Origin of the sequence: Vibrio viridaestus (genome assembly GCF_003856525.1) — a bacterium.
In the GTDB taxonomy this organism is placed as follows: domain Bacteria; phylum Pseudomonadota; class Gammaproteobacteria; order Enterobacterales; family Vibrionaceae; genus Vibrio; species Vibrio viridaestus.
In genome coordinates, this window is sequence record NZ_RJVQ01000005.1 from 1 (window position 1) to 230686 (window position 230686).

Here is a 230686-nt window from a genome sequence, read left to right on the forward strand (position 1 = left end):
AGATGCTCGTATGGATATCTTTGAATATATTGAGATGTTCTACAACGTAAAACGCAGGCACGGTTCCAATAATCAATTATCGCCTGTAGAGTATGAAAAGCAGTATGAAGAAAGGCTAACTAGTGTCTACTGACTCGGTGGCTATTCATATCTTGCGGTCTGCACCAACCTTAAGATTTAACCAGTCTGGAATTTTATGCAGCATTTTAGGGAATCGGGTGGTTGGTGTGTTGATCAGCTTACCGAAATTTTCTTGTAACCATGTTCCAAACATCTCATCAATTCGGGTATTCAGATTTGCAATCTTGGCATTTAAGCTATAAACATCTTCACCTGTACTAATTAATACACTGCATCAACCATCCTCCTAGTCCTTTACCTTGATACTCTTCGAGTATGTAAACATCACACAAATAAGCAAACGTTGAGTAACTACCATATCTATATGGCTCAGGTTAATCCGTTAATTAATCAATTACACACATAGTGAGTCATTAAAAAAAATTAGGCAAGTAAGGCCTTCTACAAAAACAACGATGATTAACTCTAACTTGATGTATGGAATCTACTCTTCCCCTGCCAATCTAAACTTAGCAGGATGAGATAAATACCCGAGGGTTCCAACATGCTGACCAACAATGTTATTGCTATCGACTTAGCTAAAAACGTCCTTCAAATCTGCCATATCAGCGTTCATGGCGAGTTACTTTTTAATCGAGCTTTAAGCCGACAAAAAGCTAAAGAGTTTCTTACTACAACGAAACCATCTATCGCTGCGATGGAAGGTTGTTGTGGCTGCCATTATTGGGGACAGTTAGCTGAGAAATGTGGTCATGAGGTCAGAATTATTAATCCCAAGAAAGTAAAAGGTTACTTAGAAGGTCATAAGACCGACCACAATGATGCTCTTGCCATTGCTAATGCAGCTATACAAATTGGTATAAAATACAGCCGACCTAAAACGTTAGAACAACAAACTATGCACTCTTTGGAAAGCAGTCGTCGCTTTTTATCTCGTAGTGTCGTATCACTTGGGCAGCATATCAGAGGAACGATCTTGGGCTACGGGATAGCAAACCCAAGAGGTGAAAAAGGATTAAAAGCCTCCATTCAATCCGTGTTAGATGGTGAAACTCCAATACCAGCTAATGTGGTTTCTGTTCTTGCCATGTTGTGGGAACAATACAAACTACTCAAGTATAAATTAATTGAATTTGAAAAAGAGAAAAATGCCTCAACTCGCCAGATTGAACCATGCCAAAGATTAATGGAAATCGAGGGAGTTGGCGAGACAACAGCAGCGATGCTTTACACCACTCTTGGCGATGGCAAGCAGTTCAAAAATGGAAGACAAGCTTCAGCATTCGTTGGACTGACACCTAAGCAACATAGCTCGGGCGGAAAAGTGTTTATGATAGGAATTGATAAATGCGGAGGGGTTAAAGAATTACGTTCTTTACTTTACCTTGGGGCAATGTCCTACATTGGCCGACTGCCAGAAACACCTAAAACTCGAAAAGACGCTTGGCTAGCTAAAATCATCAAACGCATTGGGTACAAGAAAGCCTGTATTGCACTCGCCAATAAAATAGTCCGAACAGAATGGGCAATACTTCGTTACGAAACTAAATATAAGCCAATATTGCTAACCAATTAATTAAACCAAATTTTACAAAATGATGATACATAAAAGGTAAGACCAACCTACTGAAAACCTGACCATTCTGTCCTGCTTAACAAGCTGTAAACTCGATGAGAACAGTAGATGCGCAAACATCAAAGGTTAGAAGGTCGCTCCTTCAAAAGAAACCGAATATACGTACGCATCTTAACTCTTTATTTGCCAAATCACTTTGTAAATACGTGGATTCCATATAGATTTTGGGGGCAACAATTTATCAGTAACTTTGTTAAATTTGAAAATAGCAAACAACCTTCGGTCTAGAAAAGCTGTTTAAATTGGGTTCCAATAATGATGTATTAGATCAATCATCATTGCGTTGTGAATGTCGATTTTTCAGCAAATATACTCGCAACGAAATCCATAAAAACAATGGCTCGTTTGGGAAGAAGACGGTTGGCCAGATAAACAGCTTGAATGGGCACTGGTGGGGCGGTGTAATCTCTCAGTAGTAGTTGAAGATTACCATTTTTCAGTCCTTCCTCATATAACCATTCGGGACCTTGGGCAATCCCTAGTCCTGCATTGACACATTCACGTATGGCTTCAGGAGAGCTTACTCTCAGCCTGCCAGAAACAGGGACATCTTCCTCCTTAAAACGCCAAGTGGCCCCCGTTGACAGCAGCGTATAGATTAAGCAATCGTGCTCTCTCAACTCATTTGGTGTATTTGGGATGCCCCGTTTGGCTAAATAACCTTTACTCGCAACACATACCCGTTCGAACATCGCCAAGCGGCGCGCCCGCATTGCGCTGTCGTCCAGATGACCTATTCGAATAGCCAGTTCAACCCCCTCGTCGACCAAGTTAACATAGCGATCATTAATCTGGAGATCGAGTGTCAATTCTGGATAACTTTCCAGAAAACTCGCTAGATGTGGAACCAAGAATGTATGTGCCAGTGCCGTCGGACAGGCAACCCGCAATAACCCAGATGGAGTAATATTCTCCCGCAATGAGGACTCGGATTCCTCCACAGCTTCAAGAATACGCCGCGCCTCTACATAATACCGCTCTCCTTCTGGAGTCAGAGCAAGTTTGCGGGTTGAACGATTAAGTAACCTGGTTTGTAGGTGATTCTCAAGCGCTGCAACATAACGGCTGACGTTAGGTTGCCCTAGTCCCAAATCTCGCCCAGCCGCCGAAAAACTTCCGGTCTCAACCGTGCGAACGAAACACGTCATCAACAATAATCGATCCATTTAACAGTCCTGTTATTTATGCATATTTAGTATGAGTCATATTCGAAAAATCAATCTTATCAACGGTTATACATAATTCTATAGTAAAGCTCCTGTCGATCAGCGAATTGACTGATCCAGATAACCTCTAGGAGACTTTATATGTCCAAATTACAAGGCAAACGCACTCTTATTACCGGTGGAACAAGTGGTATTGGTTTTGAGACCGCTAAGTTGTTCCTCTCAGAAGGCGCTCGTGTAATTGTTACTGGCGTTAACCCTGATTCTATCGAAAAAGCGAAAGCGGAACTGGGTAGCGATGTTTTAGTACTGAGCGCTGATTCTGCTAACGTGGATACACAGAAAGAGCTAGCTCAGGCTGTTAAGGCTCACTTTGGTGAATTGGATATCGCCTTCCTAAATGCTGGCATATCTGTCTATATGCCAATTGAAGCGTGGACAGAAGACAATTTCGACCGCATTTTTAACATCAACGTTAAAGGTCCTTATTTCCTGATGCAGGCATTACTACCCGTGTTCGCGAGCTCTGCATCCGTGGTCTTTAATACATCGATCAATGCTCATACAGGGCCAGTAAACTCTTCTGTTTATGGCTCAACCAAAGCAGCATTACTTAATATGTCCAAAACACTTTCTAACGAGCTAATTGCTCGTGGGATCCGCATCAATGCAGTAAGCCCTGGCCCAGTTGATACGCCGCTTTACGACAAAGCTGGTATTCCAGATGTTTACCATGACCAAGTAATGAAAGATATCGTTGCAACAATCCCTGCTGGCCGTTTTGGTAAGCCAGAGGAAGTGGCAAAAGCGGTGCTTTACTTGGCTTCCGACGATTCAGCCTGGACCGTGGGTTCGGAAATTATCATTGATGGCGGTAGCTTACTTTAACGGATTCTAAGGTATGTCTTCCGCTGTTGCCACAAGCTAAGGTCTCGTTGTCATTTAGATAAACCCGATACCAATCTTCGTATAGCACTTCCTCTAGAAAGCCCGTCAACATTTGTTAGCGGGCTTTGTTCTCATTAGGTCTTCAATGTCACACTTTCATTGCCTCCACTCTTGAACTAGGGCGTGCACTGCGGTAATCCGGGATCGATTCCCGTCATGGCAACAGAGATATCCCAGAGTCGACGAGCAAGTGCTTCATCCGTTGCCCGCGCTGTGCGATCTGACTCCCCAGACACACCTCGTATACCGCCGAAACCAGTTGGCCCATAATATCCACCGGATAGTACTGGAGCAGTTGCGGCCTGCAGCGTGGGCCAAGCGCCCTGTGCGGCGTTGTTGAGCACTAAACCAACCAGTGGCAGTAGCATTTGGATAGGTCCCATATAACGACCAAGATTGGTCGCAGCTAATCCCGGGTGACAGCCGACCGCGGTGATTGATGAGCCAGAAGCACGCAGACGACGATCCAGCTCAAACAAAAATAACGCATTGGCCAGTTTACTAGCCGCATAACGCTTTGTTCGGTTGTAGCTCCTCTCAGCATTAAGGTCATCCCAATCTATGTTCGCATGTCGATGGGCTATACTGGAAGTCACCACCACTCGGCTTCCTTTAGTTTTGGCAAGTGTAGGCAGCAGAAGAGATGTGAACGCAAAACATCCTAGATGATTAACGCCAAATTGAAGTTCATAGCCTTGTTTGGTGCGTGTCAAGGGCGGGGTCATCACGCCTGCATTATTAATTAGTACATCAATACGTGATTCTTTTGATAATTGACTAGCAGCCTCACGGATACTGTCAATATTGCTCTGATCGTAAGGCAGAAAGGATAGATCGGCAGTAGGACTTAACTGTTTAATTTGGGCGATGGCTTGCATCGCCTTATCCTTTGACCTACAAGCCATAATAACCCGAGCTCCGCGTGCAGCCAGGGCTCGGGCGACTTCAAAGCCTATGCCTGTGTTTGCTCCAGTGACAATGAAACATTTGCCCGATTGATCAGGGACATTGACTTCCGTAAACCCAGTTAATTTGGACATATTTTCACACTTCCTTATTGAGTGGATGCCCACTCATTTTTAAGTAAAAAATCGACTTGGAAGTTCCCTTCCTTTAGAGAACAACACCGGCCTGCTTAAAGTTAAAACGCGGCGTCTGAGTAATATGCGTCAGGCAAACGACCAACGGCTCAATACAATACTGGCATTCACTCCACCAAACCCAAACCCGTTTGACAGAGCATGCTGGATTTGCATTTTACGTGCATGCAAGGCAACCAAATCAAGGCCATCCGCTGCCGCATCAGGGCTGATAAGGTTTAACGTTGGTGGAACAATCTGCTCGCGAAGAGAAAGCACGGTAAAGATAGCTTCAATCCCTCCGGCAGCGCCCAATAAATGACCGGTACTCGACTTAGTTGACGTGATAGCCGGGGTAGAACCTTCACTAAATACCGCCTTGATAGCCGCCAGTTCGCTTTTATCGCCAACTTGCGTAGAAGTCGCATGGGCATTGATATGTTGTATCTCGTTTGGATCAATACCTGCTTGTTTGAGCGCTTTTCTCATGGCTCTCTCGGCACCATTGCCGTTTTCTGGGCCTGCGGTTAAGTGATATGCATCTGAGCTGGTACCATACCCAACAATTTCAGCTAAAGGCCGAGCTCCTCTAGCTTGTGCATGCGCCAACGATTCAACGACCAGCAATCCCGCACCTTCAGCCATCACAAATCCGTCCCGGTCCCGGTCAAACGGGCGTGAAGCCTCTTGAGGATTATCGTTAAAGCCCGTCGATAGTGCGCGAGCAGCAGCAAAACATCCGAAAGTAACTCGGTCAATTGCGGCCTCTGTTCCACCGCATATCGCAATATCAGCCTCGCCACTGCGAATCATTCTTGCTGCGTCGCCAATAGCTTGCACTCCTGCAGCACAAGCTGTCACTGGGGCTCCCAACGGACCTTTAAAGCCATATTTTATGGAAACTTGTCCGGCGGCCATGTTGGCTAAAAACGAAGGGGCGGTAAAAGGTGATAGGCGGCGAGGACCACGGGAATCAGTAGTACGAACAGCGTCTGCAATCGCGCCAAAACCACCCACACCGGAGGCAATAATAGTGGCTGTTCGTTCTTGTTCCTCTTGCGTCGCTGGATGCCAGTTCGCTTGTGCTAGCGCTTCATCTGCTGCAACAAGCGCAAACTCAATGAAACGATCCATCTTCTTACGTTCTTTAACCGGAATAACGCTATCTGGGTTGTATCCTGCCAACGGATCTTCAGCAAGGCTAGGTACTTGACCTCCAACCTTCGCTTCTAAACCAACTGTCAACTCACTGGGTAATGTCCGAATACCTGACTGCCCAGCTAATAAGCGCTGCCATGTTGCCTCTGTCCCCATCCCTAAGGGGCTTACCGTCCCCACTCCTGTAATAACGATTCTCATGTCTTTAGCTCTATTCATGGATGACCTCTAGTGCTATTTCCTTTTTATATATGACTCGATAGTAGGCAGTTGCATACGATTCTTTACATGATACGTTTCTCAAACGTTCGACCTAATCTTGAACCAGATCGAATACATGGCTGGTAAGAAAACCAGTGTTAAAACGGTTCCGGCAAAAGTTCCTCCAATCAGCGTGTAAGCCAGTGTTCCCCAGAACACCGAATGAGTGAGGGGAATAAAAGCAAGAATTGCGGCCAGTGCCGTCAGTATCACGGGACGAGCACGTTGCACCGTAGCTTCAACGACTGCATTGAACGGATCTAAACCGGATGCTTCGTTGTGGTGGATCTGTCCCAGCAAGATCAGAGTGTTACGCATCAAGATACCGGACAATGCAATCAAACCGACCAGAGCATTGATACCAAACGGTTGCTGGAACAAAAGTAGTGTTGGCACCACGCCAATAAGCCCCAGAGGACTGGTTAAAAACACCATCACCATGCCAGCAAATGAACGTACCTGTATGATCAGGATCAGCAGAGTCAGCGCGATCATAATTGGAAATATCGGCAACATAGCGACGCTGGCTTTGCCGGACTCCTCAATAGAACCCGCTTCCACAATGTGATAGCCGCTAGGCAATGTTTGTATAATAGGTTGTAATTGCTGAGTAATGACATGCGATACATCCGGCGGCTGTAAACCTTCGGCAATATCACCGCGTACCGTCATCGTTGGCACCCGATCTCGGCGGCGTATGATCGGCTCTTCCTGTCGAATCTCAATGTTACCGACTTGAGACAGAGGAATACGTTCACCATGAGCTCCTGCCAGAGTGAAGTTTTCTATTTGAGACGGATCAAGTCGAGTTTCACCCGATGAGCGAGCGACGACCTGAACAGTACGAATATCTTCCCGTACACTGGTTACTGGTACACCGTTTAACAAGAACTGTAACTGTTGGGCGACGCTACTGGAGTTCAAACCTAAAGCCTGAAGCCGATCCTGCTGTAATGAGAAATGTACGGTAGGCACACGAGTTCCCCAATCGGTGTTCACTGTGCGCATCATGGGGCTTGCTTTCATCACCTGTTGTACTTCATTCGCAATGTCGCGCAATGTATCTGGATTAGGACCCGTCACTCGATACGCTACTGGAAATGGTGAATAGGGGCCGAATACCAGTTGAGTCACACGCACTCTCGCTTCCGGCGCTAAACCATCAGCGATAGCTCGACGTAGACGATGTTTCAACACTTCGCGCTCTTCTTGGTTGTCAGTACGAATGACAATTTTGGCAAAAGAGGGATCAGGGAGCTCTGGCCCTACGGAAAAGAAGAACCTTGGAGCCCCTTGACCGATATAAGCGGTCACAATCTTGGCTTCTTCTTGTTGCGCCAACCACTGTTCAACTTTGGCTGTGGCAGCACTTGTCTGAGTGATAGATGTGCCATAAGGCATCTGCACTTCAACCAACACTTCTGGTCGGTCAGAAATAGGGAAAAACTGTTTCTTAACTACCGACATACCAAGTACAGCGATAACAAACAGGGTGACAACTGTCATCGCCACCCACCATTTTCTAGCGATAACACGCGCTAGTAAGTGGCGGAAACGGTTATAACGGGGTGTATCATAGATGGCGGCATGACCACCTGCGACTTTTTTCACCTCAGGTAGCAACTTGACCCCCAAGTAAGGTGTAAAGACCACCGCAACAACCCAAGATGCGATAAGTGCTATACCGACAATCCAGAACATATTGCTGGTATATTCACCGGCGGTGGAACGTGCAAAACCGTTGGGCATAAATCCAACCGCTGTCACCAATGTTCCCGATAGCATAGGGGCCGCGGTGAGACTCCAGGCATAGGATGACGCGGCGATACGGCTATAACCTTCCTCCATTTTCACCACCATCATTTCGATAGCGATAATGGCGTCATCCACCAATAACCCCAACGCCAGAATCAAAGAGCCGAGCGTGATACGGTCGAAGTTCTTCCCTGTCGCCAACATGACAACAAAAACAATAGCAAGCGTTAAAGGCACGGCCGCAGCAACAATAACACCAGGGCGCCACCCCATACTGACAAAACTTACCAGCATCACAACAGCCAATGCCGCGAAGAATTTAATCATAAACTCATCGACTGCCGCATGAATGTTCACGGCCTGGTCGGTCACTTTGGATAAGGCCATCCCCAAAGGCATTTCGGCATTAATTGCCCCCACTTCCTGATCAAGGGACTTACCCAAATCAAGCCCATTCCAGCCATCACGCATAACGATGCCCAGTAACAGCGCGGGCTCTCCGCCATTACGGACTATCAATGTAGCTGGCTCTTCATAACCGCGCTTTACCGTGGCAATATCTGACAGCTTTAACGTCTGTCCTTTCACAACAATAGGGGTATCGCGTATTTTTTTTAAGTTGTCAAAAGCCCCATCTAAACGAATAAAAACTTCTGGTCCTTTGGTTTCAACCGAACCTGCGGGCGTCAGAACGTTTTGATTATTGAGCGCAGCAAACACCTCCTGTGGACTTACCCCTAAGGTTGCTAAGCGTTCATGAGAAAACTCCACATAAATACGCTCTGGCTGTTCACCGATAATATTGACTTTTTTAACCCCAGGGACATGAAGCAGACGTTGACGTAGTGACTCTGCATCACGAACAAGTAACCGTTGCGACTCGCCTTTGGCTTTGAGTGCATACAGCGCAAAGGTCACATCGGAATATTCGTCATTAATGAATGGTCCCATGACACCAGCAGGAAGATGACGAATTTCGTCGCCGATTTTTTTGCGGGCCTGATAAAACTGCGGCTGCACTTCCGATGGCGGCGTTTTGTCCAATAAAGTTAACGTGGTAAAAGCGAGCCCAGGACGAGTGAAAGTCTCAGTGCGGTCATACCATCGTAGCTCCTGCATCCGCTTTTCGAGCTTCTCAGCAACCTGCTCCTGCATTTCCTGAGCAGTAGCACCGGGCCAGGCGGTGACAATTGTCATCACCTTGATGGTAAAAGAAGGATCCTCAGCACGTCCTAGCTTGAAGAATGAGATAACGCCAGCAACAGAGATCAACAGTATGAGAAATAAAGTGACGGCGCGTTCACGTACTGCGAGCGCGGAAAGGTTGAAACGACTTTCGCTCATGGACGCGCTCCCTCTGCAACAGACCCAGAAAAAGAACCTGCAACACGCACCTGTTCACCATCACGTAATAGATGAGCACCAAGAGCAACAACTTGATCACCCTGTTTGATTGGACCACTCACAAGCGCTGAATCATCGTCAAGGTCTAAAATCGTAACGGGATGCCAAGAGACTTTGGCAGGCTCGCCATCGACACTCCAAACGCCTGTTCCTTTACCCGAATCAAACAAAGCACCAATCGGTACTTGCAACCCTGTTTTTAAAACGGAACGTTCTTTGGTTACGTTGATGGTTACGGTGGAGCCCAAAGGAGCGTCTTGCAGTGCTCCGGTAAGCACATACCTTGCTTCAAAAGTGCGAGTGGCTGGGTCTGCAGCATCGGAAAGCTGTCTGAGCGTGGCAACCGAAGTCATATCAGGCTGACCAAAAGTTGCGCCTGTCCATATGAACCCAATGAAGGGCGCAAGGTTTCAGGTAACTGGATCAACGCTTCCCGAGCTCCTGCATGCGCAACTCGGACCACTCTCTGACCGGCACTGACTACTTGACCTGGCTCAGCAAAAGTTTCAACTACAGTCCCATCAGCATCAGCGACAAGATCCGTATAACGAGTAGCATTCATTGCCACTTCGGCTTGTGCTTGTGCGGCACGAAGTTGAGCCTGTGCTGTATCCGCAGCCGCTTTTACTTGATCGTAATCTGAGGCAGATATAGCGCCAGTACCACGCAAATCTCGGTATCGAGCCTCATCTTCCGCTGCCTGTTTTGCCCTAGCTTCAGCCGCTACAACCGACTCTTGCTGGGCATGAGCAGCAAGCTTCTGGTCTACAGGGTCAAGTCGCATCAATACTTGCCCCCGCTTCACCACTTGTCCGGTATCCACCAGGCGTTTTAGCACTTTACCGGATACACGAAAGCCAAGGTCGCTTTCTATGCGAGCTGCGACGACACCAGTGAAAGAGCGGGATTCGGCACTGGGCGTACTAATCGTAACAGTCCGTACCAAAGGCGCTTCAGTGCGTGGATCAGACAGTTTTTCTTCACCGCAAGCCGTTAAGACCAGCGGTAAAGCAGTGATAATTGCCATTGTAAGTATGTTGTGGCGAGACATACATAATACTCCATGAAGTATGATTCAGGAGTGCATTATCATTCCAGTGACCAATTTAGTCAATAGTCACCTCTACGGTGCGAGACTGCGAAGGACCAAACTTGAGAGCTGAATTGGAGCCTCTTCAATAAAATCAAAGTTGTGTTGCAACATAAGAGGATTCAAATAAGGTCTCATGACTAGATAGATAGCTGTCGTCATTTCATCTAACGGTGTTTTTCGCTCAAAATCTCCCGATTGACGCCCTTGTTGAAGAATATCTTGAAGTAACGTTTTGAGATTTTGCTCATAATCAATGGTAGCCTGCCAACGTTCAGCGGCGGCTGAAGCGGCAATTTCATAGAGCTTCTGATCTTGGGAAAATAACCGAAAACTTGCCTGAACGATTTCTTTAAACATCCGGCGCAGCTTCTCTGGCGGCTGATCAACCTCTTCTATCGCTTTTCGAACATCGGCCTCAATCCCACCTAAGCAGTTTGTACAGATACTTTCCCCAATGGCCTGTTTAGAAGAAAAAAATTTGTATATATATGCCTTTGAAAAACCGATTGATTTTGCCAAATCTGAGACAGTAGTCTTCCCATAACCGTAGCGGCTAAAATGTTCCGTTGCCGCAATCACAATCTGATCACGCACATCATGATCAACAGGGCCTCGATTCAATACAGGGTTGTTGTTCTCTTCACTCATAACCTTCTCTCTGACTTCTATACATTCGTGTCCGAATTCTAACGCGTTACGGTTAGATTGACAACGAGTGACCAAATAGTAATATAGTTACTCGCTGTCAATCATTGGTAATAATATGCTTATTAAAAATTCATTCCTCATGCTTACTGTAAGCAGTTTGTTTGCTGGTTGTGCGGTTGGGCCTGACTACATCCCTCCAAAACTGTCTACCCCCAATCACTTTTATGGGCATGACTCTGTTGGCAAACAAGAAACAACGGCCGATTCTCATCTACAAGTATGGTGGGAAAAATTTGGTGACGAGCAACTGACTCATTACATCGCCATTGCCTTAGAGCAGAACCTTGATTTGGTTCAGGCAACGACACGACTGGCTCAAGCAAAAGCCGGACTTTGGGCCGCGAATGCAGCCCTGCTCCCATCAGGTGGTATCTCAGGTCAGGCAGCTCGCGCCTATCAATCAGTAGAAACGCCTTTGGGACAAGTATTGAACTCATCGCCAAGCTTTGATCGTTATGGCAGCAGTTACGAAACCAACCTGAACGCTAGTTGGGAACTAGATTTGTTTGGAGGCCTCCGCCGAGACCAAGAGGCGGCTCAAGCTGAGTACCAAGCAACTTCAGCAGGAATTGCGGCAACACAATTGGCCGTAGCCGCACAAACCGCCAGCATCTACGTCAACATTCGCGCCATACAAGCTCGACTCGACATTGCTCGAAAACAAGTAGAAACGCATCAGCAGATACTCGATTTGACCAATCTCCTTTACAACAAAGGGTTAGTGCCAGAACGTCAAGTTCATCAGACACAAGCGATGCTCGCTCAATATCAGGCGACGGTTCCTCTGATGGAAGCAAGCCTTGAAACAACATTGAACGCACTAGATGTAATACTGGGTACACTCCCTGGGTCACACCGCGCAGAACTTGCTGCAATCGTACCGCTTCCTTTAATCCCAAAGACTATCAACATGGGGACGCCCGGTGAATTACTCACACGCCGCCCTGACCTCATCATTGCAGAGCGACATCTGGCAGCGTCAAATGCAAAGATTGGTGCCGCGATTGCCGAGTATTATCCAAAATTTTCACTGAGTGGACTGCTGGGCAGTGCGACTTCAATATCGGAAGGAAATTTATTTGGCAACGGTGCTAACCAAGCTGCTGGCATCTTGGGTTTACGTTGGCGCTTGTTTGATTTTGGTCGAATCGATGCTCAGATTGCGCAGGCCAAAGGCCGTGAAGCAGAAATGCTTGCTGCCTATAGACTGGCGGTTCTGAAAGCCACTGAAGATGTCGAAAACGCGTTCTCAACATTAGCAAAACGAGAACAACAAACTGAGAGAATATCGCAGGGAGTTGACGCCCTTCAGCAAGCACGTAACGCCTCATTTTCTGCATACCAGAAGGGAATAGCCAGTAAGTTGGAGGTACTACAAGCTGATGAAAGTTTACTGCGAACATTGGATGAAGAAACGCTTGCTAGAGCCGAGACCATAACGTCAGCAATCGCTGCTTTTAAAGCACTGGGCGGAGGCTGGCAAGCTGACGAGATGAAAGCAGATAGTAGTTACTTGTATCGATCACAGGCGTATTGAGTGAAACATTGTAAAAAGATCTTTAGAAAGAGTAGCTATAGCCGGAAATAGTACCGATAACACAATCTGCAAGTTAGCAATAGCGTGACAGTTTTCCTTACCAAGTACCACTATCAGGCTCAATAACAAATGTTGTAGTTGAATGATTCATATTGGATAGCCCCGGTTCGTTAAGCCATCTTGGTAAGAAAATCGGCATTGATGAATTACGTTAACTGGCATTTTAAAGAGATAATCGTCGTCGGTTTCATGGTTTGGTTTTGATTTGGCGACGATTATCTGATCATAAATGAAGCCTTTTTCCATCTAAATTTCATTCCGAAATAACAAGTTAGCTCTTAATATCCAGTCTATAAGTCTGAACTAATGCAGTTAAAGAAAGATTTTGAATGGACCATAACAGACTGCAACTGTTTAAAGGCAGGTAACGCAGTCATCGCCCCCTTTTTCGTGGTAGCTAACGCGCCACAACTGTTTCCCCAGTTCACTCCCGCTTCAATTGCAGGCCAGGTTTTCCAGTTTTGATTTTGTGATAGCTTGGCCAGTAATCCCCCTACAAAGGCATCTCCTGCACCAGTGGTATCAACGACATTCTCAACCGTTTTTCCAACAATCACTCGTTGCTCACCATTAAATAGAGTCAGAGCTCCTTGCGCTCCCAAGGTTACGATGATTAGCTTTTCTTTACAGAGCTGCCATAACTTTAGTGCCTCCCGTAACGACGATTTTTTTGTCAGTAAGAGCAACTCTTCCTCTGAAAACTTAACCATATCGGCTAACTCTACAGCCTGCATAACATTTGGAATCAGTTCTTCGGGATTATCCCAAATTTCAGGTCTGAGATTTGGATCAAAGCTGACATAGCCTTTAGCTGCTTTCATTCTTTTCATCGCTTCCAATGTTGCAGAGCGTGAAGGTTCATGAGCCAGTGCAATTGAACAACAGTGCAGCCATTGATTTTTACTGAACAGCGGAATATCCTCGCTCATAAAAAACTGGTCAGCACTAAGTTTAACCATAAAGGTAAAGTTGCGCTCTCCCGTACTGTCTAACTCAACCACAACGGTCGAAGTACGCTGGTTGTTATCTACTACTAAATTAGACGTATCAACCCCTTCTTGCGACAAAACCTGTTCCATAAATCTACCAAAAGGGTCATTGCCAACCCGGCCAAAAAATCCAGTAAGTCCCCCTAATCGAGCAATAGTCACGGCAACGTTCGCTGGAGCACCTCCAGGGCATTTTAAATATTTAGTTTCATCATAGGGAATGAGATCTACAACCGCATCACCGGTTACCCACACTTTATTCATTTTCTTTCTCTTTATCGTTAACCTGAAATCAGGCAATTTGGAGTAATGAAAAGCGAGGCAAATATATACCTCGCTTCGTTTCAAAAATTATTGCGAGATATTCGATTGATGGATTTGGTCAACAACAATAAAGCCACAAGCATCAGTTTCATTGTCGATTATTTCTACTTTAGCTTGCTTGCCTTTCCACACTGAAACATCCCAATTAACCCAATACGGTTGACCTGATACGTTACATATCGTTGGTGTTTCTGAATATTGCTCAACAAAGCTACCGTTGTCATCTACATCAACTAATAACTTCACAAATACCTGTTTACCTACATCACCACCAATAGTGGCAAAGTTGATGTGATCTTTCTTAATTTCAAACTGGCCACTTGTCATGGTACCTGTTGTTGAATCGCAGGCACCAGAAATACAAGTGTTAACAGCTTGCCCACCAATAACGATAGGACTACCTTCCTGGTTTCCAACAACATCAGATGTAAATGTTGATGTCCAGCCTGCAGCATTAGTTCCCACGGAATCTAAATCGAAACTACCAATCATCGAATTATCAATAAGATCATACTCTGAAACCAATTCATCCGACCGATAAACATTATCAACAATTGTTTGACCCCAGCCTGCTGTATTTTTATCAATAACCCTGATACGAAGATATCGGGTACCATCATTATATTGGGAAATGTTGAACGCTTTCCATTTGAATGTATTAGAGTCGTCACCTGATGCCCAGCCAATCACTTCAGCAGGAGATGCATATGGATAACTAGAATTCGCTCCTGCTGGAAGTAATTCCAAAACAACACCGGTCATCCCATCAAGTGAAAGGATCGAATGACTGCCCCCTGCAAGTTGCACTTGAATATAGTTGTTCTCAATAAGAATTGGAGGAGAAACTAATTCGCCTGTAAGCGCATCCGTTATATTATTTTCCGTCTGGCCAATGGTTTGAATAAAACTATCACCATTATATTCATCAGACCAATTGCTGATTCCAGCGCCTGTCCACCCACCGGCAGGCGTCATGACTTTTTCATTCGCTGCACCAAAGACAAATGCATCACTATCTACATCTGCACTTTGAATAACATTCCAACCCGCCCAGCAGAATGTTGCATCTTCGCAGTCCCCAGTAAGCATTGGGTTATCAAAACTAGCAATCTGTTGCCCCACTGGTGCTACGGGCGGAATTCCAGGACTATTAAGTTCCGGCCAATCTTGCTTACATCCAGTTATAAGAATCGCTCCCATAAGGGGCATAAGTTTAAATATATTCGATTTCATAAATTACCCCTTAGAACAAGAAATTAAGTCCAATCATGCCAAAACGATTAGTTCGGTCTCGTGTTTCATAAGCTGATTGATCGGTATACGTTTCTTTTATACGGCCTTTACGATAATTTCCTTCTCCGAAAAGTATCAAATCACCCCGAATAGGATATTCCATAAATACACCATATTTACGGTACCACTCTTCGTATCGGTCATAAGTCTGCCCAGCTGCTGGGTGGGTGGTTGGGTTGTCATACTTTCCAAACTCGCTGTAAAGCGTCACTCCTAATCCATTATCAAACCGATAATGGATTCTTGGTTTCCAGGTAAGTTCTGAGAAATGACCAAACTCAGTATGACTGCTACCATCATCGTAGTTTCGTGAATGGTCATCATCGATATTTTTACCAAATTTGGCGAAATAGCCTAGAGCAACATTCCCTTTATCAAAGTGATACGTTAACGATGAATCAGTTTCTAGAATATTATTATCGGTATTTCCTTTTTTATAAAACATCTCTTTGAAGAACATCCAAGAAGTGAACACCTCAACATTATCAGTGATTCTATAGCTACCGAAAGGTCGAATCCGCGGCTTAAATAAACCACCGGAAATGCTTTCATGAGAAATACCAACATTAATGCCCCAATGGCCCCAATCCGTGTTTTGTACATAGTGTGGCTGAAACTCTATAATTGAGTTGCCCACATCTCCATCCTCAAATTGTTCACTGTATGGCTTGCCTGCGAAAAAATCTTCTCGAGCTACGTGGTAGGCCAGGAACCAATTTCCCCAAGATTGAGGACGAATTGTACCTTCACCCAAAACATACTTCACTTTTGACCAAGTTGCCTCACCCTCATCGTTGTACTCAATTTCAGTTTCCATCTTAGTAATGTAGTTACCATGTATGGTTGAAGCTGTTGGTTGATTGTAGACAACCTGTACTTCTAAATTGTCATACTCTGGGTTCACTTCTTTCTTAACATTATTATCTGGTAGTTTTATCTGCTTTTCTGCCAAGACTTTTGAATCAACAGAAGCCTTATCCAAACTTACATTGATTGAATTATTATTGACTTCAGCATTCACAATAGTACTGATTGAGATAGCAAGTAGACTCAATGACATCATTCTTTTTTTCATTGTTTCACCACAGGTTAATGAGACTTGTTTTTTGTAGGTACATGTATATCGTCCAGGTTTATATGCCCCCAACCTCCGGTATCTTTATCTACAACCAATAAGTAGAGCTCTTCACCGATATAGTTAGATGCATCCCAGAACACTCGTTGATATTCTTCGTAATCGATACCTGTTGCTTTCATCAGGATCTTATTGTCAGATTTGCGCACTAAGGCAATGTATAGATTGTCGATGTCTTCTCCACCAGAAAGCAGGAAGTTAATCTGCCCATTTCCACCAAGAATGAAATTTGCGCTTTTCATGCGTCCCGTTGCGCTATCACCACCGGACTTAAATCCCCAGAAATGACATTTACCCGGAATTCGTGTTGATGGATTAAAAAATATTCGATCCCAGAATTTTTCATCACTAACAACACCATCATTACTAAACGCATTACCTTCAAGCACAGTCCATCCAGTCAGATCACAACTCGAAAAATCATGATTAACTAGACCACTTTGATGATAGGATTCAGCATCGAAGTTATCAGGATACCAGGCTGGTTTTGTCTTTCCAGATGCAGCAGACATTGGCCAGATTGTCATTTTTTCAATATTGAGAGGGCCGTTACTAAAAAGCCTAACACCTGTTGCATCCGCCCGAAGAGGATAAACGCGTGTGGTTATACTATTTCGCTGATTCGCATAGGCTTCAATAAGGGATCGGTCAACAAAAATTCGTAATGATAATTTGCCGTTAATAAGAGATAACTTACCTTTTTGCAGACCGAATGAACGCACATCGGGATCAAGCGATGTCTGACTACGGTCGACATTGAGGGATTGATCGGCTTTGTTGTAATACATCAGCGTTTTCTCTTCACCATTAGGACTGCGACGAAGTTCAATACCAAATTTACTTGCTTGTTTTGAATCAACGACTAACTCCACTTCATACATGTCTCCATTGAAATTCTTCAACACATTGTTCGCCTGCTCTACCGTGGAATTGGTTACGTTAACTACGGATGCTTGACGTAACTTTTCAAATGCTTTAAGTGGTGCAATCCGAAGTGTATTGTCTTTACCTAACGTCAATTCCAAAGGCAAACCGGCACCATGAGCCCATCCGGAATCAAAATCAAACTGAGGAGTACGCATACCTTGAGCAATTGTGAATAACGTAGCTTTACCTGTTTTAGGATCAACAAACCCACTTGGTCCAGTAAGATGCCCCCCTCCAAAATCCAATAACGTTGGTGCTTCCTGGTCTGGAATAAACTTATATTTCTTACTATCAAATTCACCAATCCAGTAAAAAACATCAACCTGCGCACCGGGACCGTGAGGGTTAATAAGAAATACATATTTTTGTCTTCCCTGTGCATCAACGGCAAGGGGTAGAAAAACTGGCAATTCCCAAACCGTACCTAAATATGGATACTTATCGTGATCCACTTCAAACAGGTTGCCTTGATACTTCCAGTTCACCATGTCGGTTGAGGTATATAAGAGTGCGGTTCCGCCTTCACCTGGGACACCAGATGCCACGAGCTCATACCAAAGATTTTTTTCTGGATCTTTGAATACGAATGGGTCGCGGAATTCACCAAAAACACCAATTCCTTTTTTTTGCAGCGTTACTGGCTTATCGTAGTATTTCCAATTTGTTAAATTTAGATCAGTTAAATCTGCGGGATAGGCGAGACCGGTCCTTTGATTAGGTTTTTGACTATCATTACCCGCGGTAAAAAACAGCAATGGTTCTCCATGTGGGCCATAAGTAGCACTGCCAGACCATACGCCATCGGGTGTTAAACTACCCGCTTCAGGGGCTAACGCTACCGGCATGTTTTTCCACGTCACCATGTCATCACTAACCCAGTGCCCCCAGTGAATCTGATGCCAAAATGGGCCGAAGGGATTATGCTGATAAAACAAATGATACTTGCCATTGTAATAAATTGGAGCATGAGGTTCATTCATCCAATGAGAGGTCGCCCCAAGATGAAATTGAGGACGATGGCGATCCTGAGCATACATAGCAGGGTCTATACGAACATCCTTGTACGTTAACTTAGGCGGTGTTCCTGTCTTTGTAACTAGCTTATTCATAGCCGCTTCAGACAATGGTTTACCATAAATAATCACATCATCCATTAGTCCTTTAAACATATTGAACTTGAATATACCCGCAACATTTAGCGCTTGTGTATGACGCCCTATTTGCATAGCAATATCTGCGCTTACTAGTTGTTTCCCTTCGTCAACAGGAGCAGTTGCTAATTTTTTCCCATTTAGAAATAGTTCAACATGGTGCAACTTAGGATCATAACTCGCGGCGATATGAGACCATTGATCTTTAGGAAGTCGTATACTTTTCACCAAAAAATCAGCTTTGCTATCACCTAATCCGAGGGTGATGCCCCAAGTACCATGGCGATAAACTCCAAATGTGAAGCCTTTCCGGCCATCTTCATCTGCCTGACTCACAATAGCTGATAATTTCTTGCCATCCCCCCACTCATACGCATCTGGTGCAACCCATGCTGCAACCGTAAACCCTGACTCAAGTGATTTCGGAGAAAGACCTGGTACTTTCATAAAGTTGGAGTAACCATCAAACAGCAAAGCATCGCCTTCAATACCCTTGGTTCTCCAATCAGGATCCCGACTTGGGATGTAGCGTCCATGAGTAAATACATATTCAACGATGTCATCACGTTTCGATATTTGCTCTTTAACCGTGTTACCTTTTCCTTCGTTAAACTTCCAATAAGCTAAAATATTATTATCGCCTGCATAAGCAGGCATTGATTGAGTTGCACATAACGCAGCAATGATGGTTAGTTTGTATATCGACTTCATATAGTTCACATTCTTTTGTAAATGGGGAAAAATCACGCTTTTGGATAACTTTCGACTATTCTTTATGACAACATTGTCATTTCAATTCATAAGTTATTCTTATGTGACAACGATCAATGTGACAACTTATTTCAGCATTAATTTTTTGATTAGCTTAACATAAACATAATAAATGGTGATTTTTATCATGCTAAACACTATAAATCACTATTTGCTAAGGTTAACATTCACTCAAGGAAAATAATGACAACATTGTCTACGGTGAAACAATGAAATACTCAAATTCAGCACTATTGATATATTTAACCGTTGCCTCAAACTATGCGCTGGCAACTCCAACAGAAGTCAAGGTATGGCGTCATCAGACTGGCGATGAAGAAATGCAGGCAAGCGCTGCCATGGTTGAACGCTTTAATCAATCACAAGACAAATGGAAAGTGGTGGTAGAGTCAATTCCCGAAGGAGCATACAACGAGTCAATCACAGCAGCGGCTATGGCACATCAGCTTCCATGCGCAATGACAATAGATCAGCCAACAGTACCAAGTTTTGCCTGGTCCGGTTTTATTCGTCCACTTGATAGCTTACTGGACAAAAAAGACTACGAAACCGTCCTGGATGGAGGTAAAGGTCTTTATAAAGGTCATCTGTATTCTTTGGGACAGTTCGATGTCGCTCTGGTAATGTTCTCGCGTTATTCTATTCTGAAAAAATATGGCATCCGTATCCCAACCATGGATAAGCCTTGGAACAAACAGGAATTTAATGCGGTGCTGGCTACTCTTAAAGCATCTGGTGACTTCCTTTATCCATTGGATCTCAATGCCGCCTGGAGTGGAGAATGGCCAAGCTACGGTTGGGGACCTCTACTACAGAGCTTTGGTGGTGATTTAATTGACAGATCCAATTACATCCAGGCCGATGGTGTACTCAATGGAGACAATGCAGTCAAGTTTGCCAAGTGGTTCAAAAATCTTGTTGATAATAATTACATAGATAAAAAACCTGCTAATGACAAAGGATTTGTCACTGGTCGTGTCGCCATTCATTATACGGGAAGCTGGTCCGCAGAAGATTATCGAAAAGCATATGGCGATGATTTGGCCATTCTGCCACCTCCAGATCTCGGTAACGGTCCGGTAATTGGGGGGGGGTCCTGGCAATGGAGCATTACTCAATCCTGTCCGACCCCACAAGGTGCTGCCGCATTTATCTCATTCATCATGCAACCAGAAGAAATAGCTAAATTTGTCGATAAAACGAATCTGGTACCAACCAAACCTGAGGCTGCTTCAATTTCAAAAAATTATAAAACCGATGGTCAGTGGAACCTCTTCTATAAATTTTCAAGCAGTTATACAAAAACTCGCCCAGCAACACCAGCTTACCCAGTAATTTCAAATTCATTTGATCAAGCTATGCGAAACATCATTGACGGTGGAGATCCATTAGATGCCTTGGATATGGCCGTAGATAATATTGAACAAAATATTAAAGCTAACCAAGGTTATGGTTTTGATCTGTAAGGGGCTGATATGAGCACTATGACAACTACACTGACGAAAACACACAGTAAATCAAAATATAGCTACGAAGCTCAACAGAAAAAGTATGGCTGGATTATGGGAGCTCCAGCCTTCCTTTGCTTACTAATGTTTATCGTTGTGCCATTTGTAACGGCAATAACCATGACATTTACAAACCAACGTATGATGTCCCCTCACCCGGTCGAAATGATTGGACTGAGTAATTATGAACGTCTGCTAAGTATTAACTTCTTGGTGGTCGAACCCAATCGGGATGGAAATGGGCAACTTGAACTTAATCGCGACGGGCAGGTAACTTACCCACGGTTGCGCACACTGATCCGCAAGCAATACCCAGAGCTGCATGGTTACTATGAACTACGTAGTGTCTCTCTTTCAAACGACAGTAAACTGGTGATTTTAGCCAAAGATCCCACATTTTACCTTTCACTTTGGAACACACTTCTTTTCGCTATGATGGTTGTTCCATTACAAGGAGGAACAGCATTAGGTCTGGCATTGTTAGTAAACCGAAGTTTAAAAGGGACCAACTTCTTTCGTACTGTTTACTTCGCTCCGGTAGTGACCTCTATGGTTGTGGTTTCCATCGTATGGACATTTTTATACCACAAAGACTCTGGATTAATTAACGAATATCTTCGAGTCCTCTCATTTGGCTCGATTGGTCCTATCGACTGGCTTGGAGATAAAAGCTGGGCTATGCCTTCGATAGTAATTATGTCCTCCTGGCAAGGCGCGGGAGTACAGATGCTGATCTTTTTAGCTGGCCTGCAGGGTATCCCTAAAGACCTGTATGAAGCTGCGAGTATTGATGGTGCCAATTCTTGGCAGAAGTTCCGCTATATCACGCTACCAGGCCTGAAAAACACCATGGTATTTATTGTCATTTCTACAACGATTGCTGCATTTGGTCTATTTACCCAAGTCGATGTCATGACCAGTGGTGGTCCTCAAGGCTCAACAACAACCGTCATGTACCACCTGATACAAAAAGGCTTTAGAGAAATGGATACTGCTTACGGTTCCACCATTAGTGTTATCTACTTCCTAATTATTCTAGCAATTGCCATGTTTCAGAAACGTCTTTTCGACAAAAAGGAGAGCAAGTAATGCATCAATCTGTCGATCCAAAAGCAGGCTACAAAAAGATGCTCACTTATGTGGTGATGCTCGTCCTTGCTTACATCTTTGTCTTTCCTTTGCTATTTATGATTTCGTCTTCCTTTAAACCGGAAAACCAAATCTTTACTGACCTGTATTCGATCAACGCAGTGTTACCTGTAGGACACATATCGTTTGATAACTACGCCGCCGTTTTTGAAAAGAGTCGTATCGGTAAGTTTTTTTTCAACTCCATATTTATTACCGGCTCCAGTGTAATACTTGGTTTACTGATCAACTCAATGGCAGCTTTCTCTCTTTCACGTTTAGAATGGAGAGGGAAAACCTTGGTTCTGAGCTTTATTATTTCTCTGCTCATAATTCCGGGAGAAGCCATTATGATCCCTCTTCTCAACCTTGTCGCTCATCTGCCTTGGTTAGGGTTCGACAATAACGGATTAGTCATAGAACACTCATGGCTCAACAGTTTTCAGGTTCAGATTATTCCCGGTCTGGCAAATGCCTTCTCCATCTTCCTGTTTTATCAATTCTTCAAAGATATTCCAAAAGACTTTGATGAAGCAGCGGCCATCGACGGAGCAAAACCTTTCCAAATCTATTGGCGCATCATAGTGCCAATGAGTGGTCCTGTTTTTGCAACGGTTGCAATTTTGCAATTTTTAGGTAACTGGAACGCCTATTTATGGCCTGTGTTAGTCACTCAAAGTGAGGATGTTCGTCCAGTTATGCTAGGGATTCAGCAATTCTTTGGAACTTCAACATCTTGGGGAGAAGTAATGGCCTATGCGACCTTAATAACCTTACCTGTATTAGTCATTTTCTTGATTTTTCAGCGCAAATTTGTTCAAAGTTTAGCCGGTTCTGGCATTAAAGGGTAATTTTCGGAGTTTATAAGATGAAACAGCTAACAAAAGACATTTTTCGACCAGAGATACATTTCACCCCCCCTTTCGGGTGGATGAATGATCCAAACGGATTAGTATACATCAATGAAGAATATCATTTGTTCTACCAATACTATCCATATGGGAATAAATGGGGACCGATGCATTGGGGTCATGCAGTTAGTTCTGATTTGCTACATTGGGAACACCTCCCACCAGCATTAGTACCTGACGAAACAGGAATGTGTTTTTCCGGCAGTGCAGTTATTGACTGGCAAAATACGAGTAGTTTATTTGATAACAACACTCAACCCGGCATTATAGCCTTCTACACAGCATGTATCGCTCCGACGGATGGGACAGATGGCACCCAAATGCAAAATTTGGCTTATAGTGAGGACGGAGGTTTCAGTTGGAAAAAATATCAAAAAAACCCGATCCTGCCAAATTTTGGATTAAAAGACTTCCGTGATCCAAAAGTAATCTGGCATGAACCAACACAATACTGGGTTATGGTCGTAACTGAAGGGCAGGAAATAGGTTTTTATCGCTCCAGAGATCTCAAAAAATGGAGCAAAACTTCTTCATTTGGGAAATATGATGGTGCACATGATTCTCTTCCATGGGAATGTCCGGATCTGTTCCCAATTAATATTGAAGGTGATAACCATCTTTATTGGATTCTCATTGTTGGCGTCCAGGGAGGAAGCTTTGCAGGCGGTTCGGGTACACAATACTTTATAGGGCAATTTGATGGCGAGTATTTCATCAACCATCACAACCCAGATACCGTTTTATGGCTCGATTATGGTCGCGATTATTATGCAGCTCAAACCTGGTCTGATGTAACAGACGGTAGTCGCATTGCAATTGCCTGGATGAGCAATTGGCAATATGCTAACGAAGTTCCAACTCTTAGCTGGCGTAGTGCAATGAGTTCTCCTCGCCGTCTAAAACTAACTCACACATCAAGCGGACTTCGATTGACTCATACGTTACCAAAAGAATGGACAATAAAAAATACTCCGCACAGTGCGCAGGGGATCAATTTAGTCCAGAAACAAAACGTATTGATTACCCCATCTTATACTGCTGGTATATTAAGTACCGCATTGTATATGGAAATAGGTACCATCATCCAATGTAAACCGTTTGGCAACGATAGTCTTTTTTACACCATAAATAGAACTCCAGATGGTTACCAAATAATAACCACCCGCTCAATCGCTGAAATGGGTGAACAAAAATATAGCGATACTTTTGAACACGAAATTGCTTTAGTTCTCCCGCAAGCAGAATTTCTGACCCTTACGGCCGTTATCGATCGCTGTTCAAGTGAACTATTACTTCAGGATGGTGAATTTTGCTTAACCGATCTTTCTTTTGATCAAATGGTAAACGGCTTCGAAATGATCTGTCTAAAAGGGCAAGTGACTATTAATGAACTAAGCTTTTGTTCTGCTAATAACATCTCAAACATCATCACCAAAGCCGCTTAAGGAGTAAATATGGGAAGTGTAAAATTAACAAATGTGATCAAACGATTTGGTGATACTCAAACTATTCATGATGTGAGTATGGATATCAAAGATGGAGAGTTTGTGGTTTTTGTCGGCCCTTCTGGTTGTGGCAAATCAACCATACTCAGAATGATTGCAGGGCTAGAATCAATTACTGATGGTGAAGTAACAATAAGTGGTGAACGTGTTAATGAATTGCAGCCGTCAGATCGCGGGATTGCGATGGTTTTTCAATCTTATGCACTCTATCCGCATATGACCGTTTTTGAAAATATCGCATTTAGCATGAAATTAGCTAAGATGAACAAAAAAGAGATTGAGGATAAGGTTATGCTTGCCGCAAAATCTCTTCATCTTGAAAAATTGCTTGATCGGAAGCCATCCGAGCTTTCTGGAGGACAGCGCCAACGTGTAGCCATTGGGCGCTCAATTGTCCGACATCCTGATGTATTTTTGTTTGATGAACCACTATCAAACCTTGATGCTGAACTTAGAGTCAAAATGCGTATGGAGATTGCCCGCCTCCATAAGGAACTAGAATCTACCATGATCTACGTGACTCATGACCAGGTTGAAGCGATGACCCTTGCAGACAAAATTGTAGTTCTAAATGCAGGTCGGGTAGAGCAAATTGGAGCACCGTTGGAGTTGTACAAAAATCCTAACAACCTATTTGTTGCAGGTTTCATCGGCTCACCTAAGATGAATTTTATATCTGGTGTTGTTGCACTACAATCCGAAACAGAACTTACTATCAATCTTGGTCGCTCCACTCGAATTATTTTGCCAACTCGTTACCAAAATCTCCAGGAAGGTACACCAGTAACTATAGGTATTCGCCCTGAACACCTTCGTCTGGGTAATGACAAGGACTTTATTTTGGATGTTACACCTCAAGTCGTGGAAAATCTTGGGGGACACAGCTTCCTTTACGCCTTGTTTGACGATACAAGTATATCGATTGAACTCAGAGGGTATTACAGTAATGACAACTGTGAGTCAATTCAAATATGTGCTGATTTAAACGACGTATATCTCTTTGATGACAGTGGAAAATCTGTAAAATAACTTAACGCACGGCATAGTTGTTCTATGCCGTTATTTACTCTGATTAAGGTAATTATGGTCACCATTAAGCAAGTCGCCGCAAGAGCCGGCATCTCTTTTAAAACAGTATCTCGTGTTATTAATAATGAACCTAATGTTAAGCCCGAAACGCGAAATAAAGTGGAAAAAGCCATAGCAGAGTTAGGCTACCGGCCTAATAGTGCGGCTCGAATGATGCGTAATGCCAAATCCGGTGTGATCGGCTTCATCTCTGATGAAGTGTCGACAACTTCAGCTTCCATCGAAATTATCAAGGGGGCACAAGAACTGGCATGGCAACATAGCAAGCTATTGATGGTATTAAACATTAAGCCGGACGACGATTCAGTTAAAAAAGCCATAGAGCAACTACTTCAGTTTCGGGCAGAAGGTGTCATTTATGCCAGTATGTATCACAAGCCTGTAAGTTTGCCTAAGGATTTACACAACTTACCAACCGTGTTAGTTAACTGTTTTAGTCCAACACAACGTATTGCCAGCGTTGTGCCAGATGATTACCTCGCGGCCTACGATCTAACTACTCGAATGATCAAAAAAGGTGCTAGACGTATTGCTCTTCTAAACCTGAACAAACGTATTATTGCTGCAGCAGAACGTCAAAAAGGGTATTTTGACGCCCATTATGCAGCAGGAATTCAAATTGATGATGTTTATGCACGCAATGCCGTGATAGAAGAAAATGGCCAGGAGCGGTATATCACAGAAAACGTACTTGATGAGCTATTAGCTTTACCTGAGCCACCGGATGCCATTGTCTGCGGTAAAGATCAGCTCGCCATGCAAGTTTATTTTTACCTGGCACAAAAAGGGATAGTGGTAGGTAAAGATATCGCAATAGGAAGCTTTGATAATATGGACCCAATCCCACAAACACTTAAACCGGGTTTATCTACCATGGCGTTACCTCATCTTGATATGGGCAAATGGGGTTTACAGTATATATTGGAAGGGCAGACCCATACCGAACAAGTAAAATTGCCTTGTACATTTATAGAGCGGCAATCATTTTAGTTTTATAGAGAAAACTGTAGCCCTCTTTAGCGACCAAAGATTCAATTTTTAACACAAATAAAAACTAGGCATTCGAGCAGTTCCGGTACCCATCAATAACCTCAATAAAGCCACTGCAATTACCGAAAACTCCCGGTTGGCTTGTTTAGCGCTAGTCCAGCAGAAATAGGTTGCTGCCGTAACGACGTAAAGAAACTTAAGAAAGAAGTTGCGTTTTCAGGTAGCAAGCTGAGCACTCCATCTATGTTTAGGCACCGACAACAAATTATCCTTTGGGAATGAGTCAATATAGTTTGTATGTTGGCTTGAATCAGTATGACAAAAGATTCGCCGCGTTCTATCTATCTACATAAGTTGAATTACAGACACAGCAGCAGTTACAACATAAATTGCTGCAGCTTTTACCGAAAACAATATCAATTGCCTTTTGTATGTATAAGAAATCGCTTGCTCAAGTTCATGTAGTTCAATCTTTGTACGCTTTTCTTGATATAAAAATATGCCATCAAGCATTCTTGAAGCCATTCCTGATTTCCACTGTTCATAAAATTTCATTCTTTCAGCAGAAGGGAAGTCATCAACGTGGTTTCTGCTTCTGATTGAAGCTGCTATCTGGTCTACAGTTCGTCTCTTTTTCACAAGCATCGGTATTATTCCAGTAAGTTAATTTAATAGTCCGCTGATTTTAAACCGCGAATTTTAGCGATTAGCTCACTAGTTACTCCTTTCCCAAATTCTGAACGTAAATGACGATCTGGATAAGGTTGTAATAGTTCTTCAGAGCCAATTTCACCGCAAACATACCATTTGGCATTCAATGCATATGCGTGTGCTATCATCCTACGTACAGGATTGTTGTCATCCATTTTCATCCTGAATGGTAATTCGGTCTCAGGCGCTAATTCATTGCAGGAGAACACGCCATGTTCAATAAGGTATGCTCGATTGTAAAAAGTCCCCAAGGGGTAAAGTAGTAGCCCCGCTTCTGATGCCGCATTTCTTAGCTTTTCGATAGCCTGACAATCCGGTTCTACCATTTCTAAAAGTGTCTTTGTTCGGGTATAAAACCATTCTTTGTACTTGGAATGTGCACTTGCATTACTGTGAAAATGTTCATTCGAATAGAACAAACTAAGCATGTCGAAATATAAAATCTTCACTGAAATCCCCCTAGTTCACATTAGGCATAGTTAAAATGGTGCTTCATGAAAAAATCTAGATAACATCCTCTTTCTAAAGCTCTTTCCTCTATCTGCTTCCACAACACCGGCACATAGGTTTTAAGAACATCCGCATCAGATTGGTGATATTTATCCTCGCAGTCCCCTACAGCAGCTTTTAGCCACTCTGCGGGGGTTAAAATAGTGAGCCCTTGATGAAAATACTCTGGAATGGCTGCCCGTATTGCTTCTTCGCTACCGCTAGCAACATAAATTGTAACGCCTTCACCCGTCGCGTAATAATGGCTAACACCGATATAGAACATATCAACTCCTTAGAAGTCTATTGCTTGATGAAACATCGTCGTTGGTTATAAAAATGCTGAGACTACACGCTCACGAAATCGTCCCAACCAGATTTCATCAAAAATATCGTCAGCTCCACGACCTGGTGTGGAAGGTTTGGATTGAATTCCCCAATCTAACTGGCTATATCCTTTGATAGTTTTTGCGGGCACAGATTCAACTTCACCGCATTGATTTGTTGCGTGTAACTCTCGGACGTACTCTTCTTTACCAATTTTGGCAAAGAGACAGGTTTCAGGAATGTCATGCTCTATACGCTCTGCATATTCAATTAAATTCTGCTCTGCAAACGTATAAAGCCAGGCATCCTGGTTTGGACTATCGTTAACTCGCAATATCCGGCCAAGCACTTGTCTAAAGTAAAGTTCTGTTTTTACAGAGCTGATATGACAACACACCTGTAAGCGGGGAATATCGGTACCTTCGCTTATCATGCCGACACTCACAATCCATTGAGTTGCTCCTGTTTGATAAGCCTTAATTTCAGATTGAGGATCATCATGATGGTAGGTTACTAATGTTGCTGACTGACCAAATTTTTCGGTCAATATTTTTAGTACTTGTTTTGCATGCTTCACCGATGACGCAACAACAAGACCTCCTGCATTAAAAGACTCTTTCCGGATTTCATTAAGTTTCTGGCATCCTAAGCCGAGGATATACTCCATCGCTTGAGTATTATGAATTACATCCTGATACGACGTCTTTGATTGCTTAAGGAGTTCAAGAATAGAAGCAAATGATTTTTTCTCAGAACCTTCTGAAATCGTTAAATGTTCATTATCAACCAAGACTATTTTAGGCTTGCGACAGACATTGTCAGCTATAGCTTGGGCTAAGCCGTACTGATAATCACAAAATAGTTTGCCTTCCGGATCACTATATTCAGCCAAAACAATCGGAAATTTATCTGAACGCCAAGGAGTTCCCGACAGAGCTAACGTATAGGTAGCAACACCTTGTATACGAGCCAATATTTGTTGCCCCCAAATATTGGCTCTGTCTGGCTCGTCGCCAGAACAGTGATGTATTTCATCAAATACAACAAGCAACCGATATTTTTCAATGGTTCGCCAAAAGTCATCGCCTAAATACTGGATTGACTGATAAGTCAGTGACTGACCTATGGAGCCTAGACTTCCGTTGAATGGACAATTGATGGTTATCGAAAACGTAGCCCTCATGCCATCAGCTACAGCAACAGAAGGTGAAAAGCAAAGAATGAGGTCAATCATACCTTTATCGAGTAATGTTTTAGCCAGTGTAGCTGACATGATGCTTTTACCGGCTCCTGGTGTCGCCTGACAGAAGAAATGGTTAGAACCAGATTCATACTTTTCCATCGCCTGAGTGACGCATTCTGCTTGCCATTTTCTTAACATACTACGCTCTCTCATGTGACAACGAATTCAACATATTTGTAATTGCATTAATATTGCCCATAAACAAAGCTGCTTTTTCGTTAGCAGCAACGTTCAGACGTTCAAGAAGCTGAAATTGCTCTGGATATTGCTCTTTTAATGCTTTGTATTTTTCTATCTCTCCTAGAGTAACTTCCAGCTCTCCCTTTAACCGATTGCGCTCAATCGTAAGTTCTGAGTAATCTCTATTAGCTTGATTCGTAACAGATACTTTAGGAATGTTCTTTTTTACTCGTGACTTAGGTTTACGAGGTTCAAAAGAAATAGAATTAAACTCGTCCGTTTTGAAGTAACGTTTTTCTCTGCGAGAACCTTCGCAGCGCAACCATCCGCATTCTATGCACTTTAATAATTGTCGATAAACAATCTTGCGGAGTTCATTGATATCTTTGGGGCTTTCAGGGAACAAGCGAGCGACATCTCTGGCCTCAATAACGGAAAACCCATCCATCTTTGTTTCTATTAACAACTTATAAATATATGTGTTTATCTTTTGAGAACGTTTCATTTATTACTCGAACAATACAAAAACTAAGTATTGCTTAGTATACATAAATAAGTAAAACTAAGACAATCTTAGTATCGACGAGTCAAATAAGTATGAAACATAAGTGTCAACAGACAACCCAATCCCAAAGCGCCTCAAAGAAGCCCGCAAAAAAATGAAAATCTCCCAAAAAAACTTGGGGATTAGTATCGGCATGGAATCTGGTACAGCTAGTGCCCGAATGAATCAATATGAAAAGGGGGTGCACACTCCGGATGTGCGGACACTCAAGCTGCTGGCTAAAGAACTCGGTGTTCCTTTGAATTATTTCTTTTGTGAGGATGACTCTACAGCGGAGATAGCTACTGCTATATCAAAACTATCTGAAGAACAAAGAAGTCAAGTACTTGAGTTCATAAAATTAATTGGAAAAAGTGAAGAATAATGAAGGCACTAACTCCTTTGTATATTTTCCCAACAGCTAATAGGTAAATCTTAATTCAAATCATTGACAAACTAACCAGCCTCAATAATATAATATTTATTATCAATAACTTGAATCAACTCTTGCTGTGACTGTGGTATATACACGCCCCATGGATATCGATTAACCTTACTTCTTTCATATTGATATACAGTAATTGGTGGTAGATTCCGTCTGTCATAAGCCTGACCAAACCGAAAAGCCACACTGTTCTGGCATGCCAGAACAAGATGAATCTGTTCAACTCCATCAGCAATCAATGACTTCACAATTTCGACAAATTCATAGGCTAAACGATCCTGTTTCCTTTTCGACCAATGATTATCAAAGCGTATATTGTCAAGTTTTAAGTGAATTTGAGGCAAATTTGGGAACGACTTGCTAATACCAGTAGTATCTACTGGATAGGAGAATGAAATTGCCACAACGGATTCGCGACTCTGACGGTTTTGGTATAAATGCTTAATTAAGAAAGATTCACCATCATCATTCCCATCAAGATGTCGCCAGTTAGATATCTGACGATCCCAGTCAGTTACCTCCACTTTTGATTCATCATCAATTAAATAACCAGTTAGAAAAGCGAAAGGGACAGGAACCAGACCACCATATATGATCTCTACGTCATCTGCACCGATCTGGTTTCTTCTTTCCTCAATACTATTTTCAATAGCTAAAAATTTTTGTAATGCCGGTACAGGGTAATTTACAGCACCATTAGCAAGGCTATCTCTAATATCAATTACAATTGGATCTACCCGTTTACCTTTATATTGTAATTGAATAAATGTCGAAAGAGGAGAATCTGAAGTATTTACTAAACCTCGTTCTTCCAGAGAGATAACCACTTGCCTTGACAGTTTTCGTCTCTCAGCAACATCTCTATGAATTTCCCAAATAAGTCCAATGACTACAAGAGCTACACCGCAATAAAAACCGACGGTCAAAAGTGATATAGGCAGATCTGAACTGGGAATATTTATACTGAAAGCTTGATGTGTATTTTCATATCGAGCATTAAAAGCGAAATTACCCAGTAGCGTCATTGTAAGCAATGATATCCCACCTCGGAACACAATTAATGCAGGTGAACGCTTTCGAAAAAAATAGTCTGCGGCTTTAGTTACTACACTGTGAAATAGACTCATCGGAACTTATCCTTGCTTTTGGCACCCTTACTGCTTTGAAGCCGCTCTTTATATTGTTCAATCATTAATTCGCCAGGATGAACGCCACCTCCGCGCCACTCACCATCAGATAGCCAAAGTTCCCAATAATATAGCCACTCCATTGTCCATGGAATAATCGACTCCGCGATAAGCATATTAAATGTCCAATCCTTTGAGCCTTTACCATTAAACATCAGGCAAGGCTTAGTATTTTTCTTTGAAAGAAACTCGTGTGGAGAACGTTTACCGTTAGCCAGTTCTTGTAGGTTTGGGGATAAAATCTCAACATCAGGGATATCATTAATTCCGTACCACCGAACTAAAACCTCATATTTCCTAGCAAACCGAGTAGGCTGAAGTTGCTGCCTCCATTCGAGTTGAAGGCCGCCTTTAACTTTAATGATTCGCCCTCTACCTGTAGGGTATCGCTTTATTAGAGCATTTAGTTGTGAGCGCAATACATAAGCCATGAGAGCTATTTTTCAACGTCGCCATAAAAGTTGTGTTTGGGTACTGGTTTGGCTCTAACGGAGTTAGACAGTCCCAAACCTGCTGATACGACTACGGCTCGATCTAATGCTCTTCTTTCTGTTAAAGTATCTGCGAGTTTTGCCTGAAGCCCACGAGCAGCCTGATTACCAAACAAAGATGCTACTGATCCGATGACTTGATCAAGTCCTTTGTCGAACTCAAGTAGCTCAATGATATCGGTCAGTACCTGTTTGTACCAATCATTGAAAGCATGTGCAAGTTGAGGTTTTTCGTGCCATTTATCTGCAAAGTTTTCAGAAGGTAGTGCAGGATTGAAAATGAAATATATAATTAAACCATCTGACGAGCGCTTACATTCGATAAAACTCGGCATTTCATCAAGTACGTCCAGCATTAGGTCGAAAGGATTATCGTATTCTTTGCTTGAGGCAACACATTTATCGTATGCTTTTGCTGCTAGTGTAGTGATGATAATACTAATTGGAGCGTAATCTTTATAGATATTGAAATCGTTGTTTCTCCATATATCGCGGTGCCGTTTTAGCAACTGAACAATGATCTGAAGGACTGTTTTCCGTATTTGCCCAGGAAGGTCTTCTACTGTACCAGCTTTTAGCTCTTGATTTGATCTGTAAGTACTTCTTCTACTCCACTGTATTTCTTTGTTACATATGCCTCTGAACCAAGAGCGATAACCGTATGGATGAGATGGACTATTAGCGGATTTTACATCTGCAACACGTACGTTATTTTTGCGACTTGGGGCAGTCATATCTTCTGGCATACTAGGCGTGATATCCATATGGAAACCCTGTCCACTCATACCACCGTATTGCATTGTTACGCACCGACGTTTCGGTTCTTTTTCCACTTTATCTTTATATCGAGATGAGTTTTGAAGTTCTTCGATCAATCTACAAAGCAATTGATTAGCATCATGCGTGGTTGCTGGATATTCTTGAGAAGGTAGATGTAAGACGAGGTCAATATCCATATCGGAATTTTCATTAATCGGCTTGACTGAGGTTCCAATTCCAACACTGCCCTGAGCATATATATAGCAATCAGAAAACCAATCACTTTTATTAGCTAAATAAGAGCCAATGGCCTTATATGCAGTATGAAGCTGACTTAACTGACTGTCAGTCAGATCTAAATTCGAAGTAATATGGGATAAGAGTTCAAAGCTAAATTCTTTATCACTGTCACTCAATTGTCTGAGAGATTTAATGCGTGAACGAATATTTTGTATCTGCATAACGCCTCCAAAATCAATATATGGTACTCGATTAAATATTATATCGCTACATATAGTAAAAACAAGTCAAGAGCTGAATATTTATACAGTATAAAATTAGAAGCAAAAACTCATTTCAAAGGTATGTAAAAATAAGGGGGAAATCATATATCACACCAGAACCCATCATTTTATAACAAGCAGAGCTCTTGTTTATAGATAGCAATATATTGTAGAAGTCTTTGAACGATAAAAGCAACAAATACCATATGTATTCGTTCCTAATATGTTATTATTCATAACCAATCTATCGTTCAAAAAGACTTATTTGAAATAAGTTGTAATCGCCTTTTTATTAATCACCTTTTTTGTGCTTATGCGGCTTAAGAGATGGGGTATTTCCGGGAGTATTTTTATTATCCCGTTGACGCCTATCTGGTTTACCAGTTGAATCAGCAATTCTTTTTGGTCCTGGTTTAATTCCCATTACTTTCTCCTTCGAGTTTTTTCAAAGTTGTTGGCATTGGTACTGTTGTTTCTCAACGAAGCGAAAACCTCACCAACAATATTTTTGACTAAATTAGCTATGAACACGCGTAAATCGATGGATAATCTGATTGCTTGAACCTCGCCAAAGTAATGCAGGATCATATTTATCTTGTTCGAATTTACCATCTATCAACACATCAATCATATCAACTATGGACTTTTGATCAGAGGTGAGCTCATCAATCACATACCCAGTCCACATCCAAATATCTTTATCAGGACACTCTGCTTTTACTCTTGATACTAATTGATATATGGCTGAAATATTTGCAGGATGAAGTGGATCCCCACCAGATAGCGACAAACCACGACGCTTTATACGTGTGTCTTGTAAATCAGCAATAATTTGATCTTCCAACTCTTGGGTAAATGGATGGCCAGAGTTAGGAGACCATGTGCCTTGGTTATAACAGCCCCGACATTGATGTTCACACCCTGAAACGAACAGGGTACAACGAGTACCCTCTCCGTTCACAACATCGACTTGATGATATTTATGATAATTCATTAGCAATGCTTAACTCGACGAGTTGCCTCTTCCTGTTTACCCATGTTGAATGGTCGCGAATCTGGAGACCCCAAATATCCACAAACACGACGAATTACAGAAACCTTTTTAGGATCGTGATTACCACATTTAGGACATGTAAAACCTTTGCTGGTACAGGTAAACTCACCTTGATAACCACATTCATAACATTCATCAATTGGCGTATTAGTCCCGTAGTATGGGACACGGTCATATGAATAATCCCAAACGTTTTCTAGTGCTTCAATGTTATGTTGCATGTTTGGATATTCCCCATAACAAATGAAACCACCATTCGCAATTGGAGGGTAAGGCATTTCAAAATCAATCTTATCGTAAGGGTTTACAGCTTTTTCAACATCAAGATGAAAACTGTTAGTGTAATAACCTTTATCTGTCACACCTTTCACTACACCAAACTCTTTTGTGTCTAACGCACAGAAACGATTACACAAGTTTTCTGCTGGCGTACTGTACAAGCTGAAACCAAATCCTGTTTCTTCTTTCCATTGTTCTACTGCATCACGTAATCTTTGTACTATCGCAATACCTTTTTGACGAAGTATTTCACTGTCAAAGATATGTGTATCCATATCAGAATAAAGAGCATTAACAGTTTCATGAATGCCAATATAACCAAGTGAAATTGAAGCGCGTCCATTTTTAAATATTTGCATCACTTCATCATCAGGATTTAAACGAATACCTAATGCCCCTTCACAATAAAGGATTGGAGCAACTCTTGCTTTTACTCCGCGCAGACGGTCGATTCGAGTATCTAGCGCTTTACGAGCTAACGTCAAACGCTGATCTAAAATTTCATAAAACTTCGCTTCATCGCCATTAGCCTCTAATGCAATACGCGGTAGGTTAAGACTTACAACCCCCAAATTGTTTCGACCCTCATGAACTTCTTTTCCGCTCTCATCCGTCCAACGCCCCAAGAAACTACGACATCCCATTGGAGCTTTAAATGATCCTGTTACTTTAACCACTTGCTCGTAATTCATTATATCTGGATACATACGTTTAGTAGCACAATCTAGAGCTAGTTGTTTTATGTAGTAATTTTGATCACCTTTTGAACGATTAATACCTTCTTTAATTGTAAAGATCAATTTAGGGAAGATTGCTGTCTTAGCATTTTTCCCTAATCCTTTGATTCTATTATTTAAAATTGATTTTTGGATTAGTTTTGATTCCCAACTAGTACCTAAACCAAACGAAATCGACAAAAATGGGGTTTGTCCGTTACTTGAAAAAAGTGTATTCACTTCATATTCTAACGACTGAAAGGCATCAAAGACTTCTTTTTCAGTTAATGCTTTGGCATATTCTTCTGGATTAGGAATATTCCACTGATGTGCCGTAGCTAAATGTTTCTCATGGCTTTTAGTCACATACTTAGCTAATACTTCATCCAAACGGTTAAGAGTGGTTCCACCATAAGTATGGGATGCTACCTGAGCAACAATCTGTGCAGTTACCGCTGTTGCTGTCTGAATAGATTTTGGAGTTTCAATTTCAGCATTGCCCATCCTAAATCCATTAGTCAGCATGTTTTCAAGATCAACAACCATACAGTTGTACATAGGGAAAAATGGTGCATAATCCAAATCGTGGTAATGGATTTCGCCTTTATCATGTGCTTGTACAATGTCACGGGAAAGCATGTGATTTTTTGCGTAATGCTTTGCAACGATACCAGCAAGTAAATCACGTTGGGTAGGAATTACCTTACTGTCTTTGTTTGCATTTTCATTCAATATTTCGAGATTACTTTGTTCAACTAACCCTGAAATTTCTTCACTTAGTTTACTTGCTTTTTCTCTCGCAATATCACGATCATGACGATATTCGATATATGCACGAGCAACATCTTCATCAACATGCATTAAATCTTTTTCTACTCGATTCTGAATTTCAGAGATATGGATTTCTCTCTGACCCATCAGCAATTCCGATACATTAGATGCAACAATATCGCCAATTTCTTGATTCTTAGAATTGATGCTATTTGCCGCAGCTTCGACAGCAGCTTTAATAAGCAAAGGGTTAAACGCTACTTTAGCGCCATCACGTTTGACTACCACTGATGTCAATTGTTTCAGTATCATGATTTTTCTCCGATTTTAGTTTTTATTTTTAAGCTGCTAGTTGAAAGGCTTGTTTTTGAATGTTTTCTAATTTTAAATATTTGTGAGAGCACTCTCGTGAGAAAACATTAAATGCAACTTGGAGAGGTTTTGTTGTTTTGACTTTATAAGTACTAAATTTAAAGGCATGGATAGCAAATGAACAAAATACTTGTTTAACATAGGACGCACACACACCCATCATCGAAACAACATTTTTCACTACATAATGGTCATTCGCTGTATGCAAAGTATTCACTTCGTATTCCAGAGACTGAAAGGCGTCATAGCACTCTTTTTCAGTGCGAGCGTCTGCGAATGCTTCTGGATTTTTCACTTCCCACTCTTGGGCAACTTTTAAATGTTTTTTATAACTTTCGGTAACGTAAGGAGCAAGAATCTCATCTATTCGATTGATCGTTGTTCCGCCATATATGTGGCTGGCTACCTGGGCAATGATCTGTGCTGTTACAGCGGTCGCGGTAGAAATAGATTTTGGTGTATCTATTTCGGCGTTACCCATCTTAAATCCCCCTGTTAACATACCTTTTAGGTCGATTAACATGCAGTTAAACATTGGGAAAAATGGAGCGTAATCCAAATCATGGTAATGAATATCGCCTCGCTCGTGAGCCTGAACAACATCACGAGGGAGGATTCGGGTTTTTGCATAGTGTTTTGCAACAATCCCTGCGAGAAGATCTCGCTGAGTAGGTATCACTTTGCCATCTTTGTTCGCATTTTCATTTAACAGGTCAGCGTTACTTTCGTTGATAAGACCTTCAATCTCACGAGTCAGCGCACTTTGTTTTTCACGCGCAATATCCCTGTCATGACGATATTCGATGTAGCCTCTTGCCAATTGTTTGTAGGGGCCTTGCATTAATTCGTTTTCGACCAACGTCTGAATTTCTGCAATGTGTACCTTATCTTTACCTTCCAGTTGCAGCTCTACCGCTAATGCTACATTGAGTGCGTAAATGGCCGTTTCTTTATCTGGTTGAGTCGCCGCAGCTTCTACCGCAGCCTGAATTCTATCCCGATTGAACGCCGCCTTTGAGCCATCCCGTTTGATAACGATAGGTTTCACCGTTTTTCTCCTTAGTCCGTGATTGCATATTCACCGCAACACACTATATGGGCAATTTTTATTTATTGGTTACTATATGTTGGGGTGTAATTTAATGAGATGCCACTAGAGCAGTATTGATTTAGATCAAAAGAAATCAGCGCAAGATAAGAAACAGAACAAACTTTCTCTACAGGTCTCATTTACGAAAAATAATCTGCGTAAGCTATTTTTTTTGGCTATGATTCGAAAGCTTTTTAATTAGTGTTAATATCATTTGAGTTTTATTTTTATCAGGTTTCAAAATGTTAGCTCGCATTATTATTGGTCTGCTCTTCCTCATTGGTAACTTCTTCACCAACCAATCCAGCGCGACATCTATTGCAACATGGAACCTAGAATGGCTTACTTCGGCCAATAAGACAGTTAGCGATCTGCACATACCGCAGCGAAGCAACAACGACATAGTAGAACTGCGGCGTATTTTTTCTCAGCTATCGCCAGATATTCTCGCGTTTCAAGAAGTAAATGATTTAGAAGCAATTAAGAGCGTCGTGGGAGACCAATACCGCATATTTATATCCGACCGCTCCACTCATCGTTGGAAAAGTTTACAGTTCGACGATATAAATCAATTTACTGGATTCGCCGTTCGTGCCTCATTCGTAACCCACGATCCTGAAGATATTCAACTAACAAAAAATCGAAAATTACGTTTTGCTAGTTACCTAAAATTAAAAGTGGATGGAAAGAAAGAAATCCACCTCTTATCCGTTCATCTAAAAAGTGGTTGTTTTGGCAAGTGGAAGCCATCGAAAGAATCCTGCACAACACTAAAACAACAAGGAGAAGTGTTGGCAAAATGGATCAAGAACAGAACAACTAATCAGGAACCTTTTATTATCTTGGGTGATTTTAACCACAACCTATCCTACCCCAATGACTGGCTCTGGACAGAAATGACGAATGGAATTCCGTCCGCTATCTTAGCGACTGGTAAAACACCAGCGACCTGCCAACAAAAAGGTCGGAATGGAAAACTATTTCGCTATCGAAACCTGATCGATCACATCATTGTTTCAGCAGATTTATCGCTTTCAAGTCCACACCAATATTCCTTTTCAGCTCTGCAACTGAATCAGTATCAATTGAGCGATCACTGTCCTCTACTAAGTACCCTAAGAGAGTAAATCTCCAACTCATTAAACCGTCATAAAACAATCGCAAATTATCAAAAAGTCATTACAATGCAGGAGTTTTAACGACGATGGTAAAGCCAGTGAAACTGAGTAAAAGATTGCAACAGATTGAACAGATGGTCTCTGAAAAGTACGACCACATATGGGACTGTTGCTGTGATCATGGTTTTCTGGGAGCAGCTCTGCTTGATAGTGTACCCGCAAATCCACGAACAATTCATTTCGTCGATATTGTGCCTAAGCTAATGCAATCTCTAGAACAAAAGCTGGTACGTTTCTATCAAGGAAAAAGGTGGCATACGCATTGTCTGGATGTCGCTGACATTCCACTCAATACCTTTTCTGGCCGTCATTTAATCATTATTGCTGGTATTGGCGGAGACTTGATGATTGAGTTGATCTGCGCACTTAAAGCCCGTCATCCTACCTTGGCTCTCGACTTTCTTCTTTGTCCTGTTCACCATCAGTTTGCACTGCGCAAGACACTACAAAAGCTCGATCTCAGATTAGTCGCTGAATCGCTAATCAAAGACAATCGCCGCTTTTATGAAATCATTCATGTTACGTCGTCACAATATGGCGAAGTTGTCTCTCCTATCGGTGAAAGTATATGGAGGTCAGAGTGTTCTCATCAGACCATGATTATAAAAGAATATCTATCCAAAACGCTTGGGCACTATCGTCGGATGACTCAGGGGGGGTGATTTAGTATCACTTGAAGCGCGAGAAGCTTACGAAAATATCCAACTCGACAGTCATGTTACTTTTAAATAACGACATACAAATAACCTGCAGTAAAGGCTAAAGTAAAATTCACTTAACAACCCTGATACCTTCGACCTTAAAGTGATGCATAAACTCCCGTAAAATCAGTAACTGGGCAAAGAATCTTGCAGACGTGTCTGGTTCATCGCTACGAGGAGGTCTACCAATAACGATCTCTGCGTATTGGCTAAAAAGATTTTCGAGTTGACGCGTGGACAAATCCATAACGTTCCTTTCGGGGATAGCACACAATTTCGCCAGATTTTTAACGTAGCTAGTAGAAGTTATTAAAGACCGCTCTTGACTTGGTATTGAATGAACAACCTTGGCAATTTCATCTTCAATATAATTAATACCATATTCGATATCATCCGCATTAGGGGGAGTGTGTCGAAAAAAACGCGAACTGACTAATTCATAGCCGACAGGCATTGTTTTTGTTTCGCTCATCGATAAATAAAAAGTGGTTTCACTCTCTGTAATCTCGAATACGATAGCTGACGAATCTACAGCCATACACTGCTCATATCCTTTCTTTTGTGTTTGATTCATAGGCCTTTCCGACACTCGACATACCAATATGAGAAAATATAGTGCGCTTTCATAGTATTAAATGCCACTAATTTCTTATTGGGTTAGTGTGTATGAGCGCACATTAACCCCATCATTGTCTCTGATAGTCTAGATCTTTCACTAAGGATTTATTCGAACAATGCAAGAATGAAATCAGGGAGTGTACATAATGGAATATCGTCAGTTAGGTCATTCTGGACTTAAAGTATCCGCGCTAACTTTAGGTACTATGACATTTGGAGGACAAGGGAAATTTGCTCAAGTTGGCAACACAAATTTAGAACAAGCCAAAAAGCAAATAGGCCTATGTATGGATGCAGGAATCAACCTTTATGATACAGCCGATATCTATTCTGACGGACTGTCAGAGGAAATATTAGGTGCGGCTGTTAGTAATATCCGCAATGATATTTTGATCGCGACCAAGTTGAGATTCCCCACAGGCTCGGGACCCAACCAAGGCGGTGCATCAAGATATCATATTATCAAAGCATGCGAGGCGTCTTTAAAACGACTGAACACCGATTATATCGACCTTTATCAAATTCATGAGTGGGATGGCATAACACCCGTTGATGAGACGTTAGAGGCCATGGATACCTTAGTACGAAGTGGGAAAATCCGCTATTACGGTGTGTCTAACTACACAGGTTGGCAGCTAATGAAAACATTGGGAGAATCTGCTTTACATCATTATCTCCGCCCAATCTCACAACAAATCCACTACTCATTGCAAGCCCGAGAAGCCGAATACGAGTTATTACCGATTGCTCAGGATCAAAACGTTGGCGTACTGATATGGAGTCCTTTAGCCGGTGGGCTGTTATCTGGAAAATACCAGCGGAATAAAGAAGGCCCAAGCGACGCCAGACACCTTCAGGGCTGGCAGGAACCTCCAGTGTACGATACTGAAAAACTCTACGATATTATCGATGTCCTCTTGGATATATCTGAGCAGAGAGGTATTTCACCCGCTCAGATTGCTTTGGCTTGGTTACTCAGTCGCGCCCCCGTATCATCGGTTGTGATTGGAGCCAGAACAGAAGCCCAGCTAAAAGATAACCTAAACGCATGTAATGTCTCGCTCACTGGTGAGGAGTTGCTGAGATTGGATAAAGTCAGCCGACCACCGTTGCTTTATCCTTATTGGCATCAGGCGAGTACTGCGGAAGATCGTCTGTCAGAGATTGATAAGGCCCTCTTGAATCCTTACATAGATGATAGAGACTAAGTTCTGCAAAAAAACTAGCTAAGTAAATACGCCCCTACTCGACTTAGTTCCGATAAAGCTCTGAGATCAGCTTCTATATCAATAGGCGCTTTGATAATGGAATACCAATTAACGTTTTCCGCTTCAAGCGCCATAATCTCACCCGACCAATCAGTAACGATGTAGTAGTGAATGAGCTGCAACTCTGCTGTTGGATGATAGAGCGAACATAAGTACTGATATTTTTCTACCTCAATATTGAGTTCTTCCTTAATTTCACGCTGTAAGGTATCTGATTGCGTCTCTCCTGACTCCATGTGCCCGCCCGGTATTGCAATCAGTCCAGGATCCGTAGCCTTATCCTGAGATCTCGTTTCAAGGAGAATCATATCGTCTTTGATGAGTAAAAAAGATACGCATTCATGTACTTGCATTGTCTGCCTTTCGCTAATCAGTCACATGTAGTGACATTACCGTTTTACAGACAGAATCACAACGAGTTAACGATAGATAACTAGTATTCTTCATCCATCACTGCGTGTCGATCATGATGGTACGCCTCTTCATTTTTACCACGGCACCAGTAGGGAATCGCATACATCGACTTCCGCGTAAGGTTGTGCTGCTTTCCTAAAATTTTACGACACCCGACAACCGCAGCATTTTCCCCTGCAACGAATGCTGATAGGTCTATATCATCCTGAGGAAGCTTTGCTTCAGCTAACGCGTTAATCAAGGGGGATTCCTTACCGTTTTCTCTTTTCAACCAGAAAACAGTGATTCCTTCAGGATGTACCAGATCATGCTTTTCTGCCATATCATCTACCTCAATGAACACTTCGCCCTTTGCTTGTTCAGGTAGCTCTTCCAAAATCGCACTGATTGCAGGCACAGCCGTTAAATCTCCAGCCATTAAATGCCATTTGGCTGGCTTCATTAGTGGGTTAGGACCACCAGGTCCAACGAGACCCAATTCAGAACCCGCTTCAGCTTCTCGCGCCCATTTGGACCCCACAGAAATATCGCCATGATCAACAAAATCGATATCCAATTCACGAGTTTCAGCGCAATACCGACGTACAGTGTAGGCCCGAGCAACAGGTTTATGTTCAGGCCAATGAACCACCTTACCTTCTCTCACTGGCAGTTGTAGAACTCCCGATTCAATATTGGGAAAGAATACTTTGATATGTGCGCCATTACAGTTATCAGGAAACTCGTTGAGTCTATCGCCTGTAACCGTCACCCTGATGAGACTTTTTGATATGTTTTGCTTTCTGACGAACTCTAACCTCATTGGATAGACACGCTCAACTGAATCACTCATTTATATTTCCTTATTACTAGCCAATAACCATTAATATAAATGATAAGTATTTTTATTTACATAAATAATTCAATCGATATTTATATAAGTAGAAAGGCTCCTTGGCAAAGGAGCCTCTTCATTATCATTATGCCTGTACAATTCGCCTCATATACGAATAGTAAAGAATCGGAATGATAACCAAAGTAAGAAGTGTAGAAACGAGAATGCCAAAGATAAGACTGATCGCCAAGCCATTAAATATTGGATCGTCTAGAATAAACATTGCTCCAATCATCGCTGCTAAAGCAGTTAGAATAATGGGTTTTGCTCTAACAGCTGCAGAGTGAATTACCGCAGTAGACAACCCTACTCCTTCTTGTAACTGATAATTGATAAAGTCCACCAGCAAAATAGAGTTGCGTACAATAATCCCGGCGAGCGCTATCATCCCGATCATCGATGTCGCCGTAAACTGAGCGTGCAACAAAGCATGACCAGGTAAAACACCGAGGATGGTTAATGGAATTGGCGACATGATAATCAATGGCACTATATAAGATTTAAAGTGTGCAACCACCAGCAAGTAGATCAATATCATGCCCACACCATAGGCAATACCCATATCTCGAAACGTTTCATATGTAATTTTCCACTCGCCGTCCCACAGTATTCCAATACCATTCAATCCTGAAGGCTGATTGATATAATTCTGATCAACGTTAAAAGGTAGGGACGCTATGCGACTACCGATTTCAAACATGCCATAAAGCGGACTGTCGATGAAACCGGCCATATCACCAACGACCATAATCATCGGTAATAGGTTTTTATGAACGATATAATCAGGATTAGATACACGCACAATTCTTGCAAAATCAGACAACGGATAAAGCTGTCCCTTCATACCACTCACTTTCAATAACAGCAACTTATCTAAACGAACTTTTGCATCTTCACTCGCCTGTATTTTGATAGGTACCGGATACTTGCTGGTATCACTGTGTAAATACGTTACCGCTTCTCCACCTAAAGCCGAGGCTAGAGACGTTACCGCATCCTGATAATTCACCCCAAAATGCGCGGCTTTTGTGCGATCAATCTTTACCTGCCACTTTTCAGTCGTTGTTGGTAAATAAATATCAACATCAACGATATCGGGAGTTTGCCGAAATACGCTTTCAATTTTTTGCGCTGCTTGTTTACGAATCTCATGGGTGGGACCATAAACTTCAGCAACAATTGGTGACCAAACGGGTGGTCCGGGCGGTACTTCAACGACTTTTACTTTACCGCCGAATTTTTCTGCAATCGTATTTAACTTGGGACGAATCATGCTCGCTATTTCATGACTACTCGAGTCTCTTTGACCCTTATCCAATAAATTGACCTGAATGTCGCCTTGGTTAGGTGCCTCACGTAAGAAATAGTGACGAACCAATCCGTTGAAATTAATTGGGGCTGCTGTACCTGCGTAGATTTGATAATCACGTACCGATTCTTCTTGATCCAATACTTGCCCCATTTCCATTAGTACGCGCTGAGTCTTCTCTAAGGGGGCATTGTCAGGCATATCGAGAATCACTTGGAATTCCGATTTATTATCAAACGGCAGCATCTTCATCACAACGAGCTGGGTCAGAGGTAAGATAAGAGTCGATAACAATAAAGCGATAATACCTAACCCGAGGAGCCAACGATTACGGCGTTGTCTAGCTGATTCGACAAAGGGTGACATCACTCGATAGAAGAACGATAACGATTTAGTATCGTCTGAATGCTCGCTATTCGCTTTTAATAATTTGCCAGATAACCAAGGGGAGAAGACAAAAGCGACCACCAAAGAAATAATCATCCCCATTGAAGCATTTATTGGGATCGGGCTCATGTACGGTCCCATTAACCCTGATACAAATGCCATAGGTAAGAGTGCCGCAATGACGGTTAGCGTGGCAAGAATAGTTGGTCCGCCTACTTCATCGACCGCAGAGGGTATCAAAGTCGATAACCTACCACTTTTTATCTGCATATGACGGTGGATGTTTTCTACGACGACAATCGCGTCGTCGACCAGAATTCCGATAGAAAATATGAGGGCAAATAATGACACTCGATTTAGAGTGAACCCCCAAGCCCACGATGCAAATAATGTCGCCATCAACGTCACAACGATTGCCATTCCAACGACAATCGCCTCTCGCCACCCCATTGCCACTAAGACGAGTAAAACAACAGCCGAAGTAGCAAAAATCAATTTACTAATCAGTGTGTTACTTTTACTAAGCGCAGTCTTACCATAATCTCTGGTTATATCGATATTAACGCTATTTGGGATTAGCGTATTGCGCAAACTTTCAAGTCTTTTCTCCACTGCTGCGGCAACATCTACCGCATTTTCACCCGCTTTTTTTGCCACTGCAATTGTCACAGCAGGATAGACGTTATTCTTATCACTTGTCCAAACATTGCGGGTAGGAACGTCAGCCTGTTGTTCTATAGATGCAATATCATTAAGGTAGACAGGGGAGCCGTTAACAACTGAAATTAATAAGTTTTTGACACTATTGATGTCACTTAAGTAATGACCAATTTGAACAGGCACCTGAATGTTATCGTATGTCATCGAGAGCTGAGTAGAACTTGCATTCGCCGCTTTCAATACATTTTTCACCTGACTCAGGGTTAAACCGAAGCTGTTTAAACGCACGGGATCAATTCTGACATCAACGATCTCATTATGCCCACCAATCGTGTAAATATCCCGAGTACCAGAAACGCGTTTGAGTTCTGTTTCTAAACCATGAGCAACCTTTGTCAGCTCGACTAAGCCCAATTTTTCTTCCGGATCACTCAGTGTAATCCCAACAATCGGTACATCTTCGATACCCTTTGGTTTGATGATAGGATCACCAACCCCTATTCCCGTTGGGAGCCAATCTTTATTGGAATACAATTTATTGTAGATTTTTACTACCGCATCGTTACGCGCGACTCCAACTTTAAAAACTGCGATAATAATCGCGCCATCAGGACGCGAGAAAGAATAGATGTTATCAATCCCCTGAATCTCAGAGATCACTTGTTCTGCTGAGTTTGTCACAAGGCTCTCAACCTCAGAGGGTCTAGAGCCGGGAAATGGAATAAAAACATCTGCGAACGTAACGTCAATTTGCGGCTCTTCTTCTTTTGGTGTCACCCATAGAGCAAAAATGCCCATTAACAGACCAACCAAAGCAAGCAAAGGAGTGATCGCTGATTTCTGGAAAAGACGGGCAATTTTTCCCGATATACCAAGCGCTTTATCCATTGTTTTACCTCTCTAAACGGTAGGCATTTTTAACAATATGATCCCCGAGTTCGAGACCAGACAGGACTTCTACTTGATCGCCAACTTGCTGACCGACTCGAATGGGATTAAGAATTTCTTTGTTACCGGATAAACGATAAACAGAGCTTAGCTCACCTCGTGTCATGACAGAAGATTTAGGTACCATCATAAGTAGCGATTCACCAGTGTTGATGTTGGCCTTTAACCACAATCCCGGGACAAGCTTATATTGATCTGTTGCGTCATCCGGTAATAACAGCCGAATAGTAAAACTGTGTGTTTGCTTATTTGCATATGGGTAAACTTGAAAGCTTTCTGGCTGTATCTTTTCACCAGTTGACGTTTCGACAGTAAATTGGGCGATATCTTTAATGGAATCCCGATATTGTTGTGGTATATCAAAGGTCAAACGAAGTGGGTGCGTTCCATAGCCACTCAGTAGTGGCATACCAACCGAAACCGTTTCGCCCATTTCAACCAGTCTTTCCGTCACAATACCATCATATGGAGCACGAATACTGGTATATCCAAGTGACTGTTTTGCACTTTCAACCGACGCTTGTGCTGCTTTTACGGCTGCTCGTGCGCTTTTTGCATTAGCTATCGATGAATCCATTTGTTGACGCGAAATAGCGCCTTTGGGGTAGAGCTGTTTATAACGCTCGAGCTGACTTTGTGCGTCATCGTTGCGAGCGATTGCCGAAGATAGGTTTGCATTTGCGGCATCTAACGCAGCTGTTTGCTCGGTCTTGCTGATATCGAGCAAAACATCACCTTTATTTACCTTATCGTTGACATCGACATGAACCGTAATAACTCGACCTGATGTTTGAGCTGCGACAGTTCCCTGATGAACAGCTTCAACCACACCATCAAACTGGCGATTTTGCATAACCGGCTTTTTTTCCACGGTTATATACTCAATGTCTGCAGCGAAGGTAAACACTGGGGCCAAAATAAAAGTTAATATAGCTATACCCGTCTTTTTGAATACTGACGAACTCATACTTTACTCCTCAGCCCCATCGGCAATAGCGGATATAATTACTTATGATCTAACGATAATTTATAGCGTTCTTTTTTCTCATTGTGCTTATTTAGCAACCATTGTGTGACAGCGAGTCCCAATATCATCGAAACAAAAAATAATCCGCTATCAGCACCACCCAGTCCGATTCTAGTCAAAGAAGGGCCAGGACAGACCCCAGCGATTCCCCAGCCTATTCCGAATATGCTCGCGCCAATCACTAATCGCGCATTCACAGCTTTGAAATTTGATATGGAAAATGCCTCCGCTAATAATGGTTTCGCACGCTGACGAACGATGAACCAAAAGAAAGGAGTAAACACCATTAACGCACCGAGCATGACAAACATTAACGTCATATCCCAATCGCCAGTGATATCGAGAAATCCAATCACTTTATCGGGGTTAACCATCTGAGAAATCACCATTCCCATGCCGAATATCAACCCACACAAGGTTGCGACACAGTAAAAAAGAAATGTTTTCATAACAATACCATTTATAGCAAATGCAATTTTATATAGGTTGTGATGAATGCAGCAAACATAAAAATAACTGTTGCCACTATCGAACGAATCGAAAAACGTCCAACCCCACAAATACTATGTCCGCTTGTACACCCATTTGCCAAACGAGTTCCTACACCCACACACAAGCCTGCAAGTACGATCACTGCTATGTTATTACCAATGTGACCAATAGAAATCGTTGGAAATAATTGATGAGCCAGAACGCCACCACCAACTAATCCGATACAAAAAAGAATGCTCCAACAAAAGGAGGTTTTTCTTGGATTGATTGCCGAACTCAAAATTCCACTGATGCCCGCTATTTTGCCATTAAAGAAAAGCAATAAGCTTGCTGATACACCAAGTAATGCCCCTCCAATCAATGCCAACTCAATATCATGCACGTGTACTTCCTCCTATTTATTTACAGAATATGCCCTGTAAGCTCGATATAACCTGAGCGGCCTTATTGCTCGCTAGTGAGTAGAAAACCTGCTGAGCTTCTTTTCTTACAACAACAAGGTCATGCTTTCGCAATACCGATAGATGCTGCGAGAATGCGGATGGACTTAGTGTTGATTTTTCTTGTAATAATCCAGCACCCATTTCGCCTTGAGTCAGTTGGCATAACACCATCAAGCGCTCTGGATGAGAGAGAATCTTCAGTAGCTCAGAAACTTCTTGGGCGTTCTCTTTCATTTTTTTCATATCAACATCACGTTTTGCCATCACCAAGCCCTCGCATAAAGACAATATTGATAATATACAACCATATAATTTAGTCAATACTAAATTAGATTATTTAAATTTAGATATTTCTAAATTATATGCTATGTTAATAACACATTCCCATAGGAGCTCAGTGTATGAATATTGAAAATGCGTTAAGAGTATTTGCTGGTTGTATGGTGTTAATTTCTGTTTTGTTGACTCAATTTGTCCACCCAAACTTTATGTGGTTTACCGTATTTATTGGCCTAAATTTAGTTCAAAGTGCATTTACTGGTATTTGCCCTGCTATCGCGATTCTTAGAAAACTGGGCTTTAAATAAACGAATTTCTGTATACAAATAATGAGAGAGAATTGTTATGACTAAAATCGTTATAGTTGGCGGTGTTGCTGGTGGAGCGTCTGCCGCTGCTAGAGCCAGACGCCTAAGTGAAGAGGCTGAGATAACCATGTTCGAAAGAAATGAGTTTGTCTCGTTCGCTAACTGCGGCTTACCCTATCACGTAGGTGGTGATATAAAACAACGTAGTAGCCTCATATTACAAACACCCGAGAGCTTTCTGGCGCGTTTCAATGTAAATGTAAAAACAATGACTGAAGTCTGCACTATCAATCGAGAAGCAAAGTCGGTCACCGTAAAAAATTTGCTCGATGGCTCAACTTATGATGTTGACTATGATTATCTTCTATTAAGCCCGGGAGCCTCCCCTGTCGTGCCTCCAATTCCTGGTGTTGACACCCCGTTAACCCATTCGCTGCGCAACATCCCTGATATGGATAAAATAATTCAAACACTTAACACTAATCAGGTTAAGCATGCGACGGTCGTAGGTGGCGGTTTTATTGGACTTGAGATGATGGAAGCCTTCCATCAGCGTGGAATCAGTACCACTCTTCTTGAACTAGGAGATCAAGTTATGGCACCTGTCGATCGTGAAATGGCAGGATTTGCTCATGCAGAAATTCGACAAAAAGGCATTGACCTGCGTCTGAATACAGCTTTACAAAGTGTCGAGTACGTCCCTCTCGATCATATGAGCAGTTCTGACGAAGGTGAAAGTGGCAAAAGCAATCATATTCAAGGAACACTCACTCTTTCTCTCAGCACTGGCGACACAATACAAACTGATATACTAATCATGGCAATTGGCGTTAAGCCTGAAGTATCCCTAGCGAAGCAAGCAGGCTTAACGATAGGAGAATTGGGTGGCATCCTCGTGAATGACGCAATGCAAACAAGTGATCCTTCAATTTATGCTGTCGGTGATGCGATAGAGGAAAAAGATTTTGTGACAGGTACGCAAACCATTGTTCCGTTGGCTGGCCCTGCGAACCGACAAGGTCGCATGGCAGCAGACAATATGTTAGGGCGCAGTGAAACGTACAAAGGTACTCAAGGCACCGCAATCTGTAAAATTTTTGACCTCGCGATAGCTTCAACTGGCAAAAATGAAAAACAACTGAGACGTCTGGGTACACCTTACGAAAAAGTCTATGTCCATACAGCAAGTCATGCTAGTTATTATCCGGGAGCGGAAGTCGTGTCTTTAAAGCTGCTTTTCAACCCAACGAACGGACAGATTTTAGGGGCTCAAGCTGCGGGGAAAGATGGAATCGATAAGCGTATCGACATACTCGCCGTCGCTCAGCGTGCCAGTATGACAGTAGAACAATTACAGCATGTTGAGCTGACGTATGCTCCGCCTTATGGCAGTGCCAAAGATGTCATTAACCAAGCTGCTTTTGTAGCAAGTAACCTGATGAAAGGCGACAGCAGAGCTATCCACTATGACGAAATAGATCACCTGAACGAAAATCAATTGCTACTCGATGTACGTAACCCAGGAGAGCTTGAAGCTGGATATCTTAAAGGCGCAATCAATATTCCGGTCGACCAGTTACGTCAACGCATGCATGAACTGCCTAAAGACAAGGAAATTATCATCTACTGCCAGGTGGGTTTGCGTGGCAACGTAGCGTATCGTCAATTGGTTAACAACGGCTATACAGCGCGAAATTTACTGGGCGGTTACCGTACCTATCTATTTGCCCAAAAATAGATACCACAAGAATTGACGATTAGGTGCTCAGCGATGCGTCTGAGCCCTTTTCCCTTCAGACTCTTTCCACATAGAATATCGATTTCTTCCTGCCTCTTTGGCCTGATATAACGCATCGTCGGCCATATCATAGATACGGTTAAGTGTTTCTTTACCCGATGGGATCAGAGAAATGATACCCTGTGAGACCGTAATATGATCGGCCACATCACTGTATTCGTGTTTGTAATTCAAAGAACGAATGCCTTTCTCTATTCGCTCAGCAGCCTCAATGGCTCCAGCTTGGTCACAATGCCCAAGAAAAACAACAAATTCCTCTCCACCATAACGTCCCATATATTCTCCCGCTCTCGAGAATAACTTCATGATCGTCTGAGCGACGCGGAACAAACACTTATCCCCCTCTGTATGGCCGTAATTATCATTAAACTGTTTGAAGCGGTCGATATCGAAAAGTATCACAGTCAGGGGAAGTTGGTGACGTCCGTGAACTGAAATCATTTCCTGAAGCTTTTCATCCATGTAACGACGGTTGTGTACCTGAGTCAATGCATCTTCGAGTGCTTGCTGTTTCAAGCGGGTGTTCACTTTCTCCAGCTCAGCCGTTGTTGCTTTGAGTTCGCTACGCATATCCGCGATACGTTGCATCGCCAAAAGTTTCGACGTCAGGACCAGTTTCTCTACGGGTTTGGTCAGATAATCATCTCCACCTGCCTCGATAGCCTGTGCAATCATTTCAGGCTCGTCGTGACTACTAAGAAAGATAATCGGCACCCAGTCTTTAAAACGCGCTCGAATCTCTCGAGAGACGTCGAAGCCAGACATATCGGGCATCGACACATCAAGAATAATTAACTCTGGTTCGAAGGAAGCGTAAATATTCAGAGCAGCCGAGCCACTATCAACACTCTCAACCTCATGTCCGAGCTGTTTTAAGCGAATCGCAAGCTGTATTCTATCTACCTGTACATCGTCCACCAGAAGTATCTTCATCAACTCACTCTATAATCTTATAAGTATGAATACGTTATGTTTATTTCAGCCACTATCAGATATAGCATAGGTTTTACTGTGTTTCACTCAATAATTGACTAAATTATAATTGACATTCATCATTTAACTCATAGCATTGCTCCCCTTTATAAAGAGTCGAGGAAAACCATGTCTGAAGCAGAACAAACTGCCCCTGAAAAAGTAGATCTAAATGAAATCTCTGTTGAACTTCGTCAGGTGATTGAATTTGATGAAATCCCTGCTGAAATGCACTCTATGATAGTGTCAATTCATGAAGTGTCAGAGGAAGTCGTTCGTGAATCATGGGACGGTCTACCGAAAAGTGCACAGAATATTTTAGATAATTTTGAACAATTTCATGCTCTGATATCTGTTAGCCAAGCTTTCGCTGGTATGAACGTGATGGAAGAATTTCCTACATTAAATTTACCAAAAGACATGACTGAGCAAGATAAAGAAGAGTACCGTGCAACACTGCTGGATCAGGTTCTGCACAACTGCGTTAAAGATATGGTTAAGCAAATTAAAAAAGCACGTCGTGATCCAATTCTTAAGCGTGATTTCACAGAAGTATTCGCGAAATAAACTTTACTCCTACTGAAAAATCTCAAGTAAATACGGCCTTTTTATCGTATTTACTTGCATTCACTACCACCCAAAAAGCTATCAACGCTGAAACGGATAAAAAACAAATTATCGATAGACAATTAATCAAATAGCATCATTTATACTCTATTCATATTTACTAATGCGATATTTTATTGTGTAATCCCGCTTCTCTTTTAGTTTTTCTCACTAAGTAGGAAAGAATACATAATGGAACACGCTTCTTCCCGTAAAGGGCCATGGGGACGTCTGGCTCTGTGGAAAAAAATTCTCGTCGGAATGGTCGCTGGTATTATCGTTGGTGCCATTTTAGGTCCTAGCGCTGAGCTGATTAAACCGATTGGCACGCTTTTTATTAACGCAATCAAAATGCTGATTGTCCCTCTTGTTTTCTGTTCTCTTATTGTGGGAATCACCTCAATGAAAGACACCAAGAAAATGGGACGTATTGGTGTTAAGGCGATCGTACTTTATCTCGGTACAACCGCCATTGCCATTGCTTTAGGATTAGGTCTGTCATGGCTAATCGAACCTGGTGCAGGATTAAACCGTGCGGTAACAGAAGCAAGCGGCTTAGGTAAAGAGCCACCAGCTTTAGTTCAGACATTAATCAATATTATTCCTAAAAACCCAATAGGTGCTTTAGCCGAAGGTAACATTTTACAGATCATTTTCTTCGCCCTAGGCCTAGGTATCGCGCTTGTTCTGATTGGAGAAAAAGGGCAGCCAGCAGTAAGAGTATTCGAAAGCTTGGCGGAAGCAATGTATAAGCTAACAGAAATTGTTATGTCTTTTGCTCCTTATGGTGTCTTCGCTCTGATGGCTTGGGTTGCAGGTAAATTCGGTATTGATGTACTGATGCCATTAATTAAAGTAATTGCTGCCGTTTATATAGGCGCATTGATACATGTCCTCGTGTTTTACAGTGGTTTCTTATCGATTGTTGGTCGTTTGAACCCGATGCCTTACCTAAAAGGCATCACTAACCCGGCGGCAGTGGCTTACACCACATCAAGCAGCTCAGGCACATTGCCTGCAACGTTAAAAGCAAGCCAGGAAGAACTTGGCGTGTCAAAAGGTGTATCGAGCTTTGTTCTACCACTTGGTGCCACTATTAATATGGATGGTACCGCATTGTATCAAGGTGTTTGTGCCCTCTTTATTGCACAAGCATTTGGTATTCACCTTGAAATGGCTGACTATATCACCATCATCCTTACCGCGACGTTGGCTTCGATCGGTACTGCGGGTGTTCCAGGAGCGGGTCTAATTATGCTGTCACTGGTTCTAACGACAGTCGGTTTGCCGATGGAAGGATTAGCAATCGTGGCGGGTATTGACCGAATCCTAGATATGGCACGTACTACGATCAATGTATGTGGTGATATCATGGTTTCCGTGCTTATTGCAAAAAGCGAAGGCGAACTGGATAAAGAAACCTATAACTCTTAGGAATCACCATTCTTATCGCATAAAAAAGCCCGCTTTTTCGCGGGCTTATTAATAGATTTATTGCTGACTAATGTCGTACAAACGTTTAGCCTGTTCCGTTGCATCTATACTCACTGTACGGAATCTCTCCGCATCTTGTGCATTCTGATCAGATATCTCTCGAATACGTTCAGCCAGACGGTCAACGTTTTCCGTTACCTGAGCCTGTTCTTCTGTCGCGACAGCAATGTTCGTCGAACGTTCTTTAATATCATTAAACGCATCCACTATTTGTTCATATTGACTACGCGTTGTCATTGAACGTTCATTAACAGTTTCTGAATACTCACGACACTGACCAATAACATTAACACCCGTTTTAGCCGCATCTTGGAGTTTTTTGATCATATTTTCAATTTCGACTGCTGATTGTTGAGTTTTATGTGCAAGTGCACGCACTTCATCAGCAACGACAGCGAAGCCACGACCTGATTCACCAGCGCGAGCGGCTTCAATTGCAGCGTTAAGTGCTAGCAAGTTCGTTTGCTCAGAGATGTTCATAATAACTTCAAGAACTTGACCAACTTGCTGCGAATCATCAGAAAGCTGCTGAATCGCACCAGAAGACTCTGTAAGCTTATCAAACAACATACGTATAGATTCGGCATTTTGTTCTATGACTTCAAAGCCCGAATTAACCAATGCTGATGATTGAGTCGTTACCTCTGCTACAGACGCAACATCATGTGATACAGAAGCTGCGGTTGCCGACATTTCATTAATTGCTGTTGCTAAAGTATTGTTTTCATCCATCAGCTCAAGAGCGCGAGCCTGAGAATCACCACTAAGCTTATCCATGCTTTCAGCGTTGTATTTAACTGATTCAGCTTCTGACCGCACTTTTTGCAAAATCGCGATGAGATGATCGCCATAGTCGTTAATCGCAACACACAACTTCGACATTTCGTCATCATTCGCAATGGTTAGCTTATTCGCCGTATGGCCACTCATCAATTGACGTACTTGACCCGTCGTATTGTTAATCTGAGCTAGCAAACGTAAGCCATAAATAATAAGAATAACGAGGAATATTACAATGACGGCTGCAACAGAAGAGTAGATAGTCACAGTCAAAGAAGTAACCGCATCCAAGGCAATCGATGCAGGAAGAATAATACCGGCCTGCCAACCCTGCTCTGGTAGCTTAAATCGAACTAAGACTGAACTATCATTTCTGACTACCCCTTTATCGAATTCTACTGGCGAGTAATCATCACTTTTTAGTGCTTTTGCAAGAGGAGCAAAAGAAGCATCCTGAGAACTAAGATCGTCTAAGGAAACCATCGAAATGGTTTTTGAACGTAATTGTGGTAGAGAAATCAATTGCCCAATCTGATCGACGATAAGACTATAGGTCCCTGAATCCCCATTGGCTTTAGTCAACAGTGATTCAATATTAGATAGCTCAACATCGATTGTGGCCACACCCCAGAAACTTCCATCGCGTTCGATCTTTACGGAGCAAGTCACCATTGGTACGTTTGAAACAGGATCAACGTACACTTCTGACCATACACATTGTCCCTTAGCTGCAGACTTAACACTCGTATACCAGCCTTCTTGCTGATATGGGCTAGCGTCGGGCTTGTTATAATCATCAAGAAGTTCGTACTTGCCTGGTGCTGTTTTCGCCCAGAATAGGGATGCTTTGTCCTGACCATCGACAAGCTTTCCTGGCTCTGGCCAGATACCGCCACCAGCGACGCCTTTACCACTATAAACCAGAGGCTCTATGTGTTTAATAAACTCATCTTTATTTTTGGGAAGTGCTGCGGCAACTGCTGCTAAACTGCGCGTTAATGTTGCATTTTCAGTGAGCTCTTTTGCAATCGTTTCACCGATAACCTCGGCCTCTGATTGCGCTTTTTCTATTGCCTGATTTTTAATTACAGGCGTAACTACAAATTCCACTACAGCAAACATTACCGCAAGCGCTACGACCAGTAACATCGCACTACCTGCGAATAATTTTGTTTTAATCAGCATGCATAACTCCTTCGCCTACTAAAAATTTGAAAACTTTCTCAAATTTGATTCATTTTATTGGCAAAATCAATAAATATCTGAACTTATATAATTATTTTTATTAGTAACTACTTAACAAAACCAATCACGTTATGCGCTTATTTTAAACTGGTGCATTAGATCCTGTAGTTGATGTGCTAATTGAGCTAGTGACTCGCTAGCTTCCTCAGTTTCCCGAGTCGACGCAACAATGAGCTCACCCGTATCACGGATACCAACCATACTGCGGCTTATTTCTTCGGCCGCTACTGCCTGCTCTTCGCTAGCAGATGCGATCTGAACGTTTGAATCACTTAAACTCAGGATTTCTGCCGCAATTTCATCAATACCAGATTTAGATTCATTAATTAAGCTCGATATTTCCCGGATATCATCGCCATTTGTTTGAATGGTATCGACCGCTGAACGAGAATTTTTAACTAATTTTTCGATTAAGCTAGAAATTTGATTCGTCGCGCCCTGACTTCTCGTTGCCAAAGCCCGAACCTCATCAGCGACAACAGCAAATCCTCGTCCTTGATCTCCTGCACGAGCCGCTTCAATCGCCGCATTCAACGCCAATAAGTTGGTTTGCTCGGCAATGGCATTTACCTCGACAACGAAATGTTGTATTTGCTCAGTACTAGATTGGAGATCCGCAATCATCAGTTGAGACTGCTCTGTCTTTTCAACTAATCGTTTTGTAATCGCTTGTGTTGTGTCAATATGAAGGCAGCTACGCTTAATATTTTCATCAGCACCTTTCGTCGATGATGCAGTGTTTTCTGCACTACCTGCAACCTCATTAATCGTGGCTGACATCTGATGCATAGCGGTAGCAACCTGATCAGTATTTTCTTGTTGAACATCAACTGCTTCTTTATTTGAGCGAGCAACCTCCGCTAATTCAGTAACGGTTGCAGCTAATGTTTCTGAACTAGCTAGTATGGTTTGCACCATATTTTTTAAAGATAATGATGTTTTATTCATCGCTTTGAGTAAGGTACCAACTTCATCATTTTGCGAATCGTCTATGGTATTTGAGAAGTCACCCATCGCAATCTGATTAGCGAATTCACAGGCAACTTGTAACGATGACACCATTTTTTTACTGATTATAAAACCGATCAATAGCCCCAAAGCTAATGATATGCCCGCAATTATTGTCATTCCGTACAAAGCATGCTCTTCATCTAACTCAGTTTTGACCACGGCTTCTTGAGTTATAGATTCTAAACTTACAAGAAACAGCGAAAGTTCTTTATTCAGAACCGATTGCAAAGATTCTAAGTCCTGAAGGGAATTTGATATTGCTGAAATATCATCTCCCTGGCGTATGGACGATAAAATTCTCTCAGCCGATTCCTCATACTGTTTGTGATGTTCGATGATGAGGCTAAGGTTCGCATGCAATTCCTGAGCTTTGGTTTTAATCTTGGGAGTTAATGCGTGTTCAACAGCGATTGCGGTCAGTGCTTTCGCTTGAATCACCTCGTTATCCAAAGTTGAAGATAACGTTTCAAATCGCGAAACTAAGTTGTCTATTGAATTGATTCCATTGCCAGAATCCAATGGAACCTCCAATGCTCTGAGCGCTTTTTCTAAAATAACGGAACTTTGTAACTGCTTTACAGTAATATCGCTAGTAAGCTGAATTAGCGGAATATTTTCATCTGCGATGCCTTTAATCTCATGAGCAACCTGATTCATTTTAAATACACCAAAGCCCGCAATGGAAAGGCTCAAAAACGTCATTAATAAAATGATAATCAATAGCTTAATTTTTATGGAGCGATTAGCTAACCACCTCATAGAATTCTCCCTGACAAGAGGTCTGATTGTTAGTTGTATAAAGTTATGAGATAAACTCTCTGCATAGACCACTATCACTAAGAATAGAAAAGAAATTAAGGAAAGCCGTAATTATTTATTCGCTTCGTTTCACAAAAGATGATGAATTCATAAGTTTTACTTATAAAAAAGGCCTACCAAATTGGTAGGCCTTAACGACATATTAATGTGCCGCCCCAGGATCAACGCTATGATGAGGTTTGGGAGCCAGCCAAATTAAAAAAGCAGCAATAGCAAAGATAACCGCAATAATCACAAACACTTGATTCGTCGCGACCATTACACTTTGTTTTTGTAACATCCAATCGAGACTATTGCGAATTTGATCAAGACTCATTCCTGAACTTTGCATTGCTCTGGCAGCAAATCCATGCTGGTCGGTTAATCCCGATAATTCTGAGTGTACATAACGGGTTTCATTTTCCCAGGTAGTGTTAATGATCGAGGTAGCAAATGCCGCTGATAGAGTACGAATAAAATTCATCAACCCCGCAGCTGACTCCATCTCTCTCAACTTAACACAACCCAAAGCTATCGCAGTCAGTGGTACGAAGAATAGTGGCATGCCAATCCCCTGAAAAAACATCGGCCAGCTTACCTGAGCAAACGTCATATCGAGGTTGGCGAAGCTACGCACGTAAGTCCAGATACAAAACCAAAGAACACCAACAAAAACAAACGGCCTTGGATCTCTTTTGCTCGACGCTTCAGCTATCAAAGGAGCTAAAAATACGGCCAGAACCCCCATAGCAGCTGTCGCATAGCCAGCAATCGTTGCGGTATAGCCCATATAGACTTGAAGCCATAAAGGAGTAACAACTGTCGTAGCAAAGAAGGCACCGAACGTCAGAGATAGAGTTAGCATGGAAGCCGTAAATCCACGGTGACGAAATACCTTAAGATCGACCACAGGATTTCTTTCAGTTAGCTCCCATATAACAAAACTAATAAATCCTATGACAGCAATAATGGCTAAAGTGACAATACGGGTAGATTCGAACCAATCATGCTCTTTCCCTTCATCAAGCATAATCTGTAATGCAGCAACCCAGATGACTAACAGTAATAAACCTATCTTATCAATCGGTAGTTTCTCTGCTTTTGTCTCGTATTTTTTCAATATAACGCGAATCGTATAACCAGCAATAAGCGCAAATGGCACATTGACGAAAAAGATAAATGGCCAACTTAACTGATCACAAAGAACTCCACCTAAGATCGGACCAGCAATAGGAGCGACTAGAGTCGTCATACTCCAAATACCGATGGCCGCGTGAGCTTTATTTTTGGGAAATATGCGCATCATCAACGTTTGCGATAATGGCATAATAGGACCACCAGAGAAGCCTAATAGCACACGAAAAATTACAAGTGCGGTCATGGATGTTGCCATTCCACATAGAAACGAGAACACCCCGAACAGAATAAAACAGGTGGTGAATGTTTTTATTGCCCCAAACCGTTTCGCAAACCATCCCGTTAACGGAACTGATATCGCCTCAGCCACAGCATAGGAGGTGATGACATAGGTTCCCTGGCTGGTTGATGTCCCTAAACTACCTGCAATATTCGCGACGGACACATTGGCTATCGTGGTATCTAGTACCGCAAAGAAGTTGGCAAGAGCCAAACATAAAGCCCCAATAAACAGGGCTCCGCCAGTGAGCGGTTGAATTTCATTTTCAGATGTTGAACTCATTCGTCATCCTTAGCCCTGTTCAGGAAGCTCACCAGATTTAAACCGCGCCAAAGTATCACTGTCTACCTTTGACGAAGTATCGATCGTGACTTCCATAGAAAGACCAACCTGTAGCGGATGTTTCTGCAGTTCATCTTTGTCCAAAGAAATTCGCACAGGCAGGCGTTGGACGACCTTTATCCAGTTCCCAGTCGCGTTTTGAGCAGGTATTACTGAGAATGCAGAACCAGTACCACCAGCAATCCCTGAAACAACACCATGATAAACAACATCATCACCATAAAGATCGGAAGTAATTTCCACTTTCTGACCAATATTTACATGAGTCAGTTCGCCCTCTTTGAAGTTGGCATCAATGTGCATGTTGCTTAGAGGAACAACGGTCATCAGTGGAGAGCCGACTTGTACGCGACGCCCAACCTGAACCTGACGCTTGGCGACAACTCCAGATATAGGTGCTCGAATAATGGTTCTTTGCAAATCTACCTGAGCTTGATCAAAACGCGCTTTTGCTAGCAGTACCTGAGGGTTAGTATCGACTGTCGTATTATTGATTAACACAGCATTTGCCTTTTGATCTCCGATCGTCGACAAGCGATTAGCAACCGCCTGATTCACTGCGGCTTTCGCAGCATGAAGCTGAGCTTGTGCCTGAATAAATGCCGTCTTAGCATTGGTCACTTCCTCTCCCGACACTGAGCCAGATTTAACAAGATCTTGGCGACGTTTCAGATCAATTTGAGCACGTTGAAATGTTGCTTGAGCAGATTTTAATTGTGCACGAGCACGAGTTTCATCTTCTGTGCTCGCTTTTACTAATGCATTGAGACCTTCATCATTGGCTTCGTAACTTTGAACATGACGTTTCGCCAACGCATAGTCAGCTTCAGCCTGAACCAAGGCTAGACGCGCATCCGTATCATCGATAGTAACTAATATGTCGCCTTTCTTAACATATTGAGTATCAACCACTTTGACATCACCAATAACACCACTTACTGCAGGGGTAATCTCAGCAACTTCTGTTGATGTATAAGCATTATCCGTTGAAATATAGCGTGACGCGTAAAAGAACCAATATGCCGTGTAACTTCCCGCCGCTAAGATGATGAGAAGTGCAAGAATCGCAAAGCCTTTTTTACGGGATTTATTTGCTTTAGTTTGATCAAATTGCGCTTCGTTCGTATCTTCAGTATTCATTCTAATTAACCTTTATCTGCCCCTGACTGAGCATTGTTATAACCACCACCTAGTGCATGGATCAGAGATAAATCCAGGGAGAAAGCCCGGGCATTTAAATTTGCCAACACTCTTTCATTATTGAGTAGTGCGTCTTCGGCACTGAGTACATCTAAGTAAGATGCAAGTCCGCCTTTGTAGCGATTACTCGCGATTTGGTGGGCATCCGTCGCTGCCTGAACCGCTTCTTTTGTCTTAGCGATTTGTGCATCTAGTGCTCGAGTACTAATGACCGAATCCGCTACTTGTCGCAGCGCATCACTTAAAGACTGGTTATAAGTGGCGACAGCAACTTCATAATTAGCCCTGGCAGAATCAAGTTCGCCTTCTAATTTACCACCAGAGAATATAGGTAAATAAATGGCCGGACCGATACTACCAGCGTCGTTTCCTGTGCGCGTTAAGTTATCTAGACCAAATGACTGATATCCAATAAATGCCGAAAGTTTAACATCAGGATAAAAGTTCTTTTCAGCGACACCAATTCGTTGTGCAGCAGACTCGACACGCCATCGAGCTGCCGTGATATCAGGTCGGTGTCCTAGTAGACCAATTCCCAAATCCTCTGGTAAGCCAAGTACCTGATTGAGATTAATCTGTGGCCGAGTAATCGAGCGAGCAAAATCAGGAGAATCACCAAGTAATGCAGCAAGCGCATTTTTTTGTAGCGCTATCATTTCCTTAATATTCAGAAGTTCAGCTTCGACACTAGCCTGAGAGGCTTTTGCTCGACTAACTGCCCCTTTAGTTTCCAGACCATTGTTAAACCTGCGGGTTAACAGGTCGACAGTCTGACTTCGCACGGCAACCGCAGCACTGACCGTATCTTGATTGAGGTATAAACGTGCTAACTCCGCATACGAATTGGCAATAGAGGTTGAAATCATCAGACGAGCGGAAGCATTTTCAGCTTCTGCCGCAGCATAGTCTGATGTTGCAGCAGATACCGCGTTTTTGTTTTTGCCCCAAAAATCGAGATCATAGGAAAAGTTTAATGTGACCGATCCGTAATCGTTCCAATTCGCTGGTGGGTTGTATGCCTGGTATTGGTAACTCACTTTCGACTCTGATGCCGAAGCGTTTAATCCCAATTGTATTTTACGAATCGCTCCGATTTGCTGTGCGATACCCTGAGCATCTTTTAACCTAGCTTTTGCTATAGCAATTGATGGTGAATCCGCTAGCGCTTTCTCTATCAGTGAATTTAATTGCGGATCTTGATATTGCTGCCACCATTTATCATTAGGCCAATTAATAGTCTCAATATCGCTAAACGTCCGTTGATAGCTCAATGAGTTAACCACTTTTAAATCGGGACTTTTATAATCCGAAGGTGTCGAGCACCCAGCGAGTAAAGACAAAGTAACCAACAGTGCGATATTGGATTTGACCGACTGTGCTCCTGACATCTTGTGAATCTTGTATTGAGTTTTCACTCCCCACCTCATAAATAAACCGTACCGTACAGTTATACTATTGACAATGGTCATCGGTCAAGCGAAACTTAGCGCAATTGAAAATGAGGTACTAAATGAGAGTAAAAACAGAAGAACGGCGCCAGTCGATTGTAGAAATAGCAAAAGAAGCGTTTATACAACAAGGATTTGAGCAAACGTCGATGTCTTATATCGCAAAGAAAGTTGGCGGCTCAAAGGCCACTCTGTATAACTATTTTAGTTCCAAGGAAGAGATATTCTCAGCAGTCATGGAATCCTCAGTAACTCATGATGTTGCAGATGCTTTTCAGAAGTTATCTACCAGTAAAGAGCTCCAGGTCGCATTATTTGATTTTGGTTATCACTATTTAGAATCGGTCTTATCACCGGGCCTCGGAGCTATTCGCAAAATGGCTATTAGTGAATCAGGACGATCAGATGTAAGCCGGTATTTCTACGAAAATGGTCCGGGTAAAGGTCGTGCCTACGCTGCGCAGTATTTAAAAAAACAGATGGAGGCAGGAGAATTAATCGAAGCCGATCCAATTCTAGCTGCATCGCAATTAGTTGCGCTTTTAGATGCGGAGCTACTCACTCCTGTTGAACTGAATGTGATAGAAAAACCATCGAAGCAAAAAATAGAGCAAGTGGCGCAGACCGCGATAAATTCTTTTCTGAAACTATACAAAAAAGTCTAAAAAGGTTTCCTTAAACAACGGTGCAACTAAGGAAAAAGTTTTCTTCTATTATGTCGCGCAGAGAGTTAAGTGAGCCAATAGCTTCACTTAACTCTTGCAGCATCGACTAGGCGACAACGTCTTCTTGGCGATAGGAGTAGGTATCCTCAAATCGGGATAAAATCCAATCTCCAGCTGTAATTAAGGGATACTCTACTTTTCCACCTTTTTCCTTCAGGCAAGAGTCAAGTGTGGTAATCGGTGTATCAAAATTGGGCTCGACAAAGAACGGCATCGAAAACCGAGTTTTCCCCGATGTTGGACTCATCACTCGATGCTTCGTTGAGCGATAGATGTCGTTTGTCCAACGTTGCATTAAATCTCCAATATTGACGACAAATGCCCCTTCGACTGGAGGTGCCTCAATCCATTGGTCTTGTTTGTTGAGGACTTGAAGACCACCACTTTCCTCCTGATACAATAACGTAATACAGCCATAATCAGTATGCGCACCTGCCCCATTGGACGCCAGAGTCTGGCTGGGATAATGCAGCATTCGTAAAACAGATATAGGTAAACTAAAGCTCTTGGAGAAGAAGTTTTCCTCCTCTCCGAGTGCCAAAGCCATCGCCTTGAGAATTCTTAAACCCACATCGAGTGTCAGTGAATAATGTTGAGATACCGCTTGAGCAAATCCCTGAATATCAGGGTACTGATTAGGACCATATAATTTCGGACAACGAGACACTTGTGAGTGAAAAGGGGAAAGATCTAAAGCCATATCAAATGATTCTTTACAATCAAGCTCACCGAGCGGGTCCAACTTTTCTGCACTTAATCTTCCCCATCCTCTGTGGTTACTGCTTTCTTCTATCGAAATCTTTTTCTTTTCTTCTTCCGGTAACGCAAATAGTTTCCCTGCCATAGACTCTATATGATCAAATTGCGTCTGAGGTATTCCGTGCCCGATCACATAGAAAAAACCTAATTCTCTACAAGCACTGTCTATTTGCTTAATAACGGAATGCCAATCTTCTCTGTTGTTAGAACTTAGAGGTGAGATATCGATAATCGGCAGTGACATACTTTCTCCTTAAATACTCAAGCCATTCTTCGCTGAGTAGTAATTATATTATTCATCGTTAAGCAAAATACTGACCAAATAGGCAACTAAATAAACGCTTTGGTTATAGAGTGTTAGATGAATTAAAGAATGAATTTTGCTAGAAATGATGCACTGAATTAGGGAGAGCAGCACCAACATGGTGTTATTGAGCAGCCAATTATGTCTGAGGGACTCGTTGAGAGCCCCATCAATAGAAAGCAACTTTACCACCGCGATTTTATTTCAAATCTAATCCTTTAAGCACAGTATCGATTACAAACTGAGTCGCCTCTTCAAATTCGTCATCGGTCAACGATCTGCCTTTAATCATAAAGATTTCAGCATCACAATCGGCATAAAATTGCGTCGTTCCCCATATCAAAAATAATAAATATAAAGGATCAATTGGTCTAATCAGCCCTTGATCAACCCAAGTTTGAATGATAGAAGCCTTACCTTCCGTCCAGTCTACCATTGGCAGATGCATTGCATCGCTGACGTTGTGGGCACCATTGATTAATTCGAGAGCAAATATTTTTGATTCTTTAGGATGCGTTCTCGAATATTTCATTTTTCCACGAATGTACGTTTCTAACACTTCAGCGGGAGAAAGGGCAAAAATCTCATCGGAAAACCCTTGGTTCCATAGGTTTAGAATATCCTCTAGAACCGCAAGATAGAGACCTTTTTTAGACTTAAAATAATAAAGAACATTCGCTTTAGGCAGGTCAACCCGGTCGGCAATCGATTGAACCGATGTTCCTTTGTAGCCACATTTGACAAATTCATCAGCAGCTGCTTTAAGAATCCGTGATTCGTTTCTCTGTCTGATAGCACCAGGTTGTGCTTTGCGATTGTTCTTTTTTTCCATAACCAACTACAACGTCCTTTAAACTGCAAAGAGGATGGTAAGTTAGTGATACTCGGGGCATAAAGTCAAGTATTAATAACCCCTCAGAGACTCAAGTGTTATATTTGATATTTGGGATCACGCTTATTCATAGAATGAGAGAGAAGTTTATGTGCCACGATCAAAAACGAGGCTCAACTGTATAAAAAACGCTCAAAAATACTTAACAAGAACTAATATTTATCAAAAGTTTCTGATCCATTTTCATTCAGAACAGGATACAATCGCGACCACTTGAACAGTTGGTCAATTTTTTGCATCAAAGCTGCTAATTGCAAATTAAGGGAAGTCATCTGCTATGACGCAAGCTCCACTTTTAGAACTTCGGAACGTCAGTAAATTTTTTCCGGGGGTCGTGGCAAACGATAACGTCAATATGACGCTTAACTCAGGAGAGATCCTGGCACTGTTGGGAGAAAATGGTGCAGGTAAGTCTACTCTGGTCAAAATGATTTACGGGGTGAATCGTCCCAGTCAGGGCGATATTTTTTGGAATGGCAACGCAATCGATATCCTCTCGCCGAATCAAGCACGTTCAATGGGTATTGGCATGGTTTTCCAACACTTTTCTGTGTTCGAAACCCTGACAGTACTCGAAAATATTGAGCTTGGTCTCGATAAAGAATTTGTAGCTCAGGTTGATAATCTTCGCCAACGCGTTGTCGATATGAGCGAGAAGTACGATTTACATGTCGACCCAGATAGATACGTACACAGCCTAAGTATTGGCGAACGCCAACGCTTAGAAATTCTTCGTTGTCTCATTCAAGATGTTAAATTGCTGATACTTGATGAACCAACATCAGTCCTCACTCCTCAGGAAGTGAAAGGCTTATTCAAAGTGTTGAAAAAGCTCGCGGGCGAAGGTTGCTCAATCATGTTCATCAGTCATAAGCTCAAAGAAGTTACCGAGCTTTGTGATCGAGCCGTTATTCTTAGAGGCGGTAAAGTGAGCGGTGAATGTATCCCCGCACAAGAAACCCCTAACTCAATAGCACGGCTAATGGTAGGCAATGAAGCCGAACTCTCGGAAAGCTACCCTAAGAAGTCAAACGACAACATTATCTTTGCGACTCATAATCTGACATTACCTCCAGCCCATCCGTTTGGCTGTGGTCTAACAAACGTTAATCTTGAACTGCGAGCAGGGGAAATCCTTGGTATTGCAGGTGTTGCAGGTAATGGTCAAGAAGATCTTCTTGAAGCGATCAGTGGCGAAGATTCACGTACTAGTAAAGAGAGTGTAACATTCAATAAGCTCGCAATTGGCCACCTCGATGCAGGTAGACGCCGTGCTCTCGGAATGGCTCATGTACCTACCAATCGACTCGGACAAGGTGCGGTTCCAGAAATGAGCTTGGAAGAAAATACGCTACTCACTCATGCATCAACCCTGACTAAAAAGGGACTTATTAGTGCGAGACGCCTAAAAGAGCTCGCGATTTCTCTAATAAAAGATAACCAAGTTAAATGCCGAGATGAGAATTCTCAGGCAAAAAGCCTATCTGGTGGTAATCTACAAAAATTCATTATGGGACGAGAAATGCATCAGCACCCGCAGGTTTTGATCTGTGCTCACCCCACATGGGGCGTAGATATTGGCGCTGCCAGTTCGATTCACAGGAAGCTGATTGCTCTACGCGACGAAGGCGCAGCGATTGTTGTTATATCCGAAGATATTGATGAGCTATTCATTATCAGTGACCGTTTGGCTGCTTTGTATGAAGGGCAACTGTCTCCTTCTGTAAAAACTCAAGACACAAATATTGAAGAAATCGGCCAGTGGATTGCAGGCAGTTTCGTTAAGCATGAGGAGGTAGACAATGCTTAAGGTACAGCCAAGAATTGAAAGCTCTAAAACAATGGGATGGCTGTCTCCTGTTATAGCTATTGTTCTTACTTTGATTACTTCCAGCTTAATGTTTATTTGGCTTGGTGTTAGCCCCGTTAAAGCGTTTCAAGTCTTTATCCTACAGCCTTTCAGCGACAGTTATAATCTTGGCGAATTAATGGTTAAGGCTACGCCTCTCCTGCTTTGTGCAATAGGTCTAGCGCTTTGCTATCGTGCAAATATCTGGAATATAGGAGCAGAAGGCCAGCTATTAATCGGTGCTCTCGCATCGAGTGCTGTTGCTGTGAATGTTCCTGATGACGCAGGTGCAGGTACGCTCTTTATCGTACTAGCGGCAGGCATTATTGCTGGCATGATCTGGTCTGGTATACCAACGTTTCTTAATCGTCAGTTCAATACCAACATCATCCTCACCACCATTATGCTCAACTATATTGGGCTCTATTTGCTTCTGTGGGCGGTGCACGGACCACTGACCGATCCGGATGGATTTGGTTTCCCTGAATCGAAAATGTTCCCAGATGGTGTTCTGCTCCCAACACTGGTCGAGAGCGGAAGAGCATCAATCAGCGTAGTTATTGCAATTCTGATGGCGTTCGTTGCTAGCTTCGTTCTCTACAAAACGCTACCAGGATTTAAACTTAGAGTATTTGGTCAAGATGAGTCTGCAGCACGATACGCAGGTTTCAGCGGCGGAAAAGTTGTTTGGGGGGTCATGCTATTTGCAGGTGCATTAGCCGGTTTTGCGGGCGCATCTGAAGTGACAGGCCCTATCGGACAGCTCATACCGTCAGTTTCACCAGGCTATGGATACGCGGCCATTATTGTTGCCTACCTGGGACGCTTAAACCCAATCGGGATTATTGTTTCGGCATTTTTCATGGGCGCTTTGTACATGGGGAGCGATTTGGCTCAGATTGAGCTTGGTCTACCAACTGCGGTTACAGGGCTTTTCCAAGGAACACTGCTGTTTTTCCTATTAGCTTGTGACTTCTTAATATACTACGAAATTGTTCCTAAACGTGCTCGTCCAGTCGAGTCAGAAACAAAAACCTCAGAACAATCAGGTGAGGTGAAATAATGGATGCTGAACTAATTCAACAAATTTTAATTGCTGCGGTCAAAACGGGCACTCCTCTTCTTTTAATCGCTCTAGGTGAGCTTATTTGTGAGAAATCAGGCGTACTCAATCTTGGTCAGGAAGGCATGATGTTAATGGGTGCCATGGCGGGATTCGCAGGCGCCCACTATACCGGTAGCCTATTCTTAGGTGTCATCTTTGCCATGGCATCAGGGATGTTAATGTCGCTTATTTTTGGTTTTTTGACGCTGTCGCTCAATACCAATCAAGTGGCGACGGGTTTAGCGCTGACTATCTTTGGAACGGGGCTCAGCGCCTTCTTGGGTACCAGCTTAATTGGCTCGACGCTTGACGGTTTCCCAGAATTGCCAATACCACTACTAAGTAGTATTCCTTTCTTCGGGGATTTATTGTTTAAACACGATATTTTGGTTTACAGTAGTTTCATAATCGTCATCGTAGCGTGGTGGGTGGTGCAAAAAACGCGTCTAGGTCTAACGATCAGAGCTGTTGGAGAAAACCCTCACTCTGCCAATGCGTTGGGTATTAAAGTCATTGCGCTTCGATACGGTACTGTCATGTTTGGCGGTGCTATGGCTGGTCTCGCTGGGGCCTACATGTCACTAGCTTATACCCCAATGTGGGTTGAAGGAATGACTGCAGGAAGAGGCTGGATTGCCCTTGCTCTCGTTGTTTTCGCTTCGTGGCGTATCGGCTATCTTGTCCTAGGTGCTTACCTGTTCGGCTGTACATCAATAATGCATTTGATGATGCAAGGTGCTGGTGTTGATATTTCACCGAACCTACTGGCTATGACGCCTTATGTGGCGACGGTTGTGGTTATGGTCATTTTAAGCTCCAACAGTGCTCGTCAGAAATTGGCGACACCAATGAGCTTAGGCAAGCCTTTCGATCCTAAAGTACACTAAACAACTGATAGACATCATAATTTGTTGCAAATACGCACCAAATTGAAACGAATTTTTTCATCAGAATCATGTAATATGGCACTGAAGAAAAGTAAAACGAGCAACACTTGTATAAATATCGACCTGACTACGCTCAGTGTTGTCTGAGGCTATATTTTTCAAGCGCTCTAAATTTCAATAACGAAATAATAGAAAACGGAGTATTTCATGAAAATCAATCAGTGGTTGTCTGCAGCTGCTTTGTCAGTGGCAACACTTTTCTCTGTGAGTTCGCTTGCAGCAGATCCTGTTAAAGTCGGTTTTGTTTATGTTGGCCCTATCGGTGACCACGGTTGGAGTTACGAACATGATCAGGCTCGTAAAGAAGTTGAAAAGTATTTTGGTGACAAGGTAAAAACAACTTTTGTTGAGAACGTTTCAGAAGGTGCAGATGCTGAGCGTGTTATTACTCAATTAGCAAAAGCAGGTAACGACGTTATTTTTACAACATCGTTTGGTTTTATGAACCCAACACTGAAAGTAGCAAAACGCTTTCCTAAAGTAATTTTTGAACATGCTACTGGTTATAAACGCGCTAAAAACGTAAGTACATACGCTCTACGTACTTATGAAGGTCGTTATGTATCAGGTGTTGCTGCTGGTTTAGAAACTAAATCAAACACTATCGGCTATATTGCGTCTTTCCCAATTCCTGAAGTAATCCGTGATATTAACTCAAGCTTCCTTGGCGCAAAAAGTGTTAATCCAAACGTAAAAATGAAAATCGTATGGGTTAACTCTTGGTACGATCCAGGTAAAGAATCTGATGCAGCAAATGCTCTGATTGATCAAGGTGTTGATGTCATTCTTCAACACACAGATAGCCCAGCTCCTCTTATCGCAGCCGAAAAACGTGGCGTTATGGGTGTTGGTCAAGCATCTGATATGAGCCACTTCGCACCAAAATCACACATGTTCTCAGTACGTGACCATTGGGCACCACATTACATTCACACTATCGAGTCTGTAATGAATGGCACTTGGAAATCAGAAGATTACTGGGGCGGTCTAAAAGACAACGTGCTACAAATTGTCTCTATTAATCCTAATCTTCCTCAGAATGTAAAAGATGCGATCAAAACAACTCAGGATAAAATTATCTCTGGTGAGATCGTTCCATTTAAAGGCCCTCTAAAAGACAACCAAGGTACATTGAAAATCAAAGATGGTTCTCAAGCTACAGACCAAGAACTACTTGGTATGAACTGGTACGTTGACGGTATTGATGCAAAAATACCAAACTAATTAGAGAAAGACCCACTTATAGGGTGGGTCTTTTTTTACCTTACAATCTGACCATATGGTCAATTTATTAAATTATAAGTTTCCAGTATGAACTCATTTAAAGCGTTGTGTTTCTCCGTCACAACGCTTTAATTTTGATGAATACACGGAATCAAATACACTTAAAAAGTCAGCAATATAAAATAGCTCAATATAGCAAGGAAGCCGCATGGCAAAACAATATCATCAGGGGCAGTTTCTGCACTTCCCAACCCAAACTCGTTCGCCAGAAGCGGATTTTGAGTACCTAGAAAATGGAATTTTGATTATAGAAGACGGGATTATTCTGGGGCTCCACTCAGCAGACTCTGTCATACCAACCCTTTCTGATACACAAAAAGAGTCCATCATCACGCACCAGGGATTGATGCTACCCGGAATGATTGATACTCACGTTCATTATCCGCAAATGGAAGTAATCGCTAGCTATGGTAGACAACTTCTCGATTGGTTAAATGACTATACGTTTCCAGCCGAAGCGCAATTTCATGAGTATGACTACGGATTACAGCAGTCCCATTTGTTTCTCCAACAAATCTTTGCTAACGGAACAACCACTGCAGCCGTTTACGCAACGGTTCACCCAGAATCGGTCGAGGCCTTCTTTACTGCGAGCCAAAACTACAATGCCCGTATGATTTGTGGAAAGGTATTGATGGATAGAAATTGCCCAGACAATCTAAAAGATAACCCACAATCAGCCTATACCGAGAGTAAATCGCTTATTGAAAAATGGCATGGTAGAGGTCGACAACTTTATGCGATTACCCCTAGATTTGCGCCGACAAGCACAGAGGAACAGCTTACCAATGCAGGTAAACTTGCTGCCGAATATCCTGATGTGTTCATTCAAACACACTTAAGCGAAAATGTTGATGAAATCGCGTGGGTGAAAGAACTATTCCCTGACTGCCCAGATTACTTCTCGGTGTATGAAAAGTTCGGTTTAGCTCGAGAAAGAGCCTTATTTGGTCACGGTATTCACCTTACTGATCGTGAAATTCAAGCAATACAGACATCAGGTTCGAGCATCATTAGTTGCCCTACTTCGAATCTATTCATCGGCAGCGGTCTATTTCCTTACTTCAAGCTGAAAGAAAAAAATATTCCAATTGCAGTCGCGAGTGATGTGGGCGGGGGTACAAGCTTAAATCTATTTAAGAATATGGCTGAACTGTACAAAGTGATGCAATTACAAAATGAAAACTTAAACGTATTTGAGTGTCTGTATCTTTGCACGCAAGGAGCGGCATGCGCACTACGTTTAGAGGATAAAATTGGCAACTTAAATACAGGAACAGAAGCAGACTTCATTGAACTCGATCTGCAATCCATTCCTATTTTAGCTCAACGACTCTCTCATTCGAAAACGTTGGCTGAAACACTGTTTGCAACAATAACTCTTGCCGATGAGCGCGCAATTAAGCGAACTTATATCAGCGGAGAGTTAGTTTATGAGCAAGGCGCTTAACTCATTCGGTGACACACATATTCTCTTCCGGTGCGAGTATCATCCAAAGTCATTGAGCTCGCATCGAGATGAGTAATTGTTGCTGTACCTTTTAATGTTTCCGGAAGTAGCTGTTTTAAGCCAAGCATTTTGTCCCATTCAGGATGCATGGTATTTTTAACCGATGTCACCTCTCCGCGGACTGTCAATTGGTCTTCTTTGACACTCCACACACCTTTCGCTTCAAGATGATACCCTACCGAAATCGTTGACTGAGGCATAGCGAGAATAACGTCGCCTGAGCTATTTAGTCTGCCATTTTTCGATAATTCATGAACGGACTTTATATTCGTCTCGTATAAGTCAACAAAGTTGCTGTTACACTGCCATTTACCCGCTAGCAGATTTGTATCTACTTTAGCCATAACAGGTGCAACAAAAACAGTACTAACCAAACTTAAGGCCAGAGGCGAAAATAGTGATCTCATAGGAAATGATTACCCGATAACAATTTGGGGCATACTATCACCCAGATCAAAACAGATTGTCAATTCAGCGTATTGATTCACGAATCACTGTCAGAAGTCGGTTTATATAAGAACATCAGACCAATAGCTAAGAGACTGACAACCGCAATACCGATAGTCATTGGATAGCTGGTACCATTACTGAGTCCACTCACTAAAGCGCTAGTCAGACTCGCAAATCCAAACTGAACTACACCAACAATAGAAGATGCGCTACCAGCGAACTTACCGCTGACTGACATCGCCATCGCCGTTGAATTTGCACCGATAATGGGGACGGTTGCAATACAGAAAAACAGAGGCAGGATAAATAGCCACATATTCGTCGTTTGGCCCAATAGCACAACGATTAATGACATAACCAGTAAAAAGACAAGTGTTGATTTATACACACGATACGGAGAATGCTTTTTCATCATTTTGTTATTAAATTGGCCACTAAATACCATACCTAATGCAAAACAACCAAACAGCCAACTATAGTGCTCCTGGGATAGCCCATAAATAGACATGAATACAAATGGAGAGCCGGAAATAAATATAAACATGGTTGAAAGCGCAATACTTCCAGAAAGTAATGGAATGACGAATTCTCTGCGTTTAAATAACTCATAAAACGGTGTGATAATATTCTTTACATTAATTTCGACAGGTTCTTTTAATGTCTCAGGTACCGTTTTAATACTCACTAAAAAGCACAGCAACCCTAGAATAGCGAGGAATAAGAAGACCGCTTCCCATCCCCATATTTTATGAATATAGGCACCCAGTAATGGGGCCGCTATCGGGCCAATTCCCTGAATCATCATCATGAGCGAGAGCGCACTCGCCGACTCACGTTGACTAAAAAGGTCCTGAATAATGACTCGGCTTACGATCATCCCAGCACAACCACCAATAGCTTGCAGCAATCGAAAACCCACAAAGGTTTCTATGTTAGATGAGAACATAATCATAAAGCTAACCAATGCAAACAGTAGTATACCCATTAGCATTGGTACTTTGCGGCCATAACGTTCAATAATGGGAGCATAGAGCAGCTGACCAAACGCAAGTCCGATAAAATAAGTAGAGAGACTGTACTGAACATTAGCAATCGACGTATTTAGGCTATCGGCGATACTAGGAAAACTCGACAAATACATATCTGTCGAAAATGGCGCAAAGGCACTTAATATGCCGAATGTAGCCACAAGAGCCAACTTGTTTACTGATTTACTGGAATTCAACTCTTTTGTCTCTTCTAGCATTCGATCTCCCCGGATAGGCCTGCCAATCACCAACATTTCTACTATATTACTCCGATTCTAAGTGCCATACAGTTAAGAAGCGGTTAAACATTGAGGAGTGAAATCTAAACAATATTTTATATATATTCACAGAAAACTATATTCTTTATTTCTTATTTAAAGAATAAAAATTTAAAAATAGTATATGTTTAATTTTATTGATTTGATATTTTTATGCATTTACAAGTTCTTTGTTAATATTAGATACACCCATCTTGTTATTAACTTTAATTACGGGCATCCTTTGCTGATTATTATTAAATCTTCAAATAGGTGTATCGTGAAAAATAAAGCCGTTATCTCTCTTATTCCTGTTTTTCTTTTTAGTGCGTCTGCGCTAGCTGAAGTGACCATGAAAGTTCCACCAGAAGTCTCCGTCGTTGTAGCCAACGGGCATACACCCAAATTAACAGGCAGCGTATTTGATTCCGCGAAAACGTTGCACCTCCCAGATGGAACACAGCAAATTCTTTTTCGCTACAAACCGTATTTTGCTCAGGGCAAAGACAATATCGGCGTTGAGAGTGATGTCTTAGTTTCAAGCTTTCAAGTTTCAAACCAAAACCTAGAATTCGTATTGCCTGAATACAGCGACTTAAAAGAAGCTCAGGCTAACATCCATACTATGGATTGGTCTTTCGCTACCGAAGATGGCCAAAAAGTGGCTTCAATAAACGATAAACTCGTTAAAGATGGTATCCAATTCGGTCGCAATTATATAACCGAAGCAGCCTTGTATAACCAAGGCAATAATGCCGCGTCAGTACATACTTTCGCACCTGAAATGACCCTGTCAGATCGTCAAATTCATTCGACTAGTCAGCCTCAAACTCAATCAATGCAAAATGCTGATTATCAATATCAGCAAGCGCCTACTGGTGGACCATCTGTTGAATCAATGCTGCATTATTGGTACAACCAAGCTGATCCAAGTACCAAGGCTAAATTTAGAGCATTCGTTAATGGTCAATAGTAGTTACTGGATCACCAAATTAATCTCGCGATATCCTTGATTAATCAGTAAGATTAAAGAAAAACCACAGAGAGACACTTATGCCAGTTTGTATTCGCGAGTTTACAGATGATGATGTCATTCCATTCTTCGATGCAGTGCGTGAGTCTGTATCGCATGTCTCTCCGTGGTTACCGTGGTGCAAAGAAGGCTATGCTATTTCCGACGCTCAAAATTGGGTTGAGGGCTCGCGGTTTGAGTGGAATCACGAGACAGATTATCGCTTTGTTATCTACGACGATCAAAGCGGTGTATTCCTTGGTTCTGTAGCGATCAATGACATCGATTATTTTAAACGCTCAGCGACTCTCGGTTATTGGGTGAGGCGTAGTGCGTTGAGAAAAGGCGTAGCAAAAAGCGCCAGTGAACTGGCTCTTGTTTTTGCTTTTGATGAAATAAGGTTAGAACGCGTCTTTATTGATATTCTACCGGGTAATGTGGCCAGTAAGAAGGTCGCCCATCATTTTGTCAAACACCCCGACAATCCAGAAGAAATCACTATCCAATTCAACGAGAAAGATACACTTGCTCATCGTTATGTCGTGGAAAGAGCCCCTTTTATGAACTCAATTTCGGCTGATCTGGAATCTTTACATATCTGATAGCAGCCGCAATCAGCGTGCCCAAAGTCAAACCACAACTGTTTGCTAAAAGATCGAGCCATTCACCATGTCGATTCACGTAAGGCTGGATAATCTCAATCAGACCGCTATAGCCGACAAACCCTAAGATAAAAATGAACCAAAACCGAGGCCTTGCATAGGCAATCGGTAGAGCGAGTGTGGCATAGGCAATAAAATGATGTAGCTTATCTGTGCCTGACACTTTCGGTAATTCATCCAAGGGAGTTAATGAAAGATACGTTATTAAACCTACGATAAAGAGGGTTAGAGGTAGCCAAAGTCGAGCAAACAAATTTAACATAGTTGAGAGATTGATAAGATTCGTACTTGGAAAGTAAGGGGTAACAACGTAAATGTAAAGCACATCGTTTAGTGTATTACCCCATATTTCGCTAGATATAACTGAATTTATCTAAAAGAAAGAATCATTTCTTGAAGGCAACTGAGCGTTATCGCAACATCACTGGCATCAACATTTTCTCGTGGATTGTGGCTAATTCCTTTTTCACAGCGAAGGAATAGCATGCCTACTGGCGTTATATTCGCCATCATCATTGCGTCGTGCCCAGCTCCACTCGGTAAATAAAACGCGGGCTCGCCTGTAACTGACTCTATAACATTGGCCCACTTAGCCTGAAGCTTCATATCACAAGGCACAGCTTTCGCCTGGTAGATATTCTCTGCTGTAAGAGCCACATTCCGTCTGCCTGCTATAACTGAAAAAAGCTGTAATAGCTCTTCACAACTACTATCGAGCAAGGCTTGATCTTGACTACGAATATCAAGACTAAACTGGACATCACCAGGAATAACGTTGACCGCTCCACCGCGAATATTACATTTGCCTACCGTCGCCACAATATTCTGTTCCCCGGCGAAACGCTCTGTTGTTGATATCATTTCAGCCACAGCACATAAGGCATCATTCCTTAACCCAAGCGGTACTGTTCCTGCGTGTCCAGCCACGCCTTTAATATCGATCAGATATCGCTTCGCTCCTGCAATTCCTGTCACGACGCCAACCGGAAGGTTACGATTTTCCAATACTGGACCTTGTTCGATATGGACTTCTAAATAGCTTTGATAAGCTTCATCGATCCGACTCGCTTTCCCAATAGCATTAACATCAAGTCCAAACTGTTTCATAGCTTCACCGATCGTCGTCCCTTCCGCATCAGCGATGGACAGCCACTCAGGGTTCCACATGCCACAAACGCCGCTCGATCCCAACAGAGTCGTGTTAAAGCGTGTCCCCTCCTCATCCGCAAAGGCAACGATATCAATGTGAAACGGAAATGACGTATCTTTTAAACGATCTAAGGCTTCAATGGCAAGAATAACACCAAGAGTACCATCGTATTTTCCTGCGTTAACCACAGTATCACTGTGAGAACCGATAATGATCGGAGCCTGTGTCGGCTCAGCGGAAACCAGACGTCCCCACTGATTTCCAACTTCGTCCTGCCATGTTTGAAGACCGGCCTCGCGCATCCAATGACCGATTTGTTCGTGAGCCTCTTTGTGCTCTTTGGTCAGATACGCACGTGTCACCATTCCTGCCATAGAACTGAACGCAGCAAGCTGCTCTATTCTACTCATAACCCGTTGAGCTGTTGTATTCCTTGTGACCGGCATCCTATCTCCTCAAAATCCAGCTTAATTATTATAATGTTCCATTGCGGCCACAACTGCCTGACCCGCATCAATAGGTGCTTTATGCTTGATCAAAATCGCTTCTAATCCAGCTAGTGTCGCTAATACACACTCTTGGCGAGCATTATATCCCATCGTACCAATCCGCCAGATTTTGCCTGTAAGAGGGCCAAATGCTGTGCCAATTTCAATGCCAAAACGATGCAATAATTCGAGTCGAACCGCTTCGCCATCAACCTGAGCCGGAATATAAACCCCAACCACGTTATTCATTTTGAAGTCTTGGTGACCGAATAACGTCAAGCCCATTGCTTTCAGCCCTGAGGCCATTGCATCACCTGCGACTTTATGACGCGCAATCACATTGGCACCACCTTCTTCCATAAAGATGCGTGCACATTCGCGCGCAGCATAAAGCATACTGGTCGCTTCTGTATGGTGATTAAGGCGCTCAGGTCCCCAGTAATCCATAATCATTGCCAAATCGAAATAGTTAGAACGGATAATCTCGTCTTCACCTGCTGTATGGTGCGCCGCCTTAATCCCTGCCTCAACGTGCTTACGACGATTGATCACATCAACCGCGGCATCGCTTAAGGTTATCGGCGCACTACCTGACGGACCGCCAAGACATTTTTGTAAGCCAGCAGAAACGGCATCGAGATGCCATTCATCCACTTTAAGATCGTTGCCCGCGATCGATGCGGTTGCATCACAGTAAAACAAGACACCATGACGTTTACACACTTCGCCTAATTCAGCCAAAGGTTGATTCATGGTTGTTGACGTATCACCCTGTACCGTCGCTAATAACTTAGGTTTAAACTGCTTGATTTCCTGCTCAACACGCTCAGCAGAAGCCACTTCACCCCATTCAAAATCGATAGTACGAACCTGAGCTCCGACTCGATGGGAAATTTCACTCAGTAGATGTCCAAAACGACCTATAACAGGGATCAGAACCTTGTCTCCTGGCTTCAATATAGAAACGAGAACGGCTTCAATACCAGAACGTGCTGTACCATCAATCAACATTGTGTGCTGATTTTTCGTCTCGAAAACACCGCGGTACAATGACTGAACCTGATTCATATACCCCGTCATTACTGGATCATATTGACCGATCAGTGCAGAAGAGAGTGCCTGATAGACACGAGGATACGCATTGATTGGCCCAGGTCCCATCAGCAGACGTTGTGGGGGATTAAGTGTTTCAAATAAGTTATTCGTTTCCATTTTATTCTCCAAGTACTGCTAAGCCATCACTACGGGGATCACTGGCTGCTTCTGCCAGACCGTTTGTATTGAGCATGATTGCTCCCGCATGGCCCATTAATTCATTGTTATCCGTTACATATGTAATATCGTGACCCTTTTGCTTCAACGCATCACCCTGTAACTCATAAAGTGTTTTTTCTAATCGAAGTTGATGAGTGTCATCTCCCCAGGTACGCCCTAACAACCAGCGCGGTTCAGAAATCGCCTGAGTTAATGATTTACCCTGATAGACGAAACGCGAGTACAAACACGCTTGAGTCTGCGGTTGTCCTTCGCCCCCCATGGTTCCATAAACCATCCGTCGTCCATCTTGAAACTCGGCATAAGCGGGGTTTAAGGTATGAAATGGCTTTTTACCAGGTGCCAGATGATTTGGATGAGATTCATCCAGTGAAAAGCTCTTCGCCCGGTTATTCCATAGGATTCCAGTCTGCGGTAAAACCGCTCCAGAGCCATATTCCCAGTAAACGCTCTGAATAAAGCTGACCATCGTACCGTACTGATCTGTCGCACCCATCCACACGGTATCTCCCGGTTTAGCCACATGAGGCCACGGCAAGGCTTTGTCCATGCTGATCTGACTCACACAATAGTCAATAACATCATCGGTAAGTAGTTGTTGCAGTGGTTGATTGACCTGTTTCGGGTCAACAACTTCCTGATCGCGGATAATAAAGGCTTGTTTTGTCGCTTCAACTAACAAATGTATATGGTCCGCTTCACCTTGAACTCGGTCAGCTAAACGGTCATAAATCGCCAGAATAAGTAACGATGCTAAACCTTGTGTAGGAGCGTCATGATTAAAGATGCGTCCCCGAGACGTCATGACATTCAGAGGTGTTCCAACAACCGCGCTATGCTGATGCAGATCGTTAAGAGTCAGAGGGCTTCCTAGCTCGGCAAGGTCAGCAGCAATCGTTTCTGCAAGCTGACCTCGATAGAAATCATCAAGACCGTACTGTGCCAAATGGTCGAATGTGTCCGCTAAAGCCTGGTTTTTTACCGTATCCCCATAGCGAAGCACTGCACCTTCGTTGAGGAATATGCGCGCAAATGATTCAATGGCCGCTAACCGACTAAATGTTTTTTCGCTCGCATCAGCCTGACTCTGAGTAACTGTAATGCCAGTTCTTGCAGCATTAGCGGCAGGTTCAAGAAGCGATTGCAACGAAATACCCGTGGAATTCATTTTCAATGCTTCGTTCCAGGCCGAAATCGTACCCGCCATATTAATCGCCGCAGCTCCGCCACTATCCGGCATTTCATCTCCGGCGTTCTGGTAAGCAGTTAAGTCCGAACTCAATGCAGAGCGGCCACAACCATCAATAGCAACGGGATCTTTTCCTTTTTCACAAATAAGCCAGAAACTATCACCACCGATACTGTTCATATGTGGGTATTGAACTGAAATCATAGCAGCGGCAGCCACCATAGCTTCACTCGCTGTGCCACCTTGCTGCAGAATACTAAGCCCCACTTTTGCTGCTTCGTGATGTGGTGCGGTAAATGCGATCTGATGTTTCATAGCCCTTCTCCATCACCAACCAGTGTCAAAGCAGTATTGATTAGATTCAACTCACTACCAGGAACACCGAGAAGCGATATACCACAAGGGCCTAATCCAAAGTTCAGCATTGGAATATGCAGTTGAGGACAGCCAGCTAAACCAGCTATTGCTGTCATTCCCATCAACTCAGAACGATAAACTGCAAGTTCAGCAGGAGGAGTGATTAATTTAGGAGGACCTGCTGGTGTCGTTGGTAATACAACGATGCCACCAGCCGATTGCAACAGTTGTATGAACTGGTCGCGAAAAACCGCCTGCTTTGTTTGACTAGCTTCGTATTGTTGAGGTGTTATGGTTCTTGCCCACTCAACTCGTTCAGCAATCGCCGGATCTAGTGAATCAAGGTGTTGACTTAACCAAGCGTCATGCTGTGCGATAATTTCGTATCCCTGAATGGTTCTAAATAGCTCACTAAGTTTAGGCATCCATTCTGTAAGACTGGTGTCGTCTACCATGGTCACATCAATACCATGCTCTTGTGCACTAAGGGAAAATCGATTTAACCGTTGGAGATGCTGCTTACTACAGAAGACACTTAATATTCCTACCTTTGACGCAGAAGTATTGGCATTCTCACTCGTAATCGCCTGATATACGCGCTTCAAAATAGGTAGGCGGCGGGCGAATAAACCTGCAGTATCGAAACTTTTTGATAATTCGAAAGCAGCATCAAGTGAGATTTTTCCTAATGTCGGCCTTAAACCGAAAATACCACAATAGCTTGCGGGTACACGTACCGAGCCCCCAGTGTCAGTTCCAATTGCAAAGTCTGCATCTCCTTTTGCTACCGTCACCGCGGAGCCACTTGAGGAGCCACCGGGGATACAATCAGGTGCCTTTGGATTAACCGGTGTTCCGTAGTGGATATTCTGACCATTAAGGCTGTACGCCAACTCATCCGTTTGCACTCGCCCAATACACTCGGCTCCCTGATTCAAAAGCTGCTCAATTAATGGTGACGTTTTCTGCGCTTTATCGTGTGTTTTTAACCACTGTGGATTCCCGGCCCCAGTAACGTAGCCTTGTACGTCAAACAAATCTTTGAAAACAAAATTGAGCCCCGTTAACGTACCTAAGCCTGTAGGTAATAATTCTTTGGGTCCCTGTGCACAAAACACGGCATCATTATTCATCTTCTGACTTCTCCTTATGCTTCCGATGCACTAGCTCTAGTCGGCTGTTGAGCGGCGTAACGGTTGGCTAGAATCGCGCAATAGAAAATTTGGATTGGGTGATAGAGCATGATAGGCAGTAAAATCATACCGAGATTCGGATCGGCGCCAAAAATGACTTTTGCCATCGGCACACCGGCAGCTAACGTCTTCTTAGTACCGCAGAACACCGCTGCCACTTCATTCTCTCTTTCAAAGCCGACTTTACGTGCTCCCCACTGAATCGAATGAACCATAATCAGTAATACAACGCAGCAAATAGCAATGCACAGCGCCAGCATACCAATAGAAAAGTCACTCCAAATATGGTTCGCAACCGAGTCGCAGAAAGCGTTATAGACAATCAGAATAATCACATATTTATCGATTTTATTCACAACCGATTTGTGGCGCTCGGTAAACCCAACAAGTAAAGGACGCAGTATTTGACCTGCGATCATTGGAACCAATAATAGTTTTGAGATTGAAATTACTGACCCCATGAGATCAAGCTGAACACCCTCAAAACCCATAAACAGCTGAATAAATAGCGGAGTTATAAATACACCGAGAATACTCGATAGTGACGCGTTGAAAATCGCACCCGGTACATTCCCTTTGCCGACACTTGTCATCGCAACAGACGATGAGATGGTACTTGGTAAAACAAATAAATAGCAGAAGCCAAACGCCAGCGCGGTAGGCATAATTGCAAGAAAGGCATTTCCTAACAGCAGCCATAAAATGGGATAAATTAAAAAGGTGGCACACTGAATATAGATATGAAGACGCCAGTTACTAATACCAGCTTTGATGGCAGCAGGCGACAAGCCCAAGCCATGGAGAAAAAAGACAATCGCGATACCAATTCCAGTCAATTTATCTAGATGTATTAACCCATCGGTTTTACCTACAGACTCACTGACCGTTGCGAGTAGAATGGCGCCAACGAGCCCCAACAAAAACCACTCTTTTTTTACTTTACTAATAACACTCATACGTTCCCTTACTCCAATTCACCAAGCTGACGATAGTTTGAACTGATCGTGCTACTGATGTTGGAGGCTCGTTCTTTCAAATGGAAAAATGTTTGATTGACAAAATAAGACACTAAGCTCATTGGAACAGAGTAGCTGTCTAACGGCAGGTCATTATTCATGTAACATACAAATACCTGCTTTACGTCTGATGCGTATTTTTGACCCGATTGATCGGTGATAAGCAGACAATCATAAGGTTTTAGAAATTCTACAATTTGCTGGAAATTAGCAACGCGACGCCTAATCCCGAACAGAATGACGAAGTCATCATCATTAATCAAACTCAGATCTTCACCAATCGTCTGGCCAGGCAGAGGTAATAGCTCAACGTTTTCGCGACACTGAGTTAACTGTTGACGAAAGTGCATGGCTAATGGATAACTGTTTCGATAACCGATAATTTTCACGCGTTTTGCTGTGATGAGTTTTTCCACGACTTTGTCACCTTGCCCCTCTGCAAGTTGCGACCATAGTTTTTCTAAGGCAATCACGTCCTGACTGAAGCCACTATCGTGTAATTCAGATGTAATGACCGGATTACCTTTATCACGCTCTGACATTAGTTCATTTCTCAGCGCCACATGGTCTTCGTACCCGAGTTTACGGATAAAACGGCTAACGCTTGTCTTCGATACCTGACAGGTTTCAGCGATTTCACTGGTCGACATCATGAGTAATTTCTCAGGGTTTACCTGCAAGAAATCAGCAATACGTCGGTTACCGTCCGTTAGGCTGGAGTAGTGTTTTGTGATACGTGAACTGAGTGAACTATTGTTTGTCATATGCGCTTCTCAATGAGCTCGCTATCTACTTAACAGCAGACAAAAAGCTTTTCAATTCCTCTGTTTGTGGATTAGACATGATCTCTTCGCTTGGACCAGACTCCCATACCTTACCTTGGTTCATAAATATCACACGATCACCGACTTCGCGCGCAAAATTCATCTCATGCGTAACGAGAATAAGGGTCATGCCTTCTTGTTTTAGCTGCTCCAGTACTTTAAGTACTTCACCAACTAGTTCTGGATCAAGAGCCGAAGTTATTTCATCACAAAGCAAGACTTTGGGATTCATAGCAAGTGAACGGGCGATAGCAACACGCTGCTGCTGACCACCAGAAAGGTTCGCTGGGTATGCATCAAACTTATCCGCCAGTCCCACTTTCTCTAAGAGCTCTCTCGCAAGTAATTCACACTCTTTATCGTTCTTCTTTAAAACTAATCGCGGTGCAAGCATCACATTGTCGCCAACTGTCATATGAGGGAACAAATTAAAACTCTGGAATACCATACCAACGCTGCGACTTAATTGGCGTAATTTAAAATCATCATCTTCCACAGCTTGGCTATCAACAATGATTGCACCTTCCTGATAGTTTTCCAAACCATTCATACAGCGCAAAAGTGTGCTCTTGCCTGAACCACTTCGACCAATAATCGAGACAACTTCTCCTGCCCCTATTTTTAGATCGACTCCTTTTAATACATGGTTCTCACCATAATATTTATGTACTTGATCAACACTAACGAGAGACATGAGTTTTCTTCTCCAAATAACGAGCGAGTAACGACAACGGGAAACAAATCACAAAATACAGTGCCGCTACCATGGCAAACACTTTAAATGGCTGGAAGGTTGCGTTATTAAGCATTGTTCCAGCTTTAGTCAGCTCCACAAATCCTATAATTGAAGCCAATGCGGTTCCTTTCACTATCTGAACGGAAAATCCGATGGTCGGCGCAATAGCAATGCGATAAGCCTGGGGAACAATGACATACCGCATTGTCTGAATGTAATTAAGTCCTAGCGTACGGCATGCTTCCCATTGACCTTTTGGTAGAGCATCAATACACCCACGCCAAATATCATGAAAATAGGCACTGCTGTACAATGTGAGTGCTAGAATCGCCGCGGACCATGCACTTACGTCGACGCCTAATAAAGACAGACCAAAAAACGCCATAAAAAGCTGCATCAATAGAGGTGTGCCTTGAAATAATTCAACATAGACTTGAATAAACTTGCCAAGACTCAGATTCTTGGTACTTCTCAGTAGTGTCAGTACTAATCCCACCAAACCTCCACCGAAGAAGGCAATCAACGACAGAAGCACCGTCCAGCGGGCTGCCATCAATAAATTTCGTAGGATATCCCAGTCAGTAAATTGCATCATAATTGGTTTCTCCTACAACGCTGGGTTCTTGAAAACACGCGATTTAATGAAAGCGAAGATTTGTCGCATGGCAATCGCCAATACCAGATAAATCAGAGCAGTAACCGCATAAGATTCAAAGCTCAGAAACGTTCTCGACTGTACAAAGTTCGCAGCAAACGTCAGCTCTTCGACCGAAATCTGTGAAACAACAGCTGATCCCAACATCACGATAATGCATTGACTTACCAAAGCCGGATACACTCGCTGATAAGCCGGAGGTAAAACGATATGAGTGAAAATTTGTCGTTTGGTCAGACCTAAAGTCTTGCCCGCTTCCCACTGACCTTTGGGCGTCGCTTCGATGCCTGCACGAATGATCTCTGCGCTGTACGCACCAAGATTAAAGACCATCGCAATAAAACCGGCTTCCCACGCAGTCAACTTAGCGCCAATCGCGGGTAAACCAAAAAAGATAAAGAAAAGCTGAACAATAAATGGGGTATTTCTTGTGATCTCAATATAAGTCGCACACAGAAGACGTAGTGAAGAATGGGTGCTGCTTCTCCCTGCCGCACATAATGTACCTACCACTAAACCGGCTACGGTAGAAATCACGGTTAATTCAATGGTGGTCCATAAACCTGCCACAAACTGTGGCAGGTAAGGAACCAAGCCAGTAAAATCTAGCTGGTAACTCATTAATATATCCTTATGCACCAAGATCTTTAGGGAAAGGCGCTTTCAACCATTTCTGTGAAAACTGCTCTAAAACACCATTCGATTTTGCTTTCTCAATCAGTTTGTTTACTTCACTAACTAGCTCAGATTCGCCTTTCATCACACCAACGTAACAAGGTGAATTTTTCAGCATGAATTTTGTTTGTGGTGCTTTACTTGGGTAACGTGTAGCAATTTCAGTCACCACTAAGTTACCTGTTGCGATCAAATCCATCTGACCCGAAAGGAAAGAAGATAATGTTGCGTTGTTATCTTCAAAACGTTTGATTTCTGCACTTTTTGGTGCCAGTTTGCTTAGCTCAATATCTTCAACCGAACCGCGTGTCACACCTACAGTTTTATCTGCTAGGTCTTCAGGTTTAGATACTTTTTCGTCTTCAGTACCAAATACACCAAGGAAAAATGGTGCATATGCTTCACTGAAATCGATCGCTTTTTCACGTTCTGCATTTTTACCCATACTTGAGATAACTAAATCTACTTTTTTTGTCTGCAGATAAGGGATTCGGTTTGCGCTCGTCACCGGAACCAGTTCCACCTTCACATTCATCTCTTTAGCAAGATATTTTGCCATGTCGATATCATATCCCTGTGGCTGCATATCGGTACCGACTGAACCAAATGGAGGAAAATCCTGAGGAACCGCAACTTTCAGTACACCTCTTTCCTTAATGGTATCAAGCTGGTTTGCCGATGCGCTTGAAATCCCCGTCACCAAAGCAGCAGTTGCTGCAACCAATGTCATTAATTTAGTAATTCTCATCGAAATTTCCCTATCAAGTTAAGAAACGATTGAAACAATCACAAATTTATTTGCAACGATCGCTCCAACTATAGGTAAAAAAATATAACTTACTGAGCAGGAACAATAATAACGCAATTCCTGACTACGATGGTCTTGGAATAACCTCGACCAAAACATAGCTAATGATCTTATTTGGTGCAACTCCCCACCACAATGATGCACTGTGGTGGGTAATCGTTATCTCGTGTTACTTTTGTTTCACGGGTGATAATGCATCCAAACTGACGCGCTCAGACTCCATCATAAACCGATATGACGCGGCGGCTACACCACCACCAATAAACAGAGCGTAATTGGCTAATTCCGTAAAAAAGAACGTCGCTATAATTGCACTAAGACCTGCGAGTACTAGTGCATACACACTCTTTTTGTTCACACCGTTTTCGTACCAGTACAAACCATCTGGCGACTCAGTGTATAGTGATGGAACATCGATCTTACCTTTCTTTATCAAGAAATAGTCTACGATAATAATGCCATAAAGAGGCCCGATCATCGCCGCTAGAACATCTACGGTATAATGAATCACTTCTGGATTATTAAACAAATTCCATGGGGTTAACAAAACAGAACCAAAAGCGGCAATAAACCCACCAACTTTAAAACTGATCTTTTGCGGCGAGACATTTGAAAAATCAAACGCGGGGGCGACGAAGTTTGCCACGATATTGATGCCAACCGTTGCAAAGATAAAAGTGAGCGCGCCCAGTACGGTAATCAATCCAGAATCTAACCGTTTTACAGTTTCAACAGGGTCAACAATCATATCACCGAAGACTGGAATCGATGCCGAAACGATGACCACAGCAAAAAATGAGAAAAGCACAAAGTTAAACGGTAGCCCAAGCAAGTTGCCGAACTTAAGCTGCTTATAAGAGCCACAATAACGTGAAAAGTCACTAAAATTCAGAGTTGGTCCAGCGAAGTAACCCGCCACTAAAGCAATGGCTATTAGCATCTGAACGACGATGTCCCATCCTTCTAAAGATTGGCTTCCCAGATTAAAGCTGATGTTGTCCCACCCTGCTCTATCAATCATGTAGATACACAATGCGGCCATCGCGATATAAATAGCCGGACCTGACCAGTCGATAACACGGCGAATCATATCCATACCAAACATGAATACAATGCCCTGAATAACCCACATAGATACAAAACCAACCCAGCCAAGATAAGACAGACCAAGGAAACTATCGTTAGCTAAGCTTTCCATTTCTGGTGAAAAGTATAAAAGCAAAATGATGAAAGAACTGGAAGCAAGATAAGTTTGTATTCCATACCACACAACAGCAATCAGACCACGGATAACGGCTGGAATATTGGCACCAAAAACACCGAACGCCATTCGAGCGACAACAGGAAAAGGCACGCCCGCTTTTTGTCCTGGTTTACCCATTAAGTTAGCGAATACCATGACAATCGAGATTCCTGCTAATAAACAGATAAAGACTTCTATTCCGTTCAGACCTAATGCAAACAAGCTGGCGGCGAAAACATAACCTCCGACACTGTGTACGTCCGACATCCAAAATGCGAAAATGCTATACCAGCCCCATTTCTGTTCCTGATCCGGGAGCAAATCCTGATTGCTCAGCTTAGGGCTCTGAGGTAATCCTTTTTTCATATCGACTCTCCTTAGTCGCATATTGTATACAATTAACCAATCAAACTGTATGCGAGCATCATGCCAAGTCGTAAGAATCGTTGTTTTAACTGGCTTTACCTGTATATATGGAATTGGTCATGTTCCATTAATCACCAATGATGTGCAATGTTTCACAACATTTGTGCACAATCTGGATGAAATATACGCTACTCTAGGCCACTAGCACGAAATTTAGATGGTATACATTTTGCTTGCCATATTTGTATACAATAAATAACCTCATTAAGTAGTAAAGAGTGTATCGATGTCTAATGATGAAAAAATCTATCGCAAAATGCTGAAAGCTATTGTCGAGCACCAATTGCCACCCGGAGCTCGCCTTCCAGAAGATAAATTGTCTGAAGCATTTAATGTCAGTCGAACTGGCATCCGCAAAGTCCTACAGCGTTTGGCTATTGAGCACTTTGTTCTTATCCAGCCAAACAAAGGGGCTCAAGTTAATAACCCAAGTGAAAAAGAAGCCAAAGAAGTGTTCGATAGCCGGATTCTGATTGAACCTCAGCTCGTCCCAGATCTAATTTTAAATTGGAATCTAGAACAGTCAGAACGCTTCCGAAATATGGTAGATAGAGAGAAGCAGGCAGATTTAAACAATGATCTTGCAGAATCTATCCAACTCACAGCGAAGTTTCATTACGAACTGGCTCAATTAGCAGGCAACCAAATATTAGCAAGCTTTGTTGAGCAGCTTTGTTACCGCTCTTCTCTTGTCATAGCGGCCTACGGTTCTAAGAACAGCGTGAGCTGCGATTGTGGTGACCACACTGATTTCATCAATATTCTCGATACCGGAGATACTGTGAAAGCTCAATCTTGGATGAAACATCATCTGATACACATTAAGTCCTCTCTTAACATTGAGAAGGAGCAAAGTGACGAGCTCGATTTTCATCGTATCTTTTCCGAATAAGAACAACTGAGGAATTCTATGATTATAAATCTGATTAATCCCAATACATCGACAGGAATGACCGAGGCGATGGCTCGTGTGGCCAAATCAGTCGCCCACCCGTCCAGTATTGTGGTTGCTCGTTCTCCTGAACACGGACCGAAAAGTATTGAATGTGCTTTTGATGAAGCCGTGGCTTGTGCTGCTATGCTTGATGTGGTGCAAATGGGAGAAGAAGAAGGCGTTGATGCGCATATTATCGCCTGCTTTGGCGATCCTGGATTAGAGGCCGCAAGAGAAGTCGCTCGTGCTCCCGTTATCGGTATCGCAGAGGCCGCATTTAAATTAGCGACCCTGATCTCTTCTCGCTTTAGTATCGTTACAACCATGTGCCGCACGATTCCAATGAGTCACCATCTTCTTAAAAAATACGGATATGAACATTACTGTGCCAGTGTACTTGCCAGTGACATTCCAGTCTTAGATCTCGAAAACATAACGGCTGACACATACAACACCCTAAAGGCTGACTGCATAAAAGCAATCGAGGTCGATGGGGCTGAATCCATTATTTTAGGATGTGCTGGAATGGCAAATTTAGCCCAGCAACTCACCGATGAATTGGGTGTTCCCGTTATTGATGGGGTATGCGCGGCAATAAAGCTCAGCGAATCTTTGTATCAGCTTAATTTGACGACCTCTAAAAAAGGCCAATACGCCGAACCAATCAGTAAGCCGTTTATCGGCCGTTACCAACACTGGAATCGATAACAACGTCTTCGAAAGGAATAATGAATATGAATATGGATATGAACAATCCTCGTGATTACACTGGCTACGGACGTACCAGGTTACCCGACGTAAAGTGGCCCGGCAACGCCCGCATCGCTGTACAATTTGTTTTGAATTATGAAGAAGGTGGCGAAAATTGTGTCCTCCACGGGGATAAGCATTCAGAAACCTTTCTATCCGAAATGTTCGGTGCTGAAGCCTATAAAGATCGCCATATGAGTATGGAATCGCTGTACGAATACGGTTCGAGAGCAGGTGTATGGCGAATTATTAGTGAATTCGAAAAACGTGGTTTGCCCCTGACTATTTTTGGCATTGCTACCGCTCTAGAGCGCAATCCAGACTTAGTCGAAACCATCTTGAAAAACGATTATGAAGTGGTCTGTCACGGCCTGAAATGGATTCATTATCAGGATATGCCTATCGAGCAAGAACGAGCTCATATGCAAGAAGCGCTAGCGATACTTGAACGCCTGCTAGGTAAAAAGCCACTTGGTTGGTATACCGGGCGTGACTCACCGAATACGCGTCAGTTAGTGGCCGAGCAAGATCATCTTCTTTACGACTCTGACTACTATGGTGATGATCTTCCATTTTGGATGATGGTTGATGACAGCGAGAATAATGGTGAGCAAAAGCCCCACCTGGTCATCCCTTATACTTTAGATACCAACGACATGCGATTTGCTTCGCCTTATGGATTCAGTCACGGTGAAGAGTTCTTTCAATATCTGAAAGATGCATTTGATTGTCTCTATGAGGAAGGGAAAGTCACGCCTAAGATGATGTCGATTGGTATGCACTGTCGAATTCTGGGCAAACCCGCGCGCTTTACTGCTTTGAAGAAATTTCTCGATTATATTCAGAGCTTTGATGATGTATGGATCGCAAAACGTGAAGACATTGCCCATCATTGGATAGAGCACCATCCGCCGAAATAAACGACAAAAACGCCAGCACAAATGCTGGCGTTTTTGTCTCAATTCTGTCTGCTTATAATTTGTTGGTAAATTGCCCAACCGCATCCACTACACGTTTCGCACCCTGCTGGATTTGGTTAATAACTGCGCCGGCTTCATTAGACAAGCGGAGACCATCTTCGGCCTTGTCATGTCCACCATTAATGAGACTGACGGCGTTTGCTGTTAATTCTTGGTTTTTAGTCACCACCTCGACAATTTCAGCCGTAGTTTTAGACGTGCTGGAGGCCAAATTACGAACTTCATCTGCAACCACAGCAAAACCACGTCCTTGATCCCCTGCACGCGCTGCTTCAATTGCTGCATTCAGTGCGAGTAAGTTCGTTTGCTCCGCAATACTACTAATACTAGTAACAAGTTGACCTACCTGTTTCGATAACTGATCAAGTTGCTGAATGCCATCACTGGCTTTATTCATCTGCTCTGACAAAGATTCCATCGTTTTAATCGTATCACGAATAACCTGCTGCCCATTTTCAGCGAAATCGTCGGTTTCCTGAGAAATATCATAAGCAATATTGGCGGCTTCCGAAATTGCTTGTTCTCGGTTGACTTCATCCGTAATAACAGTTGCAAATTTAATGACTTTATAAAGTTTGCCAAAATCGTCATGAACCGGGTTGTAGGACGCTTCTAGCCAAGCGACGTTACCATATTTGTCAATTCGCTTGAAACGGCCACTAACGTATTCACCGCGTCCTAATTTTTTCCAAAAAGCATCATATTCGGAAGAATTCACTAACTCAGACTCACAGAACATACGGTGATGTTTACCTTTAATTTCTTCTTGCTTGTAACCCATTGCTCCCAGAAAGTTTTCATTCGCTTTACGAATGGTACCATCGAGATTAAATTCGATGATTGCCGCGGAGCGCATCATCGCGTTAATCATATCTTGTTGTTCACGTGATTCAGCAATGGTACGAGTCAGCTCACTCGCATAGATAATGATGTACTCAAGCTTTCCGTTCATGTCTTCGATAGGCTGTACGATAGAGCGTAACCAACCTTCATGCTTATCGCCTTTGATAATCTGAACTGCACCGATCCAGTGCTCATGTGTTGACAGCGCTTTCTTCAGATTGGCAAAATGAGGTGTGTTCTGGGCATATTCGGGAACCAGATCAAGAAATTGCTTGCCGTCTAGCTCACCAAATTTGAATTCAAGCTCTTCGCAAAACGCTTTATTAGTCGAGGTGATTACACCTTTTGCATCGAGTGTAACTCTGAGCATGTCACTCTCAAGATCTTTCATTATCTGTTGGCTGTAATGTAATTCTTTCTTTAAGCTTTCGATTTCTTTAACCAACGAACGATTAAAAAACATAGTTATCTTCCTTTGTCTGTGACGCTACATTATGCATTAGAGAGCGTAACCACTTATCATATTGAGCTGCTGACCAACTAAATTAACTATAGCTCTAGGTTTGCAAATAACACAAATTTCCATCATGAACTAAGCTATCGGCATATGCTATACAAACTTTAGGAAAACAATTAGTTACATTAGAAATACCTAAAAATACTAGTTTCATATTAAAGATTAAAGCTTCAATGGATAAGTAAATAGAATCAAATGGCTTACGTTGACAAGGAAGTGAAGCAACACTGCCATCCACAATCGTTGTGAATAACAATAGGCTAAGCCATATCCAAGACCAGCTATAGAAGCAAATAACACTAATGGCCAACCACCCATAAAGTGAACCACACCAAATACAATACTCGACACTACAATGCCTATTTTCGTCCCTTTATAGTCACATAACTTCTTTTGTAGTAAACCTCGAAAAATCACTTCTTCCGAAACACAGGTGAAGAGCAAATTGTTAAATGCGAAAATCCACCACCACGATGGAAGTGCTGGGGACCAATCCAGAAAGCCGGATATCATTGCGGCTGGTAGGACGATAAACGCAATTCCGATACCAGCCGAGATACCGATAGAGGAACTGCGCTTAGTACGACTTAATAAGTTCGGAAATGCCCAAACGATTAGAAAAAAGACTAATGGCTTATCTGCATTGAAGTAGAGAGAAAAAGGGACACTGTTACTGCTTTTCGTTACGTCATCCAGTACCAATGGGTTATTGAATCCAGGCATTTGATGCAGTACGAGTAAAAGCCCACCGCAGATGAGCAGAGTAAGTTGTAGCTTTGGCAAAGGCGCCGTACGATTTCCTAAGGTGTAGGAGTTGAAAGAGAGAACAACAAAAGCAATCAGTCCTACGAGGGAGAGGTATTCCTGAACTAACGCACTCAAGAGAAACAATGCCAACATTCCAACGGAAAACCGATGACAACGCAAGAACGCCGCAATAATAGCACTGCCCAATAATACCCATTGCCATGGGAAAGATTCAATCATCGGCTTTACCGAATGTCAGTATCGTTTTGAAATTCATTTCATCATCAAGGTAGTAAAAAGTCGCTTATCACACAAAAGTCTCTCTGCCACAATAAGACAACTTGCTTCGACGTTTTGAGCATCGTATGTTAGTTTTTATAGTATCGGCAATGTGTGACAGACTAGTATGAGTAAAAAGCATCTCAATTTTTTATCACAAAATCAATTCGTTGAAAGAGTCCAGTCTTTTACTAACGAACTGTATTATAACCACCTGTCCATTATTGTCGCATGTCGACTCACTTTGAGCGAAGGTGAGTCCCCCCTTCCCTATTTCAAAGCATTTGAACGCAATAAGCTTGTCTCTCACGCTACACTATTACAAAATAAAATTTGCCTCATATACATAGCTCGTCCCATTGGCTATCAAAACAAAGTTCGTACCATTCATCAAACGATTTCATCGTTGCTGAGTAAACTAAAGAAACGAAACCCAACTTTTGAGCCCGTGTTAAGCGCAAGTCCAGTCGGTATTTCGATATTACATATTGATAGTCACAATATACATACTGCAGTCTCTCATGCCATTCAAGCCTGCATGGAACAGTCATCTAATTCTGCCAGTAAAAAAGCACGGTTACGCTTTTTCGATAATCAGGTTCAATTTACGGTGCGTCGTCAAATATTGCTCGAAGAATTTGCCCGTTCATCTATCGAAAATAATAAGGTCAACGTAGTTTATCAACCAATTGTCAGCTGCCGTACCTGGAGAATAGAGGGTTATGAAGCACTAAGTCGTTTTCCCATCGAGCCAGCACTAGAAACTACAACCAGAGAACTGATTAGCGTATGCGAAGATCTGAATCTGATCTCTGAACTTGACTTATTAACCTATCAAAAAGCACTAGCTGAATTAGGGCAATACATTGAGCGTTCAGACTTATTTCTCAATGTGAATATCTCTGCGAACACGCGACAGGACTTCGCAGAACTCTTTGACTGCCTAAACCTGCTCACTGAACAAAATAAATTCGATAGTCATCGCCTGCATGTTGATATCAATCCCGTCAGGGATTCGATCGATTCAAATAAGTACGCGGAGCAACTACATAAACTTTTGCAGCATGGCATTCAAATATCACTAGCGGATTTATCACCCGGCTTTGATCTGGCAAGTCGCCTTGCGGCAGAAAAGTTTAATTATCTTCGTGTTGATGACCGCTTCTATCAGAAATTCCATGAAGACGCCGAGTATTATCAAGTTATTCGCCTGCTAGCAAAACTGTGCCATGACCTTGATGTCAAGTTGATTGTAGAGGGGATTAATGATCTCGAGCAGGCAAGATTATTAACCTTTTTAGATGTGGATTACTTACAGGGCAGTGTCTTTACATTACCGGTAAAAAGCCACGAAATAGACGCATTAAACGATAACGTCCGGCATGTTATCCAAGCCATTTTACTTAACCAAAACTCAGTTCAGAAACCTTCAGATAAGCACTCTGATGTGAAATTATCGGTAGGTGAAATCGCCAGCCGCGGTCTTCCTCGTCTTCATTCTGGTGACAAGCTGTCACTCGCAAATGAATACCTGAAAACACCAGAGATATCGGTCTTACCAGTCATCGTCGACAAAGTCTGTGTCGGCTTAGTGGATAGAAACGTTTTAAATCTGCAATTAACCCCAAGCATGGGAACCGATTTGGAAACAGAAAGAGAAGCACGTGTCTGGCAAAAACCGGTCAATTCGTTCATGAATACCAAGCTTCACACTGCAGAATCAAGCCTTGACCTTCACTCATTAACAACACTAGTCAAAAGTCAGAATTCGTTATTCCCCGTCATTATCACTAAAAATGGAGAATACTATGGAATTTTAACTGAGCTTGATTATATCCATTACCTTCTTGGTAAGTGATAAGGCTACTGTTGAGACTGAGACTTAGCCTGATGCATTTCCTGTTCTTTCTGCTTCTTGGCCATTGCTGTCAAAAATACTTTAAACATAAACCCACTGATGTATGAGCTTAATGTAATAGTAAAGAATGTTGATACTATCCAGTCGACCAGGATGTAATCACTCACAATGACTCTTGGATGGTAGCAAACCATACCAGCGATGACCACCCAATGATTCATGCAGTAGAAGCACTTGAACAAATAACCAGTCATATGTCCGAGCTTTTCGGTGAAAGCTCTCACTGGAACAAATAACTCAGTTTGAGTAATGGTCATCGATACACTAGCAGACGCAATAGCGATAACCAGGCATACCCACAATGCATGTAAAATTTGAGGAGTTACGATTTCACTCACAGTTTTTTTCCGTACCTATATATGTAACTTCAAAAGATACATTATAGAATCTAAGGAAACAACCTCAATTTACAAAGGGGATTTTACTTATGGGGATATTGGGCCAAAAATTCTTCACTAAGATCAGCTAAGGTAATTTCCGCTAATCGACGAATGAAAAGTTCTTCCGCTTCTTGGAGGACATCTTTCAATGAGGTATTAACCGCCTTTTCGACGATACAATTGGGTTTATCGTTGTCGAATCCAATGGAGAATATCTTTGGCTCTCCTACAGCCCGGTAAATGTCTAATAGCGTTACCTTTCGTAAATCACAGGCAAGTCGCCAACCGCCTCCATGTCCCTTCTCCGACTGCACGTAACCGTTATCACGAAGGCCTGCCATCGTTCTGCGAATAACAACCGGATTGGTACCTAGCATATTCGCAACATACTCTGACGTTAAAGGCGTTTCACTGCGCACCATATGTAGCAATATATGTAGCACTCGTGACAATCTACTATCTAATCTCATACAACGGGATCTCGATTCAAAGGGTTAATGCCAGAGCTATGATAGCAAATCAATCTCACTCGGTAAAAACCCTATGCACTAAGTTACTTAATTGAAAAAACGGGTGACATCCCAAAACCCGCTTGGTTTACCAAAAGTAGTCCAAAAAGAATCATAACCGCGCCTGCGAAAATTCGTAAAGATAGGGAAAGATAGGGTAATCCATTGGACCGCTCAGCCAGATAAAAACGCACCAACTTACGTCCCGAAACCGTCATTAATGCAATACTAGACGTGGTAAATGTCGTTCCCACCGCCATAAGAACCGCACTTGCTACGCCAACCCAATATTTGTCAGCAAGATGCGCGAAAAACAAAATTAAAATAGCACCAGTACATGGACGCATACCAATACTGAATATCAGTGCTAAATACTCTTTCAGACTTGAAGCGTTATTCAGTTCTTCTGCACCAGCCAAATGTTTATGTCCACAACCACAACTGTCACTGTGAATATGATGTTCATCGTGATGGTCATGATGGTCATGATGGTCATGATGGTCATGATGGTCATGATGGTCATGATGGTCATGATGGTCATGTTCTTTATGATAAAACTGTCGCACCGATTGCAACACCATATAAAACCCAAGAATCATTACACCGATGGCACTTGCCTTGAAAAAATGCTCAACTGTACCGTTTAGCTTGTGCATCGTTTCGTGAAATACAAATAGAAAGACACTGACCAAAATGATCGCCGTTAATGCCTGCACTAATGATGCTATTGCAGTAATAATTAAGCCCGCTTTCACCTTGGTCTTATGCGTTGCGAGATAAGTGCTCACAACGACCTTGCCATGACCCGGGCCGATGGAATGGAAAATACCATAGAGAAAACTGATTTCCATAAGAAGCTGCATCGCATGATTACTGTGATGAGCGGTGTACAGCAAGCTACTCATTTGATTGATAATATTACGTTGCCATTCAACACTTGTCATTAAAATGGTTGGCCATTGGTACCAAAGCAAAATACCAATACCTGAAAGACAAAGGACAACAATAAGCCAAGGTAAAACGCTACCAAGATGAGAAGAGGAAGGAGCAGCTATTTGAACTGAATCTCCTGAATGATGATGTTGCGCTGAGGCTTCTTTTTGTTGAGAGAACATAAACGTCCTTGTAATACCGAGGTAGTTAAGATTTGCACGTTATATAAAACGTTTGAGTGAACAACTGACCGAGCGTATTGTCTGGATCGGCATCAGGTGGAATTGATAATGCGTAACTAACTTGTGCCGGGGTAGGATTAGGCTGCTTAAGTTTTCCGGTACAATGTGATTGTACGTCGGCATCTAGAATCACATCGGCTTTTGTTTTCCAAGACATATCAACATAATACGTAGGATCAAAAATGCGTAATTGAAGTGGGTGCCCGTTATAAGGATAGGGTTTTGCGAGGTCTAACTCGAACTCAAGTGTCGCTTTACCTTTACTCTCAGTTAATGTTGCTTTGTGGACTTTTTCATAGCGAATCGGGGTTTTCCCGTCATAAAAGAAAGTAAAGTAATGCGTGGTCATCATATTTTCGATAACGGATGCCGCTAATTTCTTTAACGTTGCTTCTCTATGTTTAGGAGACATGTCTTCACCGTCAAACAAATAAGCCGTTGTCATCGGGTCAAAACTCCAGATCATATTAAATCCGGTTAACTGCTTATCATCCCCTTTGACATAGGTTTTCATGTCGATCCAAGAATGTGGATGCGCGGCAATTCCAGTAGAAAAAGACAGACTGGCAACAAGAACTAATGCAGAACAACACTTAAAAAAACACCTTGAGAACACGCAATAATCCTGAACTTGAAGAAATATTGGTATGTTATAACATATTAAATGAATTTCTGCGTCAAATCTCAGTGAGTTTTCTCAATACATTTTCATTTGCTGTAATCAACATTTGGCGTATTGATTAATCTCTGATTATTGAATTAATTAACGATGCAAATCGATGCCTTTAAACTCAAGTAGATTCACTTCAAATGTCGCGCCAAAATATTCAATATGAATTTTCGGCGCATCACCTTGCTGAATCTGCTCGCTAAATGTTTCCAGCAAATCGGCAATCAAGTCCCTTACTGACTGCTCGGCATTCTCTATCATCACTGTATGAGCCTTCATATGACCATTCCATTGTTTTCTACTCGTATTACTATCCATCCAGAGTTCGTAAGCTACTGCGCAAAAGAGCAACCAAACTTAGCGACTTGCTGAATATACAAATGGCTCACAGCATTCGATCTCCATAAAACCTCAGTCTTATGAAACATTGGGTTCACCTATGGTTTATTTTGAAATTTTTACATCACAATATCAAACAAAATCCATGCGCATTTAGTGGATTAATAAAACAAAGTTAGGACTTGAGTCACGTTATTATGAATAGATTTTGAAATAAAACGAGATATTGGGAATAAATTGAGATTGAGGCGAAAATATTTATTCCGAAAGGTAATTAGTAAAGAGAGCATACGCTCTCTTTGGCATAAGAATAGTTATATTTAGGAGAACAACCCTGACGATAAATAACGATCTCCTCTATCACACACGATCGCAACGACAACCGCTCCAGGATTTTTCTGTGCGATGTTTAATGCTGCAAATACCGCACCGCCAGAGCTTACCCCAGCGCAAATACCTTCATTATGTGACAGCGCAATCGCTGTTTGTTCTGCATCGGTCTGCTCAACATCGACAACTTTATCGACTCGAGTCTCATCAAAAATACCAGGCAGATATTCTTTAGGCCAACGGCGAATACCCGGGATCGAACTCCCTTCAGCTGGCTGAAGACCAACAATTTGTATGTCGGGGTTTTGTTCTTTCAAATAACGAGACACACCCATAATGGTGCCCGTGGTTCCCATACTGGATACAAAATGCGTCACTTTCTGTTGAGACTGAGACCAGATCTCAGGTCCAGTTGATAGATAATGAGCTTCGGGATTATCTGGATTATTAAATTGGTCTAATACGATGCCTTTGCCCTCTGACTGCATTTGCATAGCGAGATCACGTGCGCCTTCCATCCCCTGCTCTTTCGTCACTAATATAAGCTCAGCTCCGTACGCTTTCATCGAATCTTTTCGTTCTTGAGTCGAGTTGTCAGGCATGATCAAAATCATTTTGTAGCCCTTGATAGCTGCCGCCATCGCTAATGCAATACCGGTATTGCCACTCGTAGCCTCGATAATCGTATCACCGGGTTTGATATCACCTCTCTTCTCCGCCTGAACAATCATATTGAGTGCCGGCCTATCCTTTACAGAACCTGCAGGATTGTTGCCTTCAAGCTTAACCAACACGGTGCTGCCGTTATCTGCGACAAGTCGCTGTAAACGAACTAACGGAGTGTGACCAACATACGATTCAATGGTGGGAAAATCAGACACGTCAAGACCTCTCAATAGGATTTTAGTTAGGACTCAGAAACAACGAGTATAAAGATAAATGTTTATTTTGATACAATTATTAGCTCAAATTTATTCCAAAACGTTCTATTGATTATCTTTATTATAATCATCACTTCTCATAATCTAGGCGCTATAACATCGCTACGTCGATAATGAATCGGAGCCTCAAAAGATGAAAGTAAAGTTTGTAAAATCACTATTGTCGGGTGTATTGCTTTTAGGTAGTTCTCTCAACGCTACTGCTGCAGACCAGACTATCCTCAATGCTTCTTACGATATTGCAAGAGAGCTATTCGCAGCATATAACCCAATTTTCGCGGAGCATTGGAAAGAAGAAACGGGCAAATCCATTGAAATCAAACAGTCTCATGCCGGTTCTTCAGCTCAAGCACGTTCTATTTTACAAGGGATGCCTGCTGACTTAGTTACCTTTAACCAGGTGACTGACGTTCAGATCCTTCACGACCGCGGTAATTTAATTCCAGAAAACTGGAAAACATTATTGCCAAACAACAGCTCACCCTATTACTCAACGACCGCCTTCTTGGTTCGTAAAGGTAATCCTAAAAACATTCACGATTGGGGTGATTTGGCGAAGGATGACGTAGCATCGGTATTTCCAAACCCAAAAACGTCAGGTAACGGCAGATACACTTATCTAGCTGCGCTTGGCTATGCCCAAAAAACGTTTGGTAAAGAGAACGAAGCAAAACAAGACGCTTTCCTCAAAACATTCCTTAAAAATGTGGCGGTATTTGATACAGGCGGTCGTGGTGCGACCACATCTTTTGTGGAGCGTGGGATTGGCGACGTCCTGATCACATTCGAATCTGAAGTAAACAATATTCGTCATCAATACGGTGAAGATAAGTACGAAGTAATTGTACCTAAGACTTCCATTCTGGCTGAGTTCCCTGTTGCCGTCGTTGAAAAGAATGCGAAGAAACACAATACATTAGACGTATCTAAAGAGTACCTAAACTATCTTTACAGTGAGAAAGCACAGCGCCTACTCGCAGGTTTTAACTATCGCGTTCACAACGAAAAAGTGAAAGCAGAATTTGCTGATAAATTCCCACAAGTCGACCTTCTTACTGTTGAGCAGATTGTTGGTGACTGGGATACTGCGATGAAAACGCAATTTAACAGTGGTGCAAAATTGGACCAATTACAACGCCGTTAATAAGCTCTTCAAACAAAGCCGCTTTATCGGTATATTGCGGCTTTAATTTGCTCTTTTCAGTACTTAGCTGAGTATAATTATTATGTCTCATTCGACGACCTCTTCTAACCGTCGCCCTCAACATAAACGCGTTTTGCCCGGATTTGGTATTAGCCTTGGCGTCTCTCTGCTGTTTGTCAGTTTAGTATTGTTGCTTCCAGCAACGGGTCTAGTCATGCAAACGTCCAGCATGACTTGGTCGGAATACTGGTTCATGATTACCGATCCTCGCCTTGTTGCGAGTTACAAAGTCACCGTTCAATCCGCTTTGATAGCATCCTTGTTTAACGCTTGTTTTGGCTTACTACTTGCTTGGGTATTAGTTCGCTATGACTTTCCCGGTAAAAGGATTTTAGATGCGTTGGTCGATCTCCCTTTTGCTCTGCCAACAGCCGTAGCAGGTATTACACTAGCAACACTCTATTCATCGAGTGGTTGGATAGGTAGTCTCCTAGAACCGATTGGAATCAAAGTAGCCTATTCTCCTCTGGGCATTATTGTCGCGATGGCATTTACCAGCATTCCATTTGTTGTAAGGACAGTACAACCCGTTTTAGAAGAACTTTCTCATGAGGAAGAAGAAGCTGGCATGACTCTGGGAGCGTCTGATAGCGCCATTTTCTGGCGGATCATCATGCCATCACTTTGGCCATCTCTGATGGTGGGAACAGCGTTATCGTTTACTCGAAGTCTGGGCGAATTCGGTGCGGTCATTTTCATCGCAGGTAATATGCCTTATGTCAGTGAAATTACGTCATTAATGATCTTTGTGAAGCTTCAGGAATTCGACTTTCCCGGAGCTAGTGCTATCGCTTCGGTAGTTCTGGTGACATCGCTTGCATTGCTTTTAATAATTAACTTGTGGCAAGGTCATTACCTGCGCCGCATTCACGGACGATAAGGAATCGATAATGAAATCTCATCAGCCTTCTCGTGTCGGTGACAGCTTTTTAGTTAAATGGGGTTTAATCACTCTCGCCCTGCTATTGGTCTGTCTGCTACTGGTCATTCCCTTAATCAGTATCTTTAAACAGGCATTCGCCAGTGGTTTATCGACATACATAAGCAATTTAACCGACCCAGACACCCTACACGCTATTGGTCTAACCCTCTTTGTAGCATTATTGACGGTACCCATTAATCTGGTTTTCGGTGTCATGCTGTCGTGGGCGGTAACGCGCTTTGAATTCCCGGGGCGTAAGTTCCTCATAACCCTAATTGATATTCCTTTTGCTGTCTCACCTGTGGTCGCAGGTCTTCTTTACCTTTTGCTCTATGGGTCAAGTGGCTGGCTGGGAGAGATCTTATCCGAGCATAACTTGCAAATCATGTTCGCGTGGCCAGGTATAGTGTTAGTTACCGTTTTTGTTACGAGTCCATTTGTCGCCAGAGAACTAATCCCGCTCATGCAGCAACAGGGACGTTCTGATGAAGAAGCCGCTGTTATTCTGGGTGCTTCATGGTGGCAACTGTTTCGTCGTGTAACGTTACCCAACATTAAGTGGGCACTGATTTATGGTGTCATCCTCACCAACGCACGAGCTGTTGGCGAATTTGGAGCTGTAGCGGTGGTCTCCGGTAATATCAGGGGAGAAACCAATACGTTGCCGTTACATGTTCAGCTGTTGTATCAGGACTATCAGGCAGAAGCTGCCTTTGCCAGCGCTTCATTACTGGCCTTTCTCGCTCTTATTACGCTGGTTTTAAAAGCGTTTGTTGAATGGCGCCAAGAGCGCAATAAATCTGTCGATATCGATGAGTAAGTAACAACTATGAGTATTCGTTTAGAAAATATTTCAAAAACCTTTGGTAAATTTCAGGCCCTATCACCGTTAGACCTCAACATTAAAGATGGTGAAATGATCGGTTTGTTAGGCCCTTCTGGTTCAGGTAAAACGACGTTGTTACGCATCATCGCTGGTCTGGAGGGTGCCGATAGCGGACAGATTCATTTCGGTGAACGCAACGTCACGAACTTACACGTCCGCGATCGTCGTGTCGGTTTTGTATTCCAAAATTACGCGCTGTTCCGTCATATGACAGTGGCAGACAATGTGGCGTTTGGACTACAGGTTATGGAGCGTCGTAAACGCCCATCCCAAGCTGAAATCAAAAAACGAGTGAAACAATTACTTGAAACCGTGCAACTAGGTCATCTTGCTAATCGCTACCCAGAACAACTCTCTGGTGGTCAAAAGCAGCGTATAGCACTTGCTCGCGCTCTTGCTACTGAACCCGAAGTTTTACTCCTTGATGAACCTTTTGGTGCACTCGACGCAAAAGTTCGCAAAGACTTACGCCGTTGGTTGAGAAGCCTGCATGATGAATTAGGTTTCACCAGTGTCTTTGTGACTCACGATCAAGATGAAGCACTTGAGCTTTCTGACCGCGTCGTTGTCATGAGCAACGGTAAAATTGAACAAGTGGATGCTCCGGTTCAGCTTTATGCCAAACCCAATAGTCGCTTCGTCTTTGATTTTCTCGGTAACGTCAATATCTACAAAGCGAAGCTAGAAAATAAACGATGGGATAACGGTGCGTCTTTTATTCTTCCGCCCGAGGTGAAAGAAACTCAACAAGATGGTTTGCTTTACGTACGTAGCCACGAGATAACGCTTTCAGACAAGGACAATAGCCAGGCATCACTACCTTTTGAAATCTCTTCGATCAATCCGGTGGGGGCGGAAGTTCGCGTCGAACTGACTCCAGACGGCTGGGAAAGTGATGACGTTTGGGAAGCGAAATTAACGCATAGCAGTCTGCACGATAAAGCGATCTATCGCGGCGCAAAAGTATTTGCTACCCCGCAAATTGGTTATTTCTTTGGTAACGATGGTAATCCATCGCCCACGGTACTGCGTTGGCCATTTCTGGCTGAAGGGAATGTTAACTTCGAAATTTAATAGAATGGCGACGAAAGTCGCCATTTTTTATAAATGAGATTGTAACGTTTCTGCAAGAGTCAATAAGGCAGCATCATTACCATTTGGCATGGTTAGCAATACACCACCTACTACACTTTGTACCTTGTGAGGTAGCGATATACTGCATGCATCAAAGACGTTAGCCACACTGGTGTTTCTGAGGCACAGCAAGTTGATACGATCATAATCGGCATCACTTTCAAGGTCAGCAAATCTCGGAGCCTGAATAGCGACGGTAGGCATCAGTAAGACACTGTTTGCGAACTGCTGGCTGAACTCAGAAACAAGCTGATTTCTAAACGCCACGCTTACGGCAAATTCGTCGTCAGTAACCGATTCACCTTTCTTTATTCTTGATCGCACTCGGGGATCAAGCTCATCACTCTCTAAGTCGAAAAGAGTTCGATAGTGACGTCTGCTCTCGACAGCCGAAAAATGCCACACAGGTAAAGTCTTATACGTTTCTAATAAGTCAACATGCTCGTATATAACATCGAAACCCGCTTGCTTAATTTTAGTAACAGCATCGTTAAATAACGCTGCAATACCATCATCAATACCATCAAATCCAAAATTCGTCGGCACGATAAATTTGATGTTATCCGTCGCAATATCTTTAACCGTCTGCCCTGATAAAACTTCCCAGGCAATACGACACTCTTGCACTGAAGAAGCAATCGGTCCGACGCTATCCAAAGAATCCGAAAGCGGTAAACAACCTATCCGACTCACACTCTGTTGAGAAGGCTTAAATCCTGTTAGACCACAAAAAGCAGCGGGTATGCGTAAAGAACCACCCGTATCAGTGCCCAGTGCGATATCAGCAAAACCTTTCGCAACAGACACTGCGCCACCACTCGTTGAACCACCGGGTATGGTTAACGCATCAATTGGATTGGCCGGAGTTCCAAAGTGAGGATTCAGACCTAATCCCGAGTAAGCAAGCTCTGTCATATTTGTATGACCTACTAGCGTTGCTCCAGCCGCTGTTAATCTTTCCACCGCCTTCGCGTCTTGATCTGCAGACTCGATTCCCAGTAGTTTTGAGCCTCCAGAACTATGAAATCCCTTTACGTCAAACGTGGCTTTAATCGAAACCAGAGCCCCTGAGAGAGGCCCTTCGATTCGACTAAGTTTTGTCGCGTCAAATAATTCAGTGAAAATAGCAGGATCATCAGCACTAATCTTCTCGAACAATGAGATCAGGTCGGTATCGCGTCGTTGCCAACTGTATTGTGTCATATCGACTCCTTACGCAACCACAGATAGCTCAGTAGCGACATACTCTTTGGTAATGCGTCTTTCTAATACAGGATCGTAAGCTTCCATTTTAAATTTAGGTGTTCTACGCACCCCACCAATCGCTGCGAAGGTACCACAAAGTAACGCCCCACCCTCAGGTAATATCGACTTTTCAATCAGCTCAACTAATGGACGGATAGAGACAAGAGTGCCAGTCTGATAAAGTGTCCAACCCTCACCTTCATCTAACCAAGACTTGAGTTCGATTTGCTCAATATGGTCTTTTATTTCCTCAAATGACCACGCCTCAGCAGCAACTGGCTTGGGACAGACCTGCTTAGAATGAGCAACAGAAAACGCTTCTAATTCACGGTCGGTGTGGTCAGAAGCAATACTAAAGAAATACTCTTCACCGTCGCGTAGAATAATAGGTTCTACTTCGCCAGACGTCCCTTTACTGAGTACTTCAACTTCATCTTGCTGAGTCAACATTTGTTGAGCGACCTGATAAAACAATGGAACAGTCGAAGGAGGCGCAACACCTAACTCTGCAAGCTCGTCGATGTGTTCCTGAACAGCACTCATATTTCTCCCTGTCCAACCCGCTACAATAAGCTTCTTAACATCAAACTGCTTTGTCTTTCCGTTTACTAAAAATTCCATAATACACCTTAAAAATTATTCGGTAGGTAGAGAGAAATACTTGGGAACGCAATCAAGAGAATAACCATCAAAATCATGACAGCTACATATGGCATGCTGCCCAGAATGACATCGCTCATCTTTCCCTGCTTCCGGGAAGAGTTAACAACGTATAAATTAAGGCCTACCGGTGGCGTAATCAGAGCCATCTCCACCAGCACAATCATCAAAATACCAAACCAGATTTTGTCATAGCCCATTTGCACAATGATTGGCACAACAATAGGAATGGTTGCCACCATAAGTGATAGTGTTTCAATGAAGAAACCCAACACTACATACATCAATACGATAATAAGAAGTGTTGATAACGGACTGAGTCCCAAACCATCAATGGTTGACTGTAGTACACGTCCAATCCCTGCCGCAGTCATCGCAAAATTAAGTACATAGGCGCCAAGAACGATCAACATAATCATAGAGGTGATTCTAATCGTCCCTTTAAGTGCATCGACCAACATCGAATTGGAATAGCTTTTATTGGATACCGCAATCAATAGCGAAAAAACAACGCCGACAGCCGCTGCTTCAGTCGGTGTTGCCCACCCAAGATAGATAGAACCCACGATACTGAACAGCAATACCAGAATAGGAACTAACTGAGGTAATGAGCTAAACTTTTCTGTCCAACTACTGTATTGACGTGGACCACCCAGCTTTGGCCAGATAACGCACAACAAGATAGTTGTAAGCATGAACATTAATGCCATACCTAATCCTGGTACGATGCCAGCAAGAAACAGTTTCGGTACTGAGCTTTCTGTTAAAAATCCATAAACGATCAAGTTAATCGAAGGTGGAATCAAAATCCCTAACGTACCACCGGCAGCAATAGAGCCAGTAAATAGTTTTTGGTCGTACCCGAGCTTAGTCGCCTGAGGCGTTGCGACGGTAGCAACCGTTGCCGCCGTTGCAACCGATGATCCGGATGTCGCAGAGAACATGGTCGATGTAGCGATATTCGCGTGAATCAAACCACCGGGAAGCCAGGCCACCCATTTATTCAGTGCCATGTAGGTGCGCTCTGCAACGCCACTGCGCAGCAGTATCTCACCAATCAAGACAAATAATGGTATTGCAATCAAAGTCGCATGATTCGAAGACGACCAAAGTACTTGTCCTAACCCTCTCATTAAGGGAAAGAAGCTGTAAAACTGATCAATACCAAATGCCAAAAGAAATAAAACTATACCCACAGGTATGCTCAACGCGAGCAATCCTAATAGGCCGGTCGTGGTAAAGAGAATCATACTTCTGACTCCGTGCCAATGACTCTATCTACTTGATCAAAGCGACGAGTAAAAAATAAAGATAGACCTACTAAAAATAAAAGCGTTGAAGAGATCGCAAACCAGATCCAACCAGCAAACCAAATAGACTGAGGAATGATCAACGGTGTCTCGAGTGCCGTATTGGCTAATGCGCCCGAACGAAGACTTTTGTCGATGACGGAAACCACTTTGGTCGCAACATAAATAGCGACAAAAGATACAGATGCGATCGCAATTAAATCAAAGACACAACGAAAACTTTTGCTCGTCTTATCCCGTAAAATATCGATACGAACATGAGCGCGATTCAGGAGTGCATAACTGATGCCCCAACTTGAGATCGATGCCATCAAGTAACCCGAAATTTCGTCAGAACCCGTAAAGTGAACACCCATGGCCCGCATTAAAATTTCAGCGCAGATGAGGCCCACGCCGGCAAGCAGTGCTATGCCGGCGATAATTGCAACCCAATCATTAATACGCTTTAACATAGTAATAATAAGGTTCATATTGATTAGCCTTTTTTCGCTGTCAAACCAACAACCTGACCTACAGAGTCATTCCACTCTTTAGTCCATTTTTCGCCAGCACGGTCAGACCAATCAGGAAGAACTTTCTCTTCGACCATCTTACGCGCTTTTTCTTTGTCAGCGGTTGATGGTTCAACCAGTTTTAGATTACGCGTATCCCCTTTACTACACTCACCGTTGCCAGTCAGACACGCGACATCTTCCTTAACAGAGACAGCCGCATCTTTCCAAACTGGCTCTTCAAACTTGGTTGTTACTTCTTTTTGTAAGAACGCTTGCTGCTCTTTTGATAGAGCGTTCCACTTATCCATATTCATAGCTGTTACGACAGGATCCCACCCACCAATCGGCAGAGTAACCAAATGAGAAGTCACTTCCCACCAACCAGCGCTGTAGCCTGAACCTGCGCCCGTTACTGCACAGTCGATAATGCCACGTTGTAACGCTCCTGGGACTTCACCGAAACTGATGTTCACACTCTGAGCTCCTAACGCTTCAAGGAATTTAGCGGTCATACGTCCAGACGCACGAATTTTCTTACCCGCAAGGTCATCCAGCGATTCGACTGGCGCCTTACAGAAAATAACTTGCGGTGGATACGGCGCAATAGCCAATACTTTCGAGTTAAATGTGGAAGCGTAAATTTCGTCAACCATTGGGCGGGCTGCATCGACAACTTTCTTGAATTCATCAACCGTTGTGGCAATCAATGGAACATCCAATGCTTCTAACGCCGGTGCATCTGATACAGCGTAATCAGCGACTGTCATACCGACATCGAACACGCCGTCGCCTAACATGCGGAATACGTCTCCACCACCAATACCCATCTGATCATGCGTCGTCATTTGCACCGCAAAATCATTATTGCTATCGGCTGGCAGTGTCTCGGTCCAAAAAGGTTTTTCAAACTGTTTATCTAGCGGCAGACTGCTCCAGCTTCCCACAACAGAAAGTGTTTGTTCGGCAAGCGTTGCACCTGAAAAACAGAGCGTCGCTAGTGCCAGAGCTGAAGTTTTCTTGGAAAGAATATGTGTCATAGATTGATTCCCTTCAATTACATTTAATGTGAATCTTATTTCACCCGTAAATCACACTTGATTTACCCCTAGTTTTCATTTCATTAACAATAAAGTCAAATCATCATTTTTTTTCTGATATTATAAATTCAATTTATCACCTTATGCCCGGCGTAAAACAAGGAAGTAAGATGACCTTCGAACAGTTAAAAACATTTTTACGTGTTGTAAAACTTGGCGGCATTCGTAAAGCTGCACTTGAGATGAATATCACCCAACCTGCGATTTCAACGCGTATTACTACTTTAGAAGAAGAACTCGGCGTACTTTTGCTGAACAGACAAAAATCGGGGGTAACACCAACAAAAGAAGGCCTGTTGCTCATGGCCCATGCCGAAAAAATTGAGGCGAATATTGCCCAGATAAAAACAGATTTAACCCCGACAGACGAGGTCGTGGGTGTGTTAAGGATTGGTGTCGCAGAAACTATTGCTCGGTCCTGGTTGTCTGGGTTCTTAGCTGACATACGCAAAACATATCCCAAGTTAGTCGTTGAACTGTCCGTTGACGTCTCGCACAACTTGAGAGAACTTTTGCTTAATAAACAAATGGATATGGTCGTGTTAATGGGCCCGTTACCTGAGGGAAATGTCGAGAACCTGATGCTCCCGCCCTTTGAACTTGCATGGTACTGCGCATCATCCATTGATGTCTGTGATATCCAATCGTACCCAATCATTTCCTTTCCTCGTCTATCACGCCCATATCAGGAATTAATGTCCGAACTCCTTGAGCGCTATGGCGATACTGGTCAGATATTCTCCTCGACAACCCTGTCTACGAGCCTCGAAATGGTCTCATCAGGTATTGGCGTAGGAATTGTTCCTGTCTGTTTAGCTCGTCCCTTGGTCAAGGCTGGAAAAATAAAAACCTTTGACCCGGGTTGGAAACTTTCTGACCTTCAATTTACAGCTTCTTACTTAAATGACCCTAAAGACCATTTGGTGTCACAGATAGCTAAATTCGCTGCAGATAATGCACAAAAATACGCTGAGCAGCAGCTATCTGATGGTGAACTTTTATAAAAAGGCGTATTCATTATTGAGTCGGTTGGTGATCAACATTTTTCCGGGTGCATGAGTGATACAAAATGGTGGTTTACTATTTCGGATAACATTTTGCGGTGTGACACCGCAGGCCCAAAATACTGGCACTTCATTTTCATAGATCGAAACAGGCTCGCCATACTGCGGCTGAGAAATATCCTTGATTCCAATTAAAGCGGGATCACCAAAATGAATTGGCGCGCCGTGGGCCATCGGAAAACGACTGGTAACCTGAATCGCGCGAATTGCGTCGCTAGGGATAAAAGGACGCATTGAAACAACGTAATTTCCACTGAACCGACCAGCCGGTTTGCAGGCAATCGACGTATCGTACATTGAAACATTGGTATTTTGCTCAATATTCCTTACTTTTAAACCCGTTTGCTGCAGCGCGTCTTCAAAGGAGAATGAGCAGCCTAATACAAATGTCACAAGGTCATCACGCCAATGTTCATTCAGGTCATTTACCGACTGTTCGAATTTCCCATCACGAAATATATGAAACTCAGGAACATCGGTGCTGATATCAATTTCTGCACCTATTTCAGGAAGGTATTTGGAGCCGGGATCCGTCATGCCGATGAGTGGACATGCGACAGGGTTACGCTGACAAAACAGCAAGAAATCAGTAGCCCAATCGGCAGGCATAATAGCGAGATTTGCCTGTAAGTAACCTTTTGCCAACCCGCTGGTTGGCCCAGTATGTTGGTTGGAACGAATAAGTTGTCGCAACTCAGATAGAGAGAGCGAGGAAAGATCACGAGACATACAACCGCTCCTTGGTATCGATTATTCATTCAAGATACGTTTGAAAGAGCAATAATGTCTATTTGTAAATTTTTACCTATTCTGATAAAAATAATTTATGAGTTGGATAAATTAGTATCGCACTATGAATTTAAAACAATTAGAAACCTTTGTCTGGATTGCCAACCTCAAGAGCTTTCGCCTTGCAGCCGAGCATCTATGCACCACTCAACCAGCGATTTCTACGCGAATATCAAATCTGGAGAAGTCTCTAGGTGCAGCGCTATTTTATCGGGACAATGCCAATATAACGCTGACCGAGAAAGGACAAGAACTGCTGCCATTCGTCGAGAACATTCTGGCTCAGACCGAGGAATTAAAATTCAGAGCCGATACAAACCATGCAATGTCAGGCTTACTGCGTATCGGAATATCCGAAACGTTAGTCCACACTTGGATGCCAGAGTTTTTGTCTCTTATTCACGAGGAATATCCCGCTGTAGAAGTCGAGCTCATTGTTGATGCTACGGTGAATTTAAGTAAAGAACTCCTCAACCGCAGTATTGATATCGCGATACTGATGGGCCCTATCACTGCTCCAGAGGTGATTAATATCCCTATTAGCAGCTATCCGTTGCACTGGATCGTGAATCCAGACTTATTGATTGAGGATAAGTCGCATCCGTTTTCTGAATGGCCGATCATTACCTATGCCCGCAATACATTACCCTTTCAGGATATCTATCGTCATTTCAAAACCGAAAGAAAAAGTGATGTCCGGTACTACACGTCCAGTTCACTGTCGGCCATGATAGGGTTAGTTGAAAGTGGTGTTGGGATTGCAACGTTACCAAGAGAAGTTATCCGAGAACAGCTTACCTCCAATCAGCTAAAAGAGTTACATCTCGACTGGGTGCCCAGTCCGCTACAATTTACTATTTCATATATCAATCAACCAGCAAGGTTACTGATTACCAAATCCGTCCAATTAGCAAAAGAAATCGCAGAACAACAAATAAGCATTTAGTGACGCCGTCACTAAATGCTTATTAATATTAGCGCCCCTTTTTATTCCCAGACGGCGAAGACATGTGACAACTCCATGGCTCTTGGGCCATATTGTCACGAATATTTTGATCGAGATACTGGTAATAACTCAACCTAATACGGTTGAGTAGACCGCGATTTTCTTTTACTGCTTGCTCACTCAGCGTTTGTCTGATTTCCGCAAGAGAAAGATGACCAACATCGTAAGCAACCTCGATGGTTTGTTTTTTCATAACATAACTTACGTCATCTAACCCAAACATAACGTCGAGCGCTTCTATCGCAGATTGAACGCCTTCCTCTCCAGAGTTACGCTGATCTATTTTAAGACGCCGCTTAACCAGAAACTTTTCTCTCACACCAACACGGTGGTTATATTCACTCACAACAATACCTCACAATTTATATGAACCAATAAGATTACTTAAAATTTGAACGACATTAAGGTCTTAAAATTAAAGAATTGGGGGGCGAGTTGGTGGATTGATGATATGCGAGTAGTCACTAAACTTATACGCAAAAACGGGCGTATCTTTACTCTGCAGTTCAAGACTCATATTCGTATCACGCACTAACGTTTTAGCAAATAACGCAGAAATAGAGCAACAAGACATATGACACGTCATATGCTGCTTACCTGAACAGATACTATTTTCGCAGTTAAGCGTAGTGGTTTTTGTCGAAGGAGATAAATCAATTCGATGCTGATAGGAGGCCAGCACACTCGAACTAAAGAATAGAATGCCAAGTATCACCGCAATCAACAGATTTTTGTTTTTCAGATTTTTATAAAACATAAATCCCAAGTCCTGCGGCAACAAATGACTTCATGGGTAAAAGTTTATCAAAAACGATGACCCATGCCAAAATGCACTATCAAAGCGCCATTAAACGGGTCTTATCATTGTCATCAAGGGGAATATACACCAGTAGCTGACCGTACGCGTTTCCCGAACAATTCGCCCAATACTGTTTGCTCATTCGAATTGGGCCCAAAGAATGGTGATGATACTCCCGCTCAAGCTCCTCTTTAGCCCTAACACCATGTCCTGACCAAATTTGCTCGAATAAAGGGCATTCACTAATCAGTGAATCGAGTCTTTCCTGCCACTCTTTGTCACTTGCTCTGGTCACCATCGCAGCACGTATTCGAGCGGCTGAATTGGTCATACAGTCTGTTAGTCCGGCTGGATTATCCGCTTTCAGCCAAACCTGCCACTGCTTATTATGTGACATCAACCAGATGATGTTGCGCTGTTGTTCAGGAAGTTCATTTAAATTAAGCCCTACCATCGCTTCAAATGCAGAGTTAGTAGCAAGAATATCGCGAAAATCGTTGGTTAATATCGCAGGAAGAGGGTTGAGAGAATTAAGCAATACCTCAACCTCTTTAGCAACACTATGTGAGACCTGTGGCTGCTTAGTCATATCAGTATGACCCGATAACTGCAGTAAATAACGTGTTTCGCTATCATCACAACGCATTGATTTTGCGATCGCCAGAATCACATTACGTGATACCCGCTCGGCCTTTCCGCGCTCAAGTTTCGAGTACCAAACAGTACTGATATTGGCCATTTCAGCAATATCTTCTCTTCTCAGACCCGGAGTTCTGGAACGGGCCGGTTTCATCAGTCCTAGCGTTTCTGGTGCAATACTGTTACGTTTCAGCCTTAGAAATTCGCCAAGTCGTTCGTTTTGATTGAGTATTTTAGTCGTCATTCCCGTTATCCTGATACTACCAGTACGTGTCTGAGCAGTTTCTAGTACACCTCTAATTTAAGAGCCATAATACTACCATCTTGTGAAATCTGGTGTTTTAAATGAAAACCAATTTATCTTCTTCAAATCGTCTCTCCGCCGCCGGATTGATCCTACTGGTTGCAGGTCAACTTATGCCACAGATGGATTTTTCCATCGTTAACGTCGCCTTGGATGCAATTAGTGTGTCTCTGGATGCCAACAAAACTCAACTCGGACTGATCGTTTCCCTTTACGGCCTCTCTTTTGCGGTCAGTCTGGCAATGAGTGGACGTCTAGGTGATCGGTTCGGACGAAAAAAGCTCTTTCTAACGGGGATAGCCAGCTTTGCCGTTACCTCGTTTATCTGCGGGCTTGCTCCCAGCATTTACCTACTCATCGCTGCACGTGTTTTACAAGGCATTGCAGCAGCCATGCTGATGCCACAGATCCTTGCTACCATCCATGTCACACTAAGCGGCGAAAGGCATTCCAAAGCGATTGGTATCTATGGTTCTGTGGGTGGATTGTCATTTATCATCGGCCAAATATTAGGTGGCTGGCTAGTCTCTGCTGACTTATTTGGCTTAGGTTGGCGCAGCGTATTTTATATCAATCTACCGATTTGTGCCTTCATCCTCTATTTCGGGCAGAAATGGATACCCGAGACCAAAGAAGAAAGCAGCTTATCGCTTGATTGGTCAGGAACCTTACTATTGGGCACGGTGGTGACATTAATTTTAGTGTCTATTTCTGCAGGTCCAGATCTGGGCTGGAGTTGGATTATCTGGGTTCTGCTGATTAGCTCTCTGCCTTTGGCTCTTTTGCTATGGAATATTGAGGGTAAGAAAGAACATAAACAACAATCGCCATTGATGCCACCAACGCTTTTAACCAGACCCAAAGTGATTCTTGGCTGCGTGAGCTTAACATTACAAGTTGCCTCTTACGGTGGCTATATGTTTGTGGTTGCGCTGACACTCCAATCCGGCTTTCATCTTTCATCGTTTGCGTCTGGCAATGCATTTATTGGCTTAGGAATATCATACTTTGTTGCATCACTTTACGTAGGCCGTATAGCGAAATGGTTTACCAATCTGGGCTTTACCGCCGTTATCATCGTGGGTTCGGTCATCAATTTAGCAGGTTATGTACTACTGTTTAGCCAGATAAATCAACACGCGGAAACATTGACCTCCTGGACACTGTTAGTTCCTATGCTGATCATTGGTGTCGGCAACGCGTTTGCTGTCAACAGTTCACTACGAATTGGTTTAGCCGATATTCCAGCGCAGTTTGCCGGAATAGGTAGCGCGTTTATGACAACCCTACAGCAGACAGCAATTGCTCTGGGTACCGCATTATGCGCAGCATTCTATATTCAGAATCTCAATGATAACGATGTATTTCACCTACATAGCCTCAAAGCGGGTCTGGAAGTCATTGCCTTTTTCATCTCTACTTTATTGATTATTCATGGCATTTCAGCTATTGGTAAAATAAAAGCTGTACGCCGTCAGCAGGCAGAGCTGAATACTCAAAATCATTAATAGTATAATGGAAGATCTGACTTAATCAGATCTTCCGAACTACGCCATCACATCCAATAAAATTTGCTTTGCGTGTACAACTCTTGGCTGACGCATAGCACTCGGTGCCCACGCCATATAATAGTTAAGTTGCGTGTCCGAAATTGGCGCCGGTATTCTCGCTAATTCCCCTTTAGCTATCTGTTCGGCACACAAATATTCAGGTAAAACTGACCAACCGAATCCGGTTTTAAGCAGCGTTCTCATCGCCCTCAAATCCTGACTAACGAACGCCGGTGCGTTATTGGTTAACTCAATCTTGTTTTTGCTTAGCCATTGCTGCATCACCGACAATTCAAGGTTATACGTTAGCATCGGTTCAGACATCAACGCTTTTGCGAACTGGGCACTTTTCTCAAGTCTATCAACAACTTCAGGCGCAGAAACTGCCCAAACTTGTGAACTCATCATAAGTTCGCTCCTTAAACGTTTATCCGTGACCGGATGCGCGGTAAAGCCCAAATCACAATGTCCTTCAACCAACATGTTGTGCACCAGTCCGCCATCTCCAGAGTGTGCTCTGACGCGAATGTCGGATTTTAAAAGCGGAACCAACCTTGGCGTTACGACTTCTGCAAGAAAGTCCGCATGACCAATGATTTGAATCACGCCTTCCATGTCCATCGAACGTGACCTAGCCATTGATAATGCTGATTCAGCGGCGTCCAGTTTGTCTCCGATATCCAAAGCCAACTCTTCTGCCGCTTTCGTAGGTGCCACGCCATTGGCCTCACGCGTAAACAATTTTCTCCCCACTGCGACTTCTAATCCTGCAATATGCTGAGATACCGCAGGCTGTGTCAGATTCAAATTGCGTGCTGCCGCACTAATAGAGCGCTGACGATACACTTCTACAAAAGTTCTAAGCCGATTTAAGGACATAACCACCCCATAAATTTTTTTATACCTTACCTAAAATACCTTTGTTAGCGTTCGATTACCACAATACGTTAATCTTGTTGGCAACAGAAAACAGAACAATAAAAACGTTGGAGTTATTTATGACCAGTCAGCCGACAAAAAATGAAATGCTTTCGACTTTGAAAGCAATGCAAAAAGATCATATATCAACAGGGGCGGTTGACGTCAGTGTCCGTCAGGATCGTCTGCAACGTTCAATCAAACTCATTAAAGAAAATTACCAACAACTGAGTGACGCAATGAGTGCTGACTTCGGTCATCGCAGCCATTATCAATCACTGGTTGCTGACATGGCTACCACAGTCAATATGCTGCAACACGCTCATGATAATGTAGCAACGTGGATGAAACCGGATCATGTCGAGAATCTGCCTAATGGTCTACAAGCATGGATTCAACAGCAGCCTATTGGCGTTGTTGGGGTAATTAGTCCTTGGAACTTTCCAATTAACCTATCTTTCGGTCCACTTGCGGGAATATTTGCTGCAGGTAATACCGCGATCTTAAAACCGTCAGAATTGACCCCAAAGACGTCTGCATTATTAGCTTCGCTTATCGAACGTTATTTTGCGCCAACGGAACTCACCGTCATGCTTGGCGATGATGAAGTGGGTCGTCACTTCAGCGAATTACCGTTTAATCATCTTGTGTTTACCGGAAGTACTCAGGTAGGTAAACATGTCATGAAAGCGGCGGCTGAGAATTTGGTACCCGTGACGTTAGAGCTGGGCGGTAAATCACCAGTGGTGATTGATTCATCAGCGAATATCCAACAAGCCGCTGAGCGCACGATGACCATCAAAACGTTTAACGTTGGTCAGATTTGTTTGTCACCCGACTACGTATTGCTGCCAGAAGGTAAAGAAGACGAATTTATTTCAGCGGCCAAAGCGTTTGTCGCAAGCAGCTTTGGTTCCGTCCAGACGAATGATGACTACACTTCCATTATTAGCCAGCGGCACTTCAACCGCTTAGTGGGCTTACTTGAAGACGCCATTAATAAGGGTGCTCGTGTGGTCAAACTGGTAGAAAATGAACCCGCATACGATGAAAACACGCGCAAGATTGCGCCCCATCTTATCCTCAATGTAACTGATGATATGGGTGTTATGCAGGAAGAACTTTTTGGGCCTTTACTCCCTATCAAAACGTATTCGACGAGTGAAGAGTACCTGAACTACATCAATGAACGTCCACGTCCATTAGCCGCCTACTTTTTTGGCGATAACAGTGAACGTCAAGAACGCTTCGCTCACTGTACGACTTCCGGTGCACTGGTGATTAATGATGTCATGACACATGCCTCAATTGATGCTCTTCCATTCGGTGGTGTTGGAGCATCTGGTATTGGTGCTTACCACGGCATCCACGGATTTAGACAGTTTACACATGCAAAACCAGTGGTTATACAAAGCGAAGAAGGACTATCCAACCTACGCTTAAGAGCACCATACAAAGACAATATAGAAATGCTGGAAGCTTTTCTCAATAACTAATTTCAATTGGATGATTTCTATATCTCAACGTAGAAAGGAAAAATTATGAAGATTTTAATGGTCTTAACGTCACATGAAGACTTAGGCACAACAGGCGAAAAAACGGGTTTTTGGCTCGAAGAGTTTGCCGCCCCTTATTATACCTTTATAGATAGTGGTGCAGAAGTGACACTGGCTTCGCCAAAAGGCGGTCAGCCACCTCTAGATCCTAAAAGTGAGCTAGAAGACTTTCAAACTGATTACACACGTCGTTTTAACAGCGACTCAGCAGCTCAAAGTGTGTTAGCCAATACGGTACAACTCGCAACAATCAAAGAGAGCGAGTTTGACGCCGTATTCTACCCTGGCGGACATGGTCCGTTGTGGGATTTAGCAAACTCAGAAGATTCTATTGCATTGATTGAAAGCTTTGCTGCTGCAGATAAAACCATTGGCTTTGTTTGCCATGCGCCAGGCGTTTTAGTTAATGTAAAATCGGCATCTGGCGAACATTTCGTCAAAGGTAGAAAAGTGACCGGCTTTACCAACGGTGAAGAAGCAGGCGTTCAACTTACGGATGTTGTGCCGTTTCTCATTGAAGATACCTTTATCGCTCAGGGTGCTGACTACCAAAAAGGACCAGATTGGGGAACTTTTATCGTTGAAGATGGCAAATTGATCACAGGCCAGAATCCAGCAAGTTCGGAAGCGGTAGCTGAAGCGCTGCTAAAACAACTTGGTCAAAAATAAGCGCTAAACACACCTATGACAGCACTGGTTTATTCCAGTGCTGTCGTTTTAACCATTCCAAACGTCGTACTGAGATACGTCACACCTTCTCTTCCTTTTAGACTGATTCGAGGATAATCAAAAAAGGAAGACGCGGATGTTTGCCAAACAACTATTATCAGTATTACTTCTATCGGGCTCCCTCTTGTCCACGGCTCATGCCAAAGTCAGTCTCGACTTTTCTAACGAATACAACACCCAATCAATTCATGCTCAAGGTGACATGTATTTTATAGATAAAGTGAAAGAACTTACGGCTGGGAGTGTCGACATCACACTGCACACAGGTGGATCGCTGGGCTTTAAATCTGCAGACCACTTTTACGCGGTTTCTGACAATGCCGTCCCTCTTGCCGATACCCTTGCGGGAACGATGGCTGGCATAAATCCAATATTTTTACTCTCTTCGTTGCCATTCATTGTTAAAAATGAAGATGAAGCACAGCTGCTTTATAAAATTGCCAAGCCCTATTACGAAAAAGTATTTACCGATAACAATGAAATTCTTCTTTATGCATCGCCATGGCCTGCCAGCGGCATTTGGTCTAAGTCCGAGGTCGAAACCAAGCAGGAACTGGATGGGCTAAAAATCCGTACCTATGACAAAAATGGCACTCTGACGTTTAAAAATGCCGGAGCAGCTCCGGTCAACCTCTCTTGGGCCGATGTGGTCCCACAGTTATCAACGGGAGGAATTAATGCCGTTTTAACCTCAGCCGATGCCGGAGCAAGTGCTCGCTTCTGGGAACAGCTCAATTCATACAGTGCCATTCAGTACGCTATCCCGTTGAATATGGTGCATATGAACAAGGATGAGTTTGACGCTCTGGATGAAAAACAGCAAGCCGCGATCTTAGAAGCTGCGAAACTCACTGATGAGCACAACTGGAAAACAGTCCGTACTCGAGTGGCAGATAACTATAAGGAACTCAAACAGAATAAGGTGACGATTCTGACCGATTTACCAAAACCCTTCATGGATAATCTACAGACTTCGGCTAAACCCGCATTAAGTGACTGGTTAAAAGAGACCGGCGATGTGGGCAAAACCATCATGGATGAGTTCGAACAACAAAAAATGTAAGGAGCAGAGCAATGAAATTACTAATGTTTCTCTCTGCGGGTATCAATCGTATTGCCGGTTCGCTGGCAATACTTCTTATCATCTACATGTTGTGCCACATCATTTTAGAAATTGGACTCAGGATGTTTGGCCATTCAACCTTCGTTCTCGATGAATTTGTTGGATATGCTGTCGCAGCGATGACATTCCTCGCGCTCGGCTACAGTTTAGAACGAAACGCGCTTATTCAGGTCAATATTCTACGCGATAAAATCGGATCCGCTTATCAATGGCTATTGGACCTGTTCGCTTCCCTGCTTACATTGTGTTTCTTTTCTTGGATCGCCTACTACTGGTCCATCACCGTCACTCGTAACTTTATTCGCCATACAACCAGCCAATCATTAGCTGCCACACCGCTGTGGATTCCCCAGGGATTAGTATTGGTTGGACTGTCTATTTTGTGTCTGACACTCACAGTACGCATTCTGTCACTCCTCATTTATCGTCAGCCGCCAGTAACCGGCGCCTACTCAGGAGAGTAATAATGGATCTGATCTATACATCACTTGGCGTTGTCGGATTACTTTTTATTGTCCTCGGTTCCGGCATTTGGGTCTTTGCTGGGTTAGCTGTCGTCTCTTTCGGCTCACTTGTTTTATTCGGTGATATGAGCGCCCATCGAGCAGGGACGATATTAAGCCGCATTCTTTTTCGGGCCGGAAACTCGTGGGAATTAGCCGCGATTCCTCTCTTCATTTTGATGGGAGAGCTCATTTTTCGCTCGGATATCTCCGATAGACTTTTTAAAGGACTGGAGCCCTGGACTCGTCTTATCCCCGGAGGAATTCTCCATACCAACGTGTTTGGTTGCGCTTTATTTGCAGCCGTCAGCGGCTCAAGCTCAGCGACAACCGCCACCATAGGCAAGATAACCACTGCCGAGCTAAAAAAACGGGGCTATGACCGTTCACTCTCCATTGGTTCACTCGCCGGAGCCGGAAGTCTGGGACTCCTTATTCCTCCGTCTATCGTTATGATTGTCTATGGCATTCAGGCCGAAGTATCCATCAGCAAACTGTTTATGGCGGGAATACTACCGGGTATCCTCATCGCGGCATTATACTCAGGCTATCTGATGCTGCGGACATGGTCTCAACCCCACTTAGTCCCGCAAGAAGTGAAAAGCGAGGTGACCTTGCTGGGTAGCCTACGCTATCTCCTACCTGTATTGACTCTGATAGTGGTTGTCTTAGGCGCTATTTACACGGGTATAGCGACTCCCTCAGAAGCAGCGGCTGTAGGCGTTTTTGCTACCCTGATTCTGCTAATACTAGAAAAGCAGTTAAACCTAAACATGATAAGAGAAGCGTTAATATCCACAGTACAAAGTTCAACGATGGTATGCAGCATTATGATCAGCGCGGCATTACTATCCACCGCTATGGGATATCTCCACCTACCCACTGAACTGGCAACCTGGATCGGACAATTGCATCTCACTCCGGCTTTACTTCTGTGCGCACTAGCCTTGTTCTACATTATTTTGGGGCTTTTTCTCGACGGTATTTCAATAACGGTAATGAGTTTACCGATTACGTTACCGATCGTTCTTCAGGCGGGATTTGATCCACTCTGGTTTGGGGTGTTTCTTGTCATTATGGTTGAGCTTGGGCAAATTACACCACCGGTGGGTTTCAATCTATTTGTGCTTCAGGGGCTTACCGGAGAAAAGATTGGCCACGTTGCCAAAGCGTCATTGCCCTTCTTCTTTTTGATGTGCATCGCTGCTCTGATACTTTGTGCGATTCCCCAGTTGGCATTATGGTTGCCCCACTTAAGTTGATTGAGACTTTATTTGCCATTTGGGTTGGTTTTTTGTAGATTTGCCCCCACAAATAGAACAAGTACGTCATCACTAATTTGCAAAATTCTGACACACCGCAATTACGGTAACGTGAAGACAATGTATTTTATCGATGAATGTTTTTCTATTCCAAGTAAAGGCGGGAATAATTAATGTCTGATGTTTCGACAAATGTAAACAACACCCAAAGTGTAATTCAAACCGTACTAGAGACACTAAACTCTGGTTGGGGCTATTCTATTGGTGGAATAATTTTAGTAGTTGCGGCCGGTTATTGGGGTTATAAAAAAATCAACAAACCTAAGTTTGTGATTGCCCAAATTCGCAGACGTAACATGAAAGAAATGAAAAAAATGGGCGCAGAAAGTAACGATGCGATGGTAGATCTGGACAGACTACTTGACTCCGTTGAAGCCTATGCGACAAAACAGGGAATGACTGGCTCAGCAATGACAAAACTTCTTGCCCCGCTGCAACAAAACGGTGGCGCTAAAACGGCTGGCACTTTCTATCACTCAATGATTCATATCGCGAAAAACATTGGTGACAACAACCTGGCAAACACTCTATTGAAAAAATCTAAACAGGTTAAAAGTAGCTCAGCATTGATGGCTGGCTTACTTAAGCGCGCAGGTGTTTAATAACCTAGATTCATGATTGAAATATAAAAACGGCGCCTCTGCGCCGTTTTTTATTGGGTTCAGAACACGTTGTGTTTAAACCAAGTCCAGATTCCAAAAGAAAAGTTGGGAAAGATATCAATTCCTAGCGCGGATTTAAGCAGGTATAACACTAAGATAACCGCTAAAGTGAACAAGCTCAAAATCGCCAAGGTGAACAACGCTCCCATCCACAAGGACAGCTGTTTTTCCGTGTCGCTTAATCTACGTCGGTTTCTACCCACCAGAAATACAAAGTAGTAGCGCCAACTGCTCATTGGCACCGAAACGACACCACGACAATCGACCGAATGGTTTCCCCAGTTACGTGCTCCCACAGCGTTTCGAATATGCATCAACTGTTCATCCGTAAAGCTAGACTGAACCGATTTTGGCATACGTTCCAACATTCGTTCGATCCCTGGATCTTTTCGAATATCCCTGGAAATGGGTTGCTTTTCACTTTCAGTCACTCAGAATTCCTCAGATTTCCTTTTCTTATCAGGTAAATAGTAGAGAATCTCTCACAGCAAATCTACATTTGCTTTCTTAACTAGCACATTTTTTCATATTACCCAATGGTTTTCGGGCTTTCGCGGCAGATTGAACCATACTTAAGGCAATAGAAATGCGGCAATAATATGCTGTTATTTTGACATGAATCCGCTCATATCCAATATGAACCCGAATCATTGGAGTTATTAATTAACGTATTAACAATCAGTTATGCCAGAAATAATGGAGATAAAACGAGAATGGAATACGAATTGCATAAAATCTAAGGTCAGTTAATAACTCTTAAGAACCCCCTACCTTATGCTGGGGATTCTGTTGATGCAGGAGACAGAATAATGATTGACCAACTGCTAGCATCGCTACGCCATTATGCAGACGTTCGACAAGACGAGATTAAGAAAGGCATTCACAGTAAGCAATTCGCCACATCGTTAGTACAGTCTTACGCTGAAAGTATGGCTAACGCGCTAACGATTGTGGGTAAAGATACCTACATAAATACGATCCAACATGAAGCGGATCGTCTATGTAAACAGATCGATAGTGACTTTGAAGCGAAAGTCTCATTACATAAAGCAATCGATAACGAACACCCAGCGTTTACGCATTTTGAGCCAAAAAGTAACGCTCAAGCCAAGCAAAACAATAGGCAACGCTTAGCAGGTTGACGGCTGTAAATAGTCATCGCAGACGTCAAGTTCATAGACGGTTTTCGACTCAATGAGGCAATCAAGCATTTTGGCTCTAGCGTCATGATAAGTCGGATCATCGATCTGATGCACTTTCTCCCATTGAGCTTTACTCGGCCACTGTGCGTAGCCGACCAATGTATCTGGCTCTTGGGAAAAGTGCAGCCTTGAGCCATAACTTCTGCAGTGTTGATAAATGGCTTTGGTCACCTCTAGCCAAGCCGAGCGAAAAACGTCAGCAGAGCCAGGCTTAATTTTAAATTCGTACAGTGCGATAAACATAAAAGCCTATTTTAATCTGAGAAAGTCACCATCAATGATCATCAGTTTCACACCTTTTTGGGTGACTGAGCGATGAGAGCTGAGATCATCAGATACAACGTAAGACATTCCAGGGGTTAATACTGAGGATGAACCATTTTCCTGTTCATTCGTCACCTCCCCTTCAAGACAATGCACAATGTGTCCTTTTTGGCACCAATGATCAGCCACATAGCCTGGAGAATACTCCACAATGCGAATTCTTAGTCCATCGAATTGCAGTGTCTGCCAGTAAGCCACGCCAGTCTCGCCGGGATGGGTTGTCTTAGGTATTGAGCTCCAGTCAATAGACTGAAATGGAATGTTGGGATGGGTCACACAAAGTCCTTTCGTATCTACAATGTCACCCCACACTACCGCTAAAAAAAACCACAGTAAACGGTTAAATTTACTGTGGCTCAATTAGTTAGCAATAGTTATTTATTCCGCTGCACGGAACTTACTTCTTCGTTGGTCAGAATGATCATCATCAGTCACGTCAAACTGGTCAGTCAAGCCTCGCAATTGTGCACCCATTTTCGTGATATCTTCACTGATACGATTACACAGATCGATCGCATTTTGTGTTTCAGCAAAGTTTATATCCATGGTTGTAAAATTTTCTGAGAGACTTTCAAGGTTCCCAAGCTGATCTGAGATCGTCTCGCTTATGTTGTGCACGTGGTTTTCGATATTCACCATGACTTCTTCAATCTCTCCCCAACTTTGCTGAGTTTCAGTCACCCTCTCAGAGCATTGTTGGGTCGATTTAAGTCCCTCTTGCATCACTTTTTCAACACTTGATGTGCTGGTACTGATCGCATTTACCATTTTAGACACATCGTCTGTCGATGTACGTGTTCTTCCTGCTAGCGCCCTTACTTCATCGGCAACGACCGCAAATCCGCGTCCTGCTTCACCAGCACGCGCAGCTTCTATTGATGCATTCAGTGCCAACAAGTTAGTCTGCTCGGCTATCTCATTAATCACGTCTACGATTCTGCTAATTTCGTCGGAATCCTGTTTTAGCTTACCGACCGCACTCGATACATCATCGATTTCTCTTTCAAGCACGTTCATCTCTTTGACCGTAGAGGTAACCGCATCACGCCCGGCAGCAACACGCTTGACCGCACTGTTACTCGTCTGCTTGATGTCTGCCAGAGTTGTCCCCACCGTGCGACTATTATCTAAAATCATGTTCAGACGGTCCCGCACCGTATCGTATTGCAGTTTGGTGTCATTTGAATGCTTATTCAGCGCGTTATTGATGTCCTTTACATCTTCTGATATTGGCTTCATTCGAACAATCGAACCGAGCAGACGTGAGAATGTACCATCAAGGAATTCGATAAACGAGTTAAACCCTGTTGCTAAACTCGCCAGTTCGTCTTTGCCCTTAACATTGAGGCGAATACGTAAATCGCCTTCCCCACCAGAAAGGGACTTCACTGTTATCAACATGTCTTCTAAGGGTTTGACAATGGACTTTGCGATCAGCCAAATAATAAGCAAACTGACCACGGCAGAAATAATCAACAGCACAATCAATGAAGTGACCGTATGCTGCTTGATGGTAGAGATCATTTGAAGCGCTTCGCTTTCGTCAATCTCACTTAAAATAGCCCAGTCTATATCATCAATTTTTATCGGCTGATAAGAAGAAAAGACGTTGATACCCCGATAATCTGGGAATAGGTCAAAGCCCTCTTTACCACTTAAAGCCGCTTTTGCTCCCTTAGATTCAACTCGCTGGAGGCCCATTGTTGTATCACGCGCTAGAATTTCATCAATGATATGTTTATCGACATTTGAATCTTTAAGTGCCTGAATGTAATTCTGTTTATCTTCGATTAAGAAACGACCATCGGAACGCATAGTGTAATCTTGTCCAACTAAATACGTTTCACCGGAATCACCATAGCCCGAGTTTTTCCAATCTCGGTTATGCGTCATGATGGTGTTTAACTTATCTACCGGCATCTGGAAAATCAGTACGCCAGTCGTCTTTCCTGCGTCGTCCGTTATAGGTGTTGAAACAAATGACGCTTCTGCGTTGTAGGAAGGCATGTAAGGGTTGAAATCGGTTAGGAACGCCTCGCTTCCAGCTTTGATCGTGAGAGCCTGATTAAACGCTCTGGCAATACCGGAGTCTGCGTAAGGCCCCGTTTTAAGAGAGGTTGCGTAATCGAGCTCTTTGTACACTGAATACACAATTTTTCCGGATTGAGCATCGACCAGAAAAATATCGTAAAAACCAAACTCTTTGAGAAAGTGACGCAAAAATGGGTGATACTCGGCATGCAAGCGGTCGTACGCTGTATCGGTCCCCATACTATCGGTTTCATCTTTGCTACCTAAAGGTGCTGGGTTGGTCGCAATGTATCGAGATTGAAAGTACTTCGCACGCTCATCAAGTTGATTGAAAATACTGTCTACAGGCGACGCCGTGTCGGGATTTTTCTCTTTAAAAACCTTTTGAAACTCATTGTTGTAGTATGTTTTTAGCGGCTCAACGTTTTGCACCGTGTCATTCTGTGCAAAAAATGCCTTTGTGAATAACGGCATTGCTTCTTTTACCGAAGGAGTATCGGCCAACATAATAACGTCTGACTTTATCGTTTCAAAATAACTCGTCACCCGATGCGTGGTTTCATTACGACTGGCAAGCAATCGGTTCTCTGTATCCTGTTTTAACAGCGTATCGGTTTCCTGAATGATAATATAGCCCAGTGCAATACAACTGATTGAAACGAAGAAAATCGTAATGAGAGAGCTCGAAATTAACAACTTGTTTTTAATGTTCATTAATTAGCTAACGCCTGCAATAAATTCAGTTAGTTACAAAGTTATAGTTTGCTTTTATCCATATTTCCATTTAGTCCTAATATTTATTAAGTCAATCACTATTTCCCGTGTGTATAGCATCATCAGTTCATTCTGTTTATTGATGAGCATCTCGGAACTAAAATAATCCAATTGGGTCATATTGGCGTAGTAATAGTTAGGCGAGTGATATGAACCTATTAATAATCGAAGATTCAAATTCTCTACGACGTTCGTTGTCCATTGGATTAAGTAATTTGGGGTTTACGGTTGAAGATGCTGCAGATGGTCTCACTGGACTACAAATAGCGCAGCAGAATCACTACGATCTTATTATTTTAGACATTATGCTGCCGCGTTTGGATGGGCTTACGATTCTGGATAAATTACGCAAGCAGAGCAACAATAGTAAAATTTTGATTTTATCGGCCAAAATGGAGACGGAAGATAAAGTGAAAGGCTTAATGCTGGGCGCTGATGATTATCTGGCAAAACCATTCGAATTTGATGAGCTCCACGCACGAATACTGGCATTATTACGCAGAGAAAATAGCTTTAACTTTGATAACAGTTTAACCGTTGCTGATTTTAGTTTAAATTTGATGACAAAAGAGTTTTACTACAAAGATACCGAGATAAAGTTAACGTTGTCAGAGTATAAAATCATAGAGTTCTTGTTCAGAAGCCCGAATAAAGTCATTGATTTAGATACGCTCACAAACGCTGTTGCTGGAAATTTTGAGTATGTATCAAAAAATACGTTACAGGTTCATATCTCGTCTATTCGTAAGAAAATAAAAAGTCATGGCGGAGACTTTCCTCTCGCACACAAACGAGGACATGGCTACATTCTAGAGATTTAAGTATGGCAAAACAAAAGTCGATTAAAAAAAGACTCATCAATCTCATCTCACTCGCATTAATCGGCATTTTATCCATCCTATTCCTATTGATTGATATTAATTTAGACGATTGGGCAGAAATGCAATTTAGCAATGAGATTAAGAGTCAAACCTATATTCTCAAGTCGATGATCGCCCTAAATGAAAACAAACCCCAATTAATAGAAGAACGCGATATTCTGTCTGATGATAATATTAATGAGATTTATTATCAGGTATGGCTAAATAATCGCTCAGTTGAGAAATCGAATAATTTGCCAACTAACCAAAGTGTCGAGCTAATAAAGTATGATATTCCGTTAAATACGTCACGCACCATTAATGTCACGCTTCCTAATGGCGATGATGGTCTTGCAACACTCTCTAAATTTACGCTGTCAGAAAACGACCATCGAGAATTCTATTTGACCGTTTATAACTCCGAGAAGAAATTAAATAAAGTCCTCTACACTATCGATATCGCTCTCATATTTAGCTTTATCATCACTTTGCTTCTTGTGCGCCTCTTTGCCCGTAAAATTACACTCAATGGTCTGAAACCCCTGTCAGAGCTTAATGATGAAATCATCAAAACAACAAAATCCCCACTGAAACCACTGCTACTGACCGACCCCAACATTGAAGAAATCTATCCGATCTACCAATCCTTCAACCATTACATCACGCACAACCAAAATTTAATGCAGAACGAAAAGCGGATCACAAGTGATATTGCGCATGAGCTAAAGACACCAATCGCTGAAATTATTACACTTGCCGAAGTGCACCAAAAATTCCCTGACGATCCCCGTATTGCAGAAACATTTACTCAGGATGTCCTCGATATCGCGCGTGAAATGAAAAATCTGGTGAGTGGTTTACTGTCATTGCAAAAGTTTGAGCAAGAAGATTTTTCATGCAACGAATCGGTGAATCTTTGCCAGCAACTTCATGAAACAGCAGAAAAGCTAGCTCTAGATACTACGCAGTTAGATGTACAAGTTGCATCTGATTTAGAGATTAAAGCCAACTCCTTTTCCTTGTCTGTCATTTTTAGAAACCTGTTAGAAAACGCTTTCTACTACAAGTCGCCTGAAAGCTCAGTTTTAGTGACTATAAAAAACTATGGAGATAATCTTTACCTTTACTTTGAAAACTCAACAAAGGAAAAGATGAGCGAGATAATATTGCAACAGTTAACAACACCACTGTTTAAACTTGATCGGTCTCGAACCAATGATACTCACTATGGGCTGGGTTTAACTATCGTACAGCGCCTGTGCCAAAAAAATCATTATGACCTTCACCTGCAACAAGACGACAACTTAACTTTCAGGGTCATGATTAAAATACCTTTATTGAATGAAGGGTAGCGGAGCCAATTCAGGCTCCGCTCTCAAAAACGTTGAGGTTATAACTGCAGCGTTTTTGTCATCCCAGCCTCATAATGCCCTGGGATATTACATGACAATTCAACCGTTTTATCTCCATGGAAATGCCATAGGATTTGCTTCGCTTTACCCGGTTCTACAGTGACAGAATTGCCTGAGTCATGATCATGCCCAGACATGGTTTTCATCATCTCTCTATGCTCAGCCTGTTCCTCCGGAGAACCGATAACAAATTCGTGCTTCATTTTGCCGATGTTCATCACGACAAATTGAACGACATCATTGCTCTTAATCTCAACGTCTTTTTTGAAATTGATTTTCATATCATCCGTTAACATTACATGAACAACTTTATCTGGTTTTGAGCCCATGGCAGGCATACCAACTGCCGATGTCGCTTCCATGGACATACCAGAATGATCCATTTTGGCGGTATCCATATTCATGTCTGCATGTGAATGATTCGTATCAGCGTACGCTGAACTTGCCGCAGTTAGCATGAGTGTAATCAGTAGTTTTTTCATTATCTAAATCCTTATGTGAATGTTCTATCTCTTAAGCTCTGATGTTTTCCATAGTTTAAAAATGGCGGGAAGCACCAACAACGTCAGTAATACCGCAGACAACATACCTCCAATCATAGGGGCTGCTATACGCTGCATGACTTCTGCTCCGGTTCCCGTTCCGTACATAATGGGCACCAACCCGATGATAACGGTAGATACTGTCATCATCACGGGGCGAACTCGAAGCCCAGCACCTTCCTGAATCGACGCCTCCAAATCGTGTTTCGTTAGTTCAGTATTGTTTTCTACAGCCTCTAATTTGCGGTGATGCCACGCCTGATTTAGGTACACCAGCATAATCACGCCGATTTCTACGGCAACGCCAGCCAAGGCTATAAAACCCACGCCAACCGCAACAGAAAAGTTGTAATTTAAGATATGCATCAACCAGATCCCTCCCACCATCGCGAGCGGTAACGTGGCCATGATCATGAACACTTCCCCCCAGCGTTTGAAGCTGAAATAAAGCAGTAACATGATGATAATCAGGGTGATAGGAACAACGATATTTAACCGCTGTTTGGCTCTTTCTAAGTACTCATACTGACCCGTCCAGGCAATTGAATAGCCAGTCGGGAGCACTAACTCTTGTGCAACGCGAGCTTTAGCTTCCTCAACATACGAACCGAGATCCCTATCATTAATATCGACAAATACCCAACCATTCGGTCTGGCATTTTCGGTTTTTATCATGGGTGGTCCATCTTCATAACGAATATCAGCAACATCCGATAGCGGGATGCGAGCACCGTTAGAAGTAACCAGTGGTAAGTCCTTGAGCTTTTCAACTGAATCCCGATATTCCTGCGGATAACGCACATTGATCGGATAACGCTCTAACCCTTCAACGGACTCCGATACATTCATGCCGCCAATCGCTGTTGCAATAACTTGCTGCACATCGGCAATATTCAGTCCATAACGAGCCGCCATTCGACGCTTTATATCCACCGTCACATAACGACCACCCGCCACTCTTTCCGCATAAACTGAAGCCGTTCCTTCAATCTGATTGAGAATCGGTTCTAACTTGGCACCAATTGCCTGTATTTGCGAAAGCTCTGGACCGGCTATTTTTATACCAATGGGCGTTTTAATGCCGGTAGCAAGCATATCTATCCGCGTTTTTATCGGCATGACCCAAGCGTTAGTCACACCCGGGAACTTAACCAACTTGTCAAACTCTTTGCGCAAAGATGCCGACGTTACTCCGTCACGCCATTCAGATTTCGGTTTGAGCTGAATGGTCGTTTCAATCATGGTCAAAGGTGCAGGATCCGTCGCGGATTCGGCTCGGCCAACTTTACCCCAGACGGTTTTCACTTCAGGAACTGTTTTTATAAGCTTATTTGTCTGCTGTAACAGTTCGCGCGCTTTACCAATTGAGATCCCCGGATAGGTTGTCGGCATGTACATTATGTCGCCTTCATCCAAAGGAGGAATAAACTCACTACCCAGTTTCGACGCGGGATAGTAGGCCGTGACCATTAAAACAATCGCAATCGCGAGCATCGACTTTGGATAGAGCAAACTGGCATTAAGCAGTGGCTTATACAAGGCGACAAGCCCCTTATTCACGGGATTACGATGTTCAGGAAGTATTTTTCCACGAACAAAAAATCCCATTAAAACAGGAACCAAGGTGATCGCAAGACCCGCAGCCACCGCCATTGAATACGTTTTAGTGAACGCCAATGGAGAGAACATTTTGCCTTCTTGCCCTTCCAAGGAAAAGACAGGAACAAAGCTGAGCGTAATAATGATTAATGAGAAGAACAACGGCGCACCGACTTCTTGTGCCGCCTTAGTTATCACTTGCCAACGATTCTCATCGGTTAATGGCGTCCTCTCAATATGCTTGTGTACATTTTCTATCATCACGATTGCCCCATCGACCATAGCGCCGATAGCAATTGCAATTCCACCGAGCGACATGATGTTGGCATTAATGCCCTGCCAATGCATGATGATAAAAGCACCCAAAATGCCAACGGGAAGACTGATAGCAATGACTAATGACGAGCGAATATGAAACAAGAATAACGCACAAATGACCGCGACTACGATGAACTCTTCAGCCAATTTATGCCATAAGTTTTCAACTGCATGATTAATCAAGGTTGACCGGTCATAGGTTGGCACTACCTCAACACCCTCAGGAAGACTCTGCTTGAGGGTTTCAAGTTTCTGTTTCACTCTATCAATGACTGCGCTGGCATTTTCGCCAAAGCGCATCACGATAATGCCACCAACGGTTTCGCCTTCACCGTTCAATTCAGAGATACCTCGGCGCATTTGCGGCCCAAGCTGAATATCAGCGACATCTCCCAGCAGTATTGGTGTGCCCGTTTTGGTCATTTTTAGTGGGACAGAGGATAGATCCTCAATATTCGAGATATAACCCGAAGTCCTTACCATATGTTCTGCTTCAGCCACTTCGACTACCGACGCACCCGTTTCCTGATTACCACGTTTAATGGCTTGGTTTACCTGCTGCAGTGTAATGTCATAAGCACGTAACTTTGCTGGGTCAATTTGAACTTGATACTGTTTGACCATCCCACCAACTGTGGCAATTTCAGATACACCATCTACCGTTTGCAGTTCATACTTTAAGAACCAATCCTGAATACTGCGTAGTTCAGATAAATCATGTTTCCCCGTTTTATCTTGTAAAACATAAGAATAGATCCAGCCAACACCAGTCGCATCTGGCCCCAAAGTGGGCTTGGCATTATTGGGCAGTTTCGGTGCCACCTGACTCAAATATTCGAGCACACGCGAACGAGCCCAATACATATCGGTTTTATCGTTAAAGATGATATAAACATAGGAGTCACCAAAGAACGAATAGCCTCGAACGGTTTCAGCACCTGGAACAGCGAGCATGGCAGTCGTTAACGGATAGGTAACCTGATCTTCGACGACTTGGGGTGCCTGTCCCGGATAACTGGTTTTGATAATGACCTGGACATCAGAAAGGTCTGGTAGTGCATCCACAGGCGTGTTTTTCACGCTGTAGAATCCACCAGCAATTAAAAATAACGTCGCCAGTAAAACGAGAAACCGATTATTCACCGACCAACGAATAATAGCTGCTATCATTATTCGTCCTCCGCCATTTTTAACTGTGTTAGCGTAAATTCAGAACCATTTTTTTCGATTTCAGCCTTGATTCGATCGCCTTCCTTGTATTTGGATAAGTCGAGATCATTAACCGTAAAGTTCATTTCTCCCACATCCCACCCAAATTCCGCTATGGGTTGATGTTCAATAGTCAACATACCGAAGTCAGGCATAACCATTGTCACTTTGGCCGAGACCCACGTTTTTTGCGCGCTAGCCATGTCACCAAGCTTATATGAGACTATCTGGTATTGCCCGTTGTCTGATTTTTCGATCTCAAAGTCTATACGTTGCCCAACCATGGCATCTTGCCAATCCACTTGAGGGGAGAGCGAAAAATCCATCACCATTCCTGGCCAATTCCATTCTTTAACAGGTTGGTGGCTTATCGTTAACATGCGATGCCCTTGCATCACTTTAGTGATTTCACCTACAGCCCATACCGTATTTATTGCAGCCTCGTCTCGACCGTTAATTCGGCTTAAATCGGCTGAAAGACTGGATTCGGAGTCAATAAGAAACTGAGCTGAAGTGACAATGGAGTCATCTTTATTAAGTCCCTCTAACACCTCAACCATTCCGTTAGCTTCTCGTCCAATATCAATTCTTGCCGAGCGGAACTTGCCTTCACCTTCATCCAAAACAACGCGGGTCATGGAACCGGAATGAATCACAGATTGCGAGGGGATCAACAACGAGGGCTCCGTAGCCTTAGGTTTGAGAACAATATTGGCGAACATATTAGGTTTTAGGTCACCATTTTTATTGTCAAAGACTAAACGAACCCGCTGTGTGCGAGTTTTGTTGTCAATAATCGGGTAGACATAATCAACCGTACCTGACCACTGCGCACCAGGCACGGAGGAAAGCGTCATTTCGACTTCTGTCCCAGATGCAACCCATTTTGACTGTCTTTCAAATATTTCAGTGTTGACCCAAACTTTATCGATTGGTCCGGCACTAAGTGCAATTGAATTGGGTGTAACGTATCCGCCTTCACGAACATTGAGTGTCGCAACAATGCCACTTTCAACCGCTTTGATATCAATCAGTCGCGATGTTTTCCCAGTCTTTAAGACCTGACTTATCTGACTGGTATCCATACCAAGTGATAACAATCGGTCCTTTGCCCCACGAATCATAACATCTCGACCAGAGCGAATCGCATTAACAAGCTCGTCTTGAGCATTCACTAATTCCGGGGAATATATTCTGAATAATGTGTCGCCTTTTTTAATCACTTCACCAACAGAATGCACATTAGATTTTTCGATCCATCCGCTGACTCTTAAGTTCAACTGCCAAAGACGGCTTTCATCAAATCCGACATATCCCACCGTGTTGAATTGAGGTGAAAGATGCCCTTGCGTAACCTTCGCTGTTTTAACACCAAGGTTATTGATGACAGCTGATTCGATTTTCACCGTTCCCGGTAAGTCTTTATCTCCTTTCGACTCTTCTTCATAGACAGGAATAAGGTCCATACCCATTGGAGACTTACCAGGCTGATCTCGCTTGTAATTGGGATCCATTGGAGCGACCCAATATAAGGGCTCCTTTTTTCCAGAAGAAGCAGATGCCGAATCCTGCTCATGAAACAAAATAGACGCCCCATATCCAACGCCAATACCAACCGCCAGAGTCAAAACTGATAATGCTAATTTATTCATTGTTATTCCCTCAACCTTTAAAACTGAACCTGCGATGAAGATGGTTCGAATGCGAATCCGTTGAGCCAATAGGCCAAATCTGCTTTAGCCTGACTCCGTTCAGTGATTAAATTTTGGTATTCAAGCTGCAACGCAAGGTGGTCCTGACGAGTGGCCACTAATTCACTGAAACTCGCCGTATTGGCATCATACGCACGCTGTACAGCATTAACGCGAGACGAGGATTGAGGGATGAGTTCTTTGCGGTATCGTTCTGAGCGAGTGTTTAATCCTTCATATCTAGCAATGATATCGTTTACTTTGGCATTGATGTTTTGCAGTAAAAGATCTCGGTCTAAGCGGGAAGCCCCCAGTTGAAGCTGCGAGGCACTCAGGGCTTTATCCTGTTTATTTTTGGTGAATAACGGTACGTCAAGCGTGACAAACGCACTGACGACATCGGAAGCCTCCCCACCGTTCATACTATTTGCCTGTCGATATCCGTAGGACACTTCAACCCCAAATTGGGGTTTGAAGTTTTCACGCTTAATTGCCACCTCGGTTTCTTTTACCGCAATCATTTTCTCAGCAATCTCAACCAAGGGATGTTGACGAAATAATGGGTAGTGATCTCCGACGGTCAAAGAACTCAATAAAGGTTCTATTTTAGGGAGAGATACCTGATTACTCGCTTGAGTAGCGAGCTGACTTTGATTCCAGTTGACGCCTAGCCATTCGGATAGCTGACTAATACTCTGCTGACGCAATTGAAAATTAGCGTCGCGTTTTTCCTCTAACCGACTAATAGCAAGCTCTGAGTTCAGCACCTCTTGCGCCGACTTTTTGCCTAAGGAATAGTTAGTCTGGTTAAATTGTACCAGTTGCTGTTGCAACTCAATTCGCTGATTAAGGTTTCGCTCAACGTAATCCAGGTAGCCCAGCTTCAACCACATTTGGCATACAACTCGAGCAACATTAACCGACCTCAGTTCCGCTGAGAGTTCAGAAGATTGCGATTGATGTTGCGACTTTTGTTTTTCTAAATCTAGTGTATTACCACGAGGAAATTGCTGCCCAATACCAACAACCAAATTTGTCATGGCGTCATCAGTAAGTGTCCACGTATCAACAGGCACGTTCGCGGCTCCTAGGCGGAGCTTAGGATCCATAAACGTTGCGTTTGAGATCCCTTGTTCAAGAATGGCTTTCGATTGCTCTATTAAGCTAGAGCGTTTTAAATCATTTTTTATTGCATGTTCAATCAACTGATTCAATATCAGCGTTGATTCGGATACTTCCATTGTCGTTATCGCGTCGTGCGTTTTAACCTGTGAATTCGCATTCACCTGCATAGCCAACAACACACTAAAGGCAATCGGAGTCCACTTTAGTAATTTGTTCATTTTATAAATCCAATAGGTAACCTACCCGCATGGGTATAAGAATAAAAAGGTTAATTAATTTGGATTTACACTATTGGGGGTCGATAAAGAGAGCTTGAATGGCCCTGTAACTCGTTGGAGATTGAAGAGAAATAATTTTGAGGATAAGAAATAAAATTAACTAAGAAAGAGGATGAAGCGTTTAGCGCACCAAGCACGCTGCCACAGACATTTTCACCACAACTTCCCGAAAGAGAATGATCGCTACAATGACTGGAATTGTGACCGTGTTTCATCATATCGCCGTGCATAGATAAACAATGATCGCTCGAAATTGATTCAACCACTGTTTCCATACTCTGGTGATGGGTACTGTGACTCGATATTTTGACTACTGGATTAGATTCTGTATTTAAAAACGGTAGCGCACTCGCTCTCCCACCAGACATAAAAATGACCAGTGCCATAAGGCATAGAGTTAAAAGGCGATATCGATTATTGGTTTGCATAGTCGTCAATCAAAGTTAGATAACTGAAAACTACTTTATTTTTACTATTCTCGTCAATATTAATTAAAGAACTTTTTAAAAATCAATAAATGAGAATAACAAAGAGATGAAATGAGGAAATAGCAGAAAACCAGAGGAATTGAATTTTTGAGCATGGCGACTGGCGCCATGCTCGCAAGAACTTAAAGCGCTGTTACGTTAGCTGCTTGTGGTCCTTTTTTACCTTGTTCAACGTCAAAGCTTACGCGTTGACCTTCAGCAAGAGTCTTGAAACCGTCAGAAACGATTGAGTTGAAGTGTACGAACACATCACTGCCGCCGTTGTCTTGAGTGATAAAACCAAAACCTTTAGTTTCGTTAAACCATTTTACTGAACCAGTCACTTTAGACATAGAAACCTCTATCTTTTATTTTGTTTTAAACTTAAATGTATGACGCTCTTAAACAGAAACTATTATATGGAACTATGAAGAGAAGCTGTCGCAGGAGCTATACGAAGGGTATCGAAAGATGACTGGAATAACTTTTACTTACTGTATCAATAATAGCTCAATCACAGGAGCTGGTTAGCAGTATACATAGGTTTGAAATAATAACTAGTTTTATTTTTCAGGCTGGCAAGTATGGAATATCCATATGCCTATGCTAAACCAGCCGTTGTGACATTGTACTAAAAATAAATAGATTCTCTATTTACCCATCATACTCACTAAACGTACCGCAGGAGATAGATGTTTGACTCTATCTAGATTTACAGATTTGATATCGCTGACCGCGAAAACACGCCCCCATTCTGAATTTTTGACGTAATCGCCGTGCATTTCATAGATGTCATCATTGTTAACTTCTATCTTGCCCATACGCTGTTTGAAGCGCAGCAAGCTTTTCACATCTGACTCATCCATTGCAGCATCAGGCTCGAGGTTTCTTACTTCAATAACAGCTAAACGACCATCGTTAGATTGTTGTAACACTTGATTTAACTTACCGATAATCATCATAGGATCACCTCATTTTGTATGTAAACTTTTAAAAAGCAACGTGATACAAAATCCTATAATTTCATTCACCTAACTCATCATTGGATAACTCCGCTGGCGAAATTGGGTGTTAGCTCCCTCTTGTTGTTTCTGTTGCCACTCTCGTTAATAAAATAAAAATAATATTTTTTTGATGACCGTAACAGCACTAAAGTTTGTTGTGTAATCGACTGTTTTTAATCATTAACCTTAGTTTACTCCTTTCATTATCGACTTTGTATATCTGGGTCACGAAGCGAAGAAAAATAGTGCCACATTATTTCTGTAAATAAATTTTGACAGGAAAATCAGCAGCAAGCCTCCCATCATTAAAATTTCTTAATAAGATTAAGTTTATTTCGTTTTTCTAATCATCATTGGCCTTGCATACTGCCAGCAACAAAAATAAGCAGGTATTCAGGTTTTTCATGTTAACTTCTTCAATTCTAACTGGCTTCACGACAGGTGCGGGTCTTATCGTATGTATTGGCTCACAGAATGCGTACGTACTGAGACAAGGACTCTTACGCAGTCACATCGGAACGGTTGCAGCAGTATGTATTTTAAGCGACGTAGCACTTATTGTTGCAGGTATCGCGGGGTTAGGTTTTTTAATCGACACTTTTCCCAATTTGTTCGTTCTGGTGCGCTATGCGGGAGCACTGTTTCTTGGTGTGAACTGTCTATTAGCAGCGACGAGAGCTTGGAAGGGAAGCGAGGGTTTGACTCCCGCAACTCAGGCAAAACAGTCCAGAATCAAAATACTCATGACCAGTTTGGCCTACACCTGGCTAAACCCTCATGTCTATATCGATACTGTTTTTATGCTAGGCAGCCTTTCACTGCATTATTCTGAAGGTGAACGCTGGTACTTTGGTTTCGGAGCAATCAGCGCAAGTGTACTTTGGTTCCTATCAATTTCTTACGGAGCCAAACTTTTGCAGCCACTGTTTACTAACCAAACAGCTTGGAGAGTTCTCGATCTACTGATCGCACTGCTAATGGGATACTTTTGTATAACGTTACTCCTAATTAATTGACGTCATGATTGAATGAGTAAAAGCATCAATTAAACAACGATAATTTAGTGATTTTAATCCAAATTTTATCAGATTTTATTTCGATCTTAGTCCGCAATTTGCAAGGTTTGTATTCACATCATATTCTTAAGAGTATTCCTGTGAATTGCGTGACTTCATGATAAACAGACAAAAAATACAAAATTGGCTTACGCTGCGTATCTTGATCGTGGCTTTAAGCCTACTTGCCATGGCTGTCACCTTGTCCAACTCTCTTTACGCCACCTATAAAGTCGAGAAAGAGGTTATCTTTAACAGTACTCTCGAATCCAATCGCGTCTACGCATCTAAGCTTGCAACCATGGCCGATATGCTCATCGAATCAGCCCAAAAACAACTGAAGCTCAGTGCATCATCCGTTTCAAACTCATTAAACGACGTGCCCCAGATTCAAAAGGAAATCAATCGCTTGCATCAGCAAAGTAATATTTTTAACTCCGTCGTTTTTGCTGATGCAGATAATGTAGTGAAGGCGATTGTACCGGAGAGACTGAATTTGCTGGGTGTGAAAATGACTGAGCCAGAAACGCTTGAACCAATAAAACGCAGAATTCCGTTAATAAGCCAACCCTTTATATCTGCAGCAGACAATCATTTGGTACTGATTTCCGCGCCCGTTTTTTCTTCACAGGGAGACTATAAAGGCTACGTTGGTGGGACAATCTATTTGCAAAAAGAAAGCATTCTTTCGAAATTACTTATACATCATGATCACCAGGATGGGTCCTACATTTACGTTGTCGATACGAATAAAAGGCTGATCTACCACCCGAAGGCTTCACGTATTGGAGAAATAGTAAATAATAATGAGGTCATTAATTTAGTTATCGCGAAGCAAATGGGATCCCAGCGCGTGATTAATTCCAAGGGAGTGGATATGCTGGCGGGCTATGCGCCAGTAATAAATGCTGGCTGGGGCATTGTCGCTCAGCGACCAGTTTCTGCTGCACTGTCATTGTTAGATCATCGAATGAATATGGTCGTATTGTTTTCCATTCCCATGGTCGCTATCACACTATTTTTGATTTGGTTCATTTCTGGCGCCATATCGAGACCATTATGGCAACTTGCTAAAGAGGTTTCCCCTGAGACGGAGACCAAACGTGCTCCGTTGACGAAACGAGAAATGCACCCTTGGTATTACGAAGCGATTAAGTTAAAAGAATCATTCTCAGGCTCTTTGGATTTAATGACACAGACAATCAATAAACTGCACAAAGATAGTCATTCCGATCCTTTAACTGGCCTATTAAATCGCCGTGGTATGGATAAAGCTATCGAATATTACACATCAAACAAGCTGTCAGCATCGATAGTCGCCATTGATATTGATAATTTTAAAATGATCAATGATACCTTTGGTCACGACGCGGGTGATCAAGTCATTATCAGTTTAGCGGAGTTAATGCAGAACAAAACGCGTAAAGACGATCTGATATGTCGTACCGGTGGTGACGAATTCATCATTATTCTTAATGCTGTTGACATTACAACGGCACAGATAATCGCAGAAAAATTGAGAGCGAGCATCGAACACAACCCATTTGAAACAGTGGAAAGAGTAACGACTTCTATCGGAATTTCTCTTTACAACCCAACTATCAACACATTCGATGATGCCCTTAAGCTAGCCGATCAAGCTCTATACAAAGCTAAATCTAAAGGGCGTAATCAAATTTCCATCTAATTTCATCACAAATTTTATCAAACCATTGCAATAGGCGCTTTTTATTCCATCAAATCGGGCAAATTATCGCAATGTGGTTTAGATTTAAAGATGTGTTAGTTAAACACGGCACACAACGTCACGTTCTAAGCATCGCGGGCTAAAAAACAATAATGACAATCAGGAAAGACGTTATTCCCAGTATTCTAATCAAAGTACTGATCACCATATTATGCGTGGAAGGTGCGATCATGATTAGTTTTCATCTTCTATTTCCCCAAATAGAAGGTTGGACAATGATACTTACAGATATTGCGGCTCTAGGACTTATCTCAACACCGATAGTCTACTATGTCGTTATCCACCCCATTTTACGCCGTGCCGTTTCAGCCAATCTTTCAGATGAAGAGAATAAAGACAAACTTACTTCTCTGTATCGCGATCTCGAATTTCAGAAATTGACTCTTGATGAACACGCTATCGTGAGTATCGCCGATATTCGCGGTAATATTATTTACGTTAACGACAAGTTCTGCGAAATTAGTGGTTTCCCCCGAGAAGAGCTGATGGGTAATAATCATCGCATGCTTAGTTCAGGACATCACCCTAAAGCCTTCTTCATCGAAATGTGGCAAACCATAGGTCGTGGAAAACCGTGGCATGGCGATATAAAAAATAAGGCGAAGGATGGTTATTTTTATTGGGTTAGTGCAACGATAGTCCCTTTCTTACGACAAAATGGTAAACCATTTCAATATGTTGCTGTTCGTACTGATATTACCAAACAAAAGAGTATGGAAGAGGCATTAAAGCAAGCTCAACGGCTAGGAAATATGGGGAGCTGGACATTAGATATACATACCCACGAACTCGTGTGGTCTGATGAAATTTATAACATTTTAGGCTTTGAGTCAGACCAACACAAAACCAGTGTGGAGGCATTTTATAATTCCGTCCATCCAGAAGACAGAGAATACATTCAGAGCCAATATGACCGATCTTTGCTTAATCCTGAGGAAGCCTACGATGTAGAGCACCGAATTTTACGCAATGATACGGGTGAAGTTCGCTGGGTACATGAAAAGTGTGTCCATCATTACAACGAAGACGGCAAAGTCGTGCGCTCAGAAGGTACTATTCAGGACATTACAGAGCGCAAGCATTCAGAAGAAAAAATTCATACGTTAGCAATGACGGATCAATTGACAGGTTTGGCCAACAGGAATCAATTTTTCTCTCAATTTGATCAGCTGCTAGAACTCGCTCAATTAGGTGAGAGAACACTCTCAGTGATCACTCTTGACTTGGATAAGTTCAAACCAGTTAATGACAGTTTCGGCCACAAAGTTGGCGATGACCTGCTTACAGAGGTCGCAAAAATATTAACTCGAAGTTGTCGACAAGACGATATTATCGCTCGCTTGGGCGGTGATGAGTTCGCAGTACTAATTTTCGATCAACCCAATATGGAAACCATCAGACAGGTTGCTGAACGCATTCTTAATGAAATTAATCAGCCGTTAATAATTGCGGGTCATAACATCCATGTTAGCGCCAGTATCGGTATTGCTCAATTTCCTGTAGATGGTGATGATAAAGATAGCTTACTGGAGAAAGCAGATTTAGCTCTCTATCACATCAAACATCAAGGACGAAATGGTGTATGTGTCTATCGGTCTGATCTAACTTGGGAAACCGACAAAGCACTTTAGTTGCTTACTATTGATTGAAAATCGAGTAATCAACTTCCGCTAGGGGAATCAAGTGATTACCAAAATCAAACTCACCCAGTGCAACTCCTCCCGTCAGTGCAAGTGTTGCCATGATACAAGCGGTGCTTAAAGATAAGCGTTCCCAACGACTGGCATCGACAGAAAAGAGTAGCGGGAAAGCTAACAATAGAAACAGCCAAATCGGCGACGACATACTCCACCACTCCACGTTGACCTGAGTTGCTGACCAAACCAGTGTTAGAATAAGGAATACAGAGTAGGAGTAGAAAGTGTGCGAGTATCCCTTAAATGCAAAGAAACCATTCAGTAACAGTAATATCCCCGCAATCAAACAATCTAAATTTGAATTTAAAGAAGCGAAATAGCTTCCAACTGTAAACAATACGATTCCATTTAAGGTTGTTAAAAATGCGAAGAGTTTCATTGTTATCTCCATACTTATTCTTATATTGCACTGTTCGCCATCCTTGGTCTTTCAATAAGGTGATTATCAGTTTGCAATGTTTGTGAAAAATTTACTTAGACTACGAAACAACAAGCAAAATATGTGCTCAAAATATATTATTATACGAAAATTATTTTTTTTATATTTAAAAACAGAAACTTAAAACAAGAAAACATCAGGTAATTCGGTTATTCCTGAGTAAGTTCCTAGTAAGCTGATGGTAGTAATTTCAACTTTTAGTCAGTAGAAAGGAAATTTTTACCAACGAAGGACAAGTCAGTGTGAAGAGTTGGTGAGAAAAATTGACATGCTCTTTAATCGTGAGGCTAAAGAGCATGACAACCTATTTACAGCTCGTTTTTATAAATCCGTCCCGCTTTCATAATTAGATTCAGGTGCTGTTCAGGCTTAGTGAGAACATGGATGTCTTGCAGAGGATTACTATTTAATACCAATAAATCAGCTCTAGCTCCTACAATGACTTCACCAAATGTCCCTGTATATCCGAACGCATCAGCGGCGTTACATGTGGCAGCACGAATTAAATCTTCCGAAGAAACGACTGGAGATCTTAACGCAAATTCAGTCAGCTGATGACGTTCCATTTGCCCCAGTAGATCGCTACCGAATAACATTTTGACACCAGAATCATAGGCTAATTTTAACGCTTTGTGCCCAGCATCCAAAACATCATAGACTTTACGCTGTAATACTTCAGGCAAACCAGCTTCAACCCCCTCTTTTGCTAATGCATCATATATAATAAGTGTGGGGGTTAAATACGCATCATGTTCAATGAATAACTGACAACTCTCTTCATCCAAAAGATTGCCATGCTCAATGGTCTTGATACCTCGTCTCAGCAAACGATTAATAGCCCTAGCCGTATAGGCATGAGCCATAGTATGAATATTTGCCGCTTCCGCTTCCTGAACAACGGCATCAATTTCATCTAATGAAAACTGAGTACTATCGACGCGATCGGTTGGTGATGCAACGCCTCCGGATGCCATAATCTTGATCTGTGTAGCCCCTTTTCTGATTTCATCACGACATGCCCTTCTTACTTCATCAACACCATCACATACCCGACCAAGACCAGCACAACAGAGACATCCCTCAAAATGCTGTTGGCCTTTCCCTCTCATGTCCCCGTGTCCACCAGTTTGTGATAAGGCTTTACCGCAAAATAAGATTCTAGGACCGATCAGCGCATCTTCGTCAACAGCTTGAGCCAAACCATAATCGGCACCTCCTGCATCACGAACCGTTGTGAATCCACGCATCAACATATTTTTCAGCATTGGAACCGTCTGTGCTGTCACGTACGATGGAGACAAACTACCTAACAAGGCGAAGTCAGGGGTAATTGCTGTCACGTGGACATGGGAATCACACATTCCTGGCATCAAATATTTACCCTGTAAATCGATCGTTTTTGCTGTTTGAGACTCGAATGGCAAATCAGAAATATCTTTTATTACACCGTCTTCTACTAAAATATATTTGTCTTTTACTAACTCCCCACTTCTAGTATCAATAAACGTGACATTTTCAAAAATAGTATTATCCATAATCGTAACCTTTTATAACATCTGTTGAGGTAAGTAGAGAGATAGTGCAGGAATCAGAATAATCAGCAGCAGTGCGATGATATCCATAAAAATAAACCAGCTTACTCCTTTAAATACTTGAGGAAGGGTAACAATGTTCCCCAAAGCGCCTTTGATAACGTAAACGTTGAGACCAATTGGTGGTGTAACCAAGCCAACTTCAAGTAATTTCACAATAATGATGCCGAACCATACGAGGTTAAGATCAGCCCCCTGTACTAAGGGGAGAATGAGAGGTAATGTCAAAAGCATCAAACCAATAGAGTCAATGAACATTCCCAGCACTAAATATATCAACGCGACTGATAGCAATATCCACCAGGTATCTGTACTGACACTTAAGATTAAGTTTGAAAAAGCAGTTGGTACACCACTCAAGGCAAGAAACCGAGTAAATAACAGCGACCCAATTAGAATAATAAAGATACTAGCTGTACTCATTGCACTACTACAAAGAGCTGACTTAACCGCTTTAGTTGTAAGAGTTTTACGAAAAAATGCGACAATAGCGGCAATACAAGCACCAACCGCTCCAGCTTCAGTTGGAGAGAATATACCGTTAAAAATACCACCCAATACAACGGCAATGAGCACGGGCAATGGCCAAATTTGCTTGAGGCTGTCGAACTTACTCTCTTCTGGTGGATTGTTGAGACTATCGCCGGCTAAACGAGGGTTGCGCTTTACTCGTATCATAATCATTAAAATGTAGAGTCCAGCAGACATGATTCCTGGTAAAAATCCCGCCATAAACAGTTGTCCTACAGACACCTGAGCATAGACTCCATAGAGTACTAGCAATACACTCGGTGGAATAAGAGAACCGAGCGTACCGGATGCAGCAATGGTTCCTGTCGCTAAACCTTTATCATAGTTATACTTGAGCATCTCAGGTACAGCGATACGTGACATAGCGGCAGACGTTGCAACACTAGAGCCAGAAGCAGCAGCAAAAAAGGCAGACGCTAAAACGCTAGATACTGCTAGTCCCCCAGGAACTTTATGTAGATAAACGCGCATCGCCTGAAACAGCCCTTGAGTCATATTAGTCGTACTGCACAAATACCCCATGAACAAGAACATAGGCGCTGCCGATAACTCCCACTGTCCGGCAAAGTCGTATGGCGTTGCTGAAACCAACCCCCAAGCTACATTCATGTTGGTCATTAGCGCAATACCAGCAATAGAGATCAAACCAAGAGCAACACCTATTGGAACCCGTATCGCAATCAAAATAAGAGCGACAAGAATCCCTCCCAACCCGATGTCAAGATTAGTCATTTTAGAATCCTTTCTTATTAATTAATGATGCAGTTAGTACATGTTAGTTGTTGGATAGAGGATGGATTTTTTCCTGAATGCTTCTAGCATATTCGATAGCGTCGCCAAACTGATCGCAAAGAATCCGATGGGTAACGCCCACCGGCTAGGCCAAATATAGAAGGTATAGTTTGCCATCGCCGTTTCTAAGTTAAGGGTCGCACGAGTTGCATCTAGAAAACCTTGATAGCCCAGCATGGCAAAGTAGACAATCCCTAGAAAGCAGCCAAACATATAAACAGGATACTTCAACCATTGGGGAAAACGTTCGATAACAACATCAACACAAATATGCTCGCGTTGCTTTTCAACGTAAGACAACGACAAGAAAATTGCGCATACCATATAGTAGTAGGACACGATCTCTAGAGTGCTTTGAAATGACGTTCCCATAACGTGTCTGAGCAATACATCTAAAGAAATGTGAATTGCCATAAGTAAAATAAAGATACAACTAACAACCATCGTCACATTAGATATAACGGAAGATATTTTATCAATTACCCTATACATTTATTCCTTCCTTGGGTTCTCCGGTAAAACTAATCCTGTATCGATTAATGTTTTACGCCAAAAGTCCAACATCCCCTGATAGAGTTTTGGGTCATCTCGCCAAATGCTTTGTGCTGCCATTCCTCTTAGCATACACAAGGTAACGTGAAGTGAGATTGAACGCTCACTGGCTTCAAAACTATCATTTGTTAATTGCTGCCAAATGTCTTCCATCGAGCTGTTATACTGCGCAGCTAATGGCGTCAATATTTCCTTTATCGCCCTGTCTGTGCGCGCTGCATTCAAATACTCAAGAGAGATCATAAATAAGTCACCAGCAAAATGAGCCCACAGAGCCGACAATAACTGTTCTAATCCCATATCTCCTTGGTTAAACGACAGACAGATAACTCGAACTTTTTCAATTTCATCATTGAGCAGCCGTTCCAATGCAGCATGCATCAATGTCTCTTTCGTAGGGTAATGATGCAGAAGAGCTCCACGGGATACTTTCGCCACTTTTGACACATCAACCGTCGAAGTATCCTTAATCCCTTTTTCAAGAATACACGCCAACGCTGCATCTAAAATACGAGTTTGCGTTAATCTTGATCGCTCGGACTGAGTTCGTTTTTCCGTCATTAATCATTACCCTACGTTTAATTTTTTATAACCAACTAGTGTAACACTACTACTTAAGTCCGTAATCTGTAGGCAGTTTGTTATAAATCTCTTTTTCGGCTAATTTAGCCAACGCCTGCTCATCGGTTACATCGGTATCTTTTAACAGCTTCTTCCATTTCATATAGGTTGCCATAAAACTATCAATCAATTTATGACCATCTTTAATGCCATATTTTTTCTCAACCAAGGAATAAATATTCTGCAACGCTTGAGAGCGATAATCTTCAACCGACGCTAATAACTCAGGTGATGGACTCGATACGGTATTGCCTTTCGCTTTCGCCTCACTAATCGCATTATTAGCCGACTTCATGTATTCAACGATCATACGCATCATTGAATCAGCGGTGACTTTCTTAAACACCATGCGCTGGTCATCACTCAGACCTTTCCAAAAGGAGGGGTTTACTCCCCAGTGGGGCCCAGACCAATACATACCCGTGGGAAGCATCGTTGTATATTTGGCAACTTCCCATAATGAACGGTCTATCAAATCATTCGCCGCATTGGTCGCACAATCAAGTGATCCGCGATCGAGTCCGGTATACATTTCGCTCGACGCAACGTTAACCGGAATCGCTCCAACTTTTTCTAGCCATTGAGATACCGTCGAACCCGCAGCACGAATTCTTTTACCTTTAATCTCATCAAGAGTTTTTACAGGTTCACGACAAAACAGGACGTAAGGCGGCGTTGTATAGGCCCCAAGATACACCACACCAGATTTCTTCCATTCAGCCAATTGCTGAGGATTATTCATACTAAAATCAGTGACCGCTAATATGGTCGCAATAGGATCATCGAGGTTAAAACCAAGCTCTTGAATCGCATTTGCAACCGGGAGCGCTGAAGGTGTGTATATAGCGGCATGAGAAGCGACCTGAACAACATTGTCTCGAATCCCTTGCATCGCAGCTCGTGGAGAAAGCAATACTGTGCCAGTGTAAATTTGAGGGTCTAGACTGCCGTTAGAATCCTGTTTTAGCTTTTTTCCCCATTCAATGTAACCATACTTAGAAAGTGGATGGTTTTGATCATAAAATGAATTGGCGATAAAGCTAGTTGCAGCATGCGCTGTTGTTATTGAAAGCAGGGAGGCAGCAAGAAATCCCGATAGCTTTGCGGTCGTACGAGTTTTGAATCCTTTCATAAGTTACTCCATCATTGAAACAAGGTGTTCTTCGGGTCATCCTCAACCCCACCATATTTGTAACAATATAATAACACCAAAATAAAAACAATCAGTCATGACTGTTTTTATTTTGAAATTTCAAAATTTGTCTACTAACACCTAAGAAGAATAAATATAAACTATTGATTAAATGGAATAAAAAATAAAGGAACTGTTAATGATGTTACAGCTCATTCTTGTGAAATTTATACTTGTGTAACAAGTCCCAAGGTATATGACATAGATAGTGATTTTCAGGATGATGTGTCAAATGATGCTGATGTTCTGTATCACTCGCGACAAAATTAGTTAGCTCGCAGATTTCTAGAGCAATTTTGTCTGCGTCGTGTCTACCGCATAAATACTCTTTCGCAATTACCAGATGCTGTGAATTCCGACTGTATATACCCGTTCGGTACTTTTCTCCCACATCAGGGCCTTGTTGGTTGACGCTGTACGGATCGATGATTTCAAATAAATGCTCGATCAATTGAACAACAGTGATTAACTGAGGATCAAATTCGATTCTGACGCACTCGGCATAACCATCGTACGGGCTATTCGTAGTGTTCGTTAGACCATTTGCCCTGCCCGCCTCAGTTGTCAGAACACCAGGTACATATTTAATAAATTCTTGAACACCCCAAAGGCACCCGCCTGCTAATACAATTTCTTCCACGCTATGCCTATATTTCACCCGAACCTGTCCGATATTGAATTGTAGCACGGGATAGTATCAACATTAGAAGATTATTGATTAGCTCTAAAACTGCGCTTTTTCGGACACTCTGTAAATATTGGACACTGACACTGCTCACAGACACCAATGTCCAGTGTTGGAATGATAGCTCCTAGCGCACCCTGTTTTGCTGGATAAACGTTCTCTTTACCAATCGCATCAAATAACTTGTATTGTTCACATTTATCCAGCTTCCACCGAGACCGCATAATCCATGCGACATTACCGCCTGATGCCTTATGTCGTTCGATCATACTGTTAAGAAAGTGAATGCCGTGCTCATCAAAATCGGTCATATCATTACCGTTGATGATCCAGTACGGTTTCTCTCCCTCACGACGAATTAGAGACACCATTTTCTGTTCAATATGTTCAAGAGACCCAAAGAACACAGCCCCTTCAATACTAAAGAAATGAACCTGAGGACAGGTATTCAATTCATACCGCTTGGCATTATGGAAAAACCGACCCTGCTCATTACTCATTGGCGCGATAGTTTTGACTACGGGTTGCATTGACCGCTTGAGGAAAAGACAGATTGAAAGTGAAACACCAATATACAGCCCAATTTCCATGCTAAAACATAGCGTTCCAATCAGAGTGACCCATAGTACCGCCGTCTCCTGTTTACTATGACGCCAGTAGTGCTTTATTTCTTTGAATGCGAAAAGCCTCCAGCCTACCAGCATAATAATACTGGCAATGGATGCCACTGGAACATAAATAAAAATGGGTGCGACAATAGGAAGTAGCCCAACCAGAAATAGGGACATCAAAATAACCGCAATTGGTGTTTTCGCCCCACTTTCAACATTAATACCACTGCGGGTAAATGAACCTGAACTCATGTAGGACGAAAAGAAGCTTCCAATTAAATTCGATACGCCCTGCCCCAAGAACTCTCGGTTAACCTGTATCTTTTGGTTTGTTTTAAGACTGATCGCTTTGGCTATTGACGTTGCTTCCAACAGGCCAACCAACGCGATAGCTAATGCTGATGGAAAGATATCACCGACAAGACCCGTAGATAAGTTAGGCAGTGAAAATGACGGGATCATGCTTGGTAAACGCTCTAATGTTACGACATTACCACCATCGCGATTGATATAAGTGCTAAACAACGCCCCTAAAATTAAAGCTAAGAGGTAATGAGGTAATCGACGATTCAGATACTTGATCAATAGAGCTGAACATACCGTCACCACGCTTACCGCCAACGCATAATGATTGGTCAGTACCAAATGGTCGGGAAGTTCTAGAAAATAGTGAAACAAGTTATCAGGTCGATTGGCTTTTATCTGCAAAGCTGAATCTAACTGACTGAATATGATAAGAATAGCAGCACCAGTAATGAAACCTGCCATCACCGAATGCGAAACGAACTGGCTAACAATACCAAACCCGCCCAAGGCGAGAATAAGCTGAATAATCCCGGCAATAAAGGTCAGCGTAATAACCGCCTGAATATAGATATCGCTCCCAACAGGAAACTGATCGTGCAAGGCACTATACAGCAGAGCGGAAATAGCCGTAGTCGGACCGCACACCATATGCCACGAGGAACCAAGTAATACAGTAATGATTGGAGCGACAATCGCGCAATAAAAACCATATTGAGGAGGTAAACCAGCGATAGCGGCGAAGGCGATCCCTTGTGGAATCGCCAATGATGCACCAGTTAGAGCAGCAAACAGATCCGCTTTTAAAGAATCCCTGTTGACTTGGTTAATCCATGGAAACCAGTGAGCCTGAATCATCAACGAATTAACTTCCGATCTTAAGTTGTTGTTGAATGGCTGGAAGCGCCTTATCACCGCTAAACGTAGTCACGTTATTTAGCCAAGCATCAAGAACTTGAGGATGAGCAGTTATCCATTTTTGTGCGGATTCTTTTGCACTGATATTATTCTCTTTCGCCTGATTAATGATCTCGTTCTCCATATCAACATTAAAAGCTAGATTATTGAGTAACGTACCCACATTCTTGCACGTATCTCCAAAACCCTTTTTCGTCAGTGTTTGTATTTGTGCACTACCGTAATTTGGACCAAAGTACTTATCCCCACCACTCAAATAGCGAATATCAAAGTTGACGTTCATTGGGTGCGGTTCCCATGCTAAAAATGCAATATATTTATTACGCTTAATTGCTCTTGATACCTGAGACAACATGCCTTGTTCACTCGACTCAACAACCTGCCATTTTCCTAGATTGTAGTCATCTGCATTGATCATGTTCTTCAGGTTCTCATTGGCAGGTGAACCGGGTGCTATACCATAAATTTTGTCATCAAATTGATCCGCAAACTTATTCAGATCTGTAAAACTGTGCACGCCCGCCTGATAAACATATTCGGGTACAGCCAAGGTGAACTTCACACCATCCAAGTTGGTACGAACAACATCAATATCCCCCTGGTATTTTTCTATAAATGTCTTCTGAGCAGGAAGCCAGTTACCCATGAAAACATCGACTTTTCCTGTCTTTAAGCTCTCAAAGCCAATAGGAACACTCAGCATATAGACTTGTGTTTTGTATCCCAGTCCTTCAAGCAGGGTCGTCACAACACCGTTGGTAGCGCCAATATCACTCCACCCAGGATCGCTGAATGTAACGGACTGACAAGATTGTGGCTCTGCTGCATAAACTGAGAACTGACTCATTAGGAGCGAGATAGCTATCCCGCTCTTCAATGAACACTTGTTATTTTTGATCAGAGCTTTTATTTCCATTGCATCATCCTTAATTAATTATCCATTTATCTCAGCATTACACTTTGGGGAAACGAGCTTTGGCTTCAAGATCATCCAAATCAATATGATTGCGCATGTACATTTCACTACTTTGAAATATAGGTTGATGATCCCAAGGCAGTTTTTCACCATGGTTCATAGCTTCAACAACTAAACGTCTGCGACGCTGGCTTACCAGAACATTTTCAGTGTCTTTCTCCGCATCCCACCGCGCTTTCGCTTCTTCCCTAAAACTCGTCTGGACCTCAGTATGGGAAGAGTCATCACAAAGATTAACTAATTCAAATGGATCCGCTTCTAAGTCGTAAAGCTGGTCTGGGTCTATCGGGCAATGAACGTATTTATATTTTCCTCGACGAATCATATATACCGGCGCAATCGCACCTTCACCATAATATTCACCGATAACTTCATCGTGCGCTTGTGCGTCATCGTTCAGATGAGGCAGCAGGCTACGCCCCTGAATAGGCATGGGATAATCCATCGGTGTAGAATTTGATGCGAAATCCACGAATGTCGGCAGCAAATCCATAGTTGAAACCGATTTCGATACTCGTTTAGCAGCAAATTTTTCCGGATAGTGAATGATCATCGGGACTCTGGCGGAACCTTCAAAGAAAGACATTTTGTACCAGAGGTTACGCTCACCCAGCATATCGCCATGATCACCAGAAAAAACAATGATGGTGTTATCACTTAAGCCGGACTCTTTTAATGCCGTTAATAACTGACCGATTTGGTCATCTACATAACTTATCGCTCCATAATAGGCGCGACGTGCATTGCGAATATCTTGCTCACTGATTTCTTGTGCGTAGAATTCATACACATCCTGTAAACGACGAGAGTGAGGGTCCTGTTCCTCTTGACTTAATCTTATCTTGGGCAAATCAATTTCATCGTTCTCATATCGATCCCAATATTCCTGCGGAATCGTGTAAGGGTCATGAGGGTGCGTCATAGACACTGTCAGACAAAATGGTCTATCTGGATTTTCTCTCGCGTAGTCATAGATATAGCGTTTCGCATGAAATACGACTTCGTCATCGAAATCGAGCTGGTTACTGCGCACACACGGACCAGCTTGAGTCACAGATGACATGTTGTGATACCAGGTTGGTCTTTCATTCGGCTTATCCCAATTTGGAAACCAACCATAGTCAGCGGGATAAATATCAGTCGTTAGGCGCTTTTCAAAACCGTGGAGCTGGTCTGGCCCACAAAAGTGCATTTTACCCGACAGGACCGTTTGATAGTTTTGTGCCCGTAGATAATGAGCAAAAGTGGGAATATCTGCAGGAAAGTCAGCCGCATTATCATAAGCGCCAATAATACTAGGGAGTTGTCCTGTCATTAGTGTATAACGAGATGGCGCGCATAATGGGCTATTACAATATGCAGAATCAAATGTGACGCCTTCTTCAGAGAGTCGACTTAAATTCGGTGTCTTAACGATAGCGTTGCCGTAAAACGGCAGTGAATGCGTCGCCATTTGATCAGCCATGATGAAGAGTATATTGGGTTGAGCTGACATGATTCTTTCCATTTTGTTTTCGAATTTAGATCATGATTACATGTGCCAGAATATGTTGTAAACTTGTTAAAAATTTATGCCATATATAAGCTGAACTAATGTTATATAGAAACGACATGCCCAACCTGCAGATACTGGTAGTGTTCGAAGCATCTGCCAGACTACTGAGTTTTACAGCAGCCGCTAAAGAGCTGGGCACAACGCAGTCTGCGGTAAGTCAACAAGTGAAAGGGTTAGAAGAATGGCTAGATACTCAGCTGTTTGAGCGAATCTATCGTGGTGTCAAACTGACTGAAGATGGGCTTATGCTGCAGAATACGGCACAAAAAAGCTTGGGCGAATTGCAGTCAACCTTGGCAAAAATTCGTAAAAAGAAGCAGAACAAAGTACTTAGGTTTTTAACTGATTTCGCTTTTGCATCTTATTGGCTAATGCCAACGTTAGCAGGCTTTCGGCGCGAACATCCCGAGATCGATATCCGCATAGAAACCTCCCAAACTCCGAGTCAATTCTCCACTCAGGACACCGACATTGCCATTCTATTTGGTGATGGCTATTTTTCAGGACGCAAAGCTCAAAAACTCTTTTCTGAAATCGTCTACCCGGTGTGTAGTCCCAGATTACTCGAAGAAATGAATGGGAATCTGTCGATTACCGATCTTCCGTCTGTTCCTTTACTAAAATTAAAATCAGAGCTGAGCTCAAAATGGCTAACATGGGATACAGTTTTAGCTCAATACCAAAATCAGTACGCGAGACCAGAGTCATTGATGGAATTCGATAATTATACTCTGGTAGTACAAGCGGCGATTGCAGGTCAGGGAATTGCGTTAGCATGGGAACCGTTACTTAATTCAACCATAGAAAATGGTCTGCTGATGGCATTTAAGCAATTTCGCCTTGAGTCAAATAATGGATATTATATAGTGTTACCTGAAACAAATCATTCAAATGAAGTACAAACATTCATGGATTGGTTAAATAAAAACACTCAATGAGAAAATATTACATTTATAATAGAAAGAGAAAGCTTAAATAGACATTCTCTTTCTATTGGTCATTAATATATAATTACTTGCATCTAATATGGAATATATTATTTATAAAATTCAGGCGTTTCTGGCATATCAATATCGACAACGTTACCTGAAACACGAGCCTCAGCACATGCGTCCGATGTTACCGCTGCAAAATAGCCATCCCATGCTGTTGGACCGTTAACTTCACCTTTTAGTGTAGAGTAAATCCAATCCTGAAGTTCAACGTCGTAAGCTTCAAAAAAGCGGACTTTCCAATCTGTAAGAATATCAGTCGATAATTTAGCATTTTTACGAGTCAATAAACTCATAGGCTCTGGAAGATTAGCCACGCCCTCTTCGCCTACAACCTGGCATTGAATGTCATAACCATATTTACAGTTTACAAAAATTTCCGCGTCGATATGGATACCACCACGTGTTTCTACAATAACCATCAACGGGTCCTGCAGTTTAGCATGTGTGTATTTAGTGCGTTTAGGATTGATAACCTGAACCGATTTATAGTCATCACCAACTAACCAACGCAGTACGTCAATTTCATGGATAAAGGTATCAGAGAAAGGCATATCACCGTAGTAAGCCTCTGGTACTTCTGGGTTTCTGTGACAGCAGTGTACGAGTAATGGCTCACCAAGTTCGCCATTTGCAATCGCAGCTTTCAACATTTTGTAGCCCGCATCGTACCGACGCATAAAGCCAACCTGGACGAGTTTTTTACCTGCTGCCATCTCTGCTTCTACAATACGCTTACAACCGGCAGCAGTATCCGCTAGCGGTTTTTCACAGAATACCGGTTTACCCGCTTTTATCGCTTCTAATACAAACTCTTCGTGAGTTGGTCCCCAAGATGTCACTACGATGGCATCGACATCGGATGAATGAACCAATTCTTTTCCTGTCGCGTACACTTCCGCAGGAATATTTTCTGTCTGAAGAAAGGCTTGAACGGCAGACGGATCAACATCGGTCGCAGCAACAATTTCAGCACCTTGTAATAGATTATGAATTCTTTTTGTATGTTCTTTACCAATGGCACCAACGCCAATTACACCAACTCGTAATGTCATGATGTTCTTCCTTCGTTTTGTAGGGTTAATAAGCACACTGAATATTTACGTTAATTTTAATTTCAATGTATCTTTATACTTCGAAAGGGATTTTAATGACTAAACAAATAAATAAATGCGATATCGATCAATATAAATTTTTCAAAAAACTGCCTATTTTGATTAAAAGCCATCATTAATATTCCATTATAAAATAAATATAAAATAAATAAAAAAGGCGAGATAAAAATCTCGCCTTAATATATTTAATTAATTAGATTAAATTATATCCCTGCCACATCAGAGATATATTTTCTCGCTTTGAGTGCATACTCTAGAGGATCGGCAACACCTGGATCCTGCTCGGCTTCAACAACCATCCACCCTTCGTAACCGGCTTTGTCCAATGCATCAAATACAGGTTTAAAGTTAATGACTCCATCACCAGGAACCGTAAATGCACCAAGGCGTACTCCATCAAGGAAACAGCGATGCTCGGCAATAACCTGTTGACGTTTCTCATCACGAATATCTTTCAAATGAACATGAGGAATACGAGATATATGCTTGTCTAGAACCTGCATAATCGCTTCCTGACTTCCTTCTGAATAATAGATATGCCCAGTATCAAGCAATAAGCCAACCGCATCATCGGTCATTTCCATAAAACGATCGATTTCTGCAGGCGTCTGTACTCCTGTACCCATGTGGTGGTGAAGGCAGACTTTCATGCCTTTCTCTGCTGCAAGTTTGGCTAACTGATTATAACCATTAGCAACACGTTGCCACTCTTCATCACTCCACTGAGGTTTCTCCTCGAATACAGCCTTATCTGTACCTTGGATACTGCCACTCTGTTCAGAACAACCGATGACTTTTGCGCCCATTTCATGCAAGAAATTCATGTGAGCAACAAATTCGGTAATTGTCTGGTCATCTTTTCCATCAGCGAAAAAGGTACTAAACCACGCATTGCAGATTTGAATACCACGCAAGGCCAGTTTTTCCTTTAGAAGCGCTGTATCTTTTGGGTACTTACATCCGACTTCACTGCCGGTAAAACCCGCTAAGGCCATTTCACTCACACACTGAGCAAACGTATTTTCTGCCCCCAAACTGGGTAAATCATCGTTAGTCCAGGCAATAGGAGCAGCGCCTAATTTAACTTTGTTTCTATCCATTTAAATCCCCTTAAATATCCGATCCGTTTTGGCTTCTTCAGCAGATATTAGATGCGGTCTAGAATAAACTGCATGCTTTCTTTAGCCGCTGCGACATGATCAGGTAAATCCCAAACAGGAGCAGAGAATGGTTCAAACGCAAAGTAGCCAGTGTAGCCTGCAGCAACAAGCTTTTTAATCTGACCAACGTTATCAAGACGGTCTTCAGGACCCACCATCAAACGGTGCTCGTCTAACATTTCTTCAAACGTAATTGCAGGGTCTTCTACACCAGAGATATGAACTAGCCCTGTGTTTTTTGCAAACACTTCTGTTTCACCCGCACCTTTATGGTGGAAGGTGTCATGAACTAATTTGAACGTATCTTCAAAACCCAACTCTTTGATCGCTTCAACGGCAGCGGCTTTAGTGCGCAGTGAGGAAATTGGGAAGCCAAGTGGTTCGACATAACCTTTTAGACCATATTTATCAAAAATGGATTTGATATTGGTTAGCGACTCTTTTACTTGCGCTTTGGTTCTTTCATTTCCATCATTCAGAGGACACAACACAATGGCTTCTGCACCACAGGCACCCGCTAACTCCGCCAAAGCTTCGGTTTTTACTTTTAGTTCGTCGTCCCAAACATTGAATGGATAAATGGCATTGATAGTCAGGATTTTTACACCAGCTTCTTTTGCTTTGGCACCAACGGCTTTGGCTTGCTCAACAGAGGTCAGGCTGTTTTCATTCACATCGTTGCGTAACTCGATTGCATCTAGGCCAAGCTGAACTGCGTAATCAATGAGCGTTTCAGCAGGAACTTTAGGACAAAGCATGTGGTTTAGAGCAAATTTGATTGGAGTGGTCATGTTCACTACCTCATTATAATTTCACGTTAGTATTTAATATTGTTATTTTGCTGCTAATTCGCAGCTAATTTCCCATCCGTATATACACAGTAATCAAAACATTAACGTATGGGTTTAAATGGTCTTATCCGTTCGTTATTTCCGTTTAACGAGCTCAATGTTATCGACATCACTTTCATTTGAATACTTTAATTTTGATGGGTTTTCATCATTCAACTCACTGATTAATAACGCTTTATTTTTTACCAACGAAATGTGTGAAGATGAAACTTTAACGCGATCACAAAATTTAATCCCGAGCATAAATTTGTTCCTTACAAAACATACTCAGACAACGTCTGGTGATACAATTTTTTGAATTATTAATGAGTAAAAGTTCATTTACGTCTTATGAAGAAATCCACTTTTTCCTTAATTGCAGAAAAAGCACAGGTCGGAATCGCGACTGTTGATCGAGTCATCAACGAACGCGGTGGTGTATCGCCTAAAACGGCACAGAAAGTTATTAGTGCAGCAAAAGAACTAGGGATTAATCGGGTTCTTCCAGAGGTATATCAAGCACCTTGGAAAGTTGAAGTCATACTCAGCAAAAATCCTTCACACTTTTTTAAATATCTAACCGCCAGTTTTACTAAGCTTGTTCAGGCACATCAGTACCGCAACATCCGACTACGTTGTACTTTGATGCCTGAGGATCAACCAGAGAAACTCGCCTCTCACTTAAGAAATAGTGCTGATCGATACGATGGCATTATTGTATTTGCTAATGATAACGATGCAGTTTATGAAGCATTGAGCGTTTGTCACGACAAAGGAACGCCAGTAATCACTCTGGCAACGGATTTACCCAAGGCCAAAAGGTTATGCCACGTTGGGATTGATCAGTACCAGATGGGCCGAACGGCTGGCTCTCTTATGTCCAAAATGATCAGAGAAGAAGGCAAGATCATCGTCATTAGTGGGCGCTTTGATTATCAAGCGCATATTCAGCGTATGGATGGCTTTCATACGGTGATGGCAAAACATAACAAGGTCGAAATCAGTGATATTTATTATGGCAATGATGAGCGAGATACAATCCGAGGTATTCTAGAAGCCCATAACCGAGAAAATATTATCGGTATTTATAACTCAGGTGCGGGAAACAAAGCGGTAGGTGAATGGTTAAGCAAACACAACAAAACGGGGAAATGTCCGTTTATCACCCACGAGCTCTACCCAACAACAGAGTCGTTGCTAAAAGATCAAAACTTGTATTTCACGCTCGACCAGAATGCTCAACGTCACGCCGAGTTATCGTTAAATATCATGTTCAACCATTTAGCAAACAATTTCGAACCGCATATTTATCAAGATGGGAAAGTATCATTCAGTATCTTCACTGAAGAAAATATTGAATAGTGGAATACCACACTCTAAAACTCTGCATTCATCCTGCATTAGAGGTGGTAATTCCCCGCTAAGTATTTAGAATGCGGCGGTCTATTTTCATTGTCCCTGTAGAGTACGTTATGATTCGCGATTATACCTATCAATGCCTGACTGAAATGCCACGAGATGTACTAGAAGAATTCAGTGCCCGTATGCTGAGTAAAATGGTTCCAGAGGATGTCATGAGCGAAATATTCACTTTTGAGCAGGAAGAAGTCGATAGCGAGGAGCGATTACTATCAGCGCGATTCGATGCCATGCTAAGAATGACCGCTATTGCTCTCAGTGAAATACAACAAGCCTTTGATGATTCAGACAACGCTAAACAAAACAGTGAGCGTATGACGAGACTGATTATGTGGCACTTTTATGCAGTATCGTTCAATTTAGAAAACGCGATTCCATTAGCATTTCATTGCGAGCAAGTAGAAAAGATTCTGCAAAATACACCACAGGACGCATTTAGCTGGGTGACGACATTAACTGAGCTTTTGCATACTTACGCAGAGTTAAATGCTAAAGAATAAACTCGACTGTTAGCGCAACAAAAGCATGATCACTCGCTTGTTTGTCACGTTCAAAAATCGGATTAATTAAATGCGGGTCAAGAACACGGTAATCGACCAAATCTGCTAACGAACAAGATGAGTCCGCCTGAAATTCCTGAGAAACGAGGATGTAATCAAGAACATTACCTTTAGCAAAATGGTAATGGGTAGGAACACGAGCTAAGTCGGGATATCGTTTGTTGTAGATACCCCAACTGTCTCTTAGGGAAAGAACCGTTTCATTCTGAGTAAACTCTTTGGTCAGAAGCCCGGTGATGTCACTGGTTAACGACTGATTCATATCCCCCATCAATACGGTTGGTACCGGATGCGAAGCATACTGCTGTTCCATGAACAATCTTAGCATCACCGTTTCCCAACCTCGTTGCTGGCTAGACAGCCATTTACCAATGACCTGTTCTTCTCTACTCTCATCGACACTCTCTGCGGCTCGCTGAGATTTCAAGTGACAAACATAAACCGCAATATCGCCAATATCAGGCACTCCTATTCGAGCGTAAATCGGTTTACGGCTAAAATCAGGAACTGACGTTTGGTAGAGCTGTTCAATCTCTCTATCCAGAGTGACACTCTGCGCTAGAGCAATCGGATAGCGAGATGCTAAAGCCACGACAGGGCGAGAATAGATGTATTCATCTTCGATGTGTGGCTCATCAACACAAGCAAAATAAGGGTAGCCCAATTCAGAAAAAAGCTGTTTCGCTGCGTCTATGCTGAAGACTTCCTGAACCCCAATAATGTCTGCATCAAGAATACGAAACTGCTCTTTGGTCCAATGGCATTTACCTTTCCAGTCCTCAGCTTCATAAATATTTTCAAAGTCGTAGTAAGCACCAGGAGGTTCAATAAAATTAAATAAATTCGCAGTAGCGAACGTCAGCTTTCTATTGGTATTCAAAACGGCCCCTTTCGAGCAGAATAACGTCTTCAGTCTAGCAAAATATCTGGCTCATTAACCAAACACTTTTTCCGCATATCGAGCGAGCCCTGCTGTTACCGAACCAAAAAAGTTGCCTGATACAACAGGAATACCAGGTAATTCACTTTCAACAACAGCACGTAGTATTGGTGATCGTGCGCTACCACCGGTCATATAGATTACATCAGGCTTATCGCTTGCCTGAGTTAATGCCTCACGAATGAGCTCAACCATTTTGCTCACTGGTGTAGCGATCGACTCTTCTACTTGGTTTCGATCCACAACGGTATCAAAACGATGAACGCCTGCTAAGTCGAGCGTTGAAGTAAATTCATTCTGCTCGGACATGGCGATTTTTGTCTGCTCAGCATGAAGAACAAGTTGATAACCGAGCTTATGTTCATACACGGCCAGTAAGCGCTCAAGCAAATCAGGTTGTGCAGCATCACTTTTTAACTGTTCTAAGGCTTTGCGATTACTCGCCATATAGAAATCAGTCTGAGCCACAACATCGTTGATAGCGATTGGATTCCAAAACTGTTTCGTCGGCATAAAGATGCCACGCTGCTGCTTCGAATCTTTACCCAGCTCGGGCATAATACGGTTGAACGCAAGATGAATATCCAGATCGTTTCCACCAACCCGACTTCCGCTGTGGCTTAATAAGCTTGCCTGACGATCTAACTGGTTTCGATAGCTAGGACCCATTCTAATCAATGAGCAATCTGTCGTACCACCACCAATATCGACCACTAAGACGGTTTTATCCTCAGTCAGCTGACTTTCATAATCAAGTCCTGCCGCAACCGGTTCGAATTGAAACTCGATATTCTGGAAGCCCGCTCTTTTAGCAGCTCGATACAAAATGCTCTCGGCCTGCTGGTTTGCTAGTTCGCTCTTGAGACCTTGAAAATTGACGGGGCGACCGATTACTGTTTGCGAGACCGACCGTTGCAGTGCGAATTCAGATTTCTGTTTAATATTGGCCATCATGGCGCAAACAAGATCTTCGAAAAATCGAATCTGCATATCATGAAGTCCACTGGCTCCCAGAAATGACTTGGGAGACTTAACGTAGTAGACAAACTCGGGATCGGCCAGGTAACTGTCTAATGCGGCCTGTCCAAACAACAAATCCCCAGATTCCAACTCAATATCTTCTTCGCGATTTCCTGCAATAGCGCTACGCAATAGCTGCTTACCCAAGGCATCTTCCGGCTCAATCTTAAAAAAACGATACAGGTACTCCGAGACCGACTCCCTAGTTGGTGCACACAAGGTTGAAGGAATAAAAGGTGTGTCCCCTTCAAGAGGCAGCATGCGGGCGGAATCTCCCTCCATTACCGCTACTGAACAGTTAGCCGTACCATAATCAAAACCGATATACATGTATCATCCAAGAACCAAAAAAAGGATTGGAAATTTTACGCATCGCTGAGGAAATTTCAACGCCGTAATATGTGGGACTATTCGCTAGCAAGCGCGTAACCGACACCACTCATAGCGTGAATTTCAGTCGTATCATACAAACGAATATCTGTATCTGCTTGTTGAACTAACAACGCAATTTCTGTGCATCCGAGAATAATTGCCTGTGCGCCTTGCTCAGCCAGTTTATTGATAATTTTTAGGTACGCATGCTTAGATTCTGGCTTTATCAGTCCCAAGCACAACTCGGTATAGATAATATCGTGAATGATCGTTTGGTCGTCGCGCTCTGGAACGACAACATCAATACCAAATCTATCTGTAATACGACCTTTATAAAAATCCTGCTCCATTGTGAAGCGGGTTCCCAATAACCCAACTTTGGTTATCTCGTCATGCTGGAGACGCTGCGCAGTTGCGTCAGCGATATGTAACATAGGAATGGCTAGCTTAGCTTCAATTTCAGGGGCCACTTTATGCATGGTATTCGTACAAATCATGACAAAGTCAGCACCAGCTTTTTCCAACGATAAAGCAGCATCGCCTAGAATCTCTGCCGTTTCAGCCCATTTCCCCTGATGCTGTAGTACTTCGATCTCTGCAAAATCGACACTGTATAAACATAATTTCGCAGAATGTTGCCCACCCAGTTTTGCTTTGACGGCTTCGTTGATTATTCGGTAATAGCTTTGCGTTGACTCCCAACTCATACCACCAATAAGACCTATTGTTTTCATATACGAATCCTTTTCGATTGAACGGTCAGGCAAGCCGTTCTGCCAAACGCCGCTTAACAAATTCAAGAAATGCGGATACTTTCCGCGAGCGGGTCACTTGTTCGGATGACAACAATGCAACGATATCCGCTTCCGCAAATTGATAATCCGGCAGTACCCGAAGCAATTGACCTTGCTTTAGTTCTTCTTTCACATCCCATTCAGAGCGTTGAATAATTCCTTGATGTGCCAAACACCAATCTTTCGTTACTTTGCTGACGTTACTCGCAAGGACAGGATGAACACGGACACTCACGTTTTGTCCCGACTCACTATGAGTTAAGCGCCACATTGTTGCGTCTTCATCATTTTCTCGCAGAGCGATACAACGATGATGTTCTAAATCTTTAGGATGTTCAATCGCGGGCATAGACTGCAGATATGTCGGTGTAGCAAGTAACAAGCGTCTATTTTTTGCTAGCACAACTCTTTTGAGGGATGAGTCCTGCAAATAACCAATGTAAAACATGATGTCAGGACTATTATGTTCTGACCACTTAGGAATATCAGATAAGTAGAGCTCTATCGTAGTAAGGGGATACTTCTGCTGAAATTCACCTATTAATGGCCCAATGTGTTTTTCGCCAAAACCGAGTGAGCAAATCACTCTAAGACTTCCAGAAATAGCCAGTTTCTGCTCAGAAACATGTTGAGTTAGATTTTCCAACTCCTGCAAAACACCCTGCCCTTTGTGAGCGAGTACTTTCCCCTCCTCAGTCAGTGAAATCAGGCGAGCCGTTCGCTCAACGAGTCTAACACCAAGCTTGCGCTCAATGTTCTGCAAGCGCTGAGAGACACTAGGAGGCGTCACATTCAATTTTCTTGCCGCTGCGGCCAAAGAACGACTTCCGGAAACAACCACAAAAAACTCTAAATCTTGCGACGACAGCATTAAGTCCAACCTTAATGATGAAATAAATAATGATTAATTTAACTACATATTAGGCAATGATACAAATGGAGACTCATTCAACTACAAAGACATAGATAGACATGGAAAATCTTTTCTCACACTACGACCTCTGGATTGTTTTATTTTTGCTTGTCATAGCAATATTTGCCGGCGTCGTTGACGCGATCGCGGGTGGCGGAGGCCTTATAACAGTTCCCAGTCTGATGCTGGTCGGGTTACCACCAATGACAGTGCTAGGAACAAACAGACTACAAGCCGTGATTGGCGAATTAACAACCTCACTGGTTTATCTTAAGAGTAAGGAATTACCCATCAAAGGACTATTCATCGGGGTTATTGCAACGTCTGTCGGCGCAATTCTGGGTGCCTATGCAGTCAGTATATTAGACAAAACGATGCTAGAGCAGTTGCTACCTTTTCTTATGGTCGCGGTCACCCTTTACTCCATATTGTCCAAAAGGCTTAAATCCGATCAAGCCAGTCATCCTAAGCTGCAACCCCATTCCTTTATGATTACTTTTGGCTTAGTGATCGGTTTTTATAATGGCTTTTTTGGCCCTGGTACAGGTTCCTTATGGATGCTTTCATTTATCGCTTTACTGGGATACACATTAAAACAGGCGACGATGGCAACCAAACCATTGAATCTGATCGGTAATGTTGTCTCACTCGTACTGTTTATCATGCTTGGGCATGTTGATTATCAATTGGGTTTGATGATGGCGATAGGACAAATCATTGGATCGATTATCGGTAGTAAGTGTGTTCTTTCTTACGGGACGCGAATGGTTAGGCCTGTATTTATTTCAGTCACAATTATCATGACAACGAAACTGCTGTACGAAAATTTGCGTAGTTATGAACAATGGTTCTACTAAACATTCCCTAGTGTAAATTGCGCCTGAGATCTATTTGATTTATGATTCAATAGATTAAAAGAGAATTCGTCATAAATACCAGCAGGTTGTGCTCATCTAATGCGCTCAAATCCCACAAATACTCAGGAGAATCAGTTATGACTAAAGAAACGATAACAATGGATGTCCCGGTGGCGATTGCTGAACGAGTTCAGGCTCTAATAGATGCTCACGAAGCGAAAGAAAAATTCAAAATAGAAAGAACAGCCGTAGTCAATGATTTCCTTGCCATGGATAACTTGAGCAGAGAAATGGCGGTATACAGTCTCGCTCAAGATGAACTACTCAATACTTTGCGGTTTGTTTATGAGTTATCTGGTACCAACAATAAGTTCGTTAAAAGTATCCTGACGCAGTTTAGAGAAAATCCCAATAAGCCACTTACTGATTCTCAACGCTCTTCAGCAAAAGGAATGCTGTTCAACCTTATGAACGATCCTTCGCTCGTCTCTGCAATGAAAGAGAATCAGTAACTATTCAAACTGGTAGGGTTAATTTAAGCGCTAGCCCTACCGTCTAATCCGCTCTTCCAAAACAGTATGCGTAATTATTTTTGTTAGATTAGGGAGTTGTTCCAAACGTAATCTAAGATCATTTAATTGTGTGATACTTTCCGCCTCTGCAAATATCATCATGTCCACTTCACCCGATGTACTATGGCAATGTTTTATCTCAGGATAAGGACGAATAATCACCTCAATCTGCTCGCAGCAGCTGTGGGTAAAAGCGAGCTGAAAGTATGCCGCAACCTTGTTTACCGAAGGCTTAAGTTCAACTCGATAACCAGTGATATAATGGCTATCTTCGAGTTTGCGAATACGCTCCAACACAGCCGTTCGAGAAAGTCCTACCTGCCGCGCTATTTCAGCGTTTGACTGACGCGCATCGTCACTCAAACAGGCAATTATTTTTTGGTCAAATTTATCCATAGCACCAACTTCAATCGCTTTTATTGTATTTGTTTAGGGACTTAAACCACGCACTGACGATCCGTCGTGAAATCTGACATATCGCGGTCAAATGGCGGCGGGTTGACTATCCGCAATAGAACGCTTTTACCTTAATGTATTCCCAAGGACAAATCGAGTGTTAATCAGGAACCATGATATGAAAGTGACTTTCGTTGAATTACCCGAAAATCTACAAGCCGATAGCCCTAAATGGGAAGATAAAAAGCAATTGATTCAATTGGAAAAAAGCGATGTATTACTGACAAACGAAATGCCATTCGGCCGTTGGCTATTCGACAAAGCCGAATACGATGCGGTGACAGCTAGCGACGTTATCCGGGAAAATGAGCTGGGTGTAGAGGCTCTTAAAAAGTTGGAACTACCTGTTGTTCTATCATCAAGGCCGATACAACATGACTCAAAACTTGCCAATGAAGCGTTTGCGTTGATCAATGGCGTCTATCATCGAGCCCACCGTAAACAGTACTTTCCTGATGAACCTGGATTCTACGAAGCCGCATGGTTCAAAGGTGATCAATCTGGCTTTGAGGTCATTAATATCGGGCAGGTTTCAGTTGGTTTTATGCTATGTACTGAAGTCATGTTTAGCGAATGGGCGCGCGCTTATCGACGTCAGGGAGCCCATCTTATTGTTGTTCCTCGTTCAACCGAACAAAACGTAGAAAAATGGAAAACGGCAGCCTCTCTCGCAGCGATTGTTTCGGGCTGTTATGTTGTAAGTTCCAATCGTGCTGGACGATTTAGTGATGATATTACCTTTGGTGGTCATGGCTTTGCTTTTGCGCCCGACGGAACTTTAATTGCTGAAACATCAGCGACTAATCCTATCGTTTCATTTGAATTGGATATAGATCTCGTCCAGCACCAGCAACGTCAGTTCCCATGTTATGTAAAAGAACCTAATCTCTGATAGATACGAATTCTATCCCTGCCAAATCCAATATTTAAAGAGTAGTAAGATAAATATTGAACCAATAAAAGCGAACCAACCAATAATTTGGTTAGTTCGCTCCGACATTTCTGGAATCAGATTTGGAAATAGGATGGTACAAAGAGGAAGCATGGGCAAAATACCATAGCCTCTACCCAGATAGATTTTTGAACTCATACCTCTGGTAAAAGGAGGAACGAACAAAAATAAAACAACATAGACAGCGCAAATTCCTAGAGCTAGATGTGCTGCCCTGCGGCTTGAACCAAACTGATTAAAAAGCAGATGAATAATAGCTAAGACAACAAAAGTGACAATAAGTAACTGCATAAAGAACGCAAATATCAAACACAAATTTCTACTAGTATGCGCTTTTCTTATACTTATATCTTAGAATTAAACTGCTAAATAATCTGGAACCTTTTCTCTATGACTACGAAAAGCTTCTCACGTACTCTATCTGCTTGGCGTAGGCGCATTGTGCTTGGTCCATTTTTTGTTGCAACTGCTCACCTTTCTCGACATGCAGCTGATCGGGCGCTGATTTCGTATCTGCCAGTCGATAGTCATTCACTTGCCAAATAGTAAATTCTTGAGTGACCTGAACTAATTCCTTTTCAAGCTGTTTGAGTTTTGTAATTTCATCTTCTGGTGCCATCGTACATCTCATTTCAACGTTTATATAAAGCCATCATTATTAGATAGTATAAAATCCAACACTCTGAGGTAATTAAGAATATGGGTCAAGCTAGGAATATGAGTGATACTGAATGTAAATCACAAAGTTACAACAAACAACTTGAACACAATAAGCTATCGCTCAGACTTTATAAGTTTTCGATACAAGTTCCATCAGAACTTCCTCGATATATCGGTTTGATGTCCTAACTAACTTCTAGCTACTTACAGTTATCATCGTATATTGGTTCCCTCGCCTGTATGCCCTATTGATAAAATCTACAGGCGCTGATGATTCAACGCAGACAAGATTGCCTGACGTGCCACCAATTTATGTAATGGTCTAATCACCATTAAATAGAGTCTTCCAAGCCAACTATGCGTATTGACTAATGTAGTCACAGCGTACATTTGATTACCGACTCTTTGAACTGATAACCAGATATCAAGATGACGCTCATTAGTCGCACATATGACTTCGTCATCATCAACTCTGTAAAAAATGAGATCACCGCATTGAGTTCCAGCAGATAGGTCTTCTACCGGCACCGAAAGTACTGTCAATGAAGGCCTAAAACCAAAAAGAGATACCAACTTATTACGTACGACCAAGGCCAATTGAATTGACTTAGGCAGATAGGCAAAAATGGCGTAATACACCAATTTTGCTGACAACTCACGAGACACAACCACTTCAAAACTATCTACGTAATGGCCATATCTTTTCTCACTCTCTAAACCACAAGACATGGGCATTGTTTTTTTTAAAACATACTGACATCACTTTCCCTCCGAGCAAGAGTATTGTCGAAAACTGATGAATTCATTAAGAAATGCAGTACGAATATCTTTACCGCCAATAATGCACAGTAGAATTACCCCACCTAAAAGTAAAACCAATATTAAACACGGTGCGACAACATAAGAAAATACAAATTGGAATGGCAAATAAATAGTAAACCCGATTAATTTCATTTTGGTCTCCCCACAAATTGAGCGCGCTCAATAATAATATGAGCGCGCTCAATTTTGCAAATAAATACAAAAATGAGTACACTCAATTTTAAATTATGTGAGCGGAGCAACATGGTGCAAACAACGAAACGAGAAAGAACAAAGCAACATATCCTTGAAAAAGCTTGGGCGTTGTTTGAACAGGATGGATATGAGCAAACGACTACTCGGGCAATCGCCCGTGCGGCTAAAGTTTCTGATGGTACCGTATTTAGTCATTTCGCCACTAAAGTCGATCTTCTCAGGGCTGGGATGGAAAAAAAGATAGCGCATATATTTGAGTCTGAAGTAAAACGATTAGAATGCCCCACATATGAGGATCTTTTGCGGCTTTGCCGGGCCTATTACGACTACTACTTTCTTTACCCGGAATTGGGACGAGTATTGCTTAATGACGCTTTATGGCAACTTGATAAATTCGCTCATATCCAAACTCAAATACAACAGATTTTTTCAAATCCGAACGCCAATATAGGTCCACAGCAAGCAGACATCATTTTTGACTGTTACTTGATGACTCTTATCACCCACCTTTCCAATCCACAAAGCAGTGCGGAATCAGCATTTAGTGTTTTAAAAAATAAACTGAGTTACATCATAAACAATGAATCATAAAGTGATCCCGTGAAATGACAGCTTTCTGAGCGAGCCTGTAACCATAAGCCACAGCATTTCACCATAACCGTTTGGCTAGTACCGTGGCCTGCGCATTAACCCTACTGATGGGGCTAATACGCATTTACATAATACTGAAATCTCAATGTAGCCGGACAAAAACCCTAAGACTCATGCTGAATTTGCACCATTCGCTTTTTTAGCTCTTTATTTAAGATATTTGCTGCGTACGGCTTCATCGCCTTCCAAGACTTACATTCTTCGCGAGTCCTACCGCAGCCCAAACACCAACCTTTAGGATGTGAAAAATCACACACATCAATACATGGGCTCTTTTGCTTTTTCATACCAATATATTTTCTCTGCTTATATATAGAGAACTTACTGCAGCTCTTGCAGTACCTGTTCAATACTCGATTCAAGGGTTCGAAGTCGATTGAGCTCTTCAAAAAGGCGTTGCTCTAAATTTTTAAAATTTAAAGGTAATGACCCGACACACAAAAACCTATGAGTAACGCCCTTAATTACAGCCCAAAGAATTATGTTCACCTAATGAGTATCACTAACATAAATGTTATAACATAACAATTATTTGCTTGTTCGTCGAATATCGCTTTCAAAAAGATTAGATCAAAAATTACTCCGTCTATCCCGCATTCCATATCGATATAGAACCAAACACATAAGCAAGTAATATCAATCTATTACAAAAACCCACCTAATTGGTATGGGTCTTGCAGACAACTCATTCACCATATAAATCAGTATTATTTGAACGTTATTTGCACCAAATAAACACAATATTGGTTAATTTCGGTGCTTCGTACTAGAAATGTGATTTATATCGAGACATCTGTCCTCAAAATGGAGAGGACTCGACGATGAGCTAGTGAGGATTAGATGAGCGACACGTGTAATGAAAAATACGTACAATTTAAGAAGGTAAAAAAGAGCTACGATCAGAGCACTTTGGTGGTAAAGGAATTCAACCTGGATATTCGTCAGGGAGAATTCGTCACTCTGCTAGGACCTTCTGGTTCAGGAAAAACAACCTGTCTAATGATGCTAGCAGGATTTGAAGACGTGACAAGCGGTGAAATTCTGGTAGATGGACGACCAATTACCGACGTGGCGCCTTATGATCGAAATATCGGAATGGTATTCCAGCATTACGCTCTTTTCCCTCATATGACTGTGGCAGAAAACCTCGCCTACCCTCTAAAAGTACGCAAGCTACCCGAACAAGAGATTAAGCGACGTGTCAATGATTCATTAGCTTTAATCGAACTCGAACAGTTTGGAAAACGTTATCCTGGTCAGTTGTCTGGAGGTCAAAAACAGAGGGTAGCTCTTGCGCGATCACTCATCTTTGAACCATCCATTGTACTTATGGATGAACCTCTCGGTGCACTAGATAAAAACCTTCGTGAGCAGATGCAATTTGAAATCAAACGTCTGCATGAAAAGATTGGCTTTACGGCTATCTACGTGACTCATGATCAAACTGAAGCACTGACGATGTCAGACAGAATCGCTGTGTTTAATAACGGTGTTGTTCAGCAATGTGCCAGCCCGGATACTTTATATGAAGAGCCTGCGAATGCCTTTGTTGCCGACTTTATCGGCGAGAACAACAATATCCCTGCGTACGTACACGAGAGAAATGGCGACTTCTTTGAGCTAACTCTTGGAGATGAAAGCCGAGTCCGCGCGATTTCTCCCAACAAACTCGAACCTGGTCAGGAATGCATTCTGACTGTTCGTCCAGAAAATCTATTTATTGGTACTCCAACGTCTCACAACGACAACAGCATCAAAGCCAAGTTTATCACTCATCTTTATGTAGGCGACTTTATACGTTACCTATTTGAGCTCGGCGATAAGACTGAGGTAATGGTCAAGGTACTTAATGATCAACAGGCACCAAGCTTCAAACCTGGTGAAATCACAAAGCTAACCTGGTCAGCAACAACAGCACTGGCGTTAGAGAAACCATAAACCAGATTTACAACCCAAACTATCAACATGAAAGGAATCTACATGATCAGTAAAAAATCCCTTGCGCTGCTCCTGGCAGGTGCACTAAGTACAAGTGTTGCAGCTGAACAGTTTACTGCTGTTTCATTTGGTGGCTCTTACGGAGAAACCCAGCAAAAGTACATGCTTGACCCATATATGGCGGAAACCGGCAACAAGATCCTTTTTGAAAACTATTCTGGCGGTGTCGCGGAGCTAAAAGCTCAGGTTGAGAGTGGTAACGTACTTTGGGATGTTATCGATATGGAAGTAATCGACCTTGAGCGTGCTTGTTCAGAAGGTCTGTTAGAACCTTTCCCTATGGATACCTTGCCTGCAGGTGATGATGGTACTCCAGCAGCAAAAGACTTCGCAAAAGAAGCGCTCGCGAATGAATGTGGTGTGGGTAACATCGTATGGACCGTTCTATACGCATACAACAAAGACACTATCAAAGGCGGCAAGCCAATGACAGTGGAAGATCTCTTTGATACTAAGAAATTCCCAGGTAAACGTGCTTTACGTAAGCGTCCTCAGGTGAATATGGAATGGGCTCTTCTAGCCGATGGTGTGCCAAAAGAAAAAGTGTATGAAGTACTTGAAACAGAAGAAGGTCAACAACGAGCGCTAGATAAACTGGCAACAATCAAAGATGACATTGTGTGGTTTGACTCTTGGTCTCAGGCTCCTCAATTGCTAAACGATGGTGGTGCTGTGATGGTTCAGGCAGCAAACGGTCGTATCTTCAACGCTATCAAAGCCGAAGGTAAGCCATTTGAAATGGTTTGGGATGGTCACTTGTACGACTTAGACGTATGGGCCGTGGTTAAAGGCACCAAACACAAGAAAGTAGCACAAGAATTTATCCGTTACGCGACAGGTTCTAAACCGCTATCAGGCATGCCAGACATCGCTTATGGTCCAACAAGACAATCATCATACAAGTATGTTGATAAGAGCGTGATTCCTATGCTGCCATCTTCTCACCTTGATGAAGGTTTGAAAGCTTCTAGTGTTTTCTGGGCCGATTATGGCGAATCACTAGGCGAGAAGTTTAACGAATGGCTACTCAAGTAATCTAGGAGAAAGAAATGTCAGCACATTTAAGTATTGAAGAGATAGCCCACAGTCAGAAACAGTTGAGGCGTAAGAAAATCCGTTTACTGGCGTTTACGCTACCCCTTTTGTGCTTTGTGACGCTGGCATTTCTTGCACCCATTGCAACTATGCTCTACCGAAGTGTCTATCACCCAACGGTTGCACAATTGATTCCACAGACACTCGCAGAAATGAAGCAATGGGATGCATCTAAAAAAACACTCCCTCCAGCTCCAGTATTAGAAGCATTTAGTGTTGAGCTTCAGACTTTGGCGAGTGATCGCAATTCAGGGAAATTGGCTGAAGAACTCAACCGTGCAGTTCCTGGATCATCAAGCCTAATTAAATCCACAGCAAGAAAGCTAAAACGTATTGATACCGCAGAGTTACAAACAGGAGAAGGTAAACAGCTCCTTGCTACACACAAAAAATGGAAAAATCCAGAGATTTGGACAGCGATGAAAAAGCTTGGTGGCGTGTGGACCGAGCGTTATTACCTGACAGCAATGGATCTCGAACGTGATCACGCAGGTAATATCGAAGCTCGTGACACCCAAATCTATCTCAAGCTGTACTGGCGAAGCCTACGAATAGCTCTGACGATAACACTGCTGACTGCCCTACTCGCCTTTCCTCTCTCTTACTATTTGGCGAACACTAGCAGCAGAAAAGCGAACACACTGATGGTCTTCGTACTACTTCCGTTTTGGACGTCATTATTAGTTCGAACCACTTCATGGATAGCGCTTCTGCAAACGAATGGAGTGGTCAACAGTACTCTCCAAAGCATTGGGATAATCGATCAACCGCTGGAGATGCTCTATACCGAATTTGCAACCGTCATCGCTATGACTCATATTCTGTTGCCGTTCATGGTGCTGCCTTTGTACAGCGTCATGAAGAATATCGACCCGAGCTATTTCCGAGCAGCGCTGTCTCTGGGTTCCAAACCCATGCCAGCTTTTTTTAAGATTTATTTTCCGATGACGTTACCGGGCCTAAGTGCCGGTGCGCTTCTAGTATTTATTATTTCGATTGGTTACTACATTACGCCAGCGTTGGTAGGCGGTACCGACGGACAGATGATCAGTAATATTATCGCTTTCCACATGCAGTCCTCTAACAACTGGGAGCTAGCCGCGGCTTTAGGCAGTCTGCTACTGATCCTTATCGTACTGCTATATTGGATTTACGATCGCCTTGTCGGCGTCAATAACATTAAGTTGGGCTAAGATATGTTTCGATTTCCTCGCTACTACTCACCACTACAGAAACTAGGTTCGATCAGTTTATCGGCCACTGCGTATTTGGTATTGGTCTTTTTGATGCTGCCGATACTAATTATTGTCCCGCTGTCCTTCAACGCAGAGCCCTTCTTTACGTTTACCGATGGCATGTTAGCACTGGATCCTGATGCCTATTCGCTTGAGTGGTATCAACAGATATTCGCTGATGACCAATGGATACTGGCTATTAAAAACAGTTTCTTTATTGGTATCTGTGCAACCATTATCGCGACCGTTCTTGGTACATTAGCTGCGATTGGGATGAGTAATTCAGATATGCCATTCCAGCGCGCTATTATGGCGATGTTACTTTCACCAATGATAGTCCCATTGATCATTACCGCGGCGGGTATGTTCTTCTTTTATACTCAATTCAATCTGGCCGGAAGCTATTTAGGGGTTATCATCGCCCACGCAGCGTTGGGGACACCATTTGTAATCATTACGGTTAACGCAGCATTAGCGGGCTTCGATTATTCACTGGTGAACGCATCATTGGGTATGGGGGCCAAACCGACTTACACATTCTTTAAAGTCATCATGCCGCTTATCCGCCCGGGCGTAATATCCGGAGCGCTATTCGCTTTCGTCACCTCCTTTGATGAAGTTATTGTGGTGTTATTCCTAGCCGGGCCGGAACAAAGAACGATTCCACGCCAGATGTTTTCTGGCTTGCGTGAAGAAATCAATCCGACAATCCTAGCGGTTGCAACACTGCTCGTTGTGGTTTCAATGCTACTTCTTCTCACACTGGAATATTTACGCTCTCGTTCAGAGCGCATTCGAATGGGTGAACTGTAGATTTCACAGAGTGAGATCGTCAGAATACTAAACTGGCACAACGCATTGTAATAACAAGCGCTTCAAAAGAAGCGCTTTTTTTATAATGCTTCGTAACCGCAATAAATAGTGCGTCTGGTAAAGTCAGAAAAGGTAATATGGGCAGAGAGTCTGGATACTTATTACTATTACGCTTGCGCCTTCACATTACGTCGATGTTAGTTGATAAAATCGAGATAACTAACTCGATCTCATAATTTGGGGAAAGCCGATATCCGTTTTATTGGCTTTATTTGACTCCCGCCATCAGTTATATGATGATAATGAGAACTAATTTCAATAAAATCCTATATAACTTACGCAACATGTTAATGGATAGCCAAAGTAAAGTATCAAATGACTCAAATAACGACATTAGAAGAATTGAGAGAGCTGTATAACAACCCTCACCCGTTAGCAGTGGCAAAAGACATCAAACACTTAGATAAGCATGCTCGTACTTTCATCAAAAACAGCCGATTATTTTTTCTTTCTTCAACGAATCAAGATGGCTTTTTGGATCTCTCGCCACGTGGTGGCGACGCGGGTTTCGTCAAAGTGCTGGACGATAAAACGTTGGCATTTCCCGACAGCTCAGGTAACAATCGTTTAGATACCCTAACCAACATCATCACCAATCCACAAGTTGGCTTGTTGTTTATTGTGCCCGGCATAGAAGATATTGTGCGTATTAGGGGTACCGCATCCATCCACAATGACGACGAACTCAGAGAGCATTGTCTAGACGGAAAGACAAAACCAAAGTCAGTGATTAAAGTAACGGTTGACTCGCTACTTTTCCATTGTCCCAAAGCGTTAATGAAGTCTAAGATCTGGAATAATGAATCGTTTATAGAGCGAGACTTCTTGCCTTCGCTACTTAAAATCATTCAAGAGCAGCAAGTAGAAAAAGAACAGCGCGGAGACAATTGATTAATGAACCGGCGGTCTTAATCACGCTAATCAAGATGTTATCTTGTCACATAACCGGAGGTTTTGATTAAAGTGCTTTTATAGCGGTATTCTAAAGTGAAATAGGACAGAACCTTCTGAGCAAGTATGACGTAATACAATCAATTCAGATACAAAAAAGTATCTTGTAACCTTGGATATTTGTTAAGTAAATCTCCAGCGGAGTGCGTTTGCTTCGTGTTCTTTGATAAAACTGTCTTTGTGGTTGCAATACAGATTAATGTCATTATCACAAATTGCAGCACCTTCTCGCTTTAAATTGCCATATAACGCCGCAATTTCTGGGAATGCATTTAAATAATCCCGGAAAGCAATATGCCTTTTTGCATCTGGAGAACCCACTATAAACGCATGAACTTGGTGACTTCGTTGTATACCACCTTTTTGGAAATAACGTCTACCAGTTATGCCAGACTCACCTTTCACCTTGTATCCAAGTGACTCCATAAGATTATTTTCGTTATCTAGCTCTTCTAAAGAGTTTACTTCTATGAGTATATCGATGACTGGTTTCGCACAAAGATCTTTGACTGAAGTACTGCCAATATGATGAATGTCCACCACATTATGTAGATTCAAGACAGACTGTAGCAGCCTTCTCTCTTGATTAAATTCATCAATCCATACATGTCTATAATCTACTACCTCGATTACTCTCGAACTCATTATTCCCCCATTTACCTAACACTTTATATACGGCTTTTAGCCACCTTTCATATAATTATGCAACCTTTTAATATAAGTTCATTTTATAGTCAATAGGCTAGTAAAGTTACCGGATGTTAGACTGCATAATTCCTAATGATTATTAAAATACTGATTTCCAAACTATTTCGAATAACTTTGGGTAGGTGAAAGAACTAGGAAATAAGTGGGCAAGAACTTTTGCTCTGAATTATTTTGGGCAAAGGTGAGTTAAAGCGGATTATTTGACTCGACACTGGCTTTTACAAACATTTCCATTTTAATCAATCCATCAGATTCACCTAAATCTCGAAAGCCAAATGTCTTGTAGAGATTTAAAGCTAGATTTTCACTGAAAACGAGTAGTCTAAGTCGGCTTAACGAGCGTGACTTTGCTTTCTCTAACGCGTATCTCAAACATGATAAGCCAATACCAAGATTTTGGTACTTTGGTGAGATTTGAATATCTCGGATATAAAGAGCATTGTCATCACTCGAAAATCTGATTATGCCGACCCATGCTCCCTGATACTTCACATCAAAGCTCTCAAACTGAGACCAATTTTCTTCGTATTTTTTCTGATCCCAAATGATATTTCTTACCTGATAATATAGGCGCATATTTAATCTTGTGAGTTCTGATGCTAACTCTATTGAATTCGATTTTTCAATTTCAACTTCCACAAAGTTCCTCTTAGATTCAGCAGCACATTAGATTAGATTCGCAGACCAAATTGTCTTCACCTTGTCGCATTACTAAAATTTGGTCAAGAGATACTCAGATACAATCAGTTCGAAGAACCTATGAAACATACAAAGGGGCCGAAATAATTTACATCCGTAGTATCAAACTGCTGAACCCCATTAGTTAAATATGCTAATCGCAGGTAGAGTATTATGGTTAGTCAATTGATAACAAATATAGGGAGAGATAAGTCTTCATGGATACGACTATTGTTTTAGTGCCAGGTTACACAAATTCGGGTCCTGATCATTGGCAAAGCATTATCGAGCGAAATTATAGTAATACTGTGAGAGTTCAACAGAAAGATTGGTTAGTCCCAAATCGTATCGAATGGATCGAAGCCTTAAATTCAACTATCTCCAACATATCTGGCAATGTATTACTTGTTGGGCATAGCTGCGGTTCAGTAACGATAGCTCAATGGGCATCAACCTATTCATCAGATAAAGTTATTGGCGCACTTCTCGTCGCTCCTGCAGATGTTGATGCTCCATCAGCTATACCTCCAATCTGTGTTCAACGTCCACTTCCACTGCTTCCGCTGTCCTTTCCTAGCATTCTTGTATGCAGTGATAATGATGAACACCTTTCCCTTTCCAGAGCACAGTTTCTGGCGACTACTTGGAACAGTGAAATCGTGATAATTCCTGGAGCTGGTCACATCCATACAGATGCAGGATATGGGTATTGGTACGAAGGCGAGAGAATGATTGAAAAGTTGCTTGGATATAGCTGGTTAAAGTGAACTTAATTTTTACTCACTACACATTGGAAAAGTCGAGTTAGTAAACCATAAACGCTATTGGAAAATAATTTGAACCTGTCTATTCGGAAATCCATAATAAAAAACGCTCCTTTCGGAGCGTCTTAAATGTTATTCCCAATCCAGAATAACTTTCCCAGAAGCTCCGCTACGCATGGTGTCGAAGCCTTTTTGAAAATCATCAATATTGAAATGATGAGTGATAATTGGTGTCAGATCTAAACCAGATTGAATCAGGCTTGCCATCTTGTACCAAGTTTCGAACATTTCTCGGCCGTAGATACCTTTAATGACTAAACCTTTAAAGATAACTTTGTTCCAGTCGATAGCCATGTCCGATGGTGGAATACCTAACAGAGCAATACGGCCGCCGTGGTTCATGGTATCGAGCATTGAGGTGAAAGCCGCAGGAACACCTGACATTTCCAGACCAACGTCAAACCCTTCCGTCATGTTAAGTTCCGCCATGACATCTTTTAGATTTTCTTGAGCAACGTTAACTGCGCGGGTCACCCCCATTTTTCTGGCGAGATCCAAACGGTATTCGTTTACGTCAGTAATCACAACATGACGAGCGCCAACATGTTTAGCGACTGCTGCAGCCATGATGCCAATCGGGCCGGCTCCGGTAATTAACACGTCTTCACCAACAAGATCAAAAGACAAAGCAGTATGAACGGCATTACCGAACGGGTCGAAAATAGATGCCAGATCATCAGATATTTCAGCGGGGATCTTAAACGCATTGTATGCAGGAATAACTAAATACTCAGCAAAGGCACCCGTACGATTTACACCTACACCAATCGTATTTCGGCAAAGGTGTGTACGACCGCCTCGGCAGTTACGACAATGTCCACAAGTGATATGACCTTCACCAGAAACACGGTCTCCGACTTCAAAGCCTCGAACGTCATGACCAACTTCTACAACTTCACCCACATATTCATGTCCCACAACCATAGGAACCGGAATCGTCTTTTGCGACCATTCATCCCAGTTGTAGATATGTACATCAGTACCACAAATAGCAGTTTTCTTAATCTTAATTAAAAGATCGTTATGGCCAATCTTTGGCATTTCCACATCAGTAAGCCAAATTCCTTCCTCTGGTTTTAGCTTGGATAATGCTTTAATTTTCATATATTTCTCGAGAAATTGAACACTTAATATATTGTTGGTTCATACGCTATTTAAGCGATGATGCCCATATCTTTGCCGACTTCGATAAAGACATCGATAGCGCGATCGAGCTCTTCACGACTGTGTGCCGCAGACATTTGCGTACGGATACGAGCCTGCCCTTTTGGAACAACTGGGAAAGAAAAACCGATCACGTAAACACCTTTTTCTAAAGCGCGTTCTGCAAATTCAGCGGCAACTTTGGCATCGCCAAGCATGATTGGAATAATGGCATGATCAGCGCCAGCGAGAGTAAAACCGGCTTCACTCATACGAGTACGGAAATGCGCTACGTTTGCCCAAAGCTGATCGCGCAACGAACCGCTTTCAGCCAATAGATCGATAACACGAATTGACGCTGAAACGATAGCCGGCGCTACAGAGTTAGAAAATAGGTATGGACGAGAACGTTGGCGTAACCAGTCGATCACTTCTTTTTTACCAGATGTATAACCACCAGACGCCCCCCCCATCGCTTTACCAAGCGTACCAGTGATGATATCGATACGATCGATCACATTATGATATTCGTGAGTACCACGACCATTCTCACCCATAAATCCAACGGCGTGTGAATCATCGACTACAACAAGGGCGTCGTATTTTTCCGCCAAATCACAAATTGCAGGTAGGTCAGCTACGATACCATCCATTGAAAATACACCATCAGTGACGATCAATTTATGGCGTGCTCCTGCGGTGTCGGCAGCAATCAGCTGTTCTTCTAGCTCTTGCATATTGTTGTTCGCATAACGGAAACGCATGGCTTTACACAGGCGAACACCATCAATAATCGATGCATGGTTTAGGGAATCTGAGATGATTGCATCTTCTTTGTCTAAAATGGTCTCAAATAAACCAGCATTGGCATCAAAACATGAGGTGTAAAGAATCGTGTCTTCTTTACCAAGAAAGGTCGATAGCTTTTGTTCAAGCACTTTGTGGGAATCTTGCGTACCACAGATAAAACGCACCGATGCCATACCAAAACCATGCTCATCCATACCTTGTTGCGCGGCTTTAATCAGTTCTGGATGATTTGCTAATCCGAGGTAGTTGTTGGCGCAAAAGTTAAGTACTTTCTCACCGGAGGCAATATCGACTTCACCTTTTTGTGCTGATGTAATGATACGTTCAGACTTGTACAAGCCCTCTTCTTTCACATCTTCTATTTGCTTCTGAATGTGTTGATAAAATGCTGATGCCATAATTGTGAATCCCTTTTATGTTCTGTCTCAGTGATACTCTGTCTTGACGGTATTTACACTGTAAACATGGTTATTCTAATAAGTGTAATCTATGTATTAGAAAGCGATTATCCCTATGGCAGGAAAATCATTAATGAATCTATTTCACAAATAATCGAAATTATAGAGTGACTGTTTGACCGATATGAAAAAGGCGCTCCGCGAGATGAGCGCCAAAAGTGTCGTAGACACTACCCACGCCTCAACATAAGGCGTGAAGAGGGAGGAAGGAAGTATCAGAAGAACCCTAATGGATTAACGCTATAACTCACTAACATGTTTTTGGTGTTTTGATAGTGGCCGAGCATCATCTTGTGTGTCTCTCTACCGATACCTGATTTCTTGTAACCACCGAACGCTGCGTGCGCCGGATAAGCATGATAACAGTTGACCCAAACTCGCCCAGCTTCAATATTTCGCGCCATTCTGTACGCTAAATTTTGATCGCGAGTCCAAACTCCGGCTCCGAGGCCATATTCCGTGTCATTGGCAATTTCGAGAGCTTCAGCTTCATCTTTGAATGTTGTGATGGCGATAACCGGACCAAAAATCTCTTCCTGGAATACGCGCATCTTGTTGTTACCTTTAAACATGGTGGGCTGAATGTAATACCCCTGCTCTATGTCACCTGCCTGTGGTGCAGAATTACCACCGAGTAGGACTTGAGCGCCTTCGTCTTTGCCCACCTGCAAGTAGCTAAGAATCTTATCAAACTGCTCTTGCGATGCCTGAGCTCCCACCTGAGTATCGGTATCCAGTGGGTTCCCCTGTTTGATCGATTGTGCTTTCTCAACCACCTTAGCGATAAACTTGTCGTAGATGGATTCCTGAATCAGAACTCGAGATGGACACGTACACACCTCACCCTGGTTGAAGAAGCCAAGCAGAATTCCTTCAACGCACTTATCAAGATATTCATCTTCATAGTTGAAGATGTCTGCAAAATAGATATTCGGAGATTTACCGCCCAACTCAACAGTCGATGGAATGAGGTTATCTGCTGCACATTTCAGAATATGGTTACCAACCGATGTCGAGCCAGTGAAGGCTAGTTTGGCAATACGATTACTGGTCGCCAGCGCCTGACCTGCTTCGTTACCATAACCGTTTACCACATTGATAACACCCGCAGGGATAAGGTCACCTATCTTTTCCATCAAGACCAATATGGAGACAGGTGTTTGTTCAGCTGGTTTCATCACAACGCAGCAGCCAGCAGCCAACGCTGGTGCTAACTTCCACGCTGCCATCAACATTGGAAAGTTCCAAGGAATAATTTGCCCTACCACACCGATAGGTTCAGGGAAATGGTAACTTGCTGTGGTCGCATCCAATTCAGCAGCCGAACCTTCCTGAGCTCGGATACAACCAGCGAAATAACGGAAATGATCGACTACCAAAGGTAGGTCAGCAGCCAGCGTTTCACGCACAGGCTTACCATTTTCCCACGTTTCTGCAACAGCCAATTCTTCAAGATGCTGTTCAATTCGATCGGCGATTTTAAGTAGAATATTGCTTCTTTCCGTTACGCTGGTTGCCGCCCATGATGCGCGGACTTTGTGCGCTGCATCCAGTGCTAAGCTAATATCTTTTTCGTTTGATCTTGCTACCTGACAATACATTTTCCCGTTGACTGGCGAAACGTTATCGAAGTATTCACCGTCCACGGGTTTCACCCATTCTCCGCCAATAAAATTATCGTAGTGCGAGCGGAACGTTACTACTGAGTCTTTTGAACCTGGTTGAGCATATAACATATTCGTCGTCCTTTTGTTTTACGTTTTGGCTGTGTTACAAGGGTGGATGTGTCCCCACCTATTATTCTCTGTTGTGCAAATCACAGACCAACACACCCAAACTTGTTGTTAAATAAATGTAACACTATGATTAACAAAAGTTTAAAAACCACAAAATAATCAAAACTCATTGATTAATAAGAAAATTCATTGTTCAAGTGTCACATTTTGACACACCAATACTGTTACAGAATGGGACATATATGCTGCTATCACCTCCATCAAAAGACTGGTTAATGACTTCCTGGGGACGAAGTCATCAAGCAGGATTGGAACAAAAAACAAGCCCTGAACATCGACGGCTTGAATTGGCACAATTAAGCGCTAGAAAAGAGAAAGCCGAAATATTGATTCATGCTGTCGAGAAATGCGCTCTTCCCTTGTTCAATCAGGTATTTTTGCACTGTGATAGCCGACTTATACTGACAGACCATGAGGGCGTTATCCTCACTAGCTGGGGACTGCCTAGGTTTAAGGAAAAGCTAAATGAAATTGCGCTTTCTTCTGGAAGTTTCTGGACTGAAGAGATCAAAGGGACCAACGCCATAGGAACAGCGCTGATTGAACAACGAGCCGTCACGATCATTGGCGATGAACACTACATCCACCAGCATCAATTCATCAGTTGTTCAGCATCGCCTATCTTCGACCATAGCGGTCAACTACTCGGCATTCTTGATATAACTAGCGAACAACATCAACATGATCTATCAACGCAAATGCTCGTGCAAAATATGGTACAGCTGGTTGAAAATCATCTGCTCAACCATATTCCATCAAGTACAACGCGTATTCATTTAGCGCTTGATGAAACGTTGTTAAAAACCGGCTGGCAAGGCGTCGTAATCGCCGATGATGACGGTAGAATTATTGCCAGCAACCACATTGCAAATCAATTACTGCACCAATCTAGCGTCGTAGGCTTGTCTATCGAAATGATCTATGAAGACAACCAAAGTCATCTTGTCTTTGAGGAGTATTGTTTAAAGAATAAACGTCGTTCAGTAAGTAGCAAACAACCGATTTTTCACGAATCGAGCCAATTACACTACGGCGATCAACAAATCGAACGCGCCTGGCAACAGGCTCAAAAGCTCATCAATAATGATATTCCTATCTTAATACTTGGTGAAACGGGTGTTGGTAAAAACGAATTCGTAAAAGCACTGCATCAACAAAGCGTACGTAATCAAAACCCTCTTGTTACGGTCAACTGTGGAGCGATTCCAAAAGATCTAATCGAGTCGGAACTGTTTGGTTATGAAGCTGGCGCATTTACCGGAGCAAGCAGCAAAGGGTTTAAAGGAAAAATTCGTCAGGCTGATAAAGGCATTTTATTTCTTGATGAGATTGCTGACATGCCACTTGATGCCCAGTGTCGTCTCTTACACGTACTGCAGGACAAGACCGTCGTTCCGGTCGGCTCTGCTCAGCCGGAACAAATTGATATTCAGGTCATTGCAGCCACCCATAAAGATTTGCCAAGCCTAGTCGAGCAAGGCGTGTTCCGACAGGATTTATATTATCGTTTGAACGGGCTTGTGGTCTCTCTGCCATCACTCAAAGACAGGCAGGATAAACAAACATTGATTGCGCAGATCCACGCAAAATATCGTCTTAAATCACAAACGCTATCACCTGAGCTATTAGACGCTCTCTGCCAGTATTCTTGGCCGGGAAATATCCGTGAGCTCGACAATATGATGAAAGTCTCCTGCTTACTGGCCAGTGATGAACCGGAACTGTACTTGCACCATGTACCTGGCCACCTAGTCAAAGAAATCCACCAGCATCGCAGTACCCGTGATGTAAATGATCTCCAGACCACCATTGAGCATGAGCTTGAGAAAACGTACCGGGAAACGGGAGGGAACATCAGTAAAATGGCTCGATTACTTGGTATTAGCAGAAACACGATTTATCGGAAGTTAAAAGTTCTCGGTATTCATAGCTAGTGCAAAAGAAGTTGCTAATAGAATTGGGATTTGCGAAAGTGTCGCCGGATTCCTATTGAGACCAAAACCTTATGCTGCAAACCAAACTCATTAGCTTACTTCCCGACCTTGCTACCTTCATTTTGATCGTGCAGGAAGGCAGTTTTACTGCAGCAGCCAAAAAACTCGATATTACGCCTTCGGCGCTTAGCAAACTGATTACTCGACTGGAAAAGTCGCTCGGGGTAAAACTGTTTGAGAGAACGACCCGCAGCTTAGTCATCACACAAGCGGGACAACGTGTTTACGAGCAAAGCGTTATTATGGTAAACGCCGCGCAACAAGCTATAGAGATGTCCACCGCCGACCATTTGGAGCCTGTTGGATCAATTACGGTTTCGGCACCAGAAGCGTTTCTGTTTTCTGTATTACAGCCCTTTGTGATTCCTTTCTTAAAACAGTACCCCGACATCCAGTTAAAGCTCAGAGCGGTTGACGGCAATATCGATCTTATCAAGGAAAACATCGATATCGCATTCCTCCTAACAGATAAACCCGATGAAAAACTGGTACTGAAGGAAATCTGCACCACCCATCTGGTCCTGTGTGCAAGTCCCAACTATTTAGAACAGCGAGGAATCCCAGACCATCCTAATGACTTGCAGCAACATGATTGTCTGTATCTTGCTGAGACATCGCGCGATAACACATGGACATTTCAGCAAGGCGATGCTCTATTTTCTGTCGAAGTGTCTGGACGATATGCTCTAAATCACTCTCAGATGAGACTTAATGGGGTAAAAAGTGGGTTAGGTATTGGGATTTTTCACGACTTTGTCGTTAAAGACGCGCTTGAAAAAGGTGAGGTGGTCAGAGTATTAGAGCCTTGGACGATTCGCAGTAACTATCACGGAGCAATCGTCATGCAATACGCTCAGACTCAATTTATGCCCAATAGAATTCGGGTTTTCTTGGATTTTATGAGTGATAAACTAAAAGAGCGCTTTTCGTAAGCGCCCTTCAATTCAATTTACTTTTAACGTAAGTTACTTGAGTTTTTTGTGAAACTCTTTACGCACATCGTCCACAGAACGCATGTCTTCCTTCGCTTGTTTAAGATCGCCTTTATCCAGAGACATTTCAACTTTATCGAGTGCAGCAGCAAGTTTATCGAAGCCTTGTTCGAAAGTTGGCGCTTCTTTTGCTGGATAATCGCCTTTCTTGGCTTCAGCTACAAGGTGATCGAATTTCATGATGGCAGACTTCATTTCATCGACAGATTTCGCATCTGCCGCTGCTTTGAATTCTGTTTTGAATCCTTTCATGAGTTTTTCGAGATCATCGTGCCCATGACTATCGGCAAATGCGTTGGTAGATAGCAATACCGCGCCAATCAGTAACAATGCTCTTTTCATAATGCTTCCTTTTGATTCTATTGAATTATTGTAATACCTAGCGAAAAGCATAGTCGACTTATGCCAGAATAAAAGTCAATTTTAGGTAAAATGGCGTACAAACTCATCGATAGGCGTTCTTCCTCTTATTGCTAGAAAATCCAGAAATCTAGCAGCGCTGCTGGTAATAACCTGTTCAGGTTTGACGCCCACTTTATCGAGTAATGTTTTAGCATGGTCGAATTTACCAATCGAGTCACAAAAGTGCGAGTCAGTACCAGTCGTAATGTACGCACCATACTGCTTCGCAATTTCTATAATCGCATAGCATCGGTCAACACTTCCCACTCGGCTGTGGCCTAGTAAAGTACTGTTATTCACTTCCACCGCAACATTGTATTGTGCAGCGACTTTGATAACCGCTTCAAAATCAAAATCAAAATTAGGATTGCCCAGATGGCCAAGTGCATCGATCTTGCCATTGCGAATGACGTTAATTAACGCCGTCGTATGCTCTTGCTTCGTTGAAGGTCTGAATACGGGCTCATGAAAACTACTGATCACCCAATCCAGATGTTTAAGCGCGTCATAAGGTAAATCAATATCACCATCGGTATTGAGGAGATTCGCTTCGCAGCCGCGAATGATTGCTACGCCATCGAGAAATCTTGGCAGAATCTTTTGATTCGCGAAGAACCAGTAGTGAGGCGCTCCCGGCATGCTATCTGCGTGATCCGTTGTGCATAGGATGGATAACCCCTGTTCTTTTGCTGCCCGCGCATTTTCTATAATCGTACTATATGCGTGACCACTGGCATACGTATGTGTATGAGTGTCAACAACCAAATGCATTCTGTTTCCTCCGTCACTGATTGAATAAAAGTTCCACACCCTCTCAGGTTAGATACTATCCTCTATTTATTGAGAAAAAGTAAAGCTGGTGAACTTTGCTTACGACTGAATAATGACGCAGGGACATTGGATGAAAATACGCCGCTATTCGCTAAGTATCCACGTTGGCACTTTGTTTATTTTACTAACCGCAATTTTTGGCTCAGTTCTCATCTATATCAGCTATCACCATGCCCACCAATTACTGACCAAAACGGCAAAAGAGCTGAGTGTAGAAAACAGCCATCATATCGAAAATAAGTTCAAACAGACTGCGGCACCCATTTTTACGACTCTAGACTTAATATCATACAGCAGTTTAGTTGATGGCAGAACATCAGCTCTTGATAATCGCTCATGGCTCGCCTCCATGACCGTAGTATTTAAGAAACACCCTCACTTGGTCGCACTTTACTTTGCCAATGATGCTGGCGACTTCACCATCATTCGTCCCCTGCTTACCGATGAGGAAAAAGCGCATTTTAAAGCGCCAGACGATGCAATACTGCTGATCAATGAAACCCGTATTGATGGTCGAGATGACCATATTTTTGTCGATGAGAGTTACCAGGAAATTGCTCGAATCGAGCGAGGCAACAATCAATTTGACCCGAGAGTTCGGCCTTGGTTTAAAAGCGCTCTTTCAGATGGTGAATTACGCCTAACCGAACCCTATCTATTTTACTTTCTTAAAACGACCGGCATTACATTATCCAGACGCTCTGACAACAATAAGTACGTTGTCGCAGCTGACTTTACACTGGCATCTCTATCAGAGTCATTTTCTGGAATGGGTTTTTCTCGAAATACAAAAATGGTTTTGTTCGATCAACAGTTTAATGTACTTGGAGAGAAAGACACCAAGATCACGCCAATGATGTCAAAAGAAGAACAGGAGAAAGTATTAGAAACGACCGTATTTAAACCCATGCTCAACCGCGTAAGCAGTCAAACGCTCTACGACTCAGTTGACTATAATGGTGAAGAGTGGTCGCTGACGCTCACCCCAGTCACGTTAGGCAAGCAAGTTAGCCTGATTTTGGCAGAAGCGACACCAACGAAGGATATTCTTTCCGATCTACTTTCTCTGAGAAATAAACAAGTGACTACCGCCATTGGTTTACTGGTCATTTGTTTTCTGATTGTCTTACTCGTCGCACGAAAAATAGCCAGCCCACTAAGAACTTTAATTACGTTATCGGAAAATATCGCCCGCTTTGATTTTAAAAAGACGCGATATCCCAAAACAATCATCAAAGAAGTTTCCAATTTGACCAGCTCTCTCCAACTGATGGAGCATACTCTGCATGACTTACTGATGCTGTTAAGAAAGACCGCCGAAAATACCGATTTCAATGAACTCGCTAAAACCATAACTCACCAGAGTTATTTAGTTACTCGTGCCGAAACTATTCTCATCTATGTTTTTGATGACAAAGAACAACAGTTTAATACCGCAGCGAATCATGCGATTATTCCGTTCAAAATCGATATTAATGAGCTAATCAAAACCCCGTGGCTCAAATCTGACCTGATGCGGGGGATAACCGTTCACATCAATAAAAACGACAATATCGTGCAGAAATTTCGCGATGAGCTGTACAACTCAGATATTTACCTGTTTCCATTGCTCGATAAGCAGCAACAGCTCGTAGGTATACTTAACCTTAGCTACGAGCGCAGCATAACTCCAGCCCAATCAGACAAGCATGCTTTCCTTGAAGAGTTGTTAAGTTTTGCCCAGCTCGCTAAAGAAAATATTGACAAAATACAGCAACACAAAGACATGATGAATGCCTTTGTCGAGCTGATCGCCTCAGCGATTGACACCAAATCACCTTATACAGGTAGCCATTGTCAACGAGTTCCTAAGCTTGCGACCTGGCTAACACAGGCAGCCGATCAGGATAATGTTTATTATCCCAAGTTCAAAATGACATCGGCTCAATGGGAAGAGTTAAAACTGGCTTCCTGGCTTCATGACTGTGGTAAAGTCACCACCCCTGAATACGTGATAGATAAAGCGACAAAACTGGAAACGATATACGACCGTATCCACGAAGTGCGCATGCGTTTTGAAGTACTCAAAAAACAAAATGAAGTTGAGTTCTGGAGAAGTATCAGTGAGGGAGGTGATGAAAATACGCTCAAACAAGAATTGGCAGACAAACAAAGCACCCTGGATGAAGAGTTCCAATTTGTCGCGAAATGCAATCTAGGCAGCGAAAGAATGAGCCCACAGGATATCGAACGATTATCTCAGATTGCCAAACGAACCTGGACTCGAACCTTAAACAATCAATTAGGCTTGTCTTGGACTGAGCTAAATCGATTTATCGGTCACACAGATCTGCCAGTTGAAGAACCACTCATCTCCGACAGACCCGAACATTTAGTACGCTGGGAAGATGGCAGAAAGCCACAAGATACGTGGCAAGAACCCTTTACGTTGATGCCTGGTGATGTCCTATACAATCGAGGAGAGCTTTACAATCTTTCCGTTACTCAGGGAACACTGACGAAAGAAGAACGATTCATCATCAACGATCATATCGTTCAGACAATATCGATGCTGAAAAAGCTGCCTTACCCACCTCATCTAAGAGATATTCCAGACATAGCAGGCAGTCATCATGAACGAATGGATGGCAGAGGCTATCCGCGTTCTTTGGCTGCGAGCGAATTGTCAGTCCAAGCCCGAAGCATGGCAATTGCAGACGTATTTGAAGCTCTGACCTCAAAGGATCGCCCATATAAGAAAGCCAAATCGCTTAGCGAGGCGATTAATATCATGACCTTTATGGCGACCAGTGGTCATCTTGACCCTAAACTGTACTTACTGTTTTTAGAAAAAGAGATTTACATCGACTACGCTAAAGAATTTCTTGATGAGCAACAAATTGACAACATAGACAAGGAAACGCATATTAGGGACACAAAGGCCTATATAAAACAACAAATTCATAACGATTCTCACTCATAAGTCAAAAATACATTCAATTATGTTGCTCAAGATTTGACTAATAGAGTCATCCTTTTCAGATCAATAGTTGATGTAAATCATTTTGTGATAGACAATACTCACTAGCACTCTGTTTATAATCGACCTGTTATGGCTTTATAAGAAAATTGGCTTGCCCTATTACAACGATAGAAAAGACCGATTTTCTCTCTTTGCAGTGTACTGTTACCTTTGGCATAAGCTAACTACCTCGTTTCTAAGGGAAAGATGATGGTAATACCAGAAAATAGTAGCATCGTAATTTTTGGTGCTTCCGGCGATCTTACTTACCGAAAGCTCGTTCCTGCTTTATATCACTTATACGCAAATAACCAACTTCCAGAATCCTTCGCCATCCTTGGTGTCAGTCGTACCGAATACAGCGATGAAAGTTATCGTGAGAAATTAAAAAAATCGATGATTGAACTCGAAGAAACGGTTCCGGAAACTTTGGATGCGTTTTGTAAGCATTTGCACTATCAAGCGTTAAATACTGCAGAAGTAGAAGACTACAGCAAGTTAACATCAAGACTCGACGATCTTGCTCAGCAATATCAGTTCGAGCAACGCAATACCCTGTTCTACCTGGCAACACCACCAAGCCTTTATGGCGTTATCCCAGGTTGTTTGGCCGCTCACGGTCTTAACAACGAAGATGACGGTTGGAAACGCCTGATTATTGAAAAACCATTCGGCTACGATCTGGAGTCTGCACAGTCTCTGGATATTGAAATCCACAAACACTTCAAAGAACATCAGATTTATCGTATTGACCACTACCTGGGCAAAGAAACGGTACAAAACCTGTTGGTGTTCCGTTTTGCTAATGGCATGTTCGAGCCGTTGTGGAATCGTAACTTCATCGACTACATCGAAATCACTGGTGCGGAATTCCTAGGGGTAGAAGAGCGCGGCGGTTATTACGACAATAGTGGTGCAGTTCGAGACATGTTCCAGAACCACTTGTTGCAAGTACTTGCGATGGTAACGATGGAACCGCCTGCGGCGATTAACTCGAATTCCATTCGTAACGAAGTGAATAAAGTTCTTCAGAGTTTACAACCCTTATCGGATGAAGACCTGAAAGACAATCTCGTTTTGGGTCAGTACACCGAATCCGAAGTTCGCGGTAAGTTCCTGAAAAGCTACCGAGATGAGAAAGGCGTGGCCGAAGATTCACGCACAGAAACCTACGTTGCGCTGAAGATGTTTATCAACAACTGGCGCTGGAATGGTGTTCCATTCTACGTTCGTTCTGGTAAGCGCTTACCAACTCGTGTTACTGAAGTGGTTATTCACTTCAAACGCACGCCGCACCCGGTCTTTGGTAAGAACGCACCCGAAAACAAACTTATCATCCGGATTCAACCTGATGAAGGTATTTTGATGAGCTTTGGCCTGAAAGAGCCAGGCGCTGGCTTTAAGGCAAAAGAAGTGTCAATGGATTTCCATTACGCTTCGCTTGAAGAAACCAAAATGCTGACCGCCTATGAGCGTCTTCTTCTCGACTCGCTCAACGGTGATGCCACTCTGTTTGCCAGAACAGATGCAGTGGAAGCGTGCTGGCGATTTGTTCAGCCTATTCTGGATTACAAACAGGATCCTCAGTCTCTCTATGGTTATGCTTGTGGCACTTGGGGGCCAAAAGAAGCCGATGACTTATTACAAAAAGACGGTAGAGATTGGCGATTCCCTTGTAAGAATTTAACCAATACGGATTATTGCGAATTATGATTAATCATAAAATTTTTGAAACGGCAGCGGATGTTGTCGATTCTTTAGCAAACGACTTAAAAAGCTATAGTTTACAAGACAAGCCTGTACACATTTCTCTATCTGGTGGCAGCACACCAAAAATGTTGTTTCAACGTTTGGCAAAAGCTCCATACGCTACTGAAATTAAATGGGAAAATCTGCATTTTTGGTGGGGTGATGAGCGCTGTGTAGCGCCAACAGATGCTGAGAGTAACTTCGGTGAAGCTAATGCTCTGTTGTTTAGTCAGATTGCTATCCCTGCAGAGAATATTCACCGTATTCTGGGTGAAAACGATCCTCAACAAGAAGCGGCTCGTTTTGCCAAAGAAATGGTAGATACACTACCTTTAGAAGACGGTACTCCTGTTTTTGACTGGATTCTGCTTGGTGTTGGACCAGATGGTCATACAGCATCATTATTCCCGGGAAAAACAGACTATAGCGACAACAACCTTGCTGTTGTTGCCACTCATCCAGAATCTGGACAATTCCGTGTTTCTAAAACAGCAAAAGTTTTAGAGGCCGCTAAACGAATCAGCTACCTTGTTCTAGGTGCCGGTAAACAAGAGATTGTGCAAGAGATTCACACAACGCCAGCAGAAGAACTACCATATCCTGCCGCTAAGATCGCCTCAACAAAAGGTGAGACTGAATGGTATCTGGATCAAGATGCAGCGAAAAAAATTGCTTGAGGAGAATAAATAAATGAAAGGTGATATTGGTGTTATTGGCCTAGCAGTAATGGGGCAGAACCTGATTTTAAACATGAACGACCATGGCTTTAAAGTGGTTGCACACAACCGTACTGCATCTAAAGTAGACGAGTTTCTAGAAGGTCCTGCAAAAGGCACCAACATTGTGGGTGCTTACTCTCTTGAAGAGTTAGTAGAGAAGCTAGAATCTCCTCGCAAAGTTATGCTAATGGTTCGCGCTGGTGCTGTTGTGGATGCGTTCATTGAACAACTGACTCCTCTATTGGACAAAGGCGACATCATCATTGATGGTGGTAACACAAACTACCCAGATACGAACCGTCGCGTTGCTGCGCTACGTGAAAAAGGTATCCACTTCATCGGTACAGGCGTTTCTGGCGGTGAAGAAGGTGCACGTTTCGGTCCGTCCATCATGCCAGGTGGTGCACCTGAAGCATGGGAAGCGGTTAAGCCTATCTTCCAAGGTATCTCTGCAAAAACAGACGCAGGCGAGCCATGTTGTGACTGGGTTGGTAACGATGGCGCTGGCCACTTCGTTAAGATGGTTCACAACGGTATCGAGTACGGCGACATGCAGCTTATTACTGAAGCCTACCAGTTCATGAAAGACGGTCTGGGTATGTCTGCTGACGAAATGCAAGCTGTTTTCGCTGACTGGAACAAAACTGAACTGGACAGCTACTTGGTTGAAATCACCGCTGATATCCTTGGCTACAAAGATGAAGATGGTGAACCACTAGTAGAGAAGATCCTTGATACTGCGGGTCAAAAAGGTACAGGTAAATGGACAGGCATCAACGCACTTGATCTAGGTATTCCATTGACTCTGATTTCTGAGTCTGTTTTCTCTCGTTGCCTGTCTGCGCTTAAAGACCAACGTGTAGAAGCGGAGAAATTGTTTGGTAAGACCATCACTCCAGTGGAAGGCGACAAAAAAGAATGGGTTGACGCGCTTCGTCAGGCACTGCTAGCGTCTAAAATCATTTCTTACGCCCAAGGCTTTATGTTAATGCGTGAAGCATCAAACGAAAACAACTGGGATCTGAACTACGGTAACGTTGCACTAATGTGGCGCGGTGGCTGTATCATCCGTTCTGCATTCTTGGGTAACATCCGTGATGCATTTGAGAAGAATCCAGATCTTGCGTTCCTAGGTTCCGACGATTACTTCAAAGGCATTCTGCAAGGCAGCCTAAAAGCATGGCGTCAAGTTGCAGCGAAGTCTATGGAAGTGGGTATCCCAATGCCATGTATGACATCTGCACTGACATTCCTAGACGGTTATACAACGGCTCGTCTTCCAGCTAACCTGCTACAGGCACAACGTGACTACTTCGGTGCTCACACGTATGAGCGTACAGACCGTGCTCGTGGTGAGTTCTTCCACACAAACTGGACTGGTACAGGCGGCAACACAGCCTCTACGACTTATGATGTGTAAAAAATAGTCATAATTCTGTCATAAATATCGACTCAAAGTGTTATTTATGATTATAATTTCGCCCGAATTCGAGATTAACATTATGTTTTTCGCCGATTCGGGCGATTTTTTATACAGGAATAAATTATGTTTAACCACTTATATGCATTGGCACCCGAGCTGATAGCACAAGCTGATAAACCTCATTCTGTGCGAAAAGAAGCTGAGACTGAACGTGAAAAGTTAGTACGTCAGGCACAAGAGCACACTCTAAAACAAGAGAAACAGCTAGACGACCTCGCTAAGTGCGCTTAATCACGCACGACTATCGACGTTTCTGACGTAAAGGATTACGTCTTTCCCTCTCCCCATTCCACCTCATCATTTTCGTGGTCTGTCCTTGCTATCCTCTTTCACCCTGAAGCACACAAACAACCGCAAATTATTGATATTTATATAATTAATATATTTTGTGATGAGAAATCCACTTTTTCATCAAAAAGATCCTGAAGAAAAGAGCTGAATCACAACTGCCTGTTCAGCGTTTTGCGCATGAAAAAAATATCCGTATTTTAGTTGCTGAATCGATTCAGTAAACATAATTATAGATAATAGGATCAGAAAACATGAAACTTAACCCTCTACTTACAGCGTTAGCACTTGTTTCACCTTTCACCGTTTCAGCTGCAGAGTTTGTACTGACCGACACGGCAAATAATACCTACGTAGAAAACTGGAAAGTCTCAAATGACTCACTCAAAATGACCTCCAAGGCACCATTCTCGATCGAGAAAAAGCGTCTCCATGGTGGAAAACAAGAAGGTGTCGATGTACTGATTATTAATAATGGGGAACTCGAAGTTACCCTTGTACCAACTCGCGGCATGGGAATTTTTCAGGTTAAGAAAGAAGGTAAACGTGTCCTTGGTTGGGATTCACCAGTGAAGGAAATTGTCAATCCAACCTACATTGATTTAGAAAGTCGCAATGGCTTAGGCTGGCTCGATGGCTTCAACGAAATGATGGTTCGCTGTGGTTATGAATGGACTGGACATCCAGGCGTGGATGATAACGGTCAATTGCTTAGCTTGCATGGTCGCGCTCAAAATACACCAGCTTCAACGGTCAAAGTAATCATTGATGATGATGCTCCCCATAAAATCACCATTCAAGGGGAAATTTCCGAACGCACATTTAAGAAAGCCGAGTTAGTCACGCTTACCCAATTTTCTATCACTCCTGGGTCTAACGCATTTTCTATTAATGATACGTTAACCAACAAAGCTGATTACGACGACGAGTATCAGATTATTTATCACTCAAATTACGGTCAGCCGATATTGGAAGAAGGCGCGAAAGTCTACGCTGCAGCAAGTGAAATCTCTCCGTTTAATGACTACGCAAAAAAAGGACTTAAAAACTGGCAAACCTATCTGGCTCCGACCAAAGGATATGATGAAATGGTTTACAACCTTAAGCCCGTTGCCGATAAAAATGGAGACACATTGGCAGTATTACATAACAAAGCTGCTAATTTGGGCGTTTCTATGAAATTCAACGTGAAAGAACTACCAGTGTTAACCATCTGGAAAAACACCGATACCTTGCAGCAAGGTTATGTCACCGGAATTGAGCCAGGCACTAGTTATGCCTACAACACGAAATACCAACGACCACTAGGACTCGTTCCTACAATAAAGGCAGGAGAATCTAAACACTTCGACCTTACTTATACCGTGTTACCCGATGCGACAGCGGTGAAAGACGCAGTCAAACAAGTGAACACGCTACTCAATGGCAAATCAGTCAAGCAGGTTGAACAACCTTTAGTTGACCTTTCTAAAGTAGAATAATTATAACTGTGAAGGGGGGGGTAAAAACTCCCCCTTCATTTTTGCAGTGAGACTTAAAAAGATAGGTTATTGTGATATGAGTAAATCAGTAAAATAGATAGTTATTTCTACCTTCTCTTTTCACCGTATATAAAGCTTTATCGGCCTGTTTAAGAGCCTCATTTAGCTTTATATCCTGCTTGTCGATTTCGCTCAGACCAATGCTGACGCCAATCTTGACTTCAAGATTGTCACCTATTGAATAAGGCATTGATACTAACTCAACGATACGTTTGGCCATTTTAGTCGCTATAGACATAAGATTATCTTGACCACTTAAGATAATCGCAAATTCATCCCCACCTAAACGGCAGACTAAATCTGTTTCACGCACGGAACTTGTTAGTCGTTGGGCAACATCCTTTAAAACGCTATCACCAATACTATGCCCATAGGTATCGTTTACCGCTTTAAAATGATCAAGATCGATAAGCATGAGGATATGCTGCTGGGTATCTGCTAAACTGTCAGACAGGGTATCTACGTAGTCATTGAATAATGAACGGTTTGCAAGTCCGGTTAAAATATCGTGATGAGCCGCATAGTGAATTTTTTCTCTACTCTTCTCTTGTTCGGTAATATCTTCCGACGTACAAATCCAACCATCATCAGGTAACTTACTATAAAGCGCTTCAACAATTTTTCCTGACTTTAAATAAAACAGATGTCTCAGAGTTGTATCATGCTCAAACGCCTGATTCATACTTAACATAAGTTGCTCAGGCCCGATATCACTATTCTCATGTTCACAGTACATCATCAAAAACTCGACGAAATGCTGACGAATATAAATTTGATCAGGCGATTTTTCGTAAATCTTAACGTGTTGATTGTTCCAGTATTTCAGGCGTCCATTCGAGTCATAAACGGCGACTCCCTGTGGAATATGATTGAGAATCGCCGATAACTCCTTATTCTTCGACAAAATCAGACGCTCATTTTCGCTCATCTTTTGTTCTATCAATTTACGATCTGATACATCTTGGAACGCACCGATCAAACGGCACAACTCACCATTTTCATATATGCCCAGCCCCGTTGTTTTAACCCACATGTGCTTTCCCTGAGCATTAATAAATGGCAACTCACTTGCCCAAATACCATTAGAACTCAGTGCATTATTAACAGTATCTTCAATAATCTCTCTTGCCTCTGGAGCGAAAAATGAAAAACCCGCATCTAAGGTAGGTTTAAAGTCTGTATTCACACCAACGATTTCCCTTGTTTGTTTGGTCCAAAAGAGTTCATTGCTCTCAACATCAAACTCCCAACCACCAACACCAGATACCTTCGCGACTTCTTCAAACAAAGCCTGTTGTCGGGAAGACAACTGCCTTTCTTTTTCCATTTCTTCAATTGCCATTTGCGAGATTATCAGATTGATATTTGAACGTAACAAACCTCCGACTACCTGAGAAAAATTATGTAATTGTTGCTTCTCATAGACTCCCATCTCTTTGGAAGAAGTATCAAAAATACATAGAGCACCGATAATATCTCCATCGCTAAGTTCTATTGGGCATCCAGCGCAAAAATGAATACCTTTCTGCACCAAATATTCATTCTGCATAAAGTGGTCATCTTCAAGCGCATCACTTATTGTTACTAACTTCCTCTGTTCATAAACAAATCGGCAAAAAGAAAAAGGTGTAGTAATACTTTTTTCTTTCATACCAATTGAAGCAATTAAATTCTGTGGGCATTCTTTCGTCGAGTCATCACTCAGTGATAAGCCAACACAAGCACAGTGGAAGAAATCAGCAACAATTTGAATCAGCGTATCTAATTCAGGGAGGTGGTCGACGCGATTCTTTTTTAATTGAGTGACGGCATGATCGTAAGACGAAGATAATATGGATTCTTTCACAATAAAGTCATCCCCCATACAAATCCGAAACTTATATTTGAAATAAGAATTTCTACATAAATTAAGTTTGGCACAGAAAAAATTTTTGACGAATAATATTCGGCTGCTTTTGCGTTAACTTTGCTAATCACCACAGTTCATATCATTTTTCAAAACCTCTCGGCTAGCAACATTTCTGCAGAATATTCGATTGCACTACTTCCTACTTTACTTTATCTTTTTTTCGTCATATCCAAGAGATAAAGTAATTACTGCTTTCAAGAGACTATTTTATGAACAAATCTAATATTCTTATCCTCGATGGCGGGATGGGACGAGAACTTGAACGTCGCGGTGCACCTTTCCGTCAGCCAGAATGGTCTGCACTCGCAATGATGGAAGCCCCAGAAATCGTAAAAGAGGCTCATCTTGCATTTATTCAAGCGGGTTCTCGCGTAATTACAACCAATAGCTATGCGTTGGTACCATTTCATATTGGTGAAGAAGTGTTTGCGCAACGAGCTGAAAAATTGGCAGATCTCGCTGGAGTAAAAGCAAAACAGGCAGTGGAAGAATCCAAGACCAATACACTGGTAGCAGGATCACTTCCACCGTTATTTGGGTCGTACCGAGCAGATTTATATCAGGCTGGACGTGTCGAGGAGATTGCAACTCCATTGATAAATGGCTTAAAAGCTAACGTTGACTTTTGGTTAGCAGAGACACAAAGTTTGATTGCAGAAGTCATAGCGGTTAAGTCTGTTGTCGACAAGCAATGTACCGAGTCTAAGCCATACTGGGTTTCGTTCACTCTAGAAGATTCAGAAGAAACAGTCGTTCCTTTATTACGTTCAGGTGAAACAGTCGAGAGTGCCGTAAAAGCAATGGCAGAGCTGCAGGTGGACGCGATTCTGTTTAACTGCTCTCAACCAGAGATTATTGAAGATGCCTTAACAGTTGCTCGTCATACTCTGAATAGTTTACAGCAAGATCAGATTAAGCTGGGAGCTTATGCCAATGCATTTCCTCCACAGCCAAAAGACGCAACCGCAAATGATGGACTAGATGAACTTAGAGCGGATCTAACTCCTCCCGCGTATCTAGTTTGGGCTGAAAAGTGGCAGGAACAAGGTGCAACATTAATTGGTGGCTGTTGTGGTATCGGACCCGACCATATTCAACAACTAGCGGATCATTTCAACGCAATAATTAGTTGAAAAGTAAAGCAAAAGGCTGCATATGCAGCCTTTTTTATATATCTTACCCCTCACATAAATTTCTTTATTTTATGCTTTAAACTTGAATGAATATCTCACCAAGTAATTAACATTTGCTATTTTCCTTAATCGAAATCAATGTGCCACAAAAAATTCCCGATATATTTGTTTGAAAAATATTCATAACCGTTTTTATTGGATAGGCTTACAACTTGGGGGGAATCTTTGTGATCCAACTCTATAAGCATAAAAGTATTAATACTCAACTACGTGGCATCATGCTGCTGTGTTTAATCATCTCATTTTCCGTTATCGCTGTTTTAGTTTACCGCAGTAGCGCTCAGATTTTGCTCAATAGCATACTTGAGGATCATAAGGCCCGGGTAGAAGTCATCGCCAAAACAATTTCTGAGCAGTTTAATGAGTATATCGACTCCACCAAACTCTTAGAGTCAACGTTTGAACACGGCTACCTAGATAATTTACAAATTGAGAACACCAGTGTTGAGTTTAGCGGACATCAACTTAATAACATTTCTCACGAAGGAAGTAGCTTAGTCGGCAATTACGATGTTGTTGACCGTTTCACTCGTGATACTGGCGCTATCGCGACAATTTTTGTGCAATCCGGTAATGACTGGTTGAGAGTATCGACTTCACTAAAAGATACTAACGGTCAACGCATGGTTGGCACTGTATTAGGCCAATCTCATCCAGCCTTTGAGAAAATGCGTTCAGGGCAAGATTTTTACGATCAAGTCACGCTATTTGGTAAACGTTATATCACTTATTACCACCCGTTGATGAAAGATGGTCAACCTGCGGCCATTCTATTTATCGGCCAACCAGTACAAAAAGCAGCGGAAACTATGTTCCAAAACCTTAGCCAGCTCAAGTGGGGTGAGACAGGTTCTACATTGGTTGTTGATGCGCACGACAACTCCATAGGGACATATTTGTTAAAGGCACCAGGTTCATCTCAAACTTCAATCCTAGATGAGCGTGATGCCAATGGGAATAAAATATTTGGTCAAATTTTTGAGCAAGCTAATGGTCTTATTACTTATCAAGCCAAGTCAGGCGATCAAGTCCATGAAAAGTATTTGGTGTTTACTGACATCCCTGGATGGAAGTGGAAACTCATCGGTGGAACATATGTCGACGAGGTCACTCAGGCATCCCAAGAACTACTTAAACTTATCGTCATTATCTCTGCACTTGTTGGCGCTGCTACCTTCATTATCATTGCGGCTTTCTTAAGCAAGACAATCAAGCCGTTGATTACACTGAGCTCAATCATGGAACGAATTCGTGACGGTGAAGTATCGATGACTTTATCGGAGGAACGTACTGATTCAAAAAATGAAATTATCCAGCTCCACAGTAGTGTAAGAAGTATGACGACGAAGCTAAACAATCTGGTCAACGAGATTCGTACGACCAGTGAGTCCGTCCGCGATAAATCTAACGGTGTGTTGGATGATGCGAATCAGGGTTTAAGACAATCAGAACAACAGCAAGAACAAATAGAACAGATCGTCGCAGCTATCGAAGAGATGGCAACTTCTGCTCAGGGCGTTGCAGAGCAAGTTGAAGCCATTGCTGGTTACGTAAGAGAAGCCGATGAAAATACTCAATCTGGGCTGGAGTTAGTCGAAGGAGTTTGTATTGATGTTGCTCAGTTAAACGATCAACTCAGTGAATCCGCCAGCGCCATTAATCAGGTCAGTCAAGACAGCGGTAATATTCAATCAGTGACAAAAATGATTGATGAAATCGCAGAACAAACGAACTTACTGGCACTAAATGCAGCGATAGAAGCGGCTCGAGCGGGCGAGCACGGTCGAGGCTTTGCTGTTGTAGCAGATGAAGTAAGAACCTTGGCTCACCGCACACAAACATCAGTGAAGGATGTGGTTGATATCATTGATAAGCTGAACGTATCAACTCAACGAGCAGTGGCACTGATGAATCAGAGCCAGGAGAGAGCAAATAGCGTGATGGATCGCTCTCAGGAGGCAGGAGCATCCCTTGAAACGATTGCTGGACAAGTTCGTGAAATCGCCACCCAAGCTGACACGATTGCGGCCACGGCCGAGCAACAGTCAGTTGTGTCACAGCAAGTTGCTCAAAGCGCAACAGAAATCAGTGAACTCAATAATTTGAGTCGCAATAATAATGCTCAGACAGCAAAAAGCTCATCTGAACTCGACGCACTTGCAAACAATCTTAATAAGCAAGTGGAATTCTTCCACTAAACTAATATGGGCTGTAAACCAATAAAGCTCTCCATTTGGAGAGCTTTGCTTCATTTATCTATTCAAGCATAACGACCAAAGAATGCCCAAGCAATCTTTCCATCTCATCGTGCCCATCACTGCCTATGCGTTCAGACGCCGTTGAATACAGCATGTTAAGAACTTTTTGTGCAAATGACACAGACCGTTCCGTCATCACTATATGTTGCATTAGCAATCTGACGATTGCGACAAACCGCTCATCACTCAACGCAAATTTCCAACTGGTTCTCAACCCGTTGACACCGTGCGAGAAATCCAAATAGCCTTTGAGCTTTTGAACTATCTCATCGCTGACGGTATCGACAAAATCGATTTTTTTGGGAAAATGATGACTGATTCCCGTACGTGAAACCCCCGTTTGCTCACTTAAAGTCGTATAAGACATTTTGTCATAACCAATGGTAAGCAACTGTTCTACAACTGCTTCGGTAATGACTTTCACGGTGATTTCGGTATCTTCCTTACTCCGCTTTGGCATGGCTGGCTTCTTCCCTAGGACCTCACAGTAAAAGCCCAAACAACTGCCTCAGCTAAAGAGTGAGAATAATCGTCTTTGGATGTGTTTGAACGTTTGTTTTGGTGAGGATGGTATTGTTAAAAGTTTCGACCCGTATTCATAGTGACACTGGGATCATTATCATCAATTCTTAGATTAAATTTCTGCTACCAGAGCGACAGACACAATATCATTTATGAGATACTAGTCACATATTAATCCTATTAAAAAATTCTGCCTTATTTATTTTTACTGCTGGCGTTTATAGGATCACTAACGTTAAAATACCCTTATTATTTATAAGAGGATTTCCCTATGAAAAACGAAACATACGTAGAAAATGAAGTTTGCGAAGCATGCGGCGTTGCAGGAGAAATGGGGTACATCATTAAAGAAGGTGATGACGTAGCAGATGTTACCATCGTAGCAAACAGCAAAGCATTACTTGAACAAGAATTTGCTAAATACGTTGAACTGGCAAAACAGGTCAACGCAAATGTTGAGTATGAACACTCCCCTATTGACGAACACGCCAAAGAGCTGACTGGTCGATTTAAATTTGAAGTTAGTGCAGAAAAACTCATCTTCGAATTAAAATCACGCTCACTTTCTCGTTAATCTGTTGTCGCTGTTCTTAATCCGTACTTCACCTTAAGAACAGCGCGTATAACTTACCTGTCACACCGCTAATTGCAGACTCTAATGTTATCCGCCATACTGGCTTTACCGTCATTTGACCTTTTAAACGTATGCGCTATTTTTTGTTACTTCTGCTAATGACAGCGAATCTGGGTGTTGCTCAGCCTTTAGATAGCTACGACATTCTTAACTATCTGGATAATTATGGTAACTTGGATTTAAGTGGAAAACCGGTTGACTCTATTCCCAGTGGTTTAACGATAAAGCGAGATCTCAATATCTCACGAACAGCGATCCCCTCGCTACCCGGTGGCTTAGATATTAAGGGCAGCCTTGTCGCTACAAACTGCGAATTAAAAAAGGTTCCGCGTGATCTGAAAGTGGGTGGTTCTGTTAATTTGTTGGGCTCAAAAGTCACTGACTGGCCACGAGGTGTTAAGGCCGGTGGCTATCTCAACTTCACAGATACTCCCTTGGCAAAGCTCCCCAACAATCTTAGGGTCAAAGGCGATTTGAGTGTGATAAGGACACCACTGACAACGTTGCCTAATAATCTGAAAGTGGATGGCAACTTGTACATCGGCGGTTCAGGAATAACAGAGTTTCCAGAAACAATGTCGGTGAAAGGCAATATCTATCTCGGCGGCAACAGCATTACCACTTGGCCGAAAAATCTGACTTTGGGTGGCGCGGTTTCAAAATAAAAAGCCGGGAAATGTCCCGGCTTCTATAGTTTATGGATTTTCTTTATTTTTAACTGGATTAGCGTAACTCGCAACGAGATGCGAATGAGCACCTTCCGGTAACTTTTCTAGCTTACGTTTAAGATTACTTCGGGTTTCCGGCGTAATCGTGTCAGACTCTTTACCAGCGGCCAGTAAATTCATTGGAAATAGTTCGTAGTGTTCATGAATTTGTCGATCGATTTCTTGTGCTAATTCATCTGGCGTTTCAAAATCACCATCAATGACATCACCAAAGGCGACGTTGACACGGCCCTTAAAACCGACGATGCCCTGAATGATACTTTCGATATCTTCAAACTCGCTTTTCTCATATTTGCCGTGTGTTTCTTTTTCATACAACTCACGAGCCTTCGCAATATCGCACGGATCGTTTTCATACGAAATCGAGACTGGCACAATCTTTAATGTCTTTATGTATTCCGCAAAGGTCATTTTCTGTTTCTTACCTTCAACGTAAAACATTTTCAAAATAGCAGGATCAGTAAAATCATTCCCGTCTTTGGCGCGCCCTTCACGATGCGCTATCCAAATAGAGTTTCCAGTATCGATGGAGTGCTTGATATAACCAGAGAGCGTTACTAAAGCCTTCATCATTTCTCGTGGGCCCTTCGCTGAACGCTTAACGATAAAACTCTTATTAAGCTTCATCAACTCAGTCGCACAAGGTTTTCTCAGCAAGTTATCACCAATGGCGATACGAACGGTTCGATGACCTGTTAAATGCAAGCCATAGTTGACCAAAGCAGGGTCCATCGCGATATCTCGATGATTGGAGACAAATAGATAGGATTCATTTTTATCCAGTTTCGTCAAGCCAGTGTAGTTCACACCGTTTGTTGTCGTTTCTAGAGTTTTATCCAGATACGTTTTGACTTCACGCTGAATCGCGTCAACTGACGTTAGCTTCGCCCATTTAAAACGTAAAGTAAGTTTGATAAAAGGGCTCAAGAGGGATTTAACCCAACTTGGCTTTTGCTCAAAACGATGCTGGATAATCGCGTTGATGAATTCATCGTCGTTAAGCAAGCGGCTAAGCGCAGCCGGAATTTCATCGTCATTATAAGGACGAATCTCTTGGTATGGATCGTTGGTTGAAGTCATAAGTCATTACATAATATAAAAAACGCGCTTATTCTACGCGTTGTTGGTGTCTACCGCAGCTAACCATTGCAAATAAAACAAGAGGTCAGACCAGACATTTAATTTATCTTAAGCCTAATTGGCTTTTACGGCAAGAAAAGGTACCCTAGGCACGTTATCAACTTGTCGAAGTTCCCATGCATTATCTAATTGAAGTAAATCAGCAGAAACCTGGAAAACTGATCGTTACCGGACGCAAACCATCATTAAAACATTCTCTTATTCTGGTTCAGTCTGGCGTCGTTCTCTGTCGTCTTGGCAAGCTGGAATACGCTATTCAAGCAGGTGAAGCATTTTGGTTACCCTTTGATTGCCTTACATCTTGGACCATTTTTCCGAACACCGACTTTATCGATATCACGGTATCAGCACGTACTCGCACAAGATTGCCAAACGAATCAGGTTACGTCTCTCGATCAGAGTGGCTAAACCAGTTGATTCAAAAAATGGTGAAAACTGATAGAGCATCGAATGTTTACCCGTCATTATCTAACGTTCTTCTCAACAGTTTGTCAGAAATAGCGCCATCGCTTTATCAATCTGCAGCGACTAAGCTCATTTCCACATGGAATCCTGACAACCCGATAGAGAATAAAGAGATAAATGACATTCTTTTGGCTCGTGAGATCTTTAAACTAAAACAGTCGGGCAAGAAACCACAAATGATCGCAGATCAACTACTCAATGGATCTCTAACAACCTTAGAGAAGATTTCTAAACAATACCTGCCATAATGGCAGGTATTGTTTTATATGGGGAAGAAAAATTCTGGATGAAATCCATTACTTTTTCTTCTATCATCCTCTGGAAATTCATTGCTGCGTTCTATTCTCAACATAGACGTTGACTGTTTTATACTCAAATCACGGTGGGAGCCGCTCTATATGACTACTCTAACAATCACACGACCAGACGATTGGCATATACACTTACGTGACGGCGAGGTCTTAAATGACACCGTACGTGATATTAGCCGTTACAATGGGCGCGGATTAGTCATGCCAAACACGGTTCCTCCAGTGACTACAACTGAGATGGCACATGCTTACCGTGAGCGCATCATGAGCTGTCAGCCTCATGGCGACTTTACACCGCTAATGACACTGTATTTGACAGATAACACAACAGCAGAAGAAATCCGTAAAGCCAAAGCATCAGGTATCGTGGTAGCGGCTAAATTATATCCTGCAGGCGCGACAACGAACTCCGATTCGGGTGTTACATCGGTGAAAAACATCTATTCAGCGTTAACAGCCATGCAGGAAGAAGGTTTATTACTTTTAGTCCATGGCGAAGTGACGCATCATGACGTCGATATTTTCGACCGCGAGAAGAAATTCCTTGAAACTGTACTTGCACCGATTGTGAACGATTTTTCGGGATTAAAGGTCGTTCTTGAACACATCACAACAGAAGATGCGGTGAAGTTCGTTGAACAAGCTGGACCTAATGTTGCGGCGACAATCACCGCTCACCACTTGATGTATAACCGCAACCATATGCTGGTCGGCGGGATAAAACCACACTTCTATTGTCTGCCAATCCTAAAACGCAACACCCACCAGAAAGCTCTGGTTGCAGCCGCCACATCGGGCAATAAAAAGTTCTTTCTTGGTACCGACTCAGCACCTCATGCAAAAGGGCAAAAAGAATCGGCTTGCGGTTGTGCTGGATCGTATACGGCACACGCTGCACTTGAGTTATATGCGGAAGTGTTTGAAGCAGAAGGTAAGTTGGAACACCTAGAAGCCTTTGCAAGTTTCAATGGTCCTGATTTCTACGGTCAGCCTCGCAATCAAGATACAGTCACCCTGGTAAAAGAGAGTTGGACAGTACCAAGCTCAATGCCATTTGGTAAAGATATCGTTGTGCCAATCAAAGCTGGCGAAGACGTTCTCTGGACAGTGAAATAATGATGAATAAACGGGAGCAAACGCTCCCGCTTCTATTTTAGTGTTTAACAATCCCTGTAACTTTAAGAACGCCTACAAGCAGCAAACCCAATATCAGCCCTACGATACCATTTGCGAATACCAACAGAGTTGAATGCAGCAATTCAGGAGCAGGACTAAGCGCCATTTCGACCACATGATGAATGAAAGATATGTGGTGCACAACAATCCCACCGCCCACTAAAAACATGGCTAGCGTGCCGACAATCGTTAATAACTTCATTAGCTTTGGAGCGAATGCAATTAAGCCACGACCAATGGCAAGAAGAACACTGTTATTCTTGAACTTCCGCTCAAGATAGAAACCTAAATCATCAAGCTTCACAATACCCGCGACAACACCATAAACGCCGACTGTCATAATAAACGCAATCAAGCTAACAACGATAATTTGTTCTAGCATGGGTTTATCTTGAACCGTCCCCAGAGCGAGAACAATAATTTCGGAAGACAGTATGAAATCAGTACGAATCGCGCCAGAAATTTTTTTCTTTTCGTACTCTTCAAGACTACCCTGAGCTAGGCGCTGTTCTGCCTTTTGTTCCTGTGATAAACCTGTATCTGCTTCATTCTTATGGAAGAACTTCTCTAATACTTTCTCAGCACCTTCGAAACAAAGATAGGAACCACCTAGAATCAACAGTGGCATAATCATAACAGGTAAAAAAGCACTTAATAACAACGCAATGGGGACCAATATGACCTTATTACGCAGTGACCCTAATCCAACTTTCCATACAACTGGCAATTCTCTTTCGGCTGCGACTCCGGTGACCTGTTGAGCATTGAGAGCGAGATCATCACCTAAGACACCTGCAGTTTTCTTAGCCGCCACTTTGGACATCACGGCTATATCATCCAGCAACGTTGCAATATCATCTAATAATGTTAACAGACTCGAAGCAGCCATATATGTTGAGCACCTTTTATAATTTCTTAAGAATTTTATTCAACTATCATGGCATTGATTAGAAGAGAAAACGATGGTTATAGATGAAAATCACATAACATTAACGTGCGACATGTGTATATCAGGAAAAACTCAGTTTATTTTTATATTGGTCGGGGGTAATACCTGAGTATTTTTTAAACATGGTAATGAAGGGACTGGCCTGATGATAACCCAATGTCAAAGCAACTTCCTTTACCGAACACCCACTACGCAGTAATTCCATAGAATAGAGATAACGCACGCGTAGACGCCACTCGGTAAAACTCATACCTAATTCTGTCTGACAACAACGAGCTAACGTGCGCTCGGTGGTATGGACTGTTTCTGCCCACTGTTTCAGAGTTGTGGTGTCTGCTGGATTATTTTCAACCGCAGCAAGTATTGGTGATAAATGCTTATGATGTGACGTGGGAATAAAGTGCTGTTCGACCTCCTGAAGAGCCAGCTGATCTAACAGGACTTTGATAAGTCGCTTGTCAGCCTCTGTTTTCGCCACAGAAATTTCTCGCTGACGAAAATCTTCGATAATCGCCGTTATAATTGGCGTAACACGAATCAGACTTGATTTTACAGGAAAGCTCTGGGTCAAACTCGACTCAATATTCAACGAACAATATTCGATTGGCTTACGATTATAGCTCTTATGAGAAACCCCTGCAGGTATCCAGATCGCCAAGTGTGGCGGAGCAAGAAAACGCGTGTTCTGCGCATCAATTTCTAAAATGCCACCAGAAATTAACTGTACCTGTCCCCATGGGTGACTGTGAATCCGAGTTTCTGTATTTGATACAAATTCTTCGAAGTTCATGAACACATCTGCCGGAGCCTGCTCAATAGCAAGCTTGGGATGTATTCGCCTCGGAGTTTGGATTTCATGCTTGGACATTTTCAGCAACCGACTCTAATAAACACTCAACGAAGGGAAATAATTTTGATTCCCTTCGTCTTCGAACATGTAAACCGAACTTATTCGACTTCAACCACTTCCCATGAGTGACTCATCTTGACACCCGCACCTAGCATAATGCATACGGAGCAATATTTTTCCAAAGAATCTTTCGTTACTTGAGCAACCAAATCCTGATTCAGATTTTTACCCGTCACAACAAAATGAATATGGATTTCCGTGAAAATTCTTGGTGCAGTTTCTCTTCGCTCAGCGGTCAATTCAGCATTACAGTCGAAAACGTGTTGCTGATGCTTTTTAAGTCCGTCAATCACATCAACAGAGCTACAGCCACCCGCGCCCATCAGTACCATCTCCATAGGACTAGGGGCAGTTGCACCTTTGTTACCATCCATAACGATACTATGACCTGATTCGGACTGACCTAAAAACGTAAAACCATCCATCCAACGGACTTGAGCTTTCATGATATTTCTCCAGAGATTCACTAGTAGCAAGCATGCTAAATGGGAAAGGTAATTTCGCCAAGTGAAAATTGGCTTTCTGAAAAGAGAAAGCCCCATTAAGCTAAGCTTAATGGGGCTTCTATTCTACTTGCAGCAATCCGGCTACTAAAGTGCTCCCTGCATCTGATCCTTGATAGTTTGCTGATTCCTTCAGCGCAGTCCATTACATCGCCATCCTAGCGGTGTCCTTTGACTCTAACAATCCAGATAGAGACAGTTTCCTTACGCGTACTAAAAAATGTTGTCCTAACAAAACTTAACTACGCTTTACCATCCTAGCTAATCACTCTTCCTGAATGATTATATCTTCGTCCTGAAGATGACCAATCCTTGGGTCTTTCCTGTTCCTTGCCAACATCCTGTCGACAAGTACAGATTACCTAAACTCTCCAGAGAAAAACACCATGACGTAAAAATGACATAGAACAGAAAAATGACACTAAATATAAAAATATTTATTTATCATAAGCTTAATAAAATAAAGAGTCATATTTCACATGTAAATAGCTATTTTATCCTACACGGCGTGTGAGACATCTCTTACACGGACATTCCAAATCATCCCGACCTGATATTCCCCAAACTCGAATTATCTGTACCCTAATAATAGTCTTTCCGCTATGATAATTATTATCAATGGCTATTCAGATACAGGATTAAAATAATGGTATCAAAATGGGCTAAACGCTTTAGTCAAATGGCGACTCTTGTCGGCTCTTGGAGTAAAGACCCATCAACTCAAGTGGGAGCTGTAATAGCAAAAAATAACCGCATTATCTCGGTTGGTTTTAACGGTTATCCTCATGGTATTTCTGACAGCGCTGATACAGATGATCGTGAGATGAAATATCTAAAGACCCTGCATGCGGAAGAAAATGCCATTCTTTTCGCTAAAAGAGATCTCGACGATTGTGATATCTACGTAACTCACTTCCCCTGCCCTAACTGCGCCGCAAAGATTATCCAAACTGGAATAAGCGATGTGTACTGTCCCGAACAAAGTGAAGATTTTCTATCTCGCTGGGGAGAAAAGGTAAAAATTAGTGAGGATATGTTCAATCAGGCTGGCGTTAGGGTTCATTGGCTCCCTTTAAGCGAATTAGACTGATAAGGAAAGTCATGTACGCAACATGACTCTATTGTTAGCTGATATTAAATTTCTCAAAAATACCGTAAAGCTGTTCTGACTTATAAGGCTTAGGCAGATACGCATTCATACCGGCTTCAAAGCACTTAGTCACGTCTTCGTCTAGCACACTGGCTGTTAACGCAATGATAGGAACTGGTGCTTTGTTATTCTGCTCTTCCCATTCTCTAATTTTTTGTGTTGCAGTCAAACCATCCATTACAGGCATCATACAATCCATAAGAATGGCTGAATATTCAGCACCCTGTGTTATAATATCAAGAGCTTCCTGACCATTGTTGACGATCGTGTATTCAAGATCTGCTCTATCAAGAAAAAATCCCGCAATTTTCTGATTCATCAAATTATCCTCAACAATCAGAATTCGTCTCCCTAATGGAGCAGGTATATTTTCAATTTGATGGTCTTGCGGCAATTTATACTTAACGGCCGTTGAGAATTCACTTTTCAATAGTGTTAGGAACTTCTCACCTAAAAATGGCAAAGTCACGTTTCCATCCGCATTATTTGTCACTTCCTGAGACACAAACAGATGATGTTGCATTGTGATAACTTTCGCACTGGGAGCAATAAACCTTGCAGCTTGGATATCACTTAAGGTATTACGTACTAGATTAGTACAATATAGAATGCAGCTGGTTCGAGCAGTCTTATCCCCTTTTAACTCATCGATACTTTCCAACCGCTCAACCTGAATGTCATAGAGCTCGCATTCCTGAAGAATAGGCTCGACGTAAGGAGAACCATTTGCAATCAGAATCGTTTTCATCTCTAAATGTTCATATGGCTCATCTTCAACAGCTGATATAGGTAGAGAAAACGCAAACTGACTTCCCATATTAGGAATTGATTCAAGTGTTATTTTACCCTTCATCAGATCAATGAGCTGTTTACATATCGTGAGTCCAAGTCCGGTACCACCATATCGACGAGTGATGGTTGAGTCGGCCTGATGAAACGGCTCAAATATACTCTCAAGACGATCTTTCTGAATACCAATTCCGGTATCACTTACCGTGCATGTTAGGAGCTGTTTGTCCCAATCATAACTAACATGAGTCTTGACATATCCCTCGTGGGTAAACTTCACCGCATTAGACAACAAATTCATGAGTACTTGCTTCACCCGTACACCGTCAGCGTTAAGATAGCGAGGAACATTGGTATCGATTAATACGTGAAGTTCGTTTAACTGACTGAGGGCTTTAGAGTTCACTAGGTTCGTTGTGTTGTACACTAATTCACGCACATCAAACTGACTTGGAGATAAACCTAACTTTCCAGATTCAATTTTCGATAGATCAAGAACATCGTTGATAAGCACCAAGAGTGTTTGCGACGAAATCTCAATGTCCGTTACGATTTCTTTCTGCGAAGGTGTCAGTTCGTGCATCGTAAGAATTTCGGTCAAGCCGATAATACCATTTAGTGGTGTACGAATTTCATGAGATATATTAGCTAAAAACGCACTTTTCGCCTTATTGGCCTGAATGGCTTCCTCTCTCGCGATCACCAAGCTTCTTTCATGTTCTCGAACCTGAACGATGACTGCATTAAGGTTATCCGCAAATTCACTGAATTCATCCCGCCCATCAACTTCAATCAAGCCAACACGATCACACTTGCTATTTAGCCCGCGCATTGTTTCTAAAATTCGGGAGAGTTTTTCAGTGATTCGATAAGATGTGGTCACACTCACTGTAACAAGAATAAATAGAACGGCGATAACAACACCACGTGTAGCCCATATTTGCGAAGTGGCAACGTGACGCTGATGTTGAATATTAGCCGCTATCGTATTTGAGTAACCAGTAAATAAGTGGAGAAGTTTATCTACTTTTTGGACGTTGAGTCTGGCTCCCTCATCGAGAATATTGGGAGAAATATCCCCATCAAGAATTTTTGCTCTTAATAAACTGGCCTTTTGATAAGCGCTGTCAGAAAGGAGTGTATTAATCTGGCTGAGCTGATCATTATTAGCTGCATAATTGACAAAGTTTTCCCAAAATACCTGTTGCCGAGATATCACTTCGACGTATTCTCGCCTCACTTCATCAGACACCATCCCCTGCAATTTAATCGCATGCACAAGCCAGGCTTCTTTCTGCACCCAGTATAAGAACCAACTTAAATATTCAAAGTTTTCATTAACATAAAACAGCTCACTAGACGCACCATGAATCTTTAATTTGTTGATAGCAACAAGCACTTCATAATTCAGTGCAAATCCTAATTGCGCGGACTCTATTAATGACGTACTTTGGTCTTCCCCTACATTCGTCAAAAAGAGCTGAAGCTCTTTTAAACTGGCGTCAATCCCGGAGACAGTTTCTCCTGAATAGTATGATGTTATATTGTGAGACTCATTTTCCAGCTCAATGACAAGATTGCGAACGTCTTGAATTTGTTGCCTATTCCAGTGAACATTAGTTGCCTTGTCCGCAAACAATCGGTATAAACGGTTATTGAGATTCAAAGTTTCATCGATGAGTTCGATTTTATTTTCGGTAAGCTTGTAGCTGCTCAGATTCGCTGCAAGATGTTTTAAAATAATATAAGCACCAACTGACACAACGATAGCGGGTATCAGACAAAGCAAGACAAGGCGAGATTTAATTTTTAATCGTTTTAATAACATATCAGACGTGAACAACCGTTAAAGGCACCGAAATGGCGCACTTTTCTTCTCGTAAACTATAGACTATCTTAAAATAATAATATTGCTTCTAGTCCGTCAAAACATGGAAATTTGAGAACCTTAGAATAAATGTTAAAAGGAAAGCACTGGTTACTGATATTTTTACTACTCTGCGCCCAATCGGTTTATGCGGTGGAGTTTGTTGTAGCCACTCACTCCCATAATTTAAAACCTCTTACAGCGACACAGGTAAGAATGCTGTACCGTGGTCTTATTTCCAATGTTAATGGCTCAACAGTAAATCTGACTGATCTTCCACAACATTCTGCTATTCGGAAAGAATTCTACATTAGCTTGCTCGGAAAAACACCTATTCAAATGCAGGCTTTAAGAGCTCGGCAAAATTTTTCGGGGATGTCTCTCCCTCCATACGAGTTAATTTCAGATGAAAAGTCGTATGTTTTAGACTGGTTAAAAGAGAATCCGGATAATGTTGCCTATATTCCAAAGTCATGGGCGAATGATTCATTAAACATCATCTATCAGTTGAATTCGGAGGATACGCAATGAAGTATCTTTATATACTATTAACGCTGATGTTTGCTATTCCGGGATATTCACAGATTAATCTAACGGATGACGTGCGCCTTAGTGGTTTTGGCACATTTAGCTTAGCCATCTCCGATTCAGATGTTCCGATGTATGCATACCGCAATATCGATGACCATCTTTGTTACGACTGTGATAGCACATTTGGTGTGCAGCTAGATTGGCTGATAAGCGATAGCCTACGCAGTTCCGTACAAGTGGTGAAACGACCACAAGATTCGTTTTCTGACCCAGAATTAGAATGGGGATACCTCGCTTACAACTGGGATAACTCAACCCTTAAAGTAGGTAGATTACGATTACCGACATTTATTATGTCTGAGTACTACTATGTGTCGGCTGCCTATCCATGGAGCAGAACACCCGCTGATGTTTACGATAATATTTTAGGTATTACTCATTATGACGGTATGACTTACGAATGGTCTCATCTTTTAGACAATGGTGCTCAGATCCGCTTAGCACCCTATATTTCAAAGAATTTAAGCAGTAAATATAACTGGTACGATAACTATTACACACTCGACACCACACCCACTCGTGGTGCGACATTAGAGTACAGCAAAGACGATTCACTGTGGCGTATGTCATATCTGCATACTAATGCAACTCAGTATAAAGGCAGCTACAAGGTCGCTCATTTTAGTTTGGATGTATTATCGGCAGGCTTTAATATTGAAGACGATAATTTTACCTATATCGGGGAGGGAATGCTCGAACAGAACCTATTCGCTAACTGGTATCTCGGAGCGGCCTATCAATATGACAATATTCAGCCCTATGTGCAGTATGGGCAAAGACGGCGCCTATTTGAAAATGAAACCATAACCACAGGTGTTAAAGTCAATTTAGCAACAAATCTCTTTGTGAATCTTGAGTATACGCATGCCACCAGTTCTCACACACCGGTTAGTGGTCACTTTAACACCATTCAGTATCCTCACATAGATACCATTGCTAATTTGTACACTGTCTCTTTGTCGTTCCTCTTTTAATTTAAAGAGTAGCGACAACCCTTACTGCAAGTCCTAAAAGAACGATTCCTGATAATCTATCGATTAAAACCGCTTTAGAACGTAGCTTCTCCGTTACGGCAGCAGATGAAAGTAATAATGTAATTATTGTGTACCAACATCCATCGACGATGCACGGCGTAATAATAACAATAGCTCGGCTCGTCCAATCGTGCCCTAAAGAGATAAATTGACTAAATAATGCCATGAAGAACAATGCGATCTTCGGATTCAGTAAAGAGATCAACAATCCTTCTTTTGCTGATTGTAAAACCGGTACTTTGTTTCCTTGCTGAAGCTTAGCTGCAACTCCGCCTTTTGACTGAAGAGATCGCCAACCAAGGTAAGCCAAATATAACGCGCCAATTATACTAATTCCCTTAAACAACCATTCCGCTTTATGCAACACAATACTCAAGCCAATAACGGTAAGAAAAGCATAAACTGCAATACCCATTGCGTGTGCCCAGGCCGTAGCAATCCCATTGACGCGACCACCAGCTAAGCTATGTTTGGTTACCATAGCCAAACTTGGACCAGGTGACATCGCGCCCAGAAGACTCACAAGGAAAAGTGACAGCCAAACAGAAAGAGTCATTTTGAACACCTATTAGATCATTGATTATTAAAAAAACTGCCTGATTACCATATGGGTAACGACCTGACGCATATGTTTAAGCTGATTCAGTTGATCATGAATTTGATAGAGATGCTTCATGGACTCGACTTCCACATAGACCATCAAATCGGTTTCACCGCTGATACCGTAACAATGCAATATACCGCTGATTTGCTTTAGTTGCTTGGAATAATCTTCAAATGTTGACTTACTAGTTGAAGTATCAAACTTCAAAGCAAGATAGGCGCAAATCACATCTTGATCGGCCTTATCATTGATAATTGCTTTATAACCAGAAATGATACCGCTTTGCTCTAATCGCTTTAATCTTGCAGTAACCGCTGTCCTGGATAAATTGACTGTCTTGGCTAAGTCACTTACCGATATCCTTGCATTTTGCTGAAGTAATTCGAGGATATGTTGATCAAATTTGTCCCTCATTAATACAAAATTTCCTTTCAATTCAGTCCATAAGCAAACTGTCTCTTATTTTGAATTAACTTAGACAAAATGGCTAGTGAATATGACGATATGATTAGTGCATGAATATCACAGAACCGCTAATATTCAACGCAACTTATCCCGACTAGCCAAGATCGTAATGAACGAATTAAAAAAAGAAATAACCTTGGTCTCTGGCATTGCCCAGCTTTCAACCACATTGATGGGAACCGGTCTTTTCATGATTCCCGCTGTAGCAGCAACGATTGCAGGTAGACAAACATTAACTGCGTGGATTTTGCTATTTATATGCGTCTGTCCCATTGCTCTTACGTTTGCTAGGCTTGGAAAAAAATATCCGAATGCGGGCGGTACCTCTTACTTTGTAAAAAAAGCATTTAACGTTCGCCTGGAAAAATCGGTTGCCTGGCTTTTCCTCAGTGTGATACCCGTTGGTATTCCTGCCGCCGTCTCTTTGGCTGGCGGTTTTCTTCAACAATTACTTCCTAATCCAATAAGTACTCCAGCTATAGCAGGTTCGCTAACTATGCTGCTTCTGCTGCTCGTAAATTTAATGGGCTCAAAGTCAAGTGGTCGACTACAGACCTTCATTGCACTTGGAATCATGCTGCTTATATTTGGACTTTGGTTCAAAGGCGATGTAGTACCGTTAGATGCCGTTCTTCCTGATTTCTCACAGAATGCGATACCAGCAATATCCTCGGCTTTAGGTGTGATGTTTTGGTGCTTTGTTGGTATAGAAGCCTTTGCTCATATGGGGGAAGAGTTTAAAAATCCCGCCAGAGATTTTCCCATTGCTATTATTATTGGTTGCCTAGTTGCCGGTGTTATTTATTGGGCGTGTACAGTCATTGTTTTGAAGTATGGCGCTTATGGTAGCTCTGAATTCGAAAATACGTCGATTCCCTGGCTAAGCGAAAAAATCTTTGGTGGCCAAATTTCAGTGATAGTGAGTGTGATTGGATTTTTTGCCTGCTTTGCCAGTATTAATCTTTATGTGCAAAGCTTTGCTAGAATGGTATGGTCCCAAGCACGAGAGTACAAACCTAACAATGCACTAACTCATCTTTCGTCTAGAGGTGTGCCAGCAAACTCAACCTATTTGGTTATGGGCATTATAGCGCTATCTTTTTATATCGGAGAGATTTCAGGTATAAGGTTAGAGCAGTTTTTGAAAATGGCCAACGGCATATTTGTGTTGATCTACCTTTTGGCCATGTTTAGTGCCGTACGCTTACTAAGCGGATTGGCCAAACTCTTAGCTTTGATAGCATTAGTGTTCTGCACTATCGTATTTATATGCTTGGGCTGGTCTGCAATGTATGCTTTAGCATCATTTATACTGTTCGCGTTACCTTTTAAAAAGTCTACGCCAACCTCTCAGCAAGCAGAATTATAAATCTTCAATCTCTTCACGGTATAGACGGAGTCCCCGAGCCTGATAATTGCTCAGTGCTTGGGGATGATCAAGACTGCATGTATGGACCCACACACGTTTCACTCCATTAAACGACCACGCTTTTTCAATCGCTTGAGATAAAAAGTATCCCCCTAAGCCTTTGCCAATAAATTGGGAAGCCAAACCGAAATAATTTATTTCAACACTGCCTTCATCATCCATTTGCAACTCAAAATACCCGGCAATAGAACCTTTCCAATAGCCTATCCACGTTCTCATTGAAGGTTGTGCCACATACTCAAGCCATTGAGCGTCATTCCAACTCAATTTATCATTCCACTGCCAAGCCTGACCAACGTACTGATATAAAAAACGGTTGACTTGCCAACTATCGATCTCACATTCCTGCACGACTAATTGCTGGCTATTCTCCTTTGCTTTGAGTTCCGCTGAAGAGAGCATTTCAAGATAATAGGTTGTGACTTTTGACATGCAATGTTGTTCTCAAAATTCGTGAATAATGCCTAAGGATACCATAAACATGGCTTAAACCAGCGATTGATCAAATAGCAGGCTTTCAACTGGCTTGAAAAAGAAATAAATATTTCATAGGAATAGAATCTCCAGTAGAATTATCACCGCCCAAGAAACCCCGCATCTAATCAAAAAATATAATCAGAGTTATTATGTTAAAAAATCGCAGTGCTGATCTCATGCTCGTTCTCGCTACTTTTCTAGCGGGGATTGGGTGGATCTTCTCCAAAGAAACGATTCAAGAAATGCCACCTTTTGCTTTCATAGGTTTAAGGTTTGCTGTTTCAGCCTTTGTTCTCTTGCCAATGTGTCTTTCCACGATGATAAAGGTACCCAAGGGACATTTGGGAATGGGCGCATTTATTGGCTTACTTCAGGGAGGTGCGCTATCTCTTTGGATCTATGCCGTTTCGATTACAACTGAGTTAGGCTCTGGGGCATTTATTATGAGCCTGTCAATGCTATTCGTCCCCTTGTGTAGCTGGTTAATATTTAGAGATAGGCCAAATATCGCTTTCTGGTGTTCACTACCAATAGCGGCACTTGGTATGTTTATGCTATCTCTTAATGGCGGAGGTTGGACATTACAAGGATCTCAGTTTGTGTTTCTTTGCGCGGCTCTGATGATTTCCTTTCAATTTATTGCCAACAGCCATGTTTCGAAATGGATACCAACGGCGGTATTAACTTGCGTGCAGTTCTTTTTTACTGGGGTCTTTGCACTTTTGTTGTCGGGATTTGTTGAAACCTGGCCAGAAACAATTAGTACAACGACATGGTTATGGTTTGCTGCCAGTGTTCTCCCAGCGACTTGTGCTAGATTCTTTATTCAAATTACCGGACAAAAAAATACGACTTCCTCTAATGCAGCACTAATCATGATTTTAGAACCTGTTTGGACCGTCATTTTCAGCGTACTCTGGTATGGTGAACATACTGCTGCCAATAAAATCATCGGCTGTACCCTTATTCTCATTTCTCTGATTTTATACAGAGGATGGGGAAAAATATCCCAAGTATTTGGCAATACCCATCGCGTTTAAAATAGCGCGTGTTTCCAATAAAAAAAGCGAAGTGAGAGCTTCGCTTTTTCTATGATAACGTTTTGTTTTTACGATTAGTGCTGCTCACCAAATGCGAGAGAAACAGCAAGCGTCTGTGCCAGACAGAATGAAGCAGCCTGAGACCGAAATGCGTCTACCTTAGCTTCTTTTACCACAAAGCAAATATCACTGAACGAAGCCAAAGGACTAATCTGACTATCGGTGATGATAATTTGTTTTGTTCCTGATTTAGCCAAAATATCGCTGATAGTTGTCGTCTCTTTCGAGTAAGGAGAAAACGAAATAGCGATAACGACGTCTTTTGGGCCAACCATGCTCAGTTGCTCTCTGAACATCCCGCCTAATCCATCAATGAGAAATGCTCTTTTATTTAGATGACGAAACGCATAGGTAAGATAAGAGGAAATGCTAAATGACCGGCCAAGACCAACAATGTAAATATTTTCTGCTGCATTAAGCAATTGAATCGCGCCATCTAATAATTCATGCGGTGTTTGCGTTGCAAGCTGCTGCATTGAATTACTATTTGAACGGGCAAATTCTCTTAAAATATCCATCGGTGTTGCACGCTGTGACATTTCTCCATCAAGTTCTTTAAGTAACCTGATTCGATCAGTGTAGTTTGATGTTTCTTCTAAAAGACTATTACGAAACAATTGCTTCATTTCATTGAAGCCAGAGAAATCGAATGCACTCGCGAATCGAATTAATGTCGAGGGAGGTACTCCAGCATCTTTAGCGATTACAGAAACAGTTTCGAACGCAATATTGTTCTTGTTATCAAGAACATATGCAGCAACTTGCTGTAGTCGTTTACTCAAATCACCATAATTTGAGCGTATCTGATCTTGTAATTCAGTTAAACTGGTTGCCGTAGCCATAATAAACTCCATTAACACCTAATGAATATTCTATTTAATTTAACAACCATGTTGAAATATTTTTTTCATCAAAATACAAAGTTCATTTCACACTTTGTAAAATAATTTATGATAACCAACTCAAATGTGAGCAACATTTAACCACTAGAGTCTAACAGAAAGAAAAATGGCACTCTTGAGAGTGCCATTTATGCCATAGTATGAGGAATAGACTTATACGATACCGTATGAACCTAAAACGACAACAACGAGCGTTGCTACGACTGGGAATAACAACGTACACATAAAGATGTCTTTATATGAATCTTTATGAGTCAATCCACAAATACCTAATAGTGTAATGACGGCGCCATTGTGTGGAAGAGAGTCCAACCCACCACAAGCTACAGCGGCAATACGGTGCAGTGTCTGCAAACTAATCCCCAGTGTTTCCGCTTGATGAATGTAGACGTCACCAAGCGCATCTAGCGCAATACTTAGCCCACCAGATGCTGAACCAGTGATCCCCGCTAACAAACTTGTCGAAATAGCAAATGAAAGCAATGGGGTTCCCGGAATAGACAAGATCATCGATTTAACCAGCATAAATGCTGATAATGATTTGATTACGTTACCAAAGCCTACCGCCGCAGCCGTATTCATGATAGGCATTATCGAACTGATACTCCCATCATTGATAGCTTCTCGGATATTCGGAATATTTTTTCTGAACAGAATCAATGCCACGATAATTGCTGTAGTAAGAGCAAGAATCAAACTCCACATTCCTTTCACGGATTGGAGATCAACACCAAAATCACTCAGATAACTCGTATCAGCGTTTGGGTAGTAAAAGGTAACAATAAGAAAGTTTAAGACCAAAACAATAAAGATAGGTATAAACGACAGCATAGCTGACGGAACTTCCTGTCCATCATCTTCTATTGATGATTCAACGTGCATTCCGTAACCTTCGCCATTTGCACGAGCGGTCGCTTCTCTACGTTTTAGCCACAACATACCTAAACCGAACATGACAAGCGAAGCTGCAATACCTAACAAAGGTGCCGCATACGCTGTTGTTCCAAAGAATGGCATAGCGATAGTATTTTGAATCTGTGGCGATCCAGGCAATGCCGTCATAGTAAAGGTAAATGAACCAAGAGCAATTGTCCCTGGTATCAGGCGTTTCGGCACATCATTTTTGCGAAAGATCTCTGCTGCAATAGGATAGACAGCAAATACGACCACAAACATCGATACACCACCGTAGGTTAAAACCGTAACTGCTAAAACAACAGCAAGTATCGAGTTTTTGGAACCTACCTTCTTAGTAATCACCGTTGCGATGCTTTTTGCTGCTCCGGAGACATCCATTACTTTACCGAATACCGCTCCCAACAAAAATGCTGGAAAATACAGTTTTACGTAATTAGCCGCACTGGACATAAACACTTCTGTATAGCTCGCCATAAGATGCGAACCTGCAGAAAACATTGCTGCAACCAGTGCGAGAATCGGTGCTAACCAAATAACTGACATACCCTTGTAGGCAAGATACATCAGCAGAACTAAAGATAGCAATATGCCAAATATTCCTAAATCCACGTTAATTCCCCTATGAATAATACTCTCAATAAATCTATTGATAATTGAAACATTCATTTCATTAGTTACAAAGAAAAACTTATATTTCGCGGATAAAAGTGTGCTCCAGATTATAAAATTCAGTTGTTAAATCTGTATAACACATTAACAACATCCTGTTATACTGTTGATTTTAGTCAATTTTGAGGTAAAATCTTTAACACGATCACAGTTTAGAGGTAATGAAATATTCATTTTACAAATTGAAACAAAATGAGTTAAAGTGGTAGCATAATGAAATCAAAATTTCATAAACTAAATGGAGTATAAGAATGAGTGCCCGAGTAATACTTCCTAGAATTATGGAGATAGGTAAAGGTGCATCTTTGCAAGCACCTGCGGTGTTAAAAACCTTAAATGTCTCTAAACCTCTAATCGTTACCGATAAAATGATGGTTCAGCTTGGCTATGCTGAAAAATTGGAAAATGCATTAAAAGCAGCTGGTATCACACCAAGCATTTTCTCCGAAACCATTCCAGAACCAACAGCAAGCTCAATTGAAGCTGGTGTAAAAATGGTTCGCGAAGGTGGCTTCGACTCAATCATTGCTTTAGGCGGCGGTAGCCCAATCGACAGTGCTAAAGCTATCTCTATCGTAGGTAAATTTGGTGGCGTTGTTCGCGACTACAAATTCCCTCGTGACGTGAGTGAAGCCGGTCTTCCTATTATTGCTATCCCAACTACTGCAGGTACAGGTTCAGAAAACACTCGAGTAACCGTTATCACAGATGACGAGAAAGGTGAAAAAATGATGTGCGCTGGACTTGGCTTCATGCCAACAGCTGCACTAATCGATTACGAGCTGACTGTATCTCTACCACCACGCGTAACTGCAGACTGTGGTCTCGATGCGTTAACTCACGCAATTGAAGCTTACGTTAGCCAGAAGAAAAACGCGTTTTCTTCATTGCAAGCGTTAAATGCAATGAAGTTAATCGGCCAAAACTTAAGACTTGCCTACCATGAGCCAAGTAATGAAAGTGCTCGCGAAGCTATGATGCTAGGTGCGTCTCTTGCAGGAATGGCTTTTTCTAACGCTTCTGTAGCGCTTGTCCATGGTATGAGCCGTCCAATTGGTGCGTTTTTCCATGTACCGCATGGCTTATCTAACGCGATGCTACTTCCAATTCTTACTGAGTATTCAATTGAAGGTAGTGAAGACCGTTATGCAGATTGTGCTCGTGCTCTAGGAATTTCAACATTAGCAGATAGCAATGAGATCGCTTGTACCAAGCTCGTGTCTGAACTTCGCGCATTGAATGAAGAACTTCAAGTTCCTACTCCTTATGCTTACGGCATCAACGAAAAAGAGTATATGGATCTTCTACCTACTATGGCTGAGCAGGCTCTAGCTTCTGGCTCTCCAGGCAATAACCCTCGCGTACCATCTATCGATGAAATGGTCGAACTCTACAAACAAGTTTGGGCTGAAGGCGCCAAGTAATTTTTGCTAAAAGACAAATCTCTACCTACTGCTTAACAATGCAGTAGGTAGCTTTTGTATTTACAATAGTGGGTATGAATATGGCCGTGACCAGTTTCAAACATCTGCAGCATCAAATTCATTTAAGATATAACGAACTGAGCACCAGGTTACAACAGGTGGCCAAATATCTATTGGAGAATAAAAACACTATTGCTTTTAATACGTTGGCAAGTATTTCTCGAGAAGCAGATGTCCCCCCTTCCGCAATCACTCGCTTTTCTAAATCATTTGGGTTTAAGAACTTCAATGAAATGAAAGTTTTGTTCCGTGAACATACGCTTGAAGAGACCAGTAACTATAGTGAACGATTGCAAGTCTACCGACAATTACGCGGCGAACACTATAAAAAGCAATCACCAACACAAATTTTACAAGAGTTCGCTCACTACAATGCCAAATCACTGAGTAATCTTCTCCTCGATATAACACCAGAGGAATTAGATAAAGCGATTGAGCTAATCCAAAACGCCAAAAACATTTACGTTGTCGGTAATGGGCGCTCTTTTGGTATTGCATCTTATCTAACTTACGCTCTGAGCCATCTCGGTTGTCGTGCTCTGATTGCAAATGGTTTAGGTGGGATGTTGACAGACCAAGTAGAAATGTATGATGAGAACGACTTAATTTTTGCTATCAGTTTTTCACCCTATTCTGATGAAGCAATCAATACGATGCTTCAGGCCAGTGAACGAAATATCAAACAAATAGTCATTACAGATCAACATATCAATCAGTTAACACAACACAGTGATGTCAGCTTCGTCATAAAAGAAGCAAGCATTTTCGATGTGTTCCGTTCCTTATCGGCCACTCAATGCCTGGTTCAAACACTTTCAGTGGCTATTGCTCAAAAGTATATTACTGAAGAGCTATCGCAAATGAACCAATACATTTAAGCTAATTGATAACTCCTCTCATTTAAATGAGGGAAATTTAAAAATTCAAGATAGTTTTGTTCTGCCATTCCTCCTGAAATTATAAATTTGCAACTCAATTTTATTGCAAATTCTCTCAAAAAATCTTTCATAACAAGATATACCACCTTTCATCTACCTTTTCTAACCAAACAAAAAAGTGATCTGTATCAATATGATTATCTATTCATTGTGATACAAATCACTTTAATCCCCTTCTTAATCCCTTCAAAACGCGATCCAAGTCAACAATGATAAAATCTATCAATTTCATGAACTTAAAATGCAATAAATGATATAAAAGAAGATCAAAATAGCATTTAAAGATATGGTTCACATTTGCAATCGAGTGCAAAAGATAGAATCACTTCCAGATTATGAGTTTGTCTCAAATCACCAGTCGGAATCGTACTGTCCCTATATAAAATGACGGTTCCTAGAAAATAATACATAAGAAGGAAGAACATCATGACTTTAAGAGTAGGTGTTGTAGGTGTTGGCGGTATCGGTAAAGAACACGTCAAACGCGTTAACTATCTTACAGGTGCCCATGTAACTGCAGTTTCTGACGTTAATAACGATCAAGTGCGTGAATGGTTAGCTAAAGAAAACATCGAAGCAGAAGTTTTCGATAACGGTGTAGACCTAATCAACTCTGATATCGTTGATGCAGTTGTTGTTGCTTCTTGGGGTCCAACTCACGAAGAATTCGTTCTAGCTGCTATCGCTGCTGGCAAATACGTTTTCTGTGAAAAACCACTTGCAGTAACTGAAGAAGGTTGTCGTAAAATCGTTGATGCTGAAATCGCTGCTGGTAAAAAACTAGTTCAAGTTGGTTTCATGCGTCGTTATGATAAATCATACCGTCAACTTAAAGCAGTTCTTGACCAAAAAGTTATCGGCGAACCGCTAACTCTGAACGCATGGCACCATGCTCCAGAAGCACCTGGATTTAAAGGTGATATGGCGATCACTGACTCAATCGTTCACGAAGCTGACGTACTAAGATGGCTTCTTGAAGAAGACTGGGCAAGTGCACAGGTTATTCTACCTAAGAAAACTTCTATCTCTTCTGAGCCTGAATTACAAGACCCACACGTTGTGCTTCTACGCACTAAATCTGGCGTGCACGTATCAGTTCAAAGCTTTGTATTCTGTCAATACGGCTATGACATTCAATGTCAAATCACTGGTGAAAAAGGCGTTGCAGCACTTCCTGATCCAGCGACAACTGTTGTTCGTACAGCAGCTAAATTAGAGAAAGAAATCTTTGTAGATTGGAAAGACCGTTTCTTCGATGCATTCGACACTGAATTCCAAGAGTGGATTGATTCAGTTCACGCAGACAAACTAGTTGGTCCTACAGCGTGGGATGGTTACTGTGTAGCTGTAACCATCGATGCTTGTGTTAAAGCAAAATATTCTGGTCAGATCGAACCAATTGCAATCCCAGAAACTCCTGCTTTCTACAAATAATTAAATAAATAATTACTATTTGAGGAGTGCAAGGCAAAATGCCCTTTGCTACTAAATTGCACTCCTATCTTTTCCCTACATTCTAGTTCAAAACCAAAAGTCTATCCGGAGGCTTTATGTCCAATAACATAACGCAATTAAACAAATCGTATAACTTGAGATATATACTCGTTATATGTGGTGTTGCCGCACTAGGTGGTCTGTTACTAGGCTATGATACTGCAGTAATATCAGGGGCCATTGGTCCTATTCAAAACTTCTTTGACCTTAGCCCTTGGGGTGTTGGTTGGGCGGTGTCTAACGTTGCAATCGGGTGCATAATAGGCGCATTTGCATCAGGTAAAATAGCGGCGGCATGGGGACGTAAAAAAGCACTAATCCTCGCCGCCGTTTTGTTTACTATCTCGGCTATTGGCGCTGCACTTGTATCTTCATTTTTCTGGTTTATCGTATATCGTATGATTGGTGGCTTAGCAGTAGGTATCGCATCATCTGTTTCACCAATGTACATGTCAGAAGTCTCTCCTAAACAGATTCGTGGCCGTGCCCTTAGCTCACAAAACTTTGCCATCGTATTCGGTCAGGTTGTAATCTTCATCGTTAACTTTTTGATAGCAAAAGGTATGACTCATGAATGGATGAACACTGTTGGCTGGCGTATCATGATCGGCTCTGAAGCTATACCATGTGCTATCTTCGTCCTTGCATCTTTCTTTATTCCAGAATCACCTCGTTGGTTGGTAATGGTAAACCGTAAAGAAGAAGCGCAAAAAGTGTTAGCTGGTATCTTCAATAAAGAATACGCACCACAAGTCGTAAAAGACATTGAAAATGCAATTATTGCTGAAGAGCAAAATCGTAAAGAAGTTTCTAAGTTGGAAGTGCACAAAGAACGTAAATTCTGGCTCTTTGTTTTTATTGCCGGCATGATTGTATTCTTCCAGCAGGCAAGTGGCGTTAACGTAATCATGTACTTTGCACCTGTGGTACTAGAGAAAGTAACTGGTAACAACGAAGTTGCATTGTTCTTAACTATCTGGGTTGGTGTTATCCAGCTTGTAGGTACATTCATCGGTTCGATGTTGATGGATAAAGTTGGTCGTCTACCGCTGATGAAACTGGGCTCAATTGGTGCGATGCTAGGTCTTCTTCTAACGTCGTACTTTATTTACCAATCTGCAGGTCTTGAAGGTGAAGCTGCCATTACAATGGGTTACTGGACACTGTTTGGAATGATGGCATTCATGATTTGCTTCGCATTCTCTTGGAGTCTTGGTGCCTGGATTATCGTATCTGAAATCTTCCCTAACCGTTACCGTGCATTAGGTATGTCGTTCGCAATAGGCGGTCTTTGGGTAACTAACTTCATCATTGGTGTTGCGTTCCCCGTTATGAATGACAATGCATATTTAAATGAGCATTTTAAAGGTGCTTTCCCTATGTGGGTATTTGCCTTCTTTATGCTACTTTCTTTCTTCTTCCTACGCCGTTATGTCCCAGAAACAAATGGCATATCTTTGGAGAAAATGGAAGCGCATGTCATGGCGAAACAAGAAAGTCGCAACAAGAAATACTCTACAGCTAATGCTGAAAGCTAATTTTTAAACTACATAAAAACTCAAAAGGCCAGCTAATAAGCTGGCCTTTTTAATTCGTATATTAATTAATCATAGAAAAATTTTAATACTAACTATTTATGAGTATATTTATATAAAATTACATCATTCAAATTGTACAAAGCCACCTCTTCTAATTCCTTGTAAATCTTCCGCAACTAGAACATCCAGTCCATGATATTTCAACGATGAAAATTATTAATTTTAGACACTGTTTACTTAAAACCTATCTCACGTCGCATTTGGTGCTACTTTCCACTCATGTCCAACTTTCATAATCTATCATTGCAACGCAGGCCAGGTGCTTGTGATCGATGTCTTAAAAGCACTTTGTTGACTAATAAAATACTGTTTTAACGCAACTATGCTCAAGATCACAGAACCTCGTTAACATTAATTTAAATTTTTCGCCATAGATAGGTCACTTTTCACTCTAAAACCTCAAAATGACACAAGTCACATAAAAATGATAGAATCTATCATGAGTAAAAATTAAACTCTTTATCATAACTAACTGAAATAATTAAAAAAATAAAATAAACAAAAGAATTAAGATCACAAAATGCTTACATCATGATAATACGCATCAAACAAAATGATAAATTTTTTCATTTTTGAAAGGAAAATTGACTCAGATCAGTTTTGGAGACCAAACTCACATTTGTATTTTCATTTAGCAAGTAGAATTTATTCATCGATAAGAAAGTAAATTAAAATGCATGTTCCACTAACTAATATAAATATTAATTAAGGAGAAATGGGTCATTAAGATTTAATTTATAAAACCATATGTCAAAAGAATAGATTTTTAAATAAATACAAAACCCTACTTAACTAACAATAAAATCAAGTCGAGTCTATCCGGAGGCTTTATGTCCAATAATATAGATGCAGGTGTAGTAAATAAAGGCTACAACCTAAGATACATATTAGTAATTTGTGCTGTTGCTGCACTAGGTGGTTTATTATTAGGTTACGATACAGCGGTAATTTCAGGTGCTATCGGTCCTATCCAAAACTTCTTTGAATTAAGTCCAATTGGCGTTGGTTGGGCAGTATCTAACGTCGCGATCGGTTGTATCATTGGTGCGTTCATGTCAGGACGTATCGCTGGTGCCTGGGGGCGTAAAAAAGCACTGATTCTTGCTGCAATTTTATTCACAATCTCTGCAATCGGTGCTGCTGTAGTAAGCTCTTTCTTCTGGTTCATCGTGTACCGCATGATTGGTGGCGTTGCAGTAGGTATCGCATCTTCTGTATCTCCAATGTACATGTCAGAAGTATCACCTAAAAAAATTCGTGGTCGCGCACTAAGTTCTCAAAACTTTGCCATCGTATTCGGTCAAGTAGTTATCTTCGTTGTTAACTTCTTAATCGCAAAAGGTATGACTCAAGAATGGTTGAACACTGTTGGCTGGCGTATCATGATCGGTTCTGAAGCTATTCCTTGTGTACTATTCGTAATCGCGTCTTTCTTCATTCCAGAATCTCCACGTTGGTTGGTTATGATGGGTCGTTTTGATGAAGCGAAAAAAGTATTGGGTCGTATCTTTAATGAAGCTTACGCACCACAAGTAGTTGAAGACATCCGTCGCTCACTACACGAAGAAAAACAAAACCAAGACGAACTTTCTCAACTTAAAGTTCATAAAGAACGCAAATTCTGGCTCTTTGTATTTGTTGGTGCTGCAATCGTAATCTTCCAACAAGCGAGTGGTGTTAACGTAATCATGTACTTCGCTCCAGTTGTTCTAGAAAAAGTAACTGGTAACAACGAAGTCGCTCTGTTCTTAACAATCTGGGTTGGTGTAATTCAGTTAGTGGGTACCTTCATCGGTTCTCTACTTATGGACAAAGTTGGTCGTGTTCCTCTACTTAAAATTGGTTCAATCGGTGCGTGTGCAGGTCTTCTTTTAACTTCGTACTTCATCTACCAATCAGCAGGTCTTACTGGTGAAGCGGCTATCCAAGCTGGCTACTGGACTCTACTTGGTATGATGGCGTTCATGATTTGTTTCGCGTTCTCTTGGAGCTTAGGTGCATGGATTGTAGTTTCAGAAATCTTCCCTAACCGTTATCGTGCTCTAGGTATGTCATTTGCAATCGGTGCTCTTTGGGTAAGTAACTTCCTAATCGGTTTACTATTCCCAGTAATGAACGACAATGCATGGTTGAATGAACACTTCAAAGGTGCGTTCCCTATGTGGGTATTTGCATTCTTCATGTTAGTTTCTTTCTTCTTCGTACGTCGTTACCTACCAGAAACAAATGGTATTTCACTAGAAAAAATGGAAGACCACTTTATGGCTAAACATAATGGCGATAAAGAGAGAAAAGCATCAGAAAATATGAATAGCGTTAAATTCTAATCACTATTCACCAAACAAAAAACAGAGGTTTATATGCCTCTGTTTTTTTATTGAGCTACAGTCATCTTAATTCCTATTTTCAAAACGTTATCTTGCGTCTGAAAAGTAAGATTCAAGATATTACTTATTGCTACGAACAAACTTTAACCACGCTATAAATATGTCTATTTAAGCTCAAAAATAAATTGTCTTCAATGCACCCCATCATTACTAATATGCTAATTCAACACAAAAATCATCTCCCCGATATAATTTTGAGGAAAAGTTAACTCTCTCAAGATATTATGTGACAGCATCCCGTTTATTCGCCTTTCCAACTTCTCTTGATTTCAATTTTCCTTGATACTAGACATAAATATTTCATATTAACTCTCCGTCATTTCAATATGTTAGAGTTCTCAGCTACGGGGTAAAAAATGGTCAACAAAGATAACTCGTCGACAAAAAGATCCACGATTGCAGATGTCGCTGAACTTGCGAACGTCAGTGTTGCAACAGTAGACCGAGTAATCAATGGCAGAGCAATCGTAAGTGAGAAAACGACTAAGAAAGTATTGCAAGCTGCAAAAGAGCTAAACTTTCGTGCGACTCGTCTAATTCACGACTCACTAGTCAACAATGTCAGAGTTTGCGTCGCTGGTGTGATTCTGCAGGGTAAAGATAAACCTTTCTATCGTTTACTTGGCGAAGAACTCAAGCAAGCAAACGAGCTATTCCAGGGACGTTGTCGACTTGAAATATGCTATCTAGATGACTTGTCCAACAGTTCGATGTGTGAAGCAATTACCCGAATGGCGAGTTACTGTCACGTCATTGGAATTGTTTCTGCAGATCACCCTCAAATTAATGACACTATTAAAGCAGTCTCAGAGCAAGGTGTTTCCGTCTTTACGTTGCTCAGTGAAGTCAGTTCTCCTTACGTGACAACACACATCGGCGTAGATGCACGTAAACTAGGCAGAACGGCTGGATGGTATATTGGTAACCTGACAAAATCTGCTGGGCCTGTTGGCCTCATCATTGGTAGTCATCGTTATCTGTGCCAAGAGACATATGAAGTTGGTTTTAGAACCTATATTCGCGAAAAATGTCACGATCTCAATATCGTCGATGCTGTTGTGAGCCTAGAAAACTCCGAACTTGCTAAACAAGCTACAGAGGAGTTACTCAGCCGTTATCCGGATATTGTGGCCATATATTGTGCCGGTGGTGGTATCGAAGGTGTGATAGAAGCATTGAGGTTCAATAAGCTCCCTCAGAAAGTAACCGTTGTGTGTAATGAGCTTACTGAAGTAACAGCAGAAGCATTGAGAGACGGTACACTCGATATAGTAATGTCATGTAGAAGACCTGCACTTTCACAGCAGTTCATCAAAGCAGCGATAGACATTCACAATAACAAAGATAAGTACACGCCAGCTGCACATGACATTCCAGTAGAAATATTCTGCAGCGAGAATTGCATATAGTCGCTTAAAACCATCGAGCATTCCATATAAAGGGCGGTAATACTTATAAAGCATCACCGCCCTTTTGTGTCATAGTTATCGCGACAAAATAAGATTCTCTTCGCCAAGAAAAAAGGCTGACCATTATTGGCCAGCCTTTCCTTATATTCTTAACTAAGAATTATTGGCTGATAGTTGCTTTAAGAGCATCAATAGATGTTTCAACACCAGCTTCAACTGTCATTGTAAGGTCTTCCATTTCTAGAGAAACGTCACCGTTGTAACCCATCATATGTACAACTGAGAAGAACTCTTTCCACCACTGAAGATCTTTACCACAACCAACAGCTACATAGTTCCATGTACGATCCGCGCTTTCTTCAACTGGGCGAGGTTCTAGAAGACCATCAACATCAGCAAGACCACGTTCGATACGAGCATCTTTACCGTGAACATGGAAGATACAACCTTTAAGAGCACGCGCTGCTGCAATTGGGTCTGCACCAAGAATCATCATGTGAGATGGGTCTAGGTTAATACCAATCATAGGACCAACTGCTTCTCTTAGTTTTAGAAGAGTCGATGCACTCCAAACCATTGTGCCTGGGAATTCTTCAATAGCAATTTGCTCAACACCACATTTTTTACAGTGATCAGCAAACTCTTTCCAGAATTTGATTGTTACTTCCCATTGGTATTCATATGCAGGTGCCATGAACGCAGGCCAAGAAACGGTAGAAGTGATCCAGTTAGGAGTTGTATCTTCTGGAGAACCAGCAGGTAGACCAGCCATAGCAACAAGTTTTTTCACGCCAAGTTTGCCAGCAAGAGTCGCACAGTCGTACATGCTTTTAGCGTATTCTTCGCCTGTAGCAGATGGCCAAGTTGGGTTACAAGAAGTGTTTAAAGCTGAAATACGCATACCACGTTTTTCTAGTTCAGCTTGGAATTCTTGTAGCTTGGTTTCATCTGTTAGCAATTCTTGAGTGTTAACGTGCTTACGAGCACCCCAACCACCAGCAGTCATTTCAACTGCATCTAAACCTAGTGACTTTACTTTGTCCAACATTGCTGGGAAAGAAAGATCTGCATATACATCAGTACAAATTGCTAGTTTCATGTGTTCTATCCTTATATTTTTGTAGTAACGTCGTTATTGGTAACTAATTTTTTTAATTACTTTCACTGCTACGTTATCAATAGTGATTAGTCGCCAGTGCTTAAGAGCACAAACAATAGTCAATTACTTCATGGGCAGATGAACTAATGAACTTTATATCATCACGAGTCTGTAGCGCAGCGAAGTTGTGACTTTCACTTCACATTGCACTCGGTTGCATCTTTTTGCAAAAAAATTGCAACCGAGTGCAAATTGGATTTTAAAAAAAATCGAGTCAATCATGTATTTAAAATAATCTAAATGCTCTTGCTCTCGACAGACGCTATAATGCTCCACATACTAAGAAACTGTCAACGCAAATACGATACTCATGAAAGAAAATTTAACTACAGTCACAAAACAAAAAGTCACCGCAAAAGAAGTCGCAGAATTAGCTGGTGTGTCGAAGTGGACAGTCTCTCGAGCGTTTACCAAAGGGGCCTCAATCTCCGAGACAAGTTTAAAGCGAGTACTTGAAGCTGCCGATACTTTAGGCTACAAACCTAACCTTTTGGCACGTAGTTTGACCAAAAAGAAGACCAACATGATAGGTGTTCTTGTTGCCGAATTAGACACACCAAATGTGCTTGCCGTTTTTGATGAACTATCGTCTCAACTACAGATGAAAGGCCTCATTTCTTTGGTCCTAAATGTCAACACTGCAACTGACTATAACAATGCTCTTTCGCTCGTAGATCAGTTTCAAGTCGATGGAATTATTTTCCTCGGTACTGAGCTTCCACAGGAAATTATTGAGAAGAATGTTCAACATATTCCTCTTATCTCTCTTTATCGAAATAGTGATATCCCTAGTGTCCAGGCCGTGAGTACTGATGGCTATTCCGCGGGAAGAGATGTGGGAAGCCTCTTTGTCTCTCTGGGGTACAAACGCATTGCTTACATGGCTGGCCCAAGTAAAAAGTCGACCGGACTTATGCGTTGTGATGGTATGGTTTCGATGCTTCATGAGCATGGACTAAAGCTTGAAGATCGCTACGAAATGAAACACTTTAGCCGTAAAGTTGCTTATGAGTTTATGAATAACTACCTAGCTTCTACGAAGCCAGAAGATAGAGTCGAGGCCATTTTCTGTGAAAGCGATATTCTTGCTATTGGTGTAATAGATGCTCTTAGGTACAACAATGTCGATCGTAGTATCGCCGTTGTAGGCTTTGATGATATTGATTTGGCAGGTTCACCAAGTTATAACCTGACAACGTGTCGCCAACAACTTAAGCCTTTGGTGCGAGAATCAATTAAACGCTTAAAACCAAATCAAAATCAACCGAAAACTTTACTGATGCCAAGTGAATTTATTCTGAGACATTCTCATCTAAGAATCCCTCTGAACAAAAAATAGAACCAACAGTTATCATACCATGACACCATCGTATACGAGCTTCAAGCCTGACAACAAAAGGAAAAGGTAGCATAATGCGTATATCTTTTCCTGACTCACACGGTATAAGAGCCAGACACCTAATTTCACACCAATTGGGGCAAATGGGATAAGAACTAGCGACGTTAACAGATTTTTAGCATCAAACTCCCCTGCAAGAAAATAGGGAATGAGTTTGAAAAAATTCACAACACCAAAAAATACCGCCATAGACGCTATTAGGGTCACCTTCTCCAATCTTAAAGGCAAAAGATAAATACTTAATGGACCACCGCCAGCATGGATAGCCGTACTAGAAAATCCACTTAATAAGCTCCAGAAGGCACCAGAGAACCTTCCCTGCTCTTTTTTCATCTCGTCCCTGTGGGTTATTTTTTCGAATACGTGCTGAAGGAAGAAGATGATCGACAAGGCACCAATCAATATTTTGAATTCTTTTTCAGGAAGTGTCTGCATCACGACTCCTGCGATTGCTACACCGACTATTGCGCTTGGTAACAGTTTTCTAAGTAACGAATAGTCCGCATTTCGATAATGCTGCTTAATCGCCAGTACGTCCATAATACACAATATTGGCAGCAATATTGCGGCTGCCTGAATCGGTGCAATCGTCAAAGCCATTAGCGGGACAGAAATAATACCCAAAGCACCACCAAGTCCACCCTTACCGATCCCGAATATGATTACCGCAGGTATTGCAGCAACGTAAAACCAAATATCAGTAACAATCATAACGACGCCCTTAAAAAAAAAGCACCCGGGACAGGGTGCTAAAACTCGACAAAGACAGATCGGGGGTCAACCTAATTGTAGGTCAGCATCTGTAGCCAAGTATCCAAACAAAAGGAACTTTAAAACAATGAAACAACGAAACAAAACCCTAATTAATTTCCAGAACTTGAAGACCAGGTTCTGTGGAGGGGATATAGGGGGTTAGCCTATATCCTCCCCCATTCTTAATTACCCACGGTTACGCCATAGGCCAATTAAGTTATGGTAGTTAGCTTTGATTTGGTCGATGAACTGACGATCATCAACTTTACCCGCTAACCATTGGCGAGAAGGCTCACCAAATAGAGTACGACCAACAGCGAAGCCTTTAACGATGCTCTGACCTGCTGCGTTGTCGAAACCACGTTGTAGCTCTTCTTGTGGTGCATCAAGACCTAGAAGAACAACACCGCGACAGTATGGGTCGTTTTCAGTTACAACTTCAGTAACTTCAGCCCAAGTTGCTTTCTCTTGAGAAGGTAGTTTCCACCAGTCTGGTTTGATACCTAGAGAGTACAAGCGTTTTAGAGATTCAACGTATAGACGGCCGCCATCTGAATCCACACCTTTTGGAAGGATGATTTCAAGCAACAATTCGTGACCAGATTTGCAAGCAGCTTGATATACTTCTGTTAGAAGTTCTTCTTGCTCTGTACGAATAGCTTCTTCATCTTCTGGATTGTAGAAGCACAGACACTTGATGATGTGCTCTGATGGCCAATCAATTAGTTGAGAACCGATATTACCGTGCTCTAGACGAAGAGGACGTGAGCTTGGCATTTCGATTGGACGACCAATCCACCAGCCTTTACCTGTAACGTCGTTAAGAACGTCTTGACCAAATGTGCTATCACATAGAAGACCGCATTTACCTTGAAGACCTGCTTCTTGTTCAACTTCGTAGTGAGCTTGAAGAATCAGTTTTTTCAGAGGTTTGATTTTCGCAACATCAGCACCTGCCGCTTCGCACATTTCAACGAATTGTGCACGGTGGTCATACGCCATGATGCATAGGTCATCCCATGGACCTACTTTACGAGTAGTAACACGGTGTAAGTGATTCAGTTCAGTATCTAAGTCTGGACGAGGAACCGATTCTGCGCGAGCTAGATAGTTGTCTAGTTCAACTTTAGTTGGCATTGCAGGAGCACAGCCGTGACGAGATACAACTAGTGCACCACATGCGTTAGCGTATGCACACGCTTTTTCCCAACCTTCGTCGTTTAGGTAACCACGTAGAAGACCAGACATAAATGCATCGCCAGCGCCTAGAACGTTAAGAACGTCTACACGTACACCAGTAATGGTTAGACCTTCGTCCAATGTTTCTGGAATGGCTTCTGGATATACAGAACAACCTAGTGCACCACGTTTACAAACAAATGTTGCATCAGATACTTTACGAACGTTTTTAAGCGCTTGAACTGTGTCAGTAGAACCACCAGAGATGTGGAACTCTTCTTCAGTACCAACGATTACATCAAACAATCCAAGAACTTCTTGTAGATCTTCAGTTACTTTATCAGACTCAATGAAACGAGTTTCGCCATCACCTAGACCAGTTAGGCCCCAAAGAACAGGACGGTAGTCAATATCTAGTGCCGTTTTAACACCGTTACGACGTGCGTATTTAAGTGCAGTCAAAACTGCTTCACGAGTTTTAGGGTTAGATAGGTGAGTACCTGTGATAGCAAGACAACGTGCTGAAGCAATATATTCTTCAGTAAAGTCATCTTTGGAGATTGCCATATCAGCACAGTTATCACGGTAGAAGATTAGAGGGAAAGTATCTTCATCTTTAATACCTAGGATTACTAGAGCTGTAAGGCGTTCGCTATCTTTGATAAGGAAGCTAGTGTCACAACCTACGCGTTCTAGTTCTTCTTTTAAGAAACGGCCATTATGTTCATCACCTACTCTCGCAAGCATAGATGATTTAAGACCTTGTACCGCGGTTCCGTATGCTACGTTACCTGAAGAACCACCTAGGTACTTATTGAAAGAAGTCATGTCTTCTAGACGAGAACCAACTTGTTGACCATATAAGTCAATCGCTACTCGTCCCATACAAATTACATCAAATTTTTTCTTGCTATTCACTTTTCGCTCCTCGGCGGCTACAGCCTAATGTCGATAACATGATTTTGTTCATCTGTATTGCGATTATAGATGCAGAAAATTATAGCCCTGCACTAATCATTTCAATAATGACTTTATACGAAATATACGTTTCAAATTCAAGCAAAAAGACAATGTTTATTCCGTATTGTGATCTAAATGGAATTTTAGTGCTGAAACAAAAAATAATGTTAAAAAACATTTATTTATGCAAAAAAGCCTCGCACGGGAAACGACAACCCGAGAGCGAGGCCAAATACTAGTAAAGCTATAATTTTAATTATATTGGGGGTTCAATTAGTATTGGCGAGCAATATCACGAACCACGTGTGCGTGGAACTCAGCCGCTTCTACTACTTCCTTGCGTTTCGCTACTTGAGCAGTACCCACACGCCAGTATGACTCATAATCTTTAGTCATAGTTTTAGGCAGTACTTTTATGTCAATTAGCGTACTAACTGTTTGTTTCTTAGA

General features: G+C 42.3%; 215 protein-coding genes and 2 pseudogenes (1 of these 217 cut by a window edge). 88 read left to right on the top strand and 129 right to left on the bottom strand.

Annotation, left to right across the window (positions count from 1 at the left end):
* Positions 1-133: IS3 family transposase (locus EES38_RS12310; RefSeq protein WP_148090379.1), on the top strand; the 133-nt coding region annotated here is incomplete at its 5' end.
* Between the two features lie 205 nt (positions 134-338).
* On the opposite strand, the pseudogene EES38_RS22695 reads toward EES38_RS12310, so the two are convergent.
* Positions 339-416: pseudogene (locus tag EES38_RS22695) on the bottom strand (GNAT family N-acetyltransferase); the annotation flags it as partial.
* Positions 417-625: 209 nt separating this feature from the next.
* On the opposite strand from EES38_RS22695, the gene EES38_RS12320 reads away from it, so the two are divergent.
* Entirely contained in the window at positions 626-1657 is a 1032-nt protein-coding gene (locus EES38_RS12320) for an IS110 family RNA-guided transposase (RefSeq protein ID WP_124937508.1), read from the top strand.
* Between the two features lie 335 nt (positions 1658-1992).
* Here the strand turns inward: EES38_RS12320 and EES38_RS12325 are convergent, their stop codons facing one another.
* Positions 1993-2883: a LysR family transcriptional regulator gene (locus EES38_RS12325; protein ID WP_124937509.1), complete on the bottom strand. Its 891-nt coding sequence runs from the start codon at positions 2881-2883 to the stop codon at positions 1993-1995.
* 141 nt (positions 2884-3024) lie between these two features.
* Here EES38_RS12325 and EES38_RS12330 point away from each other — a divergent pair, with 141 nt between their 5' ends.
* Positions 3025-3771, top strand: coding sequence for an SDR family oxidoreductase (locus EES38_RS12330; protein WP_124937510.1), 747 nt, complete (start codon positions 3025-3027; stop codon positions 3769-3771).
* Between the two features lie 176 nt (positions 3772-3947).
* Here the strand turns inward: EES38_RS12330 and EES38_RS12335 are convergent, their stop codons facing one another.
* The 6 genes from EES38_RS12335 to EES38_RS12355 all read right to left on the bottom strand — a co-directional run bounded on the left by EES38_RS12335 (position 3948) and on the right by EES38_RS12355 (position 11229).
* Positions 3948-4871 carry an oxidoreductase gene (locus tag EES38_RS12335; protein WP_124937511.1) on the bottom strand — a complete coding sequence of 308 codons (924 nt, stop codon included), beginning with the start codon at positions 4869-4871 and terminating at the stop codon, positions 3948-3950.
* A gap of 129 nt (positions 4872-5000) precedes the next feature.
* Positions 5001-6287, bottom strand: a complete 1287-nt coding sequence (gene fabF, locus EES38_RS12340; protein WP_124937512.1) for a beta-ketoacyl-ACP synthase II — start codon at positions 6285-6287, stop codon at positions 5001-5003.
* Between the two features lie 81 nt (positions 6288-6368).
* A complete protein-coding gene (locus EES38_RS12345; protein WP_124937513.1) occupies positions 6369-9428 on the bottom strand; it encodes an efflux RND transporter permease subunit in 3060 nt (1019 codons plus the stop codon).
* The gene (locus EES38_RS22310; protein WP_208020437.1) at positions 9425-9841 is read right to left on the bottom strand and encodes an efflux RND transporter periplasmic adaptor subunit; all 417 of its coding nucleotides are present in this window, start codon (positions 9839-9841) and stop codon (positions 9425-9427) included. The genes EES38_RS12345 and EES38_RS22310 overlap by 4 nt, the downstream gene beginning before the upstream one ends.
* Positions 9838-10539, bottom strand: coding sequence for an efflux RND transporter periplasmic adaptor subunit (locus EES38_RS22315; RefSeq protein ID WP_208020438.1), 702 nt, complete (start codon positions 10537-10539; stop codon positions 9838-9840). Before EES38_RS22315 ends, EES38_RS22310 begins: the two co-directional genes overlap by 4 nt.
* Before the next feature lie 72 nt (positions 10540-10611).
* On the bottom strand, positions 10612-11229 hold the full coding sequence (locus EES38_RS12355) for a TetR/AcrR family transcriptional regulator (protein WP_124937514.1): 618 nt from the start codon (positions 11227-11229) through the stop codon (positions 10612-10614).
* Positions 11230-11344: 115 nt separating this feature from the next.
* Between EES38_RS12355 and EES38_RS12360 the strand changes: the two genes are divergently transcribed.
* On the top strand, positions 11345-12826 hold the full coding sequence (locus tag EES38_RS12360; protein ID WP_124937515.1) for an efflux transporter outer membrane subunit: 1482 nt from the start codon (positions 11345-11347) through the stop codon (positions 12824-12826).
* A 350-nt stretch (positions 12827-13176) separates the two neighbouring features.
* On the opposite strand, the gene EES38_RS12365 is transcribed toward EES38_RS12360, so the two are convergent.
* The 4 genes from EES38_RS12365 to EES38_RS12380 all read right to left on the bottom strand — a co-directional run bounded on the left by EES38_RS12365 (position 13177) and on the right by EES38_RS12380 (position 19416).
* Positions 13177-14139, bottom strand: a complete 963-nt coding sequence (locus EES38_RS12365) for a PfkB family carbohydrate kinase (RefSeq protein WP_124937516.1) — start codon at positions 14137-14139, stop codon at positions 13177-13179.
* 87 nt (positions 14140-14226) lie between these two features.
* Positions 14227-15432, bottom strand: a complete 1206-nt coding sequence (locus EES38_RS12370; RefSeq protein ID WP_124937517.1) for a hypothetical protein — start codon at positions 15430-15432, stop codon at positions 14227-14229.
* Positions 15433-15442: 10 nt separating this feature from the next.
* Positions 15443-16567, bottom strand: a complete 1125-nt coding sequence (locus EES38_RS12375; RefSeq protein ID WP_124937518.1) for an OmpG porin family protein — start codon at positions 16565-16567, stop codon at positions 15443-15445.
* Between the two features lie 14 nt (positions 16568-16581).
* Positions 16582-19416, bottom strand: coding sequence for a GH32 C-terminal domain-containing protein (locus EES38_RS12380; protein WP_124937519.1), 2835 nt, complete (start codon positions 19414-19416; stop codon positions 16582-16584).
* A 269-nt stretch (positions 19417-19685) separates the two neighbouring features.
* Here EES38_RS12380 and EES38_RS12385 point away from each other — a divergent pair, with 269 nt between their 5' ends.
* The 6 genes from EES38_RS12385 to EES38_RS12410 are packed head-to-tail and all read left to right on the top strand — an operon-like array spanning position 19686 to position 26607.
* Positions 19686-20942: an extracellular solute-binding protein gene (locus EES38_RS12385; RefSeq protein WP_124937520.1), complete on the top strand. Its 1257-nt coding sequence runs from the start codon at positions 19686-19688 to the stop codon at positions 20940-20942.
* Positions 20943-20951: 9 nt separating this feature from the next.
* Entirely contained in the window at positions 20952-22073 is a 1122-nt protein-coding gene (locus EES38_RS12390; RefSeq protein WP_208020439.1) for a carbohydrate ABC transporter permease, read from the top strand.
* Positions 22073-22963 (top strand): carbohydrate ABC transporter permease, encoded by an 891-nt coding sequence (locus tag EES38_RS12395; RefSeq protein ID WP_124937521.1) that lies wholly within the window; start codon positions 22073-22075, stop codon positions 22961-22963. The genes EES38_RS12390 and EES38_RS12395 overlap by 1 nt, the downstream gene beginning before the upstream one ends.
* Positions 22964-22980: 17 nt before the next feature.
* Positions 22981-24468 (top strand): glycoside hydrolase family 32 protein, encoded by a 1488-nt coding sequence (locus tag EES38_RS12400; protein WP_124937522.1) that lies wholly within the window; start codon positions 22981-22983, stop codon positions 24466-24468.
* A gap of 9 nt (positions 24469-24477) precedes the next feature.
* Positions 24478-25557 (top strand): ABC transporter ATP-binding protein, encoded by a 1080-nt coding sequence (locus tag EES38_RS12405; RefSeq protein ID WP_124937523.1) that lies wholly within the window; start codon positions 24478-24480, stop codon positions 25555-25557.
* Between the two features lie 24 nt (positions 25558-25581).
* On the top strand, positions 25582-26607 hold the full coding sequence (locus tag EES38_RS12410) for a LacI family DNA-binding transcriptional regulator (protein ID WP_208020440.1): 1026 nt from the start codon (positions 25582-25584) through the stop codon (positions 26605-26607).
* Positions 26608-26952: 345 nt separating this feature from the next.
* Here EES38_RS12410 and EES38_RS12415 read toward each other — a convergent pair whose 3' ends face one another.
* The 5 genes from EES38_RS12415 to EES38_RS12435 are packed head-to-tail and all read right to left on the bottom strand — an operon-like array spanning position 26953 to position 30062.
* Positions 26953-27252 (bottom strand): hypothetical protein, encoded by a 300-nt coding sequence (locus EES38_RS12415; RefSeq protein WP_124937524.1) that lies wholly within the window; start codon positions 27250-27252, stop codon positions 26953-26955.
* 23 nt (positions 27253-27275) lie between these two features.
* Positions 27276-27767, bottom strand: a complete 492-nt coding sequence (locus tag EES38_RS12420) for a hypothetical protein (protein WP_124937525.1) — start codon at positions 27765-27767, stop codon at positions 27276-27278.
* 20 nt (positions 27768-27787) lie between these two features.
* Entirely contained in the window at positions 27788-28093 is a 306-nt protein-coding gene (locus EES38_RS12425) for a hypothetical protein (protein ID WP_124937526.1), read from the bottom strand.
* Positions 28094-28138: 45 nt separating this feature from the next.
* Entirely contained in the window at positions 28139-29515 is a 1377-nt protein-coding gene (locus tag EES38_RS12430) for a DEAD/DEAH box helicase (protein WP_124937527.1), read from the bottom strand.
* A 1-nt stretch (position 29516) separates the two neighbouring features.
* Entirely contained in the window at positions 29517-30062 is a 546-nt protein-coding gene (locus EES38_RS12435) for a VspR family transcription factor (RefSeq protein ID WP_124937528.1), read from the bottom strand.
* A 103-nt stretch (positions 30063-30165) separates the two neighbouring features.
* On the opposite strand from EES38_RS12435, the gene EES38_RS12440 reads away from it, so the two are divergent.
* Positions 30166-30486 (top strand): helix-turn-helix domain-containing protein, encoded by a 321-nt coding sequence (locus tag EES38_RS12440; RefSeq protein ID WP_124937529.1) that lies wholly within the window; start codon positions 30166-30168, stop codon positions 30484-30486.
* Between the two features lie 71 nt (positions 30487-30557).
* Here EES38_RS12440 and EES38_RS12445 read toward each other — a convergent pair whose 3' ends face one another.
* The 7 genes and pseudogenes from EES38_RS12445 to nrdD (EES38_RS12470) form a co-directional block, all read right to left on the bottom strand.
* Positions 30558-31673 carry an SAVED domain-containing protein gene (locus EES38_RS12445; RefSeq protein ID WP_124937530.1) on the bottom strand — a complete coding sequence of 372 codons (1116 nt, stop codon included), beginning with the start codon at positions 31671-31673 and terminating at the stop codon, positions 30558-30560.
* Positions 31670-32164 carry a type II CBASS E2 protein gene (locus EES38_RS12450; protein WP_124937531.1) on the bottom strand — a complete coding sequence of 165 codons (495 nt, stop codon included), beginning with the start codon at positions 32162-32164 and terminating at the stop codon, positions 31670-31672. The genes EES38_RS12445 and EES38_RS12450 overlap by 4 nt, the downstream gene beginning before the upstream one ends.
* Positions 32165-32169: 5 nt before the next feature.
* Complete coding sequence (locus EES38_RS12455; RefSeq protein ID WP_124937532.1) at positions 32170-33444, bottom strand: nucleotidyltransferase domain-containing protein; 1275 nt, start codon at positions 33442-33444, stop codon at positions 32170-32172.
* 334 nt (positions 33445-33778) lie between these two features.
* Complete coding sequence (locus EES38_RS22625; RefSeq protein ID WP_262021754.1) at positions 33779-33910, bottom strand: hypothetical protein; 132 nt, start codon at positions 33908-33910, stop codon at positions 33779-33781.
* A 93-nt stretch (positions 33911-34003) separates the two neighbouring features.
* Entirely contained in the window at positions 34004-34480 is a 477-nt protein-coding gene (gene nrdG / locus EES38_RS12460; RefSeq protein WP_124937533.1) for an anaerobic ribonucleoside-triphosphate reductase-activating protein, read from the bottom strand.
* Positions 34480-36603, bottom strand: coding sequence for an anaerobic ribonucleoside-triphosphate reductase (nrdD, locus tag EES38_RS12465; protein WP_208020451.1), 2124 nt, complete (start codon positions 36601-36603; stop codon positions 34480-34482). Before nrdD (EES38_RS12465) ends, nrdG begins: the two co-directional genes overlap by 1 nt.
* Positions 36604-36871: 268 nt before the next feature.
* Positions 36872-37726: pseudogene (nrdD, locus tag EES38_RS12470) on the bottom strand (anaerobic ribonucleoside-triphosphate reductase); the annotation flags it as partial.
* 284 nt (positions 37727-38010) lie between these two features.
* Here nrdD (EES38_RS12470) and EES38_RS12475 point away from each other — a divergent pair.
* Positions 38011-38895, top strand: coding sequence for an endonuclease/exonuclease/phosphatase family protein (locus tag EES38_RS12475; RefSeq protein ID WP_124937536.1), 885 nt, complete (start codon positions 38011-38013; stop codon positions 38893-38895).
* 77 nt (positions 38896-38972) lie between these two features.
* A complete protein-coding gene (locus EES38_RS12480) occupies positions 38973-39608 on the top strand; it encodes a tRNA (adenine(22)-N(1))-methyltransferase (protein ID WP_124937537.1) in 636 nt (211 codons plus the stop codon).
* Positions 39609-39717: 109 nt separating this feature from the next.
* Here EES38_RS12480 and EES38_RS12485 read toward each other — a convergent pair whose 3' ends face one another.
* The gene (locus EES38_RS12485; protein WP_124937538.1) at positions 39718-40221 is read right to left on the bottom strand and encodes a hypothetical protein; all 504 of its coding nucleotides are present in this window, start codon (positions 40219-40221) and stop codon (positions 39718-39720) included.
* A gap of 190 nt (positions 40222-40411) precedes the next feature.
* Between EES38_RS12485 and EES38_RS12490 the strand changes: the two genes are divergently transcribed.
* Positions 40412-41473, top strand: a complete 1062-nt coding sequence (locus EES38_RS12490; RefSeq protein WP_124937539.1) for an aldo/keto reductase — start codon at positions 40412-40414, stop codon at positions 41471-41473.
* A 14-nt stretch (positions 41474-41487) separates the two neighbouring features.
* On the opposite strand, the gene EES38_RS12495 is transcribed toward EES38_RS12490, so the two are convergent.
* The 7 genes from EES38_RS12495 to EES38_RS12525 form a co-directional block, all read right to left on the bottom strand.
* Positions 41488-41886 (bottom strand): NUDIX hydrolase, encoded by a 399-nt coding sequence (locus EES38_RS12495; protein WP_124937540.1) that lies wholly within the window; start codon positions 41884-41886, stop codon positions 41488-41490.
* 80 nt (positions 41887-41966) lie between these two features.
* A complete protein-coding gene (locus EES38_RS12500) occupies positions 41967-42779 on the bottom strand; it encodes a siderophore-interacting protein (protein WP_124937541.1) in 813 nt (270 codons plus the stop codon).
* Between the two features lie 127 nt (positions 42780-42906).
* Positions 42907-46065, bottom strand: a complete 3159-nt coding sequence (locus tag EES38_RS12505) for an efflux RND transporter permease subunit (protein ID WP_124937542.1) — start codon at positions 46063-46065, stop codon at positions 42907-42909.
* Between the two features lie 4 nt (positions 46066-46069).
* Positions 46070-47092: an efflux RND transporter periplasmic adaptor subunit gene (locus tag EES38_RS12510; RefSeq protein ID WP_124937543.1), complete on the bottom strand. Its 1023-nt coding sequence runs from the start codon at positions 47090-47092 to the stop codon at positions 46070-46072.
* 38 nt (positions 47093-47130) lie between these two features.
* Entirely contained in the window at positions 47131-47601 is a 471-nt protein-coding gene (locus EES38_RS12515) for a YeeE/YedE family protein (protein ID WP_124937544.1), read from the bottom strand.
* A gap of 11 nt (positions 47602-47612) precedes the next feature.
* Positions 47613-48026, bottom strand: a complete 414-nt coding sequence (locus tag EES38_RS12520; RefSeq protein ID WP_124937545.1) for a YeeE/YedE family protein — start codon at positions 48024-48026, stop codon at positions 47613-47615.
* 16 nt (positions 48027-48042) lie between these two features.
* The gene (locus EES38_RS12525; RefSeq protein WP_124937546.1) at positions 48043-48351 is read right to left on the bottom strand and encodes an ArsR/SmtB family transcription factor; all 309 of its coding nucleotides are present in this window, start codon (positions 48349-48351) and stop codon (positions 48043-48045) included.
* 137 nt (positions 48352-48488) lie between these two features.
* Between EES38_RS12525 and EES38_RS12530 the strand changes: the two genes are divergently transcribed.
* Both EES38_RS12530 and EES38_RS12535 read left to right on the top strand, forming a co-directional pair.
* Positions 48489-48674, top strand: coding sequence for a YgaP family membrane protein (locus EES38_RS12530; RefSeq protein ID WP_124937547.1), 186 nt, complete (start codon positions 48489-48491; stop codon positions 48672-48674).
* A 37-nt stretch (positions 48675-48711) separates the two neighbouring features.
* Positions 48712-50412 (top strand): FAD-dependent oxidoreductase, encoded by a 1701-nt coding sequence (locus tag EES38_RS12535; RefSeq protein ID WP_124937548.1) that lies wholly within the window; start codon positions 48712-48714, stop codon positions 50410-50412.
* 27 nt (positions 50413-50439) lie between these two features.
* Here the strand turns inward: EES38_RS12535 and EES38_RS12540 are convergent, their stop codons facing one another.
* Complete coding sequence (locus tag EES38_RS12540) at positions 50440-51405, bottom strand: GGDEF domain-containing response regulator (RefSeq protein WP_124937549.1); 966 nt, start codon at positions 51403-51405, stop codon at positions 50440-50442.
* Positions 51406-51573: 168 nt separating this feature from the next.
* Here EES38_RS12540 and EES38_RS12545 point away from each other — a divergent pair, with 168 nt between their 5' ends.
* Together EES38_RS12545 and EES38_RS12550 are read left to right on the top strand one after the other, a co-directional pair.
* Entirely contained in the window at positions 51574-52011 is a 438-nt protein-coding gene (locus EES38_RS12545) for a DUF3069 domain-containing protein (protein ID WP_124937550.1), read from the top strand.
* 231 nt (positions 52012-52242) lie between these two features.
* A complete protein-coding gene (locus EES38_RS12550) occupies positions 52243-53484 on the top strand; it encodes a dicarboxylate/amino acid:cation symporter (protein WP_124937551.1) in 1242 nt (413 codons plus the stop codon).
* A 57-nt stretch (positions 53485-53541) separates the two neighbouring features.
* On the opposite strand, the gene EES38_RS12555 is transcribed toward EES38_RS12550, so the two are convergent.
* The 5 genes from EES38_RS12555 to EES38_RS12575 form a co-directional block, all read right to left on the bottom strand.
* Positions 53542-55509 carry a methyl-accepting chemotaxis protein gene (locus tag EES38_RS12555; protein WP_124937552.1) on the bottom strand — a complete coding sequence of 656 codons (1968 nt, stop codon included), beginning with the start codon at positions 55507-55509 and terminating at the stop codon, positions 53542-53544.
* 129 nt (positions 55510-55638) lie between these two features.
* Positions 55639-57339 carry a methyl-accepting chemotaxis protein gene (locus EES38_RS12560; protein WP_124937553.1) on the bottom strand — a complete coding sequence of 567 codons (1701 nt, stop codon included), beginning with the start codon at positions 57337-57339 and terminating at the stop codon, positions 55639-55641.
* Positions 57340-57541: 202 nt separating this feature from the next.
* Positions 57542-59077 carry a DHA2 family efflux MFS transporter permease subunit gene (locus tag EES38_RS12565; RefSeq protein ID WP_124937554.1) on the bottom strand — a complete coding sequence of 512 codons (1536 nt, stop codon included), beginning with the start codon at positions 59075-59077 and terminating at the stop codon, positions 57542-57544.
* 9 nt (positions 59078-59086) lie between these two features.
* Positions 59087-60277 (bottom strand): HlyD family secretion protein, encoded by a 1191-nt coding sequence (locus tag EES38_RS12570; RefSeq protein WP_124937555.1) that lies wholly within the window; start codon positions 60275-60277, stop codon positions 59087-59089.
* A 5-nt stretch (positions 60278-60282) separates the two neighbouring features.
* A complete protein-coding gene (locus EES38_RS12575; protein ID WP_279432216.1) occupies positions 60283-61725 on the bottom strand; it encodes an AdeC/AdeK/OprM family multidrug efflux complex outer membrane factor in 1443 nt (480 codons plus the stop codon).
* A 122-nt stretch (positions 61726-61847) separates the two neighbouring features.
* Here EES38_RS12575 and EES38_RS12580 point away from each other — a divergent pair, with 122 nt between their 5' ends.
* Positions 61848-62450 carry a TetR/AcrR family transcriptional regulator gene (locus EES38_RS12580; protein WP_124937557.1) on the top strand — a complete coding sequence of 201 codons (603 nt, stop codon included), beginning with the start codon at positions 61848-61850 and terminating at the stop codon, positions 62448-62450.
* 106 nt (positions 62451-62556) lie between these two features.
* Here EES38_RS12580 and EES38_RS12585 read toward each other — a convergent pair whose 3' ends face one another.
* The gene (locus EES38_RS12585) at positions 62557-63513 is read right to left on the bottom strand and encodes an isopenicillin N synthase family dioxygenase (RefSeq protein WP_124937558.1); all 957 of its coding nucleotides are present in this window, start codon (positions 63511-63513) and stop codon (positions 62557-62559) included.
* Positions 63514-63772: 259 nt separating this feature from the next.
* Positions 63773-64405 carry a TetR family transcriptional regulator C-terminal domain-containing protein gene (locus tag EES38_RS12590; RefSeq protein ID WP_124937559.1) on the bottom strand — a complete coding sequence of 211 codons (633 nt, stop codon included), beginning with the start codon at positions 64403-64405 and terminating at the stop codon, positions 63773-63775.
* Between the two features lie 337 nt (positions 64406-64742).
* Here EES38_RS12590 and EES38_RS12595 point away from each other — a divergent pair, with 337 nt between their 5' ends.
* The 5 genes from EES38_RS12595 (at position 64743) to guaD (ending at position 71100) form a co-directional block, all read left to right on the top strand.
* Positions 64743-66275 carry an ABC transporter ATP-binding protein gene (locus tag EES38_RS12595; protein ID WP_124937560.1) on the top strand — a complete coding sequence of 511 codons (1533 nt, stop codon included), beginning with the start codon at positions 64743-64745 and terminating at the stop codon, positions 66273-66275.
* Positions 66268-67377 carry an ABC transporter permease gene (locus EES38_RS12600; protein WP_124937561.1) on the top strand — a complete coding sequence of 370 codons (1110 nt, stop codon included), beginning with the start codon at positions 66268-66270 and terminating at the stop codon, positions 67375-67377. Before EES38_RS12595 ends, EES38_RS12600 begins: the two co-directional genes overlap by 8 nt.
* Entirely contained in the window at positions 67377-68306 is a 930-nt protein-coding gene (locus EES38_RS12605) for an ABC transporter permease (protein WP_124937562.1), read from the top strand. The genes EES38_RS12600 and EES38_RS12605 overlap by 1 nt, the downstream gene beginning before the upstream one ends.
* A gap of 207 nt (positions 68307-68513) precedes the next feature.
* Positions 68514-69590: a BMP family ABC transporter substrate-binding protein gene (locus tag EES38_RS12610; RefSeq protein ID WP_124937563.1), complete on the top strand. Its 1077-nt coding sequence runs from the start codon at positions 68514-68516 to the stop codon at positions 69588-69590.
* A gap of 208 nt (positions 69591-69798) precedes the next feature.
* Positions 69799-71100: a guanine deaminase gene (gene guaD, locus EES38_RS12615; protein WP_124937564.1), complete on the top strand. Its 1302-nt coding sequence runs from the start codon at positions 69799-69801 to the stop codon at positions 71098-71100.
* On the opposite strand, the gene EES38_RS12620 is transcribed toward guaD, so the two are convergent.
* Both EES38_RS12620 and EES38_RS12625 read right to left on the bottom strand, forming a co-directional pair.
* Complete coding sequence (locus tag EES38_RS12620) at positions 71097-71567, bottom strand: hypothetical protein (protein ID WP_124937565.1); 471 nt, start codon at positions 71565-71567, stop codon at positions 71097-71099. The two genes, guaD and EES38_RS12620, sit on opposite strands and share 4 nt — an antisense overlap.
* Positions 71568-71644: 77 nt before the next feature.
* The gene (locus tag EES38_RS12625) at positions 71645-72856 is read right to left on the bottom strand and encodes a multidrug effflux MFS transporter (RefSeq protein WP_166434257.1); all 1212 of its coding nucleotides are present in this window, start codon (positions 72854-72856) and stop codon (positions 71645-71647) included.
* Positions 72857-73175: 319 nt separating this feature from the next.
* On the opposite strand from EES38_RS12625, the gene EES38_RS12630 reads away from it, so the two are divergent.
* A complete protein-coding gene (locus tag EES38_RS12630) occupies positions 73176-73868 on the top strand; it encodes a DUF2057 family protein (RefSeq protein ID WP_166434258.1) in 693 nt (230 codons plus the stop codon).
* Positions 73869-73948: 80 nt separating this feature from the next.
* Positions 73949-74509 (top strand): GNAT family N-acetyltransferase, encoded by a 561-nt coding sequence (locus EES38_RS12635; protein ID WP_124937568.1) that lies wholly within the window; start codon positions 73949-73951, stop codon positions 74507-74509.
* On the opposite strand, the gene EES38_RS12640 is transcribed toward EES38_RS12635, so the two are convergent.
* The 12 genes from EES38_RS12640 to EES38_RS12695 all read right to left on the bottom strand — a co-directional run bounded on the left by EES38_RS12640 (position 74466) and on the right by EES38_RS12695 (position 86544).
* On the bottom strand, positions 74466-74831 hold the full coding sequence (locus EES38_RS12640) for a VanZ family protein (protein ID WP_124937569.1): 366 nt from the start codon (positions 74829-74831) through the stop codon (positions 74466-74468). The genes EES38_RS12635 and EES38_RS12640 overlap by 44 nt on opposite strands.
* Positions 74832-74938: 107 nt before the next feature.
* Complete coding sequence (locus EES38_RS12645) at positions 74939-76165, bottom strand: allantoate amidohydrolase (RefSeq protein WP_124937570.1); 1227 nt, start codon at positions 76163-76165, stop codon at positions 74939-74941.
* A 21-nt stretch (positions 76166-76186) separates the two neighbouring features.
* A complete protein-coding gene (locus tag EES38_RS12650; protein ID WP_124937571.1) occupies positions 76187-77419 on the bottom strand; it encodes a pyridoxal-phosphate-dependent aminotransferase family protein in 1233 nt (410 codons plus the stop codon).
* A gap of 1 nt (position 77420) precedes the next feature.
* A complete protein-coding gene (locus EES38_RS12655) occupies positions 77421-78986 on the bottom strand; it encodes a gamma-glutamyltransferase family protein (RefSeq protein ID WP_124937572.1) in 1566 nt (521 codons plus the stop codon).
* Positions 78983-80161: an amidase gene (locus EES38_RS12660; protein ID WP_124937573.1), complete on the bottom strand. Its 1179-nt coding sequence runs from the start codon at positions 80159-80161 to the stop codon at positions 78983-78985. The genes EES38_RS12655 and EES38_RS12660 overlap by 4 nt, the downstream gene beginning before the upstream one ends.
* A 14-nt stretch (positions 80162-80175) precedes the next feature.
* On the bottom strand, positions 80176-81177 hold the full coding sequence (locus tag EES38_RS12665; RefSeq protein ID WP_124937574.1) for a bile acid:sodium symporter family protein: 1002 nt from the start codon (positions 81175-81177) through the stop codon (positions 80176-80178).
* Between the two features lie 8 nt (positions 81178-81185).
* On the bottom strand, positions 81186-82001 hold the full coding sequence (locus EES38_RS12670) for a MurR/RpiR family transcriptional regulator (RefSeq protein WP_124937575.1): 816 nt from the start codon (positions 81999-82001) through the stop codon (positions 81186-81188).
* Between the two features lie 25 nt (positions 82002-82026).
* Positions 82027-82755 (bottom strand): amino acid ABC transporter ATP-binding protein, encoded by a 729-nt coding sequence (locus EES38_RS12675; RefSeq protein ID WP_124937576.1) that lies wholly within the window; start codon positions 82753-82755, stop codon positions 82027-82029.
* The gene (locus EES38_RS12680; RefSeq protein WP_124937577.1) at positions 82742-83392 is read right to left on the bottom strand and encodes an amino acid ABC transporter permease; all 651 of its coding nucleotides are present in this window, start codon (positions 83390-83392) and stop codon (positions 82742-82744) included. Before EES38_RS12680 ends, EES38_RS12675 begins: the two co-directional genes overlap by 14 nt.
* Before the next feature lie 12 nt (positions 83393-83404).
* Positions 83405-84073, bottom strand: a complete 669-nt coding sequence (locus EES38_RS12685; protein WP_124937578.1) for an amino acid ABC transporter permease — start codon at positions 84071-84073, stop codon at positions 83405-83407.
* Positions 84074-84083: 10 nt separating this feature from the next.
* Complete coding sequence (locus EES38_RS12690) at positions 84084-84875, bottom strand: transporter substrate-binding domain-containing protein (protein WP_124937579.1); 792 nt, start codon at positions 84873-84875, stop codon at positions 84084-84086.
* A 229-nt stretch (positions 84876-85104) separates the two neighbouring features.
* Entirely contained in the window at positions 85105-86544 is a 1440-nt protein-coding gene (locus EES38_RS12695; RefSeq protein ID WP_124937580.1) for an NCS1 family nucleobase:cation symporter-1, read from the bottom strand.
* A 286-nt stretch (positions 86545-86830) separates the two neighbouring features.
* Between EES38_RS12695 and EES38_RS12700 the strand changes: the two genes are divergently transcribed.
* From EES38_RS12700 to puuE, 3 genes are read left to right on the top strand one after another with little or no spacing between them, the layout of a single operon-like run.
* Positions 86831-87496, top strand: a complete 666-nt coding sequence (locus EES38_RS12700; protein WP_124937581.1) for a GntR family transcriptional regulator — start codon at positions 86831-86833, stop codon at positions 87494-87496.
* 18 nt (positions 87497-87514) lie between these two features.
* Positions 87515-88246: an aspartate/glutamate racemase family protein gene (locus tag EES38_RS12705; protein ID WP_124937582.1), complete on the top strand. Its 732-nt coding sequence runs from the start codon at positions 87515-87517 to the stop codon at positions 88244-88246.
* A gap of 32 nt (positions 88247-88278) precedes the next feature.
* Positions 88279-89208, top strand: coding sequence for an allantoinase PuuE (gene puuE, locus EES38_RS12710; RefSeq protein WP_124937796.1), 930 nt, complete (start codon positions 88279-88281; stop codon positions 89206-89208).
* Positions 89209-89260: 52 nt separating this feature from the next.
* Here the strand turns inward: puuE and EES38_RS12715 are convergent, their stop codons facing one another.
* Positions 89261-90574, bottom strand: a complete 1314-nt coding sequence (locus EES38_RS12715; protein WP_124937583.1) for a methyl-accepting chemotaxis protein — start codon at positions 90572-90574, stop codon at positions 89261-89263.
* Positions 90575-90790: 216 nt separating this feature from the next.
* Positions 90791-91615, bottom strand: coding sequence for a CPBP family intramembrane glutamic endopeptidase (locus EES38_RS12720; protein ID WP_124937584.1), 825 nt, complete (start codon positions 91613-91615; stop codon positions 90791-90793).
* Between the two features lie 166 nt (positions 91616-91781).
* Between EES38_RS12720 and EES38_RS12725 the strand changes: the two genes are divergently transcribed.
* A complete protein-coding gene (locus EES38_RS12725; RefSeq protein WP_124937585.1) occupies positions 91782-93512 on the top strand; it encodes an EAL domain-containing protein in 1731 nt (576 codons plus the stop codon).
* Positions 93513-93517: 5 nt separating this feature from the next.
* Here the strand turns inward: EES38_RS12725 and EES38_RS12730 are convergent, their stop codons facing one another.
* From EES38_RS12730 to cysM, 6 genes are all read right to left on the bottom strand, one after another.
* Positions 93518-93910, bottom strand: coding sequence for a DUF1360 domain-containing protein (locus tag EES38_RS12730; protein ID WP_124937586.1), 393 nt, complete (start codon positions 93908-93910; stop codon positions 93518-93520).
* An 83-nt stretch (positions 93911-93993) separates the two neighbouring features.
* Entirely contained in the window at positions 93994-94422 is a 429-nt protein-coding gene (locus tag EES38_RS12735) for an Rrf2 family transcriptional regulator (protein ID WP_124937587.1), read from the bottom strand.
* Positions 94423-94505: 83 nt separating this feature from the next.
* Positions 94506-95576 carry a nickel/cobalt transporter gene (locus EES38_RS12740; RefSeq protein ID WP_208020441.1) on the bottom strand — a complete coding sequence of 357 codons (1071 nt, stop codon included), beginning with the start codon at positions 95574-95576 and terminating at the stop codon, positions 94506-94508.
* A gap of 25 nt (positions 95577-95601) precedes the next feature.
* Positions 95602-96252, bottom strand: a complete 651-nt coding sequence (locus EES38_RS12745; protein ID WP_243694192.1) for a DUF1007 family protein — start codon at positions 96250-96252, stop codon at positions 95602-95604.
* A 147-nt stretch (positions 96253-96399) separates the two neighbouring features.
* The gene (locus EES38_RS12750) at positions 96400-96585 is read right to left on the bottom strand and encodes a hypothetical protein (protein ID WP_124937589.1); all 186 of its coding nucleotides are present in this window, start codon (positions 96583-96585) and stop codon (positions 96400-96402) included.
* A gap of 380 nt (positions 96586-96965) precedes the next feature.
* Positions 96966-97856 carry a cysteine synthase CysM gene (gene cysM, locus EES38_RS12755; RefSeq protein ID WP_124937590.1) on the bottom strand — a complete coding sequence of 297 codons (891 nt, stop codon included), beginning with the start codon at positions 97854-97856 and terminating at the stop codon, positions 96966-96968.
* Between the two features lie 193 nt (positions 97857-98049).
* On the opposite strand from cysM, the gene cysP reads away from it, so the two are divergent.
* From cysP to EES38_RS12775, 4 genes are all read left to right on the top strand, one after another.
* Positions 98050-99060 carry a thiosulfate ABC transporter substrate-binding protein CysP gene (gene cysP, locus EES38_RS12760; RefSeq protein WP_124937591.1) on the top strand — a complete coding sequence of 337 codons (1011 nt, stop codon included), beginning with the start codon at positions 98050-98052 and terminating at the stop codon, positions 99058-99060.
* Between the two features lie 82 nt (positions 99061-99142).
* Positions 99143-100000, top strand: coding sequence for a sulfate ABC transporter permease subunit CysT (gene cysT / locus EES38_RS12765; protein WP_124937592.1), 858 nt, complete (start codon positions 99143-99145; stop codon positions 99998-100000).
* 10 nt (positions 100001-100010) lie between these two features.
* Positions 100011-100862: a sulfate ABC transporter permease subunit CysW gene (gene cysW, locus EES38_RS12770; protein ID WP_124937593.1), complete on the top strand. Its 852-nt coding sequence runs from the start codon at positions 100011-100013 to the stop codon at positions 100860-100862.
* A gap of 9 nt (positions 100863-100871) precedes the next feature.
* A complete protein-coding gene (locus tag EES38_RS12775; RefSeq protein WP_124937594.1) occupies positions 100872-102002 on the top strand; it encodes a sulfate/molybdate ABC transporter ATP-binding protein in 1131 nt (376 codons plus the stop codon).
* A gap of 27 nt (positions 102003-102029) precedes the next feature.
* Here the strand turns inward: EES38_RS12775 and EES38_RS12780 are convergent, their stop codons facing one another.
* Genes EES38_RS12780 through EES38_RS12800 form a run of 5 tightly spaced genes read right to left on the bottom strand, consistent with a single transcriptional unit; the run spans position 102030 to position 106808 of the window.
* A complete protein-coding gene (locus EES38_RS12780) occupies positions 102030-103265 on the bottom strand; it encodes an amidase family protein (protein ID WP_124937595.1) in 1236 nt (411 codons plus the stop codon).
* A 9-nt stretch (positions 103266-103274) separates the two neighbouring features.
* Entirely contained in the window at positions 103275-103928 is a 654-nt protein-coding gene (locus EES38_RS12785; protein ID WP_124937596.1) for a DUF2848 domain-containing protein, read from the bottom strand.
* A gap of 8 nt (positions 103929-103936) precedes the next feature.
* Entirely contained in the window at positions 103937-105217 is a 1281-nt protein-coding gene (locus EES38_RS12790) for a TRAP transporter large permease (protein WP_124937597.1), read from the bottom strand.
* The gene (locus tag EES38_RS12795; protein WP_124937598.1) at positions 105214-105747 is read right to left on the bottom strand and encodes a TRAP transporter small permease subunit; all 534 of its coding nucleotides are present in this window, start codon (positions 105745-105747) and stop codon (positions 105214-105216) included. The genes EES38_RS12790 and EES38_RS12795 overlap by 4 nt, the downstream gene beginning before the upstream one ends.
* A 5-nt stretch (positions 105748-105752) precedes the next feature.
* The gene (locus EES38_RS12800; RefSeq protein WP_124937599.1) at positions 105753-106808 is read right to left on the bottom strand and encodes a TRAP transporter substrate-binding protein; all 1056 of its coding nucleotides are present in this window, start codon (positions 106806-106808) and stop codon (positions 105753-105755) included.
* A gap of 170 nt (positions 106809-106978) precedes the next feature.
* Here EES38_RS12800 and EES38_RS12805 point away from each other — a divergent pair, with 170 nt between their 5' ends.
* On the top strand, positions 106979-107872 hold the full coding sequence (locus tag EES38_RS12805) for a LysR family transcriptional regulator (protein WP_166434259.1): 894 nt from the start codon (positions 106979-106981) through the stop codon (positions 107870-107872).
* Here EES38_RS12805 and EES38_RS12810 read toward each other — a convergent pair.
* Complete coding sequence (locus tag EES38_RS12810) at positions 107867-108661, bottom strand: putative hydro-lyase (protein ID WP_124937601.1); 795 nt, start codon at positions 108659-108661, stop codon at positions 107867-107869. The two genes, EES38_RS12805 and EES38_RS12810, sit on opposite strands and share 6 nt — an antisense overlap.
* A gap of 124 nt (positions 108662-108785) precedes the next feature.
* Between EES38_RS12810 and EES38_RS12815 the strand changes: the two genes are divergently transcribed.
* Entirely contained in the window at positions 108786-109667 is an 882-nt protein-coding gene (locus EES38_RS12815) for a LysR family transcriptional regulator (RefSeq protein WP_124937602.1), read from the top strand.
* Between the two features lie 28 nt (positions 109668-109695).
* On the opposite strand, the gene EES38_RS12820 is transcribed toward EES38_RS12815, so the two are convergent.
* The 3 genes from EES38_RS12820 to EES38_RS12830 form a co-directional block, all read right to left on the bottom strand.
* Complete coding sequence (locus EES38_RS12820; protein WP_124937603.1) at positions 109696-110073, bottom strand: hypothetical protein; 378 nt, start codon at positions 110071-110073, stop codon at positions 109696-109698.
* Between the two features lie 69 nt (positions 110074-110142).
* A complete protein-coding gene (locus EES38_RS12825) occupies positions 110143-110484 on the bottom strand; it encodes a hypothetical protein (RefSeq protein ID WP_124937604.1) in 342 nt (113 codons plus the stop codon).
* Between the two features lie 79 nt (positions 110485-110563).
* Positions 110564-111409 carry a helix-turn-helix transcriptional regulator gene (locus EES38_RS12830; protein WP_124937605.1) on the bottom strand — a complete coding sequence of 282 codons (846 nt, stop codon included), beginning with the start codon at positions 111407-111409 and terminating at the stop codon, positions 110564-110566.
* A 101-nt stretch (positions 111410-111510) separates the two neighbouring features.
* Here EES38_RS12830 and EES38_RS12835 point away from each other — a divergent pair, with 101 nt between their 5' ends.
* Complete coding sequence (locus EES38_RS12835) at positions 111511-112977, top strand: MFS transporter (RefSeq protein WP_124937606.1); 1467 nt, start codon at positions 111511-111513, stop codon at positions 112975-112977.
* A 39-nt stretch (positions 112978-113016) separates the two neighbouring features.
* Here EES38_RS12835 and EES38_RS12840 read toward each other — a convergent pair whose 3' ends face one another.
* Positions 113017-113898 (bottom strand): LysR family transcriptional regulator, encoded by an 882-nt coding sequence (locus EES38_RS12840; protein ID WP_124937607.1) that lies wholly within the window; start codon positions 113896-113898, stop codon positions 113017-113019.
* A gap of 119 nt (positions 113899-114017) precedes the next feature.
* On the opposite strand from EES38_RS12840, the gene EES38_RS12845 reads away from it, so the two are divergent.
* The 6 genes from EES38_RS12845 (at position 114018) to EES38_RS12870 (ending at position 119772) form a co-directional block, all read left to right on the top strand.
* Complete coding sequence (locus EES38_RS12845; RefSeq protein WP_124937608.1) at positions 114018-115433, top strand: coniferyl aldehyde dehydrogenase; 1416 nt, start codon at positions 114018-114020, stop codon at positions 115431-115433.
* Between the two features lie 45 nt (positions 115434-115478).
* Positions 115479-116162 carry a type 1 glutamine amidotransferase domain-containing protein gene (locus EES38_RS12850; RefSeq protein WP_124937609.1) on the top strand — a complete coding sequence of 228 codons (684 nt, stop codon included), beginning with the start codon at positions 115479-115481 and terminating at the stop codon, positions 116160-116162.
* A gap of 136 nt (positions 116163-116298) precedes the next feature.
* Positions 116299-117285 (top strand): TRAP transporter substrate-binding protein, encoded by a 987-nt coding sequence (locus EES38_RS12855; protein ID WP_124937610.1) that lies wholly within the window; start codon positions 116299-116301, stop codon positions 117283-117285.
* A gap of 11 nt (positions 117286-117296) precedes the next feature.
* Entirely contained in the window at positions 117297-117809 is a 513-nt protein-coding gene (locus tag EES38_RS12860) for a TRAP transporter small permease (protein WP_124937611.1), read from the top strand.
* A gap of 2 nt (positions 117810-117811) precedes the next feature.
* A complete protein-coding gene (locus EES38_RS12865) occupies positions 117812-119110 on the top strand; it encodes a TRAP transporter large permease (protein WP_124937612.1) in 1299 nt (432 codons plus the stop codon).
* A 173-nt stretch (positions 119111-119283) separates the two neighbouring features.
* A complete protein-coding gene (locus tag EES38_RS12870; RefSeq protein ID WP_124937613.1) occupies positions 119284-119772 on the top strand; it encodes a hypothetical protein in 489 nt (162 codons plus the stop codon).
* A 59-nt stretch (positions 119773-119831) separates the two neighbouring features.
* On the opposite strand, the gene EES38_RS12875 is transcribed toward EES38_RS12870, so the two are convergent.
* Entirely contained in the window at positions 119832-120263 is a 432-nt protein-coding gene (locus tag EES38_RS12875) for a hypothetical protein (RefSeq protein WP_208020442.1), read from the bottom strand.
* 378 nt (positions 120264-120641) lie between these two features.
* Here EES38_RS12875 and EES38_RS12880 point away from each other — a divergent pair, with 378 nt between their 5' ends.
* Positions 120642-120974 carry a hypothetical protein gene (locus tag EES38_RS12880; RefSeq protein ID WP_124937614.1) on the top strand — a complete coding sequence of 111 codons (333 nt, stop codon included), beginning with the start codon at positions 120642-120644 and terminating at the stop codon, positions 120972-120974.
* Here EES38_RS12880 and EES38_RS12885 read toward each other — a convergent pair.
* The 3 genes from EES38_RS12885 to EES38_RS12895 all read right to left on the bottom strand — a co-directional run bounded on the left by EES38_RS12885 (position 120963) and on the right by EES38_RS12895 (position 124103).
* A complete protein-coding gene (locus EES38_RS12885; protein WP_124937615.1) occupies positions 120963-121277 on the bottom strand; it encodes a putative quinol monooxygenase in 315 nt (104 codons plus the stop codon). The two genes, EES38_RS12880 and EES38_RS12885, sit on opposite strands and share 12 nt — an antisense overlap.
* 6 nt (positions 121278-121283) lie before the next feature.
* Positions 121284-121634 carry a DHCW motif cupin fold protein gene (locus tag EES38_RS12890; RefSeq protein WP_124937616.1) on the bottom strand — a complete coding sequence of 117 codons (351 nt, stop codon included), beginning with the start codon at positions 121632-121634 and terminating at the stop codon, positions 121284-121286.
* 102 nt (positions 121635-121736) lie between these two features.
* On the bottom strand, positions 121737-124103 hold the full coding sequence (locus EES38_RS12895; protein ID WP_124937617.1) for a methyl-accepting chemotaxis protein: 2367 nt from the start codon (positions 124101-124103) through the stop codon (positions 121737-121739).
* 209 nt (positions 124104-124312) lie between these two features.
* Here EES38_RS12895 and EES38_RS12900 point away from each other — a divergent pair, with 209 nt between their 5' ends.
* Positions 124313-124984 (top strand): response regulator transcription factor, encoded by a 672-nt coding sequence (locus tag EES38_RS12900; RefSeq protein WP_124937618.1) that lies wholly within the window; start codon positions 124313-124315, stop codon positions 124982-124984.
* 2 nt (positions 124985-124986) lie between these two features.
* Positions 124987-126375, top strand: coding sequence for an ATP-binding protein (locus EES38_RS12905; RefSeq protein WP_124937619.1), 1389 nt, complete (start codon positions 124987-124989; stop codon positions 126373-126375).
* Between the two features lie 38 nt (positions 126376-126413).
* Here EES38_RS12905 and copI read toward each other — a convergent pair whose 3' ends face one another.
* From copI to EES38_RS12940, 7 genes are all read right to left on the bottom strand, one after another.
* Complete coding sequence (gene copI / locus EES38_RS12910; protein ID WP_124937620.1) at positions 126414-126917, bottom strand: copper-resistant cuproprotein CopI; 504 nt, start codon at positions 126915-126917, stop codon at positions 126414-126416.
* Positions 126918-126941: 24 nt separating this feature from the next.
* Complete coding sequence (locus EES38_RS12915) at positions 126942-130064, bottom strand: efflux RND transporter permease subunit (protein WP_124937621.1); 3123 nt, start codon at positions 130062-130064, stop codon at positions 126942-126944.
* Positions 130064-131755, bottom strand: coding sequence for a copper-binding protein (locus EES38_RS12920; protein WP_124937622.1), 1692 nt, complete (start codon positions 131753-131755; stop codon positions 130064-130066). Before EES38_RS12920 ends, EES38_RS12915 begins: the two co-directional genes overlap by 1 nt.
* A 17-nt stretch (positions 131756-131772) precedes the next feature.
* On the bottom strand, positions 131773-133137 hold the full coding sequence (locus tag EES38_RS12925; RefSeq protein WP_124937623.1) for a TolC family protein: 1365 nt from the start codon (positions 133135-133137) through the stop codon (positions 131773-131775).
* A 65-nt stretch (positions 133138-133202) separates the two neighbouring features.
* Complete coding sequence (locus tag EES38_RS12930) at positions 133203-133625, bottom strand: hypothetical protein (protein WP_124937624.1); 423 nt, start codon at positions 133623-133625, stop codon at positions 133203-133205.
* Positions 133626-133807: 182 nt separating this feature from the next.
* Entirely contained in the window at positions 133808-134017 is a 210-nt protein-coding gene (gene cspE, locus EES38_RS12935) for a transcription antiterminator/RNA stability regulator CspE (RefSeq protein ID WP_124937625.1), read from the bottom strand.
* Between the two features lie 297 nt (positions 134018-134314).
* Positions 134315-134626, bottom strand: coding sequence for a hypothetical protein (locus tag EES38_RS12940; protein ID WP_124937626.1), 312 nt, complete (start codon positions 134624-134626; stop codon positions 134315-134317).
* Positions 134627-135072: 446 nt separating this feature from the next.
* On the opposite strand from EES38_RS12940, the gene EES38_RS12945 reads away from it, so the two are divergent.
* From EES38_RS12945 to EES38_RS12955, 3 genes are all read left to right on the top strand, one after another.
* Entirely contained in the window at positions 135073-135684 is a 612-nt protein-coding gene (locus EES38_RS12945) for a LysE/ArgO family amino acid transporter (RefSeq protein WP_124937627.1), read from the top strand.
* A gap of 157 nt (positions 135685-135841) precedes the next feature.
* Positions 135842-137410, top strand: coding sequence for a sensor domain-containing diguanylate cyclase (locus EES38_RS12950; protein WP_124937628.1), 1569 nt, complete (start codon positions 135842-135844; stop codon positions 137408-137410).
* A 230-nt stretch (positions 137411-137640) separates the two neighbouring features.
* A complete protein-coding gene (locus tag EES38_RS12955) occupies positions 137641-139101 on the top strand; it encodes a sensor domain-containing diguanylate cyclase (RefSeq protein WP_166434260.1) in 1461 nt (486 codons plus the stop codon).
* A 7-nt stretch (positions 139102-139108) separates the two neighbouring features.
* Here EES38_RS12955 and EES38_RS12960 read toward each other — a convergent pair whose 3' ends face one another.
* The 10 genes from EES38_RS12960 to betC form a co-directional block, all read right to left on the bottom strand.
* Complete coding sequence (locus EES38_RS12960) at positions 139109-139546, bottom strand: hypothetical protein (protein WP_124937630.1); 438 nt, start codon at positions 139544-139546, stop codon at positions 139109-139111.
* A gap of 368 nt (positions 139547-139914) precedes the next feature.
* Positions 139915-141141, bottom strand: a complete 1227-nt coding sequence (locus EES38_RS12965) for a metal-dependent hydrolase family protein (RefSeq protein ID WP_124937631.1) — start codon at positions 141139-141141, stop codon at positions 139915-139917.
* Positions 141142-141153: 12 nt separating this feature from the next.
* Entirely contained in the window at positions 141154-142461 is a 1308-nt protein-coding gene (locus tag EES38_RS12970) for a TRAP transporter large permease (RefSeq protein WP_124937632.1), read from the bottom strand.
* Positions 142462-142494: 33 nt separating this feature from the next.
* On the bottom strand, positions 142495-143013 hold the full coding sequence (locus tag EES38_RS12975) for a TRAP transporter small permease (RefSeq protein ID WP_124937633.1): 519 nt from the start codon (positions 143011-143013) through the stop codon (positions 142495-142497).
* Complete coding sequence (locus EES38_RS12980; protein ID WP_124937634.1) at positions 143014-143634, bottom strand: TetR/AcrR family transcriptional regulator; 621 nt, start codon at positions 143632-143634, stop codon at positions 143014-143016. It abuts the gene before it with no gap.
* A 49-nt stretch (positions 143635-143683) separates the two neighbouring features.
* Complete coding sequence (locus EES38_RS12985) at positions 143684-144826, bottom strand: C4-dicarboxylate TRAP transporter substrate-binding protein (protein ID WP_124937635.1); 1143 nt, start codon at positions 144824-144826, stop codon at positions 143684-143686.
* 205 nt (positions 144827-145031) lie between these two features.
* Entirely contained in the window at positions 145032-145526 is a 495-nt protein-coding gene (locus EES38_RS12990) for a peptide-methionine (S)-S-oxide reductase (RefSeq protein WP_124937636.1), read from the bottom strand.
* A gap of 71 nt (positions 145527-145597) precedes the next feature.
* Positions 145598-147343: a SulP family inorganic anion transporter gene (locus tag EES38_RS12995; RefSeq protein WP_124937637.1), complete on the bottom strand. Its 1746-nt coding sequence runs from the start codon at positions 147341-147343 to the stop codon at positions 145598-145600.
* Between the two features lie 7 nt (positions 147344-147350).
* Positions 147351-148319: a choline ABC transporter substrate-binding protein gene (gene choX, locus EES38_RS13000; protein WP_124937638.1), complete on the bottom strand. Its 969-nt coding sequence runs from the start codon at positions 148317-148319 to the stop codon at positions 147351-147353.
* Between the two features lie 37 nt (positions 148320-148356).
* Positions 148357-149874, bottom strand: a complete 1518-nt coding sequence (gene betC / locus EES38_RS13005) for a choline-sulfatase (RefSeq protein ID WP_124937639.1) — start codon at positions 149872-149874, stop codon at positions 148357-148359.
* 98 nt (positions 149875-149972) lie between these two features.
* On the opposite strand from betC, the gene EES38_RS13010 reads away from it, so the two are divergent.
* Positions 149973-150872 carry a choline sulfate utilization transcriptional regulator gene (locus EES38_RS13010; protein WP_124937640.1) on the top strand — a complete coding sequence of 300 codons (900 nt, stop codon included), beginning with the start codon at positions 149973-149975 and terminating at the stop codon, positions 150870-150872.
* Between the two features lie 98 nt (positions 150873-150970).
* Here the strand turns inward: EES38_RS13010 and iolG are convergent, their stop codons facing one another.
* The 4 genes from iolG to EES38_RS22160 all read right to left on the bottom strand — a co-directional run bounded on the left by iolG (position 150971) and on the right by EES38_RS22160 (position 154295).
* Positions 150971-151981 carry a bifunctional inositol 2-dehydrogenase/D-chiro-inositol 1-dehydrogenase gene (gene iolG / locus EES38_RS13015; protein WP_124937641.1) on the bottom strand — a complete coding sequence of 337 codons (1011 nt, stop codon included), beginning with the start codon at positions 151979-151981 and terminating at the stop codon, positions 150971-150973.
* Between the two features lie 263 nt (positions 151982-152244).
* Complete coding sequence (gene iolE, locus EES38_RS13020; RefSeq protein WP_124937642.1) at positions 152245-153141, bottom strand: myo-inosose-2 dehydratase; 897 nt, start codon at positions 153139-153141, stop codon at positions 152245-152247.
* A gap of 47 nt (positions 153142-153188) precedes the next feature.
* Positions 153189-153992 carry a TIM barrel protein gene (locus EES38_RS13025; protein WP_124937643.1) on the bottom strand — a complete coding sequence of 268 codons (804 nt, stop codon included), beginning with the start codon at positions 153990-153992 and terminating at the stop codon, positions 153189-153191.
* A gap of 135 nt (positions 153993-154127) precedes the next feature.
* Positions 154128-154295 carry a hypothetical protein gene (locus tag EES38_RS22160; RefSeq protein WP_166434261.1) on the bottom strand — a complete coding sequence of 56 codons (168 nt, stop codon included), beginning with the start codon at positions 154293-154295 and terminating at the stop codon, positions 154128-154130.
* 87 nt (positions 154296-154382) lie between these two features.
* Between EES38_RS22160 and EES38_RS13030 the strand changes: the two genes are divergently transcribed.
* On the top strand, positions 154383-155393 hold the full coding sequence (locus tag EES38_RS13030; RefSeq protein WP_124937644.1) for a LacI family DNA-binding transcriptional regulator: 1011 nt from the start codon (positions 154383-154385) through the stop codon (positions 155391-155393).
* A 110-nt stretch (positions 155394-155503) separates the two neighbouring features.
* Positions 155504-155950, top strand: a complete 447-nt coding sequence (locus tag EES38_RS13035) for an exoribonuclease R (RefSeq protein WP_124937645.1) — start codon at positions 155504-155506, stop codon at positions 155948-155950.
* On the opposite strand, the gene EES38_RS13040 is transcribed toward EES38_RS13035, so the two are convergent.
* From EES38_RS13040 to EES38_RS13055, 4 genes are all read right to left on the bottom strand, one after another.
* The gene (locus EES38_RS13040) at positions 155940-156890 is read right to left on the bottom strand and encodes an endonuclease/exonuclease/phosphatase family protein (protein ID WP_124937646.1); all 951 of its coding nucleotides are present in this window, start codon (positions 156888-156890) and stop codon (positions 155940-155942) included. The two genes, EES38_RS13035 and EES38_RS13040, sit on opposite strands and share 11 nt — an antisense overlap.
* Before the next feature lie 54 nt (positions 156891-156944).
* A complete protein-coding gene (gene yegD / locus EES38_RS13045; RefSeq protein ID WP_124937647.1) occupies positions 156945-158300 on the bottom strand; it encodes a molecular chaperone in 1356 nt (451 codons plus the stop codon).
* 77 nt (positions 158301-158377) lie between these two features.
* Positions 158378-159076, bottom strand: a complete 699-nt coding sequence (locus EES38_RS13050) for an aspartate/glutamate racemase family protein (protein WP_124937648.1) — start codon at positions 159074-159076, stop codon at positions 158378-158380.
* Between the two features lie 25 nt (positions 159077-159101).
* Complete coding sequence (locus EES38_RS13055) at positions 159102-160007, bottom strand: LysR family transcriptional regulator (protein ID WP_124937649.1); 906 nt, start codon at positions 160005-160007, stop codon at positions 159102-159104.
* A 101-nt stretch (positions 160008-160108) separates the two neighbouring features.
* Here EES38_RS13055 and EES38_RS13060 point away from each other — a divergent pair, with 101 nt between their 5' ends.
* Entirely contained in the window at positions 160109-160906 is a 798-nt protein-coding gene (locus EES38_RS13060; protein WP_124937650.1) for a TSUP family transporter, read from the top strand.
* A gap of 137 nt (positions 160907-161043) precedes the next feature.
* Positions 161044-161418 (top strand): hypothetical protein, encoded by a 375-nt coding sequence (locus EES38_RS13065; RefSeq protein WP_124937651.1) that lies wholly within the window; start codon positions 161044-161046, stop codon positions 161416-161418.
* 36 nt (positions 161419-161454) lie between these two features.
* Here EES38_RS13065 and EES38_RS13070 read toward each other — a convergent pair whose 3' ends face one another.
* Positions 161455-161874, bottom strand: coding sequence for an Lrp/AsnC family transcriptional regulator (locus tag EES38_RS13070; RefSeq protein WP_124937652.1), 420 nt, complete (start codon positions 161872-161874; stop codon positions 161455-161457).
* Positions 161875-162052: 178 nt separating this feature from the next.
* Here EES38_RS13070 and EES38_RS13075 point away from each other — a divergent pair, with 178 nt between their 5' ends.
* Positions 162053-162826: a carbon-nitrogen hydrolase family protein gene (locus EES38_RS13075; RefSeq protein ID WP_124937653.1), complete on the top strand. Its 774-nt coding sequence runs from the start codon at positions 162053-162055 to the stop codon at positions 162824-162826.
* Between the two features lie 12 nt (positions 162827-162838).
* On the opposite strand, the gene EES38_RS13080 is transcribed toward EES38_RS13075, so the two are convergent.
* The 3 genes from EES38_RS13080 to EES38_RS13090 form a co-directional block, all read right to left on the bottom strand.
* Positions 162839-163177, bottom strand: a complete 339-nt coding sequence (locus tag EES38_RS13080; protein ID WP_124937654.1) for a hypothetical protein — start codon at positions 163175-163177, stop codon at positions 162839-162841.
* A gap of 103 nt (positions 163178-163280) precedes the next feature.
* A complete protein-coding gene (locus EES38_RS13085) occupies positions 163281-163505 on the bottom strand; it encodes a hypothetical protein (RefSeq protein ID WP_124937655.1) in 225 nt (74 codons plus the stop codon).
* 299 nt (positions 163506-163804) lie between these two features.
* Entirely contained in the window at positions 163805-164275 is a 471-nt protein-coding gene (locus tag EES38_RS13090) for a DUF2867 domain-containing protein (RefSeq protein ID WP_166434262.1), read from the bottom strand.
* Positions 164276-164611: 336 nt separating this feature from the next.
* Between EES38_RS13090 and EES38_RS13100 the strand changes: the two genes are divergently transcribed.
* Positions 164612-165154: a TetR/AcrR family transcriptional regulator gene (locus EES38_RS13100; protein ID WP_166434263.1), complete on the top strand. Its 543-nt coding sequence runs from the start codon at positions 164612-164614 to the stop codon at positions 165152-165154.
* Positions 165155-165318: 164 nt separating this feature from the next.
* Here the strand turns inward: EES38_RS13100 and EES38_RS13105 are convergent, their stop codons facing one another.
* Positions 165319-165501 carry a DUF1289 domain-containing protein gene (locus EES38_RS13105; RefSeq protein WP_124937659.1) on the bottom strand — a complete coding sequence of 61 codons (183 nt, stop codon included), beginning with the start codon at positions 165499-165501 and terminating at the stop codon, positions 165319-165321.
* Between the two features lie 553 nt (positions 165502-166054).
* On the opposite strand from EES38_RS13105, the gene EES38_RS13110 reads away from it, so the two are divergent.
* The 5 genes from EES38_RS13110 to EES38_RS13130 all read left to right on the top strand — a co-directional run bounded on the left by EES38_RS13110 (position 166055) and on the right by EES38_RS13130 (position 171306).
* Positions 166055-167152: an ABC transporter ATP-binding protein gene (locus EES38_RS13110; protein ID WP_124937660.1), complete on the top strand. Its 1098-nt coding sequence runs from the start codon at positions 166055-166057 to the stop codon at positions 167150-167152.
* 42 nt (positions 167153-167194) lie between these two features.
* A complete protein-coding gene (locus EES38_RS13115) occupies positions 167195-168247 on the top strand; it encodes an ABC transporter substrate-binding protein (protein WP_208020443.1) in 1053 nt (350 codons plus the stop codon).
* A 14-nt stretch (positions 168248-168261) separates the two neighbouring features.
* On the top strand, positions 168262-169500 hold the full coding sequence (locus tag EES38_RS13120; RefSeq protein WP_124937662.1) for an ABC transporter permease: 1239 nt from the start codon (positions 168262-168264) through the stop codon (positions 169498-169500).
* A 3-nt stretch (positions 169501-169503) separates the two neighbouring features.
* Positions 169504-170355: an ABC transporter permease gene (locus EES38_RS13125; RefSeq protein WP_124937663.1), complete on the top strand. Its 852-nt coding sequence runs from the start codon at positions 169504-169506 to the stop codon at positions 170353-170355.
* 375 nt (positions 170356-170730) lie between these two features.
* Positions 170731-171306 carry an MSMEG_1061 family FMN-dependent PPOX-type flavoprotein gene (locus EES38_RS13130; protein WP_124937664.1) on the top strand — a complete coding sequence of 192 codons (576 nt, stop codon included), beginning with the start codon at positions 170731-170733 and terminating at the stop codon, positions 171304-171306.
* A gap of 183 nt (positions 171307-171489) precedes the next feature.
* Here the strand turns inward: EES38_RS13130 and EES38_RS13135 are convergent, their stop codons facing one another.
* Positions 171490-172011: a GrpB family protein gene (locus EES38_RS13135; RefSeq protein WP_124937665.1), complete on the bottom strand. Its 522-nt coding sequence runs from the start codon at positions 172009-172011 to the stop codon at positions 171490-171492.
* Positions 172012-172260: 249 nt separating this feature from the next.
* Positions 172261-172713: a GNAT family N-acetyltransferase gene (locus EES38_RS13140; RefSeq protein WP_124937666.1), complete on the bottom strand. Its 453-nt coding sequence runs from the start codon at positions 172711-172713 to the stop codon at positions 172261-172263.
* A 257-nt stretch (positions 172714-172970) separates the two neighbouring features.
* Between EES38_RS13140 and EES38_RS13145 the strand changes: the two genes are divergently transcribed.
* A complete protein-coding gene (locus EES38_RS13145; RefSeq protein WP_124937667.1) occupies positions 172971-173519 on the top strand; it encodes an RBBP9/YdeN family alpha/beta hydrolase in 549 nt (182 codons plus the stop codon).
* A 129-nt stretch (positions 173520-173648) separates the two neighbouring features.
* Here the strand turns inward: EES38_RS13145 and tdh are convergent, their stop codons facing one another.
* From tdh to exaC, 3 genes are all read right to left on the bottom strand, one after another.
* On the bottom strand, positions 173649-174680 hold the full coding sequence (tdh, locus tag EES38_RS13150; protein WP_124937668.1) for an L-threonine 3-dehydrogenase: 1032 nt from the start codon (positions 174678-174680) through the stop codon (positions 173649-173651).
* Positions 174681-174730: 50 nt separating this feature from the next.
* Positions 174731-175927 carry a glycine C-acetyltransferase gene (locus EES38_RS13155; RefSeq protein ID WP_124937669.1) on the bottom strand — a complete coding sequence of 399 codons (1197 nt, stop codon included), beginning with the start codon at positions 175925-175927 and terminating at the stop codon, positions 174731-174733.
* 275 nt (positions 175928-176202) lie between these two features.
* Complete coding sequence (exaC, locus tag EES38_RS13160; protein WP_124937670.1) at positions 176203-177723, bottom strand: acetaldehyde dehydrogenase ExaC; 1521 nt, start codon at positions 177721-177723, stop codon at positions 176203-176205.
* 242 nt (positions 177724-177965) lie between these two features.
* Between exaC and EES38_RS13165 the strand changes: the two genes are divergently transcribed.
* Both EES38_RS13165 and EES38_RS13170 read left to right on the top strand, forming a co-directional pair.
* Positions 177966-179717: a sigma-54-dependent Fis family transcriptional regulator gene (locus EES38_RS13165; RefSeq protein ID WP_124937671.1), complete on the top strand. Its 1752-nt coding sequence runs from the start codon at positions 177966-177968 to the stop codon at positions 179715-179717.
* A gap of 71 nt (positions 179718-179788) precedes the next feature.
* Positions 179789-180709 (top strand): LysR family transcriptional regulator, encoded by a 921-nt coding sequence (locus EES38_RS13170; protein WP_124937672.1) that lies wholly within the window; start codon positions 179789-179791, stop codon positions 180707-180709.
* A 33-nt stretch (positions 180710-180742) separates the two neighbouring features.
* On the opposite strand, the gene EES38_RS13175 is transcribed toward EES38_RS13170, so the two are convergent.
* Together EES38_RS13175 and EES38_RS13180 are read right to left on the bottom strand one after the other, a co-directional pair.
* A complete protein-coding gene (locus tag EES38_RS13175; RefSeq protein WP_166434264.1) occupies positions 180743-181111 on the bottom strand; it encodes a cytochrome b562 in 369 nt (122 codons plus the stop codon).
* An 81-nt stretch (positions 181112-181192) separates the two neighbouring features.
* Positions 181193-181942 carry a phosphatase gene (locus EES38_RS13180; protein WP_124937674.1) on the bottom strand — a complete coding sequence of 250 codons (750 nt, stop codon included), beginning with the start codon at positions 181940-181942 and terminating at the stop codon, positions 181193-181195.
* A 130-nt stretch (positions 181943-182072) separates the two neighbouring features.
* On the opposite strand from EES38_RS13180, the gene EES38_RS13185 reads away from it, so the two are divergent.
* From EES38_RS13185 to EES38_RS13205, 6 genes are all read left to right on the top strand, one after another.
* The gene (locus EES38_RS13185; protein ID WP_124937799.1) at positions 182073-184964 is read left to right on the top strand and encodes an HD domain-containing phosphohydrolase; all 2892 of its coding nucleotides are present in this window, start codon (positions 182073-182075) and stop codon (positions 184962-184964) included.
* A 249-nt stretch (positions 184965-185213) separates the two neighbouring features.
* Positions 185214-186716 (top strand): glucose-6-phosphate dehydrogenase, encoded by a 1503-nt coding sequence (gene zwf, locus EES38_RS13190; RefSeq protein WP_166434275.1) that lies wholly within the window; start codon positions 185214-185216, stop codon positions 186714-186716.
* The gene (gene pgl / locus EES38_RS13195; protein ID WP_124937676.1) at positions 186713-187429 is read left to right on the top strand and encodes a 6-phosphogluconolactonase; all 717 of its coding nucleotides are present in this window, start codon (positions 186713-186715) and stop codon (positions 187427-187429) included. The genes zwf and pgl overlap by 4 nt, the downstream gene beginning before the upstream one ends.
* A gap of 13 nt (positions 187430-187442) precedes the next feature.
* Complete coding sequence (gnd, locus tag EES38_RS13200; RefSeq protein WP_124937677.1) at positions 187443-188891, top strand: decarboxylating NADP(+)-dependent phosphogluconate dehydrogenase; 1449 nt, start codon at positions 187443-187445, stop codon at positions 188889-188891.
* 126 nt (positions 188892-189017) lie between these two features.
* Complete coding sequence (locus EES38_RS22165) at positions 189018-189185, top strand: hypothetical protein (RefSeq protein WP_166434265.1); 168 nt, start codon at positions 189018-189020, stop codon at positions 189183-189185.
* A 311-nt stretch (positions 189186-189496) separates the two neighbouring features.
* Positions 189497-190723: an aldose 1-epimerase family protein gene (locus tag EES38_RS13205; RefSeq protein ID WP_124937678.1), complete on the top strand. Its 1227-nt coding sequence runs from the start codon at positions 189497-189499 to the stop codon at positions 190721-190723.
* Between the two features lie 85 nt (positions 190724-190808).
* Here EES38_RS13205 and EES38_RS13210 read toward each other — a convergent pair whose 3' ends face one another.
* Complete coding sequence (locus tag EES38_RS13210) at positions 190809-192629, bottom strand: diguanylate cyclase domain-containing protein (RefSeq protein ID WP_166434266.1); 1821 nt, start codon at positions 192627-192629, stop codon at positions 190809-190811.
* A gap of 272 nt (positions 192630-192901) precedes the next feature.
* Here EES38_RS13210 and EES38_RS13215 point away from each other — a divergent pair, with 272 nt between their 5' ends.
* Both EES38_RS13215 and EES38_RS13220 read left to right on the top strand, forming a co-directional pair.
* The gene (locus EES38_RS13215) at positions 192902-193825 is read left to right on the top strand and encodes a homocysteine S-methyltransferase family protein (protein WP_124937680.1); all 924 of its coding nucleotides are present in this window, start codon (positions 192902-192904) and stop codon (positions 193823-193825) included.
* Positions 193826-194052: 227 nt separating this feature from the next.
* Positions 194053-196083 (top strand): methyl-accepting chemotaxis protein, encoded by a 2031-nt coding sequence (locus EES38_RS13220; RefSeq protein ID WP_124937681.1) that lies wholly within the window; start codon positions 194053-194055, stop codon positions 196081-196083.
* 58 nt (positions 196084-196141) lie between these two features.
* Here the strand turns inward: EES38_RS13220 and EES38_RS13225 are convergent, their stop codons facing one another.
* Positions 196142-196603 (bottom strand): TetR/AcrR family transcriptional regulator, encoded by a 462-nt coding sequence (locus tag EES38_RS13225; RefSeq protein WP_124937682.1) that lies wholly within the window; start codon positions 196601-196603, stop codon positions 196142-196144.
* 333 nt (positions 196604-196936) lie between these two features.
* Between EES38_RS13225 and EES38_RS13230 the strand changes: the two genes are divergently transcribed.
* Together EES38_RS13230 and EES38_RS13235 are read left to right on the top strand one after the other, a co-directional pair.
* Complete coding sequence (locus tag EES38_RS13230; protein WP_124937683.1) at positions 196937-197239, top strand: YfcZ/YiiS family protein; 303 nt, start codon at positions 196937-196939, stop codon at positions 197237-197239.
* A gap of 131 nt (positions 197240-197370) precedes the next feature.
* The gene (locus EES38_RS13235; RefSeq protein WP_124937684.1) at positions 197371-197964 is read left to right on the top strand and encodes a hypothetical protein; all 594 of its coding nucleotides are present in this window, start codon (positions 197371-197373) and stop codon (positions 197962-197964) included.
* A 30-nt stretch (positions 197965-197994) separates the two neighbouring features.
* Here the strand turns inward: EES38_RS13235 and EES38_RS13240 are convergent, their stop codons facing one another.
* Complete coding sequence (locus tag EES38_RS13240) at positions 197995-199107, bottom strand: 1-acyl-sn-glycerol-3-phosphate acyltransferase (RefSeq protein WP_124937685.1); 1113 nt, start codon at positions 199105-199107, stop codon at positions 197995-197997.
* A gap of 176 nt (positions 199108-199283) precedes the next feature.
* Here EES38_RS13240 and EES38_RS13245 point away from each other — a divergent pair, with 176 nt between their 5' ends.
* Together EES38_RS13245 and pyrC are read left to right on the top strand one after the other, a co-directional pair.
* Positions 199284-199880, top strand: coding sequence for a hypothetical protein (locus tag EES38_RS13245; protein WP_124937686.1), 597 nt, complete (start codon positions 199284-199286; stop codon positions 199878-199880).
* Between the two features lie 150 nt (positions 199881-200030).
* Positions 200031-201059: a dihydroorotase gene (gene pyrC / locus EES38_RS13250; protein WP_124937687.1), complete on the top strand. Its 1029-nt coding sequence runs from the start codon at positions 200031-200033 to the stop codon at positions 201057-201059.
* Between the two features lie 37 nt (positions 201060-201096).
* Here the strand turns inward: pyrC and EES38_RS13255 are convergent, their stop codons facing one another.
* From EES38_RS13255 to EES38_RS13265, 3 genes are all read right to left on the bottom strand, one after another.
* Positions 201097-202008 (bottom strand): DUF808 domain-containing protein, encoded by a 912-nt coding sequence (locus EES38_RS13255; RefSeq protein ID WP_124937688.1) that lies wholly within the window; start codon positions 202006-202008, stop codon positions 201097-201099.
* A 121-nt stretch (positions 202009-202129) separates the two neighbouring features.
* Positions 202130-202936, bottom strand: a complete 807-nt coding sequence (locus EES38_RS13260; protein ID WP_124937689.1) for an AraC family transcriptional regulator — start codon at positions 202934-202936, stop codon at positions 202130-202132.
* Between the two features lie 80 nt (positions 202937-203016).
* On the bottom strand, positions 203017-203424 hold the full coding sequence (locus tag EES38_RS13265) for an OsmC family protein (protein ID WP_124937690.1): 408 nt from the start codon (positions 203422-203424) through the stop codon (positions 203017-203019).
* Between the two features lie 703 nt (positions 203425-204127).
* On the opposite strand from EES38_RS13265, the gene EES38_RS13270 reads away from it, so the two are divergent.
* Positions 204128-204571: a dCMP deaminase family protein gene (locus EES38_RS13270; protein ID WP_124937691.1), complete on the top strand. Its 444-nt coding sequence runs from the start codon at positions 204128-204130 to the stop codon at positions 204569-204571.
* Between the two features lie 34 nt (positions 204572-204605).
* Here the strand turns inward: EES38_RS13270 and EES38_RS13275 are convergent, their stop codons facing one another.
* Positions 204606-207248, bottom strand: coding sequence for an ATP-binding protein (locus EES38_RS13275; RefSeq protein WP_124937692.1), 2643 nt, complete (start codon positions 207246-207248; stop codon positions 204606-204608).
* Between the two features lie 129 nt (positions 207249-207377).
* On the opposite strand from EES38_RS13275, the gene EES38_RS13280 reads away from it, so the two are divergent.
* Complete coding sequence (locus tag EES38_RS13280; RefSeq protein ID WP_124937693.1) at positions 207378-207818, top strand: hypothetical protein; 441 nt, start codon at positions 207378-207380, stop codon at positions 207816-207818.
* On the top strand, positions 207815-208852 hold the full coding sequence (locus EES38_RS13285) for a sulfate ABC transporter permease (protein ID WP_124937694.1): 1038 nt from the start codon (positions 207815-207817) through the stop codon (positions 208850-208852). The genes EES38_RS13280 and EES38_RS13285 overlap by 4 nt, the downstream gene beginning before the upstream one ends.
* 1 nt (position 208853) lies before the next feature.
* Here EES38_RS13285 and EES38_RS22320 read toward each other — a convergent pair whose 3' ends face one another.
* The gene (locus tag EES38_RS22320) at positions 208854-209468 is read right to left on the bottom strand and encodes a LysE family translocator (RefSeq protein ID WP_208020444.1); all 615 of its coding nucleotides are present in this window, start codon (positions 209466-209468) and stop codon (positions 208854-208856) included.
* A 27-nt stretch (positions 209469-209495) separates the two neighbouring features.
* On the bottom strand, positions 209496-209930 hold the full coding sequence (locus EES38_RS22325; protein ID WP_208020445.1) for an Lrp/AsnC family transcriptional regulator: 435 nt from the start codon (positions 209928-209930) through the stop codon (positions 209496-209498).
* Positions 209931-210090: 160 nt separating this feature from the next.
* On the opposite strand from EES38_RS22325, the gene yjeH reads away from it, so the two are divergent.
* Positions 210091-211350 (top strand): L-methionine/branched-chain amino acid transporter, encoded by a 1260-nt coding sequence (gene yjeH, locus EES38_RS13295; RefSeq protein WP_124937695.1) that lies wholly within the window; start codon positions 210091-210093, stop codon positions 211348-211350.
* Here the strand turns inward: yjeH and EES38_RS13300 are convergent.
* Complete coding sequence (locus EES38_RS13300) at positions 211345-211842, bottom strand: GNAT family N-acetyltransferase (RefSeq protein ID WP_124937696.1); 498 nt, start codon at positions 211840-211842, stop codon at positions 211345-211347. The two genes, yjeH and EES38_RS13300, sit on opposite strands and share 6 nt — an antisense overlap.
* 191 nt (positions 211843-212033) lie before the next feature.
* On the opposite strand from EES38_RS13300, the gene EES38_RS13305 reads away from it, so the two are divergent.
* Positions 212034-212927, top strand: coding sequence for a DMT family transporter (locus EES38_RS13305; RefSeq protein WP_439333256.1), 894 nt, complete (start codon positions 212034-212036; stop codon positions 212925-212927).
* 74 nt (positions 212928-213001) lie between these two features.
* On the opposite strand, the gene EES38_RS13310 is transcribed toward EES38_RS13305, so the two are convergent.
* Both EES38_RS13310 and EES38_RS13315 read right to left on the bottom strand, forming a co-directional pair.
* Positions 213002-213829, bottom strand: coding sequence for a MurR/RpiR family transcriptional regulator (locus EES38_RS13310; RefSeq protein ID WP_124937698.1), 828 nt, complete (start codon positions 213827-213829; stop codon positions 213002-213004).
* A 213-nt stretch (positions 213830-214042) separates the two neighbouring features.
* Positions 214043-215416, bottom strand: coding sequence for a GntP family permease (locus EES38_RS13315; protein WP_124937699.1), 1374 nt, complete (start codon positions 215414-215416; stop codon positions 214043-214045).
* A gap of 311 nt (positions 215417-215727) precedes the next feature.
* Here EES38_RS13315 and EES38_RS13320 point away from each other — a divergent pair, with 311 nt between their 5' ends.
* The 6 genes from EES38_RS13320 to EES38_RS13345 all read left to right on the top strand — a co-directional run bounded on the left by EES38_RS13320 (position 215728) and on the right by EES38_RS13345 (position 224786).
* Positions 215728-216900 (top strand): iron-containing alcohol dehydrogenase, encoded by a 1173-nt coding sequence (locus tag EES38_RS13320; protein ID WP_124937700.1) that lies wholly within the window; start codon positions 215728-215730, stop codon positions 216898-216900.
* An 80-nt stretch (positions 216901-216980) separates the two neighbouring features.
* Positions 216981-217838, top strand: a complete 858-nt coding sequence (locus EES38_RS13325) for a MurR/RpiR family transcriptional regulator (RefSeq protein ID WP_124937701.1) — start codon at positions 216981-216983, stop codon at positions 217836-217838.
* A gap of 486 nt (positions 217839-218324) precedes the next feature.
* Complete coding sequence (locus EES38_RS13330) at positions 218325-219332, top strand: Gfo/Idh/MocA family oxidoreductase (RefSeq protein ID WP_124937702.1); 1008 nt, start codon at positions 218325-218327, stop codon at positions 219330-219332.
* Between the two features lie 116 nt (positions 219333-219448).
* Complete coding sequence (locus EES38_RS13335; protein ID WP_124937703.1) at positions 219449-220930, top strand: sugar porter family MFS transporter; 1482 nt, start codon at positions 219449-219451, stop codon at positions 220928-220930.
* A gap of 890 nt (positions 220931-221820) precedes the next feature.
* Positions 221821-223317: a sugar porter family MFS transporter gene (locus tag EES38_RS13340; RefSeq protein WP_124937704.1), complete on the top strand. Its 1497-nt coding sequence runs from the start codon at positions 221821-221823 to the stop codon at positions 223315-223317.
* Between the two features lie 416 nt (positions 223318-223733).
* On the top strand, positions 223734-224786 hold the full coding sequence (locus EES38_RS13345; protein ID WP_124937705.1) for a LacI family DNA-binding transcriptional regulator: 1053 nt from the start codon (positions 223734-223736) through the stop codon (positions 224784-224786).
* 160 nt (positions 224787-224946) lie between these two features.
* On the opposite strand, the gene EES38_RS13350 is transcribed toward EES38_RS13345, so the two are convergent.
* Positions 224947-225885 (bottom strand): sugar phosphate isomerase/epimerase family protein, encoded by a 939-nt coding sequence (locus tag EES38_RS13350; RefSeq protein WP_124937706.1) that lies wholly within the window; start codon positions 225883-225885, stop codon positions 224947-224949.
* A gap of 370 nt (positions 225886-226255) precedes the next feature.
* On the opposite strand from EES38_RS13350, the gene EES38_RS13355 reads away from it, so the two are divergent.
* Positions 226256-227284 (top strand): LacI family DNA-binding transcriptional regulator, encoded by a 1029-nt coding sequence (locus EES38_RS13355; protein ID WP_124937707.1) that lies wholly within the window; start codon positions 226256-226258, stop codon positions 227282-227284.
* A gap of 12 nt (positions 227285-227296) precedes the next feature.
* Here EES38_RS13355 and EES38_RS13360 read toward each other — a convergent pair whose 3' ends face one another.
* The 3 genes from EES38_RS13360 to iolD form a co-directional block, all read right to left on the bottom strand.
* Positions 227297-228055, bottom strand: coding sequence for a sulfite exporter TauE/SafE family protein (locus tag EES38_RS13360; protein ID WP_124937708.1), 759 nt, complete (start codon positions 228053-228055; stop codon positions 227297-227299).
* Between the two features lie 228 nt (positions 228056-228283).
* A complete protein-coding gene (locus EES38_RS13365) occupies positions 228284-230194 on the bottom strand; it encodes a bifunctional 5-dehydro-2-deoxygluconokinase/5-dehydro-2-deoxyphosphogluconate aldolase (protein WP_124937709.1) in 1911 nt (636 codons plus the stop codon).
* A gap of 315 nt (positions 230195-230509) precedes the next feature.
* Positions 230510-230686: the 3' portion of a 3D-(3,5/4)-trihydroxycyclohexane-1,2-dione acylhydrolase (decyclizing) gene (iolD, locus tag EES38_RS13370; RefSeq protein ID WP_124937710.1), read on the bottom strand. Its footprint extends 1752 nt past the window's final position; 177 of the gene's 1929 nt are visible here — the last part of the coding sequence; its start codon lies beyond the right edge, outside the window; its stop codon occupies positions 230510-230512.

What these genes read in the sequence shown, in the direction of transcription:
- EES38_RS12320 (WP_124937508.1), top strand. Translation starts at nt 626, where the DNA reads ATGCTGACCAACAATGTTATTGCTATCGACTTAGCTAAAAACGTCCTT.
- EES38_RS12325 (WP_124937509.1), bottom strand. Translation starts at nt 2,883, where the DNA reads ATGGATCGATTATTGTTGATGACGTGTTTCGTTCGCACGGTTGAGACC.
- EES38_RS12330 (WP_124937510.1), top strand. Translation starts at nt 3,025, where the DNA reads ATGTCCAAATTACAAGGCAAACGCACTCTTATTACCGGTGGAACAAGT.
- EES38_RS12335 (WP_124937511.1), bottom strand. Translation starts at nt 4,871, where the DNA reads ATGTCCAAATTAACTGGGTTTACGGAAGTCAATGTCCCTGATCAATCG.
- fabF (WP_124937512.1), bottom strand. Translation starts at nt 6,287, where the DNA reads ATGAATAGAGCTAAAGACATGAGAATCGTTATTACAGGAGTGGGGACG.
- EES38_RS12345 (WP_124937513.1), bottom strand. Translation starts at nt 9,428, where the DNA reads ATGAGCGAAAGTCGTTTCAACCTTTCCGCGCTCGCAGTACGTGAACGC.
- EES38_RS22310 (WP_208020437.1), bottom strand. Translation starts at nt 9,841, where the DNA reads ATGACTTCGGTTGCCACGCTCAGACAGCTTTCCGATGCTGCAGACCCA.
- EES38_RS22315 (WP_208020438.1), bottom strand. Translation starts at nt 10,539, where the DNA reads ATGTCTCGCCACAACATACTTACAATGGCAATTATCACTGCTTTACCG.
- EES38_RS12355 (WP_124937514.1), bottom strand. Translation starts at nt 11,229, where the DNA reads ATGAGTGAAGAGAACAACAACCCTGTATTGAATCGAGGCCCTGTTGAT.
- EES38_RS12360 (WP_124937515.1), top strand. Translation starts at nt 11,345, where the DNA reads ATGCTTATTAAAAATTCATTCCTCATGCTTACTGTAAGCAGTTTGTTT.
- EES38_RS12365 (WP_124937516.1), bottom strand. Translation starts at nt 14,139, where the DNA reads ATGAATAAAGTGTGGGTAACCGGTGATGCGGTTGTAGATCTCATTCCC.
- EES38_RS12370 (WP_124937517.1), bottom strand. Translation starts at nt 15,432, where the DNA reads ATGAAATCGAATATATTTAAACTTATGCCCCTTATGGGAGCGATTCTT.
- EES38_RS12375 (WP_124937518.1), bottom strand. Translation starts at nt 16,567, where the DNA reads ATGAAAAAAAGAATGATGTCATTGAGTCTACTTGCTATCTCAATCAGT.
- EES38_RS12380 (WP_124937519.1), bottom strand. Translation starts at nt 19,416, where the DNA reads ATGAAGTCGATATACAAACTAACCATCATTGCTGCGTTATGTGCAACT.
- EES38_RS12385 (WP_124937520.1), top strand. Translation starts at nt 19,686, where the DNA reads ATGAAATACTCAAATTCAGCACTATTGATATATTTAACCGTTGCCTCA.
- EES38_RS12390 (WP_208020439.1), top strand. Translation starts at nt 20,952, where the DNA reads ATGAGCACTATGACAACTACACTGACGAAAACACACAGTAAATCAAAA.
- EES38_RS12395 (WP_124937521.1), top strand. Translation starts at nt 22,073, where the DNA reads ATGCATCAATCTGTCGATCCAAAAGCAGGCTACAAAAAGATGCTCACT.
- EES38_RS12400 (WP_124937522.1), top strand. Translation starts at nt 22,981, where the DNA reads ATGAAACAGCTAACAAAAGACATTTTTCGACCAGAGATACATTTCACC.
- EES38_RS12405 (WP_124937523.1), top strand. Translation starts at nt 24,478, where the DNA reads ATGGGAAGTGTAAAATTAACAAATGTGATCAAACGATTTGGTGATACT.
- EES38_RS12410 (WP_208020440.1), top strand. Translation starts at nt 25,582, where the DNA reads ATGCCGTTATTTACTCTGATTAAGGTAATTATGGTCACCATTAAGCAA.
- EES38_RS12415 (WP_124937524.1), bottom strand. Translation starts at nt 27,252, where the DNA reads ATGCTTGTGAAAAAGAGACGAACTGTAGACCAGATAGCAGCTTCAATC.
- EES38_RS12425 (WP_124937526.1), bottom strand. Translation starts at nt 28,093, where the DNA reads ATGTTCTATATCGGTGTTAGCCATTATTACGCGACGGGTGAAGGCGTT.
- EES38_RS12430 (WP_124937527.1), bottom strand. Translation starts at nt 29,515, where the DNA reads ATGTTAAGAAAATGGCAAGCAGAATGCGTCACTCAGGCGATGGAAAAG.
- EES38_RS12435 (WP_124937528.1), bottom strand. Translation starts at nt 30,062, where the DNA reads ATGAAACGTTCTCAAAAGATAAACACATATATTTATAAGTTGTTAATA.
- EES38_RS12445 (WP_124937530.1), bottom strand. Translation starts at nt 31,673, where the DNA reads ATGAGTCTATTTCACAGTGTAGTAACTAAAGCCGCAGACTATTTTTTT.
- EES38_RS12450 (WP_124937531.1), bottom strand. Translation starts at nt 32,164, where the DNA reads ATGGCTTATGTATTGCGCTCACAACTAAATGCTCTAATAAAGCGATAC.
- EES38_RS12455 (WP_124937532.1), bottom strand. Translation starts at nt 33,444, where the DNA reads ATGCAGATACAAAATATTCGTTCACGCATTAAATCTCTCAGACAATTG.
- EES38_RS22625 (WP_262021754.1), bottom strand. Translation starts at nt 33,910, where the DNA reads ATGGGAATTAAACCAGGACCAAAAAGAATTGCTGATTCAACTGGTAAA.
- nrdG (WP_124937533.1), bottom strand. Translation starts at nt 34,480, where the DNA reads ATGAATTATCATAAATATCATCAAGTCGATGTTGTGAACGGAGAGGGT.
- EES38_RS12475 (WP_124937536.1), top strand. Translation starts at nt 38,011, where the DNA reads ATGTTAGCTCGCATTATTATTGGTCTGCTCTTCCTCATTGGTAACTTC.
- EES38_RS12480 (WP_124937537.1), top strand. Translation starts at nt 38,973, where the DNA reads ATGGTAAAGCCAGTGAAACTGAGTAAAAGATTGCAACAGATTGAACAG.
- EES38_RS12485 (WP_124937538.1), bottom strand. Translation starts at nt 40,221, where the DNA reads ATGAATCAAACACAAAAGAAAGGATATGAGCAGTGTATGGCTGTAGAT.
- EES38_RS12490 (WP_124937539.1), top strand. Translation starts at nt 40,412, where the DNA reads ATGGAATATCGTCAGTTAGGTCATTCTGGACTTAAAGTATCCGCGCTA.
- EES38_RS12495 (WP_124937540.1), bottom strand. Translation starts at nt 41,886, where the DNA reads ATGCAAGTACATGAATGCGTATCTTTTTTACTCATCAAAGACGATATG.
- EES38_RS12500 (WP_124937541.1), bottom strand. Translation starts at nt 42,779, where the DNA reads ATGAGTGATTCAGTTGAGCGTGTCTATCCAATGAGGTTAGAGTTCGTC.
- EES38_RS12505 (WP_124937542.1), bottom strand. Translation starts at nt 46,065, where the DNA reads ATGGATAAAGCGCTTGGTATATCGGGAAAAATTGCCCGTCTTTTCCAG.
- EES38_RS12510 (WP_124937543.1), bottom strand. Translation starts at nt 47,092, where the DNA reads ATGAGTTCGTCAGTATTCAAAAAGACGGGTATAGCTATATTAACTTTT.
- EES38_RS12515 (WP_124937544.1), bottom strand. Translation starts at nt 47,601, where the DNA reads ATGAAAACATTTCTTTTTTACTGTGTCGCAACCTTGTGTGGGTTGATA.
- EES38_RS12525 (WP_124937546.1), bottom strand. Translation starts at nt 48,351, where the DNA reads ATGGCAAAACGTGATGTTGATATGAAAAAAATGAAAGAGAACGCCCAA.
- EES38_RS12530 (WP_124937547.1), top strand. Translation starts at nt 48,489, where the DNA reads ATGAATATTGAAAATGCGTTAAGAGTATTTGCTGGTTGTATGGTGTTA.
- EES38_RS12535 (WP_124937548.1), top strand. Translation starts at nt 48,712, where the DNA reads ATGACTAAAATCGTTATAGTTGGCGGTGTTGCTGGTGGAGCGTCTGCC.
- EES38_RS12540 (WP_124937549.1), bottom strand. Translation starts at nt 51,405, where the DNA reads ATGAAGATACTTCTGGTGGACGATGTACAGGTAGATAGAATACAGCTT.
- EES38_RS12545 (WP_124937550.1), top strand. Translation starts at nt 51,574, where the DNA reads ATGTCTGAAGCAGAACAAACTGCCCCTGAAAAAGTAGATCTAAATGAA.
- EES38_RS12550 (WP_124937551.1), top strand. Translation starts at nt 52,243, where the DNA reads ATGGAACACGCTTCTTCCCGTAAAGGGCCATGGGGACGTCTGGCTCTG.
- EES38_RS12555 (WP_124937552.1), bottom strand. Translation starts at nt 55,509, where the DNA reads ATGCTGATTAAAACAAAATTATTCGCAGGTAGTGCGATGTTACTGGTC.
- EES38_RS12560 (WP_124937553.1), bottom strand. Translation starts at nt 57,339, where the DNA reads ATGAGGTGGTTAGCTAATCGCTCCATAAAAATTAAGCTATTGATTATC.
- EES38_RS12565 (WP_124937554.1), bottom strand. Translation starts at nt 59,077, where the DNA reads ATGAGTTCAACATCTGAAAATGAAATTCAACCGCTCACTGGCGGAGCC.
- EES38_RS12570 (WP_124937555.1), bottom strand. Translation starts at nt 60,277, where the DNA reads ATGAATACTGAAGATACGAACGAAGCGCAATTTGATCAAACTAAAGCA.
- EES38_RS12575 (WP_279432216.1), bottom strand. Translation starts at nt 61,725, where the DNA reads ATGTCAGGAGCACAGTCGGTCAAATCCAATATCGCACTGTTGGTTACT.
- EES38_RS12580 (WP_124937557.1), top strand. Translation starts at nt 61,848, where the DNA reads ATGAGAGTAAAAACAGAAGAACGGCGCCAGTCGATTGTAGAAATAGCA.
- EES38_RS12585 (WP_124937558.1), bottom strand. Translation starts at nt 63,513, where the DNA reads ATGTCACTGCCGATTATCGATATCTCACCTCTAAGTTCTAACAACAGA.
- EES38_RS12590 (WP_124937559.1), bottom strand. Translation starts at nt 64,405, where the DNA reads ATGGAAAAAAAGAACAATCGCAAAGCACAACCTGGTGCTATCAGACAG.
- EES38_RS12595 (WP_124937560.1), top strand. Translation starts at nt 64,743, where the DNA reads ATGACGCAAGCTCCACTTTTAGAACTTCGGAACGTCAGTAAATTTTTT.
- EES38_RS12600 (WP_124937561.1), top strand. Translation starts at nt 66,268, where the DNA reads ATGCTTAAGGTACAGCCAAGAATTGAAAGCTCTAAAACAATGGGATGG.
- EES38_RS12605 (WP_124937562.1), top strand. Translation starts at nt 67,377, where the DNA reads ATGGATGCTGAACTAATTCAACAAATTTTAATTGCTGCGGTCAAAACG.
- EES38_RS12610 (WP_124937563.1), top strand. Translation starts at nt 68,514, where the DNA reads ATGAAAATCAATCAGTGGTTGTCTGCAGCTGCTTTGTCAGTGGCAACA.
- guaD (WP_124937564.1), top strand. Translation starts at nt 69,799, where the DNA reads ATGGCAAAACAATATCATCAGGGGCAGTTTCTGCACTTCCCAACCCAA.
- EES38_RS12620 (WP_124937565.1), bottom strand. Translation starts at nt 71,567, where the DNA reads ATGAGATCACTATTTTCGCCTCTGGCCTTAAGTTTGGTTAGTACTGTT.
- EES38_RS12625 (WP_166434257.1), bottom strand. Translation starts at nt 72,856, where the DNA reads ATGCTAGAAGAGACAAAAGAGTTGAATTCCAGTAAATCAGTAAACAAG.
- EES38_RS12635 (WP_124937568.1), top strand. Translation starts at nt 73,949, where the DNA reads ATGCCAGTTTGTATTCGCGAGTTTACAGATGATGATGTCATTCCATTC.
- EES38_RS12640 (WP_124937569.1), bottom strand. Translation starts at nt 74,831, where the DNA reads ATGTTAAATTTGTTTGCTCGACTTTGGCTACCTCTAACCCTCTTTATC.
- EES38_RS12645 (WP_124937570.1), bottom strand. Translation starts at nt 76,165, where the DNA reads ATGCCGGTCACAAGGAATACAACAGCTCAACGGGTTATGAGTAGAATA.
- EES38_RS12650 (WP_124937571.1), bottom strand. Translation starts at nt 77,419, where the DNA reads ATGGAAACGAATAACTTATTTGAAACACTTAATCCCCCACAACGTCTG.
- EES38_RS12655 (WP_124937572.1), bottom strand. Translation starts at nt 78,986, where the DNA reads ATGAAACATCAGATCGCATTTACCGCACCACATCACGAAGCAGCAAAA.
- EES38_RS12660 (WP_124937573.1), bottom strand. Translation starts at nt 80,161, where the DNA reads ATGAATAATGATGCCGTGTTTTGTGCACAGGGACCCAAAGAATTATTA.
- EES38_RS12665 (WP_124937574.1), bottom strand. Translation starts at nt 81,177, where the DNA reads ATGAGTGTTATTAGTAAAGTAAAAAAAGAGTGGTTTTTGTTGGGGCTC.
- EES38_RS12670 (WP_124937575.1), bottom strand. Translation starts at nt 82,001, where the DNA reads ATGACAAACAATAGTTCACTCAGTTCACGTATCACAAAACACTACTCC.
- EES38_RS12675 (WP_124937576.1), bottom strand. Translation starts at nt 82,755, where the DNA reads ATGTCTCTCGTTAGTGTTGATCAAGTACATAAATATTATGGTGAGAAC.
- EES38_RS12680 (WP_124937577.1), bottom strand. Translation starts at nt 83,392, where the DNA reads ATGATGCAATTTACTGACTGGGATATCCTACGAAATTTATTGATGGCA.
- EES38_RS12685 (WP_124937578.1), bottom strand. Translation starts at nt 84,073, where the DNA reads ATGAGTTACCAGCTAGATTTTACTGGCTTGGTTCCTTACCTGCCACAG.
- EES38_RS12690 (WP_124937579.1), bottom strand. Translation starts at nt 84,875, where the DNA reads ATGAGAATTACTAAATTAATGACATTGGTTGCAGCAACTGCTGCTTTG.
- EES38_RS12695 (WP_124937580.1), bottom strand. Translation starts at nt 86,544, where the DNA reads ATGAAAAAAGGATTACCTCAGAGCCCTAAGCTGAGCAATCAGGATTTG.
- EES38_RS12700 (WP_124937581.1), top strand. Translation starts at nt 86,831, where the DNA reads ATGTCTAATGATGAAAAAATCTATCGCAAAATGCTGAAAGCTATTGTC.
- EES38_RS12705 (WP_124937582.1), top strand. Translation starts at nt 87,515, where the DNA reads ATGATTATAAATCTGATTAATCCCAATACATCGACAGGAATGACCGAG.
- puuE (WP_124937796.1), top strand. Translation starts at nt 88,279, where the DNA reads ATGGATATGAACAATCCTCGTGATTACACTGGCTACGGACGTACCAGG.
- EES38_RS12715 (WP_124937583.1), bottom strand. Translation starts at nt 90,574, where the DNA reads ATGTTTTTTAATCGTTCGTTGGTTAAAGAAATCGAAAGCTTAAAGAAA.
- EES38_RS12720 (WP_124937584.1), bottom strand. Translation starts at nt 91,615, where the DNA reads ATGATTGAATCTTTCCCATGGCAATGGGTATTATTGGGCAGTGCTATT.
- EES38_RS12725 (WP_124937585.1), top strand. Translation starts at nt 91,782, where the DNA reads ATGAGTAAAAAGCATCTCAATTTTTTATCACAAAATCAATTCGTTGAA.
- EES38_RS12735 (WP_124937587.1), bottom strand. Translation starts at nt 94,422, where the DNA reads ATGAGATTAGATAGTAGATTGTCACGAGTGCTACATATATTGCTACAT.
- EES38_RS12740 (WP_208020441.1), bottom strand. Translation starts at nt 95,576, where the DNA reads ATGTTCTCTCAACAAAAAGAAGCCTCAGCGCAACATCATCATTCAGGA.
- EES38_RS12750 (WP_124937589.1), bottom strand. Translation starts at nt 96,585, where the DNA reads ATGAAGGCTCATACAGTGATGATAGAGAATGCCGAGCAGTCAGTAAGG.
- cysP (WP_124937591.1), top strand. Translation starts at nt 98,050, where the DNA reads ATGAAAGTAAAGTTTGTAAAATCACTATTGTCGGGTGTATTGCTTTTA.
- cysT (WP_124937592.1), top strand. Translation starts at nt 99,143, where the DNA reads ATGTCTCATTCGACGACCTCTTCTAACCGTCGCCCTCAACATAAACGC.
- cysW (WP_124937593.1), top strand. Translation starts at nt 100,011, where the DNA reads ATGAAATCTCATCAGCCTTCTCGTGTCGGTGACAGCTTTTTAGTTAAA.
- EES38_RS12775 (WP_124937594.1), top strand. Translation starts at nt 100,872, where the DNA reads ATGAGTATTCGTTTAGAAAATATTTCAAAAACCTTTGGTAAATTTCAG.
- EES38_RS12780 (WP_124937595.1), bottom strand. Translation starts at nt 103,265, where the DNA reads ATGACACAATACAGTTGGCAACGACGCGATACCGACCTGATCTCATTG.
- EES38_RS12785 (WP_124937596.1), bottom strand. Translation starts at nt 103,928, where the DNA reads ATGGAATTTTTAGTAAACGGAAAGACAAAGCAGTTTGATGTTAAGAAG.
- EES38_RS12790 (WP_124937597.1), bottom strand. Translation starts at nt 105,217, where the DNA reads ATGATTCTCTTTACCACGACCGGCCTATTAGGATTGCTCGCGTTGAGC.
- EES38_RS12795 (WP_124937598.1), bottom strand. Translation starts at nt 105,747, where the DNA reads ATGAACCTTATTATTACTATGTTAAAGCGTATTAATGATTGGGTTGCA.
- EES38_RS12800 (WP_124937599.1), bottom strand. Translation starts at nt 106,808, where the DNA reads ATGACACATATTCTTTCCAAGAAAACTTCAGCTCTGGCACTAGCGACG.
- EES38_RS12805 (WP_166434259.1), top strand. Translation starts at nt 106,979, where the DNA reads ATGACCTTCGAACAGTTAAAAACATTTTTACGTGTTGTAAAACTTGGC.
- EES38_RS12810 (WP_124937601.1), bottom strand. Translation starts at nt 108,661, where the DNA reads ATGTCTCGTGATCTTTCCTCGCTCTCTCTATCTGAGTTGCGACAACTT.
- EES38_RS12815 (WP_124937602.1), top strand. Translation starts at nt 108,786, where the DNA reads ATGAATTTAAAACAATTAGAAACCTTTGTCTGGATTGCCAACCTCAAG.
- EES38_RS12825 (WP_124937604.1), bottom strand. Translation starts at nt 110,484, where the DNA reads ATGTTTTATAAAAATCTGAAAAACAAAAATCTGTTGATTGCGGTGATA.
- EES38_RS12830 (WP_124937605.1), bottom strand. Translation starts at nt 111,409, where the DNA reads ATGACGACTAAAATACTCAATCAAAACGAACGACTTGGCGAATTTCTA.
- EES38_RS12835 (WP_124937606.1), top strand. Translation starts at nt 111,511, where the DNA reads ATGAAAACCAATTTATCTTCTTCAAATCGTCTCTCCGCCGCCGGATTG.
- EES38_RS12840 (WP_124937607.1), bottom strand. Translation starts at nt 113,898, where the DNA reads ATGTCCTTAAATCGGCTTAGAACTTTTGTAGAAGTGTATCGTCAGCGC.
- EES38_RS12845 (WP_124937608.1), top strand. Translation starts at nt 114,018, where the DNA reads ATGACCAGTCAGCCGACAAAAAATGAAATGCTTTCGACTTTGAAAGCA.
- EES38_RS12850 (WP_124937609.1), top strand. Translation starts at nt 115,479, where the DNA reads ATGAAGATTTTAATGGTCTTAACGTCACATGAAGACTTAGGCACAACA.
- EES38_RS12855 (WP_124937610.1), top strand. Translation starts at nt 116,299, where the DNA reads ATGTTTGCCAAACAACTATTATCAGTATTACTTCTATCGGGCTCCCTC.
- EES38_RS12860 (WP_124937611.1), top strand. Translation starts at nt 117,297, where the DNA reads ATGAAATTACTAATGTTTCTCTCTGCGGGTATCAATCGTATTGCCGGT.
- EES38_RS12865 (WP_124937612.1), top strand. Translation starts at nt 117,812, where the DNA reads ATGGATCTGATCTATACATCACTTGGCGTTGTCGGATTACTTTTTATT.
- EES38_RS12870 (WP_124937613.1), top strand. Translation starts at nt 119,284, where the DNA reads ATGTCTGATGTTTCGACAAATGTAAACAACACCCAAAGTGTAATTCAA.
- EES38_RS12880 (WP_124937614.1), top strand. Translation starts at nt 120,642, where the DNA reads ATGATTGACCAACTGCTAGCATCGCTACGCCATTATGCAGACGTTCGA.
- EES38_RS12885 (WP_124937615.1), bottom strand. Translation starts at nt 121,277, where the DNA reads ATGTTTATCGCACTGTACGAATTTAAAATTAAGCCTGGCTCTGCTGAC.
- EES38_RS12895 (WP_124937617.1), bottom strand. Translation starts at nt 124,103, where the DNA reads ATGAACATTAAAAACAAGTTGTTAATTTCGAGCTCTCTCATTACGATT.
- EES38_RS12900 (WP_124937618.1), top strand. Translation starts at nt 124,313, where the DNA reads ATGAACCTATTAATAATCGAAGATTCAAATTCTCTACGACGTTCGTTG.
- EES38_RS12905 (WP_124937619.1), top strand. Translation starts at nt 124,987, where the DNA reads ATGGCAAAACAAAAGTCGATTAAAAAAAGACTCATCAATCTCATCTCA.
- copI (WP_124937620.1), bottom strand. Translation starts at nt 126,917, where the DNA reads ATGAAAAAACTACTGATTACACTCATGCTAACTGCGGCAAGTTCAGCG.
- EES38_RS12915 (WP_124937621.1), bottom strand. Translation starts at nt 130,064, where the DNA reads ATGATAGCAGCTATTATTCGTTGGTCGGTGAATAATCGGTTTCTCGTT.
- EES38_RS12920 (WP_124937622.1), bottom strand. Translation starts at nt 131,755, where the DNA reads ATGAATAAATTAGCATTATCAGTTTTGACTCTGGCGGTTGGTATTGGC.
- EES38_RS12925 (WP_124937623.1), bottom strand. Translation starts at nt 133,137, where the DNA reads ATGAACAAATTACTAAAGTGGACTCCGATTGCCTTTAGTGTGTTGTTG.
- EES38_RS12930 (WP_124937624.1), bottom strand. Translation starts at nt 133,625, where the DNA reads ATGCAAACCAATAATCGATATCGCCTTTTAACTCTATGCCTTATGGCA.
- cspE (WP_124937625.1), bottom strand. Translation starts at nt 134,017, where the DNA reads ATGTCTAAAGTGACTGGTTCAGTAAAATGGTTTAACGAAACTAAAGGT.
- EES38_RS12940 (WP_124937626.1), bottom strand. Translation starts at nt 134,626, where the DNA reads ATGATGATTATCGGTAAGTTAAATCAAGTGTTACAACAATCTAACGAT.
- EES38_RS12945 (WP_124937627.1), top strand. Translation starts at nt 135,073, where the DNA reads ATGTTAACTTCTTCAATTCTAACTGGCTTCACGACAGGTGCGGGTCTT.
- EES38_RS12950 (WP_124937628.1), top strand. Translation starts at nt 135,842, where the DNA reads ATGATAAACAGACAAAAAATACAAAATTGGCTTACGCTGCGTATCTTG.
- EES38_RS12955 (WP_166434260.1), top strand. Translation starts at nt 137,641, where the DNA reads ATGATTAGTTTTCATCTTCTATTTCCCCAAATAGAAGGTTGGACAATG.
- EES38_RS12960 (WP_124937630.1), bottom strand. Translation starts at nt 139,546, where the DNA reads ATGAAACTCTTCGCATTTTTAACAACCTTAAATGGAATCGTATTGTTT.
- EES38_RS12965 (WP_124937631.1), bottom strand. Translation starts at nt 141,141, where the DNA reads ATGGATAATACTATTTTTGAAAATGTCACGTTTATTGATACTAGAAGT.
- EES38_RS12970 (WP_124937632.1), bottom strand. Translation starts at nt 142,461, where the DNA reads ATGACTAATCTTGACATCGGGTTGGGAGGGATTCTTGTCGCTCTTATT.
- EES38_RS12975 (WP_124937633.1), bottom strand. Translation starts at nt 143,013, where the DNA reads ATGTATAGGGTAATTGATAAAATATCTTCCGTTATATCTAATGTGACG.
- EES38_RS12980 (WP_124937634.1), bottom strand. Translation starts at nt 143,634, where the DNA reads ATGACGGAAAAACGAACTCAGTCCGAGCGATCAAGATTAACGCAAACT.
- EES38_RS12985 (WP_124937635.1), bottom strand. Translation starts at nt 144,826, where the DNA reads ATGAAAGGATTCAAAACTCGTACGACCGCAAAGCTATCGGGATTTCTT.
- EES38_RS12995 (WP_124937637.1), bottom strand. Translation starts at nt 147,343, where the DNA reads ATGATTCAGGCTCACTGGTTTCCATGGATTAACCAAGTCAACAGGGAT.
- choX (WP_124937638.1), bottom strand. Translation starts at nt 148,319, where the DNA reads ATGGAAATAAAAGCTCTGATCAAAAATAACAAGTGTTCATTGAAGAGC.
- betC (WP_124937639.1), bottom strand. Translation starts at nt 149,874, where the DNA reads ATGTCAGCTCAACCCAATATACTCTTCATCATGGCTGATCAAATGGCG.
- EES38_RS13010 (WP_124937640.1), top strand. Translation starts at nt 149,973, where the DNA reads ATGTTATATAGAAACGACATGCCCAACCTGCAGATACTGGTAGTGTTC.
- iolG (WP_124937641.1), bottom strand. Translation starts at nt 151,981, where the DNA reads ATGACATTACGAGTTGGTGTAATTGGCGTTGGTGCCATTGGTAAAGAA.
- iolE (WP_124937642.1), bottom strand. Translation starts at nt 153,141, where the DNA reads ATGGATAGAAACAAAGTTAAATTAGGCGCTGCTCCTATTGCCTGGACT.
- EES38_RS13025 (WP_124937643.1), bottom strand. Translation starts at nt 153,992, where the DNA reads ATGACCACTCCAATCAAATTTGCTCTAAACCACATGCTTTGTCCTAAA.
- EES38_RS22160 (WP_166434261.1), bottom strand. Translation starts at nt 154,295, where the DNA reads ATGCTCGGGATTAAATTTTGTGATCGCGTTAAAGTTTCATCTTCACAC.
- EES38_RS13030 (WP_124937644.1), top strand. Translation starts at nt 154,383, where the DNA reads ATGAAGAAATCCACTTTTTCCTTAATTGCAGAAAAAGCACAGGTCGGA.
- EES38_RS13035 (WP_124937645.1), top strand. Translation starts at nt 155,504, where the DNA reads ATGATTCGCGATTATACCTATCAATGCCTGACTGAAATGCCACGAGAT.
- yegD (WP_124937647.1), bottom strand. Translation starts at nt 158,300, where the DNA reads ATGTATATCGGTTTTGATTATGGTACGGCTAACTGTTCAGTAGCGGTA.
- EES38_RS13050 (WP_124937648.1), bottom strand. Translation starts at nt 159,076, where the DNA reads ATGAAAACAATAGGTCTTATTGGTGGTATGAGTTGGGAGTCAACGCAA.
- EES38_RS13055 (WP_124937649.1), bottom strand. Translation starts at nt 160,007, where the DNA reads ATGCTGTCGTCGCAAGATTTAGAGTTTTTTGTGGTTGTTTCCGGAAGT.
- EES38_RS13060 (WP_124937650.1), top strand. Translation starts at nt 160,109, where the DNA reads ATGGAAAATCTTTTCTCACACTACGACCTCTGGATTGTTTTATTTTTG.
- EES38_RS13065 (WP_124937651.1), top strand. Translation starts at nt 161,044, where the DNA reads ATGACTAAAGAAACGATAACAATGGATGTCCCGGTGGCGATTGCTGAA.
- EES38_RS13070 (WP_124937652.1), bottom strand. Translation starts at nt 161,874, where the DNA reads ATGGATAAATTTGACCAAAAAATAATTGCCTGTTTGAGTGACGATGCG.
- EES38_RS13075 (WP_124937653.1), top strand. Translation starts at nt 162,053, where the DNA reads ATGAAAGTGACTTTCGTTGAATTACCCGAAAATCTACAAGCCGATAGC.
- EES38_RS13080 (WP_124937654.1), bottom strand. Translation starts at nt 163,177, where the DNA reads ATGCAGTTACTTATTGTCACTTTTGTTGTCTTAGCTATTATTCATCTG.
- EES38_RS13085 (WP_124937655.1), bottom strand. Translation starts at nt 163,505, where the DNA reads ATGGCACCAGAAGATGAAATTACAAAACTCAAACAGCTTGAAAAGGAA.
- EES38_RS13090 (WP_166434262.1), bottom strand. Translation starts at nt 164,275, where the DNA reads ATGTCTTGTGGTTTAGAGAGTGAGAAAAGATATGGCCATTACGTAGAT.
- EES38_RS13100 (WP_166434263.1), top strand. Translation starts at nt 164,612, where the DNA reads ATGGTGCAAACAACGAAACGAGAAAGAACAAAGCAACATATCCTTGAA.
- EES38_RS13105 (WP_124937659.1), bottom strand. Translation starts at nt 165,501, where the DNA reads ATGAAAAAGCAAAAGAGCCCATGTATTGATGTGTGTGATTTTTCACAT.
- EES38_RS13110 (WP_124937660.1), top strand. Translation starts at nt 166,055, where the DNA reads ATGAGCGACACGTGTAATGAAAAATACGTACAATTTAAGAAGGTAAAA.
- EES38_RS13115 (WP_208020443.1), top strand. Translation starts at nt 167,195, where the DNA reads ATGATCAGTAAAAAATCCCTTGCGCTGCTCCTGGCAGGTGCACTAAGT.
- EES38_RS13120 (WP_124937662.1), top strand. Translation starts at nt 168,262, where the DNA reads ATGTCAGCACATTTAAGTATTGAAGAGATAGCCCACAGTCAGAAACAG.
- EES38_RS13125 (WP_124937663.1), top strand. Translation starts at nt 169,504, where the DNA reads ATGTTTCGATTTCCTCGCTACTACTCACCACTACAGAAACTAGGTTCG.
- EES38_RS13130 (WP_124937664.1), top strand. Translation starts at nt 170,731, where the DNA reads ATGACTCAAATAACGACATTAGAAGAATTGAGAGAGCTGTATAACAAC.
- EES38_RS13135 (WP_124937665.1), bottom strand. Translation starts at nt 172,011, where the DNA reads ATGAGTTCGAGAGTAATCGAGGTAGTAGATTATAGACATGTATGGATT.
- EES38_RS13145 (WP_124937667.1), top strand. Translation starts at nt 172,971, where the DNA reads ATGGATACGACTATTGTTTTAGTGCCAGGTTACACAAATTCGGGTCCT.
- tdh (WP_124937668.1), bottom strand. Translation starts at nt 174,680, where the DNA reads ATGAAAATTAAAGCATTATCCAAGCTAAAACCAGAGGAAGGAATTTGG.
- EES38_RS13155 (WP_124937669.1), bottom strand. Translation starts at nt 175,927, where the DNA reads ATGGCATCAGCATTTTATCAACACATTCAGAAGCAAATAGAAGATGTG.
- exaC (WP_124937670.1), bottom strand. Translation starts at nt 177,723, where the DNA reads ATGTTATATGCTCAACCAGGTTCAAAAGACTCAGTAGTAACGTTCCGC.
- EES38_RS13165 (WP_124937671.1), top strand. Translation starts at nt 177,966, where the DNA reads ATGCTGCTATCACCTCCATCAAAAGACTGGTTAATGACTTCCTGGGGA.
- EES38_RS13170 (WP_124937672.1), top strand. Translation starts at nt 179,789, where the DNA reads ATGCTGCAAACCAAACTCATTAGCTTACTTCCCGACCTTGCTACCTTC.
- EES38_RS13175 (WP_166434264.1), bottom strand. Translation starts at nt 181,111, where the DNA reads ATGAAAAGAGCATTGTTACTGATTGGCGCGGTATTGCTATCTACCAAC.
- EES38_RS13180 (WP_124937674.1), bottom strand. Translation starts at nt 181,942, where the DNA reads ATGCATTTGGTTGTTGACACTCATACACATACGTATGCCAGTGGTCAC.
- EES38_RS13185 (WP_124937799.1), top strand. Translation starts at nt 182,073, where the DNA reads ATGAAAATACGCCGCTATTCGCTAAGTATCCACGTTGGCACTTTGTTT.
- zwf (WP_166434275.1), top strand. Translation starts at nt 185,214, where the DNA reads ATGGTAATACCAGAAAATAGTAGCATCGTAATTTTTGGTGCTTCCGGC.
- pgl (WP_124937676.1), top strand. Translation starts at nt 186,713, where the DNA reads ATGATTAATCATAAAATTTTTGAAACGGCAGCGGATGTTGTCGATTCT.
- gnd (WP_124937677.1), top strand. Translation starts at nt 187,443, where the DNA reads ATGAAAGGTGATATTGGTGTTATTGGCCTAGCAGTAATGGGGCAGAAC.
- EES38_RS22165 (WP_166434265.1), top strand. Translation starts at nt 189,018, where the DNA reads ATGTTTAACCACTTATATGCATTGGCACCCGAGCTGATAGCACAAGCT.
- EES38_RS13205 (WP_124937678.1), top strand. Translation starts at nt 189,497, where the DNA reads ATGAAACTTAACCCTCTACTTACAGCGTTAGCACTTGTTTCACCTTTC.
- EES38_RS13215 (WP_124937680.1), top strand. Translation starts at nt 192,902, where the DNA reads ATGAACAAATCTAATATTCTTATCCTCGATGGCGGGATGGGACGAGAA.
- EES38_RS13225 (WP_124937682.1), bottom strand. Translation starts at nt 196,603, where the DNA reads ATGCCAAAGCGGAGTAAGGAAGATACCGAAATCACCGTGAAAGTCATT.
- EES38_RS13230 (WP_124937683.1), top strand. Translation starts at nt 196,937, where the DNA reads ATGAAAAACGAAACATACGTAGAAAATGAAGTTTGCGAAGCATGCGGC.
- EES38_RS13235 (WP_124937684.1), top strand. Translation starts at nt 197,371, where the DNA reads ATGCGCTATTTTTTGTTACTTCTGCTAATGACAGCGAATCTGGGTGTT.
- EES38_RS13240 (WP_124937685.1), bottom strand. Translation starts at nt 199,107, where the DNA reads ATGACTTCAACCAACGATCCATACCAAGAGATTCGTCCTTATAATGAC.
- EES38_RS13245 (WP_124937686.1), top strand. Translation starts at nt 199,284, where the DNA reads ATGCATTATCTAATTGAAGTAAATCAGCAGAAACCTGGAAAACTGATC.
- pyrC (WP_124937687.1), top strand. Translation starts at nt 200,031, where the DNA reads ATGACTACTCTAACAATCACACGACCAGACGATTGGCATATACACTTA.
- EES38_RS13255 (WP_124937688.1), bottom strand. Translation starts at nt 202,008, where the DNA reads ATGGCTGCTTCGAGTCTGTTAACATTATTAGATGATATTGCAACGTTG.
- EES38_RS13260 (WP_124937689.1), bottom strand. Translation starts at nt 202,936, where the DNA reads ATGTCCAAGCATGAAATCCAAACTCCGAGGCGAATACATCCCAAGCTT.
- EES38_RS13265 (WP_124937690.1), bottom strand. Translation starts at nt 203,424, where the DNA reads ATGAAAGCTCAAGTCCGTTGGATGGATGGTTTTACGTTTTTAGGTCAG.
- EES38_RS13270 (WP_124937691.1), top strand. Translation starts at nt 204,128, where the DNA reads ATGGTATCAAAATGGGCTAAACGCTTTAGTCAAATGGCGACTCTTGTC.
- EES38_RS13275 (WP_124937692.1), bottom strand. Translation starts at nt 207,248, where the DNA reads ATGTTATTAAAACGATTAAAAATTAAATCTCGCCTTGTCTTGCTTTGT.
- EES38_RS13280 (WP_124937693.1), top strand. Translation starts at nt 207,378, where the DNA reads ATGTTAAAAGGAAAGCACTGGTTACTGATATTTTTACTACTCTGCGCC.
- EES38_RS13285 (WP_124937694.1), top strand. Translation starts at nt 207,815, where the DNA reads ATGAAGTATCTTTATATACTATTAACGCTGATGTTTGCTATTCCGGGA.
- EES38_RS22320 (WP_208020444.1), bottom strand. Translation starts at nt 209,468, where the DNA reads ATGACTCTTTCTGTTTGGCTGTCACTTTTCCTTGTGAGTCTTCTGGGC.
- EES38_RS22325 (WP_208020445.1), bottom strand. Translation starts at nt 209,930, where the DNA reads ATGAGGGACAAATTTGATCAACATATCCTCGAATTACTTCAGCAAAAT.
- yjeH (WP_124937695.1), top strand. Translation starts at nt 210,091, where the DNA reads ATGAACGAATTAAAAAAAGAAATAACCTTGGTCTCTGGCATTGCCCAG.
- EES38_RS13300 (WP_124937696.1), bottom strand. Translation starts at nt 211,842, where the DNA reads ATGTCAAAAGTCACAACCTATTATCTTGAAATGCTCTCTTCAGCGGAA.
- EES38_RS13310 (WP_124937698.1), bottom strand. Translation starts at nt 213,829, where the DNA reads ATGGCTACGGCAACCAGTTTAACTGAATTACAAGATCAGATACGCTCA.
- EES38_RS13320 (WP_124937700.1), top strand. Translation starts at nt 215,728, where the DNA reads ATGAGTGCCCGAGTAATACTTCCTAGAATTATGGAGATAGGTAAAGGT.
- EES38_RS13325 (WP_124937701.1), top strand. Translation starts at nt 216,981, where the DNA reads ATGGCCGTGACCAGTTTCAAACATCTGCAGCATCAAATTCATTTAAGA.
- EES38_RS13330 (WP_124937702.1), top strand. Translation starts at nt 218,325, where the DNA reads ATGACTTTAAGAGTAGGTGTTGTAGGTGTTGGCGGTATCGGTAAAGAA.
- EES38_RS13335 (WP_124937703.1), top strand. Translation starts at nt 219,449, where the DNA reads ATGTCCAATAACATAACGCAATTAAACAAATCGTATAACTTGAGATAT.
- EES38_RS13340 (WP_124937704.1), top strand. Translation starts at nt 221,821, where the DNA reads ATGTCCAATAATATAGATGCAGGTGTAGTAAATAAAGGCTACAACCTA.
- EES38_RS13345 (WP_124937705.1), top strand. Translation starts at nt 223,734, where the DNA reads ATGGTCAACAAAGATAACTCGTCGACAAAAAGATCCACGATTGCAGAT.
- EES38_RS13350 (WP_124937706.1), bottom strand. Translation starts at nt 225,885, where the DNA reads ATGAAACTAGCAATTTGTACTGATGTATATGCAGATCTTTCTTTCCCA.
- EES38_RS13355 (WP_124937707.1), top strand. Translation starts at nt 226,256, where the DNA reads ATGAAAGAAAATTTAACTACAGTCACAAAACAAAAAGTCACCGCAAAA.
- EES38_RS13360 (WP_124937708.1), bottom strand. Translation starts at nt 228,055, where the DNA reads ATGATTGTTACTGATATTTGGTTTTACGTTGCTGCAATACCTGCGGTA.